General features: G+C 67.7%; 225 protein-coding genes, 3 tRNA genes, 1 other RNA gene and 3 pseudogenes (1 of these 232 running past the window's edge). 134 read left to right on the top strand and 98 right to left on the bottom strand.

The features are described 5' to 3' along the window. The 4 genes from J2X37_RS01160 to J2X37_RS01145 all read left to right on the top strand — a co-directional run. Window positions 1-593, top strand: partial view of a hydrolase gene (locus J2X37_RS01160; protein WP_310016831.1) — the final stretch only. 643 nt of this gene lie to the left of the window's left edge; 593 of the gene's 1,236 nt are visible here — the last part of the coding sequence; its start codon lies off the left edge, out of view; it ends in the stop codon at window positions 591-593. A 13-nt stretch (window positions 594-606) separates the two neighbouring features. Beyond that, the gene (locus J2X37_RS01155; protein WP_310016829.1) at window positions 607-1,623 is read left to right on the top strand and encodes an arginine N-succinyltransferase; all 1,017 of its coding nucleotides are present in this window, start codon (window positions 607-609) and stop codon (window positions 1,621-1,623) included. A gap of 12 nt (window positions 1,624-1,635) precedes the next feature. Next, complete coding sequence (locus tag J2X37_RS01150) at window positions 1,636-2,892, top strand: N-succinylarginine dihydrolase (protein WP_310016827.1); 1,257 nt, start codon at window positions 1,636-1,638, stop codon at window positions 2,890-2,892. A 178-nt stretch (window positions 2,893-3,070) separates the two neighbouring features. Then, window positions 3,071-3,265 (top strand): hypothetical protein, encoded by a 195-nt coding sequence (locus tag J2X37_RS01145; RefSeq protein ID WP_310018029.1) that lies wholly within the window; start codon window positions 3,071-3,073, stop codon window positions 3,263-3,265. 136 nt (window positions 3,266-3,401) lie between these two features. Here J2X37_RS01145 and J2X37_RS01140 read toward each other — a convergent pair whose 3' ends face one another. The 3 genes from J2X37_RS01140 to mscL all read right to left on the bottom strand — a co-directional run bounded on the left by J2X37_RS01140 (window position 3,402) and on the right by mscL (window position 4,771). After that, a complete protein-coding gene (locus J2X37_RS01140) occupies window positions 3,402-3,605 on the bottom strand; it encodes a hypothetical protein (RefSeq protein ID WP_310016825.1) in 204 nt (67 codons plus the stop codon). 337 nt (window positions 3,606-3,942) lie between these two features. Continuing rightward, window positions 3,943-4,287, bottom strand: a transfer-messenger RNA (tmRNA) gene (ssrA, locus tag J2X37_RS01135). Window positions 4,288-4,324: 37 nt separating this feature from the next. Continuing rightward, window positions 4,325-4,771, bottom strand: coding sequence for a large conductance mechanosensitive channel protein MscL (gene mscL / locus J2X37_RS01130; RefSeq protein WP_310016823.1), 447 nt, complete (start codon window positions 4,769-4,771; stop codon window positions 4,325-4,327). A gap of 273 nt (window positions 4,772-5,044) precedes the next feature. Here mscL and J2X37_RS01125 point away from each other — a divergent pair, with 273 nt between their 5' ends. From J2X37_RS01125 to J2X37_RS01100, 6 genes are all read left to right on the top strand, one after another. Next, window positions 5,045-5,731, top strand: coding sequence for a LemA family protein (locus J2X37_RS01125; RefSeq protein ID WP_310016821.1), 687 nt, complete (start codon window positions 5,045-5,047; stop codon window positions 5,729-5,731). 7 nt (window positions 5,732-5,738) lie between these two features. Next, window positions 5,739-6,608 (top strand): TPM domain-containing protein, encoded by an 870-nt coding sequence (locus tag J2X37_RS01120; protein ID WP_310016816.1) that lies wholly within the window; start codon window positions 5,739-5,741, stop codon window positions 6,606-6,608. After that, window positions 6,605-7,288: a TPM domain-containing protein gene (locus tag J2X37_RS01115; protein ID WP_404979583.1), complete on the top strand. Its 684-nt coding sequence runs from the start codon at window positions 6,605-6,607 to the stop codon at window positions 7,286-7,288. The genes J2X37_RS01120 and J2X37_RS01115 overlap by 4 nt, the downstream gene beginning before the upstream one ends. 10 nt (window positions 7,289-7,298) lie before the next feature. Continuing rightward, window positions 7,299-7,847, top strand: coding sequence for an NUDIX hydrolase (locus tag J2X37_RS01110; RefSeq protein ID WP_310016812.1), 549 nt, complete (start codon window positions 7,299-7,301; stop codon window positions 7,845-7,847). Window positions 7,848-8,157: 310 nt separating this feature from the next. After that, window positions 8,158-9,087 (top strand): tetratricopeptide repeat protein, encoded by a 930-nt coding sequence (locus tag J2X37_RS01105; protein ID WP_310016810.1) that lies wholly within the window; start codon window positions 8,158-8,160, stop codon window positions 9,085-9,087. A gap of 194 nt (window positions 9,088-9,281) precedes the next feature. Beyond that, window positions 9,282-10,007 (top strand): HPP family protein, encoded by a 726-nt coding sequence (locus tag J2X37_RS01100; RefSeq protein WP_310016808.1) that lies wholly within the window; start codon window positions 9,282-9,284, stop codon window positions 10,005-10,007. 204 nt (window positions 10,008-10,211) lie between these two features. Here J2X37_RS01100 and J2X37_RS01095 read toward each other — a convergent pair whose 3' ends face one another. Then, window positions 10,212-10,790 (bottom strand): YqgE/AlgH family protein, encoded by a 579-nt coding sequence (locus J2X37_RS01095; protein WP_310016807.1) that lies wholly within the window; start codon window positions 10,788-10,790, stop codon window positions 10,212-10,214. 55 nt (window positions 10,791-10,845) lie between these two features. Beyond that, window positions 10,846-11,814 (bottom strand): ABC transporter ATP-binding protein, encoded by a 969-nt coding sequence (locus tag J2X37_RS01090; protein ID WP_310016805.1) that lies wholly within the window; start codon window positions 11,812-11,814, stop codon window positions 10,846-10,848. Window positions 11,815-11,891: 77 nt separating this feature from the next. Here J2X37_RS01090 and J2X37_RS01085 point away from each other — a divergent pair, with 77 nt between their 5' ends. The 3 genes from J2X37_RS01085 (at window position 11,892) to J2X37_RS01075 (ending at window position 14,153) form a co-directional block, all read left to right on the top strand. Continuing rightward, window positions 11,892-12,137 (top strand): zinc-finger domain-containing protein, encoded by a 246-nt coding sequence (locus J2X37_RS01085; RefSeq protein ID WP_310016804.1) that lies wholly within the window; start codon window positions 11,892-11,894, stop codon window positions 12,135-12,137. An 88-nt stretch (window positions 12,138-12,225) separates the two neighbouring features. Beyond that, window positions 12,226-13,653: a metalloprotease TldD gene (tldD, locus tag J2X37_RS01080; protein WP_310016801.1), complete on the top strand. Its 1,428-nt coding sequence runs from the start codon at window positions 12,226-12,228 to the stop codon at window positions 13,651-13,653. A gap of 95 nt (window positions 13,654-13,748) precedes the next feature. Beyond that, on the top strand, window positions 13,749-14,153 hold the full coding sequence (locus J2X37_RS01075) for a hypothetical protein (RefSeq protein WP_310016799.1): 405 nt from the start codon (window positions 13,749-13,751) through the stop codon (window positions 14,151-14,153). Window positions 14,154-14,156: 3 nt separating this feature from the next. Here J2X37_RS01075 and J2X37_RS01070 read toward each other — a convergent pair whose 3' ends face one another. After that, window positions 14,157-15,083 (bottom strand): hypothetical protein, encoded by a 927-nt coding sequence (locus tag J2X37_RS01070; RefSeq protein WP_310016797.1) that lies wholly within the window; start codon window positions 15,081-15,083, stop codon window positions 14,157-14,159. 5 nt (window positions 15,084-15,088) lie between these two features. Continuing rightward, on the bottom strand, window positions 15,089-16,150 hold the full coding sequence (locus tag J2X37_RS01065; protein ID WP_310016795.1) for a diacylglycerol kinase family protein: 1,062 nt from the start codon (window positions 16,148-16,150) through the stop codon (window positions 15,089-15,091). Window positions 16,151-16,286: 136 nt separating this feature from the next. Between J2X37_RS01065 and J2X37_RS01060 the strand changes: the two genes are divergently transcribed. From J2X37_RS01060 to J2X37_RS01005, 12 genes are all read left to right on the top strand, one after another. After that, on the top strand, window positions 16,287-16,712 hold the full coding sequence (locus J2X37_RS01060; protein WP_310016793.1) for a secondary thiamine-phosphate synthase enzyme YjbQ: 426 nt from the start codon (window positions 16,287-16,289) through the stop codon (window positions 16,710-16,712). 84 nt (window positions 16,713-16,796) lie between these two features. After that, window positions 16,797-17,597, top strand: coding sequence for a transglutaminase family protein (locus J2X37_RS01055; RefSeq protein ID WP_310016791.1), 801 nt, complete (start codon window positions 16,797-16,799; stop codon window positions 17,595-17,597). Between the two features lie 200 nt (window positions 17,598-17,797). Continuing rightward, on the top strand, window positions 17,798-19,249 hold the full coding sequence (zwf, locus tag J2X37_RS01050; protein WP_310016789.1) for a glucose-6-phosphate dehydrogenase: 1,452 nt from the start codon (window positions 17,798-17,800) through the stop codon (window positions 19,247-19,249). 182 nt (window positions 19,250-19,431) lie between these two features. After that, the gene (edd, locus tag J2X37_RS01045; RefSeq protein ID WP_310016787.1) at window positions 19,432-21,261 is read left to right on the top strand and encodes a phosphogluconate dehydratase; all 1,830 of its coding nucleotides are present in this window, start codon (window positions 19,432-19,434) and stop codon (window positions 21,259-21,261) included. 13 nt (window positions 21,262-21,274) lie between these two features. Further along, entirely contained in the window at window positions 21,275-21,889 is a 615-nt protein-coding gene (gene eda / locus J2X37_RS01040; RefSeq protein ID WP_310016785.1) for a bifunctional 4-hydroxy-2-oxoglutarate aldolase/2-dehydro-3-deoxy-phosphogluconate aldolase, read from the top strand. A 45-nt stretch (window positions 21,890-21,934) separates the two neighbouring features. Next, window positions 21,935-24,730: a phosphoenolpyruvate carboxylase gene (locus tag J2X37_RS01035; RefSeq protein ID WP_310016783.1), complete on the top strand. Its 2,796-nt coding sequence runs from the start codon at window positions 21,935-21,937 to the stop codon at window positions 24,728-24,730. Between the two features lie 71 nt (window positions 24,731-24,801). After that, window positions 24,802-25,707 carry an acetylglutamate kinase gene (gene argB / locus J2X37_RS01030; RefSeq protein ID WP_310016781.1) on the top strand — a complete coding sequence of 302 codons (906 nt, stop codon included), beginning with the start codon at window positions 24,802-24,804 and terminating at the stop codon, window positions 25,705-25,707. A 3-nt stretch (window positions 25,708-25,710) separates the two neighbouring features. Continuing rightward, on the top strand, window positions 25,711-26,226 hold the full coding sequence (locus tag J2X37_RS01025) for a hypothetical protein (RefSeq protein WP_310016779.1): 516 nt from the start codon (window positions 25,711-25,713) through the stop codon (window positions 26,224-26,226). Between the two features lie 111 nt (window positions 26,227-26,337). Continuing rightward, complete coding sequence (locus J2X37_RS01020; RefSeq protein WP_404979582.1) at window positions 26,338-26,622, top strand: YggT family protein; 285 nt, start codon at window positions 26,338-26,340, stop codon at window positions 26,620-26,622. A gap of 2 nt (window positions 26,623-26,624) precedes the next feature. Next, complete coding sequence (folD, locus tag J2X37_RS01015; RefSeq protein ID WP_310016775.1) at window positions 26,625-27,515, top strand: bifunctional methylenetetrahydrofolate dehydrogenase/methenyltetrahydrofolate cyclohydrolase FolD; 891 nt, start codon at window positions 26,625-26,627, stop codon at window positions 27,513-27,515. Between the two features lie 2 nt (window positions 27,516-27,517). Then, window positions 27,518-28,249 (top strand): hypothetical protein, encoded by a 732-nt coding sequence (locus J2X37_RS01010; protein WP_310016772.1) that lies wholly within the window; start codon window positions 27,518-27,520, stop codon window positions 28,247-28,249. Continuing rightward, window positions 28,249-28,884 carry a MarC family protein gene (locus J2X37_RS01005; RefSeq protein WP_310016770.1) on the top strand — a complete coding sequence of 212 codons (636 nt, stop codon included), beginning with the start codon at window positions 28,249-28,251 and terminating at the stop codon, window positions 28,882-28,884. Before J2X37_RS01010 ends, J2X37_RS01005 begins: the two co-directional genes overlap by 1 nt. Window positions 28,885-28,890: 6 nt before the next feature. Here the strand turns inward: J2X37_RS01005 and J2X37_RS01000 are convergent, their stop codons facing one another. Continuing rightward, window positions 28,891-29,514 (bottom strand): LON peptidase substrate-binding domain-containing protein, encoded by a 624-nt coding sequence (locus J2X37_RS01000; protein ID WP_310016768.1) that lies wholly within the window; start codon window positions 29,512-29,514, stop codon window positions 28,891-28,893. 13 nt (window positions 29,515-29,527) lie between these two features. Continuing rightward, a complete protein-coding gene (locus J2X37_RS00995) occupies window positions 29,528-30,436 on the bottom strand; it encodes a tetratricopeptide repeat protein (protein WP_310018022.1) in 909 nt (302 codons plus the stop codon). A gap of 228 nt (window positions 30,437-30,664) precedes the next feature. Between J2X37_RS00995 and J2X37_RS00990 the strand changes: the two genes are divergently transcribed. Together J2X37_RS00990 and J2X37_RS00985 are read left to right on the top strand one after the other, a co-directional pair. Continuing rightward, window positions 30,665-30,739: transfer RNA gene (locus J2X37_RS00990), tRNA-Gly, on the top strand. Between the two features lie 103 nt (window positions 30,740-30,842). After that, a complete protein-coding gene (locus tag J2X37_RS00985; RefSeq protein ID WP_310016766.1) occupies window positions 30,843-31,526 on the top strand; it encodes a glutathione S-transferase family protein in 684 nt (227 codons plus the stop codon). 58 nt (window positions 31,527-31,584) lie between these two features. Here J2X37_RS00985 and J2X37_RS00980 read toward each other — a convergent pair whose 3' ends face one another. Next, window positions 31,585-32,676 carry a zinc-binding dehydrogenase gene (locus J2X37_RS00980; protein WP_310016764.1) on the bottom strand — a complete coding sequence of 364 codons (1,092 nt, stop codon included), beginning with the start codon at window positions 32,674-32,676 and terminating at the stop codon, window positions 31,585-31,587. Between the two features lie 184 nt (window positions 32,677-32,860). Here J2X37_RS00980 and yghU point away from each other — a divergent pair, with 184 nt between their 5' ends. After that, the gene (yghU, locus tag J2X37_RS00975) at window positions 32,861-33,679 is read left to right on the top strand and encodes a glutathione-dependent disulfide-bond oxidoreductase (RefSeq protein WP_310016762.1); all 819 of its coding nucleotides are present in this window, start codon (window positions 32,861-32,863) and stop codon (window positions 33,677-33,679) included. A gap of 104 nt (window positions 33,680-33,783) precedes the next feature. After that, window positions 33,784-35,109 carry a GntP family permease gene (locus J2X37_RS00970; RefSeq protein ID WP_310016760.1) on the top strand — a complete coding sequence of 442 codons (1,326 nt, stop codon included), beginning with the start codon at window positions 33,784-33,786 and terminating at the stop codon, window positions 35,107-35,109. A gap of 19 nt (window positions 35,110-35,128) precedes the next feature. Here J2X37_RS00970 and dcd read toward each other — a convergent pair whose 3' ends face one another. The 4 genes from dcd to J2X37_RS00950 form a co-directional block, all read right to left on the bottom strand. Next, window positions 35,129-35,683: a dCTP deaminase gene (gene dcd / locus J2X37_RS00965; protein ID WP_310016758.1), complete on the bottom strand. Its 555-nt coding sequence runs from the start codon at window positions 35,681-35,683 to the stop codon at window positions 35,129-35,131. Window positions 35,684-35,784: 101 nt separating this feature from the next. Then, window positions 35,785-36,480 (bottom strand): glycoside hydrolase family 25 protein, encoded by a 696-nt coding sequence (locus J2X37_RS00960; protein ID WP_310016756.1) that lies wholly within the window; start codon window positions 36,478-36,480, stop codon window positions 35,785-35,787. A 3-nt stretch (window positions 36,481-36,483) separates the two neighbouring features. Further along, entirely contained in the window at window positions 36,484-36,966 is a 483-nt protein-coding gene (locus J2X37_RS00955) for a UPF0262 family protein (protein ID WP_310016754.1), read from the bottom strand. A gap of 52 nt (window positions 36,967-37,018) precedes the next feature. Continuing rightward, the gene (locus J2X37_RS00950) at window positions 37,019-37,576 is read right to left on the bottom strand and encodes an NTP transferase domain-containing protein (protein ID WP_310016752.1); all 558 of its coding nucleotides are present in this window, start codon (window positions 37,574-37,576) and stop codon (window positions 37,019-37,021) included. Between the two features lie 155 nt (window positions 37,577-37,731). On the opposite strand from J2X37_RS00950, the gene J2X37_RS00945 reads away from it, so the two are divergent. Continuing rightward, a complete protein-coding gene (locus tag J2X37_RS00945; RefSeq protein WP_310016750.1) occupies window positions 37,732-38,403 on the top strand; it encodes a glutathione S-transferase family protein in 672 nt (223 codons plus the stop codon). 27 nt (window positions 38,404-38,430) lie between these two features. Here J2X37_RS00945 and J2X37_RS00940 read toward each other — a convergent pair whose 3' ends face one another. After that, on the bottom strand, window positions 38,431-39,378 hold the full coding sequence (locus J2X37_RS00940; protein WP_310016748.1) for a complex I NDUFA9 subunit family protein: 948 nt from the start codon (window positions 39,376-39,378) through the stop codon (window positions 38,431-38,433). A 245-nt stretch (window positions 39,379-39,623) separates the two neighbouring features. On the opposite strand from J2X37_RS00940, the gene J2X37_RS00935 reads away from it, so the two are divergent. The 4 genes from J2X37_RS00935 to J2X37_RS00920 all read left to right on the top strand — a co-directional run bounded on the left by J2X37_RS00935 (window position 39,624) and on the right by J2X37_RS00920 (window position 43,097). Further along, window positions 39,624-39,710, top strand: a tRNA-Leu gene (locus J2X37_RS00935). A 174-nt stretch (window positions 39,711-39,884) separates the two neighbouring features. Then, window positions 39,885-41,012, top strand: coding sequence for a phage integrase central domain-containing protein (locus tag J2X37_RS00930; RefSeq protein ID WP_310016746.1), 1,128 nt, complete (start codon window positions 39,885-39,887; stop codon window positions 41,010-41,012). A 244-nt stretch (window positions 41,013-41,256) separates the two neighbouring features. Beyond that, on the top strand, window positions 41,257-41,769 hold the full coding sequence (locus J2X37_RS00925; RefSeq protein WP_310016744.1) for a helix-turn-helix transcriptional regulator: 513 nt from the start codon (window positions 41,257-41,259) through the stop codon (window positions 41,767-41,769). Further along, window positions 41,769-43,097, top strand: coding sequence for a type II toxin-antitoxin system HipA family toxin (locus tag J2X37_RS00920; RefSeq protein ID WP_310016742.1), 1,329 nt, complete (start codon window positions 41,769-41,771; stop codon window positions 43,095-43,097). The genes J2X37_RS00925 and J2X37_RS00920 overlap by 1 nt, the downstream gene beginning before the upstream one ends. Window positions 43,098-43,112: 15 nt before the next feature. Here the strand turns inward: J2X37_RS00920 and J2X37_RS00915 are convergent, their stop codons facing one another. After that, on the bottom strand, window positions 43,113-43,340 hold the full coding sequence (locus J2X37_RS00915; RefSeq protein ID WP_310016740.1) for a hypothetical protein: 228 nt from the start codon (window positions 43,338-43,340) through the stop codon (window positions 43,113-43,115). Window positions 43,341-43,379: 39 nt separating this feature from the next. Between J2X37_RS00915 and J2X37_RS00910 the strand changes: the two genes are divergently transcribed. Continuing rightward, entirely contained in the window at window positions 43,380-43,613 is a 234-nt protein-coding gene (locus tag J2X37_RS00910) for a DCL family protein (RefSeq protein ID WP_310016738.1), read from the top strand. Window positions 43,614-43,906: 293 nt separating this feature from the next. On the opposite strand, the gene J2X37_RS00905 is transcribed toward J2X37_RS00910, so the two are convergent. Genes J2X37_RS00905 through ccoN form a run of 10 tightly spaced genes read right to left on the bottom strand, consistent with a single transcriptional unit; the run spans window position 43,907 to window position 53,187 of the window. Further along, window positions 43,907-45,217 carry a radical SAM protein gene (locus J2X37_RS00905; protein ID WP_310018018.1) on the bottom strand — a complete coding sequence of 437 codons (1,311 nt, stop codon included), beginning with the start codon at window positions 45,215-45,217 and terminating at the stop codon, window positions 43,907-43,909. A 31-nt stretch (window positions 45,218-45,248) separates the two neighbouring features. After that, complete coding sequence (locus J2X37_RS00900; RefSeq protein WP_310016736.1) at window positions 45,249-45,464, bottom strand: hypothetical protein; 216 nt, start codon at window positions 45,462-45,464, stop codon at window positions 45,249-45,251. Beyond that, a complete protein-coding gene (ccoS, locus tag J2X37_RS00895) occupies window positions 45,461-45,604 on the bottom strand; it encodes a cbb3-type cytochrome oxidase assembly protein CcoS (RefSeq protein WP_310016734.1) in 144 nt (47 codons plus the stop codon). Before ccoS ends, J2X37_RS00900 begins: the two co-directional genes overlap by 4 nt. Further along, window positions 45,601-47,724, bottom strand: a complete 2,124-nt coding sequence (locus J2X37_RS00890) for a heavy metal translocating P-type ATPase (RefSeq protein ID WP_310016732.1) — start codon at window positions 47,722-47,724, stop codon at window positions 45,601-45,603. The genes ccoS and J2X37_RS00890 overlap by 4 nt, the downstream gene beginning before the upstream one ends. After that, window positions 47,721-48,155, bottom strand: a complete 435-nt coding sequence (locus tag J2X37_RS00885) for a FixH family protein (protein ID WP_310016730.1) — start codon at window positions 48,153-48,155, stop codon at window positions 47,721-47,723. The genes J2X37_RS00890 and J2X37_RS00885 overlap by 4 nt, the downstream gene beginning before the upstream one ends. Then, complete coding sequence (gene ccoG, locus J2X37_RS00880) at window positions 48,152-49,609, bottom strand: cytochrome c oxidase accessory protein CcoG (protein ID WP_310016728.1); 1,458 nt, start codon at window positions 49,607-49,609, stop codon at window positions 48,152-48,154. The genes J2X37_RS00885 and ccoG overlap by 4 nt, the downstream gene beginning before the upstream one ends. Beyond that, the gene (gene ccoP, locus J2X37_RS00875) at window positions 49,596-50,522 is read right to left on the bottom strand and encodes a cytochrome-c oxidase, cbb3-type subunit III (protein WP_310016725.1); all 927 of its coding nucleotides are present in this window, start codon (window positions 50,520-50,522) and stop codon (window positions 49,596-49,598) included. Before ccoP ends, ccoG begins: the two co-directional genes overlap by 14 nt. Then, window positions 50,512-50,676 carry a cbb3-type cytochrome c oxidase subunit 3 gene (locus J2X37_RS00870; RefSeq protein WP_310016723.1) on the bottom strand — a complete coding sequence of 55 codons (165 nt, stop codon included), beginning with the start codon at window positions 50,674-50,676 and terminating at the stop codon, window positions 50,512-50,514. Before J2X37_RS00870 ends, ccoP begins: the two co-directional genes overlap by 11 nt. Next, a complete protein-coding gene (gene ccoO, locus J2X37_RS00865) occupies window positions 50,673-51,479 on the bottom strand; it encodes a cytochrome-c oxidase, cbb3-type subunit II (RefSeq protein ID WP_404979581.1) in 807 nt (268 codons plus the stop codon). Before ccoO ends, J2X37_RS00870 begins: the two co-directional genes overlap by 4 nt. A gap of 13 nt (window positions 51,480-51,492) precedes the next feature. Then, window positions 51,493-53,187, bottom strand: coding sequence for a cytochrome-c oxidase, cbb3-type subunit I (gene ccoN / locus J2X37_RS00860; RefSeq protein ID WP_310016721.1), 1,695 nt, complete (start codon window positions 53,185-53,187; stop codon window positions 51,493-51,495). A gap of 232 nt (window positions 53,188-53,419) precedes the next feature. Here ccoN and J2X37_RS00855 point away from each other — a divergent pair, with 232 nt between their 5' ends. Next, window positions 53,420-54,094, top strand: coding sequence for an OmpW family outer membrane protein (locus J2X37_RS00855; protein WP_310016719.1), 675 nt, complete (start codon window positions 53,420-53,422; stop codon window positions 54,092-54,094). A gap of 24 nt (window positions 54,095-54,118) precedes the next feature. Here the strand turns inward: J2X37_RS00855 and J2X37_RS00850 are convergent, their stop codons facing one another. Further along, a complete protein-coding gene (locus J2X37_RS00850) occupies window positions 54,119-54,814 on the bottom strand; it encodes a Crp/Fnr family transcriptional regulator (RefSeq protein ID WP_310018014.1) in 696 nt (231 codons plus the stop codon). A gap of 330 nt (window positions 54,815-55,144) precedes the next feature. Between J2X37_RS00850 and J2X37_RS00845 the strand changes: the two genes are divergently transcribed. Beyond that, window positions 55,145-56,146, top strand: a complete 1,002-nt coding sequence (locus J2X37_RS00845; protein WP_310016717.1) for a TIR domain-containing protein — start codon at window positions 55,145-55,147, stop codon at window positions 56,144-56,146. Window positions 56,147-56,156: 10 nt separating this feature from the next. Continuing rightward, window positions 56,157-58,052 carry a hypothetical protein gene (locus J2X37_RS00840; protein WP_310016714.1) on the top strand — a complete coding sequence of 632 codons (1,896 nt, stop codon included), beginning with the start codon at window positions 56,157-56,159 and terminating at the stop codon, window positions 58,050-58,052. Window positions 58,053-58,056: 4 nt separating this feature from the next. On the opposite strand, the gene J2X37_RS00835 is transcribed toward J2X37_RS00840, so the two are convergent. After that, window positions 58,057-58,533 (bottom strand): potassium channel family protein, encoded by a 477-nt coding sequence (locus J2X37_RS00835; protein WP_310016712.1) that lies wholly within the window; start codon window positions 58,531-58,533, stop codon window positions 58,057-58,059. 6 nt (window positions 58,534-58,539) lie between these two features. Next, a complete protein-coding gene (locus J2X37_RS00830) occupies window positions 58,540-60,912 on the bottom strand; it encodes a serine/threonine-protein kinase (protein WP_310016710.1) in 2,373 nt (790 codons plus the stop codon). A 90-nt stretch (window positions 60,913-61,002) separates the two neighbouring features. Here J2X37_RS00830 and J2X37_RS00825 point away from each other — a divergent pair, with 90 nt between their 5' ends. Further along, a complete protein-coding gene (locus J2X37_RS00825) occupies window positions 61,003-61,722 on the top strand; it encodes a protein phosphatase 2C domain-containing protein (RefSeq protein ID WP_310016708.1) in 720 nt (239 codons plus the stop codon). A gap of 45 nt (window positions 61,723-61,767) precedes the next feature. Here the strand turns inward: J2X37_RS00825 and J2X37_RS00820 are convergent, their stop codons facing one another. Further along, window positions 61,768-62,010: a DUF2312 domain-containing protein gene (locus J2X37_RS00820; protein ID WP_066763566.1), complete on the bottom strand. Its 243-nt coding sequence runs from the start codon at window positions 62,008-62,010 to the stop codon at window positions 61,768-61,770. A gap of 185 nt (window positions 62,011-62,195) precedes the next feature. Further along, complete coding sequence (locus J2X37_RS00815) at window positions 62,196-62,543, bottom strand: DUF1244 domain-containing protein (protein WP_310016706.1); 348 nt, start codon at window positions 62,541-62,543, stop codon at window positions 62,196-62,198. Between the two features lie 96 nt (window positions 62,544-62,639). On the opposite strand from J2X37_RS00815, the gene pyk reads away from it, so the two are divergent. Genes pyk through J2X37_RS00800 form a run of 3 tightly spaced genes read left to right on the top strand, consistent with a single transcriptional unit; the run spans window position 62,640 to window position 66,096 of the window. Beyond that, complete coding sequence (gene pyk, locus J2X37_RS00810; RefSeq protein ID WP_310016705.1) at window positions 62,640-64,100, top strand: pyruvate kinase; 1,461 nt, start codon at window positions 62,640-62,642, stop codon at window positions 64,098-64,100. A gap of 12 nt (window positions 64,101-64,112) precedes the next feature. Then, on the top strand, window positions 64,113-65,114 hold the full coding sequence (locus tag J2X37_RS00805) for a beta-eliminating lyase-related protein (protein WP_310016703.1): 1,002 nt from the start codon (window positions 64,113-64,115) through the stop codon (window positions 65,112-65,114). Window positions 65,115-65,130: 16 nt separating this feature from the next. Further along, window positions 65,131-66,096, top strand: a complete 966-nt coding sequence (locus tag J2X37_RS00800; RefSeq protein ID WP_310016701.1) for a DMT family transporter — start codon at window positions 65,131-65,133, stop codon at window positions 66,094-66,096. Here J2X37_RS00800 and J2X37_RS00795 read toward each other — a convergent pair. Continuing rightward, the gene (locus J2X37_RS00795; protein WP_310016699.1) at window positions 66,058-66,855 is read right to left on the bottom strand and encodes an SDR family NAD(P)-dependent oxidoreductase; all 798 of its coding nucleotides are present in this window, start codon (window positions 66,853-66,855) and stop codon (window positions 66,058-66,060) included. The genes J2X37_RS00800 and J2X37_RS00795 overlap by 39 nt on opposite strands. A 113-nt stretch (window positions 66,856-66,968) precedes the next feature. On the opposite strand from J2X37_RS00795, the gene pepN reads away from it, so the two are divergent. From pepN to J2X37_RS00780, 3 genes are read left to right on the top strand one after another with little or no spacing between them, the layout of a single operon-like run. Continuing rightward, window positions 66,969-69,620, top strand: a complete 2,652-nt coding sequence (pepN, locus tag J2X37_RS00790; protein ID WP_310016697.1) for an aminopeptidase N — start codon at window positions 66,969-66,971, stop codon at window positions 69,618-69,620. 4 nt (window positions 69,621-69,624) lie between these two features. Continuing rightward, entirely contained in the window at window positions 69,625-70,386 is a 762-nt protein-coding gene (gene pgeF, locus J2X37_RS00785) for a peptidoglycan editing factor PgeF (protein WP_310016695.1), read from the top strand. Continuing rightward, window positions 70,383-70,841 (top strand): hypothetical protein, encoded by a 459-nt coding sequence (locus tag J2X37_RS00780; RefSeq protein ID WP_310016693.1) that lies wholly within the window; start codon window positions 70,383-70,385, stop codon window positions 70,839-70,841. The genes pgeF and J2X37_RS00780 overlap by 4 nt, the downstream gene beginning before the upstream one ends. Window positions 70,842-70,869: 28 nt before the next feature. On the opposite strand, the gene J2X37_RS00775 is transcribed toward J2X37_RS00780, so the two are convergent. The 4 genes from J2X37_RS00775 to J2X37_RS00760 form a co-directional block, all read right to left on the bottom strand. Continuing rightward, entirely contained in the window at window positions 70,870-71,067 is a 198-nt protein-coding gene (locus tag J2X37_RS00775) for a hypothetical protein (RefSeq protein WP_310016691.1), read from the bottom strand. Between the two features lie 115 nt (window positions 71,068-71,182). Further along, complete coding sequence (locus J2X37_RS00770; protein WP_310016688.1) at window positions 71,183-72,088, bottom strand: dienelactone hydrolase family protein; 906 nt, start codon at window positions 72,086-72,088, stop codon at window positions 71,183-71,185. 79 nt (window positions 72,089-72,167) lie between these two features. Next, on the bottom strand, window positions 72,168-72,572 hold the full coding sequence (locus J2X37_RS00765; RefSeq protein WP_310016686.1) for a VOC family protein: 405 nt from the start codon (window positions 72,570-72,572) through the stop codon (window positions 72,168-72,170). A gap of 24 nt (window positions 72,573-72,596) precedes the next feature. After that, complete coding sequence (locus J2X37_RS00760; protein WP_310016683.1) at window positions 72,597-73,607, bottom strand: nitronate monooxygenase; 1,011 nt, start codon at window positions 73,605-73,607, stop codon at window positions 72,597-72,599. Between the two features lie 85 nt (window positions 73,608-73,692). On the opposite strand from J2X37_RS00760, the gene J2X37_RS00755 reads away from it, so the two are divergent. Next, entirely contained in the window at window positions 73,693-73,992 is a 300-nt protein-coding gene (locus tag J2X37_RS00755; protein ID WP_310016681.1) for a hypothetical protein, read from the top strand. A gap of 112 nt (window positions 73,993-74,104) precedes the next feature. Next, complete coding sequence (locus J2X37_RS00750) at window positions 74,105-76,243, top strand: TonB-dependent receptor (protein WP_310016679.1); 2,139 nt, start codon at window positions 74,105-74,107, stop codon at window positions 76,241-76,243. A 196-nt stretch (window positions 76,244-76,439) separates the two neighbouring features. Here the strand turns inward: J2X37_RS00750 and J2X37_RS00745 are convergent, their stop codons facing one another. Continuing rightward, entirely contained in the window at window positions 76,440-77,702 is a 1,263-nt protein-coding gene (locus tag J2X37_RS00745) for an aspartate kinase (RefSeq protein WP_404979580.1), read from the bottom strand. 53 nt (window positions 77,703-77,755) lie between these two features. On the opposite strand from J2X37_RS00745, the gene ubiG reads away from it, so the two are divergent. Further along, window positions 77,756-78,526: a bifunctional 2-polyprenyl-6-hydroxyphenol methylase/3-demethylubiquinol 3-O-methyltransferase UbiG gene (gene ubiG / locus J2X37_RS00740; protein ID WP_310016677.1), complete on the top strand. Its 771-nt coding sequence runs from the start codon at window positions 77,756-77,758 to the stop codon at window positions 78,524-78,526. Between the two features lie 11 nt (window positions 78,527-78,537). Here the strand turns inward: ubiG and J2X37_RS00735 are convergent, their stop codons facing one another. Beyond that, window positions 78,538-78,879, bottom strand: coding sequence for an ArsC family reductase (locus tag J2X37_RS00735; RefSeq protein WP_310016675.1), 342 nt, complete (start codon window positions 78,877-78,879; stop codon window positions 78,538-78,540). A 101-nt stretch (window positions 78,880-78,980) separates the two neighbouring features. Between J2X37_RS00735 and aroC the strand changes: the two genes are divergently transcribed. From aroC to J2X37_RS00715, 4 genes are all read left to right on the top strand, one after another. Beyond that, a complete protein-coding gene (aroC, locus tag J2X37_RS00730; RefSeq protein ID WP_310016673.1) occupies window positions 78,981-80,066 on the top strand; it encodes a chorismate synthase in 1,086 nt (361 codons plus the stop codon). Between the two features lie 169 nt (window positions 80,067-80,235). After that, window positions 80,236-80,802: an alkyl hydroperoxide reductase subunit C gene (ahpC, locus tag J2X37_RS00725; RefSeq protein WP_310016671.1), complete on the top strand. Its 567-nt coding sequence runs from the start codon at window positions 80,236-80,238 to the stop codon at window positions 80,800-80,802. Between the two features lie 111 nt (window positions 80,803-80,913). Further along, window positions 80,914-82,527, top strand: a complete 1,614-nt coding sequence (ahpF, locus tag J2X37_RS00720; RefSeq protein ID WP_310016669.1) for an alkyl hydroperoxide reductase subunit F — start codon at window positions 80,914-80,916, stop codon at window positions 82,525-82,527. Window positions 82,528-82,625: 98 nt separating this feature from the next. Then, window positions 82,626-83,243 (top strand): Pr6Pr family membrane protein, encoded by a 618-nt coding sequence (locus J2X37_RS00715; RefSeq protein ID WP_310016667.1) that lies wholly within the window; start codon window positions 82,626-82,628, stop codon window positions 83,241-83,243. Here J2X37_RS00715 and J2X37_RS00710 read toward each other — a convergent pair. From J2X37_RS00710 to J2X37_RS00700, 3 genes are read right to left on the bottom strand one after another with little or no spacing between them, the layout of a single operon-like run. Further along, window positions 83,221-83,799, bottom strand: a complete 579-nt coding sequence (locus J2X37_RS00710; RefSeq protein WP_310016664.1) for a Smr/MutS family protein — start codon at window positions 83,797-83,799, stop codon at window positions 83,221-83,223. The two genes, J2X37_RS00715 and J2X37_RS00710, sit on opposite strands and share 23 nt — an antisense overlap. After that, window positions 83,796-84,950, bottom strand: a complete 1,155-nt coding sequence (locus J2X37_RS00705; protein WP_310016662.1) for an MltA domain-containing protein — start codon at window positions 84,948-84,950, stop codon at window positions 83,796-83,798. The genes J2X37_RS00710 and J2X37_RS00705 overlap by 4 nt, the downstream gene beginning before the upstream one ends. 8 nt (window positions 84,951-84,958) lie before the next feature. After that, complete coding sequence (locus tag J2X37_RS00700; protein ID WP_310016660.1) at window positions 84,959-85,636, bottom strand: Tim44/TimA family putative adaptor protein; 678 nt, start codon at window positions 85,634-85,636, stop codon at window positions 84,959-84,961. A 301-nt stretch (window positions 85,637-85,937) separates the two neighbouring features. Between J2X37_RS00700 and secB the strand changes: the two genes are divergently transcribed. The 4 genes from secB (at window position 85,938) to J2X37_RS00680 (ending at window position 90,262) form a co-directional block, all read left to right on the top strand. Then, window positions 85,938-86,465 (top strand): protein-export chaperone SecB, encoded by a 528-nt coding sequence (gene secB / locus J2X37_RS00695; protein ID WP_310016658.1) that lies wholly within the window; start codon window positions 85,938-85,940, stop codon window positions 86,463-86,465. A gap of 30 nt (window positions 86,466-86,495) precedes the next feature. Continuing rightward, a complete protein-coding gene (gene murJ, locus J2X37_RS00690) occupies window positions 86,496-88,091 on the top strand; it encodes a murein biosynthesis integral membrane protein MurJ (protein ID WP_310016656.1) in 1,596 nt (531 codons plus the stop codon). Window positions 88,092-88,324: 233 nt separating this feature from the next. After that, window positions 88,325-89,356, top strand: a complete 1,032-nt coding sequence (gene trpS / locus J2X37_RS00685) for a tryptophan--tRNA ligase (protein ID WP_310016654.1) — start codon at window positions 88,325-88,327, stop codon at window positions 89,354-89,356. Window positions 89,357-89,569: 213 nt separating this feature from the next. Beyond that, window positions 89,570-90,262 carry a DUF4136 domain-containing protein gene (locus J2X37_RS00680; protein WP_310016652.1) on the top strand — a complete coding sequence of 231 codons (693 nt, stop codon included), beginning with the start codon at window positions 89,570-89,572 and terminating at the stop codon, window positions 90,260-90,262. A gap of 161 nt (window positions 90,263-90,423) precedes the next feature. Here the strand turns inward: J2X37_RS00680 and dut are convergent, their stop codons facing one another. From dut to rpsT, 9 genes are all read right to left on the bottom strand, one after another. Continuing rightward, a complete protein-coding gene (gene dut / locus J2X37_RS00675; RefSeq protein ID WP_310016650.1) occupies window positions 90,424-90,909 on the bottom strand; it encodes a dUTP diphosphatase in 486 nt (161 codons plus the stop codon). Then, on the bottom strand, window positions 90,906-92,141 hold the full coding sequence (gene coaBC, locus J2X37_RS00670) for a bifunctional phosphopantothenoylcysteine decarboxylase/phosphopantothenate--cysteine ligase CoaBC (protein WP_310016648.1): 1,236 nt from the start codon (window positions 92,139-92,141) through the stop codon (window positions 90,906-90,908). Before coaBC ends, dut begins: the two co-directional genes overlap by 4 nt. After that, window positions 92,134-93,240, bottom strand: a complete 1,107-nt coding sequence (locus J2X37_RS00665) for a hypothetical protein (protein WP_310016646.1) — start codon at window positions 93,238-93,240, stop codon at window positions 92,134-92,136. Before J2X37_RS00665 ends, coaBC begins: the two co-directional genes overlap by 8 nt. Before the next feature lie 7 nt (window positions 93,241-93,247). Beyond that, complete coding sequence (ubiB, locus tag J2X37_RS00660) at window positions 93,248-94,804, bottom strand: 2-polyprenylphenol 6-hydroxylase (protein WP_310016644.1); 1,557 nt, start codon at window positions 94,802-94,804, stop codon at window positions 93,248-93,250. A gap of 10 nt (window positions 94,805-94,814) precedes the next feature. After that, window positions 94,815-95,576 (bottom strand): class I SAM-dependent methyltransferase, encoded by a 762-nt coding sequence (locus tag J2X37_RS00655; protein WP_310016642.1) that lies wholly within the window; start codon window positions 95,574-95,576, stop codon window positions 94,815-94,817. 69 nt (window positions 95,577-95,645) lie between these two features. Beyond that, window positions 95,646-96,458, bottom strand: a complete 813-nt coding sequence (mutM, locus tag J2X37_RS00650; RefSeq protein WP_310016640.1) for a bifunctional DNA-formamidopyrimidine glycosylase/DNA-(apurinic or apyrimidinic site) lyase — start codon at window positions 96,456-96,458, stop codon at window positions 95,646-95,648. 63 nt (window positions 96,459-96,521) lie between these two features. Next, a complete protein-coding gene (gene dnaA, locus J2X37_RS00645; RefSeq protein WP_310018009.1) occupies window positions 96,522-97,907 on the bottom strand; it encodes a chromosomal replication initiator protein DnaA in 1,386 nt (461 codons plus the stop codon). Window positions 97,908-97,996: 89 nt separating this feature from the next. Next, window positions 97,997-98,257: a hypothetical protein gene (locus tag J2X37_RS00640; protein WP_310016637.1), complete on the bottom strand. Its 261-nt coding sequence runs from the start codon at window positions 98,255-98,257 to the stop codon at window positions 97,997-97,999. Between the two features lie 204 nt (window positions 98,258-98,461). Next, window positions 98,462-98,722: a 30S ribosomal protein S20 gene (gene rpsT / locus J2X37_RS00635; protein WP_310016635.1), complete on the bottom strand. Its 261-nt coding sequence runs from the start codon at window positions 98,720-98,722 to the stop codon at window positions 98,462-98,464. Window positions 98,723-99,008: 286 nt separating this feature from the next. Here rpsT and J2X37_RS00630 point away from each other — a divergent pair, with 286 nt between their 5' ends. The 5 genes from J2X37_RS00630 to J2X37_RS00610 all read left to right on the top strand — a co-directional run bounded on the left by J2X37_RS00630 (window position 99,009) and on the right by J2X37_RS00610 (window position 103,952). After that, window positions 99,009-99,791 carry a HesA/MoeB/ThiF family protein gene (locus J2X37_RS00630; protein WP_310016633.1) on the top strand — a complete coding sequence of 261 codons (783 nt, stop codon included), beginning with the start codon at window positions 99,009-99,011 and terminating at the stop codon, window positions 99,789-99,791. Then, on the top strand, window positions 99,788-100,648 hold the full coding sequence (locus J2X37_RS00625; protein ID WP_310016631.1) for an MBL fold metallo-hydrolase: 861 nt from the start codon (window positions 99,788-99,790) through the stop codon (window positions 100,646-100,648). Before J2X37_RS00630 ends, J2X37_RS00625 begins: the two co-directional genes overlap by 4 nt. Window positions 100,649-100,733: 85 nt before the next feature. Further along, complete coding sequence (locus J2X37_RS00620; protein ID WP_310016629.1) at window positions 100,734-101,516, top strand: hypothetical protein; 783 nt, start codon at window positions 100,734-100,736, stop codon at window positions 101,514-101,516. Window positions 101,517-101,573: 57 nt separating this feature from the next. Then, window positions 101,574-102,563: a quinolinate synthase NadA gene (gene nadA / locus J2X37_RS00615; RefSeq protein WP_310016627.1), complete on the top strand. Its 990-nt coding sequence runs from the start codon at window positions 101,574-101,576 to the stop codon at window positions 102,561-102,563. Between the two features lie 57 nt (window positions 102,564-102,620). Beyond that, window positions 102,621-103,952, top strand: a complete 1,332-nt coding sequence (locus J2X37_RS00610) for a DUF2254 domain-containing protein (RefSeq protein ID WP_310016625.1) — start codon at window positions 102,621-102,623, stop codon at window positions 103,950-103,952. Window positions 103,953-103,962: 10 nt separating this feature from the next. Here the strand turns inward: J2X37_RS00610 and J2X37_RS00605 are convergent, their stop codons facing one another. Genes J2X37_RS00605 through lipB form a run of 3 tightly spaced genes read right to left on the bottom strand, consistent with a single transcriptional unit; the run spans window position 103,963 to window position 105,940 of the window. Further along, on the bottom strand, window positions 103,963-104,853 hold the full coding sequence (locus tag J2X37_RS00605) for a DMT family transporter (protein WP_310016624.1): 891 nt from the start codon (window positions 104,851-104,853) through the stop codon (window positions 103,963-103,965). Between the two features lie 39 nt (window positions 104,854-104,892). Continuing rightward, window positions 104,893-105,210 carry a hypothetical protein gene (locus J2X37_RS00600; protein ID WP_310016622.1) on the bottom strand — a complete coding sequence of 106 codons (318 nt, stop codon included), beginning with the start codon at window positions 105,208-105,210 and terminating at the stop codon, window positions 104,893-104,895. Between the two features lie 19 nt (window positions 105,211-105,229). After that, window positions 105,230-105,940, bottom strand: a complete 711-nt coding sequence (gene lipB, locus J2X37_RS00595; RefSeq protein WP_310016620.1) for a lipoyl(octanoyl) transferase LipB — start codon at window positions 105,938-105,940, stop codon at window positions 105,230-105,232. Window positions 105,941-105,983: 43 nt separating this feature from the next. Here lipB and J2X37_RS00590 point away from each other — a divergent pair, with 43 nt between their 5' ends. Then, window positions 105,984-106,814: a glycerophosphoryl diester phosphodiesterase membrane domain-containing protein gene (locus J2X37_RS00590; protein WP_310016618.1), complete on the top strand. Its 831-nt coding sequence runs from the start codon at window positions 105,984-105,986 to the stop codon at window positions 106,812-106,814. Here the strand turns inward: J2X37_RS00590 and J2X37_RS00585 are convergent. The 6 genes from J2X37_RS00585 to galE form a co-directional block, all read right to left on the bottom strand. Continuing rightward, window positions 106,811-107,506, bottom strand: a complete 696-nt coding sequence (locus J2X37_RS00585; RefSeq protein WP_310016616.1) for a methyltransferase — start codon at window positions 107,504-107,506, stop codon at window positions 106,811-106,813. The two genes, J2X37_RS00590 and J2X37_RS00585, sit on opposite strands and share 4 nt — an antisense overlap. Before the next feature lie 133 nt (window positions 107,507-107,639). Beyond that, complete coding sequence (gene arsC, locus J2X37_RS00580; RefSeq protein ID WP_310016614.1) at window positions 107,640-107,984, bottom strand: arsenate reductase (glutaredoxin); 345 nt, start codon at window positions 107,982-107,984, stop codon at window positions 107,640-107,642. 22 nt (window positions 107,985-108,006) lie between these two features. Then, a complete protein-coding gene (locus tag J2X37_RS00575; protein WP_310016613.1) occupies window positions 108,007-108,570 on the bottom strand; it encodes a 2Fe-2S iron-sulfur cluster-binding protein in 564 nt (187 codons plus the stop codon). 27 nt (window positions 108,571-108,597) lie between these two features. Further along, window positions 108,598-109,203: an HAD-IA family hydrolase gene (locus J2X37_RS00570; RefSeq protein WP_310016610.1), complete on the bottom strand. Its 606-nt coding sequence runs from the start codon at window positions 109,201-109,203 to the stop codon at window positions 108,598-108,600. A 206-nt stretch (window positions 109,204-109,409) separates the two neighbouring features. Next, window positions 109,410-109,535, bottom strand: a complete 126-nt coding sequence (ykgO, locus tag J2X37_RS00565; RefSeq protein WP_003046794.1) for a type B 50S ribosomal protein L36 — start codon at window positions 109,533-109,535, stop codon at window positions 109,410-109,412. A 135-nt stretch (window positions 109,536-109,670) separates the two neighbouring features. Beyond that, a complete protein-coding gene (gene galE / locus J2X37_RS00560) occupies window positions 109,671-110,675 on the bottom strand; it encodes a UDP-glucose 4-epimerase GalE (RefSeq protein ID WP_310016391.1) in 1,005 nt (334 codons plus the stop codon). Between the two features lie 168 nt (window positions 110,676-110,843). Here galE and J2X37_RS00555 point away from each other — a divergent pair, with 168 nt between their 5' ends. The 6 genes from J2X37_RS00555 to J2X37_RS00530 all read left to right on the top strand — a co-directional run bounded on the left by J2X37_RS00555 (window position 110,844) and on the right by J2X37_RS00530 (window position 115,967). After that, a complete protein-coding gene (locus J2X37_RS00555) occupies window positions 110,844-111,464 on the top strand; it encodes a DUF4136 domain-containing protein (RefSeq protein WP_310016389.1) in 621 nt (206 codons plus the stop codon). Window positions 111,465-111,475: 11 nt separating this feature from the next. Further along, entirely contained in the window at window positions 111,476-112,624 is a 1,149-nt protein-coding gene (locus tag J2X37_RS00550; RefSeq protein WP_310016387.1) for a M14-type cytosolic carboxypeptidase, read from the top strand. Between the two features lie 58 nt (window positions 112,625-112,682). Next, window positions 112,683-112,820: a hypothetical protein gene (locus J2X37_RS00545; protein WP_310016385.1), complete on the top strand. Its 138-nt coding sequence runs from the start codon at window positions 112,683-112,685 to the stop codon at window positions 112,818-112,820. A 69-nt stretch (window positions 112,821-112,889) separates the two neighbouring features. Then, the gene (dapE, locus tag J2X37_RS00540; protein ID WP_310016382.1) at window positions 112,890-114,020 is read left to right on the top strand and encodes a succinyl-diaminopimelate desuccinylase; all 1,131 of its coding nucleotides are present in this window, start codon (window positions 112,890-112,892) and stop codon (window positions 114,018-114,020) included. Window positions 114,021-114,044: 24 nt separating this feature from the next. Then, a complete protein-coding gene (locus tag J2X37_RS00535) occupies window positions 114,045-115,412 on the top strand; it encodes a dicarboxylate/amino acid:cation symporter (RefSeq protein ID WP_404979579.1) in 1,368 nt (455 codons plus the stop codon). A 42-nt stretch (window positions 115,413-115,454) separates the two neighbouring features. Next, window positions 115,455-115,967: a hypothetical protein gene (locus J2X37_RS00530; protein WP_310016380.1), complete on the top strand. Its 513-nt coding sequence runs from the start codon at window positions 115,455-115,457 to the stop codon at window positions 115,965-115,967. 4 nt (window positions 115,968-115,971) lie between these two features. Here J2X37_RS00530 and nth read toward each other — a convergent pair whose 3' ends face one another. Then, window positions 115,972-116,625 (bottom strand): endonuclease III, encoded by a 654-nt coding sequence (nth, locus tag J2X37_RS00525; RefSeq protein WP_310016378.1) that lies wholly within the window; start codon window positions 116,623-116,625, stop codon window positions 115,972-115,974. Between the two features lie 7 nt (window positions 116,626-116,632). Next, on the bottom strand, window positions 116,633-117,364 hold the full coding sequence (gene dapB, locus J2X37_RS00520) for a 4-hydroxy-tetrahydrodipicolinate reductase (RefSeq protein ID WP_310016377.1): 732 nt from the start codon (window positions 117,362-117,364) through the stop codon (window positions 116,633-116,635). Between the two features lie 54 nt (window positions 117,365-117,418). On the opposite strand from dapB, the gene J2X37_RS00515 reads away from it, so the two are divergent. Continuing rightward, a complete protein-coding gene (locus J2X37_RS00515; protein WP_310016375.1) occupies window positions 117,419-118,129 on the top strand; it encodes an NAD-dependent deacylase in 711 nt (236 codons plus the stop codon). Next, window positions 118,126-118,647, top strand: coding sequence for a GNAT family N-acetyltransferase (locus tag J2X37_RS00510; protein ID WP_310016373.1), 522 nt, complete (start codon window positions 118,126-118,128; stop codon window positions 118,645-118,647). The genes J2X37_RS00515 and J2X37_RS00510 overlap by 4 nt, the downstream gene beginning before the upstream one ends. Here J2X37_RS00510 and J2X37_RS00505 read toward each other — a convergent pair. Beyond that, the gene (locus J2X37_RS00505) at window positions 118,644-120,155 is read right to left on the bottom strand and encodes an MFS transporter (protein ID WP_310016372.1); all 1,512 of its coding nucleotides are present in this window, start codon (window positions 120,153-120,155) and stop codon (window positions 118,644-118,646) included. The two genes, J2X37_RS00510 and J2X37_RS00505, sit on opposite strands and share 4 nt — an antisense overlap. A gap of 29 nt (window positions 120,156-120,184) precedes the next feature. Further along, on the bottom strand, window positions 120,185-122,455 hold the full coding sequence (locus tag J2X37_RS00500; RefSeq protein ID WP_310016370.1) for an NADP-dependent malic enzyme: 2,271 nt from the start codon (window positions 122,453-122,455) through the stop codon (window positions 120,185-120,187). 238 nt (window positions 122,456-122,693) lie between these two features. Here J2X37_RS00500 and mutS point away from each other — a divergent pair, with 238 nt between their 5' ends. Then, window positions 122,694-125,291 (top strand): DNA mismatch repair protein MutS, encoded by a 2,598-nt coding sequence (gene mutS, locus J2X37_RS00495; RefSeq protein WP_310016368.1) that lies wholly within the window; start codon window positions 122,694-122,696, stop codon window positions 125,289-125,291. Further along, window positions 125,291-125,560 (top strand): hypothetical protein, encoded by a 270-nt coding sequence (locus tag J2X37_RS00490; protein WP_310016366.1) that lies wholly within the window; start codon window positions 125,291-125,293, stop codon window positions 125,558-125,560. The genes mutS and J2X37_RS00490 overlap by 1 nt, the downstream gene beginning before the upstream one ends. On the opposite strand, the gene J2X37_RS00485 is transcribed toward J2X37_RS00490, so the two are convergent. Continuing rightward, window positions 125,557-125,871 carry a hypothetical protein gene (locus J2X37_RS00485; protein WP_310016365.1) on the bottom strand — a complete coding sequence of 105 codons (315 nt, stop codon included), beginning with the start codon at window positions 125,869-125,871 and terminating at the stop codon, window positions 125,557-125,559. The genes J2X37_RS00490 and J2X37_RS00485 overlap by 4 nt on opposite strands. A 129-nt stretch (window positions 125,872-126,000) precedes the next feature. On the opposite strand from J2X37_RS00485, the gene J2X37_RS00480 reads away from it, so the two are divergent. Next, on the top strand, window positions 126,001-126,681 hold the full coding sequence (locus J2X37_RS00480) for a Fe2+-dependent dioxygenase (RefSeq protein WP_310016363.1): 681 nt from the start codon (window positions 126,001-126,003) through the stop codon (window positions 126,679-126,681). Between the two features lie 12 nt (window positions 126,682-126,693). On the opposite strand, the gene J2X37_RS00475 is transcribed toward J2X37_RS00480, so the two are convergent. Genes J2X37_RS00475 through gluQRS form a run of 3 tightly spaced genes read right to left on the bottom strand, consistent with a single transcriptional unit; the run spans window position 126,694 to window position 128,387 of the window. Next, entirely contained in the window at window positions 126,694-127,269 is a 576-nt protein-coding gene (locus J2X37_RS00475) for a cob(I)yrinic acid a,c-diamide adenosyltransferase (RefSeq protein ID WP_310016361.1), read from the bottom strand. A gap of 23 nt (window positions 127,270-127,292) precedes the next feature. Continuing rightward, window positions 127,293-127,520, bottom strand: coding sequence for a twin transmembrane helix small protein (locus tag J2X37_RS00470; RefSeq protein ID WP_310016360.1), 228 nt, complete (start codon window positions 127,518-127,520; stop codon window positions 127,293-127,295). A 9-nt stretch (window positions 127,521-127,529) separates the two neighbouring features. After that, window positions 127,530-128,387, bottom strand: coding sequence for a tRNA glutamyl-Q(34) synthetase GluQRS (gluQRS, locus tag J2X37_RS00465; RefSeq protein WP_310016358.1), 858 nt, complete (start codon window positions 128,385-128,387; stop codon window positions 127,530-127,532). 279 nt (window positions 128,388-128,666) lie between these two features. Here gluQRS and J2X37_RS00460 point away from each other — a divergent pair, with 279 nt between their 5' ends. After that, window positions 128,667-129,275 carry an HNH endonuclease gene (locus tag J2X37_RS00460; protein WP_310016357.1) on the top strand — a complete coding sequence of 203 codons (609 nt, stop codon included), beginning with the start codon at window positions 128,667-128,669 and terminating at the stop codon, window positions 129,273-129,275. A gap of 183 nt (window positions 129,276-129,458) precedes the next feature. Here J2X37_RS00460 and hemH read toward each other — a convergent pair whose 3' ends face one another. Genes hemH through J2X37_RS00445 form a run of 3 tightly spaced genes read right to left on the bottom strand, consistent with a single transcriptional unit; the run spans window position 129,459 to window position 133,956 of the window. Further along, window positions 129,459-130,508 (bottom strand): ferrochelatase, encoded by a 1,050-nt coding sequence (gene hemH / locus J2X37_RS00455; protein WP_310016355.1) that lies wholly within the window; start codon window positions 130,506-130,508, stop codon window positions 129,459-129,461. Beyond that, window positions 130,508-132,937, bottom strand: coding sequence for a molybdopterin cofactor-binding domain-containing protein (locus J2X37_RS00450; RefSeq protein ID WP_310016353.1), 2,430 nt, complete (start codon window positions 132,935-132,937; stop codon window positions 130,508-130,510). Before J2X37_RS00450 ends, hemH begins: the two co-directional genes overlap by 1 nt. Then, on the bottom strand, window positions 132,934-133,956 hold the full coding sequence (locus J2X37_RS00445) for an Mrp/NBP35 family ATP-binding protein (protein WP_310016352.1): 1,023 nt from the start codon (window positions 133,954-133,956) through the stop codon (window positions 132,934-132,936). The genes J2X37_RS00450 and J2X37_RS00445 overlap by 4 nt, the downstream gene beginning before the upstream one ends. A 125-nt stretch (window positions 133,957-134,081) precedes the next feature. On the opposite strand from J2X37_RS00445, the gene J2X37_RS00440 reads away from it, so the two are divergent. The 3 genes from J2X37_RS00440 (at window position 134,082) to J2X37_RS00430 (ending at window position 137,780) form a co-directional block, all read left to right on the top strand. Continuing rightward, window positions 134,082-135,224 carry a protease modulator HflK gene (locus J2X37_RS00440; RefSeq protein WP_310016350.1) on the top strand — a complete coding sequence of 381 codons (1,143 nt, stop codon included), beginning with the start codon at window positions 134,082-134,084 and terminating at the stop codon, window positions 135,222-135,224. Further along, entirely contained in the window at window positions 135,224-136,072 is an 849-nt protein-coding gene (locus tag J2X37_RS00435; RefSeq protein ID WP_310016347.1) for a protease modulator HflC, read from the top strand. Before J2X37_RS00440 ends, J2X37_RS00435 begins: the two co-directional genes overlap by 1 nt. 175 nt (window positions 136,073-136,247) lie before the next feature. Beyond that, entirely contained in the window at window positions 136,248-137,780 is a 1,533-nt protein-coding gene (locus J2X37_RS00430; RefSeq protein WP_310016344.1) for a Do family serine endopeptidase, read from the top strand. A 431-nt stretch (window positions 137,781-138,211) separates the two neighbouring features. Here the strand turns inward: J2X37_RS00430 and J2X37_RS00425 are convergent, their stop codons facing one another. From J2X37_RS00425 to J2X37_RS00405, 5 genes are all read right to left on the bottom strand, one after another. Beyond that, window positions 138,212-140,434 carry a PBP1A family penicillin-binding protein gene (locus tag J2X37_RS00425; RefSeq protein ID WP_310016342.1) on the bottom strand — a complete coding sequence of 741 codons (2,223 nt, stop codon included), beginning with the start codon at window positions 140,432-140,434 and terminating at the stop codon, window positions 138,212-138,214. 120 nt (window positions 140,435-140,554) lie between these two features. Next, window positions 140,555-140,986: a peptide-methionine (R)-S-oxide reductase MsrB gene (gene msrB / locus J2X37_RS00420; RefSeq protein ID WP_310016341.1), complete on the bottom strand. Its 432-nt coding sequence runs from the start codon at window positions 140,984-140,986 to the stop codon at window positions 140,555-140,557. Further along, window positions 140,983-141,477: an NfeD family protein gene (locus J2X37_RS00415; protein WP_310016339.1), complete on the bottom strand. Its 495-nt coding sequence runs from the start codon at window positions 141,475-141,477 to the stop codon at window positions 140,983-140,985. The genes msrB (J2X37_RS00420) and J2X37_RS00415 overlap by 4 nt, the downstream gene beginning before the upstream one ends. Before the next feature lie 6 nt (window positions 141,478-141,483). Then, the gene (locus tag J2X37_RS00410; RefSeq protein WP_310016337.1) at window positions 141,484-142,476 is read right to left on the bottom strand and encodes an SPFH domain-containing protein; all 993 of its coding nucleotides are present in this window, start codon (window positions 142,474-142,476) and stop codon (window positions 141,484-141,486) included. 60 nt (window positions 142,477-142,536) lie between these two features. After that, a complete protein-coding gene (locus tag J2X37_RS00405) occupies window positions 142,537-143,082 on the bottom strand; it encodes a hypothetical protein (RefSeq protein WP_310016336.1) in 546 nt (181 codons plus the stop codon). 204 nt (window positions 143,083-143,286) lie between these two features. Here J2X37_RS00405 and J2X37_RS00400 point away from each other — a divergent pair, with 204 nt between their 5' ends. After that, window positions 143,287-144,780: an HWE histidine kinase domain-containing protein gene (locus tag J2X37_RS00400; protein WP_310016333.1), complete on the top strand. Its 1,494-nt coding sequence runs from the start codon at window positions 143,287-143,289 to the stop codon at window positions 144,778-144,780. Between the two features lie 15 nt (window positions 144,781-144,795). Here the strand turns inward: J2X37_RS00400 and J2X37_RS00395 are convergent. From J2X37_RS00395 to J2X37_RS00385, 3 genes and pseudogenes are all read right to left on the bottom strand, one after another. Next, window positions 144,796-145,401 (bottom strand): annotated as a pseudogene (locus tag J2X37_RS00395) (ATP-binding protein); the annotation flags it as partial. A 100-nt stretch (window positions 145,402-145,501) separates the two neighbouring features. Further along, window positions 145,502-146,338: a hypothetical protein gene (locus J2X37_RS00390; RefSeq protein ID WP_310016331.1), complete on the bottom strand. Its 837-nt coding sequence runs from the start codon at window positions 146,336-146,338 to the stop codon at window positions 145,502-145,504. Then, on the bottom strand, window positions 146,293-146,523 hold the full coding sequence (locus J2X37_RS00385) for a DUF6471 domain-containing protein (RefSeq protein WP_310016329.1): 231 nt from the start codon (window positions 146,521-146,523) through the stop codon (window positions 146,293-146,295). The genes J2X37_RS00390 and J2X37_RS00385 overlap by 46 nt, the downstream gene beginning before the upstream one ends. Window positions 146,524-146,627: 104 nt before the next feature. Here J2X37_RS00385 and J2X37_RS00380 point away from each other — a divergent pair, with 104 nt between their 5' ends. After that, window positions 146,628-147,581, top strand: coding sequence for an IS1595 family transposase (locus J2X37_RS00380; protein ID WP_310016328.1), 954 nt, complete (start codon window positions 146,628-146,630; stop codon window positions 147,579-147,581). A gap of 130 nt (window positions 147,582-147,711) precedes the next feature. On the opposite strand, the gene J2X37_RS00375 is transcribed toward J2X37_RS00380, so the two are convergent. The 3 genes and pseudogenes from J2X37_RS00375 to J2X37_RS00365 form a co-directional block, all read right to left on the bottom strand. Continuing rightward, window positions 147,712-148,260, bottom strand: a complete 549-nt coding sequence (locus J2X37_RS00375; RefSeq protein WP_310016326.1) for a type II toxin-antitoxin system PemK/MazF family toxin — start codon at window positions 148,258-148,260, stop codon at window positions 147,712-147,714. A 39-nt stretch (window positions 148,261-148,299) separates the two neighbouring features. Next, window positions 148,300-148,731 carry a hypothetical protein gene (locus J2X37_RS00370; protein ID WP_310016324.1) on the bottom strand — a complete coding sequence of 144 codons (432 nt, stop codon included), beginning with the start codon at window positions 148,729-148,731 and terminating at the stop codon, window positions 148,300-148,302. A gap of 70 nt (window positions 148,732-148,801) precedes the next feature. Further along, window positions 148,802-149,716, bottom strand: a pseudogene (locus tag J2X37_RS00365) (YifB family Mg chelatase-like AAA ATPase); the annotation flags it as partial. A gap of 211 nt (window positions 149,717-149,927) precedes the next feature. On the opposite strand from J2X37_RS00365, the gene rpmH reads away from it, so the two are divergent. The 9 genes from rpmH to parA all read left to right on the top strand — a co-directional run bounded on the left by rpmH (window position 149,928) and on the right by parA (window position 156,423). Further along, a complete protein-coding gene (gene rpmH / locus J2X37_RS00360) occupies window positions 149,928-150,062 on the top strand; it encodes a 50S ribosomal protein L34 (protein WP_310016322.1) in 135 nt (44 codons plus the stop codon). Between the two features lie 164 nt (window positions 150,063-150,226). Beyond that, window positions 150,227-150,730 carry a ribonuclease P protein component gene (gene rnpA / locus J2X37_RS00355; protein ID WP_310016320.1) on the top strand — a complete coding sequence of 168 codons (504 nt, stop codon included), beginning with the start codon at window positions 150,227-150,229 and terminating at the stop codon, window positions 150,728-150,730. After that, window positions 150,727-150,936, top strand: a complete 210-nt coding sequence (gene yidD, locus J2X37_RS00350) for a membrane protein insertion efficiency factor YidD (RefSeq protein WP_310016318.1) — start codon at window positions 150,727-150,729, stop codon at window positions 150,934-150,936. The genes rnpA and yidD overlap by 4 nt, the downstream gene beginning before the upstream one ends. A 13-nt stretch (window positions 150,937-150,949) precedes the next feature. Further along, a complete protein-coding gene (gene yidC / locus J2X37_RS00345; protein ID WP_310016316.1) occupies window positions 150,950-152,809 on the top strand; it encodes a membrane protein insertase YidC in 1,860 nt (619 codons plus the stop codon). A gap of 3 nt (window positions 152,810-152,812) precedes the next feature. Continuing rightward, window positions 152,813-153,490 carry a ribosome biogenesis GTP-binding protein YihA/YsxC gene (gene yihA, locus J2X37_RS00340; RefSeq protein WP_310016315.1) on the top strand — a complete coding sequence of 226 codons (678 nt, stop codon included), beginning with the start codon at window positions 152,813-152,815 and terminating at the stop codon, window positions 153,488-153,490. 324 nt (window positions 153,491-153,814) lie between these two features. Continuing rightward, window positions 153,815-154,408: a hypothetical protein gene (locus J2X37_RS00335; RefSeq protein WP_310016313.1), complete on the top strand. Its 594-nt coding sequence runs from the start codon at window positions 153,815-153,817 to the stop codon at window positions 154,406-154,408. An 83-nt stretch (window positions 154,409-154,491) separates the two neighbouring features. After that, a complete protein-coding gene (locus J2X37_RS00330) occupies window positions 154,492-155,166 on the top strand; it encodes a glutathione S-transferase family protein (RefSeq protein WP_310016311.1) in 675 nt (224 codons plus the stop codon). A gap of 145 nt (window positions 155,167-155,311) precedes the next feature. After that, window positions 155,312-155,545 (top strand): hypothetical protein, encoded by a 234-nt coding sequence (locus tag J2X37_RS00325; protein WP_310016309.1) that lies wholly within the window; start codon window positions 155,312-155,314, stop codon window positions 155,543-155,545. A gap of 221 nt (window positions 155,546-155,766) precedes the next feature. Then, window positions 155,767-156,423, top strand: coding sequence for a ParA family partition ATPase (gene parA, locus J2X37_RS00320; RefSeq protein WP_310016307.1), 657 nt, complete (start codon window positions 155,767-155,769; stop codon window positions 156,421-156,423). A 75-nt stretch (window positions 156,424-156,498) separates the two neighbouring features. On the opposite strand, the gene thrS is transcribed toward parA, so the two are convergent. Next, a complete protein-coding gene (gene thrS, locus J2X37_RS00315; RefSeq protein ID WP_310016305.1) occupies window positions 156,499-158,496 on the bottom strand; it encodes a threonine--tRNA ligase in 1,998 nt (665 codons plus the stop codon). 361 nt (window positions 158,497-158,857) lie between these two features. Here thrS and J2X37_RS00310 point away from each other — a divergent pair, with 361 nt between their 5' ends. The 8 genes from J2X37_RS00310 to J2X37_RS00275 all read left to right on the top strand — a co-directional run bounded on the left by J2X37_RS00310 (window position 158,858) and on the right by J2X37_RS00275 (window position 165,145). Next, the gene (locus tag J2X37_RS00310; RefSeq protein ID WP_310016304.1) at window positions 158,858-159,025 is read left to right on the top strand and encodes a hypothetical protein; all 168 of its coding nucleotides are present in this window, start codon (window positions 158,858-158,860) and stop codon (window positions 159,023-159,025) included. Between the two features lie 3 nt (window positions 159,026-159,028). Further along, complete coding sequence (locus tag J2X37_RS00305; protein WP_310016302.1) at window positions 159,029-159,451, top strand: hypothetical protein; 423 nt, start codon at window positions 159,029-159,031, stop codon at window positions 159,449-159,451. Then, complete coding sequence (locus tag J2X37_RS00300) at window positions 159,448-159,639, top strand: helix-turn-helix transcriptional regulator (protein WP_310016300.1); 192 nt, start codon at window positions 159,448-159,450, stop codon at window positions 159,637-159,639. Before J2X37_RS00305 ends, J2X37_RS00300 begins: the two co-directional genes overlap by 4 nt. A 111-nt stretch (window positions 159,640-159,750) precedes the next feature. Next, window positions 159,751-160,866 (top strand): YjgN family protein, encoded by a 1,116-nt coding sequence (locus tag J2X37_RS00295; protein ID WP_310016298.1) that lies wholly within the window; start codon window positions 159,751-159,753, stop codon window positions 160,864-160,866. 69 nt (window positions 160,867-160,935) lie between these two features. After that, the gene (locus tag J2X37_RS00290; RefSeq protein ID WP_310016297.1) at window positions 160,936-162,027 is read left to right on the top strand and encodes a M48 family metallopeptidase; all 1,092 of its coding nucleotides are present in this window, start codon (window positions 160,936-160,938) and stop codon (window positions 162,025-162,027) included. Between the two features lie 21 nt (window positions 162,028-162,048). Next, window positions 162,049-162,840 carry an alpha/beta hydrolase gene (locus tag J2X37_RS00285; RefSeq protein ID WP_310016295.1) on the top strand — a complete coding sequence of 264 codons (792 nt, stop codon included), beginning with the start codon at window positions 162,049-162,051 and terminating at the stop codon, window positions 162,838-162,840. Continuing rightward, window positions 162,837-163,820: an LLM class flavin-dependent oxidoreductase gene (locus J2X37_RS00280; RefSeq protein ID WP_310016293.1), complete on the top strand. Its 984-nt coding sequence runs from the start codon at window positions 162,837-162,839 to the stop codon at window positions 163,818-163,820. Before J2X37_RS00285 ends, J2X37_RS00280 begins: the two co-directional genes overlap by 4 nt. 89 nt (window positions 163,821-163,909) lie before the next feature. Beyond that, complete coding sequence (locus tag J2X37_RS00275) at window positions 163,910-165,145, top strand: FAD-dependent oxidoreductase (RefSeq protein WP_310016291.1); 1,236 nt, start codon at window positions 163,910-163,912, stop codon at window positions 165,143-165,145. Here the strand turns inward: J2X37_RS00275 and queG are convergent. Continuing rightward, window positions 165,142-166,215 carry a tRNA epoxyqueuosine(34) reductase QueG gene (gene queG / locus J2X37_RS00270; RefSeq protein ID WP_310016289.1) on the bottom strand — a complete coding sequence of 358 codons (1,074 nt, stop codon included), beginning with the start codon at window positions 166,213-166,215 and terminating at the stop codon, window positions 165,142-165,144. The two genes, J2X37_RS00275 and queG, sit on opposite strands and share 4 nt — an antisense overlap. A gap of 62 nt (window positions 166,216-166,277) precedes the next feature. Between queG and J2X37_RS00265 the strand changes: the two genes are divergently transcribed. The 4 genes from J2X37_RS00265 (at window position 166,278) to dxs (ending at window position 171,117) form a co-directional block, all read left to right on the top strand. Next, entirely contained in the window at window positions 166,278-167,300 is a 1,023-nt protein-coding gene (locus J2X37_RS00265) for an ATP-binding cassette domain-containing protein (protein ID WP_310016287.1), read from the top strand. Then, complete coding sequence (locus J2X37_RS00260) at window positions 167,297-168,532, top strand: ABC transporter permease (protein ID WP_310016285.1); 1,236 nt, start codon at window positions 167,297-167,299, stop codon at window positions 168,530-168,532. Before J2X37_RS00265 ends, J2X37_RS00260 begins: the two co-directional genes overlap by 4 nt. A gap of 72 nt (window positions 168,533-168,604) precedes the next feature. After that, window positions 168,605-169,093 (top strand): peptide-methionine (R)-S-oxide reductase MsrB, encoded by a 489-nt coding sequence (gene msrB, locus J2X37_RS00255; protein ID WP_310016283.1) that lies wholly within the window; start codon window positions 168,605-168,607, stop codon window positions 169,091-169,093. 86 nt (window positions 169,094-169,179) lie between these two features. Further along, entirely contained in the window at window positions 169,180-171,117 is a 1,938-nt protein-coding gene (gene dxs / locus J2X37_RS00250; protein ID WP_310016281.1) for a 1-deoxy-D-xylulose-5-phosphate synthase, read from the top strand. A 23-nt stretch (window positions 171,118-171,140) separates the two neighbouring features. Here dxs and J2X37_RS00245 read toward each other — a convergent pair whose 3' ends face one another. Both J2X37_RS00245 and J2X37_RS00240 read right to left on the bottom strand, forming a co-directional pair. After that, the gene (locus J2X37_RS00245) at window positions 171,141-171,800 is read right to left on the bottom strand and encodes an NnrU family protein (protein WP_310016279.1); all 660 of its coding nucleotides are present in this window, start codon (window positions 171,798-171,800) and stop codon (window positions 171,141-171,143) included. Window positions 171,801-171,812: 12 nt separating this feature from the next. Next, a complete protein-coding gene (locus J2X37_RS00240; protein WP_310016277.1) occupies window positions 171,813-173,456 on the bottom strand; it encodes an oligopeptide:H+ symporter in 1,644 nt (547 codons plus the stop codon). Between the two features lie 176 nt (window positions 173,457-173,632). Here J2X37_RS00240 and J2X37_RS00235 point away from each other — a divergent pair, with 176 nt between their 5' ends. From J2X37_RS00235 to J2X37_RS00225, 3 genes are all read left to right on the top strand, one after another. Next, the gene (locus J2X37_RS00235) at window positions 173,633-174,034 is read left to right on the top strand and encodes a GntR family transcriptional regulator (protein WP_310016275.1); all 402 of its coding nucleotides are present in this window, start codon (window positions 173,633-173,635) and stop codon (window positions 174,032-174,034) included. A 209-nt stretch (window positions 174,035-174,243) separates the two neighbouring features. Next, complete coding sequence (locus J2X37_RS00230) at window positions 174,244-174,525, top strand: integration host factor subunit beta (protein ID WP_310016273.1); 282 nt, start codon at window positions 174,244-174,246, stop codon at window positions 174,523-174,525. Window positions 174,526-174,623: 98 nt separating this feature from the next. Further along, window positions 174,624-174,708: transfer RNA gene (locus J2X37_RS00225), tRNA-Leu, on the top strand. A gap of 21 nt (window positions 174,709-174,729) precedes the next feature. On the opposite strand, the gene J2X37_RS00220 is transcribed toward J2X37_RS00225, so the two are convergent. From J2X37_RS00220 to J2X37_RS00210, 3 genes are read right to left on the bottom strand one after another with little or no spacing between them, the layout of a single operon-like run. After that, complete coding sequence (locus tag J2X37_RS00220) at window positions 174,730-175,401, bottom strand: response regulator transcription factor (protein WP_310016271.1); 672 nt, start codon at window positions 175,399-175,401, stop codon at window positions 174,730-174,732. Next, window positions 175,398-176,831 (bottom strand): ATP-binding protein, encoded by a 1,434-nt coding sequence (locus J2X37_RS00215; protein WP_310016268.1) that lies wholly within the window; start codon window positions 176,829-176,831, stop codon window positions 175,398-175,400. The genes J2X37_RS00220 and J2X37_RS00215 overlap by 4 nt, the downstream gene beginning before the upstream one ends. Continuing rightward, window positions 176,828-178,744 carry a potassium transporter Kup gene (locus J2X37_RS00210; protein WP_310016266.1) on the bottom strand — a complete coding sequence of 639 codons (1,917 nt, stop codon included), beginning with the start codon at window positions 178,742-178,744 and terminating at the stop codon, window positions 176,828-176,830. The genes J2X37_RS00215 and J2X37_RS00210 overlap by 4 nt, the downstream gene beginning before the upstream one ends. A 409-nt stretch (window positions 178,745-179,153) precedes the next feature. On the opposite strand from J2X37_RS00210, the gene J2X37_RS00205 reads away from it, so the two are divergent. The 4 genes from J2X37_RS00205 to J2X37_RS00190 all read left to right on the top strand — a co-directional run bounded on the left by J2X37_RS00205 (window position 179,154) and on the right by J2X37_RS00190 (window position 183,708). Continuing rightward, window positions 179,154-179,819 (top strand): PilZ domain-containing protein, encoded by a 666-nt coding sequence (locus J2X37_RS00205; protein WP_310016264.1) that lies wholly within the window; start codon window positions 179,154-179,156, stop codon window positions 179,817-179,819. A gap of 106 nt (window positions 179,820-179,925) precedes the next feature. Then, window positions 179,926-181,509 carry an NAD(P)/FAD-dependent oxidoreductase gene (locus J2X37_RS00200; protein WP_310016262.1) on the top strand — a complete coding sequence of 528 codons (1,584 nt, stop codon included), beginning with the start codon at window positions 179,926-179,928 and terminating at the stop codon, window positions 181,507-181,509. Beyond that, window positions 181,506-181,922: a GtrA family protein gene (locus J2X37_RS00195; RefSeq protein ID WP_310016260.1), complete on the top strand. Its 417-nt coding sequence runs from the start codon at window positions 181,506-181,508 to the stop codon at window positions 181,920-181,922. Before J2X37_RS00200 ends, J2X37_RS00195 begins: the two co-directional genes overlap by 4 nt. Before the next feature lie 10 nt (window positions 181,923-181,932). Next, a complete protein-coding gene (locus J2X37_RS00190; protein WP_310016258.1) occupies window positions 181,933-183,708 on the top strand; it encodes a hypothetical protein in 1,776 nt (591 codons plus the stop codon). Window position 183,709: 1 nt separating this feature from the next. Here J2X37_RS00190 and J2X37_RS00185 read toward each other — a convergent pair whose 3' ends face one another. From J2X37_RS00185 to rpe, 6 genes are all read right to left on the bottom strand, one after another. After that, window positions 183,710-184,198: a transcriptional repressor gene (locus tag J2X37_RS00185; protein ID WP_310016256.1), complete on the bottom strand. Its 489-nt coding sequence runs from the start codon at window positions 184,196-184,198 to the stop codon at window positions 183,710-183,712. A gap of 45 nt (window positions 184,199-184,243) precedes the next feature. Further along, window positions 184,244-184,849 (bottom strand): peptide-methionine (S)-S-oxide reductase MsrA, encoded by a 606-nt coding sequence (msrA, locus tag J2X37_RS00180; protein ID WP_310016254.1) that lies wholly within the window; start codon window positions 184,847-184,849, stop codon window positions 184,244-184,246. A 59-nt stretch (window positions 184,850-184,908) separates the two neighbouring features. Next, complete coding sequence (locus J2X37_RS00175) at window positions 184,909-185,034, bottom strand: hypothetical protein (RefSeq protein ID WP_310016252.1); 126 nt, start codon at window positions 185,032-185,034, stop codon at window positions 184,909-184,911. Window positions 185,035-185,155: 121 nt separating this feature from the next. Then, window positions 185,156-186,751 (bottom strand): bifunctional phosphoribosylaminoimidazolecarboxamide formyltransferase/IMP cyclohydrolase, encoded by a 1,596-nt coding sequence (gene purH, locus J2X37_RS00170; RefSeq protein ID WP_310016250.1) that lies wholly within the window; start codon window positions 186,749-186,751, stop codon window positions 185,156-185,158. A 132-nt stretch (window positions 186,752-186,883) separates the two neighbouring features. Continuing rightward, window positions 186,884-188,698, bottom strand: coding sequence for a heparinase II/III family protein (locus tag J2X37_RS00165; protein WP_310016248.1), 1,815 nt, complete (start codon window positions 188,696-188,698; stop codon window positions 186,884-186,886). A 5-nt stretch (window positions 188,699-188,703) separates the two neighbouring features. Continuing rightward, window positions 188,704-189,369, bottom strand: a complete 666-nt coding sequence (gene rpe, locus J2X37_RS00160) for a ribulose-phosphate 3-epimerase (RefSeq protein ID WP_310016246.1) — start codon at window positions 189,367-189,369, stop codon at window positions 188,704-188,706. A gap of 212 nt (window positions 189,370-189,581) precedes the next feature. Between rpe and J2X37_RS00155 the strand changes: the two genes are divergently transcribed. The 13 genes from J2X37_RS00155 to J2X37_RS00095 all read left to right on the top strand — a co-directional run bounded on the left by J2X37_RS00155 (window position 189,582) and on the right by J2X37_RS00095 (window position 201,813). Continuing rightward, the gene (locus J2X37_RS00155; protein ID WP_310016244.1) at window positions 189,582-190,490 is read left to right on the top strand and encodes a hypothetical protein; all 909 of its coding nucleotides are present in this window, start codon (window positions 189,582-189,584) and stop codon (window positions 190,488-190,490) included. After that, a complete protein-coding gene (locus J2X37_RS00150) occupies window positions 190,487-190,789 on the top strand; it encodes an HPr-rel-A system PqqD family peptide chaperone (RefSeq protein WP_310016242.1) in 303 nt (100 codons plus the stop codon). The genes J2X37_RS00155 and J2X37_RS00150 overlap by 4 nt, the downstream gene beginning before the upstream one ends. Beyond that, a complete protein-coding gene (locus J2X37_RS00145) occupies window positions 190,786-191,223 on the top strand; it encodes a lasso peptide biosynthesis B2 protein (RefSeq protein WP_310016240.1) in 438 nt (145 codons plus the stop codon). The genes J2X37_RS00150 and J2X37_RS00145 overlap by 4 nt, the downstream gene beginning before the upstream one ends. Window positions 191,224-191,331: 108 nt before the next feature. Beyond that, the gene (locus J2X37_RS00140; protein WP_310016238.1) at window positions 191,332-191,457 is read left to right on the top strand and encodes a hypothetical protein; all 126 of its coding nucleotides are present in this window, start codon (window positions 191,332-191,334) and stop codon (window positions 191,455-191,457) included. Window positions 191,458-191,578: 121 nt separating this feature from the next. After that, entirely contained in the window at window positions 191,579-193,390 is a 1,812-nt protein-coding gene (locus tag J2X37_RS00135; RefSeq protein ID WP_310016231.1) for an asparagine synthase-related protein, read from the top strand. A gap of 59 nt (window positions 193,391-193,449) precedes the next feature. Continuing rightward, window positions 193,450-195,147, top strand: coding sequence for an ABC transporter ATP-binding protein (locus J2X37_RS00130; protein WP_310016229.1), 1,698 nt, complete (start codon window positions 193,450-193,452; stop codon window positions 195,145-195,147). Continuing rightward, window positions 195,144-196,337, top strand: a complete 1,194-nt coding sequence (locus J2X37_RS00125; protein WP_310016227.1) for a nucleotidyltransferase family protein — start codon at window positions 195,144-195,146, stop codon at window positions 196,335-196,337. The genes J2X37_RS00130 and J2X37_RS00125 overlap by 4 nt, the downstream gene beginning before the upstream one ends. A 185-nt stretch (window positions 196,338-196,522) precedes the next feature. Further along, window positions 196,523-197,038: a DUF2141 domain-containing protein gene (locus J2X37_RS00120; protein ID WP_310016225.1), complete on the top strand. Its 516-nt coding sequence runs from the start codon at window positions 196,523-196,525 to the stop codon at window positions 197,036-197,038. A 102-nt stretch (window positions 197,039-197,140) separates the two neighbouring features. After that, window positions 197,141-198,370 (top strand): M20 family metallopeptidase, encoded by a 1,230-nt coding sequence (locus tag J2X37_RS00115; protein WP_310016223.1) that lies wholly within the window; start codon window positions 197,141-197,143, stop codon window positions 198,368-198,370. Between the two features lie 60 nt (window positions 198,371-198,430). Next, window positions 198,431-198,637 (top strand): hypothetical protein, encoded by a 207-nt coding sequence (locus J2X37_RS00110; protein WP_310016222.1) that lies wholly within the window; start codon window positions 198,431-198,433, stop codon window positions 198,635-198,637. Window positions 198,638-198,734: 97 nt separating this feature from the next. Next, entirely contained in the window at window positions 198,735-199,610 is an 876-nt protein-coding gene (gene mtnP, locus J2X37_RS00105) for an S-methyl-5'-thioadenosine phosphorylase (RefSeq protein WP_310016220.1), read from the top strand. A 114-nt stretch (window positions 199,611-199,724) separates the two neighbouring features. Further along, window positions 199,725-200,417 (top strand): response regulator transcription factor, encoded by a 693-nt coding sequence (locus tag J2X37_RS00100; protein ID WP_310016217.1) that lies wholly within the window; start codon window positions 199,725-199,727, stop codon window positions 200,415-200,417. A 52-nt stretch (window positions 200,418-200,469) separates the two neighbouring features. Beyond that, on the top strand, window positions 200,470-201,813 hold the full coding sequence (locus J2X37_RS00095) for a HAMP domain-containing sensor histidine kinase (protein WP_310016215.1): 1,344 nt from the start codon (window positions 200,470-200,472) through the stop codon (window positions 201,811-201,813). A 564-nt stretch (window positions 201,814-202,377) separates the two neighbouring features. On the opposite strand, the gene J2X37_RS00090 is transcribed toward J2X37_RS00095, so the two are convergent. Beyond that, window positions 202,378-202,830, bottom strand: coding sequence for an Lrp/AsnC family transcriptional regulator (locus J2X37_RS00090; protein WP_310016213.1), 453 nt, complete (start codon window positions 202,828-202,830; stop codon window positions 202,378-202,380). Between the two features lie 164 nt (window positions 202,831-202,994). On the opposite strand from J2X37_RS00090, the gene J2X37_RS00085 reads away from it, so the two are divergent. From J2X37_RS00085 to J2X37_RS00075, 3 genes are read left to right on the top strand one after another with little or no spacing between them, the layout of a single operon-like run. Further along, on the top strand, window positions 202,995-204,269 hold the full coding sequence (locus J2X37_RS00085) for a thiamine pyrophosphate-dependent enzyme (protein ID WP_404979578.1): 1,275 nt from the start codon (window positions 202,995-202,997) through the stop codon (window positions 204,267-204,269). Between the two features lie 29 nt (window positions 204,270-204,298). Beyond that, the gene (locus J2X37_RS00080; RefSeq protein WP_404979589.1) at window positions 204,299-205,312 is read left to right on the top strand and encodes an alpha-ketoacid dehydrogenase subunit beta; all 1,014 of its coding nucleotides are present in this window, start codon (window positions 204,299-204,301) and stop codon (window positions 205,310-205,312) included. After that, complete coding sequence (locus tag J2X37_RS00075; RefSeq protein ID WP_310016208.1) at window positions 205,312-206,604, top strand: dihydrolipoamide acetyltransferase family protein; 1,293 nt, start codon at window positions 205,312-205,314, stop codon at window positions 206,602-206,604. Before J2X37_RS00080 ends, J2X37_RS00075 begins: the two co-directional genes overlap by 1 nt. A 92-nt stretch (window positions 206,605-206,696) precedes the next feature. On the opposite strand, the gene J2X37_RS00070 is transcribed toward J2X37_RS00075, so the two are convergent. Beyond that, window positions 206,697-206,831 carry an entericidin A/B family lipoprotein gene (locus tag J2X37_RS00070; RefSeq protein WP_310016206.1) on the bottom strand — a complete coding sequence of 45 codons (135 nt, stop codon included), beginning with the start codon at window positions 206,829-206,831 and terminating at the stop codon, window positions 206,697-206,699. Between the two features lie 231 nt (window positions 206,832-207,062). Here J2X37_RS00070 and gpmA point away from each other — a divergent pair, with 231 nt between their 5' ends. The 8 genes from gpmA to J2X37_RS00030 are packed head-to-tail and all read left to right on the top strand — an operon-like array spanning window position 207,063 to window position 214,831. Continuing rightward, the gene (gene gpmA / locus J2X37_RS00065; RefSeq protein WP_310016204.1) at window positions 207,063-207,764 is read left to right on the top strand and encodes a 2,3-diphosphoglycerate-dependent phosphoglycerate mutase; all 702 of its coding nucleotides are present in this window, start codon (window positions 207,063-207,065) and stop codon (window positions 207,762-207,764) included. A 43-nt stretch (window positions 207,765-207,807) separates the two neighbouring features. Continuing rightward, entirely contained in the window at window positions 207,808-208,296 is a 489-nt protein-coding gene (gene purE, locus J2X37_RS00060; RefSeq protein ID WP_310016202.1) for a 5-(carboxyamino)imidazole ribonucleotide mutase, read from the top strand. A gap of 32 nt (window positions 208,297-208,328) precedes the next feature. Next, window positions 208,329-209,426 carry a 5-(carboxyamino)imidazole ribonucleotide synthase gene (locus J2X37_RS00055; RefSeq protein WP_310018005.1) on the top strand — a complete coding sequence of 366 codons (1,098 nt, stop codon included), beginning with the start codon at window positions 208,329-208,331 and terminating at the stop codon, window positions 209,424-209,426. Continuing rightward, a complete protein-coding gene (locus tag J2X37_RS00050) occupies window positions 209,423-209,932 on the top strand; it encodes a dihydrofolate reductase (RefSeq protein WP_310016200.1) in 510 nt (169 codons plus the stop codon). The genes J2X37_RS00055 and J2X37_RS00050 overlap by 4 nt, the downstream gene beginning before the upstream one ends. A gap of 35 nt (window positions 209,933-209,967) precedes the next feature. Then, window positions 209,968-210,891, top strand: coding sequence for a bifunctional riboflavin kinase/FAD synthetase (locus J2X37_RS00045; protein ID WP_310016198.1), 924 nt, complete (start codon window positions 209,968-209,970; stop codon window positions 210,889-210,891). 45 nt (window positions 210,892-210,936) lie between these two features. Further along, entirely contained in the window at window positions 210,937-213,882 is a 2,946-nt protein-coding gene (locus J2X37_RS00040) for an isoleucine--tRNA ligase (protein WP_310016196.1), read from the top strand. Then, window positions 213,882-214,421 carry a signal peptidase II gene (lspA, locus tag J2X37_RS00035; RefSeq protein WP_310016194.1) on the top strand — a complete coding sequence of 180 codons (540 nt, stop codon included), beginning with the start codon at window positions 213,882-213,884 and terminating at the stop codon, window positions 214,419-214,421. Before J2X37_RS00040 ends, lspA begins: the two co-directional genes overlap by 1 nt. After that, the gene (locus J2X37_RS00030) at window positions 214,421-214,831 is read left to right on the top strand and encodes a DUF3035 domain-containing protein (RefSeq protein WP_310016192.1); all 411 of its coding nucleotides are present in this window, start codon (window positions 214,421-214,423) and stop codon (window positions 214,829-214,831) included. The genes lspA and J2X37_RS00030 overlap by 1 nt, the downstream gene beginning before the upstream one ends. A gap of 39 nt (window positions 214,832-214,870) precedes the next feature. Here the strand turns inward: J2X37_RS00030 and J2X37_RS00025 are convergent, their stop codons facing one another. After that, window positions 214,871-216,214, bottom strand: coding sequence for a hemolysin family protein (locus J2X37_RS00025; RefSeq protein WP_310016190.1), 1,344 nt, complete (start codon window positions 216,212-216,214; stop codon window positions 214,871-214,873). 205 nt (window positions 216,215-216,419) lie between these two features. On the opposite strand from J2X37_RS00025, the gene J2X37_RS00020 reads away from it, so the two are divergent. After that, the gene (locus tag J2X37_RS00020; protein ID WP_310016188.1) at window positions 216,420-217,100 is read left to right on the top strand and encodes an OmpA family protein; all 681 of its coding nucleotides are present in this window, start codon (window positions 216,420-216,422) and stop codon (window positions 217,098-217,100) included. 24 nt (window positions 217,101-217,124) lie between these two features. Here J2X37_RS00020 and J2X37_RS00015 read toward each other — a convergent pair whose 3' ends face one another. Continuing rightward, complete coding sequence (locus J2X37_RS00015; protein ID WP_310016186.1) at window positions 217,125-217,904, bottom strand: 3'(2'),5'-bisphosphate nucleotidase CysQ; 780 nt, start codon at window positions 217,902-217,904, stop codon at window positions 217,125-217,127. Between the two features lie 189 nt (window positions 217,905-218,093). Between J2X37_RS00015 and sucC the strand changes: the two genes are divergently transcribed. Both sucC and J2X37_RS00005 read left to right on the top strand, forming a co-directional pair. Next, complete coding sequence (gene sucC, locus J2X37_RS00010) at window positions 218,094-219,293, top strand: ADP-forming succinate--CoA ligase subunit beta (RefSeq protein WP_310016184.1); 1,200 nt, start codon at window positions 218,094-218,096, stop codon at window positions 219,291-219,293. Between the two features lie 196 nt (window positions 219,294-219,489). Further along, window positions 219,490-219,584: pseudogene (locus J2X37_RS00005) on the top strand (electron transfer flavoprotein subunit beta/FixA family protein); the annotation flags it as partial.

Raw genomic sequence — 219,584 nt, 5'->3', positions numbered from 1 at the left:
GCAACTACAGCGTCATCGTCACCGGGCGCAGCGCCCACGCGGGCCGCAACCCGCAGGACGGACGCAACGCCGTGGTCGCGGCGGCGGAGATCGCGGTGCGGCTGGCGGCGCTCTCGCACCCGGACCTGTCGATCAACCCGGCCAAGATCGAAGGCGGCGCGGCCAACAACGTCGTTCCCGACCACGCCGTGCTGCGCTTCAACATCCGCCCGAAAAGCGCGGCGGCGGCCGAAGCTTTCGCCTCCGCCCTCAAGGCGCTGCTCGACGACGTGGCCGCAAGCCGCGACGTCGGCGTGCACCTCCACGGCGGCATCTCGCGCCCGCCCAAGCCGGTCGACCCGCGCGCGCAGGCGCTGTTCGACACGGTGCGCGACTGTTCCGCCCTGCTCGGCCTCGCCTTCGCGCGGCGCGACACCGGCGGGGTCTGCGACGGCAACAACATCGCCGCCGCGCACGTGCCGGTGGTCGACACGATGGGCGTGCGCGGCGGCTCGATCCACTCGCCGGACGAATTCATGATCGTGGACTCGCTCGCCGAACGGGCGCAACTCTCCGCGCTGGTGCTGCATTCGCTGGCCACCCGCGGCCTCTGACACAGGAATATCGATGACCTACGTGATGCGCCCCGCCCGCGCCGACGACCTGGAGGCGATGTACGAGATGGCGAAGCTGACCGGCGGCGGCTTCACCAACCTGCCCGCCAACCGCCCGGCGCTGACCGCCAAGCTCGAACGGACCGAGGCGGCGCTGGCGCGCGACGACGACGCGATCGCCGACGACCTGTTCGTGATGATGCTCGAGGATGCCGAGACCGGCGCGATCCGCGGCACCTGCCAGATCTTCAGCCAGATCGGCGGGTCGTGGCCGTTCTATTCCTATCGCATCACCAGCCACACCGCCTACTCGCGCGAACTGGACCGCACCTTCCGCAACCGCTCGCTCCAGCTCGTCACCGATCTGGAAGGGTCGAGCGAGGTCGGCGGACTGTTCCTCCACCCCTCGGCCCGGGCGGGCGGGCTCGGCATGCTGCTGGCGCGCAGCCGCTACCTGTTCATCGCGATGCACCGCGCCCGCTTTGCCGACAGGCTGCTGGCCGAACTGCGCGGCATCGTCGATGCGCACGGCAACTCGCCGTTCTGGGACGGCGTCGCCGGGCGCTTCTTCGGCATGGGCTTTCGCGAGGCGGACGAGTTCAATGCGCTGAACGGCAACCAGTTCATCGCCGACCTGATGCCCAAGCACCCCGTCTATGTCGCCATGATCAGCGAGGAGGCGCGCAACGCCATCGGCGTGCCGCACGAAACAGGCCGCCCCGCCATGCGGATGCTGGAGGAGGAGGGCTTCGCCTGGGAAAGCTACATCGACATCTTCGACGGCGGGCCGACGATGACCGCGCGCACCGATTCCGTGCGCACCATCGCCGCCGCCCGCCACGCCCCGGTCGATAGTGCCGAGCCTGCGAACGGGCGCCGCGCGCTGGTCGCCACCGGACGGCTCGCCTCGTTCCGCTGCTGCATGGCGAAGATCCAGGTGAACGAGGACGGCTCGGTCGCCATCGACGCCGCCGCCCGCGCCGCCCTGCGCGTGGCCCCCGGTGAACCTGTCTGCTGGGCCCCGCGGTAAGGAGACAAGGCGATGGGAATGGTCGAAATCAACTTCGACGGCCTGGTCGGGCCGAGCCACAACTATTCGGGCCTCAGCCTCGGCAATCTCGCCGCCACGAAGAACGCGGGCAAGATCGCCTACCCGCGCGCCGCGGCGCTGCAGGGGCTGGCCAAGATGCGGCACAACATGGACCTCGGCCTCGTGCAGGGGGTGCTGCTGCCGCTGCCCCGGCCCGACGCCGCGTTCCTCGACGCGATGGCGACCGGCACAGGGGGCGGCGCGGACCCGGCGCTGACCGCCATGGCCTGGTCGGCCAGTTCGATGTGGACCGCCAACGCCGCCACCGTCAGCCCCGCGCCCGATACCGCCGACGGGCGCTGCCACTTTTCGGTCGCGAACCTGGTGACGATGCCGCACCGTTCGATCGAGTGGCCCGACACGCTGGCACAGCTGCGCGTCGCCTTTGCCGACGAACGCCACTTCGCCGTGCACGGCCCGGTGCCGGCCACCTTCGGCGACGAGGGTGCGGCCAACCACATGCGGATGGGCCCGGCGCACGCCGAACCCTGCGTCGAGATCTTCGTCTACGGCAGGCCGGGAGGGCGCTTTCCCGCCCGCCAGAACGAACAGGCCAGCCGCGCCATCGCCCGCCGCCACGGCCTTGCCCCGGAACGCGCGCTGTTCATCGAACAGGCGCCCGAAGCGATCGCGGCGGGGGCCTTTCACAACGACGTCGTCGCCGTCGCCAACGAGCACGTGCTGTTCACCCACGAGCAGGCCTTTGCCGACCGCGAGGGCGCCTATGCCGCGATCCGCGCGGCCGTGCCGGGGGCGGAGATCATCGAGGTGCCCGCCGCGCGCGTGTCGCTCGCCGACGCCATCGGCAGCTACCTGTTCAACGCGCAGATCCTCACCCTGCCCGATGGCACGATGGGCCTTGTCGTGCCGGGCGAGTGCATGGAGAACCCCGGCGTCCGGGGCTGGCTGGACGAGATGGCGCGCGGCAACGGACCGATCCGCCATGTCCTGCCGGTCGATGTGCGGCAATCGATGGCGAACGGCGGCGGCCCGGCCTGCCTGCGCCTGCGCGTCGTCGCCGATCCCGATCATGTCGACCAGCGCTTCCTGATGACGCCCGAAAAGCTCGAATCGATGGCTGATATCGTGACCCGGCACTGGCCCGAATCGATCGCTCCTGCCGAAATCGGAACGCCGGGGCTTGCCGACCGTGTCATTTCGGCGCGCAATTTTATGCTGGAGTGTCTGAACCTTAAGGAACTTGGTTAACGCTTTTGCGTCGGAACCTGCGGCGGGTTACTGCTTTGTTAACGGTGAGCCCCGGGTTCCGAACGATCGGACAGGGGGCAACCGGACGCAGTCAACGGAAGGAAAGCCGCAGGTGGCCTTCGCGAAGATCAGGAAGCTGGGGCGGCTGTTCGTCATCAAGACGCGCCTCGAAGCGTTCATGATCATTTATGCGCTGGCGCTCGGCGCGGTCGAGCGGGGAACGGTCTATCTCGGCCAGTATCCCGGCGTCGGCGGCTGGCTGCTGTTCCTGGCCTGCACCGGATCGGTCTTCATGGCCGGGGCCAAGATCCTCGACTGCATCCGGCACGAAAATTCCCCCGAGAAGGCCGAGGCCGTGCCCGCCGAAACCTGATCGTCATTGAAGAACTGCCATCCACCTGGCCGGGGCGCTTTCTCGTGAAGGCGCCCCTTCTTTCCGGCCGGTCGTCCCCGGTTTGACGGCCCCCTGCGCGATGCAGCGCCGCCATCTCTGGCGGCGCATCGAAACGCTAACCGCCCAGCGCGTGCTGTTCGGCGGTGACCGAAGGGCCGGTCCTGCCCGAAGCCTCCCACGCCCCGGTGATCCAGACGATCGACAGCACCACGATTGCCAGCAGCAGGGAAAACAACAGGACATAGCGCATGATGTGCGGCGTTTCGCCGCCGCGCGCCTCGCTGGTGGGGATGTGGATCTCGTCACCGATCTTGTGCATCGTCGCTCCTCTCGCACCGTGTCGGCGCAGGGGCCACGCTATCGGCCTTGCGCCTTGTGGGGCCCGGCGGGGCGATGGCGGACCGGCGGATGGTAGGGCCGGGTCCGGTGATGCCGACGCGGCGGGCCGTCGTCGCTGGCGGCGCGCGAACGGCGCGTCGCGATGCGGATCATACCACCGCGCGGCGAACAGATATAGCGCTATCGAAGGGCGGGGGTTTTGCGTTGCCACTAACCGCGATACCGGTTGTGAGGCAACAATGGGCGGGCAAGCCCAGTCGCGGCGCGGTTTGCGATGAAAGGTGGGGGTTTCTGTTGCTACGCACCCCCGGGCGCCCGGTATCCGCTTCTGTTGCCCGGTGCGGTCCAACCGCGCTTTAGCTTTGTAAGATCAGGCCGTTAGGCCGTCAGATTACGCGGCGAGAGCGAGTGCTTCGTTATCGTTGGCACTTGTGGGTTTTTGAGCCTTTAACGGGTTACTCAGCCCGGGCGAAAACAGTGCTTTTCAACACACGTCGATCCTGGTTCGGCCCCATGATCCCGCCCCCGACAACGAGGCAAATGGTGGAGCCGCCGGGTACTGCCCCCGGGTCCGCTGTGCCTATTGCACACCGCAATTTATCGCCATAGCCGGCCAAAACCGGCTCGCCCTATATAGCGATGGCGACGTTAATGTGAAGTGAGCGCCGGAAATTCAGGCGAGCGATTGCGGCGGCGGCATCAATCCCGCTTCTTCAGTTCGGCGAGGATCTCCTTCAGCGTTTCCAGCGTCGCGTCGACCGGCGCTTCGGGGGCCGAGGCCTGCTTGTCCCGTTCCGCCGCCTCGATCACCCGGTTCACGCCGCGCACCAGCAGGAAAAGGGCAAAGGCGATGATCACGAAGTTCAGGCACTGGGTGATAAGATCGCCGTACCCGATCATCGGCACGCCCGACTCCTTCAGCGCGGCATAGTTGTCGCGCGCGCCGTCGTAGCCGGCGGGCACGGGGCCGAGCTGGATGAACTTGTTGGAAAAATCGACCGAGCCGAAGACCGCGCCGATCAGCGGCATCAGGATCGATTCGGTGAGCGAGGTGGTGATCTTGCCGAAGGCGGCGCCGATGATGACGCCGACCGCAAGGTCGAGAACGTTGCCCCTGGCGATGAACTTCCTGAATTCGGCGAACATGAGCACCTTCCTTCCCGCTGCGACGGCACGACCCGCCCTCATCCTGCCGCCTTGCCGCCGCGGCGAAAAGGGGCGCGGGCATGACAATCACCGACAGGGGCGGGAAAAAGCGGCACGGCCGGCCGCAACAGCCGCGCACAAGGCGGCGCGCGATATTGCACCGGCCCCAAACCGCTTTATATCGCTAACACACCGGTTGCGGCACCACGGCGCCGCGACCGGTGCGCGACCGACCAGGATTGCACTGGGACCTGAGGGAAGAGGACCGAACGCATGACCACCCCGCACATTACCCGCGCCATCCGGCTGGCCATTGCCGGGCTGGCCGCGCTGACGCTTGCCGCCTGCGGCATCAATTCCGTGCCCACGGCGGAGGAAAACGCCAAGGCCCGCTGGGCCGACGTGCAGAGCGCCTACCAGCGCCGCGCCGACCTGGTGCCCAATCTCGTCTCCACAGTGAAGGCGGCCGCCGCTTCCGAAACCCAGATCCTGACCAACGTGACCGAGGCCCGCGCCCGCGCCACCGCGATCAACATCACCACCGAAGACCTGTCGAACCCGGAAGAACTGCGCCGCTTTTCCGAAGCGCAGAACCAGCTGACCCAGGCGCTGGGCCAGCTTCGCACGGTGGTCGAGAACTATCCCCAGTTGCAGAGCCAGGCCCGCTTCGCCGACCTGATGACCGCGCTGGAAGGCAGCGAGAACCAGATCAACGTTGCCCGCGTCCGCTACAACGAGGCGGTGCAGGCCTATAACACCACGATCCGCACCTTCCCCGACATCATCGGCGCGAAGATCATCCACGGCGCCAAGCCGATGGAGCCGTTCAACGCCGCCCCCGCCGCGCAGGATGCGCCGACGGTCGATTTCGGCACGATGGGCGGCGACGCCCCGGCCGCGGCACCGGCGGCGAACGACAACGCGGGCACCGCAGACCAGCCCGCCGCCGCCGCCAACTGAGGCGACGGTGCGTTCCACCGTCCGCTTCCTCGCGCTCGTCGCGCCGGTCCTCTGGGTCCTGGTCGCCGGGGTGCTGTCCGCAGGGTTCGCAGCCCCGGCGCAGGCCGCCTATCCGGCCCGGCCCGCAGGCCCGGTGCTCGATGCCGCGAACATCATCCCGGAGGCCGAGGAAGCGGCGATGGACGCGCGGCTGCGCGACTACAACCAGCGCACCGGTCGCGCCGTCGTGGTCGCCACAGTCCCCTCGCTCGATGGCGAGACGATCGAGATGTACGCCGCCAACCTCTTCGCCGAATGGGGCATCGGCGGTGCGGAAACCGACCAGGGGCTGCTGCTGCTGGTCGCGCCGAACGACCGCAAGGTGCGGATCGAGGTCGGCTACGGCCTGCACGGCTATGTCACCGACATCCTGTCGGGCCGCATCATCCGGGGCCAGATCCTGCCCCGCTTCAAGGCCGGCGACTATCCCGGCGGCATCAACGCCGGGCTGGACGAGCTGATCGCGCAGATGGACCGCACCCCCGCAGACGCCAGGGCGGTGGCCGAGGCCGCCGCCGCGGCGGAGCAGCAGGGGGCCGAGGGCGGCGCGGGGATCGGCGGGATCATCTTCTGGATCGTGCTGATCGTCTTCTTCATCGCGGTCTTCGGCCGCCGCGCGGGCGGGCGGCGCTATCATTCGCGGCGCGGCGGGATCGATCCGTGGGTCGTGATGTGGGGCGCGAGCGAGATCGCCCGCCACGCCGGTCGCGGTTCCGGCGGGTTCGGAGGCGGCTTCGGCGGCGGTAGCGGAGGCGGCTTCGGCGGCGGTAGCGGAGGCGGCTTCGGCGGTTTCGGCGGCGGCATATCGGGCGGCGGCGGTGCGAGCGGGGGGTGGTGATGCGTCCTGCCTACCTCAACGAAGCCGAGCACAGGCTGGTCAGCGACGCGGTCGCCGCGGCAGAGGCGCATACCGCCGGCGAGATCGTGACCGTCATCGCCGACCGGTCCGATGGCTATGCCGACATCGCCCTGGCGTGGAGCGCGCTGGCCGCCTTTACCGCGCTGACGGTGATCGCCCTCCTGCCCGGTTTTTACCTCGGCATTCTCGATCGCGTCACCGGCAACTGGAACCACGAATGGTCGCCCGGCGCGCTGTTCGGCATCGCCGCCTCGGTCGGCATCCTCAAGTTCCTCGGCATGTGGGCGATCCAGTTCTGGCGTCCGCTGAAATACGCGCTGGTCCCCTCGCCGGTGAAGACCGCACGGGTCCGCGCCCGGGCGGTCGACCTGTTCAAGGTAGGGGCCGAGCGGCGCACTCATGGCCGCACCGGCGTTCTGATCTACCTGTCGATGCGCGAACACCGCGCCGAGATCGTCGCCGACGCCGCGATCGCCGACAAGGTCGCGCCCGAAGTCTGGGCCGAAGCGATGGCCGGCATGATCGCCGAAGTGCGCGAAGGCCGCATCGCCGAGGGCATGGCCGCCGCCGTCGCCGAAGTCGGCAAGGTGCTGGCCGAACACTTCCCCAAGGCCGAGCAAGACGTCAACGAACTGCCCGACCGGCTGATCGAGCTGTGACCCCCGCGCGATGACGCACCGCGACATGGACGAGCCCGAACGCATCGCGTGGGAGGGCAAGTGGATCGTCGCGAAGACAAGGGGCCGCTGGGAATATGTCGGCCGCGCCCGCTCGATCCGCGCGGCGGTGATCCTCGCGGTCGATGACGGGCACGTCCTCCTTGTCGAGCAGTTCCGCACGCCCTTGCAGCGGCCCTGCATCGAACTGCCCGCCGGGCTGATCGGCGACGCGGACGATGCGGCCGGCGAACACGCGCTCGACGCCGCGGGCCGCGAGCTGGAGGAGGAAACCGGCTACCGCGCCGCCGAACTGCTCGACGCGGGCGAATTCTTCTCCAGCCCCGGCATGGTCACCGAAAGCTTCACGCTGGTCATCGCCAGGGGCCTGACCAAGGTTGGCGAAGGCGGCGGCGTGCATGGCGAGGACATCACCGTCCACCGCGTGCCGCTGGCCGGCATCGAGGCGTTCGTCGCCAAGCAGCGCGCCGCGGGCAAGGCCATCGACGTGCGCGTGCTGATGCTGCTGGCAGGCGGGATGCTGACGCGGGCCGCACGGTAGCCTGCGCATGGGTTGGGTCGATCCGGGCGCAATTTCACCAAGCCCCTTCTCTCTCCCTCCGCTCGGAGCCATCGCCGCAATCCTGCTGGCCAGCACGCTTCCGTCTATCCTGCACCTGATCCGGCATTTCCGTCACGCACCGCATCGCAGGGATCCTTGTGCTGAAGAGGGCGACCTGCAATGGCGCACGACCAGTGCGTTGGTAAAACACGTCTCCCTGGCCACCGTGCTGGGCGCCTCGGCCATCTTCATGTTGACCCCGTTTGCGGAACGGATCGCACGCGCCACGCCGCTTCCCACGCTAATGCCATTGGCAATCGGCTGCGCGCTCGCCATCATGTCGGTCAGGGGCATCTTCGGCGGAGAGGTCGCGCCCGCCTTCTGGCGCGGTCTGGGACCTTTCGACAGGAAGCGTCACCCTAAAAGCTTCCGGGCGACGCTGCTCTGGAACGGGGCGCTTGCGGCGGCCCTGCTCGTCAGCGTGCCTTTGACCTGGCTGCAAGACCTCGAGGATCGCTGCGCCCAGCGTGATGGACGACAACCGGGCGTAGCTGCCCTCTCCGCGTGCAACCGCATTATCGGCATGTCATTCCTGCCCGTCGACGTGCGCGCCCGCGCCCTTGCCCTGCGGGGGCGCTATCACGCCCTCAACGACAATATCGACTTGGCATTGGCCGATTTTGAAAAGGCGGTCCGTACCGATCCGGACGATCCCGTTCTTCGCGTCTACCGCGCGCACGGTTTCGCGCTATCGGGCGACCATGAGCGCTTCGAACATGAGGTCGCGGCTGCCAGTCGGCTCGGCCTCGAAAAGGGGCTGGTCGCTTCGATCGCCGGAATGGAACACCTCAATCACCGACGATACGATCTTGCCATCGCCGAATTGACCATATCGCTGGAGATCAGGCCGGATAACGCGAACGACCTTGTCCTGCGAGGCATCGCCTACAGCGAAAGCGGACAGGAGGCGCTCGCCCGGCGCGATTTCGAAGCGGCCAGCAAGCTCGCACCTGCCGATCCGGCCCGCCTGAGGGGCATGGCCGATTTCGCAAGGGAACGGGAAAACTATCCTTCGGCACTGTCCTACATCAACCAGTACCTCCGGCTCTATCCGCGGGACATCGAGGCGATCAAGGACCGGTCCGACATCTACTGGAAGCTGGGAATGGAGGACGAGTCGCGTCGTGACGACGACCGAGCGTGGGAACTGCAGGACGAACAGGCCACCGCCGCGAGATGAACGCGGCGAGCCTTTTTCGCTGTCCTAGAAGCGGACTGCCTGTCATCGCGAAGGCCGCTCTTTGCCACCGTCGATAGCCGGTTCGCTTGACCTCGGTCGCTGGCAGCTCGGGTCCTTGCAGCATTTCCCTTTTTCGCCAAAGCCCGTAAGCGCCTCGCAAGACTCGGAATACGCGTGCGGGGACATCGGATTTGTTGAAGAGATTGTACGCGCATCCGGCCAGATTGCTGTCGCTGGGCGTGATCGGTCGGCTGGGCTGGCTGCGCGGAGCGGTCGGCGCAGGGCTGGGGATCGCGCTTGCCGGCGGCGTCGGGCTGTTGACCGCCGATGCGTCGGACGGGCTGTTTCCGGCGCTGGTCGCGCCCCTCGGCGCATCGGCGGTGCTGGCCTTCGTCATCCCGGCCAGTCCCCTGGCGCAGCCTTGGTCGATCATCGGCGGCGATCTGCTGTCGGCGATGATCGGCCTGGCGGCGGGGCAGCTTACCGGGGAACCGGTGCTGGGCGCGGCCGTGGGTGTTTCGCTGGCCATCGCGGTGATGGCCATGGCGCGCTGCCTGCATCCGCCGGGTGGCGCCTGCGCGCTGCTCTGCGCCGTAGGTGCCAGCGGGCCGGGCGACTGGGGCGTTGCCTACATGCTGCCCATTGCGGCCAACGTGCTGACGCTCGTCGTGGTCGCGTGGATCTACAACAATCTCACCGGCCATCGCTGGCCGCACATCCAGTACCCGGTGCCGCGCCAGACGACGCCAATCGCTCATCCCGGCCACTACCGTCGAAGCGATCTCGAGGCGGTCCTGCGCGACTGGGACGATATCCTCGATGTCGACATCGACGAACTGGACGCGGTTTTCCGCGCCGTCGAGCGCAAGGCTGCCAAGCGGCATCTGGAAGAAAGCGAGAAGGGGCAGCCGACCGGCTGAGCGCGCGCACAAGAGCCTGTCCTACATTGGGCAAATCTGTCATCGCGAAGGCCGCTCTTTGCCACCGTCGATAGCCGCCTCAGCGAGGCATGTGTTACCTGTCGCCCTGCGCCGGGAAGGACGGATCTCTGCCGTTTGCCGGGCCATCACGCGGGTGACACACTGTCGCCTTTGTCACCCTGACGCCCCCGGGACGGGCGCGAATCACGCCCGTCCGGTTTGGCCCACCAGGTGGCTGGGGTCGACGCCCTCGGCCTGCCACGTCGCGGTCCAGCGTTCGTGCCAGGGGGTGTGGAACAGGATCTCCTCGCGCCCTTCCGCCGCGTACCAGCCATGGCGGTGCATCTCGTCATCGAGCTGCCCTTCGCCCCAGCCGGCATAGCCGAGCGCCAGCAGCCAGCGGCTCGGCCCCCTGCCCTCGGCAATGGCGCGCAGGATCTCGGCCGAGCTGGAGAGCAGGCCGTTCGCGCCGCCGTCCATCGTCGTCTCGTCGCGCCAGTCGGCGGAATGGAGGACGAAGCCGCGCGTCGGTTCGACCGGGCCGCCGTGGTGGATCTCGCAATCCGGCGCCTCGCCCGGCTCGATCTCCAGCTCGGCGAGAACGTCGTGGAAGGTGATCCCCTCGCGCAGCGCGCCGACCCCGACGCCGAAGGCCCCGCCCGCCTCGTGCAGGTAGAGCGGGATGACCGCGTGATCGAAATTCGGATCGCCCATGCCCGGCATGGCGAGCAGGATGCGACCCGTCAGCGAACGGGAAGACTGGAAGGGAGGGGTTTCGTCCATGCCATCAAGATAGGCATGGGCCGGCCCTTGGCAATGACTGGCGGCGCGGGCGCGGTCAGCCGCGCGGCTCGCTGGTCAGCTGGACGAAGACGTCCTCCAGGTCCGCCTCCCGCGTCGAGACATCGACGATCGAATAGCCCTGCGCGTTGAGGAGCGAGAGCACGTCGCCCGCGTTCATCCGGTCCATGTCGTAGGTGATCGCCACGGTCCGCTCGCCGGTAATCTCGCTCTTGCTGAACGCCTCGTGCGTCGGGGCAACCGCGATGTCGCGGTCGAGGGTGAGTTCGACGACCTTCTCGCGCCCCATCGCGACCAGTTCGCGGGTGGTCTTGTCCGCGATCAGCCGCCCGTGGTTGATGATGGCGATGCGGTCGCAGAGCTGCTCCGCCTCTTCGAGATAGTGGGTGGTCAGCACCACCGTCACGCCGCGGCGGTTGAGGTCGGACACCAGTTCCCACAGCTGGCGGCGAAGATCGACGTCGACGCCGGCGGTCGGCTCGTCCAGCACGAGGATCGGCGGCGAATGGACCATCGCCTTGGCGACCAGCAGCCGCCGCTTCATCCCGCCCGACAGCGAGCGGGCATAGGCGTCGGCCTTGTCCGTCAGGTGGACCGCGGCCAGCAGTTCGTCGGTCTTTCGCCGGTCCCTGGGCACGCCGTAATAGCCGGCGGTGTTGTCCAGCACTTCGGCCGGGGTAAAGAAGGGGTCGAAGACGATTTCCTGCGGCACGATGCCGATCGACGCCTTGGCATTGCGGCGATCCCGGTCGATGTCGAAGCCCCAGATCGAAACCGAACCCGACGTCTTGGCCACCAGGCCGGCCATGATGTTGATCAGCGTCGACTTGCCCGCGCCGTTGGGACCGAGCAGGCCGAAGATCTTGCCCGTCGGCACGTCGAACGACACGTCGTCGAGCGCCAGCTTGCCCTCCGCCTGCTTGCCCCCCTTGGGTTTGCCGGTAGGAGCGTAGCGCTTGGTGAGGTTGCGGATGGAAATGGCAGCGTCGGTCACGGCGATGCTCATGCGCCAAGGCAACCGCGCTGACAAGTGCGCGACGGCCCGTCTTGCGGCGGCGCGGCACCGTTGGTAATGGCCGCGCCATGAGCCAGCAGCCCGAAACCGTCGAAACCGAATCGCGCCGCGTCATGTGCGACGGCGCCAACGACATCCGCGCCCGCAACGGCGTCCGTCCGGCCGCGCTCGGCCATCCGCGCGTCTGGCTGGAAATCGACGAGAAGGGCTACGTCGAGTGCGGCTATTGCGACCGCCGCTTCGTGCTGGTCGGCCACGAGGCGCACGATGTTACGGGCGCGAGCCCCGATGCCCCGCCGGGCATGACCGCCTGATGTCCCCGGGGCCTCGCCCGGCCCGACATCCGCTGCCCGATCGGCAGGGCTCTTTCGATCCGGTTTCATTTGTGCCTATATTGCGCTGATGGAAACCCACGCCGATCCCCGCTCGCTGCTCTACCGGCCCGACCTGCTCGATCCCGACACGGCGAAGGCCCTGACGCACGAGGTACTGAAGGACTGCGACGACGGCGAACTGTTCCTGCAGTATTCCACGTCCGAATCGCTGGTCTTCGATGACGGCAAGCTGAAAACCGCCGACTATTCGTGCGAGAGCGGCTTCGGCCTGCGCGGCATATCGGGAGAGGCGACCGGCTTTGCCCATGCCAACGAGATCAGCGCCGCCGCCATTCGCCGCGCCGGCGAAACGCTGAGCCTGCTCGATCCGACGAAGTCCGCGCCCGCCGCCCCGCCGCGTGCGACCAACCGGCATCTCTACACCGATGCTAGCCCGCTCGATGCCGTCGCCTTCGCCGAGAAGGTGAAGCTGCTCGAGGCGATCGACGCCGCCGCCCGCGCTCGCGATCCCCGCGTCCGGCAGGTCAGCGCCTCGCTCGTCGGCAGCTGGTCGGTGGTCGAGATCGTCCGCCCCGACGGGTTCACCGCGCTCGACGTCAGGCCGCTGGTGCGGCTCAACATCTCGATCGTCGCGGAAAGCAACGGGCGGCGCGAGACCGGCACCTTCGGCATGGGCGGCCGCCGGCTCTACGATGACCTGTTCGACGAGGCGAAGTGGGGTGGCGCGCTCGACGATGCGCTGAACCAGGCGCTGGTCAATCTCGAATCGGTGCCCGCACCCGCAGGCATCTGCCCGGTCCTGCTCGGCCCCGGCTGGCCCGGCGTGCTGTTGCACGAAGCGGTGGGCCATGGGCTCGAAGGCGATTTCAACCGCAAGAAGACCAGCGTCTTTTCCGGCCGCATCGGCGAACGCGTGGCCTCGCCCGGCGTCACCGTGGTCGACGACGGCTCCATCGCGGGCCGGCGCGGATCGCTGACCATCGACGACGAAGGCACCCCGACGAGCGAGACCGTGCTGATCGAGGACGGCATCCTCAGGGGCTACATGCAGGACCGGCTTAACGCCCGGCTGATGGGCGTGGAACCCACGGGCAACGGTCGCCGACAGTCCTATGCCCACGCGCCGATGCCGCGGATGACCAACACCTTCATGAAGGCGGGCAACGACGATCCGGCGGACCTGCTGGCGGGGATGAAGGACGGCATCTTCGCCAAGAACTTCGGCGGCGGACAGGTCGACATCGTGTCGGGCAAGTTCGTGTTCTCCTGCACCGAGGCCTACAAGGTCGAGAACGGCAGGATCGTCGCCCCGATCAAGGGCGCGACACTGATCGGCGACGGGCCGACCGCGCTCACCCAGATCGTCGGCATCGGCAACGACTTCGCGCTCGACGAAGGCATCGGCATGTGCGGCAAGGCGGGGCAGAGCGTACCGGCGGGCGTGGGCCAGCCGACGCTGCTCATCGAAGGTCTGACGGTGGGCGGCACGGGCTGATCGCTGCGCGGCTGAGCGGCCGGGGTGCTGGGCCGGGATACAGCGCCGGTTAAGCCCGTTTGTGCCAGGTTCGTTCGACAAAGGAGTTTCGCATCATGAAGCTTGCAAAGACGACCAGGATCCTTGCCGCGGCCACCGCGCTGCTCGGGATCGCCGCAGCGCCCACCGCCGCAATGGCCAAGAAGGACCCCGAAGTCCGCCTCGCTGAACGGCTCGAGGGCCGCGTCGCCGGCGAACCGGTAAGCTGCATCACCAACAGCAGCATCCGATCGAGCCGGATCTACGACCGGACCGCCATCGTTTTCGAGGTTGGCAGCACGCTCTACGTCAACCGGCCCGAGAACGGCGCCAGCGCGCTCCGCTCCAACGACGTGATGGTGACCAAGCCGACAACCAACCAGTTGTGCAACATCGACGTGGTGCAGATGCGCGACTCGTCCGGTTTCTACACCGGGTCGGTCTTCCTCGGCGATTTCGTCCCCTACAAGAAGGCGGGCTGATCGCTATCCACCGCTCTTGCGCGCTCGTGACCGGGCGCGCAGGTAGCTGGCGACAAGGACCGGGCTGCTGATCAGCGGGTGCCGTTCGCGAAACGGCGTAAGCGGAACGACGACGCCGGTGTGTCGCTCCACCTTCCAGGCGAGATAGCGCGCCCCGCCCTCGAATGTCGTCGCCGCGCGCAGCAGGCGCAGGACATTGAGCGGCTTTCCCGCCCGCCGCCGCTGCACCCAGCGCGACAGGATCTCTTCCTTTTCGGCATCCGTCAGTTGCGGTCGCAACATCTTCCCGTCGCGGGCAAAGGCGACGCCGCCCGCGTCCCAGGCCAGCGGCAGCAGACCCTCGAAGTGCTCGGCCCCGAAGCCGAGGATCTGGCCTTCGCGCCCCGCTTTTTCGACGCGCAGTTCGGCCCGGTAGGTGGCGCGGAACAGCGCCGCCCAGAAGTCGGCCTCCGTCCCCTCGTCCGGTCCCAGCGCGGCGGCAAAGCGCCCTGCGGTGATCGCGGCGTCGCGGATCGCGGCGACGACCTTTTCCCGCGCCGCAAGGTCCGCCGACCAGGCCAGCGCGCAGGGTTGCACGAACCGCGCCCAGATCGTGGTGTCGAGATGGCGGCCCGATGCCGCGTGGGCAAACGTCGCCAGCCGCATCTCGGCAACCTTGGCGCGCAGCACCATGCCGTCCGCCGCCAACTCGCGATAGCCGACGCGCGGCCAAAGGCCCTTCTCGCGCGGACCATCGGTGAGGACGTAGAAATCGAGCACGCCGTCGAGCGAACCGCTGCGCAAGTTGGAGCCGTAGAAGATGACCGCCCGCGCCTCGCTTTCGTGCGCCAGTCGTGCCGCGAAGGCGGCGACTTCGCGTCGCACGTCGGCGGACAGCGCCTGCTCGACCCGGGCGGCGAGCGGATCGGCGGTCGTCGTGATCGGGGTCATCGCCGTCAGGTCAGGGCAAAGCGCAGCGGTTTGCCCCGACGCAGCAGGTATTCGCCCTCGGGAAACTGTTCTCCGTCGAGGATGAAGCCGCCTTCGAGATCGACATGCAATTCGTCGGCATCCACGCGGTGGATGCCGTCGCGCTCCAGCGCGGGCGTGTCGATCCCGCGCAAGATGCGCAGGAAACTGCGCAGGAAATTGCGCTGCGGCGCATCGACCGTCAGCACTTTCAGACCGGCCCGCTCCTCGCCGAAGACGGGAATGCCCAGCGGCAAACGCTCCATCGTCGTGGCGAGGAGGATGAGGACCTGACCGGTGGTGGAGAGCGCAGCGCCGTGTCGGGGGCGGGCATCGGCGCCATAGCGCACCGACATCGCCTTGCCCTGCCGCCACGGCGAATTCGCCTTGCCGAACAGCGTGCTCATCACCGCGCCGGCAATAGACATGCCGACCGCGAGGTTGTTGACCGCGCCCCAGCGGTGCGTGGTCTGCGCCATCTGCGTCGCATCGACGAAAATGCCGCCGCCGAACAGGAAGCCGAGCACCGGCTTGCCCTCGCCCACCCGCTCGATCTCGATCGGGGAGCGGGCAGTCTCGCGGCCCGCCTGCCAGCCCTCGAGCATCTGCGCGATGCTCGCATCGTCGGGCACGCCGAGGTCGAGCGCCAGCGCATTCGTCTTGCCGCAAGGGAGCACGCCGATGGCCGGTTCCTTGCCGAGCCAGATATCCGCGCCGCACGTCAGCACGTCGCGGACCGTGCCGTCGCCCCCCGCCACGATCACGAGATCGAGCCCGTCGCGGACGAGTTCGGCGAGCAGCCGGCGCAGTTCCGGGCGGGTACGCGGCGATTCCACGCGGACGCCCGGCGGCACGTCGAGCCCGCGCCGCTTGTTGCGATGACTGCGCGGATTGGCGATGACGACGACACGCGAAAAGGCCCCGTGCGCGGCAACGCGTCGCACGGCGGGTTCCGACCGATCACCCGGCGCGGCATCGACCCCGCCATCGAAAGTGAACAGCGGCCTCGTGCAATCGTCGTAGATCGTGCCGTTCATGCCGCCGGCCATAGCGGTTAACCTGCGAAAAATCATCCGGTAAAAATGCGAAATCACCGGCCGTCCGGACTGGCGCATCGGCGGAAGATCACCCAATGAACCAAATCTCCCGCAATCGCGGTTGGGAGAAGGAACGGGATCGAAGCGAGTGGAACAGGCACAGTTCGTCATCGACGTTGCGACCCGGGGCCGGGCGATGCACGAGGTCACCCGCGAAATCGGCCGCTGGGTCGCCGGGACCGGCATCGCCACCGGCCTGCTGACGGTGTTCTGCCGCCACACCTCGGCCTCGCTCACCATCCAGGAAAACGCCGCGCCGGACGTGCGCCTCGACATCGTCGACTGGCTGGACCGGATCGCGCCGGAAAATGCCGGGTGGCGCCATGACGACGAAGGGCCAGACGACATGCCCGCGCATCTCAAGTCGGTTCTGACGGGAGTCTCGCTGAGCGTTCCGGTGGCGGAGGGAAGACCGCTGCTCGGCACATGGCAGGGCATCTACCTGGTCGAACATCGCGCCCGCCCTCATCGTCGGCAACTGGTGCTGCACCTGATCGGCGAACCGGCCCGATAATTTTTCTCGGATCCGGCGGATAGATCGCGCCGCGCATTCGTTCCCGAACCGCATCCCGCATCCCCTTCCTAGCAGCGAGCCTTCATGCCCGTCACCGTCAAGGCGCACATCGCCTACCGCTTCTGTCAGCCCACCGACTTTCTCCTGCAGATGGAGGCCGCACCGATTCCCGAGCAGATCCTGACGGGGCCGGGCCTCGCCACCAGCGACAGCGCGCATTTCGCGCGCGTGCCCGGGCAAGACGACATCGGCCACCGCATCTGGCTCAGGGTCAACGGCGATTTCACCGCCGACTACACCATTACCGCCGATGTCCAGCGCACCCTGGCCGACATCGCGACGCTGGAGGCGCTCGAGCCGCACCAGTTGCCCGGCGAAACCGTGCCCTACCTGTTCGACAGCCGGTTCTGCCCCGCCGACCGCTTCCACAGCTTCGTCGATGCAGAATTTCCCGACCTGAAGGGCGGCGCGCGGATCGTCGCGATCCACGACTGGGTCGCCAGCAACTTCACCTACGAGCCGGGGTCGAGCATCGCCACGACCACCGCGCTCGACAGCTTCGTCGAACGGCGCGGCGTGTGCCGCGACTATGCCCATGTCGTGGTCACCATGGCCCGCGCCTCGGCCATCCCGGCGCGCTATGTCTCGTGCTATGCGCCGGGGGTCGATCCGCAGGACTTCCACGCCGTGGCCGAAGTGTTCCTGGCCGACCCTTCGGGCGAGCCGGGCACCGGCAACTGGCACATCATCGACGCGACGAAGATGGCGGACCCGGCGAAGACCGTGAAGATCGGCGTCGGCCGCGATGCCGCCGAAGTCAGCTTCCTCACGTCCTACGGCATGGCCGAAATGCTCGACAAGCAGATCGAGGTGACGACAGCCTGAGCCTTCGACACGCTTCAGGTGCCGACTTGCGCCCGCGGGATGTGAACGTTATCAACCGGATTGCAACAGTCCGGGTGCATACGTTTGCATCGGCGGCACGGCGGGTTTGCAAGGCCGGATTGCGTTGCTAACAGGGCCGCGTGCCCCGACCTGGAGAAGCACCGCGACATGACCCTCGATTTCCCGGACCGACTCGCCGCATGACGTTTTCGGCCAACAAGCTGCTCCTGTTCGGGGCCACCGGCGATCTTTCGCAGCGCATGCTGCTTCCCTCGCTCTGCGCCTTGATGAGCGACGGCCTGCTGCCGCCGGGCATCGATATCATCGGCACCGCCAGGTCCGAGCATTCGGACGAGAGCTTCCGCAATTTCGCCGCCGAGGCGCTGCAGCGCTTCCTCCCCTCCGGCCGCAAGATCGCGATCGACCCGTTCCTGGCGCGGCTGCGCTACCAGGACCTCGACGCCTCCACGCCCGAAGGGTTCGATACCCTGGCGAAGTGCGTCGGCCCGGTCGGCACGGGCGAGGACGAGGGATTGTCGATCTTCCTGTCGACCGCGCCCTTCCTCTTCGAACCGACGATCAAGGGCCTGCAGTCGAACGGGTTGACCACCGGCAACGTGCGCATCGGTCTCGAAAAGCCGCTGGGCACCGATCTTGGCAGCTCGTGCCAGATCAACGACGCGGTGGCATCGGCCTTCACCGAGAACCGCATCTTTCGGATCGACCATTATCTCGGCAAGGAAACGGTCCAGAACCTGCTGGCGCTGCGCTTTGCCAACATCCTGTTCGAACCGCTGTGGAACGCGGCGCACATCGATCACGTCCAGATCACGGTGGCCGAAACGGTCGGCCTCGAATCGCGGGTCGGCTATTACGATACCAGCGGCGCGCTGCGCGACATGGTGCAGAACCACATGCTGCAGCTTCTCGCTCTCGTCGCTATGGAACCGCCGACCAGTTTCGACGCCACGGCGGTGCGCGACGAGAAGGTGAAGGTGCTGCGCGCCCTGCGCGAGGTACAGGCGACCGAAACCGTTACCGGCCAGTATAAGGCCGGCGCCATCAACGGCGAGGCGGTGCCCGGATACGACGAGGAACTGGGCAAGGACAGCGACACCGAGACGTTCGTCGCGATCAAGGCGCATATCGACAACTGGCGCTGGAAGGGCGTGCCGTTCTACCTTCGCACCGGCAAGCGGCTGCCCGAACGCACGACCGAGATCATCGTCCAGTTTCGCTGCGTCCCGTTCTCGATCTTTGCCGGCAAGGGCGCAAAGACGCTGCCCAACCGCCTCGTCATCGGCATTCAGCCGCGCGAGAACATCCAGCTTTCGCTGATGACCAAGGTGCCCGGGCTCGACCGCGAGGGCATCCGCCTGCGCCAGGTCCCGCTCGACATTGCTATGCCCGACGCCTTTGCCGGGCCGGAACGCCGCATCGCCTACGAACGGCTGCTACTCGACCTGGTAGAGGGCGACCAGACCCTGTTCGTGCGCCGCGACGAGGTGGAGGCGCAGTGGCACTGGATCGACGCGATCCGCGAAACCTGGAAGAACGACAGCATCACGCCGAAAAGCTACACGGCCGGCAGCTGGGGGCCGTCCGCGGCAATCGCCCTGGCCGAACGCGACGGGGTGACCTGGCACGAATAGGCGCAAGCGCGCATTTGCGCCTTGCGCCAAGACCGCAGCGGTTTATGCTGCAATGCAATAGCGGCGCCTGATCGCGCCCCAACAAACGGCAACGGCGGGAAGAGGGAGCCCGCCGGAGCCGAGAACCCCCGCAAACGGGGGCGCACCGACATGTGACCAGTCGCCAACAACAAGGGAAAACCGTGGCAGACCTGCATCCAACCCTCGCCCGCGTCACCGCGCGCATCATCGAACGCAGTCGAGACAGCCGCCAGCGCTATATCGACCTCATGGCGCGAGAGGCTCAGCGGCATCCCGATCGCACCACGCTCGCCTGTTCGAACCTGGCCCACGGCTACGCCGCGATGGGCGACGACAAGGCCGCGATCGGCGGCGGCAAGGCGCCCAACCTCGCGATCGTCACCGCCTACAACGACATGCTGTCGGCGCATCAGCCCTATGGCCGCTATCCCGAGGCGATGAAAATCTACGCCCGCGAAGTGGGTGCGACCGCGCAGGTCGCCGGCGGCGTCCCCGCGATGTGCGACGGCGTGACGCAAGGGCAGGACGGCATGGACCTGTCGCTGTTCAGCCGCGACACCATCGCGCTCTCCACCGCCGTCGCGCTCAGCCACGAGATGTACGACGGCATGGCCCTGCTCGGCATCTGCGACAAGATCGTGCCCGGCCTGCTTATCGGCGCGCTCCGCTTCGGCCACATCGCGGGCGTCTTCGTGCCCAGCGGCCCGATGCCCAGCGGCATCGGCAACAAGGAAAAGCAGAAGACCCGCCAGCTCTATGCCGAGGGGAAGGTCGGCCGCGACGAACTGCTGGCGAGCGAATCCGCCAGCTACCACGCGCCGGGCACCTGCACCTTCTACGGCACCGCCAACTCCAACCAGATGATGATGGAGATGATGGGCCTGCACATGCCTGGCGCGGCTTTCGTCTCGCCCAACACGCCGCTGCGTTCGGCGCTGACCCGGGCCGCCGTGCACCAGCTGGCCCGGATCTCGACCCGCGGCAGCGATCCGCGCCCGTTGTGGCGTTGCGTCGATGAAAAGGCGATCGTCAACGCCTGCGTCGGCCTGCTCGCCACCGGCGGGTCGACCAACCACGCGCTGCACCTGCCCGCCATTGCCCGCGCGGCGGGGATCGTCATCGACTGGAGCGATTTCGACGAACTGTCGAAGGACGTGCCGCTGATCGCCCGCGTCTATCCCAACGGTTCGGGCGACGTGAACCATTTCCACGCGGCGGGCGGCATGGGCTACGTCATCCGCGAACTGCTGAGCGCCGGGCTGGCGCACGAGGATATCCTCACCGTCGGCGGGGCGAGCCTTGCCGACTACGCGCAGGAACCGGTCATGGCCGAAAAGGACCTGACCTGGCAGGCCGCACCCGTAGCTCCGCTGGACCCGACGATGCTCGCGCCCGTCAGCGACCCGTTCCTGCCCGATGGCGGCATGCGGCTGCTGACCGGCAACCTTGGCCGCGCGACGATCAAGACGAGCGCGGTCGACGAGGAGCGCTGGGTGATCGAGGCGCCGTGCCGCGTGTTCGAGACGCAGGAGGACGTCGCCCGCGCCTTCAAGGCGGGCGAACTCGACCGCGATGTCGTCGTCGTCGTCCGTTTCCAGGGCCCGCGCGCCAACGGCATGCCCGAACTGCACAAGCTGACCCCGCCCCTGGGCGTGTTGCAGGACAAGGGCTTCCGGGTCGCCCTCGTCACCGACGGGCGCATGTCCGGCGCATCGGGCAAGGTGCCCGCCGCAATTCACTGCACGCCAGAAGCGCTTCCCGACGCTGCGGGCCTGGCGGGTCCGCTGGCCTATTTGCAGGATGGCGACGTCGTCCGCGTCGATGCGCGTGACGGGACGCTGTCGACCAGCGCCGATCTCGCCGCGCGCCAGCCCGCGCCGCCGCCGCCGCCCGCCACGGGCGTGGGCCGCGAACTCTTCGCCATGATGCGCGCCGGTGCCGACGGCGCGGAAAAGGGCGGCAGCGCCATGCTCGCCGCCGCCGGACTTTGAGGATCATCAGACCATGACCGACATCTACTCCATCATGACCAAGGCCCCCGTCGTCCCCGTGCTGGTGATCGACGACGTGGCCGATGCGGTGCCGATGGCCGAGGCGCTCGTCGCGGGCGGCCTGCCCTGCCTCGAAGTCACGCTGCGCACGCCCTGCGCACTGGATGCGATCGAGGCGATGAAGACCGTGCCCGGCGCGATCGTCGGCGCGGGGACCGTGCTGTCGACCAAGGATCTGGAAGCGGTGATGCGCGCGGGCGTCGAATTCGTCGTTTCACCAGGCCTGACCGAAAGCCTGGGCCGCGCCGCGAAAGAGGCGGGCGTGCCGTTCCTGCCCGGCGTCGCCAACAGCGCCGACATCATGACCGGGCTCGATCTCGGCCTGTCGCACTTCAAGTTCTTTCCGGCGGAGGCGAACGGCGGACTCCCCGCGCTCAAGGCGATCGCCGCGCCTTTCGGCATGGCGAAGTTCTGCCCGACGGGCGGCGTTTCGGTCGACAACGCGCCGAAGTGGCTGGGCCACCCGCAAGTGCTCTGCGTCGGCGGCAGCTGGGTCGCGCCCAAGGGTGCCTCGCCCGAAACGATCCGCACGCTGGCCGCCGAAGCCGCCGCGCTGACGCCTGCCTGACCATCGCCTGACCGACCCGTTCTCCCCGCGACCCCAGGAGACCCGATGAACCCCAAGATCGCCCAGCTCCACGACCGTCTGCGCGAACTGCACGGACGCACCCGGGACACGCCGCTGTTCAACCCCGTGTTCCAGCTTGGGCTGGATTTCTCGCGGCAACTCGAATCGGGCGAAATCGGGCTGAAAGAGATCGACGGGCTCGTCTCCGCGCTGGAGTGCGAGGGCCTGCTCGCCCGCGCGCAGAAGCTGGACCGGATGCTTTCGCCGATGGAGCCCGAGGCGAACCTCGATGTCTTCCGGCAGGACGCCGATGACTTCGCCGCCTTTGCCGACAAGTGGCGGCATCCACTGATCCATGTCGTCTTCACCGCGCACCCGACCTTCCTGCTGACCCCGGCGCAGTCGCGCGCGGTGGCGCAGGCGGCCAGCGACGGACAGGTCAACGGCGACAACGTCTGCACCGCGCCGCACGAACGCACGCAGATCACGCTCGATTCCGAACACGATGCCGCGATGGCCGCGATGTCCCGCGCCCAGCACGCGCGCGACCGCATCGTGCGCACGCTCTTCGAGACGGCGCGCGAGAGCTATCCGGGCGAGTGGAAGACGCTTTCGCCGATGCCGGTGCGTCTGGCGACCTGGGTCGGCTACGACATGGACGGGCGCACCGACATCGGCTGGAACACCTCGATCCGCTACCGCTTGTCGGAAAAGGCGGAGCGACTGTCGGGCTATGCCGCCTCGCTCGCAGAGGTCGCGCCCGCCATCGCCGCCCGGCTGGCCGCGGCGGCGGAGCACACCGGCCAGATGGCCGCGCTCTTCGCCCGCGACCTGTCGGACCCTGCGCTCCTCGGCCAGTCAGCCAATGCGCTGACCTCCGACCATCCCGACAAGCTGGTCAGCCTTTCCCCCGTCGTCGCCGAACTCGAAGCGGCGGCGCAGGATGCCGACGACGAGACCGCGATCGCGCTGCTGACCGTGGCCGCCGCGATGAAGGCGGACGGGCTCGGCATGGGCTGGATCCACTTCCGCGTGAACTCCAGCCAGCTCCACAACGCGATCCGCCGCCGGCTCGACCCCGAATCGAAGCTCGACCTGTCGAGCCAGGCGGCGCTCGGCGCGATCCGCCAGGCGGTTCAGCAGGCGCGGCCGCTGCGCACCAATTTCGCCGCGCTCGCCATCGAATCGAGCACGGCCATCCGCCAGTTCCTGGCGATGCAGCAGATTCTGAAGCACATCGACGCCGACGCGCCGATCCGCATGCTGATCGCGGAATGCGAACAGCCGCAGACGGTGCTCGCCGCGCTCTATTTCGCGAAACTGTTCGGCATCGACGACAAGGTCGACGTATCCCCGCTGTTCGAAACCGAAACCGCGCTCGAACATGGCGGCCGCTTCCTCGACGCGCTCCTCGCCGAGGACGAATACCGCGCCTATGCGCGCCAGCGGGGCCGGGTCTGCATCCAGACCGGCTTTTCCGACGCGGGCCGCTTCGTCGGGCAGATCCCGGCAAGCCTCGCCATCGAACGGCTGCAGGGCCGCTTTGCCGACGCGATGAAGGCCAATGGCCTGACCGACGTTGCCGCGCTGATCTTCAACACCCACGGCGAATCGATGGGCCGCGGCGCGCATCCCGCCTCGATGAAAGACCGGATGGAATGGCCGCTCAGCCCGTGGGCGCGGCGGCGCTTCGTGCGCGCGGGCATCCGGCTGGAGCCCGAGGTCAGCTTCCAGGGCGGCGACGGCTACCTGTGGTTCGGCACGCCCGAACTGGCGCTGGCGACGCTGACCCGCATCGCCGAAAACCCGCCGGGCCAAGCCGATCCCGCCGTCCCGACCGACCAGTTCTATCGCCGCACCGATCTCAGCCTCGATTTCTATCGCGCGATCCGGCGAGTGCAGAACATGCACCTCGTCTCGGCCACCTACAGCCGGGCGATCACCGCTTTCGGCCTCGGCCTGCTGAACGACACCGGCAGCCGCAAGTCGCGGCGCCAGTCGGACCTCGCCGCAGACCGCAAGATGAGCCTCAGGCAGATCCGCGCCATCCCGCACAACGCGATCCTGCAGCAGCTGGGCTATCCGGTGAACGTCATCGCCGGCTTCGGCACCGCGGCGGATACCAACCGCGAGGACATCGCCGCGCTTCTGTCCGAAAGCAAGCGCGGGCAGCAGCTGGTGCGCCTGCTCCGCTCCGCCGATGCGCTGGCCAGCATCAAGACCGTCGCCGCCTATGGCGAGCTGTTCAACTCCGCCTACTGGGCGAGCCGGCCCTATCGCGGGACCGAGGAGCACCTGACCGACGCCTGCCTGTCGCTGGCCGAGTACCTGACCAAGGACGACCGCATCGGCGCGTTCCGCCGCCTTGCCAGCCGGTTGCGGGTCGACGCGATGCATCTCCACAAGCTGATGGCGGCGATCCCCGGCGGCCTGCGCGGTCCGGACGGGGAATGGGGCGCGCCGCTGGCCGACCGGGAGCACAAGCGCCGCTCGATCGGCGTGCTGCAGGCGCTGCGCCTGGCTCTTCTCCAGCACATGTTCCTCAAGGCGGTGCAGGTCCCGGTCTTCTCGCGGTCGAACGACGTCAGCCGCGAGGACGTGCTGGAAATGGTCTTTACCCTGCGCATCGAAGATGCCCTTGCCCAATTGCGCCGCGCCTTTCCCACCAGCTTCCCCTCCATTGGCGACTTCGCGGTGGACGAGGCGAGCGACTATCCCGACGGCGGCGACAGCGGCTATCAGGCGATCCGGCGCGAATTCATCGACCCGATCGAACAGGCCTACGCCCTCGTCCTGCGCATCGGGACCGCGATCGCCAACGAATTCGGCGCACACGGCTGACGTTACGGAAAGGGGCATGATCGCGAATCGTTTGATTGCGCCGCGCTAAGATGCAAAGGCGCGAACCCATCATGGCAAACCCGCTCGACCCGCACGACAAGGCCGTCTTGGCCAAGGCCGAAACGCTGACCGAGGCGCTGCCCTACATCAAGCGATACGCGGGCCGCACCTTCGTCATCAAGTATGGCGGCCATGCCATGGGCGATCCCGAAGCCGCGCTCGATTTCGCAGAGGACGTCGTGTTGCTGGGCGCGGTGGGCATCAACGTCGTCGTGGTCCACGGCGGCGGGCCGCAGATCGGCGCGATGCTGAAGAAGCTGGGCGTGGAATCGAGCTTCGTCGATGGCCTTCGCGTCACCGACAAGCAGACGGCAGAGATTGCCGAAATGGTCCTGTCGGGCCGGATCAACAAGGAACTCGTCAGCTGGATCGCCAATGCCGGCGGCCGTGCGCTGGGCATTTCGGGCAAGGACGGCGGCCTCGTCACCGCCGCCAAGGTCCACCGCACCCGCAAGGATCCCGACAGCCTCATCGAACAGGTCGTCGACCTCGGCTTCGTCGGCGAACCGCAGAAGGTCGACACCCGCATCATCGACACCGCGGTCGCGGCCGGCCTCATCCCCGTCGTCGCGCCGATCGGCGTAGGTGACGACGGCCACACCTACAACATCAACGCCGACACCATGGCCGGCGCGATCGCGTCGGCACTGGGCGCGGCGCGGCTGTTCCTGCTGACCGACGTTCCCGGCGTGCTCGACAAGCAGGGGGACCTGCTCACCGACCTGACGCCACGGGACATCGCGGTTCTGAAGGAAGACGGAACAATTTCGGGCGGCATGATTCCCAAGCTCGACACGTGCGTCCAGGCGGTCGAGGCCGGCTGCGAGGCGGCGGTCGTGCTCGATGGGCGCGTGCCGCATGCCATGCTGCTGGAAATCTTCACCGAACGCGGCGCGGGAACCCTGATCCGGAGCTAGTTCATGCGCATCGCCATCCTCGCCGTCCCGTTGTTCGTTATGGCCACAGCGGGGTGTTCGGGGGGCGAAGCGCCGGCCCCGGCTCCCGGCGATACCGAAGCCGTACCGGCTCCCGCGGGCCCGGAGGCGGTACCGATCGTCACACCCCCTCCATCCGGCAGCTACGGCGGCACCCTGCCCGGCCCGACCGACAAGGACCCGCAGACCCTGCTGACCTACTGGCAGGGCGCGGTAGAGGCGGGCGATCCTGCCGCCGCCGACAAGGCCTGGCGCAGCGGCACGACGCCGGTGCGGCCCCCGACGGGCAACGGACCCGCCGTCGTCGCCTTCGGTCCCGGCCAGACGGAGGGTGCGGCCGGTTCGCTCTACTTCACCGCACCGGTTACCGTGACGGTCGAGGGCCCGGACGGAGAGCCGATCCCGGCAACCGGGACCCTCACCGCCCGCCGCGTCAACGACGTCGACGGGGCAACGGCGGAACAGCTCAGCTGGCGGATCGTGTCGATCGACTGGCGATAGGCGGGCGGGATCGACGGCAAGACCGGGGACATTCCCCGTTCGCGGCGGTTGCGGCACCGGGCACTGCTCGGTTAAGGGGGCACAACCCCCTGCCGCCTTAAGGATGCTCCCTTGGCCATTCTCGTCAACGTCATCGGTTACCTGGCCTATATCCTCACGGTGCTGGTCATCGCACAGTTCGTGCTGTCGCTGCTGATCAGCTTCAACGTGGTGAACTACTCCAACAAGTTCGTCTCCTCGCTGTGGACCGCGCTCAACGCGCTGCTCGATCCGCTGCTGAAGCCGATCCGCAAGATCCTGCCCAACACCGGGGCCATCGACTTCTCGCCGATGGTGCTGATCATCGGACTCAACGTGCTGATGATGATTCTCGACGGCTTGTCGCAGGGCTACTGACCATGGACAGCGAGACGCAGACCAAGGCCAGCGTCATCGATGGCAAGGCCTTTGCCGCAGACCTGCGGGCAGAGGTCGCGGAGGGCGTCGCCGCCTTCGTCGCGCGAACGGGCCGCAAGCCCGGCCTCGCCGTCGTGCTGGTGGGCGAGGATCCGGCCAGCCAGGTCTATGTGCGCAACAAGCACAAGTCGACCGTCGAGGCCGGCATGAACAGCTTCGAGCATCGCCTGCCCGCCGATACCGCGCAGGAGGACCTCCTCGCCCTCGTCGCGCAGCTCAACGACGATCCCGCGGTAGACGGCATCCTCGTGCAGCTGCCCCTGCCCGCCGGGCTGGACGAGAACGCGGTGATCCAGGCGATCGACCCCGACAAGGACGTCGACGGCTTCACCACCGCCAGCGCCGGGCGGCTACTGACCGGGTTGCCCGGTTTCGTCGCCTGCACGCCGCTGGGCTGCCTGATGCTGCTGAAGGACCGGCTGGGCGATCTTTCGGGCAAGAGCGCGGTGGTCATCGGGCGATCGAACATCGTCGGCAAGCCGATGGCGCAGCTGCTCCTTCGCGAGAGCTGCACCGTCACCATCGCGCACAGCCGCACTGCGGACCTGCCCTCGGTCGTGCGCGGGGCCGACATCGTGGTCGCCGCCGTGGGGCGGCCGGAGATGGTCAAAGGCGACTGGTTGAAGCCCGGCGCGACGGTCATCGACGTCGGCATCAACCGCGTGCCCGCCGAAAACGGTAAGACGAAGCTGGTCGGCGACGTCGATTTTGCCAGCGCCAGCGCCGTCGCGGGCGCGATCACGCCGGTGCCGGGCGGCGTCGGGCCGATGACCATCGCCTGCCTTCTGTACAACACGCTCGACGCCGCTCGCCGCCGCGAAGGAGTGGACTGACGGTGCGCGGCACCCGCCTTATCCCGCTGATCGCGCTGGCGCTGGCCGGTTGCGCCGGGCCGCGCGGCGCGCCGCCCGCCGCCGAAACGGCGATGCTGAAGCCGGTGGCGCGGCCGGGCGACCTTGTCGCGACCGAACTGGCTTTCGCCGCGCTCGCCGCCGAAAAGGGCCGCTGGGCCGCGTTTGCGACGTATGCCGATCCGGCGGGCATCATGTTCGTGCCCGAAAAGGTCAACGCGCGGCAATGGCTGAAAGGCCGGGCAGAGCCGAGCACGCCGCTGACCTGGGAGCCGTACGAGGTCTGGTCGAGCTGCGACGGATCGGTCGGCGTCACGCGCGGCGGCTGGGTATCGGGCGTGAAGAATGGCTGGTTCACCACCGTCTGGAAGCGACAAGCCGACGGCAGCTATCGCTGGCTGCTCGACCATGGCGAAGAGGATGCGAAGATCGGCCCCGTCCCCGAACTGATCGAGGCGCACGTCGCCGAGTGCCCCGAACCCGACTGGCATCCCGAGGAAGACCTCGTCAGCGTCGCGCCGGGCAACGGTGAATTTTTCGGCGGCGCGTCGGATGACGGCACGCTGCGCTGGGGCGGGCGGATCGACCGCTGGAACGGCCGCATCGTGACGATCGAGGTGTGGAACGGCACCGCCTTCCAGAAAGTGCTGCACCAGGTCATCGCGCCGCCGCCGGCTGACGCCTCCCCCCAGCCTGCCGCCAAGCCCGCCGCCTGATGTTCGAACTGTTCGTTTCGGCTTTCGTCACGCTGTTCGTCGTCATCGACCCGCCCGGCTGCGCGCCGATCTACGCCGGCCTCACCGCCGACGCCTCCGCCGCGCAGCGCCGCGCCATGGCGGTGAAGGCGACGGTGATCGCCACGGTAATCCTGCTCATTTTCGCGCTGTTTGGCGAAGACCTGCTCGGCGCGCTGCACATCGAACTCGATTCCTTCCGCATCGCGGGCGGCATCATGCTTTTCGCCATTGCCATCGACATGGTCTTCGAAAAGCGGACCGAGCGGCGGCAGGACCGGGCCGACAAGGTGCTGGCCCACCGCGAGGCCGAGCACGAGGTGGAGGACGTCTCGGTCTTCCCGATGGCCATGCCGATGCTGGCGGGACCGGGCGCGATCGCGTCGGTCATGCTGCTGATGGCACGGGCCGACGGGCTGGACGAGACGTTCGCGATCCTCGGTGCGCTCGTCGTCGTCATGGCGCTCAGCCTCGTGGCGCTGGTGGCCGCGGCGCCGCTCATGCGGCTGTTCGGCAAGGAGTTCGAATCGGTGGTGACCCGCCTCCTCGGCGTGATCCTTGCCGCGCTCGCCGCCCAGTTCGTGATAGACGGGCTGCGCGGCAGTTTCGACTTCTAGCGCAGCCTATTGCAGCGTGGTGCCGCCGTCGTCGTCGTGGCGGCCGTAGAACTGCATCAGCTGGACAAGCAGCTCGCACCGATCGCGCAGGCCCGATGCTTCCAGCAGCGCCTGTTTCGAGGCGGGGTCGAACGGCGCAACCTGCGAGACGCCGTTGACCAGCGCCACGTCGTCGAGCCGGCCAACCTGTTCCCAGTCGACCGCATAGCCCTGGGCGTCGGCGAAATGGCGCGCCTCCTGCTCCAGCGAGGCACGCTCGACCGGCAGCAGGACCTCGTCTTGGCGCTCCTCCAGCAGTTCGACCTCGACCTGCCGAAACGGGGTGGTGACGTCCAACTCGCGCACGATGCGGAAGCGGGTCAGCCCGTCGAGCACGATGTTGAAGCGCCCGTCCTCCAGCGCCTCGACGTCCTCGATCCGCCCGAGGCAGCCGACATCGAACAGCGGCGCGCCCTCGGCCGGGCGCATCGGCTGGACCATGCCGATCATCCGGTCGCGCGCCAGCGCATCGCGGATCAGCGCCTGGTAGCGCTGCTCGAAGATGTGGAGCGGCAGTTGCAGCCCCGGAAACAGCAAGGCGCCCGATAACGGGAAGATCGAGATCCGGGTGGTGTCGACGATCGATCCCATGCCGTTGCCCGGATCAGCCGAACAGGATCAGCGAAAGACGACGGCGCGTCGCCGAGACCCACGGATCCTCAAGGCCGACCGCCTCGAATATCTGGAGCAGCTTGGCCTTGGCAGCACCGTCGTTCCACGCGGCATCGGCGGCGATCATGCGCAGCAATGCATCGGCGGCCTCGTCGCGCTGGCCGGCGGCGAAGGCGGCGTTGGCGAAGGCGAATTGCGCATCCATGTCGGCGGGGCGCTCGGCGGCGGCGGCGCGCAGGTTGGCCAGCTCGCTGTCGTCGGGACGGTCCTTGGCCAGCGCGACGGCGGCAGCGGCGCGCTCGATGGCGGCGTCCTTGCGCAACTCTTCGGGAATGGCGGCCAGCGCGGCTTCCGCCTCTTCGACATGGCCAGCTTGGGTCATCGCCCGCAACAGCCCGGCGTGGGCCTGCGCATTGTCGGGCGCGATGTCGACGATCTGCGCGAAGATGCCCAGCGCGCGTTCGGCATCGCCGCCCGTCAGCACCTCCTCGCCCATGGCGAGCAACGGTGCGATGTCCTGCTTCGCTTCGGTGCCATAGACACCGGGCTCAACCGGGATCTGCGCCAGGATCTGGTCCAGCATCGCCTTGAGCTGCGATTCGCTGCGCGCCTGGGTCAGGTCGGCAACCGGCTGGCCCTGGAACATCGCATAGACCGTCGGGATGGAGCGCACCTGGAACTGCGCGGCGATGAACTGTTCTTCGTCGACATTGACCTTGGCAAGGATCACGCCCTTTTCGGCATATTCGGCGGCGACCTTTTCCAGCACCGGGGTCAGCGCCTTGCACGGCCCGCACCATTCGGCCCAGAAATCGAGGATCACCAGCTTCGTGCGCGACGGTTCGACCACCGTGTCGCGGAATCGTTCGACCGCTTTCTGCTCGTCGATGTTGAGGCCCATGCTCGCCAAGGCGCTCGTCTCCTGCATTGCTTGCGCACCCCGGCAACGGGCGTGCTTTTCACGCGCCAATGTGGGGCAGTCGAGCCGATATTCCAAGGCTTGTGAGGCAATGCGCGAGGATTACGAAAAACGATGACTTTTCCTGTTGCGGACCTGCAAACCCGTTGCTAAAGGCGCGCCTCACCCCGACCGGAAGGGCTTTTCGCCAACCGGTTGCAGGCGTTCAGAGCGGGCGTAGCTCAGGGGTAGAGCACAACCTTGCCAAGGTTGGGGTCGAGGGTTCGAATCCCTTCGCCCGCTCCATTTTCTTCCTGCCGGTTCAGCAAAGTTTACCCCTTGCGGGGCGCCGCTGGTGCGCGGCGTTTGGGCATATCGCTCAGCGACGGCGTGGCCTATGCCATGCCGCATGACCTACGTCCTTGTCACCGCGAACCGGAACTATTCGAGCTGGTCGCTGCGCCCGTGGCTCCTGATGAAGGGGCTGCACATCGGCTTCGTCGACCGGATCGAGCCTTTCACCCTGCCGGTCAATTACGCGGCGTTCCGCAGCTTTTCGCCGACGGGGCAGGTGCCCGCGCTGATCCACGGCGAGCGGACGGTCTGGGATTCGCTGGGCATCACGCTCTACCTGGCCGACCGTCACGACGGCGTCTGGCCCGAGAACGAGGAAGCGCGCGCCTTCGCGCAATGCGCGGTGGCGGAAATGCACAGCGGGTTTGCCGCCCTGCGCAGCGACTGCACGATGAACGTCGGCGTCAGGGTCAGGCCTCGCCCGATGCGCGAGGCGCTGGCCGCCGATGTCGCGCGGGTGCGCGAACTGTTCGAGACCGGCCTGTCGCGCTTTGGCGGGCCGTGGCTGGCAGGTCCAGCCTTCACCGCGATCGACGCCTTCTTCGCACCGGTCGCCTTCCGCATCCGCACTTACCGGCTCGACGTCGGCAAGGGCCGCGAATGGGTCGAACACATTCTCGACCATCCGGCGATGCGCGAATGGGAAGCGGCCGCGCTGGAGGAAACCTGGCGCGAGGAATCGCACGAGGACGAGCTGGCCGCGGCGGGCGAGATCATCGCCGATTTCCGAAACCAGTAGGGCGCGTCAACCAAGCCGTTGGGCGCGCTCGCTGCGCTCGTCGTCCGGACAGTCCCGGTCAGCCAGGTTCGCCCGGCATGGCAATGCGGATCTGGGCCGGGTTGACGAGACCGTGGCGGTTCTTGTCGAGCGTGCGGGCAAAGGCTTCGGGCAGCGCCTCGATCCCGTCCAGCGTGCAGCCGATCAGCGGGTCCAGCCGGATGCGGCCGCAGGCGACGAGATCGACCGTGCGTTCGAACAGGGCGCGGGTCAGGACCGAGGGAAACGAGAACCGGATCGAGCGGAAGCGGAAGTCGGCGTAGGGCAGGACCGCGGCCTCCCCGTCGAAGGCGAGGCCGATGACGCGCGCCTCGTCGCGCGACATGCGCGCGGCCTGGATCATCGTCGCGTTCCCGGCAAGGCCGCGCGAGACCGGGCCGCCGGCGCATTCGAAGACGATGTCCGCCCCGCACCCTCCGGTCAGTTCGCGTACCGCCTCGACCGGGTCGTTCCGGCTGGCGTCGACCACCTCGTCCGCGCCGAGCCGCAGCGCGAGGCACAGCGCCTCCTTGCGGCGGCCGACCGCGATGGTCCGCCCCGCGCCCGCAGCCTTCGCCGCCTGCAGGCAGCCGAAGCCCATCGCGCCCAGACCGATGACAACGGCGGTGTCGTCCAGCGTCGGCGCCGCGGCGTGGGCGGCGGCGACGCAATCGGTCAGTGCCTGAATCGCGGCCCCCGCCTCATCGCTGACGGTCGAGGGCAGGCGCGCCAGCAGGCCTTCGGGAAAGATGCCTTCCTCGGCGAAGGCGCCCGGATAGTCGAAGCCGACGATGCCCGCCGGGTGCGAACCGCGCGCCGCCACCCTGTCGCCGATCCGCAGGCTGGTGACGCCCTCGCCCAGTTGGACGACCTGGCCTGAGAATTCGTGCCCGAACAGCGGCACCGGTCCCTCGCGCAGGCGACGGGCGATGATATCGTGACCGTAGGTCCGCTCGCCCTGGAACAGCATGATCTCGGTGATGCTGGGCTGCGCGACGAGGATGCGCAGCCGCACCCAGCCGGGCGGCGGCACGGGACGGGGGCGTTCCTCCAGGCGCATGTCGCCATGACCGTGCGTGATCCAGGCCCGCATCGTGGGCGGCGACGGTCGGGGCTCTTGCGGATCGGGCATCGCGGGCACCACTCCTGCGGCGGGCACCTCGCGCGCCCTGCCTTCAGAGCGTCGATCCTATCGGCGCGAACCGGCTCCGCCCCTGCCAAAAAGCGCAGTCCCCGAAAAGCGCAGGGCCTCGGCTGGACATCCCGCGCGCCGCCCCCATCTGGGCCGGACGCCGACCAACCCCGAGGAGCCGAATATGACCTACACGCCGCCCGAAATCTGGACCTGGGATGCGCAGGACGGCGGCGAATGGACCTCGATCAACCGGCCCTTTTCGGGCGCGCGCAGCGAAAGGGCGCTTCCGGTTGGCGACCATCCCTTCCAGCTCTATTCGATGGGGACGCCCAACGGGCAAAAGGCGACCATCCTGTTCGAGGAGCTGCTCGCCGCCGGGCGCGATGCCGAATACGACGCCTGGCCGATCATGATCGGCGACAGCGACCAGTTCACTTCCGGCTTCGTCGCGATCAATCCCAATTCCAAGATCCCCGCGCTGGTCGACCGCAGCGGGGCCGAGCCGTTCCGGGTGTTCGAATCCGGCGCGATCCTGCTCCATCTGGCCGAGAAGTTCGGCGCCTTCCTGCCCACATCCGGCGCAGCGCGGGCCGAAGTGCTGTCGTGGCTGATGTGGCAGATGGGCAGCGCGCCGTTCCTGGGCGGCGGGTTCGGCCATTTCTTCGCCTACGCCCCGTTCCCGCAGGAATATCCGATCGATCGCTACACGATGGAGGTGAAGCGCCAGCTCGACGTGCTGGACAAGCAGCTCGCCAGCCGCGAATTCATCGCCGGCGAGGATTACACCATCGCCGACATCGCGATCTTCCCGTGGTACGGCCGGCTCGCCCTCGACAGGTCGTACAAGAACGCGGGCACCTTCCTCCAGGTGCAGGATTACGCCAACCTGCAACGCTGGGCCAGGGCGATCGACGCCCGCCCCGCGGTGCAGCGCGGGCTGCGCGTCAACCAGCGCGACGGCGTGCTCGAACGGCACGGCGCGGCCGATCTTGACGCATAACCCCCTGTCCCAATGGCGAGTTCGGCGCCGGCGGATTTGACCCGGCTGGCGCGCCGCGCCATGACATCGGGCGTGATAATGGGGCAAGACCAACGGGACACGCGATGCTGAGCTGGATTGGGCTGATCGGCGGCCTGGCGCTGCTGATCTGGATGACTGTCAGGGGGGTCAACATCCTCATCGCCGCGCCGGTCGCGGCGCTGCTGGTGGCGGTCACCGCGAACCTGCCGCTGCTGCCGCCGCTTGCTGGCCTGCTGCCCGACGGCACCGCCGCACCCGATTTCGCCAGCAGCTACATGGCGGGCTTTGCCAAGTTCCTTGCCGACTGGTTCCTGATGTTCCTGCTGGGCGCGATCTTCGGCGAGGTGATGGCCGCATCCGGCGCCGCCGCATCGGTCGCGCGCTTCATTACGCAGAAGCTGGGCAGCCACTACGCGCTGGTCGCCACGGTCGCGGCCTGCGCGGTGCTGACCTATGGCGGCGTCAGCGTCTTCATCGTCGCCTTCTCGGTCTACGGCCTCGCAGTCGAGCTATTTCGCGAGGCGAACCTGCCGCGCCGCTTCATCCCCGGCGCGCTGGCCTTCGGTTCGGTCACCTTCACGATGACGAGCGCGGGCAGTCCGGAAATCCAGAACCTGATCCCGATGCAGTTCCTCGGCACCACCGCCTATGCCGGATGGCAAGTCAGCCTTGTCGTCGCCGTCTTCATGGCGGCGCTGGGCTACGTCCTGCTTTCGCGGATGGTGAGGCGCGCGGTGGCGCAAGGCGAGGGGTTCGAGCCGCGCGAGGCCGATTCCCGGTTTGAGATCGACACCCGCCTGCCGTCGCCGCTGCTCTCCATCGCCCCGCTGGTCGGCGTGCTCGGCGTTTTCCTCGCCACCCAGTCGCTCGGCAAGTGGGCGCTGGTGCTGGCGCTCGGCACCGGGGTGGCGCTGGCCTGCATGGTGGGGTGGAGCGAACGCGGCCGCTTCGGCGCGACCTTCTCGCGCGGGGCGACCGGCGCGGTCGTCGCGATCACCAACACCTGCGCTGTCGTCGGTTTCGGATCGGTGGCGCAGCTTTCGCCCGCCTTCGCGCAGGCGCTTGCCGCCGTGCAGGCGATTCCCGGCAGTCCGCTGATCGGCGCGGCCATCGCGGTCACCGTCATTGCCGGGCTGACCGGCAGCGCATCGGGCGGACAGACCATCGCCCTGCCCCTGCTGGCGCCGCACTACCTTTCGATCGGCGCGGACCCGGCGGAACTGCACCGGGTCGTGTCGATCAGCTCGGGCGCGTTGGATAGCCTGCCGCACAACGGCTATGTCGTGACGACGATCCGCGCGGTCTGCGGCGAAACCCACCAGGCAGCGTACGGGGCGGTGGCGGCAACGACGGTGCTGGTGCCGACGCTGGGCACGATCCTTGCCATCGTGCTGTTCACGATCTTCTAAGGCTGCCTGCGCGCCCGCATCACAGGCGCGGCAGGGTGACCCCGCGCTGGCCCATGTACTTGCCCGCGCGGTCGGCATAGCTGACCTCGCACGGCTCGTTGCCCTGAAGGAACAGGAACTGGCACGCGCCCTCGTTGGCGTAGATCCTGGCGGGCAGCGGGGTGGTGTTGGAAAACTCCAGCGTGACGTGCCCTTCCCAGCCGGGTTCGAGCGGGGTGACGTTCACGATGATACCGCAGCGCGCATAAGTGCTCTTGCCAAGGCAGATGACCAGCACGTCGCGCGGCACGCGGAAATATTCGACCGTCCGGGCCAGCGCAAAGCTGTTGGGGGGGATGATGCAGCAGTCGGTCTTCTTGTCGACGAAGCTGTTGCTGGCAAAATCCTTGGGGTCGACGATGGCGCTGTCGATGTTGGTGAAGATCTTGAACTCGTCCGCCACCCGCGCGTCGTAGCCATAGGACGACAGGCCATAGGAAATGCAGCCGTCACGCCGCTGCGCCTCCACGAACGGCTCGATCATGCCTTCGCTGCGCGCCTTGTCGCGGATCCACTTGTCGGAAAGAATCGCCATGGCCTGTCCTTGCCCGACAAGGCGCGGCCCGCAAGTCCGGCGGGGCAAACGCGCGTGGATATTCGATGGTCGCGCTCTCGTCCGCGGCGGTCGTCCGAGACTCAGGGCCGTGCCACCACCCAGTGCACCGGGCCGACCGCCGCCAGAATGCGCAGGCGCGCGTTGGCGGTCCACAGTTCCCAAGGGCGGCCGGCATAGTCAGGCTTGAGCCAGTCGCTCGCCAGCCACAGCCCGCGCTCGGCCCTCGCGCCGAAGTGGTACCGCGCCTCGAACGCCTCGTCCGGCGCAAGGATGGCGCGCTGCCCGGCGTGCATCTCGATCTGGTTGAGAAACACGACCAGCTCGCTTTCCAGCTCCTCCGCCCTGACCCGCGGGCGACAGTCGTCGCCCGATCCGGTCAGCAGCACCGCCGGGGCCAGCATCGCAGCATCGCGCGGCACCACGGTGACGAAATTGGCCGACTGACGGTCGGCGCTGGCACAGGGGTCGAAGCGGTGGACCGCACCCACCTGCATCCCCGACTTGCGCGCCGCCTCCACCGTAGCGGTGAAACCGTCGTTCCGCACCCGCGCGCCCTCGCTCGCGGTGACATAGACGAAGCTTGCCCCTTCGCCGGGCAGTTCGGCGATCGACACCTCTGCCTCGTCGCCGGTCAGCCACAGGCCCTGAACCGGATAGTCCTTCGCCTCCGGACGCCAGGCCGCCAGCTTCCACCAGACCCCGGCGACGACCGCGACGATCAGCGCCAAGGCCACCAGCCACAGGCCGGGCCTGTGCTTGAACGCGCGTCGCACCATGCCTCAGCCCCGGATGTGCAGGACGCAGATCAGCGTAAAGAGCCGTCGCGCGGTGGCAAAGTCGGTCTCCACCTTCCCGTCCAGCCGTTCGAGCAGCAGTTCGGCCGCGTTGTTGTGAACCCCGCGCCGAGCCATGTCGATCGTCTCGATCTCCTGCGGGCTCGCCTTGCGGATGGCCTGGTAATAGCTGTCGCAGATCGCGAAATATTCGCGGATCGGGCGGCGAAACCGGGCCAGGCCGAGCAGGAGCACTTCCAGCGAGGCATCGTTCTCGTCGGCGATCTCGATCGACAGGCGGCCGTCCACCACCGACAGGCGCAGCTTGTACGGCCCCTCGTGCCCCGCCTCGAACGCGCGCAACGGCTTGAAGGTGTTTTCCTCGATCAGGTCGAAGATGGCGATCCGCCGCTCCTGCTCGATGTCAGGATTGCGCCACAGGATCGTCGCTTCGTCGAGCGCGATATTCATGATCCGGGGGTCTGCCATTGCGGGTGCTGCCATCGCAAATGCCGCCGCCGGGCACAAGCGGGCATTGGTTCTATCCGCCGTCGCCGCGATCGCCGCGCCCCGCCGCCAGCCGGACGAGGTCGTCGCGGGTGTTCACGTTGGCGACCGGCGTGGCCAGTTCCACCAGCCGCGCGCCGCAACGCCCGGCGAAATGGAGCATCGAGCGTCGCTCGCCCCCGGTGAGGATGTCTTCCAGCACCGACAGGCACGCAACCGGCCAGAGCCCGACGACCGGCTGCGCCGCAAGGCACGCGGGCGCCGGCGTCAGCGCGCCGATCAGGTCTTCGGGCAGCCCGAGCGAATCGACCCCGGTCGCGAGAACGGCGGCAAGGCCGCGCTCTCGCGCGAGCCGCAACGCGCCCGCAAGGCCGCCGAGCGGTCCCAGCCCCGGTTCCGGCCAGTCCGGCACGCCGCCGTCCCGCCCGGCAACGACGACATCGCCGCACTGCGCCGCCAGCGCCGCCACCGCGCGGTCGAGCAGCGTCGCCCCGTCCAGCATCGCCACCGCCTTGTCGCTGCCGAAGCGGGTCGAGCCGCCGCCTGCCAGCACGCAGCCCAGGATTGCCCCCGGATCGGGTCGGTCTGCCATGGTTGATACCCCGTTCACCGTCGGAACCTTTCGATTCTTGCGCGTTTGCTCAAGTGCCGTGTTGACGCGAGGGCCGCCCATGCGTCAATCGGGTCGGACACGCCGGTCCGGGGGGATCGGCCCCGGGGCACAGCGAAAGGCAGCGTTTTCAGGCCATGTGGCGGCTTTACCAGTTCCCGCTCTGCCCGTTCAGTCGCAAGCTGCGCCTGTTGCTGGCCGAAAAGGGCGTGCCTTTCGAACTCGTGCGCGAAAACCCGTGGGAGATGCGGGACGAGTTCTTCCTGATGAACCCGACCGGCCGCACCCCGGCCATGCGCGAACCTGACAAGAACATCACGCTGGCCGACAGCCGGGCCATTGCCGAATATTTCGAAGAGACGGTGCCGCGCAACCCGATGATCAACGGCCCTGCCTCCACCCGCGCGGAGATCCGCCGGCTGGTCGCGCTGTTCGATGAAAACTGGTTCTTCGACGTGACCGGTCCGCTCTTGATGGAACGGTTCACCAAGCGCGTCGTGCACCGCCAGGCCCCCAATTCGCAGGCGCTGCGCGCCGCCATGCGTCTGGCCGACGAACATCTCGACTATATCGATTACCTGATCGACCATCGCCCGTGGCTGGCCGGATCGACGATGACGCTCGCCGACCTGACCGCCGCCGCGCAGATCTCTGTCGCCGATTACCTGGGCGGCATCAACTGGCAGGGCCACGAACAGGCCCGCGGCTGGTATTCGGTGTTCAAGAGCCGGCCCAGCTTCCAGCCGCTTTTGGCAGACCGGATGGAGGGCGTTTCGCCCCCCAAGCACTACGCCGACGTCAACTCCTGATCGTCCCGCGCCCGGCGGGGCGGAAGCTCAGGCCCTGGACTCGTGGAAGCGCCCATGGCGGCGATAGCGCACCATCCAGCGATCGAGGAACAGCGACAGAGGCTTGGCCGTGATGCCCAAGTTCGCCAGCCCCGGCAGCTGGCCGCTTGCCACGTTGCCCTGCGCCAGCATCGCGTACTGGTCGCCGCTGATCGGGGCGCCCGGCATCCAGCCGGTGGCATTGGCAAAGGTCCGGCCGACGAAATCCGGCAGCGGCAGGAACGCGCGGCGACGATCCTGTGCCGCGGAGATCTTCTGGTTGAGCTCGAGCATCGTCACCGTTTCCGGCCCGGCCAGTTCGTAGGTCTGGCCGGCCAGCGCGGGGCTTTCCAGCACCGCGACAACCGCGTCGGCCACATCGTCGACGAACACCGGCTGCAGCTTCGCTTCGGGAGCGAAGACCGGCATCGCCGGGACCGAGGCGATCAGCCGGCCGAACATGTTGATGAACTGGTCGTCCTCGCCAAAGATGATCGAAGGGCGCAGGATCGTTGCGTCCGGGAACGCGGCGGCAACGGCCTTTTCGCCCTCGCCCTTGCTTTGCTGGTAGCCGACCTCGGAATCGGGGTTCGCGCCGATCGCGGAGACATGAACGAAGCTCTGCGCCCCGGCGTCCCTGGCCAGCGCCGCCACGCGCCCGGCGCCCCGGCCCTGCACCGCATCCAGATCGCCGTCGAATGCGCCAACCAGATTGACGACCGCTTCCGCGCCCGCGACCGCCGCCGCGACGCTTGCCGGATTGCGCACGTCGACCCGCGCGAACTGCAACTGGCCCAGGTTCGCCAGCGGCTTCAGATGCCAGGACTTGTCGGGATTGCGGCTGGCGACGCGCAGGCGCGCACCCTTCGACAGGAGCTTCTGCGCGACATAGGTGCCGAGAAAACCGCTGCCGCCGATGAGAGTTACGAGCTTTCCGGCCAATGCAGAGGACGCCATGTCCTGCCCTTTCCACGTTATCGGGTCGTGCCTGTCCGCGGTGTCTGGACGCCCGCGATCATGGCCCGCGCTTTGGCATGCCCCCCGTTGCCGCGCAAGGGCGAGATCGGCGCGCACCGGCAATGGCGCGGGCGATCTGCGCGCGCGCCGGAATTTGTCGACGAACCCCGTTGACACCACCCGCCACCCCGTTTAGTGGCGCCCACCTACCCGCACGGCGAAGCACTGTTCGCCGCTGCAAAAGTGCCCAGATGGCGGAATTGGTAGACGCACCGTCTTCAGGTGGCGGCGCTCGCAAGGGCGTGGAGGTTCGAGTCCTCTTCTGGGCACCATTTGTTCTCCTTTTAGCATTGCATGGGGTTGCGAAAACGGCAGAAATCTGCCATTTTTCGTCTTCCAGCCGATTTTGGCGTTCCGCTTTGTTCCACTGAGTTTCGCCCTGTCTGGGGGCTCCGGTGAGCGGTGAGGCCCCCAATTCCGGCTCGGTGAGAGTGCGGAGCCCCCACATGAGCCTTAACGTACAGGAAATTAAGAGCTTTCTTCCATCGGACAAACCCTACAAGCGGTATGATTCCGGGGGGCTCTATCTGCTGGTCAAGCCAAACGGTTCAAAACTCTGGCAATTCAAATATCGATTCGGCGGAATTGAGAAGAAGATGCCATTCGGCGCCTTCCCGGAGATCGGTCTGGCCGAGGCCCGGAAGCGCCGCGACCGTGCGCGCATCTCGGTCGCCGACGGCATTGATCCCATGCGCGAGCGCAAGCGCGAAAAGGCAAAGATCAGGCTCGGGGCCGAGAACACCTTTGCTGTCGTCGCCAACTCGTACATCGAGCACAAGATGGTCGGCGAGGGACGCGCGGAGGCAACCCTCAAGAAGGCGCGATGGTTTCTGGAACTGCTCACGCCGGCCATCGGCAACATGCCGCTCGATGACCTTGATCCGCAGATGATGCTGGCGGCGCTCAAGAAGCTCGAAGCGCGGGGTAACCTCGAAACAGCCAAGAAGTGCCGATCCTTCTCTAGCCGAGTGTTCCGCTATGGCGCGGCACTGGGGCTTTGCAAAAGCGACCCGACTGCCATCCTTCAAGGGGCACTGATCACACCCAAGGCCCGGCATTATGCCGCGATCCTTGAACCAGACAAGCTGGGTCAGCTGCTTCGGGCAATCGACGACTTTGAGTGCTATCCAGTTACCAAGCTGGCGTTGAAGATCGCCCCGCATATCTTTGTGCGGCCCGGTGAGCTGCGCCACGGCGACTGGAGCGAACTGGATTGGGACAAAGCGATCTGGACGATCCCGGCAGGCAAAATGAAAGCCCGCCGCACCCACGCTGTCCCCCTGTCCCGACAAGTGCTCGAACTGTTCCGCGAGCTGCACTCGGTTACGATCGGCACGGGCTACATGTTCCCAGCCTTCCATACCTGGAAGCGTCCGATGAGCGAAAACACGATCAATGCCTCTTTTCGGCGCATGGGCTTCACCAAGGACGAGATGACAGCGCACGGCTTTCGCTCAACGGCGTCAACGCTGCTCAACGAGAGCGGCCTGTGGCACCCCGACGCGATCGAACGGGCTCTTGCGCACGGCGATAGCAATGCCATCCGTGGCACCTACAATCGCGGCCAGTACTGAGATGAGCGCGTTCGAATGGCGCAGTGGTGGAGTGACTATCTTGATGAGTTGCGGTCAGGCTGATCGCAGGTAGCGGCCTGTTCGGACTCCGGCGGCCTTCGCTCTATTCACAGCTGGCAGAAATGCTCCCGAACGGTAGCAAATGGCGTTGCTTAACTGTCTAACAGATCTTTCGCGCCCGTTCGGGATCATTTCTTGACTCCTTGACTGTGAAATGGCATTTTGCTCCCGAAAGGGATCAATAGTGAAACCTGTGACCGATAGTCAGCGCCTTTTGAAGGCGCTCAACGAACAGGATCAGGCATTTCGCAAGCTCGCCTCGAATCCTGCCTTCGATTCCGTCAACGAAATCAATCGTGCGATAAACGACCTAGTCAAAGGACCGGGCGCCACGGCACGAAAACTCTCCGAACAGCTACGCACCCCACAGTATCAGCGGGCGATCGATATCGCTCGGCAGTTGTCGGAGGCTTCCTATGGCATTTCCTTTCCGAAATTGCCCGCGCCGCGAATTGAAACACCGCATACTCCCCCTCCTAGCGAGCGTGTGCGATCGGTCGCCGAACTGGGGGCGCTGGTTCGCCGTGCACGCAAGGCAATGAAGATGAGCCAGTCTGACTTTGCCGCTCATGCAGGCGTCGGGCGAAGGTTCGTTTCCGAACTCGAAGGCGGGAAAGCCAGCCTCGAATTCGACCGTGTGATGGCCTGTGCCCAGGCCGCCGGTATCGATCTCACCGCCAGATTGCGCAACCGCTGATGCTCATCCTGCAAGTCTGGCTTGAAGCATCGATGGAGCCGATCGGCTACCTTATTAAGGGTGACGAAGGTGATCTGTCCTTCACATACAACGCCCAATGGCTAGCGGATCCGAACAGTCACGCATTATCGCTCTCGTTGCCATTGGGCGAAGAGCCCTTCGGTGACGTTCCTGTCCGCGCGTGGTTCGGCAATTTGCTCCACGAAAACGACCAGCTCGAAACGACCATGGCGCGCTATGGAATCGAGCGCAGCGACATCGCTGGGCTGCTCGAACATCTGGGGGCGGACTGCCCGGGCGCTGTCAGCGTACTCGGTCTTGACCAGCCACCGGTGAAACGTCCTGGAACGTTGAGCGAAGACTATGATCCGCTCGACGAGGGCACATTGCGAGACATCGTTGAGCGCCTCGCCACAGGCAAGCCCCTGCCCGATGGGATGCGCGATCCCTCGCCCGTTGCAGGTGTTCGCTGGAAGGTATCGCTCGCAGCCTTGCCGGACGGACGCTTCGCGCTTCCCAAGCATGGGACGGGCGCGCCCACGACTCACATTCTGAAGCTGCCGGATCGCCAGAACCCCAGGGAAGCGCGTGATGAAGCCTTCCTGACCGATCTGGCGGCAAAGTGCGGTTTTTCAGTCGGCACATGTGTCGCCGACCGGATAAGCAAACATGAAGTCCTACTCATCAACCGGTTCGATCGGTTGATCGATGGCGAGAAGGTTTATCGCTTGCATGTCGAAGACTTTGCCCAGGCCAGCGGCCTTCCTTCCGAACTCAAGTATGAGAGGCGTGGAGAGGCGGGACGCCGGTTCGACGCGACGACAATCGGAAAAATACTCGCCGCAACGGACCAGCCTGCTCTCGCTCGCAACATTTTCATGAGAATGACGCTGTTCAACCTGCTTCTCGGTAACAACGACAACCATGCCAAAAACAACGGTCTGATCCTGGTCTCCGGCGGTTCGGTTCAACTCGCACCGTTCTATGACCTCACGCCAGTGCTGACAGGTGGCGACTATACCGACGAACTGGCATTCAATGTGGGCGCGGCCAAACGCTTTGACGACATAAACTCGGACGATTTGATTGCGTTTTGCGCTGACATCGGAATTCCAGCAGCGGGTGCGAAATCCTTGCTGAGGTCGGCGGCGGGCGAACTGATCGATCAGCTTGAGCAGCTGTCGGCAAGTTTCACTCGCGAGATGTCGGCACTGGACCGCTTGTTCGGACAAACGGCATCACACTTCAACGACATGCTCGGCCTCGATCGCAACCTACGCGAACGGGACGCCCATGTTACCGGCGGCGGAGGTTGGACTCTCAGCTGAACCGAAAGCCGGGCGCTATGCGCCCGGCTGCTCCTTGGCCTCGTCGTCGAACGGCGTGCGCAGGACGATCCGGCCATTGATCGGCACGACCTCCAGCTGGAGCGAAACGCCCTTGCGGTCGCGGTGGAACCAGGCCGCTCCGACTTTGGTCCAGAATGCCTTGTCGCCCCGGTTGGCGACGTGCCAGGCGATGAAGTCCGGGGCCTTTGCTTCGGCTGCCGGTGCGGGATTGTTGCAGGCCATTTCGACAAGAAAGGCGACGCCGTCGCTTATTTAAACGCTATGCTTCACAAGTATGACGTTGGCGACAAAGTTAGTGCCGAGGACGAAAAGGTGTTAATTGCTGCGTTAGCGCGCCACCCCGAAGGCGACGAAAAAATCGGAAGCGGTATCGCCGGGTTCAGCGTACGGACTGCCGACTTCAACACCAAATGTTTCTGGGTGAATCGGACGGACGGCAGCACCATGAAGTTTGCGCATCGGGCGTGCGTCTACGGAAAAGTGCGGCCTGGTTGATTGCGGAGGGGGCCCAACAAGCAGGCGACCTTCAGGGACTCGAACCAATGCAAAAATAAATTTTGGGGGCTCCGATGGGGGCTCCAGTTGAGGCCCCCAGCGACATTAAATCATTTATTTACAATGCTATAATTTTGGATCGAGTCCTCTTCTGACCATCGCTTCTCAAGATCACAGAGAATCGAGTCTGCCATTCCGGCCTTCGAGGCACGGTCGCCCCGTCGGCGGCACACGCGCACTTCTCCAGTTCCCGAACCTCCCCAGGCTCTGTCGGATCGAACCGGCTGGCCGCGCTAGATCGCCGAACTGAACCGTCGCGGCGTGGTCCGGCGATAGGGGTCGAATAGGGCCGCGATGGTGCGCGCGTAGGGCAGGCCGTCCGCACCGATCGTCAGCACATCTTCGCGCAGAGAGGCCAGGTCGCGCTCGATGAACGAGCGGAGCGGCTCGCCGATCTCGGCGGCAAGGCGGGGCGCCAGGCGGGCCGAGCCCTGGCACAGAAGCTGTTCCACGATCGAGCCCCGCTCCCTGTCTTCGGCTGAACGTTCGATGCCGCGATCGGCCGTCAGAAGGCCCTGCGTCGCGATCATGCGATAGCGGCCGCTGTTCTTCTCGTTCTGGGCCAGAAGATGCGGAAACCGGCTGATTGCCGAAGCGCCCAGACCAACGAGGTTCGGAGCCTCTTCGTCGGTAAAGCCCTGGAAATTGCGCCGCACGCGCCCCGCGAAGGCCGCCTTGGCCAGGGGATCGCCCGGCCGCGCGAAATGGTCGAAGCCGACCGGCCAGTATCCGTTGGCCGCAAGCTGCGCGTGGCCCAGCCCGGCCATGGCGAAGCGCTCCTGCTGGTCGGGCAGGTCGGTGGCATCGATGGCCCTTTGCCGCGGGACGACGTGCGGCACGTGGGCATAGCCGAACAGCGCGATGCGGTCCGCGCCCAGCGTGCGCGACCGCTCCAGCGTGTCGAGCAGGTCGCCGCGTGTCTGGCGCGGCAGGCCGAACATCAGGTCGAAGTTGAGCGAGGAAACCCCTGCGCCCCGCAGCCAGTCGACGGTGCGGACGATTGTATCCTCGCCCTGCACCCGCCCGATCGCCTGCTGGCAGTGGTACGCGAACGTCTGCACCCCGAGGCTGGCGCGCGCGATGCCGACCGTCGCGATCGCCTGCGCCCAGTCGGCGGACATAGTGCGCGGATCCAGCTCGATCGAGAAGACCGGATCGTCCAGCCGGAAGGCGACGGTCAGGTGTTCGACCAGCCTGACGAAATCGACCGGGTCGAGCGCATTGGGACTGCCGCCGCCGAACGAAACACGGCGAACCCGGACGCCATCGGGCAGCCGCGACGCGACCGTGACCGCTTCCCGGCTGAGCGCGGCGAGATAGGAATCGAGCCGCTGCCGCTTCCCCGCCGCGCCGGTGTTGCAGCCGCAGTAATGGCAGATCCTCTCGCAGAACGGGATGTGGACGTAGAGCGAGACGTCGCCCGTCACTTGCTCCAGCGCGTCGGCGTAGAGGCCGGGGCCGATGTTGCCGAATTCGGCGGCGGTGGGATAGCTGGTATAGCGCGGAACCGGCGTTGCCAGCAGGTCGGGATGATAAGGCCACATGCAGGCGTCGTGCCCGCGCAGGGCCCGGGCGTCATTGCGATGGATCAAGCCGCTTGCGGTTGCACCCGGCATGGCACCCCTTCTGCGCGCAGCGGGCCGGTGGTGCCGGGGCCTTGCCCGGCAGGGGGATCACCACCGCGCCGCCGTTGCAGAGCCGCGCCACCAGCTCCGCGCGACTGTCCTGCCGCGGCGCCGAACCCAGCATGGCGGGCACGAGCGCCACCAGCGCGAAGAGCGCCGGGTTCATTCCTCGTCCTCGATCAGGATGCGATGGGCCGCGCCGTCGAGGTCATCGTACTGCCCGTCGCGCATCGACCAGAAGAACGCGCCCAGCCCGGCAAGGCCGAGGCCCAGCGCGATGGGGATGAGGAAGGCGAGCCCGCTCATCGCGCCGCCCCCGACAGCCGCAGCGAGTTGCCGACGACCGCAAGCGAGCTGACCGACATCGCAACCGCAGCGACCAGCGGGGTCACCAGACCCGTCACCGCCAGCGGCACCGCCAGCAGGTTGTAGATGACGGCAAAGGCGAAGTTCTGGCGCACCACGCGCATCGTCGCCCGTGCGACCCTGACGCCGAGAGCCACCGGCATCAGGCCGGACCCGACGAACACGGCATCGGCGGCCTGCTGGCTGACGTCGCTGGCGCTGCCCGGCGCCATCGATGCGTGCGCGGCGGCCAGCGCCGGCCCGTCGTTCAGCCCGTCGCCCACCATCAGCGGGCGGTGCCCCTGTTTTTCCAGCCGTTCGAGCTGCGCCAGCTTGTCCTGCGGCGTGACCGAACCCTGCCCGAACAGGCCCAGCCTGCGCGCAACCGGAGCGACGGCGTCGGTCCGGTCTCCCGAGAGGATGCGGCTGGCAAGGCCCATGCGGTCCAGCATGGCGATGGTCTTTGCCGCGTCCGGGCGAAGGGCGTCAGCGAAGGGGACGGGCACCACGCGCTCGCCGATGCACAGGACCGCGCCCATGCCCGCCCCATGCCCATCGTCGCGGCGCAGGGCGACCGGCAGGCCCCGCCAGGTCGCGGACACGCCCTCGCCGGCGCGTTCCTGCGCCCCGTCGACCGGTTCGGGAGCGATGCCGGCCTCGCCGATCGCCCTTGCCAGCCCGCGGGACAGCGGGTGGCGGCTGACTTGCGCGAGCGCGAGGGCGACGCCCATGTCCGCCCGGGTCAGCGCCGAAAGGTCGGGGCGCGGCTCGCCCAGTGTCAGGGTGCCGGTCTTGTCGAAGATCACGGTGTCGACTTCGGCCAGCCGTTCGAGCGCGGCGCCATCCTTGACCAGCAGCCCGCGCTTCATCAGCGCGCCGGTGGCGACGACTTGCGCCGCCGGTACGGCGAGGCCCATCGCGCAGGGGCAGGTGATGATCAGCACCGCGATGGCGATGACCAGCGAATGGTGCAGGCCCGCCCCGGCGATCATCCACCCCGCGAAGCTGAGCGCGGCCAGCGTGTGCACCGCGGGCGCGTAGAGCCGAGAGGCACGGTCGGCGATGCGGACGTATCGGCTGCGCGATTGTCCGGCCTCGTCCATCAGGCGGGCGATGGCGGCGATGGCGGTATCCTCGGCGGCGGCGGTGACGCGCACGCGGATCGGCTGGGCGAGGTTGATCGTGCCGGCATGGACGGTCGCTCCCGGCGCGACCGGTTCGGGCGCGCTTTCGCCCGTCAGCATCGCGTTGTCGGTGGCGCTGCGGCCCTCCTCGATCACCCCGTCCGCCGCCAGCGCCTCTCCCGCCGCGACCAGCATGAGCATCCCCGGCTCGATCGCCGCTGCCGCGACGCGCACGACGCTGCCGTCGGGCTGGACGATGCCGGCGCTGCGCCCCATGCGCGACAGCAGCGCGCCGATTTCGGCCCGGGTCCGCCCGCGCATCGCGGCATCGAGCGCGCGGCCCGCCAGCAGGAAGAACAGCAGCATCGTCGCGCCGTCGAAATAGGCCTGCTCGCCGCCCGCAAAGGTCTCGTAGAGGCTGAGCCCCGTCGCCAGCAGCACGCCGATCGAGATGGGCACATCCATGTTCGTGCGCCCGGCTCGCAGCGCCCACGCGGCAGAAGCGAAGAAGGGCCGCCCGGCATAGGCGATCACCGGCAGCGCGATCAGCGCCGAAAGCAGGTGAAACAGGTCGCGCGTCGCGCCCTCTGCGCCGGACCAGACACTGACCGACAGCAGCATGACGTTCATCATGCCGAACCCGGCGACCGCCAGCGCGCGCATCAGCATGCGCGCCTCCTGCTCGTCCTGCGCGGGCGGCGCAGTCACCGCGGGTTGCGCCTCGAAGCCCAGCGCATCGAGCGCCGCGACCAGCGCATCCTCGCCCACCGCGGGGGAATGGCCGACATCGACGCGCCGGGCCGAAAGGTTGACGCGGACGGTCTCGACCCCGTCGATCCGCGCCAGTTCCCGCTCGATTTTGCCGATGCAGCCGGCGCAGCGGATGCCGGGCACGGCGAACCGGCTGTCGACGCGGGGCGCGCCGCGCATGGCGGCGTGGTCGAGCGGCGCGTTCATCGCAAATCGCTTTCGGCGCGCATCTCCCGGCCGCGGGCGTGCACCGTCAGCCGCAGGGTCCAGCGGCCCGGCGGCAGCGCTTCGCGCGAGACCCCGTCGGCCCCGAAGCGCAGCGCCATGTCGGGCTGGCGGCCCAGCGGGTGCCGCGCCTCGCCCTCGATCCGCGCACCGTCCGGCACGCCCGCCAGCGTCACGGCGACGCGGCCGTCGGCAAGACGGTGCGGTTCGGCGGACCAGCCCAGCGCCCGTTGTTCGGCCGCCCGTTGCAGCCAGTCGTTGTAGTTCTGGCTGGCGACGTAGGAGTTTTCGACGACCACGCCGCCGAAGGTGCGCTTCGCCACGACCGCGGCGGACATGTTGACCGCGATGACCACGCCGAACCCGGCCACGAGGATCGCGCTCATGTGGCGCCCGCTGAAAGTGCGTTTCACTGGCCTGCTCCCGGTGCCTCGAAGGTCGTTTCCTTGCGCTGCCGCTCGACCTCGCCGCCCAGCGACGTCGCGACGAAGGCGAATTCCTCGCTCTGCGCCGATGGCGGCGCGAGGACATAGACGCGCACCGCCTGGGTCGCGTCCGCGGGCACCGTCACCGGCAGCACGCGCGCCGCCTCTGCGCGCGAGGTCGCGTCGGTCCACATCGCCGCGTCCGGCAGGCCGTCGAGCGCGACCTCCATCCGGCGCGGCATCGTCGACATGTTGCGCAGGCGCAGGGTGTAGGCGTTGCGGATCGACCCGTCGCTCATCAGCATGAAGGGCGGGTTGCGATCGGGCGCGACCGACAGGCCGGTCCGGTCGCGCACGCCGAGCGCGAAGAGCATGGCCAGCCCGATCGACCCCCAGATCAGCAGGTAGGCGATCGTCCGCGGGCGCAGCAGCGCGCGCCACGCCGGTCGCGCCGGTCCGCCGGCCGCCTCTGCGCGGCAATCCTCTAGCGTGGCATAGTCGATCAACCCGCGCGGGCGGCCGATGCCGGCCATCACCTTGTCGCAGGCGTCGATGCACAGCGCGCAGGTGATGCAGCCGATCTGCGGCCCTTCGCGGATGTCGATGCCGGTGGGGCAGACCTGCACGCACAAGGTGCAATCGATGCAGTCGCCGAACGCGCCGGGGTTCCGCTCGGCCTGCCTGACGCTGCCGCGCGGCTCTCCGCGCCAGTCCTTGTACGTGACCAGCAGCGACTTCTCGTCCATCATCGCGGTCTGGATGCGCGGCCAGGGGCACATGTAGATGCACACCTGTTCGCGCATGAATCCGCCGAGCGTGACGGTCGTCAGCGTCAGCACCGCCACGGTGATGTAGGCGACCGGCGCCGCCTCGCCGCGCCAGAATTCGCGCACCAGCGTCGGCGCGTCGGCGAAGTACATGATCCACGCGCCGCCGGTCCAGAACCCGATCAGGAGATAGATCGTCCACTTGAAGCCGCGCCGGGCCACCTTCCCCCAGGTCCACGGCGCGGCGTCGAGCTTCTGGCGGGCGAAGCGGTCGCCGTCGACGAAGCGGTCGACGTGCTGGAACAGGTCGGTCCAGACCGTCTGCGGACAGGCATAGCCGCACCACGCCCGCCCCACCGCGCTGGTGACAAGGAACAGGCCGATCCCCGCCATGATCAGCAGGCCCGCGACGAAGTAGAACTCCTGCGGCCAGATCTCGATGCCGAACATGTAGAAGCGGCGATGGGCAAGATCGACCAGCACCGCCTGATCCGGCGCATAGGGGCCGCGATCCCACCGGATCCACGGCGTCGCGTAATAGATGACGAGGGTGATCGCCATCATCGCCCACTTGAAGCGGCGGAACGGGCCGTCGATGCGGCGGTTGTGGACCGTCCGTTTCGCTTCGTAGAGCTTGCCGGACGGCTCCGCCGCGCCGGTGTCAGTCGGTCGCATCGGACGCCGCCGCGCTTGCGGCCGGATCGGGCAGGCTCGGCTCCGGCACGGTCGGTTCGCCGCCGCCCAGCGAGTGGACATAGGCGGCCAGCATCGTGATCTTCACCGGGTCCAGCTTGTGCTGCCACGCGGGCATGACGCCCATGCGCGGGTTGAGCACCTGCCTGACGATGTCCGCCTTCGTCCCGCCATAAAGCCAGATCGCGTCGTTGAGCCGCGGCGCGCCCAGCTCGCGACTGCCCTCGCCGGTGGCGCCGTGGCAGGCGGCGCAGTTGTCGGCGAAGATCTGCGCGCCCGCCGGATTGGCGCGGCCCTTTCCGCCCAGCGCCAGCACGTGATCGGCCAGCGCGCTCTGCTGCGCGGCGTCGAGCGCGCCGTTGAACGAGGGCATGACGCTTTGCCGCGTCGCATCGTCGCCGTCCTGCCGGATGCCGTGGACCAGCGTCGTCTCGATCGCCTTGAGGTCGCCGCCCCACAGCCAGTCGTCGTCGTTGAGATTGGGATAGCCGAGCGACTGGCTGCCCGCCGCGCCGCTGCCGTGACATTGCGAGCAGTGCACGCGGAACGCCGCGCGGCCCCCGGCCACTGCCTGCTGCATCAGCTGTGGATTGCCTTCGAGCTTGGTGATGTCGGTCGCGGCCAGCGCCTCGCCGACCGAACGGCGGGCCTGGTCGGCCAGCGACATTTCCTGCGCCAGCTGGCCCCGGCTGGTCCAGCCCAGCACGCCCTCGGTCCCCTTTTCCAGCAACGGGATCGCGGGATAGAGCACGACGTAGCCGATCGCCCAGGCGATGGTCAGGTAGAACGTCCAGAGCCACCACCGAGGCAGCGGCGTGTTCAGTTCCTCGATACCGTCCCATTCGTGGCCGACGGTCTCGGTCCCGGTCGGCTGGTCGACCCTCTTATTCGCCATCGTCTTCGCCCCTGAAAATCGATTCCGCCATGTGCCGGTTGACCCCCTTGCGGCCCGGCAGGAACGGCCAGGCGCACAGGCCGACGAAGACCACCGCCATCGCGGCCAGCCCGACCGTGTCGGCGAACTGGCGCAGCGTCTCGTAGTCGCTCATCGCCCCTTCTCCCGCGCCAGGTCCTCTTGCGCCGCGGCGCTGTGGGTATCGACCAGCGTGCCCAGCATCTGGAGATAGGCGACCAGCGCATCCATCTCGGTCAGCCGCTTGGGGTCGCCGTCGAAATCGCGGGCCTGCGCCTTGGGATAGCGGCGCAGGAGATCGGCGCTGTCGGCCTCGGGATCGGCCTGCGCCTTCAAGTCCGCCGCGGCACTGGCGATGTCCTCCTTCGTGTAGGGCACGCCGACGCGGCTGAGCGCGGTCAGGTTCGCCGCCGGGTCCGCGACGTGGAGGTCGGTCTCGGCGAGGAAGCCGTATTGCGGCATGACGCTTTCGGGCACCACGCTCTGCGGATCGGCGAGGTGCTGGACGTGCCAGGCGTCGGAATAGCGGTTGCCGACGCGGGCAAGGTCGGGCCCGGTGCGCTTCGACCCCCACTGGAACGGGTGGTCGTACATCGATTCCGCGGCAAGGCTGTAGTGGCCGTAGCGCTCCACCTCGTCGCGGAACGGGCGGATCATCTGGCTGTGGCAGGTGTAGCACCCCTCGCGCACGTAGATGTCGCGCCCCGCCTGTTCGAGCGGGGTGTAGGGGCGCACGCCCTCCACCGCCTCGATGGTGTTGTCGATCCAGAACAGCGGCGCAATCTCGACCAGCCCGCCGATGGCGACGACGATCAGGGTGGCGACGCCCAGCAGCGTGACGTTGCGTTCGAGCCGGGCGTGGCCCTTGACGACGGCGGCCACGTCGGCCGGCTCGGGCGCGAGGGGCCGGGCGGCGGCGGGTTCGTGGGATGTGCTCATGGTTCGCGAACCTTCATTCGGCGGGAACGGCGTGGGCGGGCAAAGGGGCAGGCTTGGCGGCGCCCGCGATCGGACGGTCGGCAAGCGGATCGTGCGGCGTCTCGGTCATCGGCGCTTCCTCGCGGACCTTGCCGGCCAGCGTCTGGCCCACGTTCCACAGCATCACGACGAAGCCCGAAAGGTAGAGCAGCCCGCCGAACGCCCGCATCAGGTACATCGGGTGGATCGCCGCGACGGTGTCGGCAAAGCTGTTCACGAGGTAGCCGTCGGCCCCGTACTCGCGCCACATCAGCCCCTGGGTGATGCCCGCCACCCACATGCTGGCGGCGTAGAAGACGATGCCCAGCGTCGCGAGCCAGAAATGCCAGTTGATCATCCGAAGGCTGTACATCCGGCCCCGATTCCACAGGCGCGGGACGAGGTAGTACAGGCACGCGAAGGTGATCATCCCGTTCCAGCCCAGCGCGCCGGAATGGACATGGCCGATGGTCCAGTCGGTGTAGTGCGACAGCGAGTTGAAGAACTTGATCGAGAGCATCGGCCCTTCGAAGGTGCTCATCCCGTAGAAGGCGAGCGCCATGACCATCATCCGGATGATCGGGTCGGTGCGGACCTTGTCCCACGCGCCGTTCAGCGTCATCAACCCGTTGATCATGCCGCCCCAGCTCGGCATCCACAGCATGATCGAAAACACCATGCCCAGCGTCTGCGCCCAGTCGGGCAGCGCGGTGTAGAGCAGGTGGTGCGGACCCGCCCAGATGTAGAGGAAGATCAGGCTCCAGAAGTGGATGATCGACAGGCGGTAGGAATAGACCGGGCGTTCGGCCTGCTTCGGCACGAAGTAGTACATCATCGCCAAGAAGCCGGCCGTGAGGAAGAAGCCGACCGCGTTGTGGCCATACCACCACTGGACCAGCGCGCCCTGCACCCCGCCGAACAGCGGGTAGGCCTGCGACCCGAAGACCGACACCGGCACGTCGAGGTTGTTGACCACGTGCAGCATCGCGACGGTGACGATGAAGCCGAGGTAGAACCAGTTGGCGACGTAGATGTGCGGTTCGTGCCGGCGCAGGATCGTACCGACGAAGACGGCGAGGTAGGCAATCCAGACCACCGTCAGCCACCAGTCGGCATACCACTGCGGTTCGGCGTATTCCTTGCCCTGGCTGATGCCGAGCAGGTAGCCCGAGGCGGCCAGCACGATGAACGCCTGGTAGCCCCAGAACACGAAGCGGGCGAGCGCGGGAAACGCCAGCCGCGCGCGGCAGGTGCGCTGCACGACGTAGAAGCTGGTGCCGATCAGCGCATTGCCGCCGAACGCGAAAATGACCGCGCTGGTGTGCAGCGGGCGCACCCGGCCGAAATTGAGGTAGGGTTCGAAATTGAGCTGCGGCCAGGCCAGCTGCGCCGCGATGAACAGCCCCGCGACGAAGCCCGCCGCGCCCCAGAACAGCGTGGCCAGCGTTGCCGAGCGCACGGGATCGTCGTCGTAGCGGCTGTCGCCGGCGGGCATGCGGAAGAACCCGCGCGCGTGACCCAGCGGATCGAATCGCGCCGCCGATGCCGCGAACAGGCCGAGCGCCATGACGGCGACGATGCCCGCCTGCACCGCGAAGCCGGGATCCGCCGCGCCCGCGCAGGCCACGATCGCCAACAACATGATCGCGAACCACAGGCCCATCCGGCCCAATGCTGCTTCGGCTTGCATGAAAATCTCCGTCCCGCCGTGCTTCTCCCGGCCCCCTTGTGCCGCGCTGCACAACCGATCATTGATCCAGCGCAAAGTTCGCCGAAAAGGGCTGTCTTTTCGGCACAAAGGACGAGACGCGGCGCGGGTTGACCTGCGTCAAGGACGGGGCGGCAGGCGTCGGCGAAAGGCCGTTGTGCGATGCAACATCCTTGGCCGCACGGGGCGGTCGCTGCCTCGCCGGAAACGCAAGATGAAGACCCAGTTCGCGATCGCCGCCGCCCTCGCGGCCCTGTCCACCACCCCCGCCTCTGCGCAGGACGCCGGCAACCAGGGCCGGTGGCAGGTCAAGGCCCTTGCCACCGCCGTCCTGCCCGACGGCAAGATCACCCGCGTCGACGAGGACATTGTCGGCCTGCCCGCCACGCTCCAGACTAGGGCCAACGACAACGTCGTGCCGACGCTGGCGGTCGAGTATTTCCTGGCCGACAGCGTCTCGGTCGAAACGATCTGCTGCATCACGCAGCACGACGTCGATGCGACGACGGGGCTGCCGGGGGCCGAACTGGTCGCCGACGCCAAGGTGATCCCGGCGACGGTGACGGTGAAGTACCACGTGCCGATGGGCCCGGTGAAACCCTATGTCGGGGTCGGCCCGGCCTATTTTCTCTGGATCGATGCCAAGCCCGGCGCGGCGACGGTGCCGCTGGGCGTGACGAAGACGACGCTGAGCGACGAGCTGGGGCTGGCCGTTCAGGCGGGCGTCGATGTCGCGGTCAACGACAGTGGCCTTGGCGTCACGCTCGATGCCAAGCGTTACTTCATCGACACCACGGCGCGCTGGTATGCCGGGTCGACGCTGGCGATCGAGACCCGGCACAAGCTCGACCCCTGGGTGCTCAGCGCGGGCCTCGCCTGGCGCTTCTGAGCGGCGGGGCCCGCCGCGCTCGCGTCAGGCGGCGCGATCCTCCAGCAGTTCGCGGCGCAGGATCGTGACCTCACGCCGCGAGGGCAGGTCGATCACGCCCTCGTTCCGCATCCGGGTGAACTGGCGGCTGACGGTCTCGATCGTCAGCCCCAGGACGTCGGCGATCTGCTGGCGCGACAACGGCAGTTCGACGACGTCGGCCACCCCCGGCATCGTGCTGCAGGTGGCCGGCGCCATGCGTTCGGACAGTTCGAGGAGAAACGCCGCCAGCTTCTGTTCGGCGTTCATCCGGCCCAGCAGGACCATCCAGCGCCGCGTCCGGTCCAGCTCGGTCAGGGTGCGTTCGAGCAGCTTGTGTTCGAGGCGCGGGTGCGAGCGGGCGAAGCTGTCGAAGTCGGACCGCTGGAACACGCAGACGTGCGCCTCGCTCAGCGCCTCCACGCCATAGGGGGTCGACTGGCCGAACGGGCGCCCGAGGAAGTCCGACGGATAGGCCAGGCCCAGGATCTGCTCCTTGCCGTCGGCGGTCTGGCTCGACAGCTTGAGCACCCCGTCGATGACGTTGGCAACGAGGACCGCGTCGTCCCCTTCCCACAGGAGCTGCTCGCCCGGATCCAGCTTGCGGCGCCGCCCGATGCGGTTCAGCGCGTCGATCTCGCCAGTCTCCAGGTCGCCGCAGATGGCGCGGTTTCGCACCGCGCAGGCCTGGCAGAAGTTCATCGAGCGGTCGGAATCGAGGTGGGTCATGTCCCCGCCTTACGCCACTGCGGTCCCGTCGCCAACACGGCCAATGGTCGCGCATGCCGCGCCGGGTCCGGTTCGGGCTTCGTCCCGCATCGGGAAAGTCCGCAAACAGAGACCCTTGCGCACTTGCGGCAATTGCTTGCTTTCCGTTAATAATGTCTTGCTTTACAACTGGCAGGGATCAAGGCGGGTATTCGTCAAGTGCCTGTTTGCGTTCGATTTTAACAAGAGGCCATTTCGACTACGCTAGCGCGGATCTGCAGGGTCGGATGATTCGCGAGACCGGACGGCCAAGAGGGGTCTATGTTGACTGAGCCGGATATCTTCATTTCCTACAGCCGCGAGGATCGCCCGATCGCGCGGATGTTCGCCGACGCCCTCGGCGAGGAAGGGTTCGAGGTGTGGTGGGATGCCGCGCTTCATTCGGGCGAGACCTTCGACGAAGTCATCGAACGCAACCTGCGCGCGGCGAAGGCCGTGGTCGTGCTGTGGTCGCCCCGCTCCTGCGCATCGCGCTGGGTTCGCGCCGAAGCGACGCTGGCCGATCGCCGCGGCCGGCTGGCCCCCGCCATCATCGAGGCGTGCGACCGCCCGATCATCTTCGAACTGACCCACACCGCAGAGCTGTCGCACTGGAGCGGGGATCGCGGCGATGCCGCCTGGGGCCAGTTCGTCGCCGACCTGAAGCGGCTGGTGAGCGAGAACCTGGTCGCCGAAAGCCGCATCGCCGGTCGCAAGGAACCCCTGCCGGACAAGACGGGGCCGGAACCGAAGGCCGCATCTGCCGCCCCCCCGGCCCCCGCACCGGCCCCCGCCATCACCGCCGAACCACCTGCCGGCCCGGTTGACGCCCCGTCTCCGGCAAAGGCGGAAAGCCGCTTCGGCGGCCGCACCACCGCCTTCCCGGCGCTCGCTGACGATGACGACGACTTCGACGATGGCGCGCAGACGCAGCTTTACGCCTATGCCGACAATCCCTTCGCGCAGCAGGAACAGCACGTCCTGGAAATGCTGGACCTTGGCGGCGGCAACGGGCTGGATTCCTTTGCCATCGGCCCGCTCGGCGTGCGCATCGGGCGCTCCGCCCCGGCGGACGTGGTGCTGGCCGACCCGCGCATCTCGCGCGCCCACTGCGAAGTCACCTTTGCCGATGGCGAGGTGATCGTCTCCGATCTCGATTCGACCAACGGCACCTTCGTCGACGACCAGCGGGTCGACGGCACCGCTCCTCTGCCGGTAGGCTCGATCCTGCAGGTGGGCGGCATCCGGCTGGTCCACGAAGTCCGCGCCCCGGCCGGCGCGAACTGAGGGCGCGGCGTTGAAGACCGACGTCGACGCGCCGCTCGCCCCCCACCCCGTCGACGCGGCGTCTGCCAGACCGTCCGCCATCCGTCGTGCCCGGCGCGTGCGCCCCGAGCCCGATCCGCCGCGTCCGCCCCACCCGGACAGGCACCCGCCGCGCCCGCGCCTGACGCTCAATGTCGGCATCACCGGGCATCGCGGCAATGCCCTCGACGCCTCGATCGAGGATGACCTGCGCCACCGGCTCGACACCGTGCTCGGCGCGTTGATCGGCGCGGTGAAGGCGCTGCGCGAATCCGATCCGGCGGTTTATTCGCCGCAATCGCCCCAGATGCGCTTTCACACCGCGCTCGCCACCGGGGCGGACCAGATCGCGGCCAAGGCGGCGCGCGGGCTCGATTACGAAGTGCGCGCGGTCCTCCCTTTTTCCGAGGCCGAATACACCCGCGACTTCGCGCTGGGCGAGGAAAACCGCGAATTCAAGCGCCAGGTCGCCAATGCCGACGAAGTGCTCTGCCTGCCCGGCAAGCGCGCGCGCGAGGATGATGCCTATGTCCTCGTCGGCAAGGCGATCATCTCGGCCTCCGACATCCTCGTCGCGGTGTGGGACGGGGGCGAGGGCCGCGGGCGCGGAGGCACCGCCCACGTCGTCGAGATGGCGATGATGGCGGGCGTGCCGGTGCTGCACATCCCGGTCGACTGCGCCGCCGGCACCGTCGGCCCGTCGCGCCTGCTCGTCGGCGGCGAGATGATCGACCCGGTCGTGGAGCCGATCGACGCGCCGTCGGACTATGCCCGCCTCGTCAGGCGGACGCTCTGCCCGCACAGCGAGGTCGAGCACGAGCAGCTTGCCGAATATTTCGCAGAGCGCGAGATCCAGACCAACTGGCGCATCGAATACCCGCTGATGCTCTCGCTGCTGGGGGTCAAGCGGATGCCGCCGCGCCCCTGGCACCAGGGGCGGGTGAGCGACGGCCACGAAAGCCGTCGGCACGGCGAGGAACTCGATACCCGCGCGCTGGACGAGGCCTATGACTGGGCCAATTTCCTCGCGATCCGCTATGCCCAACTGTTCCGCAGCGGCCATGTCACGAACTACGCGCTCGCCGCGCTGGCGGTCATCGTCGCGCTGACCGGGCTGATCGTGCCGACGATCAAGATCTATCTCGTCATGCTCGAACTCTCGATCATCGGGCTGCTGTTCTACAACACCCACATCGGCGGGCGCGGCGAATGGCATCGCAAGTGGCTGCAATACCGCCATCTCGCCGAATCGCTGCGGCCGCTGATCTACCTCAAGCGCACCGGGCTTGCCGGCCCGCCGTTCCGCGCCGATTTCGCGGAGGTCGCCGCGCGCCATCACGAAAATCCGGACTGGACCCGCTGGTACGCCACCGCGATCTGGCGCGAGATGGAAGCCCCGGTCGGCACCATGACCGAAGAGACGGTGCGCCGCCTTGCCGAAGACGTGCTCGAGGAACAGGTCCGCCCGCAGGCCGCCTATCACAAGGTGAACGCGGAGCGGATGCACAAGATCGATCACAAGCTGCACGAGGTCGGCAACTTTCTCGTCGGCGCAGTGATCGCGGCCTGCACGCTCTACATCGTCATCTATTTCGCCCGGCACGAATGGATCAAGGCGCTGACCGCGCCCTTCATCTTCGTCACCGCCGGTTTTCCCGCGCTCAGCGCCGCCGCGTTCGGCCTTCGCGGCCATGGCGAGCATCTCGTCACCGCCAGCCGGTCGCACAACACGGTGCGCGCGCTCGCCGTGAACGAAGCGCGGCTGGAAGGCATCAGCGAGCTGGACGAACTGACCGCGGAACTGCGCAACACCGCGGAAATCATGCTGTCCGACCTCAACGAATGGTCGCTCGCCTATCGCGAACGCTCGCTGCAGGTGCCGGGCTAGACGCTCATTCCTCGGTCTCGTCGGTCCGGGGGGGCAGCCGGTCGGCCCAGAGCCGTTCCATCATCAGGTAGGTGAACGACGCGCTCCACGTCACCAGCACGAGGCCGGCCAGCGCCTCGATCCCGGTGACCATGCGGATCGCGCCGTGGGGCACGATGTCGCCCAGGCCCAGGGTGGTATAGGCCGCGATCGAGAAGTAGAAATGGTCGACGAACCAGCCCGCGCCGCCATACGTGGCGCCGGCCAGCCCGCCGTATCCCGCCACCTCGATCAACGCCAGCAGGGTCGCGAAGACGAGCACTTCGGCCAGATGCAGCGCGAAGATGGTGGCGAGCACCACGAACATCGGCCGTGGCAGTTTCGGCACCCGGTGCTGAACCGCCCAGGCCAGCCAGCGCAACCCGAAAAAGTGCATCTCGATGCTGATCGTCACGGCGAGACAGGCCGCGGCGAGGCCGACGAGCATCTCGGTAAGCGGCATCGCCCGTCAGCTGGCCGCCCGCGAGCGGTTGAGCAGCGCCTGGAGATAGGCCTTGGTCTGCGACGCCTTCACCACCGAGTTCTTCGCTTCCGCCTCGCTGGTGGTGCCGCGCATCGACGCCTCCAGCGTGTCGAGATAGGAAACGTAGCTCTTCGCGCTCTGCGCGCTGGCCTGCCGGATGCGGTAGTTTTCCTGGTCCTCTTCGCTGGCGCCCGATCCGGGCTTCCGCCCTTCGGCGAGCCGCGTGACTTGCCGCGCGATGTCGCGCGCGTCGCCGATCGCCTTGGCGAAGTTGCGCCGCGTGGCCGCGGTGACCCCGCCATCGTCCGCCGGGGCAGCGGCGACCGAGGGTTCGGGCGCGGCCTGCGATGCCGCTGGGGCGCTGCTTGCCGCGCTGCTGGCCTGCACGGTGCCGGGCGTCGGCGCGGCGGCGGCAAGGGCGGTGTCCTTGTCGCCCTTGGCGCGATAGGCGGCGGCGGCCAGCGTGCGGAACGTGCTGAACGCGGCGAGCTGGTCGTTCACCGCCTGCAGCGTCGCCTCGATCCCCTGCGCCTCGGCCAGGATCACGCCTTTTTCGCGCAAGTCGGTCAGCCCGGACTTGAGGTTGTTGGCAGCCGTCTGCCGCGCCGGCCCTTCCTTCGCGGCAGAGCGGGGGTTGCCGACATCGGCCCAAGGCAGGTCGGCGGCCACGCCGCTTGCCCGTTTCTCCGCGGCGGCGCGCACCGCGGTGCCCAACGCCTTCAGCCGCGTGACGGCGTCGGCCTCGGATGTGACGTCCCCGTCCTCCACCGCCAGCGCCTTGGTCGTATTCTCGTCCAGCCCGGCATTGGTCGCCGCCTGCAGCAGCGCCGCGAACATCGCCGGGTATTCGGAAACGTCGGCCGGGGCCGAGGCGACGGCGATGGGCGAACCGGGCATCGGGCTCTTTTCGGACTGGCCCGAGACCATCATGTAGCCGGCCACGCCCAGGATCGCCGCAACCGCCCCGACCGCGACGAAGATCTTGCCCAGGCCCTCGCTCTTCTGCGGCTCTGCCGGCGCGGCGTCGCGCCGGGCTTCGGGCTTGGCCGGGGGCTTGCCCCCCTCCTTGCCGTCGGCCTTGTCGGCGTGCTTCGCGGCAGGCTCGTCCGCCGTCGCCGCCTTCGCGCCGTTGGCGGCCAGCGCCGCAGCGCCTGCCCCGCCGGCCACGGCAGCCGCCGCGAGCGGTGCGGCCTTGTCGTCGGTCTCCGGATTCGCGACGTCCGCCGGGGGTGCCGCGGCCCTGGCCTTGGCCAGCACCGCCGGATCGGGCGCGGGCGTCGGCGTCGGTTCGGCCGGCTTCACGAACTTTGCCTGATCGGGCGATTCGGGCACGCCGGTGGCGATGCTGCCCGCGCCGAACCCCTCGGCGATCGGCGCGACGGGCACGATGGTCTTCGATTCCTTGTCGAACACCGCGATGCGGGTGCGATCGTCATCGTCGTCGTCGAGCATCGGCTCGGCCACGGTGATGTCGTTGCCTTCGAACATGGCGAGCCACTGCGCGATGCTTTGCGGCCGTTCGTCGGGCCGGATGGTCATCGCCGCGTCTATGGCCTTGAGGAAGCTCTTGGAAAAGCCCGGCCAGTTGCCCTCGGCCAGCGGCTTGCCCAGCCCGCCGTGCAGCCGTTCGAGCACCTCGGGCGGCTTTTCGCCGGTGACGCATTCGTAGAGCACGACGCCGAGCGCGTAGATGTCGGTCCACGGCCCCTGCTCGTAAGTGCGCACGTACTGCTCGATCGCGGCATAGGGCGGGGTGTGGAAGGTGACCTTGGTGCTCGTCGCCTCTCCCGATTCGAAGCGCGCCGAGCCGAAGTCGATCAGCACCGCCTTGTCATCGTCGCCCACCATGATGTTCGGCGGTTTGATGTCGCGGTGAAGCACGCCGACGCGGTGGGCACGGTCCAGCCCTTCGGCGATGGGCAGGATGATCCTGGCGAGGCTAGCCTGGTTGAAGCGGGTGCCCTGTTTCAGCAGGCGCGAGAGCGGGGTCCCGTCCTCGAAATCCATGACCATGTAGGCGGTGCCGTGGATCTCGAACAGCGAACGCACCGACACGATGTGCGGATGGCGAGTGGGGGTCGATAGGTTCCAGAGGAGCTTGGCCTCCTCCACGAATTTCTTGAGGCCGAGCGCGTGGACTTCCTCGGCGTTGGAATCGACCGGAACGACGGTGTCGTCCTGGTCACGCTCGCTGATCGAAGACGGAAAGTATTCCTTGATCGCAACCAGTTCGTCGAAATAAATGCCGCGGCCCTTGTAGACGATGCCGAAGCCGCCGACGCCGAGAACTTCCTCGAGCCGCCATTCGCGCAGGACAGTGCCCGGTGGCAGAGCCTTAGTCGAGTATGCCTTGCTCATTGCCGAAAGCCCCCCGGAGCGATACGTTAACTTCAAATCGCACGGAATTGTGCCTCTATTCAACCCGCAAAGGCAGGTGATCGGCCAGTTATGAGCCCACAGTTTCTCACCGCCACCATGACGAACGTCGGACTTCGTCGAAAAGTCAACGAAGACAGTTATTTGGACAGGACAGGCGACGGCTTCTGGATCGTCGCCGACGGGATGGGCGGGCACGATGCGGGCGAAGTGGCCAGCGCGATGGTCGTCGATGCGCTGAGGACGGTGCCAGTGGGCCCCGATCCGCGCCGCACGGCAGAGGCGGCGATGGCCGCGATCCAGAAGGTGCAGGTGGAACTGGTCGAACTGGCCAAGGACGGGATCAAGCCGCGCACCATCGGCACCACCGTCGTCGGGCTGGTCATCGCCAGCGGGCGCTACGTCGTGTTCTGGGTCGGCGACAGCCGCATCCTCCTGGTCCGCGGCGGCGAGATTTCGCGCCTGACGCGCGACCACAGCCTGGTGCAGGACCTGATCGACGCCGAACTGATCGACCCGGCCGAGGCGGAGACGCACCCCGATTCGAACGTCATCACCCGCGCGGTGGGCGCGGACAAGGAACTGGTGATCGACAGCAAGTCGGGCGAGGTGCAGCCCGGCGACCTGTTCATGCTGGCCAGCGACGGCGTGACCAAGGTGCTGACCGAGGCCGAGATCCTCGCCTTCCTGACAACGCGCAACGCCAAGCAGGCGCACCGCGCGATGAGCAACACGATCCTCGAACGGGGCGCCCCGGACAACTTCACCTCGATCGTGGTGCGCGTCCTTTAGCGGCGGGCGGGGCGCGGCCGTGCCGCGCCCCGCCCGCCTGCCGGATCAGATCATGCCGAGCGCGGCCATGTAGGTTTCGAGCACCGCTTCCTCGTGCTCGAAATCTTCCTTCTTCTGCTTGCGGATGCGCATGATCTTGCGCATCGCCTTCACGTCGAAGCCGCGGGCCTTGGCTTCGGCGAAGACGTCCTTGATGTCCTCGGCGATGCCCTTCTTCTCTTCTTCCAGCCGCTCGGCCCGCTCGATCAGCAGGCGCAGTTCGTCGGCCGTGACGTTGTTCACGCCCATGGCCTGGTCGGCACCGCCGATGGTGGTGACTTCGTCTTCCATGTCAAAAACCTTCCGATTGGGATGAGGCGCGGGTCCGCCGGCGGCGACCCTGCGCGAAGAATCGCGTGACGGCGCTGATAGCCGCACCGGCCCCGGCGGTGAAGGGCGGCGCGGCGATTTCCACCGGCCCGCCCGATGCGGGGTCAGACCGCGTTCTTCTTCAGGCTTTGTTCCATCCGCTCGATCTGTTCCGGGGTGGCGGCGGTCTGGTACCGGGCCTTCCATTCGTCCATCGCCATGCCGTGGATCACCGCGCGGGCCGCGTCCCGGTCGCCATCGTACCCGGCGTCGCGAATCCAGTCGGCAAGGCAGTTGCGGCAGAACCCGGCCAGCCCCATCAGGTCGATGTTCTGGGCATCGTGGCGGTGGCGCAGATGGCGCACCAGCCGGCGGAAGGCCGCCGCCGCGACAGCGTCGGGCAGCGCGTCGAGCGCGTCGTTCGGGGCGGTCGGCAGGTCGGAATCGCAGGACAAGTCGTTTTCTCCGGTCATGGCGTGGTCATGATGGTTGCCTAGCGGCTAGCCAGACAATAGGCCGTTGCTGACGAAACCAGGCAAAAGCCCCTCCCTCGACAGGTAAGCGCACCCGTGAACAAGTTCGACCCCCGTGGCCGCAAGGTCAAGATTCTCGCTACCCTGGGCCCCGCCAGCCGCGATCCCGACATGATCGAGCGGCTGATCAAGTCCGGCGCCGATGCCTTTCGCGTCAACATGAGCCACGGCGAGCACGACACCCACGCCGAAACGATCGCGACGATCCGCAAGCTGGAGGCCAAGACCGGGCGGCCCATCGGCATCCTGTGCGACCTGCAGGGACCGAAGCTGCGCGTCGGCAAGTTCCGCGACGGCAAGGCGGTGATCCCGCACGGCCGCCACTTCACGCTGGATCGCAGCGACGAGCCGGGCGACGAGAACCGGGTCCAGCTGCCCCATCCCGAACTGTTCGGCCTGCTGAAAAAGGGCCAGCGCCTGCTGGTCGACGACGGCAAGATCCGCCTGCGGGTGATCGAGGCGGATGCCGACCGGATCTTCTGCAGCGCCGAAGTCGGCGGCGTCATCTCCGACCGCAAGGGCGTCAACGTGCCCGATGCCGAGATCCCGATCCCCGCGCTGACCGAAAAGGACCGCCGCGACCTCGCCTTCGCCGTCCAGCACAAGGCCGACTGGATCGCGCTCTCCTTCGTGCAGCGGGCCGAGGACGTCGCCGAGGCTCGCCGGTTGATGGGCGGCCACGGCGCGCTGATGGCCAAGATCGAAAAGCCGCTGGCGGTGCGCCATCTCGACGGCATCCTCGAACTGTCCGACGGCATCATGGTCGCGCGCGGCGATCTCGGCGTCGAACTGAACCCAGAGGAAGTGCCCCCGCTGCAGAAGCGCATCGTCCAGCAGGCGCGCGCGGCGGGCAAGCCGGTCGTCGTCGCGACCCAGATGCTCGAATCGATGATCGAGAGCCCGGCGCCGACCCGCGCCGAGGTCTCCGACGTCGCCAACGCGGTCTACGACGGGGCCGACGCGGTGATGCTCAGCGCCGAAACCGCCGCGGGCCAGTGGCCGCAGGAAGCGGTGACGATCATGCACCGCATCGCCGCGCAGGTCGAAAACGATCCCGGCTATGCCGAACGCATCATGCTGACCGGGGTGGAGCCGGATGCGACGACTTCGGACGCGCTCGCCGCGGCCTGCGCCTCCATCGCGCGCACGCTGCGCATCGCGGCGATCACCGTGTTCACCGCATCGGGCAGCAGCGCCCGGCGCGTCGCGCGCGAACGGCCGAGCGTGCCGCTGCTGGTGCTGACCCCGCTGCAGACGACGGCGCGGCGCTGCGCGCTGCTCTGGGGCGTCCACGCGGTGCAGACCAAGGACATCGGCAGCTTCGAGGAGATGATCGCCAAGGGCAAGCGGATGGCGCTGCGCAACCGTTTCGGCAAGGCGGGCGACAAGATCGTCGTGCTGGCGGGCGTTCCCTTCGGCACGCCGGGGGCGACCAACCTGCTCCATGTCGTGACCCTGACCGGCAAGGAGCTGGACAGCCGCGAGGCGGAGGGCTGACGCCCCGTCGCCATGCAGTTCCTGTCCGACAATGCGGCCCCGGTCCATCCCGCGGTGTGGGAGGCGATGCGCCGCGCCGACGCGACCGACGCGCCCTATGACGGCGATGCCCTGTCGCGCTCGCTCGACCGGGCGTTCTCGGACCTGTTCGGCATGGACTGCGCGGTGGTCTGGACCAGCACCGGCACCGCCGCCAACTGCCTCGCGCTGGCGACGCTGGTGCCGCCCTATGGCGGGATCGTCTGCCACGACGACGCGCACATCGAACAGGACGAGGCGGGCGCGCCCGAATTCTACACCCACGGCGCGAAGCTGATGCTGGCGCACGGCCCGCACGCCAAGCTGACGCCCGAGAGCATCGCCGCGGTGATCGACCCGATCCGCGACGACGTCCACCGGGTGCAACCGCATGCCGTCGCCATCACCCAGGCGACGGAGCAGGGCTGCGTCTATGCGCCCGGCGAACTGGCCGTGCTGGCCGACTACGTCCGCGGCAAGGGGCTGGCGTTCCACATGGACGGAGCGCGTTTCGCCAACGCCGTCGCCCATCTCGGCTGCACGCCGGCCGAGGCCGGGCCGGCGCACGACATCGACACGCTGTCGTTCGGCATGATCAAGAACGGCGGCATGGGGGCAGAAGCGCTCGTCTTCTTCGACCCCGCCCGCGCAGCCGAAGCGAAGCGCCGCCACAAGCGCGCCGGGCAGTTGCAGTCCAAGGGCCGCTACCTCGCCGCCCAGCTTCTCGCGATGATCGAGGGCGACGTCTGGCTCGCCAACGCGCGCCACGCCAACGCCGCCGCCGCCACGATTGCCGAGGGCGCGGGCGCCCGCCTGCTCTATCCCTGCCAGGCGAACGAGGTCTTCGTTCGCCTTTCGCCGGCCGAGCGCGAGGCGCTGCGCGAACAGGGCTTCGGCTTCTACGACTGGGGCGCCGACGCGGCCCGCTTCGTCACCGCGTGGAACGCGGACGCAGGCCACGCGGCCCGGCTCGCCGCCGCGATCGCCGCCCTGTGACCGGCCCCGTAACCCTGTGACCGCCCACCACGACGCCCCCGCTGCGCCCGAAGCGGTGCCCGAGGCGGCCGCCCCCGCACCGCAGCGCACCCGCCTGTCGTTCGCCGATCCGCGCGCCTTCGTGCCCTTCACCCTCGTCGCGCTGATCTGGGGTTCGACCTGGCTGGTCATCAAGGACCAGATCAGCGACGTCCCGCCGAGCTGGTCGATCGTCTACCGCTTCGCCGTCGCGGCGGCGGCGATGTTAGTGCTGGTCAAGGTGCGCGGCGAGCGATTGCGCGTTTCCTCGCGCGCCTGGCCGGTGATCCTGCTCGTCGGGCTGACGCAGTTCACGTTGAACTTCCAGTTCGTCTACCGCGCCGAGACGCACATCACTTCGGGCATCGTCGCGCTGTTCTTCGCGCTGATCCTGATCCCGAACTCGATCCTCGCCTGGTTCGCGCTGGGCGAGCGGGTGTCGCGCGGCTTCGTTGCCGGATCGGCGGTGGCGGTCGTCGGCGTCGGCATGCTGCTTTCGGCGGAATACCGGGCCAGCGGCGGCGGCACCGACATCATGCAGGGCGTGCTGCTGGCGGTGCTCGCTACGCTCAGCGCCTCGGTCGCCAACGTGACGCAGGCGAGCGAGCGGGTGCACCGCGAGCCCTTCCTGCCGCTGCTGTTCTTCTCGATGCTCGCCGGCCTTGCCATCAACGTGGCGGTGGCGCTCGCGATCGACGGGCCACCGATCTGGGACCCGCGCCCCGGCTACCTCGCGGGCATCGCCTATCTCGGCATCGCCGGATCGGTCATCACCTTCCCGCTCTACTTCACCCTGATTCGCAACATGGGCGCGGGACGCGCGGCCTATATCGGGGTGGCAACGCCGATCCTGGCGATGCTGCTGTCCACCCTGTTCGAAGGGTTCGTCTGGACCCCGCTCACCATCGGCGGCGCGGTGCTGGCGTCAGCCGGCCTCGTTCTCGCGCTGAAGGCACGCCACTAGCCCTTCGCGATAAGTCGGATATCGGGGCCGCCACCCCAGCACCCGCTTCGCCTTGCCGTTGGCGACGCGCCGGTTCTCGGCATAGAAGCCGCGCGCCATCGGCGACAGGTCGGCCTCGTCCATCGTCTGCAGGGGCGGGACCGGCGCGCCGAGCATCCGGCAGGCCTCTTCGATCACCGCGTTCTGGCTGCACGGCAGGTCGTCGGCCAGGTTGTAGGCACCCGCCGGTGCGTCGAGCGCCAGCGCCACGCCTTGCGCGATGTCGTCGACATGGACGCGGCTGAAGACCTGCCCCGGAATGTCGAGCCGGTGGGCCCGCCCCTCGCGCACCCGGTCCAGCGCCGATCGTGTCGGACCGTAGATGCCGGGCAGGCGCATCACCCGCGCGCCCAGTGCCAGCCAGCGCAAGTCCGCCTCGGTCCGCGCGTTGCGCCGCCCGATCCCGACCGGCGCGCTTTCGTCCACCCACGCCCCGCCCGCATCGCCGTAGACGCCGGTGGACGACAGGTAACCGAGCCAGCCTCCGAACCGGGCCAACGCCTCGCCGTAGAGGTCGAGTACCGGCTCCCCGCCGTCGCGCGCGGGCGGCACCGAGCTCAGCACCGCGTCCGCCCCGGAAAGCGCGAAAGCGACCGCGTCCGCATCGGCGAAGTCGACATCGCCGTCCCGGCCCGTGCCGGTGACCACCCATCCCTCGCCCGCCAGCCGCGCCGCGATGACCTTGGCCGTATAGCCCATTCCGAAGACGAACATCCGCATGACCCGCGGCCTAGCCCGAACGACAGCCCTTGCGCCACGCTTTTTGCCGGGCGCGGTGGGCAAGGGGTCGAAACGGGGTTGCCTATCGCCGCGCAAGGCGCATCTATCGTCGCATGGATATTGCAAGCACCCCGTCGAACCCGTCCGGCAACCCCGAAATGGCGGATGCCGCCTTCGAGCCGCACGACCCCGCCACAATCTTCCGCAAGAACTACACCCCGCCGTCGTGGCTGGTGCCGGAAATCCGGCTGGACTTCGATCTCGGCCTCGAACTCACCCGCTGCGTCGCGACGCTGACGGTAAGACGCAACCCCGACGGCGACGGCGACCAGACGCTGCACCTGTGCGGCGACAACCTCGCCGTCATGCGCCTGCTGGTCGACGGTGCGGAGGCGGAGGGCTGGTCGATGAGCGGGTCCAACCTGCTGCTTCCCTTGCCCGGCGCATCGCACGTCGTCACCATCGAGACGCAGCTTCACCCCGCCACCAACAGCCAGCTGATGGGCCTCTACGCCTCGGGCGGGATGCTCTGCACCCAGTGCGAGGCGGAGGGCTTTCGCCGCATCACCTTCTTCCCCGACCGGCCCGACGTGCTGTCGAAGTACACCGTGCGGATGGAAGGGGACGCGGCGACGTTCCCGGTGCTGCTGTCGAACGGCAACCTCGTCGAAACCGGCAAGGGAGAGGCCGGCCGCCACTGGGCGCTGTGGGACGATCCCTGGCCCAAGCCGAGCTATCTCTTCGCGCTGGTCGCAGGCCAGCTCGTCGCCAACCGCGACACCTTCACCACGATGTCGGGGCGCAAGGTCGACCTGGCCGTCTGGGTGCGCGAGGGCGACCTTGAGAGGACCGGTCACGCGATGCGCAGCCTCATCGCCTCGATGAAGTGGGACGAGGAAGTGTTCGGCCGCGAATACGATCTCGACCAGTTCAACATCGTCGCCGTGTCCGACTTCAACATGGGCGCGATGGAGAACAAGGGTCTCAACATCTTCAACACCCGCTACGTGCTGGCCGACCCGGAAACCGCGACCGATGGCGACTACGACGGAGTGGAGGGCGTGGTCGGCCACGAATACTTCCACAACTGGTCGGGCAACCGGGTCACGTGCCGCGACTGGTTCCAGCTTTCGCTGAAGGAGGGCTTCACCGTCCTGCGCGACCAGATGTTCAGCGCCGACATGGGGTCGGAACCGGTCAAGCGGATCGAGGACGTGCGCATCCTGCGCGCCGCCCAGTTCCCCGAGGATTCCGGCCCGCTGGCCCACCCGATCCGGCCCGATTCGTATCAGGAAATCAGCAACTTCTACACCGCGACCGTCTACAACAAGGGCGCGGAAGTCATCCGCATGATGCACACGCTCGCCGGGCCGGAACGCTTCCGCAAGGGCACCGACCTCTACTTCGACCGTCACGACGGCGAGGCGGCGACCTGCGAGGACTTCATCCGGGCGATGGAGGACGGCGCGGGCCTGGACCTCGCGCAGTTCCGCCTGTGGTACGAACAGGCCGGCACGCCCAAGGTCTTGATGCGCAGCGAATTCGACCAGTCGAAGGGCGCGGTAACGCTGCATTTCGAACAGAAGGTGCCCGCCACCCCCGGCCAGCCGGTGAAGAAACCGATGCCGATCCCGCTGAAGGTCGCGCTGTTCGACCGCGACAGCGCCCGCCATGGCGGCGAACGGCTGCTGGTGATCGACAAGGACAAGGCCAGCTTCACCTTCGACGGCTTTGCCCGCCCGCCCGCGATCAGCGTGAACCGCGGCTTCACCGCGCCGATCCAGCTCGAGGCGGAGAGCCACGACGACGACCTGATCTTCCTCGCCGCCCACGACGACGACGCCTTCGCCCGGTACGAGGCACTGCAGCAGCTGGTCACCCGCGAACTGCTCGGCGCAATCGAGCACGGGCCCGACGAGGCGCGGCGCGGCGCGATCGTCGATGCGGTGGGCGCGGTGCTCGCCGATCCGGGCATCGACGACCTGATGCGCGGCGAACTGCTGATGCTGCCGACCATCACCTTTCTGCTCGAACTGGCCGCGCCCGCCGACCCGGTGGCGCTCCACCGCACGCGCGAACGGCTCAAGGCGCATATCGGCACGCGACTGCGCGCGCCGCTCATCGCGCTCCACGACCGGGCCTCGGCCATCCCCTACGGCCTCGATGCCGCCGCCCGCGGCGCGCGCAAGGTAAAGACGCAGGCGCTCGTCTTGCTCGCCGCCGCCGATCCGAAGGAGGCCGCCGCCCGGGCCGAGGCGCAGTACCGCGCCGCCACCAACATGACCGACCGGCAGGGCGCGCTGATGGTGCTGGCCGGGATCGACAGCCCGGCGCGCAGCGAACTGCTCGCCGATTTCCACGCCCGCTTCGCCGGCAACGCGCTGGTCATCGACAAGTGGTTCGGACTGCAGGCCGGTTCGCTCGACCCCAAGGTGCTCGACACGGTGGAGGCGCTGGCAAGGCACCCCGACTTCACCATCAAGAACCCGAACCGGGTGCGCAGCCTCTACATGACGATGGCGGGCAACATCGCGGCGTTCCACGACGAGAGCGGGCGCGGCTATCGCATGATCGCCGACCTCGTGCTGGCGCTCGACCCGATCAACGCGCAGACGGCGGCGCGCTTCATCCCGGCGCTGGGCCGCTGGCGCAAGATCGAGCCGGGCCGCGCCGCCCTGATGCGCGCCGAACTGGAACGGATCGCCGCCGCGCCGGATCTTTCGAAGGACACGCGCGAACAGGTGAGCAAGAGCCTCGACGGCTGATCCGATGGTCGATGTCATCAGGGCCGGCGCGCTCGCCGCCGTGCCGCACGGATTCCTCGGGCGGCGCGGCGGGGTTTCGACGGGGCAATACGCCAGCCTCAACGTCGGCACCGGGTCCGACGACCTGCCCCGCGCGATCGAGGCAAACCGCACGCTCGTGGCCAACGCGGTGCTTCCCGGCGCGGCGCTCGCCACCGTCTACCAGGTCCATTCCGCCGAGGTGGTGCGGATCGACACGCCTTTCCCGATGGCGGCGCGGCCCCACGCCGACGCCATGGTCACCGACCGGCCGGGCGTCCTGCTCGGCATCCTCACCGCCGATTGCGCGCCGGTCCTGCTCTCCGATGCCGAGGCGGGCGTGATCGGCGCGGCGCACGCGGGATGGCGCGGCGCGTTCGGCGGGATCGGCGGGGCGACGGTCGCGGCGATGGAGCGGCTCGGCGCCGACCGGGGCCGCATCGCCGCCGCCATCGGCCCCTGCATCGCGCAGGCCAGCTACGAAGTGGACGACGGCTTTTACTTGCGCTTCCTGGCCGAGGACGAGGGCTTCGACCGCTTTTTCAAGCCGGGGCGCGATGGGCATCACCAGTTCGACCTCGCCGCGTTCGTCGCCGCTGACCTGGCCGCAGCGGGCGTGACGCGGGTCGAGATCACCGGCCTCGACACTTACGCCGACGAGGATCGCTTCTTCTCCTATCGCCGCGCGACGCAGGCGGGCGAAGGCGGCTATGGCCGGCAGATCAGCCTGATCGGCCTACCGGTGTGAACCGTGCCGCGGCCGATCCCGAAGCCATCCGCGCCTGGCAGCGGATCGATGCGCGGCTGACGACATCGGGCAGCCTGACCGAGGCGGACATCGCCGCGCTGGCGGGGATCGGCGTCACCCGCATCGTCAACCTCGCCATGTCCGATCACCCCGATATCCTGCCGGGCGAGGGCGGAGTCTGCGCCGAGCGCGGTATCGATTATCTTGCCATCCCGGTGCCTTTCGACAAGCCGGAGGACGCGCACTACCGCCGGTTCGAGGCGGCGCTTAGCGGCGATGCGCCGGTGCATGTGCACTGCGTGCTCAACTGGCGGGTGTCCGCCTTTGTCTACCGGCACAATCGCGATGCCGGGATGGCCGCCGACGCGGCGCTCGCCCTGCTGCACCGCCAGTGGGACCCGCGCCGCAGCGATCACCCCGACGCCGCGACTTGGGCCGCCTTCATCGGCCTCTGACTGCGACGGCACCTGCTCAACGCGACGTTCAGCGCCAGCCCGCCAGCAGCAGGCCCGACAGGCAGCAGGTCGACAGCACCAGCGTGAAGGTGATGCGCAGTTTCAGCAGCGACCGGGCCAGGGCGCGCGCCGGCGAAACCGCGACGATCGACAGGAGGTAGAGCGCGGCGAGAAGCAGGGGCAGCGCAGGTAAGCCGCGGATGAAGCTGGCGATCAGGATGTGCATGATGCGACCGTGCCGCCGGGGCGTTTAAGCGCGCCCCGGCAGCCGCTTAGGCAGAACTACCTAAAATATCCTGCCCCTGCCCGGTCAGCCCCCCCACTCGGTCAGGCCCAGCGGATCAGGCCTTCGCCAGCGATCGCAGCATGGCGAGGAACGTCGCGTAGGCGCGCTCGGCCTGCGCCTTGTCGTAGGCCGGGCTGTCCGGCACCGTCCAGCCATGGTCGGCGGGATAGACCTCGACCGTGCCGGCCGCGCCCGACTCCTTGAGCGCATCGGTCAGAACCGTCTTCTCGCCCGGCGCCTTGGCATCGTCGTTCTGCGCGATGGCGATGTGATAGACCCCCGCGCCGATCAGTTGCCGGTGCGGGCTGTCGGGCGCATCGGTGACCAGCCCGCCGCCGTGCATCGAGGCGGCGGCCCTGATCCGGCTCGACGCCTTCACCGCGTGGATGGGCCAGGACCCGGTCATGCAGTGCCCGCGCGCGCCCATCGGCGTATCGCCGTCGACCGCCTCCTGCCCGTCGAGCCACGCGACGAGGGCCGCGCTGTCCTCGGCCACCGTCGCCGCGCTGAAACGCTTGCGCCAGGGGGCGACCTTGTCGAAGCCGCCGTTCTGCGCGAAGTCGGCGAAATCGGCGAAGGTGGCGTGGCCCGCGTCGCGCCAGTAGGGATCGGGGACGATCACGGCATGGCCCTCGCGCGCCAGCCGCTCGCCCATCGCCTTGCTGGCCGGGCGCACGCCCGCGATGTCGGGCCACATGATCACCGCCGGGTGCTTGCCGGCCGAAGGGCGATAGAACCAGCCGCCGATCGTGCCGCCGGGGGCGGGAACGGCGACTTCGCTGGCCAGCACGCCGCCGCTGCCGATGGCCGCGGTGCTGGCCTCGCCCGCCGCCTCGCCGTTGCTGCCCACGGTGCAGGCGCCTAGCATCGCCACGCCGCCGGTCGCCGCCAGCGCGCCGCCGAAACGGCGACGGTCGAGTTTGTTCGCGGCCATCAGGGCCAGTTGTTCGCGGTCACACATGCCATTCGCTCCACTCACCCATCCGGCGTCAAGGATAGGGACGAGCGCGTGTCATGCAAGGGCGGCGCGACGCGCCCCGTCAGCCGCCGCGGAAGTTGAGCTCGAGCAGTACCCCGTTGGGATCGCGCACGAAAAGCTGGGTCAGCGCAATCCCGGCAACGCCGCTGACGCGGTAGTCGAGCCCCGCCGCATCGAGCCGGGCCTTCATCTCGTCCAGCCCCTCGCACTCCAGCGCGACGTGGTCGATCGCGCCAGTCGGCTCGCCGATGCGGTCGGCAAAGCCCTCGCGCCCGACCATCCGGCGGCGATCGACGATGTGCAGGATCGGGCGCCCGTCCATGTCGCAGAGCCACTGGATCAGGTCCGGCTCCAGCGGAGCGGGCGGGTCGATGACGGCAAAGCCCATCACCTGCCGGTAGAAGTCGACCGTGCCGGGCAGGTCGCGGGTGACGATGTTGACATGATCGAGCGTGCGAACCGGCATCGTCGTTCCCCTTATTCTGCGCGATCAGCGGCGGTTCAGCGCCGCCTCGCTTTCGGCGAGCAGTTCGGCGATGATGTCGGCGACAGGCTCTTCCTTCTTCACCATGCCGACCGACTGGCCGGCCATCAGGGAGCCGTTCTCGATATCGCCGTCGATCACCGCGCGGCGCAGCGCGCCAGCCCAGTAATGCTCGATCTGCAGCTGCGCCTCGGCCATCTCGATCCCCTCGGAATCGAGCAGGCCGGCGACCTCGCGCTGCTTGGCGGTGAACAGTTCGGTGCCCTTGTTCTTCAGCGCGCGGACCGGGATCACCGGCAGGCGCGGATCGACCTGCACGCTGGCGATGGCATCGCGCGCGCCGGCGCGGAAGAACGCCTTCTTGAAATCGGAGTGAGCGATCGATTCGGTGGCGCAGGCAAAGCGGGTGCCCAATTGCACGCCCGCCGCGCCCATTTCCAGGTATCCGGCGATCGCTTCGCCGCGCCCGATGCCGCCGGCCACGAAGACGAGATGGTCCTCGGCCAGTTCGGGCAGGAACTCCTGCGCCAGCACGCTGGTCGACACCGGGCCGATGTGGCCGCCCGCTTCCATTCCCTCGATCACCATGGCGTCCGCGCCCGAACGCAGTAGCTTCTTCGCCAGCGCCAGCGTGGGGGCGAAGCAGATGACCTTGGCGCCCATGTCCTTGATCTTTTCGACGCTGCCCTTGGGCGGCAGGCCGCCGGCCAGCACCACGTGGCTGACCCGGTGCTTCGCGCAGACGTCGATCAGGTCCATGATCTGCGGGTGCATGGTGATCAGGTTGACACCGAACGGCTTGTCGGTGCGCGTCTTCGTCTCGGCAATCTCGTTGTCGAGCAGGTCGGGCGTCATCGCGCCGCAGGCGATCACGCCGAAACCGCCGGCGTTGCTGATCGCCGACACGAGGTTGCGTTCGGAAACCCAGCTCATCGCGCCGCACAGAATGGCGTGCTTGCTGCCGAGGAAGTCGCTGCCGCGCTGCATCAGGGCAGCGGTTCTGGGAAAAGTCGTCATGCACGGGCGATTAGTGCGCGGCGCGGCAGGCGGCAAGGCTTCGCGCCCTTTTTGCACCCCGCGATGCACCCGGGGTGCCGGGCCGATGGGGCGCGGGCGCCGCGCCGATGCCGGGTGCGACGACCTGGTGTGCGGCGTTAACCCTGCTTGCGAACGCCGCCTCAACCATACCCGTGCCATGATCGCCGCACGCCATCCTCATGGGAGAGACGCGATGATCCTCTTGTCCGTCATGATCCTCTGCCTCGGGGCCTTCGTCCTGTGGTTCATGCCGCTCCCGCGCGAGCGCAACCGCCGGGTCGCGTCGCAGATCGGCGGTACGGCGCTGTTCGGCCTCGGCATGTGCGGGCTGGTTTTGCAGCTGATGGTGCCCGTCGTCGCCTGACCCCGCCGCGCCGGGCTTCCCCGCCCGACGGATCGCCGCAGATTTCGCGCGCGTCGTCGCCGGCGCGTCGTGAGCGCTTGACCGAGCCGCACGGGACGCTATCGGCGATGTAATGTTATATCATACGAAGCATCTCGCCCTCGCCGGCGTCGCCACCCTTTCGCTTGCCGCGCCCGCTCTTGCCGAACCTGCCCCCCCGCCTGCCGCCCCGGCAGCGCCCGCCCCTGCCGATGCGGACGACGACTACCACGACACCATCGTCGTCACCGCCCAGGGCATCGGACGCATCGATTTCCTGGCCGGGACCACCGTCGTCGGCGGCACCGACCTGCAACGCGACATGGCCGGGCAGATCGGCGAAGTGCTCGAAAGGCTGCCCGGCGTTGCCGCCAGCGGTTTCGCGCCCGGCGCCTCGCGCCCGATCCTGCGCGGCTTTTCGGGCGACCGCGTGCGGGTCCTGGTCGACGGCATCGGCGCCATCGACGCGTCGAACACCAGTGCCGACCACGCCGTCAGCCTCGACCCGCTGACCGCGCAGAGCATCGAGGTGCTGCGCGGCCCGGCAGCGCTGCTATACGGCAGTTCGGCCATCGGCGGCGCGGTCAACGTCATCGACAAGCGCATCCCGCGCAAGGTTCCGGACGAACCGGTCCACGTCGACGCGCTGGCGGGCGTCGACAGCGCCGCCGACGCGCGCGAGATCGGCGGCTCGCTCGACCTGCCGCTGGGCGGCGGCTTCGTCGTCCATGCCGACGGATCATGGCGCAGGGCGGACGACTTGCGCGTCGCCGGGCGCATCGTGTCCGATGACTTGCGTGCCGACGTGCTGGCCGAAGCCGCCGAGGACGCGGAAACCGACCCCGATCACGCTGCCGAACTGCGCGAGCTGGCCGATGCGCGCGGCCGCCTGCCGAACAGCGCGACCGAAACCACCTCGGCGGGTTTCGGCGCGGCGTGGATCGGCGATCGCGCCGACATCGGCGCGTCGGTCTCGCTCTACGACACGCGCTACGGCGTGCCGACCCGCCCCGGTGCGGACCATGCCCACGGCGGCGAGGAGGAGGAGGGCGTTGAGGAGGAGGCTCCCGTCTCGATCGACCTCAGGCAGAAACGCGCCGACTTGCGCGCGGGCCTGCGCTTCGATGCCGGCCTGCTGGCCGAAGTGCGCACCCGCTGGGGCTATTCCGATTACGAACACACCGAGCTGGAGGGCGACGAGGTCGGCACCCGCTTCCTCGTCGACGGGGTCGAGGGCCGGCTCGAGCTCGTCCAGCGCCAGCGCGGCACCTGGACCGGCACGGTCGGCGCGCAGTATTTCCGCCGCGACCTGGAAGCGATCGGCGCGGAAGCTTTCGTCCCCGCCAACCGCAGCGAGAACTGGTCGCTCTTCGCCTTGCAGGAAGTCGCGCTGTCGCCGGTGACCGTGGAATTCGCGGGCCGTTTCGAACACGGCAAGGCCAGCGCGCCGGACGTGGCGCTGTCGCGCAGTTTCGACGCGTGGTCGGGCGCGGTGGGCTTGTGGCACGAGACGCCGGGCGGCCTGCGCCTCGGCCTCAACGCCAGCCGCACCGCGCGAATCCCGACATCGGAGGAACTCTTCGCCGACGGACCGCACGCCGCGACCCAGCAATACGAGATCGGCGACCCCGACCTCGCGCTCGAAACCGCGTGGGGCGGCGAGGCCTACTTGCGCGGGCAGGTCGGGCCGGTCGCCCTGTCGCTCACCGCCTATGCCAGCTGGTTCGACGACTATGTCTACCTTGCCGCCACCGGCGCGCAGGAGGACGGCTTGCCGGTCTATCGCCAGCAGCAGCAGGACGCGACCTGGAAGGGGTTCGAGGCGGAGGCGAGCGTGCCGCTGGCGACGCTGGGCGGGCTGGCACTGTCGAGCGAATGGCAGGCCAGCTACACCCGCGCCACACTGGCCGACGGCAGCCCGGTGCCGCGCATCCCGCCGCTTTCGCTGGGCGGCGCGCTGATCGCGAAGGCGGATCGGGTCGAAGGGCGCATCGCCGCCAACTGGAACGCGGCGCAGAACCGCATCGCCGCCGAAGAGACGCGGACCGACGGCTACACCACCGTCGACGCGGCGCTGACCTGGCAGCCGGTGCGCGGGCGCGACAATTTCACCGTCATCGCCTCGGTCGAGAACCTGTTCGATGCCGAAGGACGCCGCGCCGCCAGCGTCACCAAGGACTTCGTCCCCATCGCCGGGCGCAACTTCCGGCTGAGCGCGCGGCTCAGCCTCTAGCGGCGAAAACGCGCTGTCCTACACGCAGGCGGCCTGCCATCGTGGTGCGATGGCAGGCCCGCGTTTCTTTTCCGATGGCAGCGAAAGGCCCGCCCGTCCGGCCGAAACCGGATTTGCGCCCACCGTGTCAACTTTGTCAACTTCCGGCCGGTGGACGGTGCCTGTCGCAGGCCGCCACCCACCCAGACCGAACCGGTCAGGCGGCTTCGGTGTCGAGCCCGTAGGCGGTGTGGAGCACGCGGACGGCCAGTTCGGTCTCGTCCTCGTCGATCAGGACCGAGACCTTGATCTCGCTGGTGCTGATCGCCTGGATGTTGATGCCGCGATCGGCGAGCGCCTGGAACATCGTCGCCGCGATGCCCGCGTGGCTGCGCATGCCGACGCCGACGATCGAAACCTTCGCCACCTTCGGGTCGGTGATGATGCGGTTGAAGCCGATCGTCTCCTTGTGCTCCTCCAGCAGCGCCTGCGTGCGCACGAGATCGGCGCCGGGCACGGTAAAGGTCACGTCGGTCTCGCCCTTTTCGCGACCGACGTTCTGGATGATCATGTCGACGTTGATGTTGGCGGCGGCCAGCGGACCGAAGATGTGGGCGACCGCGCCCGGCTTGTCGGGCACGCGGGTCAGGATGACCTTGGCTTCGTTCTTGTCGGCGGCGATGCCGGTGATCAGCTGGCTTTCCATGTCGAGTCCTTCGAGCTCTTCGTCGCTCACGATAAGTGTTCCGGGCAGGGTGTCGGCCAGCGGCGCGTCATCGTCGATGAAGGACGAAAGCACCTGGACGCGCACCTTCTCCTTCATGGCGAGGCTGACCGAGCGGGTCTGCAAGACCTTCGAGCCGACCGAGGCGAGTTCGAGCATTTCCTCGAACGTCACCGCCTTCAGCTTGCGCGCCTTCGCGACGATGCGCGGGTCGGTGGTGTAGACGCCGTCGACGTCGGTGTAGATGTCGCAGCGGTCGGCCTTGACCGCCGCCGCCACCGCCACCGCGCTGGTGTCCGAACCGCCCCGGCCCAGCGTGGTAATGCGGTTCGCGTCGCTCAGCCCCTGGAAACCGGGGATGACCGCGATCTCGCCGGCCTGCATGCTGGCGATGACGGCGTCGCCGTCGATCTCGCCGATGCGCGCCTTGGCGTGGGCGTCGTCGGTGTGGATCGGCAATTGCCAGCCCAGCCACGACCGCGCCTTGCAGCCCAGCGCCTGCAGCGTCAGCGCGAGCAGCCCGCTCGTCACCTGCTCGCCGCTGGCGACGACGACATCGTATTCGGCCGGATCGTAGAGCGGGTTCGCCTCGCGGCAGAAGTTGACCAGCCGGTCGGTCTCGCCCGCCATGGCCGATACGACCACCGCGACCTCGTGCCCGGCGGCCTGCTGGCGGCGCACGATGTTGGCGACGCGGCGGATGCGTTCCGTCCCCGCCATCGACGTGCCGCCGAATTTCATCACGATGCGGGCCAAGGCCGCGCTCCTTACCTGTGGAATCGTTACGGGCGCGCTGTTAGGGACAGAGCATGACAAGCGCAACTGTAACAGGCGAAACCGGTTCGGCGACCAGCATGCCGGGCCCCGCGACGATCCGTCCGGAAGAGGCCGTGCATTTCGGCAGGCTGGCGGCGGAATGGTGGGATCCGGCGGGATCCTCGGCGATGCTGCACCGGCTGAACCCGGTTCGCCTCGGCTTCATCCGCGACGCGATCGACTCGCACTGGCACGCCGACGTCAAGGGGCGGACGCCGCTGGCCGGCAAGCGCGCGCTCGACGTGGGGTGCGGCGCGGGCCTGCTGTGCGAGCCGCTGGCCCGGATGGGCGCGGCGGTGACCGGGGTCGACGCGGCGGCTCAGAACATCGCGGCGGCCAAAATCCATGCCGAGGGGATGGGGCTGGAAATCGCCTATCACGCGGGCGAACTGGCGAGCCTGCCGGCCGGGACCTTCGATCTCGTCACCGCGATGGAAGTGATCGAGCATGTCGCCGACAAGGCCGCCTTCGTGCGCGAACTGGCGGCAAGGCTTGCGCCGGGCGGGCTCATGGTGCTGTCGACCCCCAACCGCACCGCGGCGGCGCGGCTGCTGCTGGTGGAGGGCGCGGAGCTGATCGGGCAGGTGCCGCGCGGAACGCACCACTGGGGCGACTTCATCACGCCCGACGAACTGGACGAGCTGCTGGCCGAGGCGGGGCTTGTCATGGGCAGCCCGCGCGGCATCGGGTGGACGGCGATGAAGGGATTGCACCTGTCGGCGGATAAGAAGCTCAACTACATCGTCACGGCGACGCGCGGCTGAGACGGATCGGCTCAGGCCAGCACTGCGCGCCATTCGTCGGGGCTGAACCCGACGAGCAGCTTGTCCCCGCTTTCGACGACCGGACGTCTGATCGTCGCGTCATGGGCCAGCATGATGGCGATGGCCTTGTCGGCATCTATATCGGCGGTCTGGTCCGGATCGAGCTTGCGGAACGTGGTGCCGCGCCGGTTAAGCAAGGCGTCCCACCCCTTCGCGGCGACCCAGGCGCGCAGGCGATCCTCGGGCACGCCCTGCTTGCGGTAGTCGTGGAAGGTATGGGCCAGCCCCGCCTCCTCCAGCCAGCGGCGCGCCTTCTTCACCGTGTCGCAATTGGGAATGCCATACACGATCATCCGCGCTCTCCTCCTCTTGCCCCGTGCCAGCCGCGCCATAGCAACTGGACAAGCGCGCGCAATTGGGTGCAGGGGGCGGGCGACGAAGGGGCTTTGCCAAGATGAGCTACAACACGTTCGGCCGCGTGCTGCGTTTCACCACCTGGGGCGAAAGCCACGGCCCCGCGCTGGGCGCGGTGGTCGACGGGTGCCCGCCCGGAATCGCCCTGTCGGAAGCGGACATCCAGCCCTTCCTCGACGCGCGCAAGCCCGGCACCAGCCGCTTCACCACCCAGCGCCGCGAACCGGACGAAGTGCGCATCCTGTCGGGCGTGTTCGCCGGCAACGACGGCATCCAGCGCACCACCGGCACGCCGATCAGCCTGATGATCGAGAATACCGATCAGCGCTCGAAGGACTATGGCGACGTGGCCAAGGCCTATCGCCCCGGCCACGCCGACTATGCCTACGACGCGAAGTACGGCTTTCGCGACTATCGCGGCGGCGGGCGTTCCTCCGCACGTGAAACCGCGGCGCGCGTGGCGGCGGGCGCGGTGGCGCGGCTGATCGTGCCGGGCGTCACCATCCGCGGCTGGGTCAGCGCGATCGGCGGCGATGCCATCGACGAGGCGAACTTCGACGAAGCCGAAATCGGCAACAATCCCTTCTTCTGCCCCGATGCCGCGGCGGCGAAACGCTGGGAAGCGCTGGTCGACGGCGCGCGCAAGGATGGCTCGTCGCTCGGCGCGGTCGTGACCTGCGAGGCGAAGGGCGTGCCCGCCGGCTGGGGGGCGCCGCTCTATGCCAAGCTCGATGCCGATCTTGCCGCCGGGATGATGGGGATCAACGCGGTGAAGGGGGTGGAGATCGGCGACGGTTTTGCCGCCGCCGCGCTGCGCGGCGAGGAAAACGCCGATCCGATGCGCCCGGGTAACGGCGCGCCGGTGTTCGAGGCCAATCACGCCGGCGGCATCGCGGGCGGCATATCGACCGGCCAGCCGGTGCGGGTCCGCGTCGCGTTCAAGCCGACCAGTTCGATCATGATCCCCGTGCCCACCGTCACCCGCGACGGAGAGGCCGGCGAGATCATGACCAAGGGCCGCCACGACCCGTGCGTCGGCATCCGCGGCGTGCCGGTGGTCGAAGCGATGATGGCGCTGGTGCTCGCCGACCACTTCATGCTGCATCGCGCCCAGACCGGGCGTTGAAACAAGGGCCACGGGTGCGCGACAGCGCGTCACGTCGCGCCGATCGAACGGCCCGCCCTGATTGACGCAATCGATCAATCTGCGCGGGTTTTGTCGTTTTGCAATCGGCGCCGGCATCCCTATCTGGTCACCATCGAACGAATTCACATCCTTTGAGGAGCGAGACACAATGGGTATCATCGGCAGCAAGATCACGCCGTTCAAGGCCACCGCCTTCCAGACCGGCAAGGATTTCTTCGACGTCACCGACGCCGACATCGCCGGCAAGTGGGCCGTGTTCTTCTTCTATCCGGCGGACTTCACCTTCGTCTGCCCGACCGAGCTCGAGGACCTTGGCGAGCACTATGCCGCGCTTCAGCAGATGGGCGTCGAAGTGTTCGGCGTGTCGACCGACACCCACTTCAGCCACAAGGCCTGGCACGACACCTCGGAAAAGATCAACAAGATCAAGTACGCGTTCCTCGGCGATCAACTCCACACCCTGTCGAAGAACTTCGGCGTGCTGCGCGAGGATTCGGGCCTTGCCGATCGCGCGACCTTCGTGGTCGACCCCGACGGCGTAATCCAGATCATGGAAATCACCTGCGAGGGCGTGGGCCGCAACGCCAACGAACTCGTCCGCAAGATCAAGGCCGCGCAGTACGTGCGCGAGCATCCGGGCCAGGTCTGCCCGGCGAAGTGGGAGGAAGGTTCCGAAACCCTCGCCCCGTCGCTGGATCTCGTCGGCAAGATCTAAGTTCATTGCAGCGCCTGCCCGCCACGTGCGGGTCGGCACCGACATGATGCGGCCCGGGGTGCCATCCCGCGCCCCGGGCCGCTTTGTCTTTTTTGACCGGAGAATGTTCCGATGCTCGACGCCAATCTGAAACAGCAGCTGCAGCAGTATCTCGGCATGCTGCGCGAGCCGATCGAGCTCGTCGCCTCTCTGGGTGACGGGGCGAAGTCGGCCGAGACCCGCGATCTGCTCACCACTATCGCCGACCTGTCGGACAAGGTCACCGCACGCTTCGACGGCGACAATGCGAGGCGCCCCAGCTTCGTCATCCGCCGCGCCGCCGACCACGATGTCGCCGTGACTTTCGCGGGCGTGCCGCTGGGCCACGAATTCACCTCGCTCGTGCTCGCCCTGCTCTGGGCGGGCGGCCACCCGCCCAAGGTGGACGACAAGCTGGTGCAGCAGGTGCGCGATCTGTCGGGTCGTCACGATTTCGAGATGTACTTCTCGCTGTCGTGCCACAACTGCCCCGACGTGGTGCAGGCGCTCACGCTGATGAGCCTGTTCAACAAGGGCGTCACCGCGACCCTGATCGAAGGCGGCGCGTTTCAGGACGAGGTGGAAAGCCGCGGCGTGATGGCCGTGCCCGCCGTGTTCAAGGACGGCGCGATGTGGGCCAGCGGCCGGATGGGGCTGGAGGACATCCTTGCCAAGGTGGATACCGCCGCATCGGCCCGCCAGGCCGAGGAAATGGGCGCGATGGACCCGTTCGAGGCGCTGGTCGTCGGCGGCGGCCCGGCTGGTGCCGCGGCCTCCATCTACCTCGCGCGCAAGGGTTTCCGAACCGGCATCGCGGCTGACCGCATCGGCGGCCAGGTGCTCGACACCATGGGCATCGAGAACTTCATCGCCACGTCCTATACCGAAGGACCGAAGCTCTCCGCGCAGATCGAGGCGCATATCGGCGACTACGCGATCAACGTGCTGAAGCCGGTGCGCGCCGCGAAGCTGATCCCGGCAACGCAGCCCGGCGCCTATCACACGGTCGAGCTCGACAACGGCGCGAAGCTGAAGGCGCGCAGCCTGATCCTAGCCACCGGCGCGCGCTGGCGTTCGCTCGGCGTGCCCGGAGAGGCGGAGTACCAGACGAAGGGCGTGGCCTATTGCCCGCACTGCGACGGCCCGCTGTTCAAGGGCAAGCGCGTTGCGGTGATCGGCGGCGGAAATTCGGGCGTGGAGGCGGCGATCGACCTTGCCAACATCGTCGGCCATGTCACCCTGATCGAGTTCGACACCCAGCTTCGCGCCGACCAGGTGCTGCAGGACAAGCTGCGCTCGTTCGCCAACGTCAACATCCTCGTCAACGCGCAGACCACCGCGATCACCGGCGATGGCGAGAAGGTAAACGGCCTGACCTGGAAAGACCGGGCCAGCGGCGAGGAGCAGACCGTCGAGCTCGAAGGCGTCTTCGTCCAGATCGGCCTTGTCCCCAATACCGAGTGGCTGAAGGACACCGGGCTGGAACTGTCGAGGCATGGCGAGATCGTCATCGACGAGCGCGGCGGAACGAACCTGCCCGGCGTGTTCGCCGCCGGCGATGCGACAGTCGTGCCCTACAAGCAGATCGTCATCGCCATGGGCGAAGGATCCAAGGCCGCGCTCTCCGCTTTCGACTACCTGATTCGCAATGAGCCGATCGAGGAGATTTCCCAGGCCGCCGCGACTCACGAGGCGCAGGTCGCCTGAGGCGGCTGGTCGCAGCGCCAAAGGGAGCGGGCGGCACCGTCGATCGGCGCCGCCCGTTTCGCGTTGGTCGCCGCTGCCTGCTGCGCTAAGCCGAGGGCATGGACCGACCCTCACCTGCCAGCCGCATCCTCGCCGGCGCGATCGCGCTGCTCGGTGCGGCGAACTTCGCGTTGCAACTGGTGCTGAGCATCAACGAGACGGGCGGCCTGTGGTCCGCGCTGGTCGTGCTGACGCGGTTCTTCACCATCTTGACCAACGCAGCGGTCGTCGCCGCGATGCTGCGGATGGCGGCCGGACTCAGCATGGACCGGCGGGTGATGCTGGCCCTGACCACCGCGATCGCCATCGTCGCCTTGGTCTATCACACCGTGCTGGCGGGCCTGCAGACCTTTACCGGTCTCAACGCCGTGACCGATACCGGCTTCCACACCGTGATCCCGGCGCTTGCGGTCCTGTGGTGGCTGCTTTTCGCGGACAGGACGGTGCAGTGGCGCGATGCCGTGTGGGTCCTGCCCTTCCCCGTCATCTATTGCGCTTACGCGCTCGCGCGCGGCGCCGTGTCTGGTCTTTACCCCTATCCGTTTCTCGACCTGCCGAAGGTCGGCGGCCTCGTCCTCGTCGTCAACATCGCGAGCCTGACGCTTGCGTTCCTGCTCGTCGGGGCAATGTTCGCCGCGATCGCCCGGCGGCGTCCTATCCTTCGCGACCGCGCCTGAGCACGAGGTAGAGCGCACCGTCGCCGCCGTGCCGCCGCTGGGCATGGCGCACCGCCGCGATGTCCGCGCCGTGCGGCCCTGCGGCCAGCCAGTCGAGCACCTTCGCCCGGATCGCCCCGCGCCGCTCGCCCCTGTCCGCCGCCTCGACCGGACGAGGTCGCCCGGTGACGAGCAGCACGACCCGCGCGCCCAGCGCCTTGGCCTGCGCGAGGCCCATGTCGAGCCGGCGGTGCGCCTGGTCCAGCGTATGACCGTGCAGGTCGAGCGTGAAATCGGGCTGGAGCGCCCTCGCCCCCAGTCGTCGCTCCCAGTGCGAATCGAGGCCTGGCGGCGGCGGCGGCGCGGAGGGAGGAGGCGCAACGCACGGCGCGGGCACGCGGCCCCTGATCCTAGTCGGCGGCACAGCCAGGTCGGGGATCGCCACCGCCTTGCGCGGCATAGCGGCGGGCCGGGTCATGCGGTCCTTGAAGGGGGTAACGGTGCTGGCGACCTTCGCCCAGAGCGCCGCTTCCTCCTCGCTCAGCCCTTCCGGAACGGGGCGACGCGGCGGTTTCATGGCGCGCCGATGCGCGCCAGCGTTCCCTTGGGCAGGAGGACATAGGCGCGGGCGTCGCTGCTCATCCCGCCGGCGATCCGCGCGGCGTCCGGCCCCGCGCCCCAGAACGTGTCGAACCGGTTCGCACCCTTGATCGCGCCCCCGGTGTCCTGCGCGATCCACAGCCCGTCTGCCTCGTCATGCGCGGCATCGATCCACACTGGCGCGCCGAGCGGCACGAATCGCGGGTCTGCCGCGACGCTGGCATGGGGCCGGACCGGAACGCCGAGCGCGCCGACCGGCCCGTCACCGGTCAGTTCGCGGAAGAAGATCCACGACTTGTTCTGGTTCATCACCTCGTCGGCCTGCGCGGGATTGGCATGCAGCCAGTCGACGATCTTCTGCATCGTCGCCTCTCCGGGCTGGAAAACGCCGCGTTCGCGCAGGATCTTGCCGATCGCGACATATTCGCGCCCGTTCTGCCCGGCATAGCCGATGCGCACCACGTTGCCGTCGGGCGCGACAAGCTGCCCCGATCCCTGGATCTGCAGGAAGAAGAAATCGACCGGGTCCTTTGCCCAACCGATGATCGGCGCCTTGTTCCCGATCGCGCCCGCGACGATCTCCGCCCGCTCGTAATAGGGAACGAAGGTGCCTTCGGCGTCGATGCGGCCCGTCGGCGCCTTGCCGGTTCCCGTATAGGACGGGTCCGGCACGAAATCGGTCGGCATCGCATAGACGGGAACGTCGTAGCCCGGCTGCCGAACCCGGACCCCCGCGATCTGCGGCTCGTAATAGCCGGTAAGGAACGCTGAACCGGTGCCGACCCGTGCGGTTTCGAACCAGGCATCGAAGAACCCGGCCGGATCGGCGGCCCATTGCGACGCGGCCCGGCAAGCCCCGGTCCAGTCGGCAGCGATCCCGCTACCGTCGCTGCGCGCCAGAAGCTTCGGGCAGGATTCGATGAAGGATTGCCGCGCTGCCTCGGCATCCTCGCGGGACAAGCCGAGCGCAGAGACCGCAGGCCCCGGTGTCAGGCCTGCCTCGACCGCGTTGGCGGGCTCGGTTGGCGGGACCGGGGCGGGCGGGGCCTCGACCTGCGGAGCGGCGCAGGAGGCGAGCAGCAATGCGCCACCGGCGACCGCCAGACGGCGCAGGCCCCTTATCGGCATGGCGAAGATCAGCCTTCGTCGGTCTCGTCGAGCAGCCAGTCGGGACGCATGGCGGTGATCTTGCGGCTGAAGGTCCAGACATCGTGGCTTTCGATGGCATCGTCGAGCGAACCGGCGATCATGTTGCCTTCGCTGTCGCGGGTCAGCGCCGCGATGTCGGCGGCGAAGCGCACGGTGATGCGCGCCATCGGCGACGCGAAATCGGCCGAGACGATATCCGCCGCATTGATGCGGATGAGGCGGTTCTCCACCGTCTCGCCCGCCGCCTCGCGCGCGTCGATCGCCGCGACGAAGCTGGCATAGACGTCATCGTCGCAAAGCTGGTTCAGCGTCTCGCGATCGCCCTTCCAGAAAGCTTCGAGGATCATGCCGTATGCGGCCTTGGCACCCTCGACGAAGGCGACCGGCGTGAACCGGCGATCCGCCGCCGCGATCTCGCGCACCGCGCGCTGCGCCGCTGCCGGCACGCCGGCCAGCGCCCGGTCGAGCGCCGCGGCGCCATCGGCGGAACGTACCGGCGCACCGTCGCCCGGCTGGCCCGACGCGGGCTGGCGCGGTTCGGTGGCGCGCGGCAGGTGGCCCATCAGAGCCTCCTCGTCGTGTTCGGCCCGTCGTCCCAGCACCGAATAGAGGCGCAGGCCGAGGAAAGCGGCGATCATGGCGAGGATGACGATTTCAACTATCAAGGGACCTGTCCCGTTGCGAGCGTGTGACGCCAGTATGGCGAACAAATGTGAATGTGTCCCAAATAGGAAGGAAACACAATTCGACAACCATCATGAGCGCACCTGTATCCCGCATCGGACGAACAGGGCGCGGCCTCGGCGCAACACCTGGCGCGCTGGCACGCCACCAGCCTTCGCGGAGTCCGGTTGCCGCTGCCGCGAGGCGGTGCTAGGCGCGCTGTTCACCGTCGCACCTGCCGGCCCATCCGACCGGGCAAGTCTACGGACCGCATCAACGACACTCACTGGGCGAAAGACTGACATGGCCGACGAAGGCAACATCATCACCGATCTGGGCAACGACGACACCGTGCGGCCGAACGGCGCCGACAACCAGCCCGCGATCGGCCTGATCTCGCAGTACATCAAGGACCTGTCGGTCGAGAACCCGAACGCTCCGCGCAGCTACCAGGCCGGCGCGCAGCCCGACGTCGACGTGCAGTTCAACATCAACGCCGGCCAGATCGACGGCGAAGTGCACGAAGTCGGCCTGAAGATCACCGTGACCTGCAAGGTCGAGAGCCTGACGAGCTATATCGTCGACCTCACCTATTGCGGCCTCATCGGCATGCGCAACGTGCCCGAGGACCAGGCCCACATGTTCCTCTATGCCGAAGCGCCGCGCATCCTCTTCCCCTTCGCCCGCCGCATCATCGCCGACGCGGTGCGCGACGCCGGCTTCCCGCCGCTGCTGCTCGATCCCATCGATTTTCAGGGGATCTACTTCCAGCAGCTGCAGCAGCGCCAGGCCGAAGGCGAATCGCCCTTCGCTTCGGAAGGCAACGCCTGACCCTCCTGCCGAGAGCCGGTCGCTGAAGCGATGAGCCTCGTCCGCAACGTCGGCACGATCGGCGGGCTGACCGCGCTGAGCCGGGTGTTCGGCTTCGCCCGCGACATGATGCTGGCCCGCGTCCTTGGCGCGGGGCTGGCGGCCGACGCGTTCCAGCTCGCCTTCATCCTGCCCAACACGTTTCGGCGGCTTTTCGCCGAAGGGGCGTTTTCGGTCGCCTTTGTGCCGATGTATTCACGCCGCCTGCACGACGGCGTGGAAGGCGAAGCGGGGGCCAACCATTTCGCGCAGGACGTGCTGTCGATCTTCGTCTGGGTCCTGCTCGGCTTTTCGGCGCTGGCGATGCTGGTCATGCCCGGCATCGTCTGGCTGCTAGCGCGCGAATATCAGACGGTGCCCGGCAAGTTCGAACTGTCGGTCATGCTCAGCCGCGTGACATTTCCCTATCTCGGCCTCGTCAGCCTCGTGGCGATGCTGTCGGGCTTGCTCAATGCCCGGTCGAAATTCGCGCCGGGCGCCTTCGTCCCGGTGCTGCTCAACCTCGTCCTCATCGGCGGGCTCGGCGCTGGCTTCTGGATCGGGCACCACGGCGGCAGCGAGGCGGACATCGCCACGGCCCTCGCCATTTCGGTGCCTATCGCCGGCGTCGTGCAGCTTGCCTACATGGCGTGGGCGACACGCCGCGCTGGGGTGCGCCTGCGCATCACGACGCCGCGGGTCACGCCGGAAATCAGGCGGCTGGGCATGCTCATCCTGCCCGCCACGTTCGGTGCGGGCGTCTACCAGATCAGCCAGTTCGTCGACACGTTCTTCGCCACATCCCTGCCGCAGGGTTCGCTGACCCTGCTGAAGCTGGCCGACAGGCTGAACCAGATGCCGCTGGGCATCGTCGGCATCGCGCTGGGCACCGCGATCCTGCCGATGCTCGCCCGCCATATCCAGACCGGCGACACGAAAGAGGCGCAGCGGCTGCAATCGAACGCGGTGGAAATGGGCACCCTGCTGACCCTGCCTGCCGCTGTCGCGCTGGCGATCTGCGCCCCGGCCTTCACCACCGCCTTCTTCGTCGGCGGCAAGATGACGCCGGCCGACGGGCTGCTGATGGGTGAGATCGTCGTCGCGCTCGTCGCGGGATTGCCGTCGTACGTGCTGGTGAAAGTGTTCCAGCCCGCCTTCTTCAGCCGCGAGGATACGCGCACCCCGGTCTGGGTCGCGGCCGGCGTTCTGCTGATCAACATCGCGATCAACTTCTATGTCGTCCCGCGCTACGGCATCGTCGGGCTGGCCGCGGCGACGGCATTCACTGCGACGCTCAACGTGCTCACGCTCTATGTCATCCTGCAGATGCGAGGCTGGTTCCACTTCACCGCGAAGCTGGGCGGACGGATCGTGCGGCAGGTGCTGGCCACCGCCGCGATGGGCGCGGTGCTGTGGCTGGTCATGCCTCTGATGACGGATCGCTATGGCGGCAACGTGATCGAGCGGATCTGGTCGCTATCCGCGCTCGTGCTAGCCGGGATGGTCATTTTCTTTTCCTCCGCCTGGTTGCTGGGCGCGATCAACCGTGACCTGGTCGCACAACTGCGGCGCAAGCGCCCGGCCCAGCCGGTGAACCTTTCCGAATAAGGCCTGACAGGCCGCGGGATTGTGGGCCGCAAAGATTGTGGCTATGCGAACGCGCGTGAACCGCGTCCCTTCCATTTCGCCCGACGCCAGCGCTGCGCCGCGCCGCTTTGCGGTGCGCGGCCGGGCGGCCTGGCGATGGCCGGCCTGACCTGAACCCGGACCAGACCGTTCGGCCGCCGGCACAGCCCGCGGCCATTGCCATCGTTCACCGTTCCTTGCGAAAGCCCCAATCCATGCGCATCGTTTCGGGCATCCAGCCCACCGGCAACCTTCACCTCGGCAACTATCTCGGCGCCATCCGCAACTGGGTGCGTATGCAGGACGAAGTGGCCGAAAGCGGCGGAGAATGCTTCTTCTTCCTCGCCGACCTGCACGCCATTTCCATGCCGCACGACCCGGCGGAACTGACCGCCAACACCCGCGAGATGGCTGCCGCCCTGCTCGCCTGCGGCGTCGATCCGGCGCGCTCTGTGCTGTTCAACCAGGCCCAGGTTCCCGCTCACGCCGAACTGCAATGGCTGCTCAACGGCACGGCGCGGATGGGCTGGTTGAACCGGATGACCCAGTTCAAGGACAAGTCGGGCAAGAACCGCGAAGGCGCGAGCGTCGCGCTCTTTACCTATCCGGTGCTGCAGGCGGCGGACGTCCTGCTCTACCAGGCAACCCATGTACCAGTGGGCGACGACCAGAAGCAGCACCTCGAACTCGCCCGTGACATCGCGCAGAAGTTCAACAACGACTTCTGCCCGCCGAATGGCGACGGGACCGAAAAGCTCGTCTTCACCTTGCCCGAACCGTTCATTCCGCCCGAAGCGGCCCGAATCATGAGCCTGCGCGACGGCACCGCCAAGATGAGCAAGTCCGATCCTTCGGACATGAGCCGCATCAACCTCGCCGACAGCGCGGACGAGGTGATGAAGAAGGTCAAGAAAGCCAAGACCGATCCCGAACCGCTGCCCTCGGACGCGGCGGGTCTCGAATCGAGGCCGGAGGCGAAGAACCTCGTCGCGATCTATGGCGCGCTCACCGGCCAGTCGGTCGCCGACGTGCTGACGCGGTACGGTGGCCAGGGGTTCGGCACGTTCAAGCCCGCGCTGGGCGAAGTCCTGGTCGAAACGCTCCGCCCGATCAGCGAGCGTTTCGTCGAACTGCGCAAGGACGTGTGCGAGATCGACCGCATCCTCGCGACGGGCGCTTCCAAGGCGCGCGACGCTGCGGCCGAGACGCTGGCCGCCACCTATCGCGCGCTCGGGCTGCTTCGCTGATCCCGCCTGGCCGCACCTGTCCTGAACCGGGGCGGGTGCGGCAAGCCATTCAAAGATCGTGCCATTTGCACAATTGTTAATCGCGACATTCAAATCCGGTTCATGGCGCAAAGTCCATAAAGCGTGCATTATTCGCGTTGCCCCGTACGACTCGCGTACATCAAAGGGGAAGTTTGGTTCACGCTCGGGCGACGATGTTTTGGAGGGTTTGAAATGAAGTTCAACGCCATGCGCGCGCTGAAACTGGGTGCCGCCCCGCTGCTTATGGCCGGTCTTGCCGCGTGTGCCACGCCGTTCAACGCGGACGTGTCGCGCTTCCAGACACAGCTCCCGGCCCCCGCGGGCCAGACCTTCGCGGTTGTGGCCGACGATCCGGCGATGGCCGGCGGGCTCGAGTTTTCGCAGTACGCCAGCTACGTCGGGGCGGAGATGGCCAAGCTCGGCTACACCCAGGCCGCCTCGCCCGAGAATGCCGACCTGCTGGTCCGCTTTGACTACGGCGTCGATGCCGGGCGCGAAAAGGTGGTGACGACCGGCTTCGCGCGCGATCCGTTCTATTCGCCGTGGTACGGTTTCGGGCCCTACGGCTACTACCGTCCCTACTATCGCCACTCGGCATGGGGCTATGGCTGGTACGATCCGTTCTTCGACAACGGTCCGGACGTGCGCAGCTACACGGTCTACACCAGCGGCATCGACATGAAGATCGACCGCCGCGCCGACGGCGCCCGCCTGTTCGAAGGCAAGGCCGAGGCGGTGTCGCGCTCGAATCGGCTGCAGTACCTGGTGCCGAACCTGGTCGACGCGATGTTCACCGATTTCCCCGGTCACTCGGGCGAAACGGTCCGCATCTCGATCGCACCCGAAGAGAACGGAAGCAAGAAGTCGGTCAAGCGGATCGACTGAGCGAATACGGGCCGGGCGGCCCAAGGCAGGCCCGGCCCCATCGATTTACAGTTCCCCCGGGACAGGCGCATAATTTCGCCTGTCTCACACTGTCCGGTCGCGTGAACTCCTCCACCAGAGAGGCCGCGACAAGAATTCCTGAGGGGCGACCGGGCCTTTTTTCAAGCCTTCCTGATCGGTTCGACTTCGGCGGCGCCGAAACCTGTCGATCCGAATCCGCCTTCGCCGCGCTGGGTCGCGTCGAGTTCGTGGACCTCGAGCCAGCTGGCGCGGACCACCGGGCTCAGCACCGCCTGCGCGATGCGGTCGCCGCGACGCAGCTTGTAGGGCTCGGTCCCGTGGTTGATCAGGATCACCTTCAATTCGCCGCGGTAATCCGAATCGATCGTGCCGGGAGTGTTGGGCACGGTGATCCCGTGCTTCAGAGCCAGGCCAGAGCGGGGGCGGATCTGCAGTTCGTAGCCGTCGGGAACGGCCATCGCGATCCCCGTGGACACCGCGGCGCGTTCGCCCGGAACCAGCACGCGTTCCTCCGCCGAGACCACGTCCATCCCGGCCGCACCGTCGGTCGCATAGGCCGGTAGCGGCAGGTCGTCGTTGCCCTCGAGCCGCTTGACCGGAACGGGCACGGTTTCGTGCGATCTCATTTCGCGATGTCCTTCGCAATCCGGTCGACCAGCGCGCGGGCGACCTTGTGCTTCGCCATGGCAGGCCACGATTCGCTGCCGCTCGCCGTCACGATGTGCACCGAATTGGCATCGCCGCCCATCACGTCGCCGGACACGTCGTTGGCGACGATCCAGTCCGCTCCCTTGCGGGCGCGCTTTGCGGTCGCGTGGTCGATGACGTTCTCGGTCTCCGCGGCAAAGCCGACCAGAAGCGCGGGCCGCTGCTTCGAGCGGGCCAGCGTGGCGAGGATGTCGGGATTTTCCGCCAGCGCCAGCGGCGGCACCGTGCCGGACCCGTCCTTCTTGATCTTCTGGCCGGCGGCATCGGCGGCGCGCCAGTCGGCGACGGCGGCCACCATGATGGCAACGTCGGCGGGCAGCGCGGCCTCGACCGCGGCAAGCATTTCGCGCGCCGATTCGACATCGACCCGGTCGACGCCCGGCGGCGTGTCCAGATGCACCGGCCCGGCGACCAGCGTGACCCGCGCACCCGCTTCGGCAGCAGCGGCGGCGATGGCGAAGCCCTGCTTTCCGCTCGACCGGTTGGCGATGTAGCGGACCGGATCGATCGGTTCGTGCGTCGGCCCCGCGGTGACCAGCACGTGCCGTCCGTGGAGCCCGCGGTGGCGGTCGTCGGCGAAGTCGGGCTGGCCCTCGAGCGGGTCCGCGCTGACGAAGCGCATGATGGCGGCGTGCACCACTTCGGGCTCCGGCAGGCGACCTGGACCGAATTCGCCGCAGGCCATCGGCCCTTCGTCGGGCTCCATAACCGTCACCCCGTCCCCGCGCAGCCGCGCGACATTGCGGCGGGTGGCGGCGTGCTGCCACATCCGCACGTTCATCGCGGGCACCGCCAGAACCGGCTTGTCGGTGGCAAGCAGCAGCGTCGTCGCCAGATCGTCGGCCACGCCCGCGGCCATCTTCGCCAGGAGGTCCGCCGTCGCCGGGCAGACGACGACCAGGTCGGCTTCGCGGCTGAGCTGGATGTGGCCCATCTCGGCCTCGTTCTTCAGGTCCCAGAGCGTGGTGTGGACCGGCTTTTCGCTCAGCGCGGCGAGCGTCATCGGCGTCACGAACTTCGCACCACCCTCGGTCAGCACGCAGGTCACCTCGCCGCCGCCCTTGCGGATCAGCCGCACCAGTTCGCACGACTTGTAGGCCGCGATACCGCCGCCAACGATCAGGAGAATGCGCTTGGGTCGATCAGCCATGGTGGCCGTTCCTGCCCGCAAGCCGCCGGACCCGCAAGCCCGCGATGAGTTCGGCCAGCCCCGCCGGGGCCAATGCCAGCCCGGCGAACAGCAGCGGCAGGGTCAATGCCGCCCAGTACCAGTTCTCCAGCCGGGCAAAGATCGACACCATGGCGATGATGCCGAGGCAGTAAAGAAAGGCGAAGGCGCCCTGCCGACCGCCGAGGACGGCAAGGCCGAACAGCGCCAGCACGACGACCGGCCCGGCGATCCATTCGGGCAGGACGACGAGCAGCGTCAGCATCTGCACGCCTTGCAGGAAGGTTGCGGGGCCCAGCAGTCCCCGCCAACCCTGGCTTGCCGCATCGTCGGGCCGGACCACATCGGCCACCGCCGTTGCGTGCAAGGCCAGTCCGCCCGCGAAAAGCGCAACGAGGGCCACAAGCGCCGCCAATTCGGACCAGCGGCGCGACACCGCCGCGAAAGCAGCCCAGAGCAAGACGAAAGGCAGCGCCGTTTCCCGCAGCGCCAGGGACAGCGCCGCCGGGACCAGCGCCGGCCACCACCGATCCCGACGCCAGAGCGCGAACGACAGCGTGAGCAGGAGCCCGGCCCAGATCTCGTGCATGTACTTCGCATCGGTGACCATCACCGACAGCCCACCGGCCAGCGTCGCCGCTGCCACGCCGATCGCGGTCTTGCCCTGCGCCAGTGCGCGGGGCACGGCGAAGGCATTGGCCGCGAGCAGGAGGACGAGCACTGCCTGCATACCCGCATCGCCCAGCCGCGCGGCGATCGAGGCGAGTGTAGGCAGGCGCACGGCAACGAACGGCTTTACCGGATAGTTGTGCGCGCGGTTCTCTTCGACGGCGGCGCGATAATAGGCGTCGCCCGCAGCCACCCTCGCCACGATCTTGCGATAGAGCGCGATGTCGCCGGCTTCGGCGGCGGGCAAGGCGCTTGCCTGGCGCAGTTCATCGGCCCGCTGCTGCGCGACCTGCTTGGACGGTACAGTCAATGCGGCGGCGATCGCCAACAGAACGAGAATCGTGAGGACCAGGCCCGAACCGGCGGGGGTAAGCCCGCGCAGCCATCCGCCCCGTGCCGTTCCCCCCGCCATCAAGAGGCTACCCCAGCCAGCCCAGCAGCAACGCGCCGTAGACCGCCCCAGCCCCGAGGAAGGCGGACAGGAGGTAGGGCAGGAATGGCTCGCCGGTTTTTTCGCGGCGTTCCCAGATCAGCTCGATGTCGGGAAGCGGCTGCGGCTCGGGCGCACCGCCGCGCGGCGGGTACCGTTCCTCGATCCGTCGGATGAGATCTGGGATGCGCAGCAGAGTCTCGGTATCGGTGCGGATCTTGTCGGCAATCGCCGCCTCCGGCCCCAGTTCGTCGCGGATCCATTCACGGACATAGGGTGCGGCGGTGTCCCACAGGTTGATCGAGGGATCGAGTTGCGTCGCGATGCCCTCCACCATCACCATCGTCTTCTGCAACAGCAGCAGGTGCGGCTGGGTCTGCATGTCGAAGTCGCGGGTAATCGCGAACAGCCCGTCGAGCATCTGGCCGACCGAAAGCTCGCTGACAGGCTTGCCCCGCATCGGTTCGCCCACGGCGCGCAGGGCCGTAGCGAATTCGTCGATGTTGTGGTGAGCGGGCACGTATTGCGCCTCGAAATGGATTTCCGCGACGCGGCGATAGTTGCCCGTCGTAAGGCCGTAGAGAATTTCCGCCAGCCACGCGCGGGCGCGCCTGTCGATGCGGCCCATGATGCCGAAGTCGATGGCGACGATATCGCCGTTGGCGCGCACGAAAAGGTTGCCCTGGTGCATGTCGGCGTGGAAGAAGCCCGCGCTGATCGCCTGGCGAAGGAAGGCCAGCACCAGCCGCTGCGCGATCGATCCGAGGTCATGCCCCGCCGCGACCAGCGCGGCGCGATCGGCGATCTTGATGCCGTCCACCCATTCGAGCGTCATCACCCGGCCATTGGTCCGGTCCCAGTCCACCGTGGGAATACAGTAACCGGGAACCGCGTGCATCGCCTCGGCCAGTTCGGAGGCGGAGGCCGCCTCGCGCCGCAGGTCAAGTTCGCGCAGGGTCCAGCGCTTGAAATTGGCGATGACCTGGCGCGGGCGCAGGCGCTTCGCCTCTCCGCCCAGGCCTTCGAGATGCGCCGCCGCCCATTCGTAGGTCTCGATGTCGCGGGCAAATTGCTCGCGGATGCCGGGGCGCAGCACCTTGACCGCGACCGTTCGCCCGTCGGTGGTGATAGCGCGGTGGACCTGCGCGATCGAGGCGGCGCCGACCGGCATCTCCTCGATACTCGCATAGAGATCGGACAAGGGACGCTCGAAGCTCGATTCGATGGCCTTGGCGATTTCCGCGAACGAAACCGGGGGCAGCGAATCCTGCAGGCTCAGCAGGTTGCGGGCGGCGTCCTCGCCGACGATGTCGGGGCGGGTGGCCAGCGTCTGCCCCAGCTTGATCGCGGCGGGGCCGATGGCCTGGAAGGCGCCGGCAAAATCCGGCTCGCGCGGCTGCACCGTGCCCAGTCGCGCCAGCCGGCAGAGGCGACGGACCTGATCGGGGGTTTCGGGATGCCGCTCGATCGGGCGCAGGGCGCCGTGGCGCGCGAGTATGCGGCCCCATTTGAGCAGGCGCAGGATATGCGTGGCGGGGCGGGTCATGGGAAGGGGTTCAGACCTTCCAGCCGGAATGAATCGCGACCAGCCCGCCCATGATCGGCTCCACCTTGGTCTGGGTGAAGCCGGCGGCGCGGATCATCCGCTCGAACTCGGGCATGGTCGGGAAGCGGCGGATCGATTCGATCAGGTAGCGATAGGAATCGGCGTCGCCTGCGATCGCCTGGCCGATCCTGGGCACCAGCTTGTGCGAATAGGTGTCGTAGACTTCCTTGAAGCCCGGCCATTCCGTCGTCGAGAATTCGAGGCAGAAGAATCGCCCGCCCCGCCGCAGCACGCGGTAGGCTTCGGCCAGGGCGCGGTCGATGTGGGTGACGTTCCGGATTCCGAAGGCGATGGTGTAGGCATCGAAGCTATTGTCGGGAAAGCTCAGCTCTTCCGCGTTCTGGCGCGACCAGACCAGCGTGTCGATGCCGCGTTTGACCGCCCGGTCCAGCCCGACGTCGAGCATGTCCTGGTTGATGTCCGACACGGTGACGCTCGCCCCACGCGCTTCCATGCGGAACGCGATGTCGCCGGTGCCGCCCGCCATATCGAGGATGCGCTCTCCGGCACGCGGCTTCACCCGGCGCACGAAGCGGTCCTTCCACAACCGGTGCATGCCACCCGACATCGCGTCGTTCATCACGTCGTACTTGCGCGCGACGGACGAGAAGACGTCGCCCACGCGGCGCGTCTTTTCGGCGGCATCGACCTCTTCGTAGCCGAAGGAGACGGTATCGCGGGCCGCTGCGGGCGGAGTGCCGGGTTCGCTCATGGATGAAGCCTCTAGGGCGGGATCGCCCTCAGGAAAAGCAACTTGTGTGCAAGGCGCGGGTTCCGTGACCTATCGCTGGCACTTGCGGCAGAAGAAGGTGCTGCGTCCGCCCTGCACCATTCGCTCCACCGTGCCGCCGCAATGGCATGGCTCGCCTTCGCGCCCGTAGACCTGCCACCGGGTCGCGAAATAGCCCAGTTCTCCATCGGGCTTCGCATAGTCCCGCATCGAGGATCCCCCCGCGGCGATGGATTCGAGCAGGACCTCGCGGATCGCGGGGACCAGCCGTTTCAGCTTGGCCATGCTGACCTTGCCCGCCGGCTTGTCGGGCCTGATCCGCGCGCGGTGGAGCGCCTCGCAGACGTAGATGTTGCCCAGCCCGGCGACGATCCGCTGGTCGAGCAGCAGGACCTTGATCGGCGAAATGCGGCCCGCGAAGGCATCGGCGAGATGCCTCGCCGTAAGGTCCGCCCCAAGCGGTTCGGGACCCATTCCGGCGAACGGCGGGTAATGGTCAAGATCGTCCTCGGGCCAGAGCTCGACGAAGCCGAAGCGGCGGGCATCGTTCAGCGCCAGCACGTGGCCCGCCCCCGTTTCCATGACCAGATGGTCGTGCTTGCCGATTTCCTCGGGATCGATGCGCCAGCGCCCGCTCATGCCGAGATGGAAGATCAGCGTCTGCCCGCGATCGAGATCGATGAGGCCGTACTTGGCCCGCCGCCACAACCGCACCACCCGCGCGCCGGTGACGACCTGCACCAGATCGGCCGGAAAGGGCCGGCGCAAGTCGGGGCGGTGAACGGAGACGCGCGCGATCCGCTCGCCCTCGAGAAAGCGGGCAAGGCCGCGAACGGTCGTCTCGACCTCTGGCAGCTCAGGCATGGGTGCAACGCTCAGGCATCGCGCCGCGATATGGTATCGGGCGCGACGCGCTGAAAGGGTCGCTCAGGATTCGAGCTGGCGAAGGAGCGAGCGGACGTCGCCGTCCATGTCCGCGTCGCGGGCCCGCAGATCCTCGATGAGACGGACGGCGTGGATGACCGTCGAGTGGTCGCGGCCGCCGAACTTGCGGCCGATTTCCGGATACGAGCGCGGCGTCAGCACCTTGGCAAGGTACATTGCGACCTGGCGCGGGCGCACCACGGCACGGGCGCGCCGCTTGCTGGCCATCTCGCTGCGGTCGAGCCGGTAGAACTGGCAGACCGTGCGCTGGATCTCGTCGATCGTGATGCGGCGGCGGTTGGCCGACAGGATGTCGGTCAGCTGCTCCTCGGCCAGCTGCAGCGAGACCGGCTGGCCGGTGAGCTGGGCATAGGCGATGAGCTTGTTGAGGCCGCCGACCAGTTCGCGCACGTTGCGGCTGATGGTGCGGGCCAGGAACTCGATCACGTCGTCGGGCACGTCGCTGCTGGTGAAGCGGGTCAGGCGATGCTCGAGGATCTTGCGGCGCAGGTCGATGTCGGCAGGCTGGATATCGGCGACGAGGCCCATCGACAGGCGCGACAGCAGGCGCGGTTCGACCCCGTCGAGGGCCTGCGGCGCACGGTCGGCGGCAAAGGCCAGGCGCTTGCCCTCGGCCAGCAGGGCATCGATCGTGTAGAGCAGTTCCTCCTGCGCCGAAGCCTTGCCGATGATGAACTGGATGTCGTCCACCAGCAGCATGTCGAAGCCGCGCAGCCGCGCCTTGAACTCGATCATCTGGTTCTGGCGCAGGGCCTGCACGAATTCGACCATGAAGCGTTCGGCTGAGCAGTAGAAGATCCGCGCGCCCTGCTTCACCGCGGCGAACTGGTGACCGATGGCGTGGAGCAGGTGCGTCTTGCCCTGCCCGGTGGCGGCCTTGAGGTAGAGGGGCGAGAACTGCGGCTGTTCGGTCGCGGCCATGCGCTGCGCGGCGTTGTAGGCCAGCACGTTGCCTTCGCCGGTGACGAAGCTGGCGAAAGTCAGCATCGGGTCGAGGCCGGCCGAGCCCAGCTCGGTGATCGCCTCGACCGGGTTCTGCGGCGGCACATGGTCGTTGGCGGCAGCGGGGCCGACCCGCAGTTCGGGCAGCTTGCGGCGCCCCGGATGGACCGAGACGCGGACATTGCGCACTTCGGACCGGGCGATCTTCCACGCCAGCGAAAGGCGATCGACGAAACGGTCGTTGACCCAGTTGGCGGAGAACTCGGTGGGCAGGAACAGATCGAGCGTTCCGGTTTCCTTGCAGAAGTTGCCGACCTCGATCGGACGGATCCATTGCGAGAAGACCTGGTGGCCCAGATCCTTCTTCAGCCCCATGCAGATGTCGGACCAGTCGGCCGACAGCGCCTCGCGTTCATCCTCCAGCATGTCACTCGCCTTATCGTTCTCGGGCGTGCGCCCTGCCAGCGAGCCGAAACCCCCCGTACGTGTCATCCGTCCTTGCCTCCGCTCCGCCATCACAAATCAACCCCCTGACGCAAGACAATATTCGAGCGTCGTCCGCCGACCCCCATCGGCAGGATGCTATCGTCGCGATGTAAAAAAGTACCGGTTACGATCCCGAACCGGCGACTCGATTTGTAGGGTTGTGGATGGCTTGGCGGCAAGGCTTGAGCTGCAAAAAAACTGAAATAATGGCGCTTGACTCGCCCAAGCCCGCAGAAACGCTTTCTTCGCAGGTCAAGTTCCTGAATTATAGCGTTTTTCTTGGTCATCATCGCCCGAATCGCCGGAATCTCTACGGTTTACCGTGTCGGCGTCAGGACAGGGCCGTCATGTTGCGCTGCAACAAAAAAGGACCGCCCCAACGGGACGGTCCCTTTGTACCCTATTTGATCCGGCGACGCACCCCGCCGGTGCGGCGAGCCGAATCGATTCGGCGGTGAATGGAATCCCCCCGGCCGAATCCGGCCAAGGGTGGATCAGAGCGCGGCGACGCGCTTGGTCAGGCGCGACAGCTTACGCGACGCGGTGTTCTTGTGCATCACGCCGCGAGCGACGCCGCGGGCCAGTTCCGGCTGCGCTTCGCTCAGCGCCGACTTCGCCGCGTCCTTGTCGCCGTTCTCGATCGCGCTCTCCACCTTCTTCACGAAAGTGCGGATGCGGCTCATGCGGTTCCCGTTGACTTCGGCCCGACGCTCGTTGCGACGGATGCGCTTGCGCGCTTGCGGCGTATTGGCCATGCTCGATCCTTATGCTGCCGCGCTGCCGGGCGGCGAATGTCTAATCCAATGTGCGGTCTGCATCCCGGCCGGACCGGCGCCTGAAAGATCAGTGCGAAGACCGGTTCGGGTGCGGAAAACCCCAAGCGGGCGCATGGACACCGGGGCCGGTGTCGGCACACCCCCGCAAGAAAGCGCGGCGCATAGCGGCCGACAGGCGAATCGTCAAGCGGTGCGCGGCACCGTCTTGCCCAGGCTGTCCGCTGCCCACTTGCCCCGCAGCGCTTTGGCGGGCAAGGCTGGCCGCATGCTGACCCCCGACAGGCTGGACCGCTTCGCACGCCACATCGTTCTGCCCGAAATCGGCGGCGCGGGACAGGCGCGCCTGGCCTCCGCCTCGGTCCTGCTGATCGGCGCGGGCGGGGTGGGCAGCCCGGCGCTGCAATACCTCGCCGCTGCCGGGGTGGGCCGGATCGCGGTGGTCGATTGCGACAGCGTCGATGCCAGCAACCTGCAGCGGCAGACGATCTTCTCCACCGCCGATATCGGCGCGGCCAAGGCCGAGCGCGCGGCGATCTGGGTCCGGGCCTTCGACCCCGCCATCGCCGTCACCGCGCATGATTTGCGCATCGATGCGGACAATGCCTCCAGGCTGGTCGCCGGTCACGACCTCGTGCTCGACGGCAGCGACAACTTCGCGACGCGCCTCGCGGTATCGGACGCCTGCGTCGCGGCCGGCGTGCCGCTTACCAGCGTGGCGGTCGGGCGTTTCCAGGGGCAGGTCGCCAATTTCGCCGGTCACCTGCCAGGGCAGCCCTGCTATCGCTGCTGGGTCGGCGACGCCTTCGACGCGGACGACTGCGACACTTGCGCCGAACAGGGCGTGCTGGGCGCCTTCGTAGGCATGGCCGCCTCGCTGGGGGTGATGCAGGCGATGCGGGTGCTGCTGGCCGGCGTTTCCGACCTTGGCGATCCCCAGTGGGGCAGCCTGGTCCTGATCGACGGGCTGAAGCCTGCCATGCGCACGATCAAGGTGGCCAGGGACCACGCCTGCCGCGCCTGCGGCCGCGGCGAAGGAGCGACAGCATGACCCCGCCCGACCGGCCCGCCGAACGCTGCGAACGGCTGGAGCCGATGGTCCGCCGCGTGCTGGCCGGCAATCCCTCGCCCTTCACTTATACCGGGACGCAGACCTACCTTGTCGGCGATGCCGAAGTGGCGGTGATCGATCCGGGACCGGACGATGCCGAGCATATCGCCGCGCTGGTCGCGCAGATCGGCGAAGCCCGCGTCGTCGCCATCGCCTGCACCCACACCCACCGCGACCATTCGCCCGCCGCCGCGCCGCTGGCCGAGATTACCGGCGCGCCGATCATCGGCTGTGCGCCGCTGGTGATCGACAGCGACATGCCGCGGGCCGACGCGCCGTTCGACCAGACTTACGCGCCCGACCGGGTCCTCGCCGATGGCGAGGTGCTGAGCGGCGCGGGCTGGACCCTGCGCGCGGTGGCGACGCCGGGGCACACCTCGAACCACTTGTGCTATGCGCTGGAAGAGACCGGCGCGCTGTTCACCGGCGATCACGTCATGGGCTGGTCGACCACCGTCGTCGCCCCGCCGGACGGGCACATGGCCAGCTACATGGCCTCGATGGAAAAGCTCTACGCGCGCGAGGATCGCATCTACTACCCGGCGCACGGGCCGGCGGTGGAAAAGCCGAAACAACTGGTTCGGGGCATGATCGGTCACCGCCGCCAGCGCGAGCGCCAGATCCTGAACTGCATCGATGCGGGCATCCTCACGATCCCCGAGATGGTCAGCAGGATGTATTTCGGGCTCGACACGCGGCTGGTCGGCGCGGCGGGCCAGTCGGTGCTGGCCCATCTCCTCGATCTCGCGGAGCGCGGAACGGTCCGGCACGATGGCGAAGGCTGGCACCAGACCTGATCCGGCAACCATTGCTCCCCCTTGCGGACAGGCGTAAATAACGCGCCGGGTCTTGCATGCGGTTACACTGTGGGGGGTAGCGAACATGGCAACAATCGCCGATGGCGGTCTTTCGCGCGGTGGCGAACACGCAGAGCGCCGCTTCTTCCTGATTCTCTCGGTCATCATGGTCTTGCTGGTCGTCGCCGGCTTTTCCATGAACCTGGCGCTGGGCCGGTCTTCCTTTGCGGTACCGGTGATCTACCATCTCCATGCCGTCGTCTTCATGGGCTGGCTGGCGCTCTATCTCGCCCAGGTCGCGCTTGTCGCGGGCAACAACGTCGCGCTGCATCGACGGCTGGGCATGCTCGCGCTCGGCTGGGCGCCGCTCATGGTCGTGCTCGGCTTCGCAGTCATGTTCACCAGCATGCGCCGCACGGGCGGGCCGTTCTTCTTCGACCAGAACGAGTTCATGCTCAGCAACACGCTGCAACTCATCCTGTTCATGGCCATGGTGCTGTGGGCGCTCAGGGTGCGGCGGCACATCGGCTGGCATCGCCGGATCATGCTGATCGCGATGGCGATCCTGACCGGACCGGGATTGGGCCGGCTGCTACCAATGCCGCTGATGATACCCCATGCCTGGCGGATCATGATAGCGATGACGATGATCTTCCCGGTGATCGGCATGATCCGCGACTGGCGCAAGCGCGGTGCGGTGCATCCCGCCTGGCTATGGGGCGTCGGCCTCGTTTTCGGCGCGCAGGTGCTGGCCGATCTCGTCGCCTATTCCCCGCTGGGCTTGTCGCTGACCGAATGGGTATTGGCCGGGACACCGGGGGCGGAGCGGCCGATGCATGCCTTCCTGCCGCCCGGTTTTGCGATGTAACGGCTTGCAACGAGGGTCTTGCGGGGCCATCTGCGGCGGTATCAGAGGGAGACCGAAATGACCGCCCAGCCTCGCGAAAACCTGTCCGGCCTCGACCTTCGGGCCGAGATCGAGCGCCTGCGCAAGGAGCGCAACGCAGTCATCCTCGCCCATTACTATCAGAAGCCGGAGCTTCAGGACCTGGCCGATTTCGTCGGCGATTCGCTGGAACTGTCGAAGAAGGCGGCAGCCACCGACGCCGACGTGATCGCGTTCTGCGGGGTCAAATTCATGGCCGACACCGCCAAGATCCTCAGCCCCGACAAGATCGTCGTGTTGCCCGACCTCGACGCCGGGTGCAGCCTGGAAGACAGCTGCCCCCCGGAAAAGTTCAAGGCGTTCCGCGAGGCGCACCCCGATCACATCGCGCTGACCTACATCAACTGCTCGACCGAGGTGAAGGCGCTCTCCGACGTCATCGTCACCAGCAGCAGCGCCGAGACCATCCTGTCGCAGATCCCGCCGGAACAGAAGATCATCTTCGGCCCCGACCGGCACCTCGGCGGCTATCTCAACCGCAAGTTCGGGCGCGACATGCTGCTCTGGCCCGGCGTTTGCATCGTGCACGAGGCGTTCTCGGAGACCGAGCTGCTCAAGCTGAAGGCGCAGCACCCCGACGCGCCGGTCGCCGCGCACCCCGAATGCCCACCGCAGATCATCGACCATGCCGATTACGTCGGGTCGACCAGCGGCATCCTCCAGTTCGCCAAGACCATGCCCGGCGACAAGCTGATCGTTGCGACCGAACCGCACATCATCCACCAGATGGAAAAGGCGCTGCCGGAAAAGACCTTCATCGGCGCGCCGGGGGCAGACGGCAACTGCAACTGCAACATCTGCCCCTACATGGCGCTCAACACGATGGAAAAGCTCTACATCGCCCTGCGCGACCTCGAGCCGCGCATCGAGATCGAGGAAGGCCTGCGCCTCGCCGCGAAGAAGAGCCTCGACAAGATGATCGAGATGGCGAGCGGAACGATCGGCAAAGGCGATCTGGGACGGGCGTGATGCGGCAAGGGCGCGCGGCGCGGCACCCAGCCCCGCAGTCGCGCGTTCTGACCTGACATGAAGGCCCGCTTCCTCAGTCTCTGGAACCGGATCAACGCCAGCTACTGGTTCTGGCCGGCGACCTTCTGCCTAGCCGCCTTCTGCCTCGCGCTGCTGACCCTGCACCTCGATCGCAGCGGAATGGCGGACAGCCTCGCCGAAGTCGCCGCCATCGTCCCCGCCCGCCCCGACGGGGCCAGCACCATGCTTCAGGTCATCGCCGGGTCGATGATCGGGGTCGCGGCGACCGTCTTCTCGATCACCATCGCCGCGGTCGCCTATGCCAGCGGAACCTACGGTCCGCGCCTGCTGACCAATTTCATGGAGGATCGCGGCAACCAGCTCAGCCTGGCGACCTTCATCGGCACCTTCGTCTACGCGATCATGATCCTGCGCAGCGTGAGAGGAGAGGACGAGCGTCCGTCCACGGTGCAGGACGCGATGGCGAGCACGCTGCCCGGCTTCGTGCCGCAACTGTCGCTGCTCGTCGCGACGGCGATGATGCTGGCGGCCGTCGGCATGCTGGTCTTCTTCCTCAACCACGTCCCCAGCTCGATCCGCATCAACGTCGTGCTCGAACGCATCGGCGAACGGCTGATCCGGCAGATCCGCGATCGCTTTCTCGAGGAAGGCGATGCGATCGACGTCGAACGGCCCAACGGCGGTTGGCCGGTGGCGGCCGGGCGCAGCGGTTATGTCGAGGTGATCGACTATTCCGGGCTTTCCGACATCGCGCGCGAGCATGACATCGACGTCATGATCGACCGGCAGTCGGGCGACTTCGTGCACCCCAAGGTCACGCTGGCCCGCTATTGCGGTGGTAGCGGCGCGGACAACGCTATCGAATCCGCCCTCCAGTCCTGTTTTGTCCTGTCCGGCCTGCGCACCCCGCAACAGGACTTGCGATTCCTGATCGACGAGCTGGTCGAGATCGCGCTGCGCGCGCTCTCGCCCGGCATCAACGACCCGTTCACCGCGATCACCGCGCTCCACTGGCTGGGCGCGGCGACGGCGCAACTGGGCTGCCGCGAACTGGCCCGCGCGCCCGACGACAGCGACGACGAGGACAAGCGCCGCATTCATCCCCGCCACATGCGCTTCGCCGATTACGTCGGCATCGGCTTCGGCTCGGCACGCTCGGCGGTCGCGACCAGCCCGAAGGCGGCGCTCGCCATGTACGATGCGATGGAGGACTGCGCGACGACGATGCGCCAGTCGCGTGTCGCCGACATCCTGGCGGAAGGCGAGCGGCTCATCATGCAGGTGCGCACCAACCTCGCAGGGCCCGATCTCGCGATGGTCGAGGCGCGGCACGAGGCATTCGCCGCGACCTGCTCGCTTCGCGGTTGATACGCGGCACCTACGCCTTCGTCTCGTCCGCTTCGGCAAGGCGGGCCAGGACCAGCGCCGCCGCCATCAGCACCATGCCCGCGACGTCGAGCCACGACAGCGTCTCGCCATAGGCCAGCCAGCCGGTCAACGCCGCAACCGCCGGCTGGGTCAGCAGCGCCAGCCCGATGACCAGCGGCCGGAACCAGCCCAGCGCCCAGATCAGCGCCCCCTGCCCGACGATCTGGCTGAACAGCGCAAGCAGCAGGAGAGGCGTCCAGTCCCGCGGCAGGATTGTCTCGCCGAGCAGGAGCGCGCAGGCGAGAATCACCGGCGTCGCCGAGAGCGACGACACGGTCAGCAGCCGCCACGATCCCATGCCCGTGCGGACGTGGCGCAGCAGCAGGATGTAGGCGGCATAGAGCATTCCGGCGAGCAGCGAGAGCAGGTCGCCGACGAAGTTGCGATGGCTGAGTTCGAGCGAGCCGCCCATCAGCATCGCCGCCCCGCCGAGCGCCGCCGCGATCGCGACGATCTCCGTCCCCCGCGGCCAGCGCCGAGCCAGCAGCAGGCCCCAGGCGATGACGACGATGCTGCCCGAATTGCCGAACACGGTGGCATTGCCCAGCCGCGTCCGCTCTATGCCGAGGTGCCAGCTGGCGATGTCCAGCCCGAAGGCGACACCCGCCCCCAGCGCCAGCAGCAGCGTGGTGCGCGGCGGAAAGAACGGAGCGCTGCCCCGCTCCTCTCTCAGCGCGAAGAACGCGATTAGCGGGAGCGCCAGGGCAAGCCGCCAGAACCCCGCCGCGACCGGCCCGGTATCGGCCATGCGCACGAACATCGCCCCCAGCGCGAGCGAGGCATTGCCGAGAAGGAGCATGCCAAAGCGCCAGGGACCGGCGGCACGATGCTGGTCGGTCACGACGGCTTCGCTGGAAGGATGGGGTGCCGGCGCGGGCGATCAGCCCTCGTCGGCGGCGTCCGCAGGGGCTTCGGTGGCGACATCCGGCGCGTCAGCCTCGCCCGGATCGGCGGCGGCGGATCCGGTTGCGGTGGACCTTCCCGCCCCATCTGTCGCCGTATCCTCGGGCTTCAGCGATTCGCCCTGCGAGCGCAACTGGTCGAGGTGGATCATGTCGTCGGTGATCGTGCCGGGAAGAACCTCACCCGCCATGTCGCCCGGATCACGCTCCGGCTTGGCCGAATCGCAGGCCGCCGGCAACAGGGCCAGGACCGGAAGGACGAGGAGGGACAAGGCGGTCTTGCGAGCCGTGCGCATGGGTCTGGCGATCCTGAAATCAAGTGTCCGGACAAGGCGTGCCCAGCCGGTCGAAGAAGGTCGGCGCATGGCGGGCCAATGCCGCATCCCATTCGCCGACGCCGACGCTATGGCCCAGCCGGGCCATGCTGGTCACCCCATATTCTGAAATGCCGCACGGAACGATGCCGGTGAAATGCGAAAGGTCGGGCGAAAGGTTGACCGAAAAGCCGTGCATCGTCACCCAGCGACGGACCCGCACCCCGATGGCGCCGATCTTCGCCTCTCGCCCGTCGATGTCGCGAGTCCAGATGCCGACGCGCCCGTCGGCCCGCCGGCCTTCCACGCCGAAGTCGGTCAAGGCGTCGATCACCCAGCCTTCCAGCGCGTGGACGAAACCGCGCACGTCGCGGGCCCGGCGGTTGAGATCGACGAGGACGTAGCCGATCCGCTGCCCCGGTCCGTGATAGGTATATTCGCCGCCCCGCCCGGCGCTGACCACGTCGAAGCGCGGGTCCAGCAGATCCGCCGGCTTGGCGCTGGTCCCGGCGGTGTAGACTGGCGGATGTTCGAGCAGCCAGACGAGATCGGGCGCCGTCCCCTCTCGGATCGCGGCGTTGCGCGCCTCCATCGCGGCGAGCGCATCGGCATAGGCGATCAGCCCGCGCTCGGCCCGCCACTCGATGCCCGGCACGGGGCTGTCGCCGCCGTGCGTCGCATTTTCGGTGCCTTGCAGGGTGCCAGTGCTCATGGTCACGTTGCGTGGCGGGAAACGGCGTGCCAATCAAGTGCCCATGAATCTTCCCGACCGCGACCCGAACCGCACGCCCGTCTCTCCGCCGCCCGGCCCCGCCTTCGATGCCGGGCGCGCATGGAACGACGCTGTGGCCATGCTGAAGGCGAATCGCCAGGTGCTGACCGTGCTGGCGGGCCTGTTCTTCCTCGTGCCGCAAGTGCTTATGAGCGCGCTGATGCCCGATGTCGCGCCCGGCCTTGAGGGCGAGGCGGCGGCCAAGGCGGCGATCGCGATCTTCGCGTCGTGGTGGCCGCTGATCCTGCTGGCCACCTTGCTGCAGGCGGTGGGAATGCTGGCGATCATCGTGCTGCTGGCGGACCGGACGCGGCCCACCGTGCGCGATGCGATCGGTCGCGCGTTCCGGCTGTTGCCGCCCTATGTCGCCGCGACGCTCGTGCTGGTCGCGGGCGTCGGTCTCTGCGCCCTGCTCATCCTCATTCCGCTGACCCTGCTGGCCGGACAGGCCGGGGCGGGCATTGCGCTGGTGCCGGTCATGATCGCGGCGCTCTGGGTCAATGTCCGCACGATCACGCTGGCCCCGCTGGTGGGGGCGGAGCGCGAGACGAACCCCTTCGAAGCGCTGCGCCGCAGCTGGGCGCTGACCGCCGGGCGCGGCGGGCGCATCCTCGCGTTCATGCTGATGTTCGTGATTGCCGTGCTGGTCCTGTCGATCGTCATCACCGCGATCCCCGGCACGGTGCTGATCGCCACGCTGGGCCAGGATACGGGCGGCGCGATCGCCGGCCTGCTCGAAGGCTTTGTTTCCGCCGCCCTGCTTCTGTTGTGGAGCGTGGTGGTGCTGGCGATCTATCGCCAGCTCGCCGGCTAGGCCGCGGTTTCGGCCAGTTCGGCCACGGGCTGGACGACTTCGGCTAAGGCAGCGGCGGCGGGGACCGGATCCTTCCAGCCCCAGAACAGCTTGCACGGCAGCACGTTCAGCATCTCGAAACCCGACGAGATGCGGGCAAAGCGCCGCGCCATGAAATCGCGCGCCTTGGCGGAGAACTGGTAGACGAGAAAGGCCCCGCCTTCGCGCAGCACGTTGTAGGTCGCGTCGACGATCTGCGGCCCGACGCCATCGGGCAGGGTCGAAAACGGCAGCCCGGACAGCACGTAGTCCGCCCCGTCATGCCCGTGCGCCGCGACGATGCTTTCGACATCCGCCGCCGAACCCAGCACCGCGGTAAAGCGGGGATCGCGGATCGTGCGCTGCAGGTAGTCGATGTAGAGCGGGTTGGTGTCGATGACGATCAGCGCGCCGTCACGGCGCAGGCGATCGAGCACCGGCTGGCAGAACGTGCCGACGCCGGGGCCGTATTCGACGAAGAGGCGGCAGCGGTCCCAGTCCACCGGATCGAGCATCTTGGCGATGGTGAAGCGCGAGGACGGGATGATCGAGCCGACCATCACCGGGTGCTGGATGAACCCCTTGATGAAAACCCCCCAAGGCCCGAGACCCTTGGCACCGGCGCGTTTCGTCTTGGCCAGGTTGCCCTGTCGCGCCAGCTCGGTTCCGGTCATTGCGTGGGGACTCTCTTGTAAAGCTGCGTGAAGCGAAGCGGGTGGCAAATAGAGGGCCGGTTTGCAAGGACGTTCAAGAACTTGTCCCGTCGCGGCTCGACAATATCGTTTGGAATCAGCGGCCGGTGCGACGCTAGAGGATTTCAAGCACCTTGTCCTGCGGTCGGCAGAGGCGCACCCCCTTGGCGGTTTCCACCAAGGGCCGTTCGATCAGGATCGGCTCTGCCGCCATCGCCGCCAGCACCGCGGCATCGTCCGCTTGGGGCAGGCGGCGTTCCGCCGCATCGGTGCCGCGCAGGCGCAGGCCCTGCTGCGGGGTCATGCCGGCATCGCGGTAGAGCTGGGCAAGTTTCGCGGCGCTCGGCGGGGTCTTGAGATACTCGACCACCTCGACCTCCACGCCGTCGGTCTCCTGCAGGATCGCCAGCGTCTTGCGCGACGTGCCGCAGTTCGGGTTGTGCCAGATGGTCGCCTTCATCGTTTCTCTCATTCAGGATGGGTCAGGTAGCGGGCTTTGCCGGCGGGGCGGGATCGCCCTCCATCGCCGGAACGGTCTGCGCCGCCTGCGCGGGGTCGAGCCCCGGCACCGGGAGGCTGTCCAGCCGCTCCCGCCCGCGCATCGCGCGGCCCGCCCGCTCGATCGCGCGCACGATGCGCGGCGCTGCGCCGCAAGGGCAGAGGTTGGGGATGGCGGCGGCGATCTCCTCCCGGTTGGCGCCCGGATTGCGCGCCAGCAGCGCCGCGCCCGCCATGACGAAGCCCGGCGTACAGAAACCGCACTGCACCGCGCCTTCGGCCATTATCGCCTGTTGCAGCGGATGCGAGCGATCGCCCGAGAGCGCCTCGATCGTGGTGACGAAGCGGCCTTCGACTTCGGCCAGGGTGACGAGGCAGGAGCGGATCCCCTCGCCGTCGATGATCACGGTGCAGGCGCCGCAATCGCCATTGCCGCAGCCGTATTTCGTGCCCGTCAGGTTCGCCGCGTCGCGCAGGGCCCACAGGAGCGGGGTGTCCCCGTCCATCAGGAATTGCACGGGACGTTCGTTGACGGTCAGCCGGGTCATTGCGGCCCGCTGTCTAGGGCAAGGCCGTCAGCCCAGCAATCCCCGCGATGCGAGATCGGCTTCCAGCGTATCGGCATCGCTGAAATGATGGACCTGCCAGCCCAGCGCGGCGGCGGCGGCGATGTTGGCGAGATTGTCGTCGATGAAAAGGGTGCGCGGCGGCTGGATGTCGAACCGTTCACGCGCCAGTTCGAAGATTGCCGGGTCGGGCTTGGCGAGCTTTTCCGTGCCCGAGACGACGACATCGCGGAAGCGATCGAAGATCGGCCGCCGGGCGCGGAACGGGCCCCAGAAGGCGTGGGCGAAATTGGTGATCGCGAAAAGCGGCACGCCGGCCGCGTCCAGCCGCTCGACGAGTTCGAGGCTGCCCGGCACCGGCCCTGGAATGCTTTCGTCGAAGCGATTCGCATAGGCGTCGATCAGGTGGTCGAGCCCCGGAAACCGGGCCTTGCGCTCTGCCACCATGTCATCGAGATCGCGGCCCGCATCGTGTTCGAAATGCCATTCCTCGGTCACGACATGGCCGACGAACCATTCCAGTTCCGCCGGATCGTCGATCAGCTTGCCGAACAGGCAGCGCAGGTCCCAGCGATAAAGCACCCGGCCCACGTCGAACACGACCGCGTCGATCATCGCATCACCCAGCCCCAAACACGAAAACGCCGCCCGAATGGACGGCGTCAGAAATTACAACCGCGGTCGTGCCGGATTTCGGTTCCCGGTCGAGCGAGAATGGCTTCATCCGGGAACCGGCGCGCGGCGACCTTCTGGTCGCGAGCACCGGAAGCGCAAGGATGCAGCCGTTCGCAACCCTCCCGGGAGCGAAAGCCGGCGCAGGCTCAGCCCTGGCGGGCCTTGAAGCGGCGATTCGTCTTGTTGATGACGTAAGTACGGCCACGGCGACGGATCACGCGGTTGTCCCGGTGGCGATCCTTGAGCGACTTGAGGCTGTTGCGAATCTTCATCTGTCTGGTTCCGTAGATAAGTCTTTGAATCGGGCCGCTGCCACCAACCGGGGCGCATCCCGCCGAAATCAAGGCTGGCCCGTTACGGCGGGCATGATGCGAAGTCAAGCGATTCACCCGGCGACGGGGCCGCCTTCAGCTCTCCGTCCGCCGCAGCCCCGTCAGCTTCCTCTCCCACGCCAGCGCATGGCCGATAATCTCCTCGAGATCGGCGTGTCTGGGCACCCATGGCACGGTCGCCATGATCCGGCTGTTGTCCGAGACGAGGCTGGGCACGTCGCCCGCCCGGCGCGGCTCCATCCGGCGCGGCACGGGCTGGCCGACCACCCGGTCGACCGCGTCGAGCACTTCCAGCACCGAGAAGCCGCGCCCGTAACCGACGTTCATCGTGAGGCTGCGCCCGGGGTGGTCGATCAGCGCTTCCAGCGCCAGGACATGCGCCTCGGCGAGGTCGGAGACGTGGATGTAGTCGCGCACTCCGGTGCCGTCGGGCGTGGGATAGTCGTCGCCGAACACCGCGACGCCGTGCCGCTTGCCCAGCGCCGCTTCGACCGCGACCTTGATGAGATGCGTCGCGCCCGCTGTCGACTGGCCGGACCGCGCCCGCGGATCGGCCCCGGCGACGTTGAAATAGCGCAGCACGCAGTGGTTCATGGCATGCGCCCGGCTGACGTCGGCCAGGATCCGCTCGGTCATCAGCTTGCTCATGCCGTAGGGGTTCACCGGCGTGAGCGGATCGTCCTCGGTCAGCGGCTTCAGTTCCGGTTCGCCGTAGACGGTGGCAGTGGACGAGAAGATGAAGTGCGGCACGCCCGCGTTCACCGCCGCCTCGATCAGGGTGCGGCTCTTCGCGGTGTTGTTGTCGTAGTACTTGAGCGGGTTCTCGACCGATTCGGGCACGATGATCGATCCGGCAAAATGCAGGATCGCTTGCGTTCCCTGTTCGGCGAAGATGCGCGCGAGGAGGCCGGTATCGGCCACGTCGCCCCGGTAGAGCGTGACGCCTTCGGGGATTGCCCATTCGAAGCCGGTCGACAGGTTGTCGATGACCGCCACCGGCCAGCCGCGATCGAGGAGCGCCAGCACCGCGTGGCTGCCGATGTAACCCGCCCCGCCCGTCACCAGCACCGGTCGTGTCATTTGTGTCTCCGCCGCTTCACCGTGAATTCACTTCCCCCCGCCTAGACGCTTTGCATCGCGCGGTCAGCCCCGGGGGTGGCGACCGATGCGAAATGCTTGCGTTTACGGGCGATTTTCCCCACTTTTCCAAGACATGAAGGCCCAGCCCGCGGCCCCGGAGGATGCTCGATGCCTGCAAAGTTCTCGCTCAAGATCGCGATGGTGCCCGCTCTGGCCGCAACCTTGGCGCTGGGCGCCTGCGCCTCGCCCACCGGGCCGGTGCAGGTGACGCACTTCAACGCGCCGGACAAGACGGCACTGCTGGGCAAGGGGTCGATCGCGGTCGTGGTGTCGCCGACGATGGGTCCGGATGCCGCCGGTTCGCTGGAAATGGCCAGCTACCGCGCCGCCGTCGCCCGCGAATTGGTCCGCCTGGGCTATGCCGAGGCGCCCGCGGGCCAAGGCAGCCAGGTCGCCGAGATCCGCGTGCGTCGCGGCACGGTCGAAGCGATCCGCGAAGGCGGGCCGGTCAGCGTCGGGGTCGGCGGGTCGACCGGCAGCTACGGCTCCGGCGTGGGCCTTGGCGTCGGCATCAATCTTTCGGGCAAGCCCAAGGACACGGTGATGACCGAACTCGGCGTCGTCATCCGCGACCGCAGCGACGGCCGGCCGCTTTGGGAAGGCAGAGCCGAATTCGGGGTCAAGGAGAATTCGCCGCTGGCCAACACGCAACTGGCCGCGCCGCGTCTGGCCGAAGCGCTGTTCTCGAAGTTTCCCGGAGAGTCTGGCGAAACCTTCGAAGTCAAGTAAGCCTGCGGGCCATGACTGACGCGATTCGCATCGATGCCGCTTTCGACAGCGGCAACATCGACGTCGTCTCCGCCACCGGGGCAGAGGCGGTGCTGACGATCCGGCGCGATCGCGACAGCGAGTTCTTCCAGTGGTTCCACTTTCGCGTGTCTGGCACGAGGGGGCGGGAACTGACGCTCAGGATCACCGGTCTCAACCGCAGCGCCTATCCCGGCGGCTGGCCCGGCTATCGCGCGGCCGTGTCCGAAGACCGGCAGGCCTGGCTGCGCGCCGACAGCGAGTGGGACGGCGAGAGCGGCGGCGGCACGCTGACGATCCGCTATCGCCCGGCTGGCGATGTCGCGTGGTTCGCCTATTTCGCACCCTATTCGATGGAGCGGCACCACGATCTCGTGACCCGCATCGCCAATGCGCCGCAGGTGTCGCACCGGGTGCTCGGCCATTCGGTCGAAGGCCAGCCGATCGATTGCCTGGCCACCGGCGAAGGAAGCCGGCAGGTCTGGCTCTATGCCCGCCAGCACCCCGGCGAATCGATGGCCGAATGGTGGATGGAAGGCGCGCTCGAACGGCTGGCCGACCCGGCCGATCCGGTAACGATGCGGCTGCGCAAGGCGGCAACCCTGCACCTCGTGCCGAATGCCAACCCCGACGGTTCGTGCCGCGGCCACTTGCGCACCAACGCGCGCGGCGTGAACCTCAACCGCGAATGGCACGAACCGAGCGCCGAACGTTCGCCCGAAGTGCTGGCGATCCGCGACGCGATGGACGCAACCGGCGTCGATTTCGCGATGGACGTCCACGGTGACGAGGCGATACCCCATGTCTTCATGGCCGGGTTCGAAGGCGTTCCCGACGTGACCGAACGGCAACTGGCGGACTACGCCCGCTATCTCGCGCTGCTGACCGCGACGACCGCCGATTTCCAGACGGCCAGAGGGTATCCGGTGTCCGCGCCGGGCAAGGGCAACCTGTCGATGTCGACCAACCAGGTCGCGCATCGCTTCGGCTGCACCGCGATGACGCTGGAAATGCCATTCAAGGATCACGACGACGCACCCGACGCCCGCGCGGCGTGGAGCCCGGAACGATCGAAGGCGCTGGGCCGGTCGTGCCTTGCCGCCCTGGCGGACTGGCTTGAGAGCGCCGGCCCGGCCGCCTGAGCGGCCTTCACGTTGCCGCGTTAACGTCTTGGTAGGATTTCGGGGGCATGATCGGATCATGGCCCAAGCAATCGCCCGCGCTGTCAGCATTCCGCTCCACCACCGTGGCGAAGCGCTGGCGGCGATCGCGCGTTTCGCGATCGTGGGCGGCAGCGCCCTGGCGGTCATCATGGCCGGCCCCGGCCTGCCCTTCTAAGCCGACTGGCTTCGACCCTCCCGAAATCCGTTTTTGCACGCGCCGCCGCACTGCGCTAACGCGCGGCTCATGTCCGACGATACGCCGCTCGCCCTCGCTCAAAGGCTGATCGCCTGCCCCAGCGTCACGCCCGCCACCGGCAGCGTGTTCGACGCGATGGAGGCCATGCTCGAGCCACTGGGTTTCACGGTTTCGCGCAGCATCGACGGGGTCGCACCGGACGGACCGGTCGAGAACCTGCTGGCCGTGCGCAAGGGTCCGGAAGGCGCGCGCCACTTCGCCTTTGCCGGGCACCTCGACGTCGTCCCGCCGGGCGAGGGCTGGACCGGAGACGCCTTCGCGCCCGAGATCCGGGGCGAGCTGCTCTACGGTCGCGGCGCGGTCGACATGAAGGGGTCGATCGCCTGCATGGTCGCCGCCGTCGCGGAGATTCCGGCCGAAGCGGGGACGATCAGCTTCCTCATCACCGGCGACGAGGAAGGACCCGCTCGCCACGGCACGCTCGCGCTGATGCAGCACATGGCCGAACGGGGCGTGGTGCCCGACCTGTGCCTTGTCGGCGAACCGACCAGCGTCAACCGGCTGGGCGACATGATGAAGATCGGGCGGCGCGGTTCGGTCAACATCTGGCTCGGCGTCGACGGCGTGCAGGGCCACGTCGCCTATCCCCACCTGGCCGACAATCCTGCCCCGCGTCTGGTCGCCATGCTAACCGAGCTGGACGCGCTGGTGCTCGACGAAGGGACCGACTGGTTCCAGCCATCCAACCTGGAGATCACCGACATTTCGATCGGCAATCCGGCAACCAACGTGATCCCGGCCCGGGCGGAGGCGCGCATCTCGATCCGCTTCAACGACCGGCACTCGAGCGAAAGCCTGGCGCAGATGGTGACCCGGATCGCCGAGCGGCACGGCGGCTGGGCACGCCCGGTAATCAGCGGCGAGCCGTTCCTGACCCAGCCCGGCGCGTTCTCGGCCATGCTGGCCGACGCGATTCGCGTCGAAACCGGGCTTGAGCCCGAGCTGTCGACGACAGGTGGCACGTCGGACGCCCGCTTTCTCAAGAACTTGTGCCCGGTGATCGAATTCGGCCTCAACAACGCCACCATGCACAAGCGCGACGAAGCGGTGGCGATCGCCGATCTGGAGGTTCTGACGCGGATCTATGAACGGGTCGCGCGTGCCGCCCTTGCGCAGTAGGCCGTCGCGCTGCCACAAGGCGGCATGAACGATATCAACGGTAACCAGTCCGCCACCGTCGCAGATCAAGGCGACGCCCCGGCCGAGAACATGGCGGGGCACAAGCGGCTCCAGCTTCAGATCCTGATCGGCTTCATCGCCGGCCTCGCTGCCGGTCTTGCCGCCTATACCTTTTCGCCCGGCGCGGACTGGGTCGATTTCATCGTCACCTACGTGACCGGCCCGCTCGGGCAGGTGTTCCTGCGCCTGCTGTTCATGCTGGTCATTCCGCTGCTGTTCGCCGCGCTGGTCGTCGGCATCGCGGAAATGGGCGAGATCGGCGCGCTGAAGCGTGTCGGCCTGCGCACGCTCGTCTACACCGTCGTCGTTTCAGGGATTGCGGTGGCCATCTCGCTCGCCTGCGTCAACATCCTGCGCCCGGGAGACGGGGTGGACCGCGCCGCTGCGGCAGACCTGCTGGAACAGGGCGCGGCCAATGCCTCGGGGATCGTGCAGGCCTCGGCCGAAGCCAAGACGGGCGTCGAACAGGTGCTGGCCATCGTGCCGACCAACGTCATCACCGCGATGAGCGAGAACGACATCCTGGCGGTCATGTTCTTCGCGCTGTTCTTCGGGGTCGGCATCCTGCTGGTCCAGACACCGCGCACAGCGACGCTGAAAAACGGGATCGAGGGCGTGTTCGAAGTGGCGATGCGGCTCATCGGCTTCGTCATCCGCCTCGCGCCGATCGCGATCTTCTGCTTCATGTTCAACCTGTCGGCGCAGTTCGGCTGGGATCTCCTCGGCAAACTGGCCGCCTTCGTGGCGGTCGTGCTCCTGGCGCTGGCCATCCAGATGTTCGGCGTCTTCCCGCTGCTGCTGCGCTTCCTCGCCAGCAAGAGCCCGGTCGCCTTCTTCCGCGAAACGCGCGAGGCCAGCGTGATGGCGTTCTCGACCGCCAGTTCCAACGCCACCCTGCCCACCGCGCTGCGTGTCGCGGAAAACGAACTGAAGCTGCCGCCGCGCATCTCACGCTTCGTGCTGACCATCGGCGCCACCGCAAACCAGAACGGCACCGCGATGTTCGAAGGGGTGACGGTCCTGTTCCTCGCCCAGTTCTTCGGCGTCGAACTCGATCTTTTGCAGCAGGCCTTCGTCATGCTGGTCTGCATCCTCGCCGGTATCGGCACCGCGGGCGTGCCGGGCGGCTCGCTGCCGGTGGTCGCGCTGATCCTGTCGGGCGTGGGTGTGCCGCCCGAAGGGATCGGCCTGATCCTCGGCGTGGATCGCTTCCTCGACATGTGCCGCACCGCGCTCAACGTCGTCGGCGACTTGGTGGCGGCAACGGTGATCAGCGCGCTGTCGGGCAAGGACGAGGCGCGGGCATCGGATCCGCTGCCCCTGCCCGGATGATTTGCCGGGAACCCACCGCCCGCCTCGGCGCTTGAAGGCCACATGCGCAAACCTGCCCTGCTGCTCGCCCTGATTGCGCTTGCAACCGCCGGTTGCTCGCGCGAACCCGACGAAGGTTCGACGAACGACATTGCGGATAGGGGATCGGCAAGCACCGTTCAGCCTCCCGAGACTCCCGTGGCTCCCGCGTCCCCCAATTCGGAGGCGCCGTCATCGACTCCGCAACCGCTGTCGGTCCGCGATCTCGGCCTGACGAGCGGGGTCTACGCCGCCAGTGGAACGACCTGCCCGCCCGCGATGGCCAGCCTCGCCACCTTCGACGGCAGCGGCTTCGGCAGTCGCAACATGACCCGGTGCGCCTTTTCCCCGCAGAAGCGCGCGGGACAGACGTTCACCGGCACGCAGACCTGCACCGACAGCTATTCGAAGGAGCGCGTGAGCGAGGACATGACCATCACGGTCGCCGGACCCACCCGTTTCACGCAAAGCAACAAGTGGGGCGAGCGAACCTTTGATCTCTGCCCCGACGAGCGGCTGTCCGACTGGACCGGCTGACGCCTCAGCCGCGACCCTTCGGCTTTTCCAGCACCTTCTTCCGGAAACTGCACAACCCGGCGACCGGGCAGCGCCAGCATTCCGGCGTCCGCGCCTTGCAGACATATCGGCCGTGCAGGATCAACCAGTGATGCGCGCCCAGCCGGAACGGGGCGGGGACGCGTTTTTCCAGCTTGGCCTCCACCTGTTCGGGCGTCTTGCCCTTGGCAAGGCCGGTGCGATTGCCGACACGAAAGATGTGGGTGTCGACCGCGAAGGTTTCCTGCCCGAACCAGCAGTTCAGCACAACGTTGGCGGTCTTGCGGCCCACGCCGGGCAGCTTGACCAGCTCTTCGCGGCTGTCCGGCACGTCGCCGCCGTATTCGTCGACCAGCAACCGGCTGAGCGCGATGACGTTTTTCGCCTTCGAATTGAACAGGCCGATCGTCTTGATGTGCTCGCGAAGGCCCTCTTCGCCCAGATCCAGCATCTGCTGCGGGGTCTTCACCTTGGCGAACAGCGCGCGGGTCGCCTTGTTGACGCCGACGTCGGTCGATTGCGCCGATAGCGCCACGGCCACCACCAGCTGGTAGGCATTGCCGAACTCCAGCTCGGTCTGCGGATCGGGATTGTCTTCCGCCAGGATGCGGAAGAATTCGAAGATCTCGTCCTTCGTCACGCGGCGCTCACAGGCCCAGCACCTGCGGCATGGTGTAGCGACCCGGCGCGCGGCCCAGCAGCCAGGCCGCGCCCTTTACCGCCCCGCGCGCGAAGATCATGCGGTTTTCCGCCAGGTGCGTCATCGCGATCCGCTCATCGGTGCCGGCGAAATAGACGGTGTGCTCGCCCGCCACCGTGCCGCCGCGCAGCGAGGCGAAGCCGATCGCGCCCTCTGCCCTGCGCCCGGTAATGCCGTCGCGCCCGCGTTCGCTGTTATCCGCAAGCGCGATGCCGCGCCCTTTCGCTGCCGCCTCGCCCAGCAGGAGCGCGGTGCCCGACGGGGCATCGACCTTCATCCGGTGATGGATCTCGACGATCTCGATATCCCAGTCCGGGCCCAGCCGCGATGCCGCCTCCTGCACCAGGTGCGCCAGCATGGTCACGCCGAGCGAGGTGTTGCCGGTCTGCAGCACCGCGATGCCGGATGCCGCCCGGTCGATGGCGGCATGGTGCTCACTCTCCAGCCCGGTCGTGCCGATCAGCACCGGAATGCCCGACGCGACGCAGGCGTCGAGCGTCGCCTGCAGCGCGACCGGCGCGGAAAAATCCACGAGAGCGTCGCTGGTCGCGGCAAGCTGCGCTACGTCGCCGGTGTCCCGGTCGACCCCGCCCGACATCTCGTGCCCGGCGGCGCGGATCGCCTCTGCCAGCGCGGCGCCCATGCGCCCCTGCGACCCGACGATACCGATGCGTGCCATGCCGTGTGTCTTCCCTGCCTTTACCCGTCCATGCGGGCGTGCTTCATGGGCGACATGAGCCACATTCGCAACATCGTCGTCCTGACCGGCGCGGGCGTTTCCGCCGAAAGCGGCATCGACACCTTCCGCGAAGCCAACGATGGTCGGGGCGGACTATGGGAACAGCACCGGGTGGAGGACGTCGCCACCCCCGAAGCGTTCGCCCGTGATCCCGATCTGGTCCTGCGGTTCTACGACATGCGGCGCGAGGCGATCCAGACGAAGCAGCCGAACCCGGCGCACGAGGCACTGGCGCGGCTGGACCGCGAGTGGGACGGCGATCTGCTGATCGTGACCCAGAACGTCGACGACCTGCACGAACGGGCCGGGGCGCGGCGAATCCTGCACATGCATGGTGAACATCTTAACGCCTGGTGCACCGCCTGCGACGTGCGCTGCCGTTGGACCGGAACGCTGATCGACCGGCCCGCCTGCCCGGCCTGCGGCGAGGCGGCGCTGCGGCCCGACGTCGTCTGGTTCGGCGAGATGCCCTACGAGATGGACCGCATCTTCGCCGCGCTGCGAGAGGCGGATCTGTTCGTTTCCATCGGCACGTCGGGGGCGGTCTATCCGGCGGCCGGCTTCGTGCAGAACGCAGCGGCGCTGGGTGCGCGCACGCTGGAACTGAACCTCGAACGCAGCCAGGGATCGCACTGGTTCGACGAAACGCGGCTTGGCCCGGCAGGCCGCATCGTGCCGGCCTGGGTCGACGAGATGCTGCAATGAGCGGGCCGTTCCTCGTCACCCCAAGGCTCGAACTCTGGCAGCCGGTCGCGGGCGACATGCTGGCGATGTACGACGTGGTCAGCAACCCGCAGACGGCCCGGTTCCTGGGCGGACCGATCACGCTCACCGATCATCACGCCCGCTTCATGCGCAATGCCGGCAGCTGGCTTCTCTACGGCTATGGCGGGCTGATGCTGCGTGAGCGCGGGCAGAGCACGGTGATCGGCAACATCGGTGTCTTTCACAGCCGCCGCGGCATCGACCCGCGCTTCGACGACATGCCCGAGGCAGGGTGGATCATCGGCGCCGGCCATGTCGGCAAGGGCTATGGCGAGGAGGCTATGCGCGCGGTGCTCGACTGGTTCGACGCCCGACACGGCCCGCGGCCGATCTTCGCGATCGTCGATGCGGACAACGCGCCCTCGATCCGGCTGGGCCGGCGACTGGGTTTCGAACCGCGCGGCACCGGCACGATGCCGGACGGGCCGCAAGTCAATCTCTATGAAAGGCCGGCCTAGGCCTCCAGCTCGCGCAACGAACGGCCGCGCGTTTCACGTCCCCAGGCCATGACCAGCAGGCCCGACAGCGCCACCGGCGCGACGAGCAGCGGCGCGGCGCCCGCCAGCGTCGGCGCCAGGCCGATCAGCGCCAGCCCCTGCACCGCCATGCCGCCGAACTTGGAACTGCCCGCGATGATCCCGGTCGCCCGCCCGCGGACCGCCAGCGCATAGTTTTCGGCCGTGTAGGGCAGGAGCACCGCGATCAGCCCGTTGCTGCCCACGACCAGCAAGCTGATGACGGCGGTCAGCACCGTCGGTGAGGCCAGCGTGGCGGCGGGCAGCAGCGCGCCGCACAGGCCCAGCAGCATCAGCGCGACCGACAGGACGAGCGTCCCCTTGCTCGACCACCGGCTGTAGAGCAGCGCCGCCACCGCCACCGTCGGCAGGGCGATCAGCGCCGAACTGGCCAGGATGCGGCTGGCCACGTCCGGATCGAAACCGCGCGCGCGAAGGTCGCTCGGCAGCCAGAGCAGCAGCCCGAAGGTCACCACGCTCCACCCCAGCGCGGTCAGCACCAGCGCGATGCCGAGCCGGCCCCGGGCGCGCTGCGGCGCGGCGGCGTCAAGCTGGACAGTGCGCGCGACGAAGCCGAAGTCGCGGCTCAGCCGGTCCAGCTCCGCCTTGCGCCCCTGCGCCAAGAGAAAGCGGGGCGATTCGGGGATCCAGCGCGCCATGAACAGCAGGAGGATCCCGGTCGGCAGCCCGATCAGCCACAGGCTGCGCCAGCCGACCAGCGGTTCCAGCAACCACGCCGCGGCGCTGGCCGCAAGATAGCCGCCGACCGAACCGATTCCGCCGATCAGCACCAGCAGCCAGCTGCGATGGCGCGGCGGCATGATTTCGGCGAGCAGGGCATAGACCACCGGCAACATGCCCCCCGCCGAAGCGCCCATCACGAAGCACATGACGAGGTTCCAGCCGAACGCCGGCATCGCCCCGCACAGCGACGTGGCGACGAAGACGATGGTCGACAGCAGGATCGAGGTGCGTCGCCCGCAGATGTCGGCCAGCCAGCCCCAGAGGAACGAGCCCACGGTGGTCCCGGTCAAGGCCACGAAGGGCAGCAGCGCGGCAGTCCTAGCATCGATGCCGTATTCGTCGCGCAGGCCCGGCAGGACGAAGCCCAGCGTTGCCGGCTTCATCGTGTCGATGACCAGCCCAAGCACGAGGATCGCCAGCACGACCGCGTGTCGGCGACCCAGCGGAACGTCGTCACGCGCCTCGAACACGGTGCCCGCAAAGTCGGATTCGTGCGTGATCCGCCGCGGGATCGCGCCGACGAAGGCCATCGGCAGGCCGAGCGCGATCAACGCCATGCCCGCCGCCATCCACCCGTCCATCGGCATGCCGACGAGCCGGTTGCCCATGGCCATGCCCATTTCGAGCATCGGCACATGCATGAGCGCGCCGACGATGATCGCGGCGCAGCCGGCCCGGAACAGGTTGGGGTGACCGCCGAGGGTCATGGCAAGCGTCGCCCTGCTGCCCGCGGGCGTCAGCCGACCACTTCGGCCGCCGCCAGCACCGCCAGCGTCAGCACGTCGGGGGCGATGGCGGTCATCGGCGCGATCTGCACCGGCTTTTCCATGCCGATCAGCATCGGTCCGATGGTCGATGCACCGGCCAGTTCGCGCAGCAGCTTGGCCGACAGGTTTGCCGATTGCAGGCCCGGCATGATCAGCACATTGGCCGGCGCCGAAAGACGGCTGAAGGGATAGAGCTTCATCACCGTGGGATTGAGCGCCGCGTCGGGGGCCATTTCGCCCTCGTACTCGAAATCCACGCCTTCCTCGTCGAGGATGTGGACCGCATCGCGGATGTTCTCCAGCCACTTGCCCGGCGGGTTGCCGAAAGTGGAATAGGACAGGAACGCGACGCGCGGTTCGTGGCCCAGCCGCTGCGCGACCTTGGCGGTCTCCTTCGCGATGTGGGCCAGCATCTTCGCGTCGGGCCGTTCGTTGATCGTCGTGTCGGCCAGGAACACCGTGTAGTTCTTGCCGACCATCAGGTGGATGCCGAAGGGAATCTCGCCCGGCTTGGGATCGAGGACCTGGGTGATTTCCTTCATCGTCTGCGCGAAGGGGCGGGTCAGGCCGGAAATCACCGCATCGCCGCGGCCGATCGCGACGAGCAGCGCGGCAAAGGTGTTGCGATCCTGATTGACCATGCGGCGCACGTCACGCTCGGTCGCGCCGCGACGCTTCAGCCGTTCGTAGAGATAGGCCTGCATCTCGTCGACGAGGGGCGAATTGGCCGAGTTCTGGATCTCGAAACTGTCGATGTCCTCGACCGCGAGATCCTTCAGCTTCTCGCGCACCTTCTCGGTCCGGCCGACGAGGATCGGCTCGCCATAGCCGAAGTCGCGGAACTGGATCGCGGCGCGCAGCACCACGTCCTCTTCCGCTTCGGCGAAGACGACGCGCTTGGGATTCTTCTTCGCCGCTTCGTAGACGTGGGTCAGCGCCGACGTCGTCGGGTTTAGCCGCGCCTTCAGGCGCAGGGCATATTCCTCGAAATCCTCGATCGGGGCCTTTGCCACGCCCGAATCCATCGCCGCCTTGGCGACGGCGGAGGAAACGACTTCCATCAGGCGCGGATCGAACGGCGCGGGAATGATGTATTCGCGCCCGAACTGGTGGTTGACGCCATAGGCTGCGGCGACTTCCTCGGGAACGCGTTCGCGGGCGAGGTTGGCGATCGCATGCGCGGCGGCGATCTTCATTTCCTCGTTGATCGCGGTCGCCTGCACGTCGAGCGCGCCGCGGAAGATGAAGGGGAAGCCGAGCACGTTGTTGACCTGGTTCGGATAGTCCGACCGGCCGGTGGCGATGATCGCGTCGGGGCGCACGGCCAGCGCGTCGTCGGGGCGGATTTCCGGATCGGGATTGGCCATGGCGAAGATGATCGGCTGATCGGCCATGTCGGCCACCCATTCGGGCTTCAGAGCGCCGGCTGCGGACAGGCCGAGGAACACGTCGGCACCCTTCAGCGCCTCTTCCAGGCTGCGCGCCTCGGTCGGCACGGCGTGGGCGCTCTTCCACTGGTCGACCTTTTCGCGGCCGGGATAGATCGGGCCCGAACGGTCGCAGACGATGACGTTCTCATGGCGCACGCCCATCGCCTTGATCAGCGAGGTGCAGGCCAGCGCCGACGCGCCGGCGCCGTTCACCACCATCTTCAGCTCGTCCATCTTGCGGCCCGTCAGCAGGCACGCGTTGATGAGACCGGCGGCGGCGATGATCGCGGTGCCGTGCTGGTCGTCGTGCATGACGGGGATCTTCATCCGCTCGCGCAGCGCCTGCTCGATCACGAAGCATTCGGGGGCGGCGATATCCTCGAGGTTGATGCCGCCGAAGCTCGGCTCCATCAGCGCAACCGCGTTGATGAAGGCTTCCGGATCCTCGGTATCCAGTTCAATGTCGATCGAATCGACGTCGGCGAACCGCTTGAACAGGACCGACTTGCCCTCCATCACCGGCTTCGACGCCAACGCGCCGAGATTGCCGAGGCCGAGGATGGCGGTGCCGTTGGAGATGACCGCGACGAGGTTCGAGCGCGCGGTGTAGCGGGCGGCATCGGCGGGATTGCGGGCAATCGCCTCGACCGGAGCGGCAACGCCGGGGGAATAGGCCAGCGACAGGTCGCGCTGCGTCGCCATCGGCTTCGACGCGATGATCTCGATCTTACCGGGACGGATCGTCTCGTGGTAGAACAGCGCCTCACGCTCGGTGAACGTCACCTTGGGCTTGTTGTCCCCGTCGGCCAATGGGCTCTCCTTGCCTGTCCTCGTGCGCCGCCGGTTCCCCCCGGAGCGGCGCCAGTTGATCCCTGATCTGCCGCCTATAGCGCGATTGCCCGGTTTGGATAGGGCATCGCGGGCGACTTTTTTTGCCGATCCCGCGCCCTTCGGCAGGCATTCCCTGCCGCGACCCGCATGACGGGCGGGGATTAGCCGGGGCCGCGCTCTTGGCCGAATCGAGCTGCGCTCGCTAGGCCCTTGCGCCATGGCCGGCGGCTCCACCCCGATGATGCAGCAGTACTTCGCGCTCAAGGAGCAGGCGGGCGACTGCCTGCTGTTCTATCGCATGGGCGACTTCTTCGAGCTGTTCTTCGACGATGCGAAAACGGCCGCCGCAGTGCTCGACATCGCGTTGACCAGCCGCGGGGAAAACAATGGCGAGCCGGTGCCGATGTGCGGCGTGCCGGTCCACGCGGCGGACAGCTATCTCGCCCGCCTGATCCGCGCCGGTTGCCGGGTCGCGATTGCCGAACAGGTCGAGACCCCGGCGGAGGCGAAGGCACGGGGCGGATCGAAGGCGCTTGTCGCGCGCGAGATCGTGCGGTTCGTCACCGCGGGCACGCTGACCGAGGATGCCTTGCTCGAAAGCCGCCGGGCGAACGTGCTCGCTGCCCTTGCCCCGTTGCGCGACGCGGTCGGCATCGCCGCCATCGACATTTCCACCGGCGAGATGACGCTGGAGAGCGTCGGCGCGCAGGCGGTGGCGGCGGCCCTGTCGCGGATCGGCCCGGCCGAGGTGGTCGTGCCCGAAGGGTTCGATGACGCGCCCGACGGGTCCATCGCCCGCCCCCGCAACGCCTTTGCCGCCGACGCGGGCGAGGCGCGGCTGAAATCGCTGCACGGCGTGGCGACACTCGACGCGTTCGGCGCGTTCGATCGGGCGCACCTGGCGGCGGCGGGCGGACTTATCGCCTATCTCGATCATGTCGGGCGCGGCTCCCTGCCGCTGGTCCTGCCGCCGCGCCTGCGCGATGCGGGCGGCCACCTGGCGATGGACGAGGCGACGCGCGCCAGCCTGGAAGTGACGGTGACCAGCGGCGGCACCCGCAAGGGCAGCCTGATCGACTGCATCGACCGCTGCCTGACCGGCGCGGGGGCGCGGCTGCTGGCAGAGGACCTGTCCGCGCCGCTCGCCGATGCCGGCGCGATCCGCGAGCGGCTGGCGGCGGTGCAATGGCTCCATGCCGACGCCCTGCTGCGCGAGGACTTGCGCCGCGCGCTGCGTTCGCTGCCCGACCTTGGCCGTGCGCTGGGCCGGATCGTGGCCGGGCGCGGCGGCCCGCGCGATCTCGGCCAGTTGCGCGACGGATTGAACGAGGCGCGCGCGCTGCACGAAACGCTCGCCGGGACGGACGGGCTGCCCGCGCTGGTCGCCCGCCTGCTGCCGCGATTGGCGGGCCATGGCGCGCTGGTCGAACTGCTGACCCGCGCGCTCGTCCCCGCGCCGCCGACCGAGCGGGGCAGCGGCGGCTTCATCGCCGAGGGTTACGACGCCGCGCTCGACGAACTGCGCGTCATCGCGCGCAACGGCCGCCGCGCCATCGCCGCGCTGGAGGCGAAGTATCGCGCCGACACCGGCATCGCCTCGCTCAAGATCAAGCACAACGGCGTGCTCGGCTATTTCGTCGAGGTTGCCGCCCGCCATGCCGATGCGCTGATGGCCCCCGAAAGCGGCTTCACCCACCGCCAGACGATGAAGGACGCGGTGCGCTTCAACGCGCTCGCCCTGCACGAGGAAGCGAGCCGCATCGCCGAGGCGGGAGGGCGTGCGCTGGTGGCCGAAGACGCGCATTTCGAGGAACTGGTCGCGGCGGCCGTCGCCGCGCGCGAGGCGATTGCCGCCACCGCGCAGGCGCTGGCCCGCATCGACGTCACCGCGTCGCAGGCGGAGCGGGCCGCAGAGGGTGGCTGGACCCTGCCCGACGTGCGCGAGGACACCGTGCTCGACGTGCGCGGCGGGCGGCATCCGGTGGTAGAGGCCGCGCTGGCGGCAGGCGGCGAACGCTTCGTGGCCAACGACTGCACCCTCAGCCCCGCGGACCGGCTGTGGCTGATCGGCGGCCCCAACATGGGCGGCAAGTCGACCTTCCTCAGGCAGAACGCGCTCATCGTCCTGCTCGCCCAAGCCGGCGGCTTCGTGCCGGCGGACAGTGCGCGGATCGGCGTAGTCGACCGTCTGTTCAGCCGCGTCGGCGCATCGGACAACCTCGCGCGGGGCCGCTCCACCTTCATGGTCGAGATGGTCGAGACCGCCGCGATCCTGAGCCAGGCGAGCGAGCGCAGCTTCGTCATCCTCGACGAAGTCGGGCGCGGCACGAGCACCTATGACGGACTGGCACTGGCCTGGGCCGTCGCCGAGGCGGTGCACGAGAACCTGCGCTGCCGCTGCCTCTTCGCCACGCATTATCACGAATTGTCGCGGCTGGCCGAAAGCTGCGAGGCGCTGTCGCTGCACCATGCCCGTGCGCGCGAGTGGAAGGGCGATCTCGTCCTGCTGCATGAACTGGCCGACGGGCCGGCGGATCGCAGCTACGGCCTCGCCGTTGCGCGGCTGGCGGGGCTGCCCAAGCCGGTCATTGCCCGGGCCAGGACCATTCTCGACAAGCTCGAAAAGGGGCGAGCGCAAACCGGCGGGCTGGGCGCGGGACTGGGCGACCTTCCGCTGTTCGCTGCCGCGGCGGAAGCGGCGGAGGAGGCCTGCGACACGCTTCGCGAGACCTTGCGCGATCTTGATGTCGATGCGCTTTCGCCGCGCGAGGCGCTGGACCTGCTCTACACTCTCAAGCGGGAGGCCGATGCCTGATGCAGTTCGACGATCTCATGCGCCGCTATTACGGCACGACGGAGATGGCAGACATTCCCGTTGCCGCAAGGGAGGCGGCGGTAGACCGGATGCGGGTCGACTTCGGGCTGGAGAGAGATCCGAACCGGCGGTTCGTGCTGTGGGCCTTCATGGCGATGCACGATGCCGAACCGGATATATCCGACGCATTCGAAGACGAGGCCGAGCGGGAAGCGGCACGCAACCTGCTCGACCTCGTGAAGGGAGTTGGCGAGAACGACGCGGACTAGCTGTCCGAATCGGGCTCGTCCTCCATCTTGTTTGAACGGCCGTAGGCGTTCTCGTTGTCATCCATGTTGGGCTCGCCGTTGTAAGCCGACATGTCGATGTTGCCGCTGCGTTCCATCTGTTTCATGTGGTCGACAAGGTCCTGCGTATCGTCCTCGTCGGTGATCGAACCTTCGGGTTTTTCGCTGTCTTCCAGCCCGAAGCTGTCGGTCGCGCGGCCGATCGCCTGGTCGGCAACTGTCTGAGCCTGCGCGATTTCGTCTTCCTGTTCGCTGTTGCGCGTTTCGGGCGCGGTCTGGTCGGGGTCGGCCATCGGGGAAATCCTTTCGTTCTGTCGAAGGGATTACGGTTGCCGGCGGCGCCGGTTCCCCGCAGGACGACCACCCGCGTCTTCCCGAACCGCGCCGCTTGCGCCCGCATCGCGCACCGCTAATGTCGCGCCATGCTGACCATCGTTCCCGACCTGCTTTCGCCCGAGGATCTTGCCGCCATCATACCGCGCATGGCCGATGCCAAGTGGACGGACGGCGCCGAGACCGCGCATGGCCGGGCCAAGGAGGTGAAACACAACCTGCAGCTCCTGCCGAGCGACGATCTGGGCCGCGACGTGGCGAAACTGGTGCTGGAGCGGATGGGCGCCAACGCCCACTTCACCCGCGCCGCTTTGCCCGAACGGATTCTGCCGCCCATGGTCAACTGCTATCGCGACGGCGGTAGCTACGGCCCCCATTCGGATCGCGCGCTGATGGGTGCGCCCGACGGCCGCGGCTCCCTGCGTACGGACCTGTCGGCCACCGTCTTCCTGTGCGAGCCGGATAGCTACGATGGCGGCGAACTCGTCATCGACCATCCCTTCGGCACTCGCGCCGTAAAGCTCAAGGCAGGCGCGATGGTCGTCTATCCGTCATCGACCCTGCATTGGGTCAAGCCGGTGACGCGCGGGCAGCGGATCTGTGCCGTCACCTGGATCGAAAGCGCCGTGCCCGATCCGGAGCAGCGCGGCCTGATCCACGAGATGACGATGGCGATCACGGCCTTGCGACAGGTGAGGCCCGGCGAGGAGGCTCATCTCGAACGGCTCAACAACGTCCGGATGAACCTCATCCGGATGTGGTCCCGATGATCGCCGCTGACGTCAGCCGGCGCGGCTGGCGCCCGGAACCCAGAGCACGTCGTGGGCCCCGCCCGCGTTGGCACCGCGGGCCAGTACGAACAGCAGGTCGGACAGACGGTTGACATAAGTCAGCGCCGCCGGATTGACCGGCTCCTTCGCGGCGAGCGCGGTGATCGCGCGCTCTGCCCGGCGGACCGTCGCGCGGGCGACGTGCAGGCGTGCCGCCGCCTCGCTCCCGCCCGGCAGGACGAAACTGGTCAGCGGAGCGATATTCTCGTTCGCGGCGTCGATCCGCCCCTCGATCCAGGTCGCCTGTTCGGGCACGACGCGCAAGGTCATCTCGCCCGGCGTGAAATCGTCACCCGGGGTGGCGAGGTCTGCGCCGAGGTCGAAGAGGTCGTTCTGCACTCGCACCAGCGCATCGCGCCATTCCCCGCCGTCCATCGCGCAGATCGCAAGGCCGATGGCCGAGTTCGCCTCGTCTACTGCGCCGATAGCGTCCATGCGGGCATCGTGCTTGGCCACGCGCGAGCCGTCGACAAGGCCCGTCGTGCCATCGTCACCCGTGCGGGTGTAGATCTTGTTCAGCTTGACCATCGTTTCGCGTAGGGATCTTCGCGTCAGGACGCGAGCGCGAGCAGCAGCATGGCGACCAGCACCGCCGCCGCCTGGTACTTGATGCGGGCGGTCATCGCCTTGTTCTGGCGAAGCTGCATCTCTTTCACCCGTTCGTCGCCACCCTCGAGATCCAGCTTGGTGCTTTGCATGAAAGCGACGATGCCGCGCACCAGCGAGACGACAACCATGACCATCAGGGCCACGAGCAGGATGATTGCGATGGTTTTCATGCCACCCAATTAGGCCTTGTGCGCCGCATTTGCCAGTGGCGAAAAGGCGAGGCCCTCCGGCAGCAATCCGGCCCGCAATCGATCGGCGAGCGCGCGCCCGTCCTCGCCCGCCAGCCGCCGGTCGGCCAGCGCCGGGGAACCACGCCGCTTGGCCAGCTTGCCGCCGTCCACCTCGACGATCAGCGCGTGGTGGTGCCAGGTCGGCACCGGCAGGCCGAGAAGCGCCTGCAGCAGGCGATGCACATGGCTGGCCGCAAACAGGTCGAGCCCGCGGGTCACCAGCGTCACCCCGTCCGCCGCATCGTCGAGCGTGACGGCAAGGTGATAGCTGCCGGGCGCATCCTTCCTCGCCAGCACGACGTCGCCGAACAGGTCGGGGCTGGCGACCTGTCGGCCGGCGATCTCGTCGTCCCAGGTCAGCGGACCGGCTTCGGCCATGGCCCGCGCCATGTCGAGCCGCCAGGCGACCGGGCCGTCGGGCACGAAGCGGACATTGCGGCAAGTGCCCGGATAGACCGGTCCGTCGGGGCCGCTCTCGCGGGCGGCGGCGGCGATCTCGGCGCGGGTGCAGCGGCAGGGATAGACGAGGCCGCGCGCCCTCAGCCGCTCCAGCGCCGCGGCGTGCGAGGCGATCCGGTCGGATTGTCGGATGGCTTCGCCGTCGTGGGACAGGCCAAGCCACGCAAGATCGGCCAGGGCTCCTTCGGCGAACTCGCGCCGGCTGCGCGCGCCGTCGATATCCTCGATCCTGACTAGGAACCGCCCGCCGCGTTCGCGCGCAAGGTCGTGCGCGACGATCGCCGAAAAGGCATGGCCCAGGTGCAATGGCCCGTTGGGGCTGGGCGCAAAGCGGGTGACACAGGTCATAGCACGTCGATAGCCGTTTTGCACGGCAATGGCATGGGTGTTGACCGAGCGTGGGAAACGCGGTGGATGAGCCTGTGCACGCCGCTGTGGAAAGCCTGTGCGCTACCCCCTTGCCCAATGCCGCCAAGGATGCTGATTTGCAGGGGCGATGCGTCATCAACCGGTCATGCTCGCCTGCAAGAGCGCGAACCCAGGCGGACACCATGTGCCGCCGTCGCGGGCTGGCCACCATCCGGCGCCTGCTAAAGCGGCGCGAACGCGAGGGGGGCGACAACCACGATGTTCCAGCAGGGCCTGATCGAAACACGGGCAAGGCTTTCCAGCGCGGACGGCGATCCTACGCGCAAGCTCAACAATTGCCCCGCACTGGTCCTCAACGCCGACTACACGCCGCTGTCCTACTATCCGCTGAGCCTCTGGCCCTGGCAGACCGCGATCAAGGCCGTCTTTCTCGACCGGGTCGACATCGTCGCCAGCTACGAGCGGACGGTCCATTCGCCCAGTTTCGACATGCAAATCCCTTCGGTGATCGCATTGAAGCAGTTCGTCCGGCCCAGCGAGTTTCCCGCCTTCACCCGTTTCAACCTGTTCCTGCGCGATCGGTTCTCGTGCCAGTATTGCGGCAGCCCGCATCACCTGACGTTCGACCATGTCGTGCCGCGCCGGCTGGGCGGCGTGACAAGCTGGGAGAACATCGTCACCGCCTGCGCACCTTGCAACATGAAGAAGGGCGGCCGCACGCCCAAGCAGGCGAAGATGGCGCTGCAGGTCGCGCCGATCCGCCCGACCAACTGGCAATTGCAGGAACGCGGCAAGGGCTTTCCGCCCAACTACCTGCATGAAACCTGGCGCGACTGGCTCTACTGGGACATCGAGCTGGAGCCCTGATCCCCAGGCCGGCTTGCGGCGCTTGCGATCGTCTTGCCGGTTCTGTGCGGTCATGGCGGACCGGTCGAAGATCCCCGCATACGCGGCTCGGATAACATCTCGGCGAAGCCGCTGGCCTTATTCGCCGTCGGCCTCGCCCTCGTCGTCATGTTCTGGCGCTGACGATGTTTCGGGTGGCGGATCTCAGATCCAGCCCGCGAGCTCCTTGCGGACCAGCGTTTCCAGCATATCCATCCCGGCCTGGCTGTCGTTGAGGCAGGCCAAGGCGTCGTAAGTCTCGCCGCCCGCCTCGACGAAGGTGTCCCGGCCCTGCAGCGCGATCTCCTCCAGCGTTTCGAGGCAGTCCGCGGAGAAGCCGGGCATCGCCACGGCCATCGACCGGGTGCCCGCCTGCCCTTCTGCGGCGATGATCACGTCGGTCGCCGGTTCCAGCCACTTGGCCTTGCCGAAGCGTGACTGGAACGTCGTGTCGATCCGCATCCGGGGAAAGACCGGCGCCAGCGCCTCGGCCAGCAGACGCGCGGTCTTGCGGCAGTGGCAGTGATAGGGGTCGCCCAGATGCAGCGTGCGTTCGGGCATGCCGTGAAAGCTGAGCAGCAGCACTTCGGGCACGCGTTCCAGCGCCCCGATCTGCCGCGTCAGGTCCCTTGCCAGCGCGTCGATGTAGGCGGGCGCATCGTGATAGGGCGGCAAGGTCCGGATCGCGGGTTGCCAGCGCATGGCGGACAGCGTCGCGGCCAGGGCATCGACCGCCGTCGCGGTCGTCGCGCCCGAATATTGCGGATAGAGCGGCGCGAACAGGATCCGGTCGCAGCCCTGCGCCTTCAGCGCCGCGATCCTGTCGGGGATCGACGGCTGACCGTACCGCATGGCCCAATCGACCACGACGCCGCTGGCCTCGGGCGGGCCGAACCGCGCCTGCAGCGCTTCGGCCTGGCGGCGGGTGATGGCGGCGAGCGGCGATCCGTCGGCGCTCCAGACCTGCGAATAGGCATGGGCCGACTTCTTGGGCCGGGTGTTGAGGATGATACCGCGCAGGATCGGCTGCCAGATCAGCGGCGGGATCTCCACCACGCGTCGGTCTGACAGGAATTCCTTCAGATAGCGCTTCACCGCCGGTGTCGTCGGCGCGTCTGGCGTGCCGAGGTTGACCAGCAGCACCGCCACCCGCCCGTGCGAAGCAGGGGGATGGTCGTCCGGGCGGTGCATCGTCGGTTCCGGATTGCTATCCATCAATCGTATTCTCCGCCTTCGATCACGCTGCCGTCGGGAAGGACCGAGGGCTGGACATCCGGCAGCGGCGGCGCATCCCCCGCCTCGCTCTCCGCCGCCCCGCCTTCCGCGGCATCGGCGGCTGTCGGCTGGGCCGGTCTGGCCAGGGTCACCTGCCCGATCGGGATCGGCAAGTCGCGAAACCGCTTGCCCGTAGCGCTGCGCAGGGCATTGGCCAGCGCCGGGGCGGCGGCGACCATGCCGATCTCGCCCGGATCGAAGGGCGGCGCGTCGTTCTGCGCGAAATCGATGCTGACGTCCGGTGCCCTGGCCAGCCCGGCCAGTTGCAGCGCGCTCAGGGTCGCTTCGCGCGGCACGCCGCCCGCGTAGTTTGCGCCCATGCCCAGCGCCGCGGCGATGCCGTACATCAAGCCGCCCTCGATCTGCTGCAGCGCCAGTTCGCGGTGGATCACCCGCCCGATGTCGCAGAACGCGGCAAGGCTGGCCACTTCGACGCCGGTCTCGCCGGGCCGCGCACGGACCACCACCGCGATGCGACCGCCGCCGTCGGGATGGCCCGCAGGGTCCGCCATGTGCCAGCAGGCGATGCCCTGCCCCGATCCCTCGCTGCCGCCGTCCCATTCGCCCAATTGCGCCGCGCCCTGCAGGCATTCGGCCATGCGCCTGTCGTTGCCGAGCATCGCCATGCGGTAGGCCAGCGGTTCCTCGCCCGCCTGCCCGGCGATCTCGTCGATGAAGCACTCTGACACGAAGCAGGCGAGCGCCTCGGCACTGCCGCGCATCCGCCCCGCGGCCAGCCCCGTCGCGACCGGCACGGTCTCGATCAGCATGTTGGGAATGGCATAAGGCGGCGGCATGCCGCGCAGGTTGACCGGGTCGGTCCGCCCGCCCGCGGCGTCCATGGCGTCGAGCGGTTTTCGCCCCTCGAAGAGGCGCCCGTACATCTCGCGGGCGGACGGCTGCATCGCAAAGCGCGCGTGCCAGGCATGAACGGTGCCTTGCGCGCCGCTGACCGCCTTGACGTCGGCCACCATCGGTGGACGGGGCAGCGCCATGCGGTGCTCTTCCGCCCGGCTGTAGACGAGCTGCACCGGGCGCCCGACCGATTTGGCGATGGCTGCGACCTCGCGCGCGATGCGCTGGTCGAGCCGGGCATCGAAGCTGCCGCCCGCCCCCACCGGATAGAGCACCACGTCCTCCACCGCGATGCCGACCGCCTCGGCGGCCTGCTGCCGGGCCTGTTCGGGCGCCTGCGCCGCCATCCACAGCTCCAGCCGCCCGCCGGCAAAACGCGCCGTCGCGCTCGCCGTTTCGAGCGTGCCGTGCAGCGCCGGGCCAACGGTGTAGCGCGCCTGGATGGTGCCAAGACCCTGCAACGCCGCCTCGGTCTCGCCCCGCGCCAGCGTCGGTTCCGGCGTCGCTTCCGCCAGCGCCGCGTCGAGCGCGCCGACCATCGAGGCCGCATCGGGCAGAGTGCGAGTAACGGTGAACTTCGGTCGCATCAGGCGCAGCGCCTTTTCGGCGGCCCAGCGGCTCGATGCGATGGCGGCGAGCCAGCCTTCGCCCTCGACCCGCGCGATGTACCCGGCGACCTTGCGGGCCGCCTGCCTGTCGTAATCGCCCAGTCTTGCCTCGCCCTGCGGGCCGTGCGCGATGGCGGCGTGGACCATTTCGGGCAAGCGAATGTCGCCGGCGAAGCGGTAGGACCCGTCGACCTTGGAGGGCACGTCGAGCCGGGGGTAGCCATCGGCGTCGGCGATCTCGTCGGGCGCATTGTCGCTGACCGGGTCGGGGCGCAGCAGCGGCGGGCTCGGCGGGCTGAAGGCGGCGGCCTCGTCCGCCAGCTCGCCGAAGCGGAGCCGCTTGTCGCCATGGGTGATGAAGCCCTCTGCCGCCTCGCACTCTTCGAACGCGACGTTCCAGCGCTCCGCCGCCGCCATGGCGAGGACCGCGCGCACGCCTGCCGCCGCCTCGCGGATCGGCATTTCGTAGGCGACGATGCCCGTACCCGCCGCGGTCGCCATCAAGCGCGTCCGGTCGGCGAAGCTTTTCGCCAGGAAGTCGCCCGGCTCGTCGGCCAGCGCGGGAAACATCGTGTCGCGAAGCCCGCCCCACCATGCCGCCAGCACCGGGTCGGCATAGGCGGGGCTGATGGCCGCAGGCTCCACCGCGACCTGCCGCCAGTCGGCGCCCAGTTCCTGCGCCGCGATGCGCGGCAGCAGGGTGGTGATGCCCTGCCCCATTTCCAGCCCCGGCACCGCGACGGTGACCACGCCGCTGCGCGCCACCTTGATCCAGGCGTTGAAGGCCTGCTCGCCCTCTGCCGCTGCCAGCGGCACCGGAAAGCTGCGGGGCAGCAGCGCATAGGCCGCAATGAGTCCGCCGCCCGCCGCAGCGCCGATCAGCAGCTTGCGGCGCGAGACATTCACGCGGGCACCGTCGCCTTGCCGCCCGACCCCTGCAACGCGGCGGCGACCCCGGTTGCGATGGCGGCAAAGGTTTCGGCGACCGGCCCTTCGCCCGCCGCTGGCGGCTCGCCGGCATCGCTCGCCTTGCGGATGTCGATGGCAAGGGGGATGCGGCCGAGGAACGCGTGGCCCATGGCGCGCGCCGACGCCTCGGCCCCGCCGTGGCCGAACGGATCGCTCGCCTCGCCGCAATGGGGGCACAGGTATCCGGCCATGTTCTCGACCACGCCGATGACCGGCACGCCCGCCTTGTCGAACAGCGCGACGGCGCGGGCCGCGTCCATCAGGGCCAGATCCTGCGGGGTAGAGACGATGACCGCGCCATCGGGCTTGAACCGCTGGATCATGGTCAGCTGCACGTCGCCGGTGCCGGGCGGCAGGTCGACCACCAGCGTGTCGACATCGCCCCAGTGCGCGTCAATCAGCTGCGCCAGCGCATTGCCCGCCATCGGCCCGCGCCAGGCGATCGCCTGCCCGGGCTCGGCCAGGTGCCCCATCGACAGCATCGGCACGCCGAAGCGGGTGTCGACCGGGACCAGCTTCTTGTCGCGGGCCTGCGGCTTGCCGGCCTCGCTGTCCATCAGGCGGGGCTGCGACGGGCCGTAGATGTCGGCATCGACGAGCCCCACCTTCACCCCCGCACGCTTCAGGGCGATGGCGAGGTTGGCCGAGACCGTCGATTTGCCGACGCCGCCCTTGCCCGACCCGACCGCCACGATGCGCGGCGCCTTGGGCGCGGCAGGCGCGCTGCCGTCGCGTTCGGCCATCTGCGCCACGCGCAGCGGCGCGGCGTGGCCGGTTTCGCGCCAGGCACCGCGCACCGCGATCTCCAGCCGGTCGCGCGCAGCGGCGTCGAGCCCGCCCACTTCGAGCACGACGGTCGCCGCATCGTCGGTGATCCGCACCGAGGCGAGGCGGTCGCCCGCTACCTTCGCCAGCGCGTCGCGGATGGCGTTTTCTCGGGAATCGGTGCCGGTCATGGCCGGGCACCCATGGCGTTTCGAATTCGCATGGGGCATGCCCTTTGCACCAATGGCGCGAAAATCCAATGGCGAACCCCCTGTTTTTGCCGGTCGCGATACCTATAAGAGGGTGCATGAGAACGATGGGTGGGTCCGTGAAGGACGCGATACTGGCCATGGCCGGCAAAAGCCCCTGGGGTTCGTCCCCGGGGCAAGGTGGCGGGCCCGAGGGTGACGATACGCGCGGCGAGGCTGGCGGTGGCGGCGAGAAGCCGCGCAATCCGTGGCTGCCGGGCGGCTCCGACGAACCGGGCACCACGGGGCGCAAGGCCGCGAATATCGAGGACCTGTTCCGCAACCGGCCCGGCAAGCGTGGCCCCGGCGGCAACTTCCCCCGTCTGCCCCAAGCCCCCGGCGGGCGTAGCTGGCTGCCGCTGATCGGCGTCGGCGTCGCCTCGCTGTGGCTTCTGCTCGGCTCGGTCCACCAGATCGGCCCGAAGGAAGAGGGCATCGTCACCACCTTCGGACAGTATTCGCGCACTATGGGTCCCGGCCTCAAGCTCACTGCGCCTTGGCCCATTCAGAAGGTGGAGATCGAGGACGTGACCTCGATCCGCACCGACACCATTCCCGAGGGCGAGGCCGAGAAGCTGATGCTGACCGGCGATCAGAACCTGGTCGACCTGTCCTACATCGTGCGCTGGAACATCAAGGACCTGAAGCTCCACACTTTCCAGCTCGCCAACCCGGACGAGACCGTCCAGCAGGTCGCCGAGGCGGCGATGCGCGCCACGATCGCCGAGGTCACGCTGGACCAGGCTCTGTCGGGCGCGGGCCGCGCGCAGGTTGAGCAATCGGTCCGCACCCGGATGCAGGCGCTGCTCGATGCCTACCGCTCGGGCGTTGCCGTGCAGGGCGTCGAAATCAAGAAGGCCGATCCGCCGACCGCGGTCGTCGACGCCTTCCGCGAAGTGCTCGCCGCGCAACAGGACGCGCAGTCCGACATCAACCGTGCCCGCGCCTGGGCCGAACAGGTGACCGCCCGCGCAGAGGGCGAAGCCGAGGCCTTCGACAAGGTCTATGCCCAGTACAGGCTCGCTCCCGAGGTTACCCGCCGCCGCATGTATTACGAGACCATGGAACGCGTGCTGAGCCAGACCGACAAGACGATCGTCGAGACCGGCGGCGTCGTGCCGTACCTGCCGCTCCCGGAGGTTCGCAAGTCGACCAAGCCGCCTTCGGCTTCGGCTTCGGCCTCCTCCCCGACTTCGCAGGGAGGCCGCTGATGGACGCGATCTGGCAGAGCTACAAGGCGTGGATCATCGCGGGCGGCGTGCTGCTCGTGCTCGTCTGGTCCTCGCTCTTCGTGGTGCCCGAAACCGAACAGGCGGTCGTCCTGCGCAACGGGCGGCCGGTCACGGTGGTCAACAAGTTCCGGCCGAACCAGGATTTCGGCCAGACCGGCGCGGGCATCTGGTACCGCCTGCCGATCATCGACCGGGTGGTCAGCGTGTCGAAGCAGGTGCTTGACGTCGACATGCAGCGCCAGGAAGTGCTCAGCCGCGACCAGCGCCGGCTGGAGGTCGACGCCTATGCCCGCTTCCGGGTCATCGATCCCGTTCGCATGGTGCAGACCGCGGGGTCGACCGAACGGCTCGAAGAGCAACTTCGCCCGATCCTGAATTCGGTCCTGCGCCAGCAGCTCGGCACGCGCAACTTCCAGGCCTTGCTGACCGCCGAACGCGGCGCGGCAATGGACCAGATCCGTTCGGGGCTCGACAAGGAAGCGCGCGAATACGGCGCGCAGGTCATCGACGTTCGCATCAAGCGCGCCGACCTGCCGCCGGGTCCGTCGCTCGAGACCGCCTACACCCGGATGCAGACGGCGCGTAAGCAGGAAAGCGACACGATCCGGGCTCAAGGCCAGAAGCAGGCGCAGATCATCCGCGCTGAAGCGGAAGCGACGGCATCGAAGACTTACGCCGACGCCTTCAACAAGGACCCGCAGTTCTACGACTTCTACCGCGCGATGCAGAGCTACGACACGGTCTTCTCCGGCCAGTCGGAGAAGGATACCTCGATCGTGCTTTCGCCGGACAACGAGTACTTGCGCCAGTTTCGCGGCGGTCGCTGAGCCCGGAACGCGCGCTAGGGGACGGGGCGGCGGACTGTCGCCCGGAGGGGCCGACCCGCGCCGTTTCATTCAATCCGCGTTCAGCCGCGGGCGGGTGGAATGGGCGGGACTGCCGGACGCCGCGGGACGGGCGGCCGGCACCAAATACCGATCGAGACGAAGAGGATCACATCACGTGCGTACCGTCTACACCCTGACGACCGGATTGCTGCTGGGCGGCGCGGCCGTGTCGCTGGCCACCGGAAATCCCCTCATCGCGCAAGTCGCGCAGAACGACGATACCACCATGGCCCGCGTGGTGCCCCGCAGCGGCGCTCCGGTCAGCTTTGCCGACCTCACCGAACAGCTGCAGCCGGCCGTTGTCAACATCTCCACGCGCCAAAGGGTGCAGGTGCAGGGCGGCGGTAACCCCTTTGCCGGCACCCCGTTCGAAGGCCTCTTCGGCGGCCAGGGCGGCAACCAGCCCACCACGCGTGAGGCACAGTCGCTCGGTTCGGGCTTCATCATCAGCGCCGACGGCTACGTCGTGACCAACAACCACGTCGTCGCGGCGCAGGGCCGTGGCGGCTCGATCGAGGCGATCACGGTCACCACCACCGACGGCACCGAATACGAAGCGACGCTGGTCGGCACCGACCCGCAGTCGGACCTCGCCGTGCTGAAGATCAAGCGCGACAAGCCCTTTCCCTTCGTGAACTTCGGCGACAGCCGCCAGGCACGCGTGGGCGACTGGATCATCGCCATCGGCAATCCTTTCGGTCTGGGCGGTACGGTCACCAGCGGGATCATCTCCGCCGTCTATCGCGCCACCGGTTCGGGCTCGGCCTATGACCGCTACCTGCAGACCGACGCGGCGATAAACCGGGGCAATTCGGGCGGGCCGATGTTCGACATGCAGGGCAATGTCATCGGCATCAACAACGCCATCTTCTCGCCCACCGGCGGCAGCGTGGGCATCGGCTTTGCCATTCCCGCCGAAACCGCCGCGCCCATCGTGAGGAAGCTGATCGCCGGCGAGAAGATCGAGCGCGGCTACCTCGGCGTGCAGATCCAGCCGGTCAGCGAAGATCTCGCCGCATCGCTCGGCATCGCGCACAACCGCGGCGAATTCATCCAGTCGGTCATCCCCGACGGTGCTGCGGCCAAGGCCGGCATTCGCGCCGGCGACGTCGTGACCAAGGTGAATGGCAAGGACGTGACGCCCGACCAGACGCTGTCCTACCTCGTCGCCAATACCCCGCCCGGAACCACAATCCCGGTCGAACTGATTCGCGATGGCCGGCGCATGACCGTCAACGCCCGCGTCGAGGCCCGGCCGAGCGAAGACGAGATGACCCAGTCCTTCGCCAATCCGGAGCAGGAGCAGGACGGCTTCACCAACCCGCGCACCGATGGCGACCAGTCATTCCTGGCCGAAAAGCTCGGCCTATCGCTCACCCCGCTGACGCCGACCATCGCGCGGCAACTGGGCGTCGCGGAAAGCACCGCCGGCCTGGTGATCGCCGCGGTCGACGGCTCGTCCGACGCCGGGACCAAGGGCCTGCGCCGTGGCGACATCGTGCTCACGGCTAATTACAAGGACGTGAAGACGATCGCGGAGCTCGAAGCGGTGGTCCGCGCCGCCCAGGCCGACAAGCGCGAGGCGGTTCTGTTGCGTGTGCAGCGTCGCGGCCAACCGGCGATCTACATGCCCGTTCGCCTGCGCTAAGAGGCAACGGCGATTGAAGAAGGGGCTGCTCCGGGAAACCGGGGCGGCCCTTTTCACGTCTGCTTCGGGCGCGGGACCAGCGGCACAGGCGGCGCGACGTCGCTTGCGGGCACGCCTTCGATCAGGTCGATCCGATCGATCCGGCCCGAGCCGCACGACCTTGGCCGCGAGGCCGTCGTCCGCTGCGTTAGCAAGGTTGCACGGATCCCTCGCGCTGCCGCAATCGGGTATCGCGCCGTACGGGCCGAAATCGGTGCCCACCTCGACAGCCGCGATCCAGACCTAGACCTTGCTTAAGATCGGCACGGCCAAGAGATCGCGCACGAATACGGCGGGCATGACAAGGCGGTCGTCGACGACCGGATCGTGCGGAGGGTCGACCGTCGGGGAGCGACCGGCGGCCAGCACCGCGCCGACCAGCGGTCACGCCCTCATCGACCCGATGTGGAGGGAACCTCGACGATGCGCATCCCGCCGGGGCCGGACTGCCGTGCCGCGGGTTGCGCCGCCTGCGGGCGGGTCCCGGCTGGCGGGTTCGCGGGGCGCTGCGCCGGGTCGGTGCGGCCGGTCGCGCGGTCGAGGAAATCCTCGTCCACCGCGCTGGGCGCCTCGTCGGGTGCCTGCCCGCCGCTGCCATCGTCGTAGCCGCCGCGCGGCGGATCGCCGGGGCGCCAGCCATCGTCGGGCGGAGGCACATAATCGCCATCCGGCCCGCCACCGTAGGGTTCGACGCGGTTGCCGTTTTCGTCGATGAAATAATAGTCCCCCGGCGCACCGTACCAGGCCTCGTCGTCAGGTTCGAGCTGCCAGGCCGGCAGCGTCACTTCGGTATCGAAATCCTCGACCGGGCGCTTGGCGGTGGCGAACTTCATGAAATCGGCGAAAGCGCGGGCGGGCGCGGTACCGCCCTGCAGGCCGGGCACCTTCCTGGCATCGTCGCGGCCCATCCAGACCCCGGTGGTGATCCCGCTGGAAAAGCCGAGGAACCAGCCGTCCTTGTTCGAGCTTGTTGTGCCGGTCTTGCCCGCCACCGGCCGCCCAATGCTGGCCGAACGCCCGGTCCCGATCTGCACCGCGGTCTGCAACAGGTCGGTCATCTGCGCCGCCACGTAGGGCGCGACCAGCAACTGCTGGCGCGAGGCACGCCGTTCGTAGAGCAGTTCGCCGCTGGCGGTCGTGACGCGGGTGATGCCGTAGGGTTCGACCGAGACGCCCTTGGCATTCACCGAGGCGAAGGCGCGGGTCATGTCGATCACGCGCACCTCCGATGCGCCCAGCACCATCGAGGGATAAGTCGAGATCGGGGTGGTGATGCCGAAGCGCTGCGCCATGCTGGCGACGGCATCAAAGCCGACTTCCTGACCCAGCTGCGCTGCGACGGTGTTCTTGGAATAGGCGAAGGCGGCGCGAACGTCGATTTCACCCGCGAAGGTCCCGCCGGAATTGCGCGGGCTCCACCCGTCGATGGTGACCGGCTTGTCCTGCACCGGGCTGTCGGGCGTATACCCGGCCTCCAGCGCGGCGAGATAGACGAACAGCTTCCACGCCGAACCGGGTTGGCGCAGCGCGTCGGTCGCGCGGTTGAAGTTCGATTTCACGTAATCGGTCCCGCCGACCATCGCGAGGATCGCGCCGTCCTGGTCGAGGCTGACCAGCGCGCCTTGCGAGCCGCTGGGCACGTTCTTCTGGATCGCGGTCGTCGCCGCGCGCTGCATGCCGACGTCGAGCGTGGTCCAGACCTCGATCGGCTCGAACGTCTCGGGCAGGATGAAATCGAGCTGCGGCAGCACCCAGTCGGTGAAATAGCGCACCGAGTTCTGGCCGTATTCCGGCTTCAGTTCGATCGTGTCGAGGTCGACCTTGGCCGCCTCTCCGGGGGTGATGAAACCCTGCTGCTGCATCAGCGCCAGCACCGTGTGGGCGCGGCTGACGGCAGCATCGGCATCGGCGGTCGGCGAATAGCGCGACGGCGCCTTGACCAGCCCGGCGATGATCGCCGCCTCGCCCACCGACAGCGAGGTCGCGGGGTGCGAGAAGAACAGGCGGCTGGCCGAATCGATGCCATAGGCACCGCCGCCGAAATAGACCTTGTTGAGATAGAGCTCGAGGATCTGTTCCTTGGTGAACTTGCGTTCGAGCGCCAGCGCCAGCACCGCCTCGCGCGCCTTGCGGTCGAAGGTCTTCGAGTTGTTGAGGAAGATGTTGCGCGCCAGCTGCTGCGTGATGGTCGAGCCGCCTTCGCGGAAGGCGCCGGTGTCGATCCGCACCTTGACCGAACGGGCGATGCCGATGGGATCGACGCCGTAGTGGTCGAAAAAGCGCCGGTCCTCCACCGCGATCATCGCATTGCGCATCGAATCCGGAATCTGCTCGTACTTGAGCCAGCGGCCGTAGCTGGGCCCGATCGAGACGATCTCGCGACCGTCGCGGGCGTGGACGACGATGGTCTGGCCATGCTCGCTCGCTTTCAGCGAGGAGAAGCTGGGCAGCGAGTTCATCGTCGTCCAGACCGCCATCGCCAGCCCGCCGACGACCAGCAGGCCGAGCACGGCGAAGACTACGAAAATCCGCTTCGTCCAGCGCCAGCCGGCCGATGTTTCGTCACGCGACGTGCTGCGCCTGCTGGAATTTCGGGCCCGGGTCTGCTTGGCCATTGCTGCCTGTCGATTGCGCCCCCGCCTGGCCGACGAAAGCGGTCTGGACGGGGGGCGAGGTTAACTGTGGCCGAAAAATGGCCGCGCCTGGCGTAACGCTTGCTGAACGAGGCGCGCGGGTCAATCCGGCCCGGGGGCCTTATCCTCCTCCAAATCCGCCTTCGCGAAGTCGAGCGCCGCGCTGTTGATGCAATAGCGCAGGCCACCCGCCTGCGGCGGACCGTCGGGGAAGACGTGCCCCAGGTGCCCCTCGCAGTTGGCGCAACGCACCTCGGTGCGGATCATGCCGTGCGACGTGTCGCGATATTCGCTTATGCTCTCGCCCTCGCTCGGCGCGGTGAAGGCCGGCCAGCCGCAACCGGAGTTGTACTTCGCATCCGAATCGAACAGCTTCTGACCGCAACCGGCGCAGTAGTATTCACCCTCCTCGTAGAACTTGTCGTACTGGCCGGTGTACGCGCGCTCGGTCCCCGCCTCGCGCAGGATGTGATACTGTTCGGGGGAAAGCTTTTCGCGCCACTCGGCGTCGGTCAGGATGGTCTTGTCGGTCATGGACGGTCCTCGATCGCGGGTCTTTCGTTGCCCGCGATATGGGTGGCGGCCAGCGACCCGACAAGCAGCACCGCCCCGTCGTGACCGGTCACCTCCAGCCTCGTGCCGATGGCCGCATCGGGTCCACGCGCGATCCATTCGCTGTCGCCCAGCCGCACCCGGCCCTCGCCATCCTCTATCGCCTGGGTGACCACGACCCGCGCGCCGATCGCCCGTGCGCCGCGATCGTTCATCGCCGGATCGGTCGTCTCGTTGCCGGCATAGTCGAGCCACTCGCGCGCGGCATAGACCGACAGCGCGGAAAACACGACGAAGCTCAGCACCTGGACCGCGACCGGGATGTCGACGACCGCCGCGATCATGCCGGTGGTGATGGCCGCCGCCGCCATCCAGATCAGGAAATACCCGGGGAGGAGCATTTCGGCCCCCGCCAGAACCACGCCCGCGATCAGCCAGACCCACGGCGCATCGATGTCACCCAACCAGTCCATCGCCGCTCAATCGCCGTAGGTGCGCGGCACCGAAGGCGCGCTGCCGGGGCGCGCCGCGGTCGGCTGACGCGCGGCGGGCGGGTTGGCCGGCGGCGGCGGATTGACCGCATCGCGCACCAGTTCGCCGATACCGCCGAGCGATCCGATCAGCTGCGTCGCCTCGACCGGGAAAAGAATGGTCTTGGCATTGGGCGAGGTCGCGAAGTCGCTCACCGCCTCGACGTATTTCTGCGCGACGAAGTAGTTGAGCGCCTGCGTTCCCGAAGACGCGATCGCCTCGGAAACGACGCGGGTCGCCTCTGCCTCCGCCATGGCGGCCCGCTCGCGCGCCTCGGCATCGCGGAAGGCGCTTTCCTTCCGGCCCTCGGCTTCGAGGATGCTCGACTGCTTCAGGCCCTCGGCCTTGAGGATGGCGCTGGCGCGTTCGCCTTCGGCTTCGAGGATCTGGGCGCGCTTCTCGCGCTCGGCCTTCATCTGCCGGGCCATCGCGTTCGAGATGTCGGCCGGCGGGCGGATGTCCTTGATCTCGATCCGGGTGATCTTGATGCCCCAGGGCGCGGTGGCATGGTCGATCACCACCAGCAGCTTGGCGTTGATCTCGTCGCGCTTCGACAGCGTCTCATCAAGGTCCATGCTGCCCATCACGGTGCGCAGGTTAGTCGTCGTCAGCGCCATGATCGCGTTGTAGAGGCCGGACACCTCGTAGGCGGCCTTGCCCGCATCAAGGACCTGGAAAAAGACCACCGCGTCGACGCCGACCATGGCGTTGTCCTTGGTGATGATCTCCTGCCCCGGGATGTCGAGCACCTGCTCCATCATGTTGATCTTGTGCCCGACCCGGTCGATCAGCGGGACGATGATGTGCAGCCCCGGATGCGCGGGCTTGGCGTAGCGGCCCATCCGTTCGATCGTGTAGACATAGCCTTGCCGCACGACCCTGACGCTCGAGAACAGGAATATCGCCAGCACGACCAGCAGGACGACGAGAAACAGATCCATTCGAAAACCCCCATGCGGCACCCCGTCCGGCGGGCCGCTCCGGAAGCGATAATGCGGCCTTCAGCCCGCTTTGGCCAGAGCTTCGCAAGTCGCCGCGTGATGCCTGCCCGCCGCGTCCCCCTCACCCGCGATGCCGGTCGCGGCCTCGGCGGCGAGGATGGCGTCCGCCTCGTTGGCGGCGCGACCGGCGGCGGCCATTTCGGCGCGCAGCCGGGCCTCCAGCCGATCCGCAAGAGGGGCGTCACCCGCCCGCCGCGCGATGAGCACGCATTGCGGCAAGGTCGGCGGCGCGAACGTCGGCACTTCGGCATCGAGCAGCGACAGGCAGGGCGGCATCACCGCGGCAAGCGTCGCCGGATCGGCCAGCGCGGCCGCGGCATCGCGCATCGCCGCGCCGACCTGCGCCACGTCAGCCCCGTCTCCGATCAGCGCGCCGCCGACGCGGACCATGTATTCGCGGCCGCGCAGCGCCATGGGCGGGTAGCCCCGTGCCCCGCCCCGCTCCTGCTGGCCCGCAATCAGCGCGAAGGCCGCGGCGCAGCGCACCGATGCCTGCCGCGCCGCGCCCGTGACCGGTGCCGATTGCCCGGCGCGATCTTCGACCATGACCGATCGATTCGCGTCCGTTTTCGCTGGCGACTCCGCTTTCGCGACGGGTGCGAAAGCGAGGGCAGAGAGCGTTATGAGGTGCGGTAATGCCTTGATCATCGAAACGTTTGCATCCCATCCAACTGCCTTATGATAGGCGAAAATCGAGGTACCGCAGATGTTATTTTAACAACTGCTATAATCCGCTATCGACTTGCTGACATGGCTTACAGGATCAAGGAACCCGAGGTGACGGAACCGGTCGCGAGCGTCTCGCAGCGGCTCGATGCGCTCGCGCAATACGACATCCTCGATTCCGAGTGCGAGCGCAGCTACGACGACATTGCGTTCCTGGCCAAGAACCTGTGCCAGACGCCGGTCGCGCTGGTCAGCCTGGTGGAGAAGGACCGGCAGTGGTTCAAGGCCCGCGACGGCTTCGATGCGTGCCAGACATCGATCGAGCAGTCCGTCTGCCGCCACGGCCTTTGCAGCCGTGACGTGCTTGTCATTCCCGACCTGACGAAGGATCCGCGGACCGCCGAAAACACGTTGGTCACCGAAGCTCCGCACATCCGCTTCTATGCCGGCGCGCCGCTGGTCACGCCCGAAGACGTCGCCATCGGCATGCTCTGCGTGATCGACACCGTTCCCCGGCCCGAGGGACTGAGCGCGGACCAGCAGCGCGGCCTCGTTGCCCTTGCCCGGCAGGTGATCGACCAGCTCGAACTGCGCAAGGCCCTGCTGGGCCGCGAACGGGCACTGGTCGAGCAGAAGCACGAAGCGGAGCTGCTGCGCCGCACGGCAGAGCGGCTCGAATTCGCCGAAGCCGCCGGCCACGTCGGCGCCTTCGAAATGGATCTGTCAACGCGGGACGTGATCGTCAGCGCGGAATTCTGTCGCCTGCACGGTATCGAGCCGGTGTCGCGACTGGCGTTTGCAGAACTCGAACGGCGGGTGCCGCACGTCCGGGGCATTCACGAAACGGTCGAGAGCGGGCCGGACGAGGTGCGCGGCGAATTCCTCATTCACCGCGCCGACAACGGAAGCGATCGCTGGCTGGATGTCCGCGCGCTTTACGCCCGCGACGCCAGCGGGGCGCGCAGGTTCCTGTCGGGCGTCGTCACCGATGTCACCGAACGCCGCATGATCAACGAGGAGATCTCGCACCGGTTGAAGAACACCATGGCGCTGGTCCAGGCCATCGCCGGGCATACCCTGCGCGGCGCGGCTAGCCCGGAGGTGATGCAGGAATTCAATCGCCGCGTTTCGGCGTTGGCGACGGCGCACGACATCCTGCTGCGCCCGTCGGCGCAGGGGGCGGGGGTCCATGCCGTCGCCAACGGGGTGCTCGCCGGGCTGTCGGTGGACGACCGGGTCCGGCCCGATGGCGAGGACGTGCAGCTCTCGTCGCGCGCGGTTCTCGTTCTCGCGATGCTGCTCCACGAACTGTCGACCAATGCGATCAAGTACGGCGCGCTCAGCTGCAAGGAAGGCCGGGTCACGCTGAGAACCGCGCGGGAAGCGCGGGCCGACGGCGAATGGCTGGTCATCGACTGGGCGGAAAGCGGAGGCCCGGACGTCGCTGCCCCGACCAAGCTGGGCCTCGGCACCCGCCTCGTGAAGCGCGGTCTCGCGCCCGATGGCGAGGCCGACCTGACTTACGATCCGGCAGGCTTCCGCGCCCGGATCTGCGCGCCGCTGTCGCAGATCTGCTGATCCGAAATCCGGCCCTCAGGCGCGGGGCGGCTGCCTGCGGTAGCTGAGCGCCTCCGCGACATGGATGCGCCCGATGTCCTGTGCTCCGGCAAGATCGGCAATGGTCCGCGCCACCCGCAGGATGCGAACGTAGCCGCGCGCCGAAAGCCGCATCGCGTCCGCCGCCTGCATCAGGAGCCGGCGCCCGTCCTCGTCGGGCGTCGCGAACCGGTCGAGCCATTCGCCGTCGAGATCGGCATTGGTGCGCGCCGGCGTCTGCGCCAGCCGCGCCGTCTGGATATCGCGCGCCCGCGCCACCCGCCCGGCGACCTCGGCGCTCCCTTCGGCAGGAGGCGGCAGGGCGAGGTCGCGCGCGGACACGGGATCGACCTCGACGTGCAGGTCGATGCGGTCGAGCAGCGGTCCGGACACCCGGCTCTGGTAATCCGCCGCGCATTTCGGCGCGCGCGAACAGGCCAGGGCGGGATCGCCGAGGTGCCCGCAGCGGCACGGGTTCATCGCCGCGACGAGCTGGACATTGGCGGGAAAGGTCACGTGCGCGTTCGCCCGCGCCACACTGACCTCGCGCGTTTCCAGCGGCTGGCGCAGCGAATCGAGCACCGCGCGCTGGAATTCCGGCATTATGTAGCAAACGCACCAAGGCGATTACGGACGTAACGCCCCGTGATGGCAGGTGTATCGCTGACGATGATGCCGCTCCTATTGGGAGTGGAATTCAGTGCTAATCGAGTGCTTTCTCATAATTGGTGTCGCCCTTGCGCAGAATGCCCCCTGTGAAAATGGACGCCTTACAAAGACTCGGGCGGTCATTGAGGGTCAGGCCAATCCTGAAGCGCCGACGAACGTTGGTTTCCACGGGGGTGGAATACTCAATGAAACCACGAATGACCGTCTTACCGTCAACAGCGACCTTTCTCGTCCCACTGAACGTGGCGTCATCCTCGGCCTTGCAGATAAAACCGTAGCTGAGGCGCTCCAGACTTTCGACTTCGACCGCGATGACCGCGACGGGGGAGCGCCCCACATTGACGCACTTGAGACCGAACCGCATCCAAAGCCGCTCATCCTCAATGAAGAAGGTGGGAGTTTTGGAGAATTCGACAGTCAAAGAACCGGCTTCGATTTTCGCGAAAGCCTCGAAATTCCTTTCGGCTATCTCAGCAGCGCGGCGCGTCTCTCTGAAGGTCGTAAATATCAACCAAAGGCTGAAGATGCCGATACCCATTCCAATGACAGCAACTTGGCCCATAGTGCGGGTCCAGATCGCCATCACTTGCTGGGCTTCGAGATCGCTCTCATTGCGCTGTGTTTCGCGATAGGCTGCTATTGTTGGGTAAGAGCATTTTGCCAATTCTGGCGCGGGCAGGTTAGCACAGTCGCGCCCGACCTGTTTTTGGGCTTCGTCGGCATATTGTTCGCGGCGCTGTTCGGCAGCGATCTGATTTTGACGATCTAAGCCGTTTGCCGAATGCCACAGAAAAAGCGTAATCGAGAACGCAATTAGTCCTACGGTTAGTGTTCCAATTGGAGGGAGTTTACGCCGATTGCTGACAGACATTGAACGAGAAACACCGCCGTGAATTTGCCCCGGCTGATCTTGTTCCTGATATTCGGCTCAGAGTCCATCACGCCAATGTCGGCCAGCTTTCCGGCAAGATCGGCATAGGTGATGTCCCGGCGCTTCAATTCCGCCTTGAGCATCCCTTTCACGCGGTATTCCCATTCCTTTTCTGCAACCGGCATTGTCCGCTCCTACGATGTATAATGTCATCATAAGCGATACGTTCATCATTGACAACAGTGCATAGTGTCATCATATATAGTGCATAAGCACTGGAAACGATGACATGGCGCAACACTTTCTTCTCTCCGCAAAGGCTCGCACCCTCTCCCTCAAGGCGGTTTTCCGCATGGGTGAGGACGCTGCCTATCGCACGTTCTGCGAATTGCGCTGGCCGGACACGGAAGGCGAAGCGGTTTGCCCGCGTTGCGGCTGCGTCGAGGCCTACAACATTGCCACTCGCCGCAAGTTCAAGTGCGTTGCCTGTCACCACCAGTTCAGCGTCACCAGCGGCACGATCTTTGCCTCGCGCAAGCTGTCGTTCACCGATCTGCTGGCCGCTATCGTGATCTTCGTGAACGGTGCGAAGGGCATTTCCGCCCTGCAAGCCTCGCGCGATCTGGACGTGCAATACAAGACTGCCTTCGTGCTGTTCCATAAGCTGCGCGAAGCGATGGCGCGTGAACTGGCCGACACCAAGCTGGAAGGCACTGTCGAAATGGACGGTGCGTATTTTGGCGGTCACGTTCGCCCGGAAAACCGCAAAGAAGATCGCAAGGACCGTCGCCTTGCCAAGAACCAGACCGGCAAGCGCCAGTGCGTTGTCATCATGCGCGAGCGCGGTGGCCGCTCGCTGCCCTTCGTGGTGCGCCAGGAAGGCGATGCGGTGCCCTACGTGCGCGATCACGTCGACACCCTTGCCGTTGTCCATGCGGACGAGGCTTCAAGCTGGGATGCGCTTCACGCCGGATGGCAGACTTGGCGCATCAATCACTCGCTGGCCTACTCGGCTGACGGTGCCTGCACCAATCAGGCCGAAAGCTATTTCTCGCGCCTTCGCCGGATGGAAGTCGGCACCCATCACCATATCGCTGGCCCGTATCTCTATGCCTACGCCGGTGAAGCCGCATGGCGCGAAGATAACCGCCGCACTGACAACGGCGCTCAGGCGATGATCGTGGCTGGTGCTGCTATGGACGCTGCCGTATCGCGTCAGTGGAAGGGCTACTGGCAGCGTTGAAAAACAAAGGGGCTGCCGAAGCAGCCCCTTAACTCTATGCCAGAACAAACTTGTTATCGTCAGCGTTCTGACATGCCACGGGTGTGGTCTTACAAGCCCGCTTTCGCGGAGACCCCGTCGATATAGGCTGTCACCAATGAATCGTCAATGAATGCATTCCGGCGGCATGCAGGACGCAACGCCTAGCCTCCCTCAAGGTCGCGTCATCAACCTTTGGTGTTGCATATTGCCGGTGGCCGACCTTTAAGCGATCTAAACGATGCCTGCCTACAGCAATGACCATGTCACCCTTAAGCCACGCTTCGTCATACTTCGGATTAGGAATCAAGCCATCGGGCAACTTGTGGTGATATGGCCTCGGGATTTCCGGAGCCTTGCTGCTGATTGGGATGACTACAGACAGGCCGGTCCAAGCATTCGCCTTTGGTGACACGACCAGCACCGGTCGAACCTTGACCATTTCCGGAGCCTTGAACCCCAAACCAAAATTGCATGCTAAAATATGTCCAGCCTTAGGGCTAAATTGCAACCCTCCGACCCGTTGCTCCTCGTCAAACGACTTCGCAAATTCGCGGACTTGCTGGGCGTAACTATCGTTCCCCCTAAGTGCGCGGGCCACAATTTGGAGGACGCGCTCGTCCTCCTGTTGATTCACAATCGCTGTAACTTCGGTTGGCATACACGCTTGATTGGGCGGATTGAGTCGAAAATCAAGAAGTCACCTACTTATAGACCACACCAGCAAGCCCCCTGCGCCTTGCTGAGACGCCACCAGCGTCCGTTCTCGCAAGTTCCGCAGCGCCGCCCCTATCCGCTTCATCATCGCTTTCTGTAGCGTCTTGTCGTTCGGGTTCAGGTCGCGCTCTGCCATCAGCCTTATCGTGATCGCCTTGGCGTCCATTGCTCCCTCAGTGCGGAGCATGGCGAGGATTGCCCGCGTCACCTGTCCCTTGAACGCATGGTGACGCGGTGGGAGCGGCTTGGGCCGTATCTCGTCTAGGTCTATGTCGGGATCGAACAGCCGTATGGTGCAATCGACGTGATCTATCTGGATCATCGCCTCGCGTAGCTGGTCCTGCAAACCGTCGATCAGTCCTGCCAGTTCGCCGCGCTTCGCCTTCAAGGCGCTTAAAACGTGTGTGTCTGCCATATGATGACATTACGCATCGCGGGCGGTTACATCTATCCGCGTCTTGGTGCGTTTGCTACATAATGCCGTGGAATTCCGGCAATTCGTCGAGGAACAGGACGCCGAGATGCGCGAGGCTGACTTCGCCGGGCTTTACCTTCAGCCCGCCCCCGGTCAGGGCCGCCATCGATGCCGAATGATGGGGACTGCGGAACGGACGCGCCCGGCTGATCCGCCCGTCCTCCAGCAGGCCCGCGACCGACTGCACCATGCTGGTCTCCAGCGCCTCGGCACTGGTCAGCGGCGGCAGGATGCCGGGAAGGCACGATGCCAGCAGCGACTTGCCCGCGCCCGGCGGCCCGATCATCAGCAGGTTGTGTCCGCCCGCCGCCGCGATCTCCAGCGCGCGCTTGGCGGTCTCCTGGCCCTTCACCTGCCTCAGGTCCGGCCCGCCCTGTGGCATGGCGACCGCGCCCGCCGTGGGCGCCGGAAGCTGCTGCGTGCCCTTGAGATGGTTGAGCAGGCTGATCAGGTCGGGCGCGGCGACGACCGATTCGCCTCCGGCCCAGGCCGCCTCGGCGCCCTGCGCCGCCGGACAGACCAGCCGCTTCTCCTCTTGCGCCGCGTGCATCGCCGCCAGCAGAACGCCGGGCGTCGCGACGATTCGCCCGTCGAGGGCGAGTTCGCCGACGACGACGCATTCGGCCAGCTGCTCGGCATCGGTCACGCCCATCGCGGCGAGCAGCGACAGCGCCACCGGCAAGTCGTAATGCGACCCTTCCTTGGGCAGGTCTGCGGGCGAGAGATTGATGGTGATCCGCCTGGGCGGCAGCGCCAGCCCCATCGCGGCCAGCGCCGCGCGGACGCGTTCGCGGCTTTCCCCGACCGCCTTGTCGGGCAGGCCGACGATGTTGAAGGCGGGCAGGCCCGGCGCCAGCTGGCACTGGACTTCCACGCTGCGCGCGTCGAGGCCGAGGTAGGCCACGGTGCGAACCAGTGCGACCATGTTGTGATTGCGACCCGAATACGGCACGCCGGAATGACGCGCGGTGGCCCTTGTGGCAAAGCCGCGCCGCCGCTGTCGAGAGGGCATCTGTCGCCATCACCGTCTTGACTTGCGCCCCTTTGGCACGTAACGGCACGGCCACACAGGCGGTCGCCCTTGGTCGGCGGCCCTTTTTCGTTGTAACCGATTCTAGAAATACAGGACTTTCGCCATGAAGCGCACTTTCCAGCCGAGCAACCTCGTGCGCAAGCGTCGTCACGGTTTCCGCGCCCGCATGTCGACCCCCGGCGGTCGCAAGGTGCTGCGCGCCCGTCGCGCCCGCGGCCGTAACAAGCTCAGCGCCTGATTTTCAGCGAGAGCGCGCCCGGTTCGCCGGGTGCACCGCTTCGCATCGCGGCCCGCGCCCCATGGGGTTGGCGGGCCGTTGCCGTTGGCGCGAGAGGGCTGGCCAGCCCTCTCGCATGGCGGCTTGAGAGCGCGGCGAACACGGTGCACGATCACGCCAGCCCCATGACCGCGACCCCGCCCCCACTCGCCACCGATGCGCCCTCGACGCAAGCAGAGGCGAACCCGGCGCCGCGACCGGAGATCCTCCGCAAGCGCGCGGATTTCCTCGCCGCCAACAAGGGCCTGCGGATCGCCCGCCCCGGTTTCGTCCTGCTCGCCCGTGCCAATGGGCTGGAGCCGCAGCGGATGCGCTACGGCATTACGGTGACCAAGCGAATCGGCAACGCGGTGGTGCGCAACCGGATGAAGCGGCGCTTTCGCGAACTGCTCCGGGCGGCGCTCCCCGATCACGGCCTGCCCGGCCACGACCACGTGCTGATCGGACGCGAAGGCGGGATCGAGCGTGACTTCGCCAGGCTGGGCGAGGAACTGGCTCTGGCGCTGTCCCGCGCACGCGAAGGCAAGAGCGATCCCCCGCGCGGGCCCCGCAAGCCAAGCGGCCGGCGCAAGGGACCGGCCGGCAAGGGCGCGAACCGTAACGGCAGACCGGCGGGAGCGTCGGCATGAAGTGGATCCTCATCGCCATCGCCCGCCTTTGGCAGATCGGCCCGTCGGCCATCCTACCGCCGTCGTGCCGCTACAGCCCGTCGTGCTCGCAATACGCGATTGAGGCCCTGCGGAAATACGGCGCGATTAAGGGTGGCTGGCTCGCGGCCAAGCGGCTATTGCGCTGCCACCCGTGGGGTGGGCACGGCCACGATCCCGTGCCCTGAGCGCACGACAGGCATGCATCGCGGCTTCGGCTCGGACGGAATTTTCAAGGGTTTCAAGGTGGAAAACAACCAGCGCAACATGATCACGGCCGTGGTGCTGATCGCACTGCTGATGCTCGGCTGGGAACTGGGGCTGAACTACTTCTACCCGCAGCCCGAAAAGCCGCCCGTCGCGGCCAGCGCTGCGGCTGGTGCCGAGGCGCCCGCCAAGCCCAAGCCCACGCGCGAAGGCGGCCTGACCGACCCGGCGGAGATCGCGCTCGAGCAGAAGGATCTCGACCAGTCGCTCGGCAGCAAGGACCGCGTGATCATCGATTCGCCCGAAGTGCGCGGCTCGATCAACCCGGTCGGCGCACGGATCGACGATCTGACGCTGAAGACCCACCGCCAGTCGGTCGAGAAGGATTCGGGCCCTGTCCGCCTGTTCAGCCCGCAGGGCACCCCGGCGCAGCAGTTCGCGCAGTTCGGCTTCATCGGCGACAACGTGAGCCTGCCCGGCCCCGATACGGTCTGGACCGTCGCGGGCGGCCCGCTGTCACCCGGCAAGCCGGTGACGCTGACCTGGAACAACGCCGAGGGCCTGCTCTTCACGATCGCGCTGACGATCGACGAGCACTACATGATCACCGCGCAGCAGACCGTCGCCAACACCGGCCCGGCGCCCGTCGCGGTCAAGCCCTTCGCCCTGATCAACCGCACCAGCGCCACCGCCAGCCTCGATACCTGGACCGTCCATTCCGGTCCGATCGGAGCCTTCGACGGATCGGTCGATTTCGGCAACAACTACGATGATGTCGCCGAAAAGGGCACCGTCAGCGGCAACGGGGCGGCCGACTGGATCGGCTTTACCGACATCTACTGGCTCTCCGCCCTCATCCCGCAGGACGGCGCCAGGACCGTGGCCGACTTCCGCTCGCTGGGCGATGCGAAGTTCCGCGCCGACGTCATCTACGACGCGGTGACCGTGCCCGCCGGCAAGCAGGTTTCGCGCACCACCCGGCTCTTCGCCGGCGCCAAGGAAAGCCACGTCCTCGACCAGTACGAGGAGGGCGGCATCGCCAACTTCGGCCTCGCCATCGACTGGGGCTGGTTCCGCTGGTTCGAAAAGCCGATCTTCTGGCTTCTGACGAAGCTGTTCGACCTTGTCGGCAATTTCGGCGTCGCGATCATCCTGCTGACCGTGATCGTGCGCGGCGTGATGTTCCCTATCGCCCAGCGCCAGTTTGCCAGCATGGCGGCGATGAAGGCGGTGCAGCCCAAGATGAAGGCGCTGCAGGAGCGGTACAAGGACGACAAGCAGATGCTCCAGTCCAAGATGATGGAGCTCTACCGCGAGGAAAAGGTGAACCCGCTGGCGGGCTGCCTGCCGATGTTCCTGCAAATCCCGGTGTTCTACGCGCTGTACAAGGTGCTGATGGTCGCCATCGAGATGCGGCACCAGCCGTTCATCCTGTGGATCAGGGACCTGTCCGCGCCCGATCCGCTGCATATCCTGAACCTGTTCGGCCTGCTCGATTTCAACCCGCCGGGCTTCCTCGCCATCGGCGTGCTGGCCATCCTGCTGGGCATCACCATGTGGTTGCAGTTCAAGCTGAACCCGGCGCAGATGGACCCCGCCCAGCAGCAGATCTTCATGCTGATGCCGTGGTTCATGATGTTCGTGATGGCGCCGTTCGCGGCGGGCCTGCTGATTTACTGGATTACTTCCAACCTGCTGACCATCGGCCAGCAGAAGCTCCTCTACGCCCGCCACCCCCAGCTGAAGGCGGCAGAGATGGACGAGAAGAAGGAAAAGCTGCGCGCCGACCTTGCCGCCGAAAAGGCGACCGAGCCCAAGGCTGGCCGGGCCAAGACCCCGAAGCCGAAGGCCTGACGGGTGGAGGAAACGCTTTCCGAGGATCCCGGTCGCGCCTTGTACGAGGAGCGGGCGCGCAAGCTCTTTTCCGGGCCGGTGACGTTCCTGCTCTCGGCTCCACAGCTCAAGTTCCTGCCCGAACCGACGGTTCCGGAAATCGCCTTCGCGGGCCGGTCGAACGTCGGCAAGTCGTCGCTGCTCAACGCGCTGACCGGGCGCAAGGCGATCGCCCGCACCTCGGTGACGCCGGGCCGGACGCAGGAACTGAACTACTTCGACGTGGGCGCGGTGCCGGGCGAGAAGGGGCCGGAATTCCGCCTCGTCGACATGCCCGGCTACGGTTTCGCCAAGGCGCCGCCGGCGGTCGTCAAGAAGTGGCGGTTCCTCGTCAACGACTACCTGCGCGGGCGGGTGGTGCTGAAGCGCTGCCTGCTGCTGATCGATGCGCGCCACGGGGTGAAGCCGGTGGACCGCGAGATCATGGAGATGCTCGACACCGCGGGCGTCTCCTACCGTCTCGTCCTCACCAAGGCGGACAAGATCAAGGCAAGCGAGCTCGAAGCCTGTATCGAGAAGACCCAGGCCGAGGCGCGCAAGCACCCCGGCGCCTATCCGGAAATCTCGGTCACCAGCTCGGAAAAAGGCATGGGCATCGAGGAACTGCGCGGCTTCGTGCTGCAAAGCGCCGAGGGCGGCTGAACGATCGCGGGCGCTGTCCGAGCCCCCGCCAGCGACTTCGCAGGGTGACAAAGGCGACACCCTGTCACTCTCCGGCATCATCCGGACCCTTCGGATTGTCGTGGGTCACGCAGCCCGGGCGACAGGCGACACATGCGCTGGTGCGCCGGTCCTGTGCGGCACGGGGTGGCGGGACTGACGATGGAAAAGAGCGGACGCCGCCATCGCAAGTCCGCGGCCAGTAGGAAAATAACTCTTGCCGCCAGCATGATGCCCTTGCCGTCGGCCACGGTAAAACGCGCCGCGGTAAGGAAACGTCAACAGCACCGTGCGCAACTGTGATCCATGACCGAATGGTTTCGCCAGACCGAATGGAACGCTGCGCGCGAGGCCGATTTCCTGGCGCAGCTCGGCCGCGCGCGGCGCAAGGGACAGTATCTGAACATCCAGGCGTATTCGCTGCTGACCGTCCGGCCGGACGTGGCGGCGAAGCTCTGCCGCATGGTGCTGGATCTCGACGAACCCGACGAACATGCCCGGGCCGGACTCTATCTCGGCACCGCGCTCGCGCTGGGCGGCGATGCCGATGCGGCGATCGCGGCGCTCGAAGGCGCGATCGAGGCGGAGCGGCGCAACCCGTCGATGCGCACGGCGGCCTATATCGATCAGGCGCTGCTCATCGCGCTGACCTCGCGCAGCGACCTCTACGACATCGCGCTCGATCGGCTCTGCGCCAGACACGATCCTGGCGATCCCGAGGACGTGCCGTCCGTGCTGATCGCGGCGGCGCTCATCGGCGGCGAGCGCGGCGAGGATGTGACGCGGCTGGCCCTTGCCGCACGGGCAGCACTCGACGCGGGCGATTGGGCCGAAGCGGGCCTTCCGCCATGGCTCGATCCCGCCGCCATCGCCGCTCGGCTGGCGCCGCTGGCGGGTTAGCCCGCATCATACGCACCCCCTCCCCGCTCGACACCCCGGCGCTTCGCCGCTAACCCGGTTCGTTCATGTAACGGGGCGTTTTTGTGAAACTCATCATCGGCAATCGCAACTATTCGAGCTGGTCGCTGCGCGGCTGGCTGGCCGCCAAGCAGTCGGGGCTTTCGTTCGAGGAGATCACCGTCAACATCAGCGGCGAGGAATGGGAGAGCGCCAAGCGCGAGTGGGGCGAGGTCCAGCCATCCTCGGGCAAGGTGCCGATCCTGTGGGACGGCGACGTGGTGATTTGGGACAGCCTTGCGATCATGGAGCACCTTGCCGACAAGATCGGCGGCGAGAACGGGCGCGACCGGTTCTGGCCGAAGGACCCGGTGGCGCGCGGGCTGTGCCGCTCGATGGTCGCCGAAATGCATTCGAGCTATCTGCCGCTGCGCCGCGAGATGCCGATGAACGTGCGCCGCCGGATCGAGGGCCACACGCTGGGCGACGAGGCGCGAGCCAATGTCATCCGCATCCTGACGCTGTGGGCCGAAGCGCGCAGCCGATTCGGGCATGGCGGCCCCTTCCTGTTCGGCACCTATTCCGCCGCCGACATCTTCTATGCCCCGGTCATCAGCCGCTTCGTCACGTACGGCGTGGGGGTGCCCGGATTCGCGCAGGCCTACATGGAAGCGATGTGGGATCATGCGTGGATGCAGCAATGGATCGAGGGGGCCGACCAGGAGGATTGGACGATCGAGGCGTTCGAGGTCGCCACCTGAAAAACCGCGGATTTCCGGGCCTGACAAGCGGTTCGTCGCAAATTTGGCCGGAATGTGGCGAGAATATGGACACCGCACTGCAACATCGCTATACGGGCGGTCTGCCGCACTCATGTTGAGGACTGCGGCACAGGGAAACTGAACCATGAAGATCACTTTCGCTCTGCTGGCTTCGGCCGCCGCTCTCTCGCTCGCCGCCTGCAGCCAGGAAGCTGCTGAGCCGACCGACGCCGCGACCGAAGCTGCCGCGACCGACATGGCCACCGAAGTTGCCACCGACGTTGCGACCGATGTCGCCACCGACGCCGCGACCGACGCTGCCACCGACGCCGCGACCGACGCTGCGACGGACGCCGCGACCGACGCCGCCGCCGAGTAATCTCGTCGAGCGATCAGGATCGGGCCTCGCTCCCTTGTGGAGCGGGGCCCTTTTCTTTTGTCTTTGCGCGGCCGGGACGCGACTGTCGGTAAAATAAGGCAACCCGACGTTCGATGCGCCGCTTTTCGCAGGCGCAGCATTCTTCTTCCCTCCTGGTCGGTTTCCCCCTAGGATGGGCGACAAGAGGGACCCCGTGCGGGCCGCCTGCAAGGGACAAAGCCATGCCGACAGTCGCGATCGTCAGCCAGAAGGGCGGTTCGGGCAAGACGACCCTGGCCATCCACCTCGCCACGGCCGGGGCCTATGCCGGCAAGAAGACCGTCGTCGTCGATACCGACCCGCAGGCAACCGCCGCGGCCTGGGCCGACTGGCGCGGCGATTTCCTCCCCGAAGTGGTGACCAGCCCACCCGCCCGCCTCGCCAAGACGGTGGAGAAGCTGGCCAAGAAGGGCGCGGATCTCATCGTCATCGACACCCCGCCGCACGCCGACGCTTCTGCGCGAGAGGCGATCAAGGCGGCGGACCTCGTCATCGTTCCGACCCGGCCGCGCGCCTTCGACCTTCATGCCCTTGAAGCGACGGCGGAGATGCTGAACTACGTCGGCAAGGAGGGGCATGTCCTGATGAACGGCGTCCCGGCCCGTGCGACGAAGATGATCGAGGACGCCAATGCACGGGTGGTGGAACTGGGCCTGAAGGTCTGCCCCGTCAGCTTCGGCGAGCGTGCCGCGTTCCACCATGCCTCGGGCGACGGCGAAGTCGCGACCGAGATCGATCCCGAAAGCAAGGCGGCGCTCGAGGTCCAGGAACTGTGGAAGTGGACCGCGAAGCAGACCGGGATCAAGGGCGGCAAGGGCGGCGGCAAGAAGAAGGCCTGACGCGCAGCGCCGAGTCCCCCGATCGACGGGCGACCGCATGGCCGCCCGCCTCGTTTCCATCAGCGCGGCACGATGTCAGCGCAGGTCGGGCGCGGTCGCCTCCGCCTTCAGCATCGCGATCGCCTCTTCCAGCGACATGAACTTCTGCTGCTGTTCACCCAGCGTGCGGATGGCGACGGTGCCTTCCTCGGCCTCCCGCTTGCCGACGACCAGCAGGTGCGGGACCTTTGCGTGGGAATGCTCGCGCACCTTGTAGTTGATCTTCTCGTTGCGCAGGTCGCTTTCGACCCGGATCCCCGCTGCCTTGAGCCGGGCCACCGCATCCTTCGCATAGTCGTCAGCATCGGACACGATGGTCGCCACCACCGCCTGTACCGGAGCGAGCCAGACCGGCAGGCGCCCGGCGAAATGCTCGATCAGGATGCCGATGAAGCGCTCGTACGATCCGAAGATCGCGCGGTGCAGCATGACCGGGCGGTGCTTTTCGCCATCCTCGCCCACATAGGTCGCGTCGAGCCGTTCGGGCAGCACGCGGTCCGACTGGATCGTGCCCACCTGCCAGGTCCGGCCGATCGCATCGGTCAGATGCCATTCGAGCTTGGGTGCATAGAAGGCGCCTTCGCCGGGCAGTTCTTCCCAGCCGTAGGCCTCGGTGGCAAGCCCCGCCTCGATCACCGCGTTGCGCAGTTCGTCCTCGGCCTTGTCCCAGTCCGCATCGCTGCCGAAGCGCTTTTCGGGGCGCAGGGCGAGCTTGATCGAATAGGTGAAGCCGAAGTCCTTGTAGATCCGGTCGGCCAGTTCGCAGAAGGCGCGCACCTCGGCGACGATCTGGTCCTCGCGGCAGAAGATGTGCGCGTCGTCCTGCGTGAACTGGCGCACGCGCATCAGCCCGTGCAGCGCGCCGTGCGGTTCGTTGCGGTGGCAGCAGCCGTTCTCGTAGATGCGCAGCGGCAAGTCGCGGTACGACTTGATGCCCTGGCGGAAGATGAGTACGTGCGCCGGGCAGTTCATCGGCTTCAGCGCCATCCATTCGGCATCGCCGCTGACGATCGCGCCCTCGTCCTCGGTGTTCGGCACCTCGTCGGGGATCACGAACATGTTCTCGCGGTACTTGCCCCAGTGGCCCGACTGTTCCCACTGCCGCGCGTCCATGACCTGCGGGGTCTTCACCTCGCGGTAGCCGGCATCGTCGATGGCGCGGCGCATGTAGGCTTCGAGCTCGCGCCAGATGACGTAGCCGTGCGGGTGCCAGAAGACGCTGCCGTGCGCCTCTTCCTGCAAGTGGAAAAGATCCATCTCGCGGCCCAGCTTGCGGTGGTCGCGCTTGGCGGCCTCCTCCAGCCGGGTGAGGTGTTCGTTGAGCTGCTTCTTGTTGAGCCAGCCGGTGCCGTAGATGCGGGTCAGCTGCGCGTTCTTCTGGTCGCCGCGCCAGTAGGCCCCGGCCACGCGCATCAGCTTGAACGCCTGCGGGTCGAGCTTGCCGGTGGAGGGCAGGTGCGGGCCGCGGCACATGTCGAGCCAGTCGCGACCACTCCAGTAAACGGTCAGCTCCTCGCCCGCGGGCAGTTCGGCGGCCCATTCGGCCTTGAACGTCTCACCGTCGGCGGTCCACTTGTCGATCAGCTGCTGGCGGGTCCAGACCTCGCGGGTCAGCGGCTTGTCGGCCTGGATGATCTCGCGCATCTTTTCCTCGATCGCGGGCAGGTCGTCCATGCCGAACGGTTCGCGCGAGGCAGGGGCCATGACGTCGTAGTAGAAGCCGTCATCGGTCGCCGGGCCGAAAGTGATCTGCGTGCCGGGCCACAGCGCCTGCACCGCTTCGGCCAGGACGTGGGCATAATCGTGCCGGGCCAGTTCCAGCGCGTCGGCCTCATCGCGCGCGGTGACGAGCGCCAGTTGCGCATCACCCGAAAAGGGCCGCGACAGGTCGACGAGTTCGCCGTCCACCCGCGCGGCGATGGCGGCCTTGGCGAGGCCGGGGCCGATCGCGGCGGCAACGTCGGCCGGGGTCGACCCCGGGGCCATTTCGCGCACCGAACCGTCGGGCAGGCTGATCTTGAGCAGTTCCGTCATCGTCTCTTCGTCTCGAACCGTTGCAGGGCGCGCCATGGCACATGGACCGGCGCACCGAAAGAGGCGTCTGGATGATTGCCGATCGGGTAAGGAGACGCCGCCTGACCCGATCCCCGGGCGGCGACTGTCGCGTGCCTAGCGCGCGACCGACCGCCCCGGGGCAAGCCGGGTGGTGGTAGTCGTCGCGGTGGTCACACGCTGGGTCATGACCGGGCGGATAGCACGCAGGCGGCGCGCTGTCATCCTCCACGGAGCAGGCCGCTGCGCTGACAAGGCTGCATGTCCTTATGTCAACTACCCTTGACTAGTGGAATGCGATATGACAAACAGACTTTACATAAAATCAAGGGAGCTTGACCGAATGACCGACCGTATCGCCATGGCTTGGGGAGCCGCGATCGTCGCGGTCGGCCTGCTCAACATCGCCGACGTCCTGCCCGACTGGACGACGATTGCCGCCATCCTCACCCTGCCGCTGGTCGCAAGCTGGCGCTGCGCGGGCACGCGCTGCGGCACGAAGTCGTCCTGATCCGTGGCCGCGACCCGCTCTTCCGCCTATCGCCGCTATTTCCGGCGACACATCGGCTTCACCGTGATCTACCTCGCGGCCATCGCGCTCGCGTCATGGCAGGTGCCGGACGACGCGAGGCCGAGCCTCGGCACCGTGCTGATCGCGCTCCTGCCCGGCCTCGCCGTCGTCGGGTGGATCTGGTCGATGGGTCGGCTGCTGGTCGAGCTCGACGACGAGTACATGCGGATGCTCGAGGTGCGCAAGTTCATCATCGCCACCGGCAGCACGCTCGCCGTGGTCAACGTGTGGGGCATCATCGAGCTTTACACCGCCGTACCGCGCCTGCCGGTCTTCTTCGTCTTCCCCCTGTGGTGCCTGGGTCTTGGCATCGGCGGCATCGCGAACAGGCTGTCGTTCGGCCACGACACCGGACGCTGCCGATGAGGAACCGCCTCAAGGTCCTGCGCGCCGAGCGGGACTGGAGCCAGCAGGCGCTGGCCGACCTGCTCGCGGTATCGCGCCAGTCGGTCAATGCGATCGAGACCGGCAAGTACGACCCGTCGCTGCCGCTCGCCTTTCGCATCGCCGACGTCTTCGGCCTGAAGATCGAGGAAATCTTCCTTCGCGACTGATTTCACCTGCAACCGGCAAGTCCCTGTCGGCGGCGGGCGACCCCGCCTTGACTTCCCCGGCGGACACGGGGAACGTCGGGGCGGAGATTTGACTTCGGGGGTCGCGAATTGATGGACGGACTTGGCGGACATGGCGGCCCCGACGCAACGGATGCGGAATCGTCGGCCTTTGGTTTTCATGGCACCTGGCGCGAATACCTGCCGATCGCGCTGACCAACCTGCTGCTGATCGTGGTGACGCTCGGCATCTATCGTTTCTGGGCCAAGGCGCGGGAGCGGCGCTACCTGTGGAGCCGGACCCGCTTCATCGACGAGCGGCTGGAATGGACCGGCACCGGCATGGAACTGTTCGTCGGCGGGGTGCTGGTCATCGTGCTGTTCGTCGTGCCCTACTTCGTGATGACGCAAGTGGCGCAGGCGATGATGATGCGCGGGCAGACCGCGCTGGGCGCCGCGCTGTTCGTGATCCCGCTCCTGGCGATCTTCTACTTGATGGGCGTCGCCCGGTTCCGCGCGATCCGCTATCGCCTCGGCCGCACCAACTGGCGCGGCATCCGCGGCGGCAGCGACGATGCGGGCTTTCGCTACGGCTGGTCCTACATGTGGAAGACGGCGGCGGGCTATGCCGCCTTTGGCCTCGGCGTGCCGTGGGCGATGGTCAGCCTGTGGAACCAGCGCTGGCGGGCGATGAGCTTCGGGCCGATGCGGTTCACCTGCAGCGCCGACTTTTCAGCCCTGATGAAGCGCTACCTGCTGTTCTATTTCAGCCCGTTCCTCGCCATCCTCGGGCTTGTCGGTTTCGTCTTCGCCGCCGCCTTCGGTCTTCAGGCCGACGGGCAGTTCGATCCCGAAAACCCGCCCATCGGCGTGATGGCCGCAATCGGCGTCGCCTTCGTGCTGTTCTACCTCGTCCTCGGCTTCGTCTGGCTGGCCTATTACGCCAAGTTCTTCCGCGTCGTGGTGGGCGAGATGGAGCTGGGCGACCTGTCGTTCGAATTTGACGCGAAGACCTGGGACTGGATCAGGCTGGGCCTTGGCGACGTGGCGCTCCTGGTGCTGACCCTCGGGCTGGGCTTCGTCTTCCTCGGCTATCGGCACTGGCGCTTCTTCATCGCCCACATGCAGGCCTTCGGCGAAATCGACGTCGACGGGCTGATCCAATCGACCACCCGCCGCGCCCGGCATGGCGAAGGCTTGCTCGACGCCTTCGACATGGGTGCGATCTAAGGTGGGGCGCGATCTAAGGTGGGGCGCGATCTAAGGTGGGGCGCGATCTGATGCGGGGCGCAATCTGAGATGGAGCAGGGGCAGCCGATCCGCGCCTTCTGGTACGATGGCGTCACCGCCCGGCGCCATGTCGGCACGGTGCGCTGGCATGGCGACGACCTGCGCGAAGATCTGCGCGACGAGCTGCGGCTGCACAGCGACGACGGGGAGACGATGATCGTCCCCCTCGCCGATCTCGTCTTCGTCGAACGCGGGGTTCTCGACGGGTCCTACTCCCGCAAGGCCGACGACGGTTTCCGGCTGGTCTTCACCGATCCCGTGCCCGAAGCGCTGGCGGCGCGGTTGCCGCGCGGGGCCCGCTTCGGCAAGTGGATCGACGGGCTGGGCCTGCCCAGGGCGGCGGCGCTTTTCGCCGCGGTCAGCGCCGCGCTCGTCGCGCTGGTGCTCACCGCGCCGAGCTGGCTCGGCCCGCGCATCCCGCCCGCCTGGGAACGCCGCATCGGCGAGGCGATGGTCGGCGACCTGCAGGACGTATCGTGCCGCACCCCCGCGTCCGACGCGGCTCTGGCGAAACTGGTCCGGCAACTGGACCCCGACAGCCCGCCGACCCGGGTCTCGATCGCCAACATCGACATGGTCAACGCCGTCGCCCTGCCCGGCGGCCAGGTGCTGGTTTTCGACGGGCTGATCCAGGAATCGAGCGATCCCGACGAACTGGCCGGCGTGATCGGGCACGAGATCGGCCACGTGCGCGAACGCCACGTGATGCAGGCGCTGCTGCGCCAGTTCGGGCTGTCGATCCTGCTCGGCGGGGTCAATTCCGATGTCGGCAACACGCTCTTCGGCCTCACCGCGATGAGCTATTCGCGCGAGGCGGAGCGCGAGGCCGACGTCTTCTCCCGCGCGCAGATGGCCCGCTCCGACATCTCTCCGGCTTCGACCGCCGACTTCTTCGCAGACCTTGCCAGACAGGGCGAAGGCGGTCCCGGCTGGGCGAGCTGGATTGCCAGCCACCCGATGCCGCAGGAGCGCGAAGACGCCTTCCGCAAGGCGGTGGTGCCGGGCCGGGCCTATCGCCCGTCGCTCAGCCGCGCCGAATACGAGGCGATCCGCGACGCCTGTGCCAAGGATCCCGACGTGGAGCCGTTCGACATCTTCTGATCGCTTCCTACATAGGCGGCGATGACAGCCAGCGATCCCACCGAACCCGACTTGCCGCCGATCCGGCGCTTCACCTCTGCGGGCGGGCTCTCGCTCGCCTTTCGCCACGCCGCGGGATCGGGCCCGCTGATCGTGTTCCTGCCCGGCTACATGTCTGACATGGCCGGGTCGAAGGCCTGCGCGGTGATGGCCGATGCGATCGCGCGGGGGCAGGCCTGCCTGCTGCTCGACTATTCGGGTTGCGGGCAAAGCGAGGGCGATTTCGGCGACGGCACGCTCACCCGCTGGCGCGACGAGGTGCTCGCGCTGATCGACCATGTCGGCGCGGGCAGGCCGGATCGTCCGGTCGTGCTCGTCGGGTCGTCGATGGGCGGCTGGCTGATGCTGCTGTTGACCGAAGCGCTGGCCGCCCGCGCCGGCCCGGATGCGGTGCGCGCCCTCGTCGGCATCGCGCCCGCGCCCGATTTCGTCACCTGGGGTTATTCCGACGACCAGAAGGCAACTCTGGAACGCGGCGAGGTCTGGCTGGAGGAGAACATCTATGGTCCTGAACCGACGCCCTATCACCCCGCCTTCTACCGCGATGCGCTGGCCCTGCCGCGACTGGACGAACGTATCGCGCTGAGCTGCCCCGTTCGCATCCTGCAGGGGCAACAGGACCCCGACGTGCCGTGGCAGACCGCGCTGCGCCTTGCCGATGCCCTCGCCGCCAGCGACGTCCACGTCCACCTCGTCAAGGACGGCGACCACCGCCTCTCGCGCGACGCGGACATCGCCCTTCTCCTTTCGACCGTGCGGGGGTTCGGCTCGTGAAGATTTCCGTCCTCGATTTCGTCTCGGTCGTCGAAGGCGGCACCGTCGCACAGGCGCTCGAAGAAACGGCGAAGCTGGCGAAACTGGCCGAAGAGCTCGGCTGCCACCGGTTCTGGATGGCCGAACACCACGGCATGCCCGGCATCGCCAGCTCGGCGGTCGCCACCTGCCTTGCGCATGTCGGCCAAGCGACGAGCACGATCCGCATCGGCGCGGGCGGGATCATGCTCCCCAACCACAGCCCGATGGTGATCGCGGAACAATTCGGCACGCTCGACGCGCTGTTCCCGGGCCGGATCGATCTCGGCCTCGGCCGCGCGCCTGGGGCGGACCAGCGCATCGCGCAGATGCTGCGCAAGGACATCCACTCGGGCGCCGAACGCTTCCCGAAGGACGTGGTCGAATTGCAGGCGCTGTTCGCCGGCGACGAGCGGCTGCCGATGCAGGCGATTCCCGGCGCCGGTGCCTCGCCGCAGATCTGGCTCCTGGGATCGAGCCTGTTCGGCGCGCAGCTTGCCGCCCTGCTCGGCCTGCCCTATGCCTTTGCCAGCCACTTCGCGCCCGCCGCGCTCGACGAGGCACTGGCCACCTATCGTGCCAATTTCCGCCCATCCGACGCGCTCGACCGGCCGCACGTCATGGTCGCGGCCAATTGCTACCCGGCCGAAACGCGCGAGGAAGCGGAACTGAGCGCCTCGTCGATGGACCAGTCCTTCGTCGCGCTGCGCACCGGCACGCCGGGCCGCCTGCCTCCGCCCGTGCCCGGCTACCGCGAAAGCCTGCCGCCCGCCCAGCTTGCCGGCCTCACCGCGATGCGCAAGGTCAGCGCGATCGGCACCGGCGCCGACGTGCGCGCCAGCATCGAGAGCCTTGTCGAGCGCACCGGCGCGGACGAGATCATCCTCGCCGGTTCGACCTTCGACCCCGAGGTCCGCCGCCGCGGCCTTGCCATCGCGATGGACGCGCTGGCCGGTCTCTGACGGTCGCGTCCCGCCCACGGCCTGCGTTAATCGCACTTGAACGCGAGGCTCCTCGCCGTTAGCGCAACAGGTCGATGGAGGGAGACCATATGACTGAAGCGGCTGATGTCTTGATCGTGGGTGCCGGACATGGCGGCGCCGCCATGGCCGTCGCGCTGCGCCAGCAGGGGTTCGAAGGCAGCGTGCTGATGGTCGGGCGCGAACCCGAACCGCCGTACGAACGGCCGCCGCTGTCCAAGGAATACCTCGCCCGCGAAAAGGAATTCGAACGGCTCTATATCCGTCCGCCGCAGTTCTGGGCGGACAAGGACGTGGGCCTGCGACTGTCGACCTCGGTCACCGCCGTCGATCCGCAGGCGAAGACCGCGACGCTGTCCGACGGCAGCACCGTTGCCTACCAGCACCTCGTCTGGGCCGCCGGGGGCGATGCGCGCCGGCTGTCGTGCGGCGGCGCGGATCTCGTCGGCGTCCATTCGGTCCGCACCCGGGCCGATGTCGACCGGATGATGGCCGAGATCGACGCCGGCGCGAAGAAGGCGGTGATCGTCGGCGGCGGCTACATCGGGCTGGAGGCGGCGGCCGTGCTGCGCAAGCTCGGCGTCGAGGTGGTTCTGATCGAGATGCTCGACCGCGTCCTCGCCCGCGTCGCGGGAGAGGAACTGTCCCGCTTCTACGAAGCCGAACACCGGGCCCACGGCGTCGACCTGCGGCTGGAAACCGGCGTCGATTGCATCGAGGGCGACGGCCTCAAGGTGACCGGCGTCCGGCTGGCCGACGGCAGCGTCGTGCCCGCCGACATGGTCATCGTCGGCATCGGCATCATCCCCAGCGTCGGCCCGCTGATCGTGGCCGGAGCGACGGGCGCGAACGGCGTCGACGTCGACGAATACTGCCGCACCACCCTGCCCGACGTCTATGCCATCGGCGACTGCGCCTCGCACGCCAACGACTTTGCCGACGGGGCGGTCATGCGGCTGGAATCGGTGCAGAACGCGTCGGACATGGCGAAAACCGTGGCCAAGGCGATCATGGGCGAGATGGATCCTTACAAGGCGACGCCCTGGTTCTGGTCGAACCAGTATGATCTCAAGCTGCAGACCGTCGGCCTTTCCACCGGCCATGACGAGACGGTGCTGCGCGGCGATCCGGCCAGCCGCAGCTTCTCGGTCGTCTACCTCAAGGAAGGCCGCGTCGTCGCGCTCGACTGCGTGAACAAGGTGAAGGACTACGTCCAGGGCAAGAAGCTGGTCGAGAGCCGCGCCGTGGTCGACCGCGACGTACTGGCCGACGACAGCCTCGCGATCAAGGAAATGGCCACGGCCTAGCCGCCCAGCCGGGCAGCGGCCCAGTCCGCCGCTTCGGCCACGGCAGGATCGGGATCGCCGCGCAGCGCCTCCACCTGCGGCAGCAGCGCGGCGTCGCCGCTGTTGCCGGCGGCGTAAAGGCAGTTGCGAACGAATCGGTCGCGCCCGATCCGCTTGATCGGCGAGCCGGAGAACAGCGCGCGAAAGCCCGCGTCGTCGAGCGCCATCAGTTCGTCGAGCCTGGGCGCCACCAATTCGGCGCTCGGCAGGAAGGCGCGGTTCGCCGCCGCCGCGCTGGCGAACGAATTCCATGGACAGACCGCAAGGCAATCGTCGCAGCCGTAGATGCGGTTGCCCAGCGCGGCGCGGAATTCCTCCGGTATCGGTCCCTTGTGCTCGATCGTGAGGTAGGAAATGCACCGACCCGCATCGACCGTACGCGGCGCGGGGAAGGCATCGGTGGGGCAGGCATCGAGGCAGCGGCGGCACGAACCGCAGCGATCGGCATGGGCATCGTCCACCGGCAGGTCCAGCGTCGTGTAGATCGAGCCGAGAAACAGCCACGATCCGTGCGCGCGGCTGACCATGTTGGAATGCTTGCCCTGCCAGCCGATGCCCGCCGCCTCTCCCAGCGGCTTTTCCATCACCGGCGCGGTGTCGACGAAGACCTTGACCCCCGCCTCCAGCCCGGCCCGCCCCGCCTCCTCGACCAGCCAGCGGGCCAGCCGCTTCAGCGCCTTCTTAACGACATCGTGGTAGTCTCGGCCCTGCGCATAGACCGAGATGCGGGCACGGTCCGGACAAGCGGCCAGCGCCAGCGGGTCGGCGTGCGGGGCGTAGCTCATCCCCAGCGCGATCACCCGGCGCGCCTCGGGCCAGAGAACTTGCGGTGCGGCGCGCTGGTCGGCCCGGTCCTCCATCCACTGCATCGTGGCGTGCCGCCCCTCGCCCAGCCAGTCGGCCAGCCTGTCGGTGCGCAACGGATCGGTCGCGGCATCGGCGATGCCCGCCGCCACGAAACCCTCGTCATGCGCCTTGGCCAGCAACGCCTCGCGCAATTGGCGCAGGACATCGCCGCTCGTTTCGGGCATGAGCATTAACCGGTTCTTGTCGGGTAGCGGGCCATCGGGGGCGATTGTAAGTGCAGGAAGTGATGACCGAAAGCCCCGATCCCGCAGAGTTTTTCCACGCCCTCGATGCCGGTACTCGCGACGAGCGGGCCGGTGGCGGCCCGCTGGCGATCGACGCGCGCGACCTGGTCAAGCGGTTCGACGGGACGGTCGCGGTCGACGGGGTCAGCATCGCGGTCCCGGCGGGCAGCATCTTCGGCATCCTCGGCCCCAACGGCGCGGGCAAGACGACGACGCTGCGCATGCTGCTGGGCATCATCGATCCGGACAGCGGCAGCCGCCGCGTGCTGGGCAGCGAAAACCCCCACGCCATCGCCCATCGCATCGGCTACCTGCCGGAGGAACGCGGCCTCTACCCGGCGATGAAGGCGGTCGACGCGATCGCCTTCGTCGGCGCGCTGCGCGGCCTGCCGCGCGACGAAGGGCGGCGACGCGGGCGCGCACTGCTGGAGGAGTACGGCTTCGGCCATATCGCCGACCGACAGATCCGCCAGATGTCGAAGGGGCAGGCGCAGACCGTCCAGCTGCTCGCCACGCTGGTCCACCGGCCCGAACTGATCGTGCTGGACGAGCCTTTTTCCGGCCTCGATGCGATCAGCCAGGGACGGCTGGAAAAGCTGATCCGCGGCCTTGCCGCAGAGGGCACGACGATCATCTTTTCCACCCACGTCCTCGCCCACGCCGAACGCCTGTGCGAACGCATCGCCATCGTCGCGGGGGGCAAGGTGCCGTTCCATGGCCTCGTATCCACCGCGCGCGACCGGTTGCCGCCGCAAGTGCACTTGGAAACACGCAACGTCGATGGCCCGTGGCGCGCGGTGCTGCCGCCGGGGACGGAGCCGCAATTGCGGCAGGCCGGCGGTGCGCTGTTCGATTTCAGCCTGACCGGCGAGGTCGAGCCGCTGCTGACCGCGCTGATCGAAGGGGGCGCCGGAATCCAGGCGCTGTCGATCGAACGGGCGGGGCTGCACGACGCCTTCGTCGCCATCGCCGGAGAGGCGGCGGCACGCGCGCTGGAACAGGACAAGGAAGGCAACGGACGATGAGCGCCATGACCGACAGGGCGAGCGGCGCGGCGCGGTTCTGGCGCGCGATCATGGTCATCGCGCGGCGCGACTTCGGCGCGATCCTGTTCAGCCGCTCCTTCATCTTCTTTCTGCTCGGCCCGCTGTTCCCGGTGATCGTCGTCGGAATGGCCGGCGGCATCGGGGCCAGCGTCAGCGGCAAGATCAGCAAGCCGGTGCTCGGCATCGCGATGGAAGGCGCGGACACCGACGCCTTCCTTTCCGCCAAGGAGCGCCTGTCGGCCTCTGTCCCGAACCTGCCCGACACATACGTCATCATCCGCCTGGAACCGGGCGAAAGGGTGCTGGCGCGGTCGCTTCTGGAGCGCACGAAAAGCGGCAGCCCGGTCGCCGCCATCCTGTCCGGGCCCCTCACCAATCCCAAGCTGACCGGCCCCGAAGGCGCGATCGACCAGTGGCGCGGCCTCGTCGCGCTGGTTGCTGGCGAAGCGCAGCGCACCGACGCGGGCGCCCTGCCCGCGGTGACGCTCGACAAGACGGTGAGCGAGCGGGTCGACACCACCCGCAAGCGCATCCGCACGGCGCAGGCCTCGCAGACGCTGCTGTTCCTCCTGACGATGCTGCTCGCCGGCATGGTCATGTCGAACATGGTCGAGGAAAAGGCCAACAAGATCATCGAGGTGCTTGCCGCCGCCGTGCCGATGGACGCGGTGTTCTTCGGCAAGCTGCTGGCGATGCTGGGCGTCAGCCTCGTCGGGCTATCGGTGTGGGGCGCGGTGGGGCTGACGATCATGCTGCTGGGCGGGCAGGTGCCGTCTTTCGCACCGCCCGCGGTCGGCTGGCCGCTGTTCGCCGCGCTGGCGCTGATCTACTTCTCGTTCGCCTATCTCCTGCTCGGGTCGCTGTTCCTCACCATAGGCGGGCTCGCCGCCACGGTGCGCGAGGTGCAGACGCTGTCGATGCCGGCAACGATGCTCCAGCTCATCGTCTTCTTCTTCGCCAGCTACTCGCTGGGCGCGATGGGGGAACCGATCGAACTGGCCTCGATCGCCTTTCCGCTGACCTCGCCCTATTCGATGCTGGCGCGCGCGGCGGTGGAGCCGGACCTCCTGCCCCATGTCGCCGCCATTGCGTGGCAGGCGGTCTGCGTGGCGCTGATCATCAAGGGCGGGGCCACGCTGTTCCGGCGGACGGTGATGAAATCCGGCCCGTCGAGCGGCAGGAGCTGGTTCGCGCGGCGCAAGGCGGCCTGACCGCGGCATCGCCGCTCGCTTTGCACGCTTCGTTCATCGCGCTCTCAGCCTCGGCGTGATAGCAGTGCGCGCATGGCACAGTTTTCCCGGCGCAACCTGCTCGGCATCCTGATCGCGGGCACGGCCTTTCCGATCATGGCCGCCTGCGGCTCGCGACAGGCCGAGGCCAAGGCCTTCCCGCTCAAGCTTTCCGACGCCGAATGGAAGAAGCGGCTGACCGGCGAACAGTACCGCATCTTGCGCCAAGCCGGGACCGAGCGGGCCCATACCTCGCCGCTCGACAAGGAAAAGCGGGCCGGCACCTACCTGTGCGCAGGTTGCGCCCATCCGCTGTTCTCTTCGCGCACGAAGTTCGAATCGGGCACCGGCTGGCCCAGCTTCTACGCCCCGCTCAAGGGCGGCTTGGGGCTGTCGACCGACTACAAGCTAGGCTATCCGCGCACCGAGGTGCACTGCGCCAATTGCGGCGGGCACCTGGGTCATGTCTTCGACGACGGTCCGAAGCCGACCGGCAAGCGCTACTGCATGAACGGGGTGGCACTGCAATTCCGGCCCGGCTGACGCATGGCCGAAGACTCCCTTTGCGATGCCCGCGTACGATGAATAACCCGTTCGACAGAAGCGTATTGTCGGTATAAAGCAGTGCCATGACCGCGGAACCGGCGACCCCCCTTCTCGACACCGTCAACACGCCTGACGACCTTCGCAAACTCCAGCGCGGGCAGCTTCGCCAGCTGGCCGACGAACTGCGCGCGGAAATGATCTCCGCCGTCGGCGTGACCGGCGGGCACCTGGGATCGGGCCTCGGCGTCGTCGAACTGACGGCGGCGATCCACTACGTGTTCAACACGCCCGAAGACCGGCTGGTCTGGGACGTGGGGCACCAGGCCTATCCGCACAAGATCCTGACCGGGCGGCGCGACCGCATCCGCACCTTGCGCCAGGGCGGCGGCCTTTCCGGTTTCACCAAGCGGAGCGAGAGCGAATACGACCCGTTCGGCACGGCGCACTCCTCCACCTCGATCAGCGCGGCGCTCGGCTTTGCCGTCGCCAACAAGCTGTCGGGCCGCGCCGGCAAGGCCATCGCCGTCATCGGCGACGGCGCGATGAGCGCGGGCATGGCCTACGAGGCGATGAACAACGCCGAACAGGCCGGCAACCGCCTGATCGTCATCCTCAACGACAACGACATGTCGATCGCGCCGCCGGTGGGCGGGCTGTCGAGCTACCTCGCGCGGCTGGTGTCGAGCGGCCAGTTCCTCGGCCTTCGCGACCTTGCCCGCCGGTTTGCGCGCAAGCTGCCCCGCCCGCTGCACATCGCCGCGCGCAAGACCGACGAGTTCGCCCGCGGCATGGCGATGGGCGGCACCCTGTTCGAGGAACTGGGCTTCTACTACGTCGGCCCCATCGACGGGCACGATCTCGACGCGCTGGTCCCGGTGCTCGAAAACGTGCGCGACGCCGCCGAAGGGCCGTGCCTGATCCACGTCGTTACGCAAAAGGGCAAGGGCTACGGCCCGGCCGAACAAGCGGCCGACAAGTACCACGGCGTCCAGAAGTTCGACGTCATCACCGGACAGCAGGCGAAGAGCGCGGGCGGGCCGCCCGCATACCAGAACGTGTTCGGCGATACGCTGGCGAAACTGGCGGACAGCGACCAACGGATCTGCGCCATCACCGCGGCGATGCCCAGCGGCACCGGCGTCGACCGTTTCGCCAAGGCGCACCCCGACCGCAGCTTTGACGTCGGCATCGCCGAACAGCACGCGGTGACCTTTGCCGCCGGGCTGGCCGCGCAGGGAATGCGCCCGTTCTGCGCGATCTATTCCACCTTCCTGCAGCGCGCGTTCGACCAGGTGGTGCACGACGTCGCGATCCAGAACCTGCCGGTGCGCTTTGCGATCGACCGCGCCGGGCTGGTCGGCGCCGACGGCGCCACCCACGCCGGCTCGTTCGACGTGACCTACCTTGCCACTTTGCCGAACCTGGTCGTCATGGCCGCGGCGGACGAGGCGGAACTGGTCCACATGACCTATACCGCGGCCCAGCATGACAGCGGCCCCATCGCCTTCCGCTATCCGCGCGGCGCAGGGGTCGGCGTGCCGCTGCCCGAAGTTCCCGAACTGCTCGAGATCGGCAAGGGCCGCATCGTGCGCGAAGGCAGCAAGGTGGCGATCCTCTCGCTCGGCACGCGCCTGGCCGAAGCGCTGAAGGCGGCCGACCAGCTTGAAGCCAAGGGCCTTTCCACCACCGTGGCCGACATGCGCTTCGCCAAGCCGCTGGACGAGGACCTGATCCGTCGCCTCGCCGCAACGCACGACGTTCTGGTCACCGTCGAGGAAGGCTCGATCGGCGGGCTGGGCGCGCATGTTCTCACGCTGGCGAGCGACGAGGGCCTGACCGATGCGGGGCTGAAGATCCGCACGATGCGCCTGCCCGACATGTTCCAGGACCACGATTCGCCCGACAAGCAGTACGACCAGGCGGGCCTCAACGCGCCGCACATCGTCGATACCGTGCTGAAGGCGTTGAGCCGCGACAACCTCGGCCACAACAGTGCGGGCGTGGAGGAAGCGCGGGCCTGAGCGCCCGGGCGCTCAGCCGCAACTCAGCTTAGCCAGCGCCAGACGCCTGCGGCAATCCCGCCGAGCGGCCCGTGCGCCCAGGTCGCGGCGAGCCACGCCGCCAGTGCCGCCAACCAGATGGCGACACCTGCCCCCGGCAGGCGCAGCAGGTTCGGCACGAAACGGGTCTGCGCCTGCCAATGGGGCCAGGCCGGGTCGAGCCGCCGCTTCTTCGCATCCTGCAAGGCCGATCCGACCAGCGCCAGCACCGCCATGGCCCCCATCAGCACCAGCGTGCGCGGATCGGGCATGACGATGGCATGGGCGATGGCCCACAGGGCAATGCCCCACATCATCGGGTGCCGGGTGACCTCGAAGACCCCCGTCGGACTGGCGGGCGCGGTGCCCTCCGCCCCCGGCAGGGCCGGATTGCCGCGCAGGCTGCCCAGCAGCAGGACCAGTGCGACCACGGTCAGCGCGCTGGCAACGATCCAGGCCCCGTCGCCCGGCGCGAAGAGCAGTGGCCCGCGCGGTGCTTCGCCAAAGGCCCAGCCCGCCCAGCCGAGCGTGGCGAACGCGACAAGCGAATAAAGGCCGAGAAAGCCCTTCTCGCCGAGCCGGGCCACGAGCGGCGCGCGCAGCGGATGCGACAGGGCAAAATGGGAAAGGACGATGGCGGCAAGGGCGACAACAAGGTTCTTCATCGCCCCGCATCCTCACTCCCGCCCGGGGTGCATGCCCGCCGCCGCGGGTTCGGCCAGTTCGGCCTCGCCCGCCAGGTCGTGCTTCTTGCGATCCTGCAACGTGTCGACGTGCATCCAGCGCCGGACGACCGGGCTAAGGGCCAGCACCACCACGCCGATGCCGATCGTGTACCAGCCGATCTTGCTGTAGATCGCCAGGGTCAGCGCCTTGTCCATCTCGCCGCCTTCGCCGCCGGTCGCCTCGCCGATCTTGCCCGCAACGAAATTGCCGACCGCGGTCATGTAGAACCAGGCACCCATCACGAAGCTGCCGAGATGCAGCGGGGCGAGCCGGGTCATCGCCGACACGCCCACCGGGGACAAGCACAGCTCGCCCATCGTGTGCAGCAGGTAGATCAGGAACACGAAGACGACGCTAGTCATCACCGCCGGATCGCCGCTGCCCGCGCCCCACACGAAGACGAGGAAGCCGAGACCGACCTGGAACAGCGCATAGGCGAACTTGGCCGGGGTCGAAGGCTCCCACCCGCGGCGGCCCAGCCATTGCCACAGCACCGCGAAGATCGGCGCGAGGATGATGATGAAAATCGCGTTGATCGACTGGAACAGCGACGTCGGCACCCCGCCACGATCGACGAATTTGTCGGTGTAGAGCGAAAGCGAACCGCCGGCCTGTTCGAACAGCCCCCAGAACACCGGGTTCAGCGCGATCAGGAACAGCATCGCAAAGATGCGCTCGCGCGGTTCCTTCGGCAGCTTGAACGCCTCGTAAAGCGTGTATCCCAGCATCGCGAGGCCGGTGACGATCAGCAGGGTCTGGATAACGTCCTGGTACTGGATCAGGAACCAGATCACGCCGACGGCGGCGACACCGGTGGCGTAAAGCGAAAACTCCTTGCGGCGCAGCAGCGGCGCGGGCGGCTCGCCCTCGCCCCGCAGCGCCGGTTTGCCGAGCGCGAAGATGATGAGCCCGCCGACCATGCCGATGCCGGCAAGGCCGAAGCCCCACGACCAGCCGATCGTTTCGCCGAGATAGCCGACAAGGATCGTGCCCAGCGCCGCGCCGACGTTCACGCCCATGTAGAAGATCGTGTAGGCCGGATCGCGCCGCGTGTCGGTGAGGCTGTAGAGCTGGCCGACGATGACCGAGATGTTGGCCTTCAGGAAGCCCGAGCCGACGATGATCAGCGACAGCGCCAGCCAGAACACGTTGATCGCGAAATCGGCCTGCTTGGTAGCCGGATCGGTCACGCCCTGCATGCCTTCATAGGCCATGAACAGGTGTCCGAAGGCGAGCACGATGCCGCCGAACAGCACCGCCTTGCGCTGCCCCAGCCAGCGGTCGGCGATATAGCCGCCGAGCACCGGGGTGATGTAGGCAAGGGCGGTGTAGGCGCCGTAGATCAGGTTCGCCTTGCCGTCGGCAAAGAGCCAGAACTTGGTGAGATAGAGGATCAGCAGCGCGCGCATGCCGTAATAGGAGAACCGCTCCCACATCTCGGCATAGAAGAGGACGTAGAGACCGCGCGGGTGGCCCAGGACTTCCTCGGACTTACGCGTGGCGATCAGCCCGCCGATGGCCAGAACCGCGAACAGCGCGACCGCCGCGAGCGCCGCGATCCAGTCACCCTCTGTCCAAAGGCCGATGTCTTTCATGCGTCGTGGTCCCGCCCTGTCGCTGCCTCGTGTTGCGGCGCCAAGACTTAGCGGCGAAAGCGCGGATGGAAAGAGATTTGTTGCAGTTGTGACCAGTTCGCGCGCCGCCCCCGCAGGCCGGGCGGAGACCAGCAAATCCTTGACCCGATACGGTGTATTATGGCACTAGACCACCTATGCCTCGCCCCCACGGACCACAGGCCACGCGCCCCGTCTACTTGCGCCTGCGCGACCAGATCGCCGCCGCGATCATCGAGGGGCGCTATCGCGAAGGAGAGCTTCTGCCGTCGGTCCGGGCCTTTGCCGCCGAACAGGGGGCCAACCCGCTGACCGTGGCCAAGGCCTACCAGCAGTTTCAGGACGACGGCCTGCTCGAAGTAAGGCGCGGCATCGGGATCGCGGTCATGCCCGGCGCACGGGCGCGGCTGATGCAGGCGGAGCGGAGCCAGTTCCTGACCGAGGAATGGCCCGCCGTTGCCGAGCGGATCGCGCTGCTTGATCTCGACCTTGCCGACCTCATGCCCGACGTGGATGGCGGGCGGAGCCGGGTCGCCACGACAAGCCGTGCCGAAACGTAGCATTTTTCGATTATCGTTGCGTGGCCGTGGTTTGGCTGGCAGTGTTCTTCGCGGCGTCGACCGGCAGGATTCCGAAAGGTTTTCCCGGTATCGCGTCGCACATTCGGCCTGATCCGGGGACATTTGGGGAACAGGCCGGCGCGCCGCCACTTCGCGATCGGTGGCGGCGGTCGATGGGGTCGCAAACCTAACGACAGGCGGGGACAGGCATGATCAGATCAGAACTTATTCAGGCACTTGCGGAAGAAAATCCCGAGCTTCGCCCGGACGAGGTCGAGGCCGTGGTGACCTGTTTCTTCGACGCCATTGCCGAGCGGCTGGCCAGCGGCGGCCGTGTCGAACTGCGCGGATTCGGCGCATTCTCCACCCGCGAGCGTGCCGCCCGCACCGGCCGCAATCCGCGGACCGGCACGACGGTAGAGGTGCCGGGCAAGCGCGTGCCCTATTTCAAGGCCGGCAAGGACATGCGAGACCGCCTCAACGCGGAATGATCGCGCGCGCGTCGTGAGCGTGACGCGCCGTCTTTCCCACACCGGCTTCTGCGGATGATTGCGTCAGGGACCGCAGCGCCCTAGGGCTGCTGCCGCGCGCGGACGTGGCGGAATGGTAGACGCCGGGGACTTAAAATCCCTTGAGCCTTGCTCGTGCGGGTTCGAGTCCCGCCGTCCGCACCACGAACCCTGCCCGAACCGGTGCTAGCCGCCTGCGAGGCGATAGCCGATGCCCGGTTCGTTGAGGATCAGGCGCGGAGAAGACGGCTCCGGCTCGATCTTGCGGCGCAAGGCGCGGATTGCCACGCGGAGGTAATCGAGATCGTCGCGATGCGCCGGACCCCATACCCGTTCGAGCAGCGCAGCATGGGTCAGCACCCTGCCCCGGCCATCGACCAGCGCGGCAAGAAGCGCGAATTCGCGCGGCGTCAGCGACAGCAGGGTTCCGTCGTGCAGCGCCCGGTGGTGCGCCGCATCGATGGCAAACGGCCCGTGCCGGCATATGCCGTCGCTCGTCTCCCCGGCTCGCCGCAGAAGCACGCGAAGACGCGCGAGCAGTTCGTCGCCGTCGAAGGGCTTGGTCAGGTAATCCTCGGCACCGAGATCCAGCGCGGCGACCTTTTCGGCGGTGTCGAGTTCGGCGGACAGGACGAGCACCGGAATGCCATCGGCGGCAAGGCGCGGGATCAGTTCCATTCCGTCCAGATCGGGCAATCGCAGGTCGACGATGGCGGCGGCAGGCTTGCGCCTGGCAGGGGCGAGGGCTTCGCGTCCCGATGCCGCTTCGAGCGCATCGTATCCGCCACGGTCCAGCACCGCGACGAGCAGGCGGCGGATGGCGGCTTCATCATCCACGACGAGGACGAGGCGCCTCATTCGGGAGGGCTCCTCGTCGCGGCGACCGGGAGAGAGAGACGAAACACCGCCCCTGACCGATCGTCGGGGCGATCGAGCGTCAGCAAACCACCCATGGCGCCTGCAAGGTCGTGCGCGATGGCAAGCCCCAGCCCGCTTCCGCCCCGCGCCTCGGCGCGCTCGCCTGACACGAAGGGATCGAATATCGTGTCGGCAAGCTCGGGCGGCACGCCGGGACCGTCGTCGGACACCAGCACGGTGACCACGTCGTCTTCGGCACGGCAGGAAATCTCCACCCGCCCCCGCGCATGGCGCAGCGCGTTGTCCAGCACGTTGCCCAGCAAGTGAGCGAGCATGACCGGCTCGGCGCTGACCAGCGGCAGGTCGTCCGGCACGCGGGCGTCCAGGACGATGCCGTTCGCCTGCCGTGCAGCCTGCGCTTCCAAGCTCGCGATCGTGTCGACGAGATCGACCGGTTCAAAGGCCAGCGGTACGCCCGCGTCGAGCCGGGCCGACGCGAGCAGGTCTTCCCCGAGGTGGCGCAGGCGTTCGACTTCAGCCAGCAAGCCGGCCTCCCTTGCGCCGGGCAGCCGCGCCAGCCCCTCCTTCAGCACGGTCAGCGGCGTGCGGAAATCATGGCCCAGCGCCGAAAGAAGGGCACGGCGGGTGCGGTCGCGCGCCTCCGCATCCTCGCGCCGGCGCCGCTCGTCGAGCGCCTGCAAGTGGTCGCGGGCGTGGCCCCAGTGACCGGCAACCCGCAAGAGAAACGGGGCGTCCGACGATGGCAGTCGCTCGGTCGCCAGGGCGAGCACGTCCTGCGATCCGCGTCCGAAGGACACGAACCGGAAGTCGGCACCCGGCATGACGTCGCTGGCAAATCCCGTCACCGCGTCATGCTCCAGCGCCCAGATGGCGGCCGATGCATCGAGCGGTGCCAGCCCGCTTGTCCGGGCGGAGAGGTCCGCGCGGGTGAACAGACGCGCGTCGCCGTACCGCGTGCCGAGCATCGCCAGGGCCCGCCGGTCGAGATCTTCGCGCGAACTGGCGAGCGCGATCTCGGCAACGAAGTCGGTCTCGAACTCGCTGCCCCGCGCCCGCCGGGCCGCTTCGTCCTGCCTGGCGCGCAATCCGGCGGCAAAACCGCCGGTCACCAGCGCGACCGCAGTGAACACGGCGAAGGTGACGACGTACGTCGCGCCATGGATGCGGAAGGTGTAGAGCGGCGGCAACAGGAAATAATTGAGCGCGACCGAGGCGATCAGCGCCGTCACGGCCCCGATCAGCGCACTGCCGCGCGACGCGGCCCAGAGCACCGGCAGCGTGAGAAGCAGCGCCGTCGCGGTGATGCCGAGGCCGAAGACGCCCCTTGCACCCAGAACGATGATCAGGCCGATCGCGGCCAGTGCCAGGCCGCAGTCGAAGATCTGACCGGGGCGAAGGCGATCGCTCACAATTCGACCTGGGTTCCCATCTCCACCACCCGGTTGGCGGGGATCCCTAGGTAGGCGACCGGATCGGCCGCATTGCGATGAAGAAAGGCGTAGATCGGCATCATCCAGCCCGGAATGCGCGAGGCCCGCGCATGGCGCAAGGTGTTCCGGCCGAGAAAGAAGCTGGTTCCGCCGGCGCTCTGCATCTCGGGCCAGCCCCGACCCAGTTCGCTCGGCAGATCGATCTGGTCCATGTAGCCGCGGCGAAGGGTGCCGCGGCTGAAGCGGTCGTCGATCCGCTCGACGACGAGCCGTTCGCTGGCGGGCACGGTCGGCACATCGACCTTCGCCACGCTGAGCACGAGGTTCCGGCCATGCAGGACACCCGCATGCTTGAGGCTGTGCATCAGCGCGGACGGCGCGGACTGGTTGTCCGCCGTCAGGAAGACGGCCGTCCCTTCGACGACGTGGGGAGGGCGGGCCGCCAGCGACCTCGCCAGATCGTCGAGCGGGATCCGGCGGCGGGCTTCGGCCAGGGCGATGGCCTTGCGTCCCGTCGTCCAGCACACGATGACGAGCCCGACCCCCGCGGCGATCAGCAGCGGGACCCAGCCCCCTTCGCTCACGCGCAGGATGTTCGCGCCGAAGAATACGAGGTCGGTGGCGAGCAGAGGCACGATGACCAGCAGCATCGCCTCGGGCATCCAGCGCCAAGTCCGGACCAGCACGAAGCCGGCGAGCAAGGTGGTGACGACCATCGTGCCGGTGACCGCGATGCCGTATGCCGCCGCCATCGCGGAACTGCTGCCGAAGGCGAGGACCAGGGCGATGACGCCCGCCAGCAGCAGCCAGTTGATCGCCGGCATGTAGATCTGGCCGCGCTCCGCGTGGGATGTCTGAAAGATGCGCATGCGCGGCAGCAGGCCCAGGGCCACGGCTTGGCTGGTCAGCGAATAGGCGCCGGTGATGACGGCCTGGCTGGCGATCACCGTAGCGGCGGTGGTCAGCGCCACCAGCGGAGCGCGCCAGGCATCGGGCGGCATGGTGAAGAACCAGTCGATATTGGCAAATGGCCTGCCGGCCTCGGCCGCCGCCTGCAGCGCCTGCAAGGCCATCGCGCCCTGCCCCAGGTAGTTGAGCGTCAGGGCCGGCCATACCAGCCCCAACCAGCCGAGCTGGATCGCCTTGCGTCCGAAATGGCCGAGATCGGCGACGAGGGCTTCGGCACCCGTCACCGTCAGGAACACGGCGCCGAGCACGAAAAGGCCGGGCAATCCCTCCGACAATAGGAAGCGGATGCCCCAGAGCGGATTGAGAGCATGGAGGATGTCGGGATTCGCGACGATGTGGACAATGCCCATGGCGCCCAGAACCAGGAACCATATGACGCAGACCGGACCGAAGAGACTGGCAACTCTAGCTGTTCCCCATGACTGCATGGCGAAAAGGGCTATGAGGATGCCGAGCGCAATGCCGATGATCAGTTGATGCGTGATCGCGGGCGCGATGGCCGGAACGCTTCGCAGGCCTTCCACCGCCGAAAGGACGGAGAGCGCCGGCGTGATGATCGCGTCGCCGTAGAACAGCGCCGCCCCGATTGCGCCGAGCACGAGGATCACCGGCAGCGGTCGCCGACCGCCACGATTGGCCAGGGCCATCAGCGAGAGCACCCCTCCCTCGCCGTTGTTGTCGGCGCGGGTGAGGAACAGGACGTATTTCAGCGTCACGACCAGGATCAGGGCCCACAGGGCCAGGCTCAGGATCCCGAGGATATCCGACCTGCCGACCGCTTGGCCATCGATCTGGGCCAGGGCCTCGCGAAACGCGTAAAGCGGGCTGGTCCCGATATCGCCATAGACGACACCGATTGCCCCCAGCGTCAGGATGCCGAGGCGCGACCCGTTGGCCGCTGCCGACTTGCCTTCGACGATCAAACCTGCGCTCCCGTCGGAAGCTTGAATTGCGCCTTTTGCCATGCGCTCGTTCTGATCCCGCCGGGGATCAAATCGCCATGTGAATTGGGCAGGCCGCGCGTGAAAAACGCATGAAACCGGAAAGTGGGCTGTTTTCGAGGGAACGGCGCCACAAGAATGGGTGTGTCGTGCAGAATAGTCAGTATGTTCAATCCTGTGGCGATAGCCTCGCCGTCCGCACCCTGGCCCCTGGAGGTCAGGGAAAGCGCCCCGGTTCCCTCCGCTTCGGACCGATACTAAGGGGTTTTGCGCATGGTCGCGGGCGACGGCGTCTTAAGGAATTTCCAGCACCCTGAAGGCCGGAATTTCCAGGTCAGCAGCGTCGGCTACCGGGACGATCAAGGGTTGCGGCGCACAGGGGAAGCGCAGCGTGAACGACCTTACACCGGTTCCATTCGAACGGCTGCACGCCGGTCCCGCCGGTCGCAACCCGGACCGGTTCCCGGTCATAAGAACTGCCAAGCTCGTCTTTCCCGACGGCGAATACCCCTGCGTGCTGCGCGACATTTCGGGCAGCGCGCTGCGGGTCAAGCTCTACGGCTCGCCTCCGCCGCCCGCGCACGCCTCCTTCTTTCTCGAATTCGGCGACGGCGACCGGTTCGAGGTTTCGCTGATCTGGTGCCATGACGGACAGGCCGGCCTCGCCTTTGCCGAGGCCAACAACCTTCTGTCGGTGATCGGGGAAAGGGGCCGCTTCCCCAAGCGGGCCATCCGCATCGCGATCGACCTGCCCGCGCGGATCAGGTCGCCCGGCGGCATGGTCGATGTCGTCATCCGTGACCTGTCGCACCAGGGCGCACAGATCGAATGCCCGCAACTCCTGGCGGTGGACCAGCCGCTGCGGCTCGCCATCCCGGCGCTTGGCGACGTTTATGCAAAGGTCCGCTGGCGCACCCATCCGCTCTACGGCATCGCCTTTGTCGAGACGTTCCGGTTCGAGAAGATCGCGGCGATGTCCGCCGACCTTCACGCCCTGTCGCAGGCGTGGCGCGACGGGCAGCCGGGCGGGTGCGGCACGGCAGGGCTGGCCGCCTGATCGCGCGGTCCCGAAAGACGGCGCGTTAACGTCCTCTTAGCCATTTTCCTGCAGGAATTGCCTTGGGCCCGGAGACGGGCCTTGCGAAATTTCCACAGGGGGCAATGTGCAGAACGCCAGCAACACGAACGGGCAGGTTCAGGAACTGGATGTCGATGTCGTCATCATCGGCGCGGGGCCGGCCGGTCTGACCGCAGGCTACCTCCTGACGAAGGCGGGCAAATCGGTCGCCATCATCGAGAAGGACGAACGCTACGTCGGCGGCATCAGCCGCACGGTCGAGCACGAAGGCTACCGCTTCGACATCGGCGGCCACCGCTTCTTTTCCAAGTCGAAGGCGGTCGTCGACCTGTGGAACGAGATCCTTCCCGATGACTTCATCAGCCGCCCGCGGATGAGCCGCATCTATTACGAGGGCAAGTTCTACTCCTACCCGCTGCGCGCGTTCGAAGCGCTGCGCAACCTCGGCCTCTGGCGCTCTACGGTGTGCATGGCGAGCTTCGGCTGGGCCAAGCTGTTCCCGCGCCGGAACGTGAAGAGCTTCGAGGACTGGACCGTCAACCAGTTCGGCGAAAAGCTGTTCTCGATCTTCTTCAAGACCTACACCGAAAAGGTCTGGGGCATGCCCTGCAACGAGATGAGCGCCGACTGGGCCGCCCAGCGGATCAAGGGCCTGTCGCTGTGGGGCGCGGTGACCGACGGGCTGAAGCGTTCGCTCGGCCTCAACCGCAAGCCCAACGACGGCATGGCGACCAAGACCCTGCTCGAGGAATTCCGCTATCCGCGGCTTGGTCCCGGGATGATGTGGGAAGCCGCGCGCGACCATATCCGCGCCGGCGGCAACTCGGTGCTGATGGGTCACGCACTGCGCCGCCTGGCGGCCGATACAAAGGGCGGCTGGCGCCTTCACGCCACGATCGCCGGCGGCGGCGAGCGGATCATTCGTGCCCGCCACGCGATTTCGAGCGCGCCGATGCGCGAACTGGCCGCGCGCCTCGCGCCGGTGCCGGCCTCGGTGCTGGACGCCGGTGAACTGAAGTACCGCGATTTCCTGACCGTCGCGCTCAAGGTGAAGTCGAAGGACCTGTTCCCCGACAACTGGATCTACATCCACGATTCGAAAGTGCAGGTCGGCCGCATCCAGAACTTCCGTTCGTGGTCGCCCGAAATGGTGCCCGATCAGGACGTCGCCTGCGTCGGCCTCGAATACTTCTGCTTCGAAGGCGACGGCCTGTGGGCCTCGTCCGACGACGATCTCGTCGAACTGGCGAAGACGGAGATGGCGATCCTGGGCCTGTGCGATCCGGCCGACGTCATCGGCGGATCGGTGGTGCGGCAGGAAAAGGCCTATCCCGTCTATGACGAGGACTACGCCCGCCACGTCGCGACGATGCGCCACGAGCTGGAGGACAAGCACCCCACGCTGCACCTCGTCGGGCGCAACGGCATGCATCGCTACAACAACCAGGACCACGCGATGATGACCGCGATGCTGACGGTGGAGAACATCCTCGCCGGGAGCCGGATCTACGACACCTGGTGCGTCAACGAGGATGCCGAATACCACGAGGCCGGCAACGAGGGAGCCGAGATCGAATTGCCGCGCTACTCGGCCGAGGATCGCGCCGCGGCGCTGTCGTCGATGCGCGAGGTGCCCGAACCGGTCCCGGCGCGGAAGGACGCGGCGTGATCGATCCGGTGTCGCTGCGCCGTTTCGTCGCCTACGGCTTTGCCAGCGTCGGCGCGCTGGGCGTCGATGTCGCCACCTTCTTCGCGCTGATGGCGCTGGGTGTCTCGGCACCCATAGCCGCGGTCGGCGGCTATGGCCTCGGCATTATCGCCCACTGGTTCGCCTCCAGCCGCTTCGTCTTTGCCGGGCGGGTCGCCGACACCGGTCGCCAGCGCACCGCGCAGCAGGGCCTGTTCGTCGCCTCGGCGCTCGTCGGCCTCGCCATCACCTGGGCGGTCGTCGCCTCGGCCACGCTGATGGGCATCGACCCGCGGGTTGCCAAGCTGGCCGCCATCGGGCTCAGCTTCGTTGCGACGTTCCTCCTGCGCTCGCGCTTCGTGTTTGCGGAGCGTGCCGAAGCGACCGGCACCTGAGGCCGCCGCCGTGGAGGGGAGCACAATCGGGGAACGCCGCCGCTCGATCATCGATTTCGAGCTGCTGAAGCGCGTCACGATGGTCTGGCTGATCGTCGCCCTGATGCTCACGGTCACCGGCATCCGCCAGATCGCGGGCTTCCAGTTCGTCGACGGCGACGACATCCTGCGGCTTCTGCAGGTGCGCGATTTCCTGAATGGCCAGTCGTGGTTCGACGTCACGCAATACCGCATCGCTCCGCCCGACGGCAAGCCGATGCACTGGACGCGGCTGGTCGACGTTCCGCTGGCGCTGGTCACGTTGATATCCACGCCCGTCCTCGGCCTGCACGCCGCCGAACACGTTTCCGCCATCGTCGTTCCGCTCGTCACGCTCTACGCGGTTCTGCTGCTGATCGGCCGGATGAGCTTTCGCCTGTTCGACGAGGAGGCGACCGGCCTGTCTTGCCTCGTCGCGGCGATGGCCATGCCGCTGATGCACCAGTTGCGCCCGATGCGGATCGACCATCACGGCTGGCAGGTCGTCTGCGGACTTGTCGCCGTGGGCGCATTGATGGGCCGCGACGCGCGCCGTTCCGGCTGGCTGGCGGGCCTTGCCATGGCCGTCTGGCTGGCGATCTCGCTCGAAGCGCTGCCGATGGTGGCGGTGATCATGGGCATCGCTTTCGCCCGCTGGCTGCGCTGCTGGGAAGAACGGGCGTGGCTCGTCGCCATGCTGCAATCGATCTTCGTCTCGTCGGTCGCGATCCATCTCGCCACCCGCGGTCTCGCGATGCAGAGCTTCTGCGACGCGATGTCGCCGATGCAGCTGGCCGCGATGGGCATCGTCGCGTTGGGCGCGACCGGGCTCGCGCAGGTTTCGCAGCGTCCGCGCGCCTTCGTCGTGCTGGTGCTGGGCACCGTCGGGCTTGCCGCGCTGGTCGTTGCGCTGCAGATCGCGCCGCAATGCGCGAAGGGCGCCTTTGCCGATCTTGACCCGATGGCCCGCGAGATGTGGCTGGCCAACGTGCGCGAAAGCCGGCCGATCTGGGAACAGGCGCCGTCGCTCGCGCTGCAGATCGTGCTGCCGCCGCTGGTCGCGATCTTCGTCTCGCTCGGCCTTGCCGCGCGCACCGGGCACTGGCTGCACCGCTGGCACCTCGAATACACGGTGCTGCTGGTCGCTGCGCTGGCGCTGGCCTGCACGGTCAGCCGCGCCGCCGCCTTTGCCGCCGCGCTGGCCGCCGTGCCGCTCGGCTGGCAGCTCAGCCGCTGGTTGCGTGCGATCCGCAACCTGCACCAGCCGCGCAAGCAGGCGGTCGCCGCGCTGGGCATGATCGCGGCGTTGCTGCCGACCTTGCCGTTGTCGCTGCTGATGGCCGCCACGCCCAGCCGCGCCGCGCCGGTGCAGCCCCAGGCAGAGGCGATGCCGGCCTGCGATGCCTCTGACGCGCTTGCCCGGATCGGTCCCGCGCCGGTCAACCTGCTGGCCCCGATCGATCTCGGCCCGCGCCTGCTGCTCGATACGCCGCACCGGGTCATGGCCACCGCGCACCACCGCGCCGGGACGGCGATCAGCGACAACATGCGCGCCTACATCGAACCGGCGGAGCAGGCCCACGCGATCATCGCCCGTCGGCAGGTGCAGTATGTCGTCGTCTGCACCGACCTGCCCGAGATCGAAGTCTATCGCCGCGAGGGCCCTGGTGGCCTCGTCGACGGGCTGGTCGGGGGCCGTTCGCCGGACTGGCTGCAACCGGTGGAGACCGGCAGCCGCGAAGTCATGATCTGGAAGGTCGTCGGCTAGGTCAGCGGCACGCGGCGCACGTGCCGCGCAGTTCGACCACCGTCTTCAGGTCCGCGAACCCCGCCGCGCCCGCCGCATCGCGCAGGCCTTCGGTCAGCCGGTCGTCATCGACGTGTTCGGCCCGGCCGCAGCGGTCGCAGATGAGGAAGATGCAGTCGTGGCGGCAACCGGGATGCCGGTTGGCGAGATAAGCGTTCGCGCTCTCGATCCGGTTGGCGAGGTTGGTCCGCACGAACAGGTCGAGGATGCGATAGACGCTGTTGGGCGCCACCCGCTTGCCGCGCCGCGCGGACAAGGCGTCGGCAATGTCGTAGGCGGAGGCTGGCGCCACGTGTCCGGCTAGGGCGTCGAAAACATCGGCCCGCATGTCGGTCCACTGTTCGCCCGCGTCGGTCAGCGCCGTGCGCGCGGCGCGCACCAGCGCCGCGCCGCTGTGCTCGTCGTGCGAATGGGCCCCTTCGTCGGGATGGGTATGCGCCGTGGCCGCCATTGCGCCGATATAGGCGGCGCCGGCTCCCCTGTCAGCCCCGCCGCGCTAGCCCTTGCGATAGGAGGCGCGGAAGTCTTCGGGGAACAGGCTTCGCAAGGCCCGCACCTTGGGCGCGTCCCAGCGCCGGATATAGGGGTTGTCCGGGTTCTTCAGCATGTAGTCCTGGTGATAGCCCTCCGCCGGGTAGAACGCCTTCATCGGCTCCACCCGGGTGACGATCGGCCTGGACCACAGCTTCGCCGCGCCGAGCTGCGCGATGTAGGCGCGCGCGACCCTCGCCTGTTCGGCGCTGGTCGGGACGATGGCGCTGCGGTAGTGGGTGCCGCGATCGGGCCCCTGGTAGTTCAAGGTGGTGGGATCGGCGACGACGGCAAAGAAGATACGCAGCAATTCGTCATAGCGCACGACCGCCGGGTCATAAGTGACCTTGACCGCTTCGGCATGGCCGGTCCGCCCGTCCGAAACGCGGGCGTAGGTGGCATCGGCCTTCGTACCTCCGTGATAGCCGGAAACCGCGCTCGTCACGCCCTTCACGTGGCTGAACACGCCCTCCACGCCCCAGAAGCAGCCACCCGCGAAAATCGCGGTCCTCAGGCCGGTTTCGGCGGACTGGACCTTTGCAATAGGGGTGCGAACCGCCTCTTCGGCCAAGGCCGGTTGCTGGCAAGCGGCCAGCAGCGCCGCGGCCAGCGAGGCGGCGAGACGACGGCTCAGCCGAGGACCGCTGCGATCGCCTGCGTTTCGAGCGGGAAGCCCGAGAACGCGAAAAGACCCGCCGCACCCAGCAGGAAGCCGATCGCGAACTGGCGGACGAGGGTCGAGTCGATGAGCGGCATGGGTCTGGCTTTCGGAATTGCGTGTCATCGCCGTTCTACCCGGTTACGCTGAAGAGAGCGTTAACCATGGCGCACGGCGCTATTCAGGAACCTGAACGAAGGCTCTCAGGGGGCGCCGCGATCAGTGGCGGAAGTGGCGCATCCCGGTGAAGACCATGGCGATGCCGCGCGCGTCGGCGGCGGCAATCACCTCGTCGTCGCGGATCGAGCCGCCCGGCTGGATTACCGCCGTCGCGCCCGCTTCCGCCGCCGAAAGAAGACCGTCGGCAAAGGGGAAGAAGGCATCGGACGCGACCGCGCTGCCCACCGTCTTGGGTTCTGCCCAGCCGTGGTTCTCGGCGGCTTCCTTCGCCTTGGCGGCGGCGATGCGCGCCGAATCGCGGCGGTTCATCTGGCCCGCGCCGATCCCCGCGGTCTGGCCATCGCGGGCATAGACGATCGCGTTGGACTTCACGTGGCGCGCGACGGTCCAGGCGAACAGGCAGTCCTTCAGCTCCTGCTCGGTCGGCTCGCGCTTCGTCACCGTCTTGAGGTCGGCGGCAGCGACGGCATCGGCGTCGCGGTCCTGCACCAGCAGGCCGCCGGCGATGACGACCTGGTTGACGCCGCGGCGGCGCGGGTCGGGCAGCCCGTCGGCCAGCAGCAGCAGGCGCAGGTTCTTCTTCTTGGCGAAGATCGCCCTGGCTTCCTCGCTCGCGTCGGGGGCGACCACGACCTCGGTGAAGATCTGGGTGATCGCTTCGGCCGTCGCGGCGTCGAGCGGGCGGTTGACGCACACGATGCCGCCGAACGCCGAAACCGAATCGCAGGCCAGCGCCTTGGCCCACGCATCGGCCAGGGTGTCGGCAGTGGCGACGCCGCAGGGGTTGGCGTGCTTGACGATCACCACCGTCGGCGGGCCGTCGCGGAATTCGGCGCAGAGTTCGAGCGCCGCGTTCGCGTCGTTGTAGTTGTTGTAGGACAGTTCCTTGCCCTGGACCTGCACCGCCTGCGGCAGGCCCGAGACGTGAAGGGCCTCGGGAATGTAGAGCGCCGCCTCCTGGTGCGGGTTCTCGCCATAGCGCAGGGTGGATACGAGGTTCGATGCCATCACGCGGCGCGGGGGAAACTTCTTCTCCTGGTCGGCATAGGCGAACCACTGGCTGATCGCCGCGTCGTAGGCGGCGGTCGCGGCAAAGGCCTTGGCCGCCAGCGTCCGGCGGAAATCGATGCCGGTCGCGCCGATGCCCGCGTCGAGCTCCACGATCAGGGCGCCATAGTCCGCCGGATCGGTCAGCAGCGTCACGTACTCGTGATTCTTGGCCGCCGAACGCACCATCGACGGGCCGCCGATGTCGATGTTCTCGATCACCGTGTCGCGATCCGCGCCCGATGCGACGGTCTTCTGGAACGGATAGAGGTTGACGACGACGAGATCGATCGCGCCGATCCCGTGTTCGGCCATGGCGGCGGCGTGTTTGGGATTGTCGCGCACCGCGAGCAGTCCGCCGTGGACCATCGGGTGCAGCGTCTTGACCCGCCCGTCCATCATCTCGGGAAAGCCGGTGATGTCCGACACGTCCTTCACCGCCAGCCCCGCCTCGCGCAGCGCCCTGGCCGTGCCGCCGGTCGAGACCAGCTCGACATTGCGCGCCGCCAGCGCCCGGCCCAGTTCGACCAGCCCGGTCTTGTCGGATACCGACAGGAGAGCGCGGCGGACGATGATCGGTTTATCCATGGCAGGCGGCCTTTCGGAGGCGTTGGGGGATTCCGCTGCGCCTCTAGGACCATGGATCGCCCGCTGCAACCGTGAGTCTGGCCCGATCCTGCCGCAGCGCAGCAAAATCGGGCAAAAACCGCGTGGCGGTCTTCAGCCGACCTTGCGGAAGGACCAGCCGACGGCCCCGCCCTCGCGCCCGACCGCGCCGGTCAGGACCAGCTGGCGCACCTGGCGGGGGTGCCCGGTCGCGTCGACCCACAGCGAATCCTCCACCGCCAGTCCGGCGGCATCGGTGCGGAAGTGCCAGTAGCTGCCGTCGTTCATCGCCAAGGCCCAGCCGCGCCCGCTGTCGCCCGCGATTTCGTGGCCGATCTCGATCCCCTGGCCGAGATGGAAGTGGATGACGTAATCGTGCTCGCCGCGCTTCGCCTTGCGCCCGCGCGGGGTCAGCCGGTCCTCTCCCACCAGCGTCAGGCCGTCTGCCGCAAGGCCTATGCTGCGTTCGTGGAACAGGCCGTGGCGCGCGACATAGCCGTCGTGCGATGCGGTCAGCGTGGTGCGACCGTCTTCGTGCCCGCGCTCGATGGTGACCGCGCGCACGCCCGCGCCGAGCTTGCCCTGCGGCTCGACCGGCGTAGAATCGGCCTCGCCCAGCGTCAGGGTCGAATGCGCGGCGGTGGTACGCAGGCCATCCTCGATCTTGCGCGGGATCGCCGCGCCCGCCAGCGCCGCGCCGCCGCAGTTGACGACGATGCGCTGGTCGCGGTGGCTGAATTCGAACGCAAGGGTGGAGGCGCAGGCGCCCTTCGCCTCGCGCGCGCCGGGCGGCGGGGCGGCGTCCATCTGCACCACGGACTGGCGCGCCGACAGGCGATGATAGCCCCAGTGCTGCGCCGCTTGCAGCGGACGGGCGCGCGGATCGGCCATCTGGGTCAGCATCGAGACGCGATGCGCGGTGATCGGCACGCTGCCCTGCCAGCTTCCCAGCGAACCGTCGGCATGGGTCAGCGACAGCAGCGCGGGGCTGAGCAGCGAGAGCATGACCTGGATCTGCGGCGGCGGCTCGCGGCGGCAGGCGCGGTAGCAGGAGGCCAGCCGCAGCAACAGCGCGATGGTGTCGGCCTGGTCGATCGGCGATCGCGACAGCATGCCGCCATCCTCTCCCACCGCGTCGCCCAATGCGGCGATGAGCCCCGCCTCGCCATAGAGCCGGCGCGGCTTCCCGTCGGGCAGCAGCAGGCCCGCCGCGGTCACCGCCGCCCATGCGGGCAGCGCGTCGCGCGGGCTGGTCGCGCGCGGTGCCTGCCGGTCGAGCCAGAGCGCGGTCTTGGCGATGTGCTTCAGCACGCTGGCGCGAAAGGCGCGGTCCTGCCCCGACAGGATCAGCGGCGCGTGGATCAGCCAGTTGTGCAGCCTCAAACCAACGTGACCGACCGACCATGCCGGGCCTTCGCCGATCTCGCCATTCGCCAGCAGCCAGCGGCGCAGCACGTCTTCCGCCACCGGCGCCGCCTTGTCGCGGGTGCCGGCGGCCTCGAGATCGGCAAGCCAGGTGAAGCCGTGCAGCGCCAGCGCGATCGGCGGGGCGAGCGCGGTGCTGGAATAATCGGCGCTGTCGGTGCTGACCCGCTTGCCCGCGATCAGGAAGTGACCCGCCCGCAAGGCCATGCCCGCGGCACGTTCGCCCGGCAGCGGTTCGTCCACGGTGGCCAGCAGGCGCAGGCGGGACGGCTTGTGGAACGGGCGCACGAGATTGCGCGCCGGAACCCCGCGCGCATAGAGAAAACGCATCGCGCCATCGACAAGGCCGAGGCGCGGCGGCGACAGGTCCGACAGCGCCGGGCCGTCGTCCAGCGGCTCACTCGGCAAGGACGGGGTTTCGATCAGATTGCCATGGTCGCGCGTGTCGGCCAGGGGGATCGCCTTGCGGCCTCGCGTGGCGAGATCGGTCGGCTCCGCCCCCATCGGCCTCAGCCCCCGGCCGCCTTCAGCGCGGCGATGTTGATCGCATACATCGACGGGCCACCCTTGAACGTGGCGGATCCGGCCACGAGCACGTCGGCGCCAGCCTCGACGCACAGCCGCGCCGTTTCGGCATTGACGCCGCCGTCGACTTCGAGGTGGATCTCGCGGCCGGACTTGTCGATCATCTTCCTCACCGCCTCGATCTTGCGAAGCTGCGAGGCGATGAAGCTCTGCCCGCCGAAGCCGGGATTGACGCTCATCACCAGGACGAGGTCGATGTCCTCGATCAGGTAGTCGAGCATCTTGGCCGGCGTCGCGGGATTGAGCGAGATGCCCGCCTTGCAGCCCAGCGCCTTGATCGCCTGCACCGTGCGGTGGACGTGGGGCCCTGCCTCGGGGTGGACGGTGATGATGTCGGCCCCGGCCTCGGCGAAATCCTGGAGATAGAGGTCGACCGGGCTGATCATCAGGTGGACGTCGAACACTTTCTTCGTGTGCGGGCGCAGCGCCTTGACCACGGCGGGGCCGATGGTGATGTTGGGCACGAAATGGCCGTCCATGACATCGACATGGATCCAGTCGGCACCGGCCGCGTCGATGGCGGCGACTTCCTCTCCCAGGCGAGCGAAATCGGCGGAGAGAATCGAGGGTGAAATCAGCGGCTGTGGCATGCAGCCGCCCTACTCCACGCACGCGCGCGGGGACAAGGCGCGCGCCGGTCATTTCCACATCGCTCGCCCGCCGCGGCGCACGTCCGGTCGCACCGTCGCGGACTGTCCCATTCCAACATTCCGGTCGGCTATCCGATTGTTTGTGCTGGCCGAGGGAGTTAACTGGCGCGAATCGCAATCCGTTCTTGCCACGAAAGGCCGCGCCCGCAGACATGGCCGATGACAGCCGCGACCTTTCGCCGGGCGCGACGATGCGCCGGGAAACCGCCGTGCGTTACGGGCCGGTACCCGACACGCTGGACGGCTATGCCGTCGCCATCGGCCACAACCGGCTCGGCGGCGATGCCTTTCTGCTGCGCGAACCCGGCGTTTCCATCCTTTATCGCAAGGGCGACGGCGTGACCGTCCAGCTCGACGACCCGGCCGCGCGCGGCACGATGGAGCTGTTCCTCGCCGGATCGGTGCACAGCGCCATCGCCGCACTGAACGGGCTGCTGCCGCTCCACGCCTCGGCGGTTGAGATCGGCGGATGCGCCGTCGGCTTTGCCGGGCCTTCGGGCGCAGGCAAGTCGACGACCGCGGCATCGCTGCGCCAGCGCGGATATCGCATCGTTGCCGACGATACCTTGGTAATCGACATGGCAGGGGTAGTCGACATGGCGGGCGTGATCGACATGGCGGGCGCACGGCAGGGGGCGTCGCCGATGTGCCTGCCGGGCCACAAGCGGCTGAAGCTCTGGCCCGATGCGCTGGAGATGACCGGCCTTGCCGGCACGGACATCGTCGCCGAAAACTATCGCAAGTTCTTCGCGACCGACAGCGGCAGCGATATCGATGCGCCCCTGCCGCTCGCCGGTATCGTGGTGCTCGACATCGGCGACGATCCTGCCTTTGCCGCGGTGCGCGGCGCGGCGCGGATCGCCGCGCTCGACGACGAGCATTATTCGACCGCCCAGCACGCGCACGTGCACGGCCACGATCGCGCCGGGCGGCTGACATCACTGGCGGCGCTGGCCAACCGTGTCGCGGTCTATCGCTTCACCCGGCCACGCGACCCGGCGCGCCACGCCGAATCGATCGATCTGCTGGCCGGCCGGCTGGCACAGGAGTTTGCGTCATGACCATCTACCGGAAGTGCGAGGGCCGTTACGTCGAGACGGAGGTCGACGGTGAACTGGTGCTGATGAACACGGCGACGGGGCGCTTCTTCGCGCTTGAGGACAGCGCGCTCGCCATCTGGCGCGCCATCGACGGGAACCGCGACCTGGCAACGATCGCCGACGAGCTGGCCGAACGGTTCGGCACCGACGCGGCCACGGTGGCCAGCGACAGCGGCGAATTCCTCGCCGACCTGGTCGCAGCCGGGCTGGTCGAGGCGATCCCCGCCGGTCATGGCGGCGCAGGCCGGGACGGGGCGTGAACCGAACCCGCCTGCGCACGCTGGAGGCGATGACCTTTCTCGCGCTGGCGCGGCTTCTGATCCGTTTCGTGCCGTTCGCCCGGTGGAGCCGCTGGCTCGGCGAATCGGGACCCGTTCCGACCAGCCCCGCCTCCGAAAACGCTGCCGATCCGGGCACCGCTTCGCTGCCCGCAACGGTTCGCGCCTGTGTCGCGGCGGTGCGCAGGGCGAGCTGGCGCCTGCCCGCTTCGCTGTGCCTGCCACAGGCCATGGCCCTGCAATGGATGCTGGCCCGGCGCGGCGCCGATTCTGCCGTAATCATTGGTTTTCTGCCGTTGGGCGCGCGAAACAGCCCGGACGCGCTGCACGCATGGGTCGAGCTGGGCGGCGTCACGATCCTTGGCGACAGCGGCGGTGCACATGCCAGCTTATTGCAATTTCGAAAGAAATCTTGATCTCGCAATTGCAAAACCGGAACATTCCGGTAGGAACTCGATTGTGAAGCTTGTTGGTAAACGGTCGGTCAAGCAATTGCCGCCCGATCTTTTTATGGGGTAGTCGCAATGATCAAGACCGAAAACCGCTGGACCAAGCCCGAACTCAAGACCATCGGCACGCTTCGTGACGTTGCCGGCAACAATCCTGGTAACCAGGGCCAGGGCCAGGGCCAGGCCAACGTTGCCAGCTGACATCCGTTCGCCGGGCTGATCGGCCCGGGCGGACCATCGTCGTCCCTACATGATCGCGGCAGGGCTGAATTGGGAAGGCAGTTCCCGGTTTGACCTGTCGCGTCTGTGCATTTCGCTCGGGATGCTCTCGGGCGGACCCGCCGATGAAGAGGAATGGGATGGCGGTGCCATCGCCGTTCTTGCCACGCCGCGCACCGTCCGCCGCCCCCGGTCCTCCTTCGTTTCCGCCCGCACGCCATCGGGACTTCGGGTCGCGATCTCGGGCTGGATCGACAACGCATCCGCGATGGCGCGCGAACTGGGCCTGGCGCCGGAGTGCGACGCCGCAACGATCTACGGCGCCGCGGTCGAGGCTTGGGGCGACGAGGCGGAGCGGCGGCTGATCGGCGATTACGCCTCGATCATCGTTACCGGCCCTTCGTCCATGCGCCTCGCGCGGGCGCCATGGTCGCGACAGTCGCTGTTCTGGGCCAGCGCGCATGGCGCGACCGTCGCCGCATCGATCCCGCGCCCGCTGTTTGCCGCCGGTTTCGAAAAGCGCGGCGACCCCGACCAGTATGCGCTGGCCATCGCGCGCGTTGGCGCGCTGCAGGGCGAACAGCACTTCTTCGCCGGTGTGCGCCGGGTGCCGCAAGGCGCGGTGGTCGAGATCGACCATCATCGCCACCGGACCCGCCAGTGGTACGATCCCCACGCGCTGCGCCCGACGCGGCTCAAGCGCGACGAGGATTACGTCGAGGCGGCCAACGCGCTGTTGCGCGAGGCGGTGGCCGCCGCGCTTCGCCCCGCCCGGCGGCCCGGCATCCTGCTGTCCGGCGGACTCGATTCGCCGATCGTGGCCGACGAGATGCTGCGCCAGCTGCCCGCCGACGCGACCTTGCCCTCCTTCACCTTCGTTCCCTTGCCCGGAGAGCATGGTCCCTCGCTTCCCGGCCTGTTCGACAGCGACCGGCCCGCGGTCGAGGCCTTCGCCCGGATGCACCCGCGCCTGCGCCCGCAGTTCGTCGCAAACGAGGGGTTCGCGTTCCAGAACCGGATGCAGGATTTCTTCGTCGCCGCCGACGCCGCTTATCCCAGCGTCGCGATCACCGATGCCGACGGGGCGCGGCAAGCCGCTGCCGATGCCGGGATAGACTGGCTCTACACCGCCGATTTCGGCAACCACACCTTCAGCAACGACGGGCGCTGGGGCTTCGTCGAGTTCCTGCGGCAGGGTCGCTGGATCGAATTGTGGCGGATGCTGCGCGACCATCCCGGCGACGACCGGACGATGCTCCGGCGGCTGGTCGCCCGCTCGCTTTTGCCGAACCTGCCGGCCGCCGTGCGCAGCGCGATGCGAACGCTGGTTCACGGCCAGCCCGCGCCCTCGCTCTTGAAGCCCGAGGTCGAAGCAAGACTGCGCCTGAAAGAGCGCTACGACACGGTGTTCGGCGACCGCGAATGGACGCGCAGCCGCTACGAATCGAACGAGATGACCTGGCAACAATGCGGCGGCGGCGGCGAGATGGTCCACGCGGTCGAGCAGATCCACGGACTGCGGATGCGTGCGGTGCCGCAGTATCGGCCGCTCTTCGAATTCTGCCTGACCATCCCGACCGGCCAGTACGTGCGCCACGGGCAGATGCGCTGGCTGGCCCGCCGCATGGCCATGGGCCGCATGCCCGAAGCACAGCGGCTCAACACCGACTACGGTCGGCACGGGGTGGACTGGCATCGCCGCAATGCCCCGCACGTCCCTTTCCTGCGCGAAGAGCTCGAGCGTATTGCCGACGATCCGCTGATGTCGCGCATCATCGATGTCGATCGAGCGATCGACCGCATCGACCAGTGGCCGGACCAACCCAGCCGAAAGGCCTACGAGGACATCTTCATGCCGGTGGCCGCGGCGGTCGTCGCGGGGCGCTTCGCCCGCTACGTCGACGGGCGCAATTGAGCCGCAGGCGGCCTTGCGCCGGTGACGAAACGCCGCGCCGCCTGTAGACCGTGCTCCCGATGGTGAAGACCGCCCCCGCCCTCAAGCTGCTGCGCGACGTGCCGCTGCCCCGGCTGGCGTTGCTCCTCGCCCTGATGCTGGCGCTCGCGCTGACGGAGGGGGCGGGCATCCTCGCGCTCGTCCCGATGCTGGCGCTGCTGGGCAAGTCGGCGGGCGACCTGCCGTCATGGGCCGCCCCGTTCGCCGACCTGGTGACGCTGCCGGCGATGCTCGGCTTCTTCGTGGCGCTGGTGGCCGGGCGGGCGGTGATCCAGTATGCCCTGACCGTCACCGAGCAGCGCACCCAGTTCCTGCTAATCGACCGCTGGCGCACCGCGATCTTCGCCGCCATCGTCCGCGCCGACTGGCGCACGCTGGCCGGCCTCCGCCGCTCCGACCAGGTCGCGCTGATGGTGCAGAGCGTGGACCGGCTGGGGAACGGTTTCCTCTATCTCCTGGCGCTCGTTTCGCGGGCGGTCACGCTGGGGCTGATCTGGATCGTCGCGCTCTGGCTGGCGCCCGAACTGGCGCTGGCGGCGGTGGTCGGCGGGCTGGTCGTGGTCGCCGGCTTCGTGCCGCTGAAGCGCCGCGCCCACGCGCTCGGCGAAGCGCTGAGCGAACGTTACCGCCAGGTGCAGGCAACGCTCGACGATACGCTGCGGGCGCTGCGCCTGATCAAGAGCCACGGGCGGGAGGAGGCGACCATCGCCGCGATGGATACGGGCATGGCCGACTTGCGCGAAGCCCAGCTGGACTTCGAGCGGGCCTCGGGCCGCAGCCGCGTGGCCTTGCAGGCGGGCGCGGCCTTGCTCCTTGCCGCGATCATTGCGCTGGCCGCGGCGCGCGGCGTGTCGACCGCCGTGTTGCTGCCGCTGATCGTCCTGTTCGGACGCTCGGTGCCGCTGCTCGAACAGTTGCAGCTGTCCACCCAGCGCTGGGCCCACGCGGCCCCGGCCCTGGCCGAGGCGGAGAGGCTGCTCGCGACCGTCGGCGCGAACGCGGAACCGCTGCGCCCCGGCGTCCCCGCGCCGCGCCCGCGCAGCACCATCGCGCTCGATGCCGCAACGCTCGACCATGGGCGCGATCGGCCGGCGGTGGACCGGGTGACGCTGACGCTGCCGGTGGCCACGACGACCGCGCTGGTCGGGCCGTCGGGTGCGGGCAAGTCGACCATCGCCGACCTGTTCGGCGGGCTGATCGCACCCGATGCGGGCCGCCTGGCAGTCGACGGAGCACCGCTGACCGACGAGGTACGCATCGCCTGGCGCGGTGCGGTCGCCTATGTCCACCAGGAACCGGTGCTGTTTCCCGCCTCGATCCGCGACAACCTGCTGTGGAGCGAGCCGGACGCCGCCGACCCGCGGCTGGAGCGGGCCTTGCGCGATGCCGCGGCGCAGTTCGTCTTCGCGCTTCCCGAAGGGCTGGACACCATGGTCGGCGATGCCGGCTGCCGGCTTTCCGGCGGGGAACGCCAGCGCATCGCGCTTGCCCGTGCGCTGCTGCGCGATCCGGACCTGCTCATCCTCGACGAGGCGACGAGCGCGCTCGATCCCGCCAGCGAGGCCGCCATCGCACAGGCCCTTTCCGCCATGCAGGGGACGCGCACGATCCTGATCGTCGCGCATCGCGGCATGCTGACTGACCTCGCCGACCATGTCGTCCACTTGCGCGACGGACGGATCGAGCGGGTCGAGGACCGGCAGCGGGTGCGCGCGTGAACCTGGCTCTCGATCAGCGCAAGGGCGTCCTGCTGGCGCTTGCCGGCCCCGCCCAGCCGATGCCCGCCGGGCTGCCGCAGGCGGAATGGGATGGCGAGGACTGGCAGGCGATCGACGCGATGGCCGCCCAGCACCGCTTGCGCCCGTGGCTGCACCACCGGCTGCGCAGCGACGGCATCGATCTATCCGTGCCATCCGACATCGCCGCAACGTGGCGCGATGCCTACCGCGATGCCGCCATCGGCGCGCTCACCGCGCAGGCCGCGCTGGTTCGCCTCGCCCGCGCCTTTGCCGAGGCAGGTGTGGCGATGGTCGCCCTGAAGGGCGCGCGGCTCGCCTTCTTCGATTACCCGGAAGCGGCCCTGCGCCCGATGCGCGACGTCGACATCCTCGTCGATCCCTCAGACCTTCCCGCCGCGGTCGAGGCGCTGGCCCGTGCCGGGGCCGAAGTACCAACGGACCGCGATGCGGCGATTGCGCGCGCGCTGGGCGCCGACAAGCATCTCGCCCCGGTGCTGTTGCGCGATGTCGAGCGCCATGTCGAACTGCACCACCGCATCGCCGAACCGGGCCTGCCCTGCATCGACACCGCCGCCATGCTGGCCGATGCGGTCGTGGCGGAAATCGGCGGCACGCAGGTCGCCTTTCCTTCGAACGAGCACATGCTCGGCCATCTCGTGCTTCATGCCGCCTACAACCACCGGTTCGATTGCGGCCCTCTAGCGCTGATCGACATCGGCACGATGCTCGCCCGCCGCCCGGTGGATGCGCCCCGCTTCAAGGCGATGGCGGAGAGCGGAGGCTGGCTTCCCGGCGCGCAACTGGTCATGGCTCTGGTCGACCGGTTCATGGGGCCTGCCGGTCTCGACATCGGCCAGGGATCGGTGCCGCCCGCAATCCTTGCCGAGTGCGAGAGCCTTCTGCTCCAGGATTTCGACCAGCGCCAGCAGGTGCTGCTCGCGGCCGAGGCGGCGCAGGCGGGCATGGCCGCCACGCTTCTCGCGCGGCTGGGCAAGGGGTTGCGCCAACGGCCCGAGGAAGGGCGCATGCGCTGGCTGTCGCGCCGCGCAGGCCGTACGATCCGCCAGGCGCGGGACCCGCGCGCACGGGCCGAGGCGGCCGCGGGCGCCGCGCTGGCGCGCTGGCTGAACGCGGATGCGCGGCCCGCCCTTCCACAGGATGAAGCCTGAATTCAGGGGCTATTCACGGCTCGTGACCTAGTTCGGGCGGGTACTTGCCGGGAAACCCGCGGATGCCTTTGGCGCCGCGAAGCGCCGGCGGTCGGGGGCGAGGCAGGGTTGAATGCGCGGCAATGCGCGTCCACTTATGCCCACGTTCCCGACAGAGATGAATCAGCAAACGGAGAATTCTCCCGATGAATGCCAGCAACCGACTGACCGGAACCGTGCGCAAGGCCGCACTGGGGCTGGGCGCCGTGGCCTCGCTCGGCACGCTTGCCGCCGTTTCGGCGCCCGCCCAGGCCGCCGCCCCCGCTCAATGCCAGGGCGATCTCAGCGGCGGGTCATGGCTCAATGTCGAGGTGACCGGGGTCAAGTCGTCTTCTGGCCTGATGGCGGTGACGATCTATGCCGACGATTCCAGCCGTTTCCTCGCCAAGAAGGGCTCGCTCGACGTCGTGCGCTTCCCGGCCAAGGCGGGCACGTTCCGCGGCTGCGTCAAGCTGCCCAAGAACGGCGTCTACGCCATCGCCGTCTATCATGATGCCGACGGCAGCCGGAAACTGAACCGCAGCGGCCTCGGCATGCCGGCCGAGGGTTTCGGCTTTTCGAACAATCCCAGCACGCTGGCGGGGCTGCCCGCCTTCCGTTCGGTGCGACTGAACGTATCGAAGCCGGGTCTGACGACGCGGATCAACCTGACCTACCCCTGATCTCTGGCCGTCCATGATCATGACGCCCCGGCCGCTCGACATGGCGGCCGGGGCGTTTATGGTATTGGACATGGCCATCCGCATGACCCCCGGCGCGAAGCGATGAACGAGTTCGCGCCCATACCCCACGACGACATCGCCGCGGCGGCACAGGCGATCGCGCCCGAAATCGTCGCCTTGCGCCGCGCGATCCACGCCGATCCCGAACTGGGGCTGCACACCCCGCGCACCATGGCCCGCGTGCGCAACATGCTCGCCGACCTGCCGCTGGAATGGCGCGAGGGGACGCAGACGACGGGGCAGGTCGCCATCCTGAAGGGCGGCGCGCCGGCGGACGGCAAGCGCCGCCGGGTGCTGCTGCGCGGCGACATGGACGCCCTGCCGATGGCGGAGGAGACGGGCCTCGACTTCGCGTCGCAGGCGCCGGACCGGATGCACGCCTGCGGCCACGACACCCATACCGCGATGCTGGCCGGCGCAGTGCGGTTGCTGGCCGCGCGGGCCGAAACGCTGCCCGGCGATGTCGTCTTCATGTTCCAGCCGGGCGAGGAAGGCTTCGGCGGGGCGCGGATGATGATCGAAGACGGACTGCTCGACCCCGTGCCCGACGCCGCCTTTGCCTACCACATCATTCCGAACGCGCCGCACGGCCTGTTCGTCGGGCGCGCCGGGCCGCTGATGGCGGCATCCGACGCGGTGGAGATCGTCGTCACCGGGCGCGGCGGCCATGCCTCCATGCCGCATTTCGCCGCCGACCCGCTGCCCGTCGCCTGCGAGATCGTCGGCGCGATGCAGGCGATGGTGACCCGCCGTTTCGACGCGGCGGATCCGGTGGTGGTGACCATCACGCGGATGCGGGCGAGCGATGCCGACAACGTCATCGCCGAACGCTGCATCCTGGGCGGCACGATCCGCACCCTTTCCGAAACCACCCGCGCCCGCCTGATCGACGCGGCGCGGGATCTTGTCGCGGGGATCGCCGCCGCGCACGGCCTGTCGGCGACGCTGGAGGTCCGGCAAGGCTTCCCCTGCACCTACAACGATCCGCGCGCGGTCGCGCTGGCCAGGGACGTCGTCGTCGAACGCTTCGGCGAGCGGGCGTGGCACGACTTGCCGAACCCGCTGATGACGGCGGAGGATTTCTCCTATGTCCTGCAGAAGATGCCCGGCGCGATGATCCTCTTGGGCGTGGCCGAACCGGATGCCGACTGGCAACGCGCGCCGGGGCTGCACAGCCCGCACATGCATGTCGACGAACGCGTGCTGCCGCGCGGCTCGGCGCTGCTCGCCGCCCTCGCCATACGGGTGCTGGAGCGTGGCCTGCCTGCTTGAGAAGGCCGGTTCCGGGCCCGTGCTGGACCGGGCGCCCCCTGCCCCCTAAGGCGGACCGAGATGAGTCGAAAGCTGCCCCGCCTGCCGATCCCCCAGCGCCTGAGCCAGGAAGAGGGGCGCGCAATCGGGGTGTCCGCGGCCTTCAATACGCCGCTCGCGGGCAACTACACCTATTTCGGCAGCATCGACGCGACGCTGCCACTGCCTACCGTGCTGGTCGCGGCGCCGGTCGCGGGCCTGCTTACGCCGACTGGGCGGGTGCGATGACTTGCCGCGAACGGCTCTACCACGCGCTTGCCCGCGACTTCCTGCCGAAGGAGGGAGCCGGTGGCGACGTGCCGAAGATGAAGGAGGCTTCCCTCGCATGAACGACAAGTGGGTCATCGGCGTGATCGGCGGATCCGGTCTCTACGACATCGATGCGATCAAAGACGCGCAGTGGATCTGGGTGAACTCTCCGTTCGGGCAGCCGTCGGACGAGATCCTGTTCGGAACGATCGGCGGCATCGAGTTCCGCTTCCTGCCGCGCCATGGCCGGGGGCACCGCATCGCCCCGTCCGACCTTAACGCCCGCGCCAACATCGATGCGCTGAAACGGGCGGGCTGCACCGACCTGCTGGCGATCAGCGCGGTCGGTTCGCTGCGCGAGGAGATCGAGCCGGGGCGTTTCGTCGTCGTCGACCAGTTCATCGACCGGACGCAGGGCCGCGAAAGCAGCTTCTTCGGCACCGGCATGGTCGCCCACGTGTCGATGGCCGACCCGGTTTGCGAAAGGATGGCCGCGCTTGCCGCCGGTGCCTTTCACGCGGCGGGCGGCAAGGTGGCGCAGGGCGGCACCTACCTCGCCATGGAAGGTCCCCAGTTCTCGACCCGGGCGGAAAGCCATCTCTATCGCCAGTGGGGCGCCGACGTCATCGGCATGACGGCGCTGCCAGAAGCGAAGCTGGCACGAGAGGCGGAGCTGCCCTACGCGCTGGTCGGCATGGCGACGGACTACGATTGCTGGCGCGAGGACGAGGACGCGGTCGATGTCGCCGCGGTGATCGCGCAGTACCGGGCCAACGCGGGCGTGGCGCGCGACGCGGTGGTCCGCTTCGCCGCATCGCTGCCCGAAAGCCGCACGCCCTCGCCCATCGACCGCGCGCTCGACAACGCCATCATCACCGCGCCCGACGCGCGCGACCCGGCGGTCGTCGCCCGGCTCGATGCGGTCATGCGCCGGCTGCTGGTAACCGGATGACAGGATATTTCATGCAGCTAACGGCACTCTTGTCTGGGCTGCGCGGAGGGAGCAGATAATCTATCCTCGCCCGCAGTATCCGGCCTGGGCGCGACGAAACGGGGGAAACGGGTGATGGCCACGACGGGCCTCGACATCTTGCATATCGAGGATGACGCCCGCATCGCGTCCGACCTGCAGCAACTGGTCCGCGCCACCGGCGACCGGGTGACCTGGGAAGCGACGGGGGCCGAAGGCCTGCGCCGCGCCGGCGTCGGCCAGTTCGACGTCATCATCCTCGACCGGATGCTGCCCGACACCGACGGGCTCACTCTCATCAAGCGGATGCGGCAGAGCGGGATCGGCACGCCGGTGCTGATGCTGTCGGCGCTTGGTCGCACGATCGACCGGGCGGAGGGTCTCGACGCAGGGGCCGACGACTACCTCGCCAAGCCGTTCGAGGCGGCGGAACTGCTCGCCCGGCTGCGCGCGCTGCACCGGCGCGCATCCGGTCGCGAACACGATGCGGTGATCATCCACGGCGCCTTCGAATGCCACGTCAAGGCGCGCACCGCGTTTCGCGCCAACAAGCACCTGCCGCTCAGCCCCAAGGAGTTCGAGCTGTTCCGCTACCTGATCGAGAACGCGGGAGAGGTGGTGACGCGCGAGATGCTGCTGCGTGATGTGTGGAAGATGAGCTTCGACCCGCAGACCAACGTGGTCGACGTCAACATCGGCCGCCTGCGCCGCAAGCTGGAGGACGGTTTCAATTCGCCCGCACTGGAAACCATCTGGGGGACCGGGTATCGCCTGCTCGACGGCAAGTGAGCCCTGACGGGGCTCGGCTGATAGCGGGGCCGTCCGGGGGCACCAGGCGCACGTGACACAGGTTCGGCTGCTCGATTCGATCTTCACGCGGCTGGTCGCCTGGTCGATCGCGGTGTGCATCGCGGTCGTGCTGATCCTGGGCGCTCTGGTCGGGGCCAAGTTCGAACAGCTCGCCACGGCGACGCAGGAAAACGCGATCAACGCCGACATCTCGGCCCTGCTCGACACCTATCGCAACGACGGGCAGGCAGGACTTGCCGCTCGCATCGAACAGCGGCTGCAATACCAGGCCCCCGCCGGCAGCGCGCTGCACTATCTGCTCGACGACGGCACCGGCCGCTTCGTTGCCGGCGACCTGACGACATGGCCGGAAGGCGTGAGCGAGACCATCGAGGTCCTGCCGCTGGCCGACGGCACCTTCGTCCATGCCCGCGTCGTCAACCTCGCCGGTGGCGAACGACTGCTTGTCGCGCGCGAGACGACGCTCGACGAGTTGGTGCTGAACGAGATCGGCTTCGCCTTCGTCGCGGGCGGGCTGTTCGTGGTCTTCGCCGTCGCCGTGGCCGGACGGATCACCACCAACCGTCTTTCGCGCCGCATCGGTCGCATCAACGAAGCGTTCCAGAACCCCGACGAAGACCGCCTTGCCCGGCTCGAACGCGGGCGCGAGGCGGAGGACGAGATCGGCGAACTGACCCGCCATTCGATCGAGGCGCTGGAACGGCTCAACCGGCTGGTCACCGCCCATCGCGACACGCTGGACCAGATCGCGCACGAAATGCGCACCCCGCTGATGCATCTCGACAGCCGGCTGCTGCGCGCCACCCGCTCCGCGCCCGACGAGGCGGCGGCGCAGGGGCTGGCCGAGGCGCGAGCCGAGATCCGCTCGGTGACGACGATGCTCGAATCGCTGCTCGACATCTCGCACAGCGAGGCGCACCGCGGCGACCCGCGCGGGCTGGAGCCGCTCGACCTTTCGGCGCTGGTCGAACATATCGCCGACCTCTATGTTGCCAGCGCAGAGGACAGCGGCCACCACTTCGAGATCCACATCGAGCCGGGCGTGACCATCCGGGGAGAGGAGATGCAGCTCTCGCGCCTCGTCACCAACCTGCTCGACAACGCGTTCAAGTACACGCCCGCGGGCGGTTCGGTCTTTCTCGAGCTGGAAAGCGGCCCGAAGCTGATCGTATCCGACACCGGCCCCGGCGTTCCGGTCGACGATCGCGAGCGCATCTTCGATCGCTTCAGCCGGGCCAAGGGCAACCACGGCGCGAACGGCGGATCGGGCCTCGGCCTCGCGCTGGCCCGCGCCATCGCCCGGCGGCACGGGCTCGACCTGAGGCTCGAGCCGACCATCCGGGGTGCAAGGTTCGTAGTGACGCCGGAGATTTAGGTGTGGGCTGGTTGGCCTGAACGAAGGTTATGGGGTGAAAAGCTGCCATCCGGTTAGCCTTGGGATTGCTGATGAAACCATTGACGCCCGCCTTTTCGCCACGCCGTGCCCGATGGGCGTGGAAACTCACGAAAGCGCTCAGCGCAGAAGAAAGAGGTGACTACCAGCAAGGGCTTAGCCTTCTCGAGCAGGCAGATTCGATTAGGGATTTGAGAGCAGAGGATCGGGTTCTACGCGCTAGGCTACTGCTTCGATCTCAGCGGTTCGAGCATGCGCAAGATGCCTTCGCATCGCTAGCGCGTGAGTTCGAGGGCACGGCTGAGCCCGACCTCCAGTACTTACGACGATATTGCTTGAGCACCTTAGCTTTAATGAGGTCCGATTTCATCCGTCACCGGATGGAGGTTTACGCCGCGAGGGACATTGATTGCAGACCGAGGCTGCGCCGAAATTTCCCGTTGCATGCATCCGAAGATTTTTGATCGTGAGGCGATAGGATCGGGGCGTGAGCTGACAGTCCGACGACTGGCTTGATACGCCTGCCTAGTTTAATGCCCCCATCACTCAGATCGGCAATCGGCTGGTCAACTTGATCCGGCGCATCGCGAAGCTGGAATTGACCGAGGCGACGCCCGGCATGTGGACCAGCACCTTTTTCAGGAACCGTTCGTAGGCCTCGATGCTCGCCGCCACCACGCGCAGCAGGTAGTCGCTATCGCCGCCGACGAGGAAGCATTCGACGATCTGCGGGTGCTCCATCACCGCATGCGCGAAGGCTTCCAGCGTGTCCTCGTCATGGCGCGCGATGCGCACGTTGGCGAAGACATCGACGCCCAGCCCGACCTTCGCCTGGTCCAGCACAACCTCGCGCCCGGCGATGACGCCGTCGTCCTCCATTCGTTTCAGCCGCCGCCAGCACGGCGTATGCGACAGGCCCACCTTGTCGGCGAGCGCGTTTATCGAAAGCTCGGGCTCGACCTGAAGGGTGCGCAGGATCTTCCAGTCGGTCTCGTCCATGATCTTTTCGCAATTGCATCATTCCACGAAAACGGTTTCGCACAAACGGCCCCGATTGGGAAAACATTTCCTCAAAGCCGTGCGTATGCCCACAAAAAAGGGAAAACATCCCGCCGATCATGCGTTACACTGGGGCGAGCGGGGCCCTACCCCGCCGCCAGAGGATGACCCGCGTGACGAATTCGAACCTTCCCCGACTTCAGCTCCACATCCCCGAGCCGCCCTCGCGGCCCGACACCGGGGTCAGCTTCGCTCACGTCAATCGCGGCGAGGCCGGCGCGGTCCGCCGCCCCGACATCGCCGAACACGAAAGCCGGATGCGCGACCTGCCTTACGAGCTGATTCGCGTGCTGGACGACGACGACCGCGCGGTTGGCCCGTGGAACCCGCACCTGTCGCCCGAAACGCTGAGGAAGGGCCTACGCGCGATGGTTCTGACCCGCGCCTTCGATGACCGGCTGTTCCGCGCGCACCGCCAGGGCAAGACCAGTTTCTACATGAAATCGACCGGCGAGGAGGCAATTGCCGCCGCGCAGTCGATGGCGCTCGACAAGGGGGACATGTTCTTCCCCACTTATCGCGCGCTCGCCTGGCTGCATGCCCGCAACTATCCGCTGACGACGCTGTGCAACCAGATCTTCTCGAACGCCGAAGACCCGCTGGCGGGCAAGCAACTGCCGATCCTTCATTCGGCGCGGGCCTACGATTTCTATTCGATCTCGGGCAATTTGGGCGTCCGCTTCGTCCACGCGGTGGGCTGGGCGATGGCATCGGCCTACAAGAACGATACGAAGATCAGCCTCGCCTATGTCGGTGACGGCACCACGGCAGAAGGCGATTTTCACGAGGCGATGACCTTTGCCGCCGCCTATCGCGCGCCGACGATCCTGTGCGTCACCAACAACCAGTACGCGATTTCCAGCTTTGCCGGGTTCGCCGCGCCCGAACGCCTGCCGTTCGCGGCCAAGGCGCTTGCCTATGGCTTTCCGGGCATCAAGGTCGACGGCAACGACTTCCTTGCCGTGTGGGGCGCGACGCAGTGGGCCGCAGAACGCGCGCGGACCAACAACGGGCCGACCCTGATCGAGTTCTACACTTATCGCGCCGAAGGGCACTCCACCTCCGACGACCCCAGCGCCTATCGCCCCAGGGACGAGGCGCAGCACTGGCCGCTGGGCGACCCGGTCCACCGGCTGAAGAAGCACCTCGTCGCCATCGGCGCCTGGGACGAGGAGCGCCACGCCGCGCTGGAGGCGGAGACCAAGGAAAAGGTGAAGATCGCGGTCAAGGAGGCCGAGGCCATCGGCACGCTCGGCCAGTCGAAGCCGCCGATCGAGGAGATGTTCGAGGACGTCTTTGCCGAGAAGGACTGGCGGCTGAAGGAACAGCTGCGCGAGCTGAAGGCCCGTCGGGCCGCCCATGCGGGAGAGGGCGCATGACGGAGGCAAGCAACGGCGAAACGAAACGCATGAACATGATCCAGGCGCTCAACAGCGCGCTGGACGTGAAGATGGGCGAAGACCCCGACGTGCTCGTCTTCGGCGAGGACGTCGGCTATTTCGGCGGCGTCTTCCGCGTCACCGAGGGGCTGCAGAAGAAGCACGGCCTGACCCGCTGCTTCGACGCGCCGCTGACCGAAGGCGGCATCATCGGCGCGGCCATCGGGATGGGCGCCTATGGCCTGCGCCCGGTGCCGGAAATCCAGTTCGCCGACTACATCCTTCCCGCCTATGACCAGCTCGTGTCGGAGGCGGCGCGGCTGCGCTATCGTTCCAACGGCGAGTTCTGGGCGCCGGTCACCGTCCGCACGCCTTATGGCGGCGGTATCTTCGGCGGCCAGACGCATAGCCAGAGCCCGGAGGCGATCTTCGCCCACGTGACCGGCCTCAAGACCGTCATCCCGTCGAACCCCTACGACGCCAAGGGCCTGCTGATCGCCGCGATCGAATGCGACGATCCGGTCATCTTCCTCGAACCGAAGCGGCTCTACAACGGCCCGTTCCACGGCAGCCCGGACGAGGAACTGAAGACTTGGGCCAACTCAGGGCTCACGACCGCCGAAGTCCCGCTGGGCCGCTACGACGTGCCGCTGGGACGCGCGGCGCTGGTGCGCGAAGGGACCGAGGTCACCGTGCTCGCCTATGGCACGATGGTGCACGTCGCAGAGGCGGGCATCAACGATTCGGGCGTCGATGCCGAATTGATCGACTTGCGCTCCATCGTCCCGCTCGACATCGACGCGATCACGGCCTCGGTCCGCAAGACGGGGCGCTGCGTCATCCTGCACGAGGCCAGCCGTTTCGGCGGTTTCGGCGGCGAGCTTTCCGCGCTCGTCCAGGAACGCTGCTTCGACCACCTGCGCGCACCGATCCAGCGGGTGGCGGGTTACGACATGCCCTATCCGCACGCTTTCGAATGGGATTACTTCCCTGGGCCGATCCGGCTTGCCGAAGCGCTCGCTGCCGCCGTGGAGTACAAGTGATGGGCACCTACAAGTTCCGCCTGCCCGACATCGGCGAAGGCGTGGCAGAGGCCGAGGTCACCGCCTGGCACGTGAAGCCGGGCGACGTGATCGAGGAAGACGACCCGCTTTGCGACGTGATGACCGACAAGGCGACCGTCGACATGACCAGCCCGGTGGGCGGCACGGTGCGCGCGGTCTACGGCGAAGTCGGCGAGATGAAGGCCGTCGGCTCGGTTCTCGTCGAGCTGGAGGTCGAGGGTGCCGGAAACGACACCGGCAACGCCGAAGATGCCGTTCCGGCCCCGCCACTCGCCCCGCAAGAGGCGCCGGAGGGCCCGACCGCGCCTGTCGCAGCGGAGCCCGCGCCGGCACCGGCAGCGCCGCCCCGTGCCGCGCCCCGTGCCGCCCCCCCTGCCGGGCGCCGTCCCGCGCCCGCGCCGACCGAATGCGGACCGGCCACGTTCCCGCTGGCCGCCCCGGCGACGCGCCGGCGCGCCGCGAAGCTCGGCCTCGACCTTTCCAAGGTGCCCGGATCGGGTCGCAACGGCCGGGTCACGCCCGAGGATATCGAGAGCTATCTGGGCGGCGGCGACCCGCGCTACGAGGCGCGCGGCGGCGTCGAGGAGATCAAGGTCATCGGCCTGCGCCGCAAGATCGCGGAGCGGATGGAAGAAACCTGGCGGCGGATCCCGCACATCACCTATGTCGAGGAATTCGACGTCACCGCGCTCGAGGAAACGCGCTTCGCGCTGAACGCGGGGCGCCGGGACGGGCAACCGAAGCTGACCTTTCTGCCTTTTCTCGTCCGCGCGATGGTCAAGGTGCTGCCCGAATTCCCGCACCTCAACGCCCATTACGACGACGATGCCGGCATCCTGCGACAGCATGGGCCGGTCCACGTCGGCGTGGCCATGGCGACGCCCTCGGGCCTGATGGTGCCCGTCGTGCGCCATGCCGAGCAGATGGACCCCTGGGCGATCGCCAGCGAGATCGCGCGCCTTTCCCAGGCCGCGAAGGAAGGCCGCGCCAGCCGTGAGGAACTGAGCGGATCGACCATCACCATCACCTCGCTCGGCCCCATCGGCGGCATTGCGACGACGCCGATCATCAACCGGCCGGAAACCGCCATCGTCGGCCCGAACAAGATCGTCGAACGGCTCGAACGGCGACACGGCGAGATCGTCACGCGCAAGGTCATGCCCGTCTCGTCGAGCTTCGACCACCGCATCGTCGACGGCTACGAGGCGGCGCAGTTCATGCAGGCGGTCAAGCGGCTGATCGAGACGCCGGCGCTGCTGTTCATCGACTGATCTCGCCGCCCGTCGACAAGCCGCGCGGACAAAAAAGGCGCCGTCCCGATGGGGGCGGCGCCTTCTTGCCGGTTTGGTCCGGGAACTGCCGGTCAGCAGTTGCCTTCGCGACCATCGACGCAATCGCCGACGGATTCGATGTCTTCGCCGGCACCCTCTACGGTGTTGCAGGCCTGAAGCAGGAGCATGGTGCTGCCGAGCGCGAGCGCGGTCATGATCTTCTTCATCGTTGTTCTCCAGAGTAAGGCCAGTTTTGGGCGTGTTGGTGTCTTGAACCATCCCACAACGCACTTCAAAAACGCTGGTTCCTGAGCGCGTTATTCGCGCCAGTCGGCGATCCGGGCGCCGAACGTGAACCGACGACGCGTTCGTGACGGTTTACGCCGCGTTCCCTCCCCTTTTCAAAGCGGCCCCCTCCCGCTAGTGGCCTTGGCTCTTCGAACGATCTGGAGCGTCTCGTGCCCAATCTCATCCCGGCCAACCTGATCCTGGTGCGTCACGGCCAGTCGCAGTGGAACCTGGAAAACCGCTTCACCGGCTGGTGGGACGTGGACCTGACCGAAAAGGGCGAAGCCGAGGCGAAGGCCGCGGGCGAATTGCTGCTGGCCAAGGGCGTGCTGCCCGAAGTCGCCTTCACCTCGCTGCAGACCCGCGCGATCCGCACCCTGCACTTCGCGCTGCACGCCGCGGGCCGGCTGTGGATTCCCGAAACGAAGGACTGGCGCCTCAACGAACGGCACTACGGCGGGCTGACCGGGCTCGACAAGCAGGAAACGCGCGAAAAACACGGCGACGAGCAGGTGCATATCTGGCGCCGCAGCTTCGACATTCCGCCACCGGTGCTCGACAGGGGCAGCGAGTTCGATCTGTCCGCCGACCCGCGCTATGCCGGGATCGACGTGCCGATGACCGAAAGCCTGAAGGACACGATCGAGCGGGTGCTGCCCTATTACACCGCCAACATCGAGCCGGTGCTGGCGAGCGGCAGGACGGTGATCGTCTCTGCCCACGGCAACAGCCTGCGCGCGCTGGTCAAGCACCTTTCGGGCATTTCCGACGAGGATATCACCGGGCTGGAGATTCCGACCGGCCAGCCGATCGTCTATCCTTTCGCCGGTTGTCGCCCCTCGGGCGAACGCTACTACCTTTCCGACGCCTGACGCGTCATACCACGCCCGGCTGAGGGCAATCGGGGGAAAAGCCATGACCGCACCGGTCGCGATCGTGATGGGCAGCCAGTCCGACTGGCCGACGATGCGCCATGCCGCCGACGTTCTGGCCGAACTGGGCGTCGCCAGCGACTGCCGCATCGTTTCGGCCCACCGCACCCCGCGCCGCATGGTCGCGTTCGCAGAGGGCGCGGCGGACGAGGGGTTCAAGGTGGTGATCGCCGGCGCGGGCGGCGCGGCGCACCTGCCGGGCATGATCGCGTCGATGACCCATCTGCCGGTGCTGGGCGTGCCGGTCCGGTCCAAGGTGCTGTCCGGCAAGGATTCGCTGCTGTCGATCGTGCAGATGCCCGGCGGCGTTCCGGTCGGCACCCTCGCCATCGGCGATGCGGGCGCGAAGAACGCGGGGCTTCTCGCCGCCGCGATCCTGGCGCTGAACGACTCCGATCTGGCCGAACGGCTCAAGGCCTGGCGCGCGGCGCAGACCGACAGCGTCGACGAACGCCCGGTCGACGAAGACTGATAGCAGGAGAGAACGTGGCCAACGGGGCGCACATGCCGGTAATCGCGCCGGGCAGCACGATCGGCATCCTGGGCGGCGGGCAGCTGGGTCGGATGATGGCGATGGCCGCCGCGCAGCTCGGCTATTCGGTCCACATCTACGCGCCGGAAGCCGACAGCGTCGCCGCCGAGGTGTCCGCCGCCTTCACTCGCGCCCCGTTCCACGACCGCGATGCGCTGGCCGCCTTCGCCGCGCAATGCGATGTCGTCACCTACGAGTTCGAGAACGTGCCGGTCGCTCCCCTGACGGCGCTGGGTGCGGTGCCGCTGCGGGCTAACGCCCGCGCGCTGGAGATCGCGCAGGACCGGCTCGCGGAAAAGAACTTCATCACCCGGCTGGGCGGCACTGCCGCGCCGTTCTGCGAGCTGGACGACGAGGCCGGACTGCAGGCGGCCATCGCCGCCGTCGGCGCGCCCGGCATCCTCAAGACCCGGCGCGACGGTTACGACGGCAAGGGCCAGTGGCGCATCATGGCGCCGGGCGACGCCAACGAGATGTGCGTGCCGCCGATCCCGATGCTCTACGAAGGCTTCGTCCGGTTCGAGGCGGAGTTTTCGGTCATCCTCGTCCGCTCTTTGGCGGGCCAGGTCCGGTTCTGGGACAGCGCCGCGAACGTGCACGTCAACGGCATTCTGTCCCGATGCACCGTTCCGGGCGGCGCCACCGTGATGGCGCAGGTTCCCGCGGCGCGACGGCTGGCCGAACGGGTCGCCACGGAGCTCGACTACGTTGGCGTCCTGACGCTCGAATTCTTCGCCACCGCCAACGGACCGGTCTTCAACGAAATGGCGCCGCGCGTCCACAATTCGGGACACTGGACGATCGAGGGTGCGATCACCAGCCAGTTCGAGAACCACGTCCGTGCGATCTGCGGGCTGCCGCTTGGCGATTGCGGTTTGCGCGTTCCGGGTGCAGTGATGGAAAACCTCATCGGCACCACGGCGGAGGAAGCCCTGCCCATCCTGAACGACCCTTCTGCCCACCTGCACCTTTACGGCAAGGGGGAGGCGCGCGAAGGGCGCAAGATGGGGCACGTGACCCGGCTGGTTCTTGACGAAGCCGTGGCGGCACGCGCGGAAGGGCCGGCATGAAGGGGCCGGAGCTTTTCATCGTTGTCGCTCGCGCCGCCAACGGCACGATCGGCGCCAACGGCCGCCTTCCCTGGCATATCCCCGCAGACCTCTCCCACTTCAAGCGGCTGACGATGGGTGCGCCGATGATCATGGGGCGCAAGACCTTCGAATCGCTGCCGGGCACGCTGCCGGGGCGCAAGCACATCGTCCTGACCGGCAATCCCGACTGGGCGCCGGCCGAGGACAACGACGATGACGAACTGGAAACCGCGGTCTCGCTGGACGAGGCGATCGCCAAGGCCAACGGTTCGCGCATCGCGGTGATCGGCGGCGCGGCGGTGATCGCCCGCGCCCTGCCCCGCGCCCGCCGGATCGAGCTGACCGAGATCCACCGCGACTACGACGGCGACGTCGCCATGCCCCCGCTCGACATGGCCGAGTGGGAGGAAGTCGCGCGCGAGGATCATGCCGAGGACGGCAAGCACCCGGCCTTCAGCTTCGTCACGCTGCGCCGCCGGGATTGAACCGCGCACGCCGCCCGGCCGGAAACGACTTCGCCATGATCCGCCTGACTTCCCAAGACCCGATCCCGGACGAGCTGCACGGCGCGGTGATGGCGCTGGGCAATTTCGACGGTGTCCATGCCGGGCACCAGGCGGTGATCGGCCGCGCGGTGGACTTGGGCCGGGCAAAGGGCCGCCCGGTCATCGTCGCCACGTTCGATCCGCACCCGGTGCGCCATTTCAAGCCCGATGCCGCGCCGTTCCGCCTCACCTCGCTCGACCAGCGGCAGACCCTGTTCGCCGAACTGGGCGCGGACGCGATGATGGTCTTTGCCTTCAACGCGGAACTTGCCGGCACCAGCGCGGAGGATTTCGTCACCCGCCTGCTGGCCGAACGCTTCCACTTGTCGGGCGTGGTCACCGGCAGCGACTTCACCTTCGGGAAGGGCAAGCGCGGCAACGTCGCGATGCTCGCCGCGCTCGGCCCCGGCGTCGGGATCGAAGCGGTGGCCGTCGACCCGGTGCTGGCGACCGGCGGGGCGGTCTCGTCCAGCCGCATCCGCGAGGCGCTGTGGGCGGGCGATCCGCAGGAAGCGGCGCGGCTGATGACCCGGCCCTTTGCGATTCGCGGGATCGTGCAGCACGGCGACAAGGTCGGCCGCACCATCGGCTATCCCACCGCCAACATCGACCTGGGCACCTACATCCGCCCGAAATACGGCATCTACGCGGTGACCGGCCACTTGCCCGACGGACGCGTGCTGAAGGGTGCGGCAAGCCTCGGCATTCGCCCCACGTTCGATCCGCCCAAGGAACTGCTCGAACCGTTCTTCTTCGATTTTTCCGAAGATCTCTACGGGCAGGAGATCGAGGTCGCCTTCCACCACTTCCTGCGACCGGAGGCGAAGTTCGACAGCCTCGACGCCCTCGTCGCGCAGATGGACCGGGACTGCGAGCGCGCCCGCGAGCTGCTGGCCTGACGCGACTGCTGGACGGGCGCGGCGCGATCCATTAACGCGCGGCGCATGACCGAGAAGCGCGACTACAAAGATACCGTCTTCCTGCCGAAGACCGATTTTCCCATGAAGGCCGGCCTGCCGCAGAAGGAGCCGGGCATTCTGGCGAACTGGCAGGCGGGCGGCCTTTACGAAAAGCTGCGCGACGCGCGCCGAGGGCGCGAGAAGTTCATCCTTCACGACGGCCCGCCCTACGCCAACGGCGACATGCACATCGGCCATGCGCTGAACCACGTGCTGAAGGACATGGTCGTCCGCACGCAAAGCCTGCTCGGCAAGGACGCGCCCTATGTTCCGGGCTGGGACTGTCACGGCCTTCCCATCGAGTGGAAGGTGGAAGAGCAGTACCGCAAGAAGAAGCTCGACAAGGACCAGGTCCCGGCGAAGGAATTCCGCGCCGAATGCCGCGCCTACGCGCAAGGCTGGGTCGACGTGCAGCGCGAGCAGCTGAAGCGGCTCGGCATCAACGGCGACTGGGACAACCCGTACCTGACGATGCAGTTGGAAAGCGAGGCGACGATCGTTGCCGAACTGCTGAAGTTTGCGACCAGCGGCCAGCTCTATCGCGGCGCGAAGCCGGTGATGTGGAGCCCGGTCGAAAAGACCGCGCTGGCCGAGGCCGAAGTTGAGTACGAGGACATCACCTCGACCCAGATCGACGTGGCGTTCGAGATCGTGGAATCGCCGATCCCCGAACTGGTCGGCGCGCACGCGGTGATCTGGACGACGACGCCGTGGACGATTCCGGTGAACCAGGCTTTGGCTTATGGGCCGGATGTCGAGTACGAACTGGTCGAGTTCGTTCCACATGGTAGTTTGACCGGCGACGCTGATGAAGACCTGTCGTCGCGGATTTCAGAACAGCAACGTCAGCATCCGTTGGGACACCTCGCGGGTAAGTTCGGTATCGTGGCTGCTGAATTGAGGCAGAGCGTCGAGCTAAGGCTGAGCAAGAGCGGTGGCGCCCAACTGGGAACCTACCTCGAATCTCGCAAATCGTTCAAAGGCTCCGACCTCGCCGGCACCGTCGCCCGTCACCCGATGCACCACCTCGGCGGCTTCTACGCCGCGCCGCGCCCGTTGCTGCCCGGTGATTTCGTCACGACCGATTCCGGCACCGGCCTCGTCCACATGGCGCCCGATCATGGCGAGGACGACTTCGATCTGTGCAAGCCGCACGGCATCGAGCCCAAGTTCGTGGTCGAGAGCGATGGCCGCTACCGCGAGGACTGGCTGTGGCTGCCGCGCACCGACGAACGCTCGATGTCGGTCATCAACCCGAAGTTCAACGCGCCTGACGGCCCGGTCTGCTCGGACTTGCGCGATGCGGGCGCTCTCCTCAGCGCGTCCACCGATTATCGACACTCTTATCCCCATAGCTGGCGCTCGAAAGCCAAGGTGATCTTCCGCTGCACGCCGCAGTGGTTCGTGCCGATGGACATGGTGATCGATCGCGACACCCCGCGCTGCGCGCAGGAAGCCGAGATTCGCGCCGCTCAGGGCGATGGCGAAACCCTGCGCGAAACCGCGCTGCGGGCCATCGCCGACACGCGCTTCGTGCCCGCCAAGGGCCGGAACCGCATCGGCTCGATGGTCGAGGGGCGGCCCGACTGGGTCCTCTCGCGCCAGCGCGCGTGGGGCGTGCCCATCACGCTCTTCGTCGACCGCAAGTCCGGCCAGTACCTCGTCGATCCAGCGGTCAACGCCCGCATCGTCGAATCCATCCGTACCCACGGTGTCGACGGCTGGGACGAGGAACATGCCGCCGCGATCCTTGGCCCCGACTACGATCTGGACGATTACGAGCGGGTCACCGACATTCTCGACGTCTGGTTCGATTCCGGGTCGACCCACGCCTTCGTCCTCGAATCGGGTCGCTGGCCCGACCTGCAATGGCCTGCCGACCTTTACCTCGAGGGCAGCGACCAGCATCGCGGCTGGTTCCAGTCCTCGCTCCTCGAATCCTGCGGCACGCGCGGCCGCGCGCCCTACAAGGCGGTGCTGACCCATGGCTTCACCATGGACGGCAAGGGCGAGAAGATGTCGAAGTCCAAGGGCAACACGATCAGCCCGCTCGACCTGATGCGCGATTATGGCGCGGACATCATCCGGCTCTGGGCGCTGTCGGTCGACTATACCGAGGATCATCGGATCGGGCCGGAAATACTGAAGGGTGTCGCCGACAACTACCGCAAGCTGCGCAACACCTTCCGCTACCTGCTGGGCGCGCTCGACGGGTACAGCGATGCCGAGCGGGTCGACGTGGCCGAGATGCCGGAGCTCGAACGCTACGTCCTGTCGCTGCTGGCGGGCGTGGACAGCGCGCTGCGCCGGGCGACGGACGATTTCGACTTCAACACGTATGTCCGCACGCTCAGCGATTTCTGCAACGAGAACCTGTCGGCGTTCTTCTTCGATATCCGCAAGGACAGCCTCTACTGCGACGCGCCCGGCGAAATGGGCCGCCGCGCCTATCGCACCGTGCTCGACACGCTGTTCCACGCGCTGGTCCGCTGGGCCGCGCCGGTGCTGGTCTTCACCAGCGAGGAAGTGTGGCAGTCGCGCTATCCCGATAGCGAGAGCGTCCACTTGCTCGAATGGCCGGAGCTTCCCGACGCCGAGGCCGACACAGCCCGCTGGTCGGCGCTGCGCGCCCTGCGCGAAAAGGTGACCGAGGCGATCGAGCCCTATCGCCGCGAGAAGACCATCCGATCGAGCCTCGAGGCCGAAGTCGAGGTGCCCGCCGCGCAAGTGCCCGAAGGCGTGACCGATGCCATGCTTGCCGAACTGTTCATCACGGCGACAGTGACGCGCGGGCAAGGCGACGCGGTGATCGTGAAGCCCACCGACATGCACAAGTGCGGCCGATGCTGGCGTCACCTGCCCGAAGTGCAGGACGACGGCGACGCCTGCGATCGCTGCGAGGCCGCGCTGGCCGGATTGGAAACGGCCTGATGTCGTTCCTGACCGCAGACCGCATCAAGGGCCTCGTGATTGCTCTCGCCGTCATGGCCTTGGACCAGGCGGTGAAGGCGTGGATGCTCAACGGCCTCCGCCTGCGCGAGGTCGGCGTGATCGACATCGTCTCGTTCTTCGACCTTCGCTATGCGGAAAACCGGGGCATCTCCTACGGCTTCCTCACCGCCGACAGCCTCGAATCGCGGATTTTTCTCTTCGTGCTGACCGGCGTGATCGCGCTGGGCGTGCTGGTCTGGATGATGCGCGAACACAAGATGGGCGATATCGCCGCGCTGGCTCTGGTGCTGGGCGGTGCGCTGGGCAATATCATCGACCGGGTGCGGTTCACCTATGTGGTCGACTACGCCGATTTCCACCTCGGCGCGTGGCGGCCCTTCGCGGTCTTCAACCTGGCCGACGCGGCGATCACCACCGGCGTCGTTTTGCTGCTTGCCCGTTCGCTGCTGATACGCGAAAAGCCAGCGGGCGACGGCGATGCCGATATTCAGGCCGATCCGGCCACGGAGAAACAATGATGCGTTTGAAATCCGCCCTGCTCGTCCTGGCATCCTCGGCCACGCTGGCCGGGTGCGGCACCGGCCTCAACATTTTCAACCGCGACGCGCCGGACGAGATGGCCGTTTCGCGTCAGGCGCCGCTGGCCGTTCCGCCCGATTTCGCGCTGACTCCGCCGACGCCGGGTGCCCCGCGCCCGCAGGAGCCGACCGCCAGCCAGCAGGCGCTCGAGGCGCTGTTCGGCGGACCCGCCGCGCGCAGCGGTGTCGAAACCAGCGCTCTCCTGAAGGCGGGCGAAGCCGAACCGGGCATCCGCTCGGCCGTCGGCGATGCGCAGACCAATACCGTGAACAAGGGCGTCGTCACCCGCGACATCATCGCCGCTCCGTCGGGCGACGGTCGCGAAGCGCGTGCGGTGATCCCGGGCTGACGTTCGGGCCCTGACTTTCGCGGCCCGACGTTCAGCCTGTCACAGGCCTGACGAAATCCGGTCCGTCTCCGCCAGCGCGGAGGCGGGCCTTTCGTTTACGGCCAGCAGCTTGTCGATGCGGCGGCCGTCCATGTCGACCACCTCGATCTTCCAGCCCTGCTCGCGGAAGTATTCGCCTTCCACCGGCAGGCGCTTGAGCACCCAGAGCACGTAGCCCGCCGCGGTCGCGAACTCGCGGTCCTCCGGCATCTCGATGGCGAGCCGTTCGGCCAGGCGGTCCGCCGGCAAGGCGCCCGACAGCAGGAGCGTCCCGTCCTCGCGCTCCACGATCAACGGATTGTCGCCGTCATCGTCGTGCGAGGCGAAGTGCCCGACCAGCGCCGAAAGCAGGTCCGCCGGGGTCACGATCCCCTCGAAATGGCCGTATTCGTCGTGGACCAGCGCCATCGCCACGTCGCCGTTGCGCATGATGCGCAGCGCGTCGAGCGCGTCTAGCTGATCGGGAATGATCTCGGCCTTCTTCATCAGCCGCGTCAAGCTGGGCTTGCGCCCGCCCTTCAGCAGCGCGGCGAGAAGTTCGCGAACCTTGACCACGCCGATGATGCTTTCGACAGATCCCTGCCCCACCGGCAGCAGCGAATGGGGCGAAGCGGCGATCACCCGGCGCATCTCTTCGGCACTGGCGCGCCGCTCGATCCAGTCGATCTCGGTCCGCGGGGTCATCAGTTCGCGCACCGGTCGATCGGCGAGACGCAGCACTTCGGCCATGATCGTGTGCTCGGCCTCCTCGATCGCGCCCGAACGCGTCGCCTCCAGCATGATGAGCTTGAGTTCTTCGGCGGTCACCCCTCCCTCGCCTTTGCCGCGCAGGCCCATCAGCCGCAGCAGCAGTCCGGTGCTGTTGTCGAGCAGCCAGACGATCGGCGCGGCAACCTTGGCCAGGAGCGCCATGACCGGCGCGGCGATGGCCGCGATCGGTTCGCGCGCGCGCAGGGCGATCTGCTTGGGCGCGAGCTCGCCCGCGACCAGCGAGAAATAGGTCGTCACGATGATGACCAGCGCGAAGCCCGCATTGTCGGCGATGTCGGGATCGAGGCCGAGCATGATGAGCCGCTCGGCCACCGGCTTCCCCAGGCTCGCGCCCGAATAGGCGCCGGCGACGATGCCGATCAGGGTTATGCCGATCTGCACCGTGGAAAGGAACTTGCCGCTGTCGGAAAGCAGGCTGAGAGCCACCTTCGCGCCCTTGCTGCCGTTCTCCGCCATGTGGCGCAGACGCGCCGGGCGGGACGACACGATGGCCAGTTCGCAGAGCGAGAAGAGGCCGTTGAGCACGATCAGCCCGGCGATGATGAAAACGTCGGACCAGGGAAAGGGAGACAAGCGCGGGGGCCTTGATAGAATTCGCCGAAATTGCCGGCCCAGATAGCGGCAAAGCGGACGATGCCGCAAGTGCCGCTCGGTTCGTCGCGATTTCGTTCAGGAACCAGCGGCGCGGGTCGGGCGTTTGATGCCCGAAACCTGGGAATGCGGATCTGCGGATTGCGCGCCCGGGCAAACGCCTTTGCATAAGAAGGACCTGATCAATATGGCCCGTCGTCGTTATATCACCGCAGCCCTCGCCACCGTTTCGCTTCTCGGCGTATCGGCGTGTGTCACCGATCCCAACACCGGTGAAAAGAAGGTCTCGCGCACCGTGCTGGGGAGCGTCGGCGGCGCGGTTGCGGGCGGCCTGCTCGGCGGCGTGATCGGCGGCAAGACCGGCCGCATCATCGGCGCGGGCGTCGGCGGCGTCGCCGGCGGCGTGGTCGGCTACAAGATGGACCAGCAGATCAAGGAGCTGAAGGAACAGACCGCGGGCACCGGGGTCGACGTGACCGACCAGGGCGACGCGATCCTCGTCAACCTGCCCGACGGCGTGACCTTCGCGACCGGCAGCTACGCCATCTCGCCCACCTTCCAGCAGCTTCTCGATCGCGTGGCCGAAAGCCTGCGCACTTATCCCGACAGCCTCGTCGACGTCTACGGCTACACCGACACCGTCGGCTCGGCTTCGTCGAACTTGACCCTTTCGGAAAACCGTGCGCGCGCGGTCGCCAACTACCTGATCCAGCGAGGCGTTTCTTCGGGCCGCATCCGCTCGATGGGCTTCGGCGAGACGAACCTCAAGGTGCAGACCGGCGACAACGTCAACGAGCCGCTCAACCGCCGTGTCGAGATCAAGATCGTGCCGATCTCGAAGGAAGAGGTCGACGCCGCGCAGAACTGAGCCTCATAGGCCACTCCGGACGGGTCAGGCGGAAAACCGCCTGGCCCGTTCGCTTATCCGCTCCACTGCAGCGGCGTGGATATGGGGCGAAGAGACGAGAAGGCCGAATGCGCGCGGGTCCCGCTTGTTGAAGGCGAGCGGCGCGCCATAGGCATCCGTCACGCTGGCCCCCGCCTCTCGCGCGATGAGGCCCGCCGCGCCGATGTCCCACTCGTAACCCCAGCGCAAGGTGGCGACCAGATCCGCCTCGTCCGCGGCGACCATCGCGATGCGCAGCGCGATCGAGTTGGGCTTTTCGACGCAGACAAGGTCCGCATCCTCCTTGAACAGGGCATCCGCGGGCGTGCGCGCTCCGCTCAGGTCGGCGCGCCGGCTTGCGGCAAGGCGTTGGCCGTTGCGAAACGAACCACGCCCCGCCTGCGCGGTCCAGTATTCGCCGCGTGCGGGCGCGATGAGCCCGGCCATGAGCGGCCGGTTGGCGCTGACCAGCGCGACCGAAACCGACCAGCCGGTCCGCCCGCGCAAGAAGTCGCGCGTCCCGTCGATCGGATCGACCAGCCAGATCAGCGAATCGTCGAGGCGGCTGGGCGCATCAACCGTTTCCTCCGACAGCCAGCCCGCCGCGGGAAGCAGGTCGCGCAGCGCGGCCCGCAAGTACTGGTCGACGGCGATGTCGGCGGCGGAGACGGGGCTGTCGTCGTCCTTGCGCCAGGATTGCGGGGCGTGCCCGTCACCGGGCCAGAGCGCCATCGCGATTCGCCCCGCTTCGTCCATGATGGCGTCGAACCTGTCGCGATCGAGCATTCACCGTCCCGCTTGTTGCAATTGCTTCGCAGACGCAAACAAAACTGCCAATTCCGCCAGTTTCGCGCGATGCCGAGCCATCTGTAGACGACACCGGCCCTTTTCAACAGGGTCCCACTATGCTTTACGCACCTGCAAAACGGCATTGGGCGGTCCGGCAGGGGGCCCTCGGGAAGCGAAGGATTGGCGATGAACATCCATGAATATCAGGCGAAGGAACTTCTCGCCAAGTACGGCGTGGGCATTCCGGCAGGTCACGCGGCGCTGACGGTCGAGGAAGCGGTGGCTGCGGCCAGGAAGCTGCCCGGGCCTCTGTGGGTCGTGAAAGCGCAGATCCACGCCGGCGGCCGCGGCAAGGGCAAGTTCAAGGAACTCGGCCCCGACGCGAAGGGCGGCGTTCGCCTTGCCAAGTCGATCGAAGAGGTAGAAGCCAACGCGCGCGAAATGCTCGGCAACACGCTGGTCACCATCCAGACGGGCGAAGCCGGCAAGCAGGTCAATCGCCTCTACATCACCGACGGCGCCGACATCGCCAGGGAATACTACCTCTCGATGCTCGTCGACCGGAAGTCGAGCCGCGTCGCGATGGTGATCTCGACCGAGGGCGGCATGGACATCGAGGCAGTCGCCCACGACACGCCCGAAAAGATCCAGACCGTCACGATCGATCCCGACACCGGCCTGACCGACGCCGACGCCCAGGTCGCCGCCGACGCGCTGAAGCTGTCGGGCGACCTTGCCGAACAGTGCAAGGTGCTGGTCAAGCAACTCTACACCGCCTTCGTCGACACCGACATGTCGATGCTCGAGGTGAACCCGCTGGTCGAGACGACCGACGGCAAGCTCCTCGTCCTCGACGCCAAGGTCAGCTTCGATTCGAACGCGCTGTTCCGTCACCCCGACATCATGGCGCTGCGCGACGAAACCGAGGAAGACCCGGCCGAAGTCGAGGCGTCGAAGTATGACCTCGCGTACATCAAGCTCGACGGCAACATCGGCTGCATGGTCAACGGTGCGGGCCTCGCCATGGCGACGATGGACATCATCAAGCTCAACGGCGCGTTCCCGGCCAACTTCCTCGACGTCGGCGGCGGCGCCACCAAGGAAAAGGTGACCGAAGCCTTCAAGATCATCCTGTCCGACCCGGCGGTCGAGGGGATCCTCGTCAACATCTTCGGCGGCATCATGAAGTGCGACGTCATCGCCGACGGCATCGTCGCCGCGGCGAAGGAAGTGAACCTGTCGGTTCCCCTCGTCGTTCGGCTGGAAGGCACGAACGTCGAGAAGGGCAAGGAAATCCTCGACAATTCGGGCCTGCCCATCGTCTCGGCCAACGACCTTGGCGATGCCGCCAAGAAGATCGTCGCCGAAACGAAGAAAGCGGCCTGAAACCCGACGGCCCCGGGCGGATTTTCCGCCCGGACACCGACCCTTTGGAGCGGGCCTATCACAGGACGATGCGCGGATGTCGTAACGTCCTTGATTTCCCGCCAAGCCCGCGACAAACGCGTCTATCGCGCAGAAGCCCTGGCCCGACCGTTGCCTTGCCGATGCGGTGGCCTGTCGAACTTGAGAGGACTTGCAGATGAAAGCGCTGGTACCCGTGAAGCGGGTGATCGACTACAACGTGAAGCCGCGGGTGAAGGCGGACGGCACGGGTGTCGATCTCTCGAACGTGAA

Source organism: Croceicoccus sp. BE223 (assembly GCF_031457155.1).
Lineage (GTDB): Bacteria > Pseudomonadota > Alphaproteobacteria > Sphingomonadales > Sphingomonadaceae > Croceicoccus.
This window is presented reverse-complemented; position numbering and strand designations above follow the sequence as displayed.

What these genes read in the sequence shown, in the direction of transcription:
- J2X37_RS01155 (WP_310016829.1), top strand. Translation starts at nt 607, where the DNA reads ATGACCTACGTGATGCGCCCCGCCCGCGCCGACGACCTGGAGGCGATG.
- J2X37_RS01150 (WP_310016827.1), top strand. Translation starts at nt 1,636, where the DNA reads ATGGGAATGGTCGAAATCAACTTCGACGGCCTGGTCGGGCCGAGCCAC.
- J2X37_RS01145 (WP_310018029.1), top strand. Translation starts at nt 3,071, where the DNA reads ATGATCATTTATGCGCTGGCGCTCGGCGCGGTCGAGCGGGGAACGGTC.
- J2X37_RS01140 (WP_310016825.1), bottom strand. Translation starts at nt 3,605, where the DNA reads ATGCACAAGATCGGTGACGAGATCCACATCCCCACCAGCGAGGCGCGC.
- mscL (WP_310016823.1), bottom strand. Translation starts at nt 4,771, where the DNA reads ATGTTCGCCGAATTCAGGAAGTTCATCGCCAGGGGCAACGTTCTCGAC.
- J2X37_RS01125 (WP_310016821.1), top strand. Translation starts at nt 5,045, where the DNA reads ATGACCACCCCGCACATTACCCGCGCCATCCGGCTGGCCATTGCCGGG.
- J2X37_RS01110 (WP_310016812.1), top strand. Translation starts at nt 7,299, where the DNA reads ATGACGCACCGCGACATGGACGAGCCCGAACGCATCGCGTGGGAGGGC.
- J2X37_RS01095 (WP_310016807.1), bottom strand. Translation starts at nt 10,790, where the DNA reads ATGGACGAAACCCCTCCCTTCCAGTCTTCCCGTTCGCTGACGGGTCGC.
- J2X37_RS01090 (WP_310016805.1), bottom strand. Translation starts at nt 11,814, where the DNA reads ATGAGCATCGCCGTGACCGACGCTGCCATTTCCATCCGCAACCTCACC.
- J2X37_RS01085 (WP_310016804.1), top strand. Translation starts at nt 11,892, where the DNA reads ATGAGCCAGCAGCCCGAAACCGTCGAAACCGAATCGCGCCGCGTCATG.
- tldD (WP_310016801.1), top strand. Translation starts at nt 12,226, where the DNA reads ATGGAAACCCACGCCGATCCCCGCTCGCTGCTCTACCGGCCCGACCTG.
- J2X37_RS01075 (WP_310016799.1), top strand. Translation starts at nt 13,749, where the DNA reads ATGAAGCTTGCAAAGACGACCAGGATCCTTGCCGCGGCCACCGCGCTG.
- J2X37_RS01070 (WP_310016797.1), bottom strand. Translation starts at nt 15,083, where the DNA reads ATGACCCCGATCACGACGACCGCCGATCCGCTCGCCGCCCGGGTCGAG.
- J2X37_RS01065 (WP_310016795.1), bottom strand. Translation starts at nt 16,150, where the DNA reads ATGGCCGGCGGCATGAACGGCACGATCTACGACGATTGCACGAGGCCG.
- J2X37_RS01055 (WP_310016791.1), top strand. Translation starts at nt 16,797, where the DNA reads ATGCCCGTCACCGTCAAGGCGCACATCGCCTACCGCTTCTGTCAGCCC.
- zwf (WP_310016789.1), top strand. Translation starts at nt 17,798, where the DNA reads ATGACGTTTTCGGCCAACAAGCTGCTCCTGTTCGGGGCCACCGGCGAT.
- eda (WP_310016785.1), top strand. Translation starts at nt 21,275, where the DNA reads ATGACCGACATCTACTCCATCATGACCAAGGCCCCCGTCGTCCCCGTG.
- J2X37_RS01035 (WP_310016783.1), top strand. Translation starts at nt 21,935, where the DNA reads ATGAACCCCAAGATCGCCCAGCTCCACGACCGTCTGCGCGAACTGCAC.
- argB (WP_310016781.1), top strand. Translation starts at nt 24,802, where the DNA reads ATGGCAAACCCGCTCGACCCGCACGACAAGGCCGTCTTGGCCAAGGCC.
- J2X37_RS01025 (WP_310016779.1), top strand. Translation starts at nt 25,711, where the DNA reads ATGCGCATCGCCATCCTCGCCGTCCCGTTGTTCGTTATGGCCACAGCG.
- folD (WP_310016775.1), top strand. Translation starts at nt 26,625, where the DNA reads ATGGACAGCGAGACGCAGACCAAGGCCAGCGTCATCGATGGCAAGGCC.
- J2X37_RS01005 (WP_310016770.1), top strand. Translation starts at nt 28,249, where the DNA reads ATGTTCGAACTGTTCGTTTCGGCTTTCGTCACGCTGTTCGTCGTCATC.
- J2X37_RS01000 (WP_310016768.1), bottom strand. Translation starts at nt 29,514, where the DNA reads ATGGGATCGATCGTCGACACCACCCGGATCTCGATCTTCCCGTTATCG.
- J2X37_RS00995 (WP_310018022.1), bottom strand. Translation starts at nt 30,436, where the DNA reads ATGGGCCTCAACATCGACGAGCAGAAAGCGGTCGAACGATTCCGCGAC.
- J2X37_RS00985 (WP_310016766.1), top strand. Translation starts at nt 30,843, where the DNA reads ATGACCTACGTCCTTGTCACCGCGAACCGGAACTATTCGAGCTGGTCG.
- J2X37_RS00980 (WP_310016764.1), bottom strand. Translation starts at nt 32,676, where the DNA reads ATGCCCGATCCGCAAGAGCCCCGACCGTCGCCGCCCACGATGCGGGCC.
- yghU (WP_310016762.1), top strand. Translation starts at nt 32,861, where the DNA reads ATGACCTACACGCCGCCCGAAATCTGGACCTGGGATGCGCAGGACGGC.
- J2X37_RS00970 (WP_310016760.1), top strand. Translation starts at nt 33,784, where the DNA reads ATGCTGAGCTGGATTGGGCTGATCGGCGGCCTGGCGCTGCTGATCTGG.
- dcd (WP_310016758.1), bottom strand. Translation starts at nt 35,683, where the DNA reads ATGGCGATTCTTTCCGACAAGTGGATCCGCGACAAGGCGCGCAGCGAA.
- J2X37_RS00960 (WP_310016756.1), bottom strand. Translation starts at nt 36,480, where the DNA reads ATGGTGCGACGCGCGTTCAAGCACAGGCCCGGCCTGTGGCTGGTGGCC.
- J2X37_RS00955 (WP_310016754.1), bottom strand. Translation starts at nt 36,966, where the DNA reads ATGGCAGACCCCCGGATCATGAATATCGCGCTCGACGAAGCGACGATC.
- J2X37_RS00950 (WP_310016752.1), bottom strand. Translation starts at nt 37,576, where the DNA reads ATGGCAGACCGACCCGATCCGGGGGCAATCCTGGGCTGCGTGCTGGCA.
- J2X37_RS00945 (WP_310016750.1), top strand. Translation starts at nt 37,732, where the DNA reads ATGTGGCGGCTTTACCAGTTCCCGCTCTGCCCGTTCAGTCGCAAGCTG.
- J2X37_RS00940 (WP_310016748.1), bottom strand. Translation starts at nt 39,378, where the DNA reads ATGGCGTCCTCTGCATTGGCCGGAAAGCTCGTAACTCTCATCGGCGGC.
- J2X37_RS00930 (WP_310016746.1), top strand. Translation starts at nt 39,885, where the DNA reads ATGAGCCTTAACGTACAGGAAATTAAGAGCTTTCTTCCATCGGACAAA.
- J2X37_RS00920 (WP_310016742.1), top strand. Translation starts at nt 41,769, where the DNA reads ATGCTCATCCTGCAAGTCTGGCTTGAAGCATCGATGGAGCCGATCGGC.
- J2X37_RS00915 (WP_310016740.1), bottom strand. Translation starts at nt 43,340, where the DNA reads ATGGCCTGCAACAATCCCGCACCGGCAGCCGAAGCAAAGGCCCCGGAC.
- J2X37_RS00910 (WP_310016738.1), top strand. Translation starts at nt 43,380, where the DNA reads ATGCTTCACAAGTATGACGTTGGCGACAAAGTTAGTGCCGAGGACGAA.
- J2X37_RS00905 (WP_310018018.1), bottom strand. Translation starts at nt 45,217, where the DNA reads ATGTGGCCTTATCATCCCGACCTGCTGGCAACGCCGGTTCCGCGCTAT.
- J2X37_RS00900 (WP_310016736.1), bottom strand. Translation starts at nt 45,464, where the DNA reads ATGAACCCGGCGCTCTTCGCGCTGGTGGCGCTCGTGCCCGCCATGCTG.
- ccoS (WP_310016734.1), bottom strand. Translation starts at nt 45,604, where the DNA reads ATGAGCGGGCTCGCCTTCCTCATCCCCATCGCGCTGGGCCTCGGCCTT.
- J2X37_RS00890 (WP_310016732.1), bottom strand. Translation starts at nt 47,724, where the DNA reads ATGAACGCGCCGCTCGACCACGCCGCCATGCGCGGCGCGCCCCGCGTC.
- ccoG (WP_310016728.1), bottom strand. Translation starts at nt 49,609, where the DNA reads ATGCGACCGACTGACACCGGCGCGGCGGAGCCGTCCGGCAAGCTCTAC.
- ccoP (WP_310016725.1), bottom strand. Translation starts at nt 50,522, where the DNA reads ATGGCGAATAAGAGGGTCGACCAGCCGACCGGGACCGAGACCGTCGGC.
- J2X37_RS00870 (WP_310016723.1), bottom strand. Translation starts at nt 50,676, where the DNA reads ATGAGCGACTACGAGACGCTGCGCCAGTTCGCCGACACGGTCGGGCTG.
- ccoO (WP_404979581.1), bottom strand. Translation starts at nt 51,479, where the DNA reads ATGAGCACATCCCACGAACCCGCCGCCGCCCGGCCCCTCGCGCCCGAG.
- ccoN (WP_310016721.1), bottom strand. Translation starts at nt 53,187, where the DNA reads ATGCAAGCCGAAGCAGCATTGGGCCGGATGGGCCTGTGGTTCGCGATC.
- J2X37_RS00855 (WP_310016719.1), top strand. Translation starts at nt 53,420, where the DNA reads ATGAAGACCCAGTTCGCGATCGCCGCCGCCCTCGCGGCCCTGTCCACC.
- J2X37_RS00850 (WP_310018014.1), bottom strand. Translation starts at nt 54,814, where the DNA reads ATGAACTTCTGCCAGGCCTGCGCGGTGCGAAACCGCGCCATCTGCGGC.
- J2X37_RS00835 (WP_310016712.1), bottom strand. Translation starts at nt 58,533, where the DNA reads ATGCCGCTTACCGAGATGCTCGTCGGCCTCGCCGCGGCCTGTCTCGCC.
- J2X37_RS00830 (WP_310016710.1), bottom strand. Translation starts at nt 60,912, where the DNA reads ATGAGCAAGGCATACTCGACTAAGGCTCTGCCACCGGGCACTGTCCTG.
- J2X37_RS00825 (WP_310016708.1), top strand. Translation starts at nt 61,003, where the DNA reads ATGAGCCCACAGTTTCTCACCGCCACCATGACGAACGTCGGACTTCGT.
- J2X37_RS00820 (WP_066763566.1), bottom strand. Translation starts at nt 62,010, where the DNA reads ATGGGCGTGAACAACGTCACGGCCGACGAACTGCGCCTGCTGATCGAG.
- J2X37_RS00815 (WP_310016706.1), bottom strand. Translation starts at nt 62,543, where the DNA reads ATGACCGGAGAAAACGACTTGTCCTGCGATTCCGACCTGCCGACCGCC.
- J2X37_RS00805 (WP_310016703.1), top strand. Translation starts at nt 64,113, where the DNA reads ATGCAGTTCCTGTCCGACAATGCGGCCCCGGTCCATCCCGCGGTGTGG.
- J2X37_RS00795 (WP_310016699.1), bottom strand. Translation starts at nt 66,855, where the DNA reads ATGCGGATGTTCGTCTTCGGAATGGGCTATACGGCCAAGGTCATCGCG.
- pepN (WP_310016697.1), top strand. Translation starts at nt 66,969, where the DNA reads ATGGATATTGCAAGCACCCCGTCGAACCCGTCCGGCAACCCCGAAATG.
- pgeF (WP_310016695.1), top strand. Translation starts at nt 69,625, where the DNA reads ATGGTCGATGTCATCAGGGCCGGCGCGCTCGCCGCCGTGCCGCACGGA.
- J2X37_RS00775 (WP_310016691.1), bottom strand. Translation starts at nt 71,067, where the DNA reads ATGCACATCCTGATCGCCAGCTTCATCCGCGGCTTACCTGCGCTGCCC.
- J2X37_RS00770 (WP_310016688.1), bottom strand. Translation starts at nt 72,088, where the DNA reads ATGTGTGACCGCGAACAACTGGCCCTGATGGCCGCGAACAAACTCGAC.
- J2X37_RS00765 (WP_310016686.1), bottom strand. Translation starts at nt 72,572, where the DNA reads ATGCCGGTTCGCACGCTCGATCATGTCAACATCGTCACCCGCGACCTG.
- J2X37_RS00760 (WP_310016683.1), bottom strand. Translation starts at nt 73,607, where the DNA reads ATGACGACTTTTCCCAGAACCGCTGCCCTGATGCAGCGCGGCAGCGAC.
- J2X37_RS00755 (WP_310016681.1), top strand. Translation starts at nt 73,693, where the DNA reads ATGGGGCGCGGGCGCCGCGCCGATGCCGGGTGCGACGACCTGGTGTGC.
- J2X37_RS00750 (WP_310016679.1), top strand. Translation starts at nt 74,105, where the DNA reads ATGTTATATCATACGAAGCATCTCGCCCTCGCCGGCGTCGCCACCCTT.
- ubiG (WP_310016677.1), top strand. Translation starts at nt 77,756, where the DNA reads ATGACAAGCGCAACTGTAACAGGCGAAACCGGTTCGGCGACCAGCATG.
- J2X37_RS00735 (WP_310016675.1), bottom strand. Translation starts at nt 78,879, where the DNA reads ATGATCGTGTATGGCATTCCCAATTGCGACACGGTGAAGAAGGCGCGC.
- aroC (WP_310016673.1), top strand. Translation starts at nt 78,981, where the DNA reads ATGAGCTACAACACGTTCGGCCGCGTGCTGCGTTTCACCACCTGGGGC.
- ahpC (WP_310016671.1), top strand. Translation starts at nt 80,236, where the DNA reads ATGGGTATCATCGGCAGCAAGATCACGCCGTTCAAGGCCACCGCCTTC.
- ahpF (WP_310016669.1), top strand. Translation starts at nt 80,914, where the DNA reads ATGCTCGACGCCAATCTGAAACAGCAGCTGCAGCAGTATCTCGGCATG.
- J2X37_RS00715 (WP_310016667.1), top strand. Translation starts at nt 82,626, where the DNA reads ATGGACCGACCCTCACCTGCCAGCCGCATCCTCGCCGGCGCGATCGCG.
- J2X37_RS00710 (WP_310016664.1), bottom strand. Translation starts at nt 83,799, where the DNA reads ATGAAACCGCCGCGTCGCCCCGTTCCGGAAGGGCTGAGCGAGGAGGAA.
- J2X37_RS00705 (WP_310016662.1), bottom strand. Translation starts at nt 84,950, where the DNA reads ATGCCGATAAGGGGCCTGCGCCGTCTGGCGGTCGCCGGTGGCGCATTG.
- secB (WP_310016658.1), top strand. Translation starts at nt 85,938, where the DNA reads ATGGCCGACGAAGGCAACATCATCACCGATCTGGGCAACGACGACACC.
- murJ (WP_310016656.1), top strand. Translation starts at nt 86,496, where the DNA reads ATGAGCCTCGTCCGCAACGTCGGCACGATCGGCGGGCTGACCGCGCTG.
- trpS (WP_310016654.1), top strand. Translation starts at nt 88,325, where the DNA reads ATGCGCATCGTTTCGGGCATCCAGCCCACCGGCAACCTTCACCTCGGC.
- J2X37_RS00680 (WP_310016652.1), top strand. Translation starts at nt 89,570, where the DNA reads ATGAAGTTCAACGCCATGCGCGCGCTGAAACTGGGTGCCGCCCCGCTG.
- dut (WP_310016650.1), bottom strand. Translation starts at nt 90,909, where the DNA reads ATGAGATCGCACGAAACCGTGCCCGTTCCGGTCAAGCGGCTCGAGGGC.
- coaBC (WP_310016648.1), bottom strand. Translation starts at nt 92,141, where the DNA reads ATGGCTGATCGACCCAAGCGCATTCTCCTGATCGTTGGCGGCGGTATC.
- J2X37_RS00665 (WP_310016646.1), bottom strand. Translation starts at nt 93,240, where the DNA reads ATGGCGGGGGGAACGGCACGGGGCGGATGGCTGCGCGGGCTTACCCCC.
- ubiB (WP_310016644.1), bottom strand. Translation starts at nt 94,804, where the DNA reads ATGACCCGCCCCGCCACGCATATCCTGCGCCTGCTCAAATGGGGCCGC.
- J2X37_RS00655 (WP_310016642.1), bottom strand. Translation starts at nt 95,576, where the DNA reads ATGAGCGAACCCGGCACTCCGCCCGCAGCGGCCCGCGATACCGTCTCC.
- mutM (WP_310016640.1), bottom strand. Translation starts at nt 96,458, where the DNA reads ATGCCTGAGCTGCCAGAGGTCGAGACGACCGTTCGCGGCCTTGCCCGC.
- dnaA (WP_310018009.1), bottom strand. Translation starts at nt 97,907, where the DNA reads ATGCTGGAGGATGAACGCGAGGCGCTGTCGGCCGACTGGTCCGACATC.
- J2X37_RS00640 (WP_310016637.1), bottom strand. Translation starts at nt 98,257, where the DNA reads ATGATGACCAAGAAAAACGCTATAATTCAGGAACTTGACCTGCGAAGA.
- rpsT (WP_310016635.1), bottom strand. Translation starts at nt 98,722, where the DNA reads ATGGCCAATACGCCGCAAGCGCGCAAGCGCATCCGTCGCAACGAGCGT.
- J2X37_RS00630 (WP_310016633.1), top strand. Translation starts at nt 99,009, where the DNA reads ATGCTGACCCCCGACAGGCTGGACCGCTTCGCACGCCACATCGTTCTG.
- J2X37_RS00625 (WP_310016631.1), top strand. Translation starts at nt 99,788, where the DNA reads ATGACCCCGCCCGACCGGCCCGCCGAACGCTGCGAACGGCTGGAGCCG.
- J2X37_RS00620 (WP_310016629.1), top strand. Translation starts at nt 100,734, where the DNA reads ATGGCAACAATCGCCGATGGCGGTCTTTCGCGCGGTGGCGAACACGCA.
- nadA (WP_310016627.1), top strand. Translation starts at nt 101,574, where the DNA reads ATGACCGCCCAGCCTCGCGAAAACCTGTCCGGCCTCGACCTTCGGGCC.
- J2X37_RS00610 (WP_310016625.1), top strand. Translation starts at nt 102,621, where the DNA reads ATGAAGGCCCGCTTCCTCAGTCTCTGGAACCGGATCAACGCCAGCTAC.
- J2X37_RS00600 (WP_310016622.1), bottom strand. Translation starts at nt 105,210, where the DNA reads ATGCGCACGGCTCGCAAGACCGCCTTGTCCCTCCTCGTCCTTCCGGTC.
- lipB (WP_310016620.1), bottom strand. Translation starts at nt 105,940, where the DNA reads ATGAGCACTGGCACCCTGCAAGGCACCGAAAATGCGACGCACGGCGGC.
- J2X37_RS00590 (WP_310016618.1), top strand. Translation starts at nt 105,984, where the DNA reads ATGAATCTTCCCGACCGCGACCCGAACCGCACGCCCGTCTCTCCGCCG.
- J2X37_RS00585 (WP_310016616.1), bottom strand. Translation starts at nt 107,506, where the DNA reads ATGACCGGAACCGAGCTGGCGCGACAGGGCAACCTGGCCAAGACGAAA.
- arsC (WP_310016614.1), bottom strand. Translation starts at nt 107,984, where the DNA reads ATGAAGGCGACCATCTGGCACAACCCGAACTGCGGCACGTCGCGCAAG.
- J2X37_RS00575 (WP_310016613.1), bottom strand. Translation starts at nt 108,570, where the DNA reads ATGACCCGGCTGACCGTCAACGAACGTCCCGTGCAATTCCTGATGGAC.
- J2X37_RS00570 (WP_310016610.1), bottom strand. Translation starts at nt 109,203, where the DNA reads ATGATCGACGCGGTCGTGTTCGACGTGGGCCGGGTGCTTTATCGCTGG.
- ykgO (WP_003046794.1), bottom strand. Translation starts at nt 109,535, where the DNA reads ATGAAGATTCGCAACAGCCTCAAGTCGCTCAAGGATCGCCACCGGGAC.
- galE (WP_310016391.1), bottom strand. Translation starts at nt 110,675, where the DNA reads ATGACACGACCGGTGCTGGTGACGGGCGGGGCGGGTTACATCGGCAGC.
- J2X37_RS00555 (WP_310016389.1), top strand. Translation starts at nt 110,844, where the DNA reads ATGCCTGCAAAGTTCTCGCTCAAGATCGCGATGGTGCCCGCTCTGGCC.
- J2X37_RS00550 (WP_310016387.1), top strand. Translation starts at nt 111,476, where the DNA reads ATGACTGACGCGATTCGCATCGATGCCGCTTTCGACAGCGGCAACATC.
- J2X37_RS00545 (WP_310016385.1), top strand. Translation starts at nt 112,683, where the DNA reads ATGGCCCAAGCAATCGCCCGCGCTGTCAGCATTCCGCTCCACCACCGT.
- dapE (WP_310016382.1), top strand. Translation starts at nt 112,890, where the DNA reads ATGTCCGACGATACGCCGCTCGCCCTCGCTCAAAGGCTGATCGCCTGC.
- J2X37_RS00535 (WP_404979579.1), top strand. Translation starts at nt 114,045, where the DNA reads ATGAACGATATCAACGGTAACCAGTCCGCCACCGTCGCAGATCAAGGC.
- J2X37_RS00530 (WP_310016380.1), top strand. Translation starts at nt 115,455, where the DNA reads ATGCGCAAACCTGCCCTGCTGCTCGCCCTGATTGCGCTTGCAACCGCC.
- dapB (WP_310016377.1), bottom strand. Translation starts at nt 117,364, where the DNA reads ATGGCACGCATCGGTATCGTCGGGTCGCAGGGGCGCATGGGCGCCGCG.
- J2X37_RS00515 (WP_310016375.1), top strand. Translation starts at nt 117,419, where the DNA reads ATGAGCCACATTCGCAACATCGTCGTCCTGACCGGCGCGGGCGTTTCC.
- J2X37_RS00510 (WP_310016373.1), top strand. Translation starts at nt 118,126, where the DNA reads ATGAGCGGGCCGTTCCTCGTCACCCCAAGGCTCGAACTCTGGCAGCCG.
- J2X37_RS00505 (WP_310016372.1), bottom strand. Translation starts at nt 120,155, where the DNA reads ATGACCCTCGGCGGTCACCCCAACCTGTTCCGGGCCGGCTGCGCCGCG.
- mutS (WP_310016368.1), top strand. Translation starts at nt 122,694, where the DNA reads ATGGCCGGCGGCTCCACCCCGATGATGCAGCAGTACTTCGCGCTCAAG.
- J2X37_RS00490 (WP_310016366.1), top strand. Translation starts at nt 125,291, where the DNA reads ATGCAGTTCGACGATCTCATGCGCCGCTATTACGGCACGACGGAGATG.
- J2X37_RS00485 (WP_310016365.1), bottom strand. Translation starts at nt 125,871, where the DNA reads ATGGCCGACCCCGACCAGACCGCGCCCGAAACGCGCAACAGCGAACAG.
- J2X37_RS00480 (WP_310016363.1), top strand. Translation starts at nt 126,001, where the DNA reads ATGCTGACCATCGTTCCCGACCTGCTTTCGCCCGAGGATCTTGCCGCC.
- J2X37_RS00475 (WP_310016361.1), bottom strand. Translation starts at nt 127,269, where the DNA reads ATGGTCAAGCTGAACAAGATCTACACCCGCACGGGTGACGATGGCACG.
- J2X37_RS00470 (WP_310016360.1), bottom strand. Translation starts at nt 127,520, where the DNA reads ATGAAAACCATCGCAATCATCCTGCTCGTGGCCCTGATGGTCATGGTT.
- gluQRS (WP_310016358.1), bottom strand. Translation starts at nt 128,387, where the DNA reads ATGACCTGTGTCACCCGCTTTGCGCCCAGCCCCAACGGGCCATTGCAC.
- J2X37_RS00460 (WP_310016357.1), top strand. Translation starts at nt 128,667, where the DNA reads ATGTTCCAGCAGGGCCTGATCGAAACACGGGCAAGGCTTTCCAGCGCG.
- hemH (WP_310016355.1), bottom strand. Translation starts at nt 130,508, where the DNA reads ATGGATAGCAATCCGGAACCGACGATGCACCGCCCGGACGACCATCCC.
- J2X37_RS00445 (WP_310016352.1), bottom strand. Translation starts at nt 133,956, where the DNA reads ATGACCGGCACCGATTCCCGAGAAAACGCCATCCGCGACGCGCTGGCG.
- J2X37_RS00440 (WP_310016350.1), top strand. Translation starts at nt 134,082, where the DNA reads ATGGGTGGGTCCGTGAAGGACGCGATACTGGCCATGGCCGGCAAAAGC.
- J2X37_RS00435 (WP_310016347.1), top strand. Translation starts at nt 135,224, where the DNA reads ATGGACGCGATCTGGCAGAGCTACAAGGCGTGGATCATCGCGGGCGGC.
- J2X37_RS00425 (WP_310016342.1), bottom strand. Translation starts at nt 140,434, where the DNA reads ATGGCCAAGCAGACCCGGGCCCGAAATTCCAGCAGGCGCAGCACGTCG.
- msrB (WP_310016341.1), bottom strand. Translation starts at nt 140,986, where the DNA reads ATGACCGACAAGACCATCCTGACCGACGCCGAGTGGCGCGAAAAGCTT.
- J2X37_RS00415 (WP_310016339.1), bottom strand. Translation starts at nt 141,477, where the DNA reads ATGGACTGGTTGGGTGACATCGATGCGCCGTGGGTCTGGCTGATCGCG.
- J2X37_RS00410 (WP_310016337.1), bottom strand. Translation starts at nt 142,476, where the DNA reads ATGGATCTGTTTCTCGTCGTCCTGCTGGTCGTGCTGGCGATATTCCTG.
- J2X37_RS00405 (WP_310016336.1), bottom strand. Translation starts at nt 143,082, where the DNA reads ATGGTCGAAGATCGCGCCGGGCAATCGGCACCGGTCACGGGCGCGGCG.
- J2X37_RS00400 (WP_310016333.1), top strand. Translation starts at nt 143,287, where the DNA reads ATGGCTTACAGGATCAAGGAACCCGAGGTGACGGAACCGGTCGCGAGC.
- J2X37_RS00390 (WP_310016331.1), bottom strand. Translation starts at nt 146,338, where the DNA reads ATGTCTGTCAGCAATCGGCGTAAACTCCCTCCAATTGGAACACTAACC.
- J2X37_RS00385 (WP_310016329.1), bottom strand. Translation starts at nt 146,523, where the DNA reads ATGCCGGTTGCAGAAAAGGAATGGGAATACCGCGTGAAAGGGATGCTC.
- J2X37_RS00380 (WP_310016328.1), top strand. Translation starts at nt 146,628, where the DNA reads ATGGCGCAACACTTTCTTCTCTCCGCAAAGGCTCGCACCCTCTCCCTC.
- J2X37_RS00375 (WP_310016326.1), bottom strand. Translation starts at nt 148,260, where the DNA reads ATGCCAACCGAAGTTACAGCGATTGTGAATCAACAGGAGGACGAGCGC.
- J2X37_RS00370 (WP_310016324.1), bottom strand. Translation starts at nt 148,731, where the DNA reads ATGGCAGACACACACGTTTTAAGCGCCTTGAAGGCGAAGCGCGGCGAA.
- rpmH (WP_310016322.1), top strand. Translation starts at nt 149,928, where the DNA reads ATGAAGCGCACTTTCCAGCCGAGCAACCTCGTGCGCAAGCGTCGTCAC.
- rnpA (WP_310016320.1), top strand. Translation starts at nt 150,227, where the DNA reads ATGACCGCGACCCCGCCCCCACTCGCCACCGATGCGCCCTCGACGCAA.
- yidD (WP_310016318.1), top strand. Translation starts at nt 150,727, where the DNA reads ATGAAGTGGATCCTCATCGCCATCGCCCGCCTTTGGCAGATCGGCCCG.
- yidC (WP_310016316.1), top strand. Translation starts at nt 150,950, where the DNA reads ATGCATCGCGGCTTCGGCTCGGACGGAATTTTCAAGGGTTTCAAGGTG.
- J2X37_RS00335 (WP_310016313.1), top strand. Translation starts at nt 153,815, where the DNA reads ATGACCGAATGGTTTCGCCAGACCGAATGGAACGCTGCGCGCGAGGCC.
- J2X37_RS00325 (WP_310016309.1), top strand. Translation starts at nt 155,312, where the DNA reads ATGAAGATCACTTTCGCTCTGCTGGCTTCGGCCGCCGCTCTCTCGCTC.
- parA (WP_310016307.1), top strand. Translation starts at nt 155,767, where the DNA reads ATGCCGACAGTCGCGATCGTCAGCCAGAAGGGCGGTTCGGGCAAGACG.
- thrS (WP_310016305.1), bottom strand. Translation starts at nt 158,496, where the DNA reads ATGACGGAACTGCTCAAGATCAGCCTGCCCGACGGTTCGGTGCGCGAA.
- J2X37_RS00310 (WP_310016304.1), top strand. Translation starts at nt 158,858, where the DNA reads ATGACCGACCGTATCGCCATGGCTTGGGGAGCCGCGATCGTCGCGGTC.
- J2X37_RS00300 (WP_310016300.1), top strand. Translation starts at nt 159,448, where the DNA reads ATGAGGAACCGCCTCAAGGTCCTGCGCGCCGAGCGGGACTGGAGCCAG.
- J2X37_RS00295 (WP_310016298.1), top strand. Translation starts at nt 159,751, where the DNA reads ATGGACGGACTTGGCGGACATGGCGGCCCCGACGCAACGGATGCGGAA.
- J2X37_RS00290 (WP_310016297.1), top strand. Translation starts at nt 160,936, where the DNA reads ATGGAGCAGGGGCAGCCGATCCGCGCCTTCTGGTACGATGGCGTCACC.
- J2X37_RS00285 (WP_310016295.1), top strand. Translation starts at nt 162,049, where the DNA reads ATGACAGCCAGCGATCCCACCGAACCCGACTTGCCGCCGATCCGGCGC.
- J2X37_RS00275 (WP_310016291.1), top strand. Translation starts at nt 163,910, where the DNA reads ATGACTGAAGCGGCTGATGTCTTGATCGTGGGTGCCGGACATGGCGGC.
- queG (WP_310016289.1), bottom strand. Translation starts at nt 166,215, where the DNA reads ATGCCCGAAACGAGCGGCGATGTCCTGCGCCAATTGCGCGAGGCGTTG.
- J2X37_RS00265 (WP_310016287.1), top strand. Translation starts at nt 166,278, where the DNA reads ATGACCGAAAGCCCCGATCCCGCAGAGTTTTTCCACGCCCTCGATGCC.
- J2X37_RS00260 (WP_310016285.1), top strand. Translation starts at nt 167,297, where the DNA reads ATGAGCGCCATGACCGACAGGGCGAGCGGCGCGGCGCGGTTCTGGCGC.
- msrB (WP_310016283.1), top strand. Translation starts at nt 168,605, where the DNA reads ATGGCACAGTTTTCCCGGCGCAACCTGCTCGGCATCCTGATCGCGGGC.
- dxs (WP_310016281.1), top strand. Translation starts at nt 169,180, where the DNA reads ATGACCGCGGAACCGGCGACCCCCCTTCTCGACACCGTCAACACGCCT.
- J2X37_RS00245 (WP_310016279.1), bottom strand. Translation starts at nt 171,800, where the DNA reads ATGAAGAACCTTGTTGTCGCCCTTGCCGCCATCGTCCTTTCCCATTTT.
- J2X37_RS00240 (WP_310016277.1), bottom strand. Translation starts at nt 173,456, where the DNA reads ATGAAAGACATCGGCCTTTGGACAGAGGGTGACTGGATCGCGGCGCTC.
- J2X37_RS00235 (WP_310016275.1), top strand. Translation starts at nt 173,633, where the DNA reads ATGCCTCGCCCCCACGGACCACAGGCCACGCGCCCCGTCTACTTGCGC.
- J2X37_RS00230 (WP_310016273.1), top strand. Translation starts at nt 174,244, where the DNA reads ATGATCAGATCAGAACTTATTCAGGCACTTGCGGAAGAAAATCCCGAG.
- J2X37_RS00220 (WP_310016271.1), bottom strand. Translation starts at nt 175,401, where the DNA reads ATGAGGCGCCTCGTCCTCGTCGTGGATGATGAAGCCGCCATCCGCCGC.
- J2X37_RS00185 (WP_310016256.1), bottom strand. Translation starts at nt 184,198, where the DNA reads ATGGCGGCCACGGCGCATACCCATCCCGACGAAGGGGCCCATTCGCAC.
- J2X37_RS00175 (WP_310016252.1), bottom strand. Translation starts at nt 185,034, where the DNA reads ATGCCGCTCATCGACTCGACCCTCGTCCGCCAGTTCGCGATCGGCTTC.
- purH (WP_310016250.1), bottom strand. Translation starts at nt 186,751, where the DNA reads ATGGATAAACCGATCATCGTCCGCCGCGCTCTCCTGTCGGTATCCGAC.
- J2X37_RS00165 (WP_310016248.1), bottom strand. Translation starts at nt 188,698, where the DNA reads ATGGGGGCGGAGCCGACCGATCTCGCCACGCGAGGCCGCAAGGCGATC.
- rpe (WP_310016246.1), bottom strand. Translation starts at nt 189,369, where the DNA reads ATGCCACAGCCGCTGATTTCACCCTCGATTCTCTCCGCCGATTTCGCT.
- J2X37_RS00155 (WP_310016244.1), top strand. Translation starts at nt 189,582, where the DNA reads ATGGCCGATGACAGCCGCGACCTTTCGCCGGGCGCGACGATGCGCCGG.
- J2X37_RS00150 (WP_310016242.1), top strand. Translation starts at nt 190,487, where the DNA reads ATGACCATCTACCGGAAGTGCGAGGGCCGTTACGTCGAGACGGAGGTC.
- J2X37_RS00140 (WP_310016238.1), top strand. Translation starts at nt 191,332, where the DNA reads ATGATCAAGACCGAAAACCGCTGGACCAAGCCCGAACTCAAGACCATC.
- J2X37_RS00135 (WP_310016231.1), top strand. Translation starts at nt 191,579, where the DNA reads ATGCTCTCGGGCGGACCCGCCGATGAAGAGGAATGGGATGGCGGTGCC.
- J2X37_RS00130 (WP_310016229.1), top strand. Translation starts at nt 193,450, where the DNA reads ATGGTGAAGACCGCCCCCGCCCTCAAGCTGCTGCGCGACGTGCCGCTG.
- J2X37_RS00120 (WP_310016225.1), top strand. Translation starts at nt 196,523, where the DNA reads ATGAATGCCAGCAACCGACTGACCGGAACCGTGCGCAAGGCCGCACTG.
- J2X37_RS00115 (WP_310016223.1), top strand. Translation starts at nt 197,141, where the DNA reads ATGAACGAGTTCGCGCCCATACCCCACGACGACATCGCCGCGGCGGCA.
- J2X37_RS00110 (WP_310016222.1), top strand. Translation starts at nt 198,431, where the DNA reads ATGAGTCGAAAGCTGCCCCGCCTGCCGATCCCCCAGCGCCTGAGCCAG.
- mtnP (WP_310016220.1), top strand. Translation starts at nt 198,735, where the DNA reads ATGAACGACAAGTGGGTCATCGGCGTGATCGGCGGATCCGGTCTCTAC.
- J2X37_RS00100 (WP_310016217.1), top strand. Translation starts at nt 199,725, where the DNA reads ATGGCCACGACGGGCCTCGACATCTTGCATATCGAGGATGACGCCCGC.
- J2X37_RS00090 (WP_310016213.1), bottom strand. Translation starts at nt 202,830, where the DNA reads ATGGACGAGACCGACTGGAAGATCCTGCGCACCCTTCAGGTCGAGCCC.
- J2X37_RS00085 (WP_404979578.1), top strand. Translation starts at nt 202,995, where the DNA reads ATGACCCGCGTGACGAATTCGAACCTTCCCCGACTTCAGCTCCACATC.
- J2X37_RS00080 (WP_404979589.1), top strand. Translation starts at nt 204,299, where the DNA reads ATGAACATGATCCAGGCGCTCAACAGCGCGCTGGACGTGAAGATGGGC.
- J2X37_RS00075 (WP_310016208.1), top strand. Translation starts at nt 205,312, where the DNA reads ATGGGCACCTACAAGTTCCGCCTGCCCGACATCGGCGAAGGCGTGGCA.
- J2X37_RS00070 (WP_310016206.1), bottom strand. Translation starts at nt 206,831, where the DNA reads ATGAAGAAGATCATGACCGCGCTCGCGCTCGGCAGCACCATGCTCCTG.
- purE (WP_310016202.1), top strand. Translation starts at nt 207,808, where the DNA reads ATGACCGCACCGGTCGCGATCGTGATGGGCAGCCAGTCCGACTGGCCG.
- J2X37_RS00055 (WP_310018005.1), top strand. Translation starts at nt 208,329, where the DNA reads ATGCCGGTAATCGCGCCGGGCAGCACGATCGGCATCCTGGGCGGCGGG.
- J2X37_RS00050 (WP_310016200.1), top strand. Translation starts at nt 209,423, where the DNA reads ATGAAGGGGCCGGAGCTTTTCATCGTTGTCGCTCGCGCCGCCAACGGC.
- J2X37_RS00045 (WP_310016198.1), top strand. Translation starts at nt 209,968, where the DNA reads ATGATCCGCCTGACTTCCCAAGACCCGATCCCGGACGAGCTGCACGGC.
- J2X37_RS00040 (WP_310016196.1), top strand. Translation starts at nt 210,937, where the DNA reads ATGACCGAGAAGCGCGACTACAAAGATACCGTCTTCCTGCCGAAGACC.
- lspA (WP_310016194.1), top strand. Translation starts at nt 213,882, where the DNA reads ATGTCGTTCCTGACCGCAGACCGCATCAAGGGCCTCGTGATTGCTCTC.
- J2X37_RS00030 (WP_310016192.1), top strand. Translation starts at nt 214,421, where the DNA reads ATGCGTTTGAAATCCGCCCTGCTCGTCCTGGCATCCTCGGCCACGCTG.
- J2X37_RS00020 (WP_310016188.1), top strand. Translation starts at nt 216,420, where the DNA reads ATGGCCCGTCGTCGTTATATCACCGCAGCCCTCGCCACCGTTTCGCTT.
- J2X37_RS00015 (WP_310016186.1), bottom strand. Translation starts at nt 217,904, where the DNA reads ATGCTCGATCGCGACAGGTTCGACGCCATCATGGACGAAGCGGGGCGA.
- sucC (WP_310016184.1), top strand. Translation starts at nt 218,094, where the DNA reads ATGAACATCCATGAATATCAGGCGAAGGAACTTCTCGCCAAGTACGGC.